The sequence below is a fragment of the Nocardioides sp. CER19 genome, from assembly GCF_029846275.1.
In the GTDB taxonomy this organism is placed as follows: Bacteria; Actinomycetota; Actinomycetes; order Propionibacteriales; family Nocardioidaceae; genus Nocardioides.
Genome location: NZ_JARVWS010000001.1, coordinates 1,515,093 through 1,736,027 on the forward strand (window position 1 = coordinate 1,515,093; position 220,935 = coordinate 1,736,027).

Below are 220,935 nucleotides of genomic sequence, written 5' to 3' on the forward strand. Positions count from 1 at the left end.
GTCACCTTCAGGTGCAGCCGGCCCGAGCCGTCGATCGAGACGTTGGCCGCCGCCCACTGCTGCGGCGCGCCCGGGTTGCCCGGCGCGGTCCGCGGGACCCAGCTGTAGCCCTGCCAGGTGAGCGTGGTCGTCCGTGCGCCGGCGGGGGAGACGAGCCCGGCGATGAGCAGGAGCACGGCGGCGGGGAGGACGAGCAGCTTCTTCATCGCGAGGCCCTTCGATCGGGGAGGCGGCGTCCGGTCACCATCGTGCATCGGCAGCTCGGGGCCCGACCTCAGCCAGTCCACGAGGTCTTCCTCGCGGAGGTCCCCTCAGGCCCTAGGGTCGCCTCGTGCGCTCCCGGATCCTCGTCGTGCTCGCCGCCCTCCTGCTGCTCCCGGCCGCCCCCTCGCACGCGGCTCCGGCCCCGCGTACGGCGGAGAGCGTGCTGGCCGGCATGACCCTGGCGCAGCGCGTCGGTCAGCTCCTGATGGTCGGTACGCCGGCCGACGGCCCGTCCCCGGCGGCGACCCGGGCGCTGGCCCGCTACCACGTCGGCAGCGTCATCCTCATGGGCAACACCAGCGCCTCGCGGCGCGCGGTGGCGAGCACGGTGCGCGGTCTGCGGCGCAGCGCCGGACCGTCGGCCGCCGGCCTGCTCGTCGCCGTCGACCAGGAGGGCGGGCACGTGCAGCGCCTCACGGGTCCCGGCTTCGCCGCGATCCCGACGGCGCTCACCCAGGGACGGTGGAGCGTGCGCGAGCTGCGCACCGCCGCCCGCGGCTGGGCCGGCGACCTCCGCTCGGCGGGGATCGACCTCGACCTGGCGCCGGTCGCCGACACGGTCCCGGTCGGCGGTGCCCGCACCAACCAGCCGATCGGGCGCTGGCAGCGGGAGTTCGGGCACCGACCGGCCCGGGTGGCGACCCACGCCGCGGCGTTCGTGCGGGGGATGGCCGACGCGCAGGTCGCGACCGCAGCCAAGCACTTCCCGGGGCTGGGACGGGTGCGCGGCAACACCGACGACACCGCCACGGTCGTCGACTCGGTGACCCGGCGCCACGACGCCTACCTGCGCCCCTTCGCGGCGACCGTGGCGGCGGGCGTGCCGTTCATGATGATGTCGTCGGCGTCGTACCCGCGGATCGACCGCACCGCGCCCGCCGTGTTCAGCCGCACGGTGATCCACGACCTGCTGCGCGGTGACCTCGGCTTCGAGGGCGTCGTCGTCTCCGACAGCCTGACCGCCGCGGCCGTCGCCCGCTGGACGCCCGGGCAGCGCGCGGTCAGGTTCGTCGCCGCCGGGGGAGACCTCGCGCTCGTGACGACTGCCGGCCCGATCCCGGCGATGTATGCGGCGCTCCTGAAGCGCGCCCAGCGCAGCCCCGGGTTCCGTGCCCGGGTCGACGCGGCAGCGCTGCGCGTCCTGCGGGCGAAGCAGGCACAGGGCCTGCTCTGAGGGTGGCCGCCGGCGTCAGCCGTGCCGCGTGGTCCGCTCGAGGGCGCCCCTGCTGAGCTCGGCGGACGCAGCCGGCGGTAGCGCGGCAGGGTCGGGTCGGCTGCGCAGCGCCTCGAGCTGCAGCGCCGCGTAGCGGCGCCACGCGACCGAGCCCTGCCCGGCCGTGCGCTTCACGATCTCGGCGTTGCCCAGGAGCACCAGCACGAGGTCGGTCACCTCGACGTCCGGGCGGAGTCGGCCGGCCTCCTGCGCGCGGGTGACCAGTGCCTCGAGGCGGCCCTGCGTCAGCGACTGGCGCTCGGGGTCGATGGACTCGGGGCCGCGCATCGTGACGAGGTCGCGGAGCGCCGCGTTGGAGGCCTGGAGCTCGCACAGCCCGATGACGAGAGCGGACAGCCCCTCCCACGGGTCGGGCTGGGCTGCGGCCCGTTCGACCGTCGCCGAGTAGTCGGACATGATCCGCTCGTAGACGGCAGCGGTCAGGTCGCCGCGGGTGGGGAACCGGCGGTAGAGCGTCGCGATGCCGACGCCCGCCTCGCGGGCGACGTCCTCGAGGGGGGCGTCGAGGCCGTGCTCCTGGAACAGCCGGCAGGCCGCCTCGACGATGCGCTCGCGGTTGCGCGCCGCGTCAGCCCGCAGGGCCGGGTCGGCGCTGCGGACCCGCTCGCGGCTCGTCTGTGACACGCGACCCATGCTACCAAGTGGAGTGTCACCTCCAGTTCGCGTTATAGTGACGTGCTGATGTGGAGGTTCCTCTCCACATCAGCGGAGGTGGGCCCGGGGTCGGTGCACGGTGGGTACGAGGCGGTTCGAGGGGGAAGCGGTCTTGCAGGTGCGAGCTGACGTCGTCGACCGACGCGACCCCGTCGTCCCCGCTGCTCCGACCGGCCGATCGTCCGTGCGCCTCCGCCTCGCGCGCTGGTCGGCGTACGTCCCGGCGGCGTTGCGGGAGGTCCTCCTGCTGGCCTTCGTCTACCTGGTCTACACCGGGTGCCGGCTGCTCGCGGCCGACGACATCGTCACGGCTGCGCAGCGTGCGACCCGCATCCTCCACGTCGAGACGCTGCTCGACCTGGACTGGGAGTCGGCGCTCAACCAGGTCTTCGTCTCGCACGACTGGCTGGGCGTCTTCGGTGACTACTGGTACGCCAGCTGCCACTACGTCGTGACAGCGGCCGTGCTCGGGTGGCTCTTCGTACGTCGCCCCGACAGCTATCCGACGGCGCGTCGCGTCCTCATCGTGGCGACCTTCGCGGCGCTCGCCTGCTACCTGCTGCTGCCGACGGCGCCGCCGCGGATGATGCCCGGGTACGCCGACCTGCTCAACCTGCACTCCGACGCCGGGTGGTGGGGCGCCGACGCCTCCGCGCCGCGCGGGCTCGGCGGGCTCACCAACCAGCTGGCCGCGTTCCCCTCGATGCACGCCGGCTGGGCGCTCTGGGTCGCCTACGCCCTGGCGACGACCATGCGCTCTCGGATCGTCCACGTCCTCGGCTACGCCTACGCCCTCATGACGGCGATCGTGGTGATCGGGACGGCCAACCACTGGGTGACCGACGTGCTCGTGGGCTGGGCCGTCGTCTTCGCGGCCATCGTCACCGTCGGCCGCGCCGACCGTGCGGCGCGCCTGCAGCCCGCCTGACGCCCCGGATCGCTCCGAGAACCTGCGCCCTGCCACGCGCGGCACCCGCCGCGGCGTCATCCACGTGTGCACACTGGACCCATGCGCCGCGTCGTGGTCGGCCTGATCGCCGTCGTTCTCGGGATGTCGTCGGCTCCGGCCTGGTCGGCGGACCCGGCGGCTCCGGCCGTCAGCGTGCTGACCGCCACCGCCCCGCCCCCGACGTACGCCGGCCAGCCGGCGTCGATCGGCTTCACCCTCACCACCGGCGATCCCGCGACGCCCCTCGCGGGCCAGCCGGTCACCGTCGAGCGGCAGCGGGCAGGTGCCTGGCAGCCGGTCGGAACCGTCACGACCGACGCTGCCGGCGCCGGCCGGGCGACCGTCGCCGCGTCGCGCACTCCGGCCGACAACACGGTCCGGCTCAGCTTCGCCGGCGACGAGACGCACGCGGCCGCACAGGTCCTCGTGGTGATCCCGCTGCGCCGGCGCACGAGCCGGGTGACGGTCACCGGGCCCGGCCGCGTCGTCGACGAGCAGTCCACGCGCGTCAGGGTCGCCTGGCGCGCCGACAGCGGCGAGGCGGTCAGCGGGCGGGTGACCCTGCAGGTCGCCGAGCGGCAGGTCGTGACGCGGAAGGGCAAGCGCGTCGTGCAGTGGCGCTGGCGCACCGCCGCGGTCCTCCTCACCGACGCGCAGGGCGTGGCGACGTACACCTCGACGCCGCGCGCCGACACGCGCTGGCGGGCGATCGCCCCGACGCTGCCCTGGGTGACGGGCGCGAGCAGCGGCGTCTACGCGCTCGACAACCGCCCACCGGGGCCACCCGTGCGGCTGCCGGGTCGCGCCCCGACGCCGAAGCGACGGCTCCCGGTCCAGCCGCACGCCGTCGGCGCCGGGCCCCATGCGGTGGTCACGTCCGTCCCGGACGACGTGTGGCGCAGCATGGTCGGCCGCACCTGGCACTCCGGCTGCCCCGTGGGCCGTACGGCGCTGCGGCTGATCAGGGTCAACTACTGGGACTACACCGGCTACCGCCGCCGGGGCGAGATCGTCGTCGCCGCCAGCGTCGCGGCCCAGGTGGCCGCCGCGTTCTCGGACCTCTACTCGCACCGGCTCCCGCTCCGATCGATGGTGCGCGAGGACAGGTTCGGCTGGTCCGGCCGCCTGCACGGCGCCGACGACTACAAGTCGATGCAGGCCGGCAACACCTCCGGCTTCAACTGTCGCGGCGTCGTCGGCAACCCGCGCACGCTCTCCCCGCACTCCTACGGAACGGCGATCGACCTCAACACCTGGGAGAACCCCTACCGCTCGCGCCAGGGGACCGTCCCCAACCGCTGGTGGCAGCGACACTCCCACCCGCGCGTGGCGTGGCGCAGCAGCGCCCACGTCGTGGTGCGGATCATGGCGAGCCACGGGCTGCACTGGACCTACGGTCTCGGCGACACCCAGCACTTCGACGCCGTCCCGCCGGGGGCGTCGCGCCCGATCGTCGTCGCGTGCGGGCTCAGGGTGTGCGAGTAGCGGGCCGCTCCTGCCGCGACGCCACCAGCGTCAGGACCGCGATCGCCGCCCAGGCGAGCAGGAGCAGCCAGGACCTGGCGGCGGCCACGTCGATGCCCATGAGGTCGTGCTGCAGCAGCCGGAGCGTGGCCTGCTGCGGGGCGAGGCGGTCCACCTGCCACCAGGGCGAGGGCAGGTACGCCGGATCGGTGCCGCTCAGCAGCGGGACGACGGGGCCGAGGAGCAGGCCGGTCGCGAGCCCCAGCCCGGCCAGGCCGAGCAGTGACTCGGCCGCCAGGACCAGCCAGGCGCTCACCGACACGGCCGCGGCGCAGACCAGCGCGGTGACCAGCGGCCGGCCCGTGTCGACCAGCGCCGCCACGACGGCTCCGACCGCGCAGCCCGCGGCCGCCGTACCCGAGAGCCGTGCTGCGCCGCGGGCGGTGGTGGCCGCCACGGGTCCGCGCCAGGCCGAGAGCGCCGCGGCGAGCGCGATCCCGACGCCGACGAGGAGCGCGACCAGCCGGGCGGGCAGGTGGGGTGATCCGGGGCGTGGGGGCGACACCCGCACCGTGTGCAGCGTGCGCCCGTAGCTCGCGCTGACCGCCGCCGCGTCCGACGCCAGCTGCCGCGCCACGTCGGAGGGGAGCCAACCGGCGACCAGGAGCGTGTCGGCGGTCCGGCGCAGGTCGATGACCACGGCGGCCGCGGCGGCGCCGCTGCTCACCTCGGCACGGGCTGCGCGCTCGTCCGGCTCGAGACCGTCGGGCGACTCGACGACACGCGCGTGCACGGGGCGGTCGGACATGGCGTTCGCGCGGTCGACAGCAGCCTGGGCCACGACGGCAGGGCCGGCGACCGCGACGACCTCGCCGTGGAGCTCGGGACCGCTCACGCCGGCATGGACGGTGGCGGCCAGCGGCAGGGCGAGGCCGGCGAGGAGGAACAGGCCGATCGCCAGCCGGGCCGGCAACAGCGGGCGGTCGGACACAGCCGTCACACTAGTGCCGTGGCGGGGACCTCGACGGCGTGGTGGCGGGTGCGCGTCCTGGCGATCGTGCTGCCTGTCGCCGCGGTCCTGCTCGGGGTCTCCTACGTCGTGCCGAGCCGCTCCACGTCCGACGCCGCGCCCCTCGTCGAGGGTGCGAGCGAAACGCGCTGCCTGCCGACCGGGCCGATCGCGAGCGTCACCGACCTCAACAGGTTCGTCGACACCGTGCGCGGCGGACCCGACTTCGCCGGTGGGGACGTGGGTGCCAGCGTCCGCCTGCAGGACGGTCGCGACCTCTACGTCTTCGGCGACACCCTCCGTGCCCGGCCCGGCGGCCAGGCCGGCTTCGTCCGCAACTCCATGCTCGTCATCGCGCCGGGCTGCGCCCAGGTCGTCCTGCCCGCCGGGCACGGCGCCCTCGTCCCTGACCGGCCGGACGGCGTCGGCTACTGGCCGATGTCGGTCGCGCGGGTCGAGCGCCCGGGCTACGACCTCGTCGGCATCGGCCTCCAGCGGGTGCACACCACCGGCAGCGGTGTCTTCGACTTCGAGGCGCTCGGGCCGGCGACCGCCATCCTCCTGGTGCCGCGCGGCGGGGTCCCACAGCTGCTCGGCGTCCGCGACCTGGGACCGGACAGTCCCGACACGACGCGGCCGATGTGGGGAGCCGCAGCGCTGGTGGAGGGGGAGTGGGTCTACCTCTACGGCACCGCCCGTCCGCAGCGGGCGACGGCCGGCGGCTTCTCCCTCCGCGTGGCGCGCACCCGGGTCGACGACCTGCTCGACCCCGGCCGCTGGCGCTACTGGGACGGCAGCCGGTGGCGCCGCGACCCCGCGTCCGCGCGACAGCTCCTGCCGGCCGGCGACAGCGTGTCCCAGACGCTCAGCGTGTTCGAGCGGAACGGGCGCTGGTACGCCGTCAGCAAGCGTGGCGAGTTCCTCGGCTCCGACCTCACCGTCTGGACGGCGTCGTCGCCGACCGGGCCGTTCGGTGACGCGACGGTGGTCGCCCACATCCCGTCGGAGGCGACGAGCGGCACGCTGCGCTACATGCCGCTCGCACACCCGGACCTGCTGCCCGAGCCGGGCACCGTCGTGGTGTCCTACAGCGAGAACAACACCGATCCGGCGCGCATCCTCGACGATCCGCGCCGCTACCGGCCCCGGTTCCTCCGGGTGCCGTTGCCCGACTGACCCTGGAGGATGGCGCGATGGCCGACTGTCTCTTCTGCGCGGTCGCGGCGGGGGAGACCCCGGCCGCGACGGTGCTCGCCGACGACGACTTCGTCGCCTTCCTCGACCACCGGCCGGTCTTCAAGGGCCACACGCTGCTCGTGCCGCGCCGACACGTGGTGACCCTCCCCGACCTGCCCGGCGAGCTGCGCGACGGCTTCCTCGGTCACGCCCAGCGCCTGGCGGCGGCGGTCGTCGCCGGGCTGGGTGCCCAGGGCAGCTTCGTGGCCGTCAACAACACCGTCAGCCAGTCGGTGGCGCACCTGCACCTGCACGTGGTGCCGCGGACCAAGGGGGACGGGCTGCGCGGCTTCTTCTGGCCACGCACGCGCTACGCGTCCGACGACGAGCAGGAGGAGTACGCCGGCCGGCTGCGCGCCGCCCTGGCGGAGGGCTGACCGAACGTCATCTAGAGTGGCCGCCGGTCCGGACACCAGGAGCGGAGGAATCATGGGGCGTTTCGACGGGCGGGTCGCCGTCATCACGGGTGCGGCGCGGGGGATCGGCCTCGGTGTCGCCACCCGGTTCGCCGAGGAGGGTGCGTCGGTCGCGGTCATCGACCTCGACGAGTCGGCCGCCGCCGAGGCCGCCGGCAAGCTGCCTGTCTCCGGCGGGGCCAAGCACGTCGGTGTCGGCGCTGACGTCGCCAGCTCGGCCGACGTCGACGCGGCGATCGCGCGTGTGGTCGACGAGCTCGGCGGCCTGCACATCCTCATGAACAACGCCGGCATCACCCGCGACAACCTGCTCTTCAAGATGACCGAGGACGACTGGGACCTCGTCCTGGGCGTGCACCTCAAGGGTGCGTTCCTCATGAGCAAGGCCGCGCAGGCGCACTTCGTCGCGCAGAAGTACGGGAAGATCGTCAACGTCTCCTCGACGTCGGCCCTCGGCAACCGCGGCCAGGCGAACTACTCCGCCGCCAAGATGGGCATCCAGGGCTTCACCCGCACCCTGGCCATCGAGCTCGGACCCTTCGGCGTCAACGTCAACGCGATCGCCCCCGGCTTCATCGCCACCGAGATGACGGACGCGACGGCCGCGCGGCTCAACCTCGACGTCGACGAGTTCCGCCGCCTCAGCGCCGAGCACAACCCGGTCAAGCGCGTGGGCTTCCCCGAGGACATCGCGGCCGCCGCCGCGTTCCTCGCCAGCGACGAGTCGTCGTACATCACCGGCCAGACCCTGTTCGTCGACGGCGGCGCGACGCTCGGCTGAACGCCCCGCGCGCCTTCCGGACGCCCCCCGACCACTGACGCACACTTGACAGCGGCCACCGCTGGACTCGCACCACACCCGATCGGAGCCCTCGTGCGCACTCGCACCCAGAGCCGTTTCCTGGCTCGCACCCTCACGCCCCTCCTCGCCGCCGGGCTCGTCCTGGCCGGGTGCGGCGGTGGAAACGACGACAACAAGTCGGCCGCGAAGCCGGGTGCCTCGACCTCGCCCACGACCCCGCCGCCGCCGCAGTACTGGCCGCTCACCGGCGTCCAGGCACCCGCCGGGACCTCGGTCGCGAAGAACCATCCGGTGTTCGTGGTGAAGATCGACAACACCGACAACAGCGCCCCCCAGCTCGGGCTCGGCTCGGCCGACATGGTGGTCGAGGAGCTCGTCGAGGGCGCCGCCACCCGGCTCGCGGCCTTCTTCTACTCCGGCCTGCCGAAGACCGTCGGCCCGGTCCGCTCGATGCGGGCCAGCGACATCAGCGTCGTCTCGCCCGCCGGTGCCACGGTCGTCACGAGCGGCATGGCCGGTCCGACGAAGGCCCGGGTCAACGGCGCCGGCGTCAAGTTCATCGAGGAGGGCGCCAAGGGCTTCTTCCGCGACAACTCCCGTACGTCGCCCAGCTGGTACCACCTGCTCGACCACCTGGACCAGACCGCGACCCTGGCGAAGACGAAGGCGGCCCGGACCCCGAAGAACTACCTGCCGTGGGGCACCGAGGCGGACTTCCCGGCCGGCGGCCAAGCCGCGACGCAGGTCGACGTCCCGTTCGGCGGCTTCCACACCACCAAGTGGGCCTTCCAGGGCGGGCACTACGTCAACACGAACTCCTACGCCAAGAAGGGTGACGCGTTCGCCGCCGACAACGTGCTCGTGATCCGCGCGCACATCGGCGACGCGGGCTACCTCGACCCCGCGGGCAACCACGTGCCGGAGATCCAGCTGGACAACCGCTCCGGGAAGGCGCTGCTGTTCCACGGCGGCAAGCTCGTGCGGGCGACCTGGAGCAAGGGCAACGCGAGCTCTTCGTTCGAGCTGAAGACGGCCACGGGCCCGCTCAAGGTCCCGGCGGGTCACACCTGGATCGAGCTGGTCCCCGACAACGGACCCCAGCTGACGATCAGGTGAGCATCACGAGGCAGCGCTGCGGACGGCGTCGGCGAACGCGTCGACGTCGTCCTCGGTGAGGTCGAAGCTGCACATCCACCGTGCCACCGGCCGATGCGGGTCCGACTCGTCCCACAGGTAGAACGGGAAGTGCGGCTGGACCGCGTCGACGACCGTGCGGGGCAGCCGCACGAACACCGCGTTCGCGTCGACCGGCGCGGTGATCTCCACGCCGTCGATGTCGGCGACGCCGGCTGCCAGTCGCGTGGCCATCGCGTTCGCGTGGGCGGCGCTGCGCAGCCACAGGTCGTCGGCGACCATGGCCTCGAGCTGGGCCGAGACGAACCGCGTCTTGGAGCTGAGCTGCGTCGCCAGCTTGCGCAGGTAGAGCACGCCGCGCACCCGCTCGGGGTTCAGGACGACGATCGCCTCGCCGAACACCATGCCGTTCTTCGTCCCGCCGAAGGACAGCACGTCGACCCCCGCGTCGCGGGTGAACGCCCGCACCGGTACGTCGAGGGCCGCCGCCGCGTTCGCGATCCGGGCGCCGTCCATGTGGACGCTCATGCCGAGGCCGTGCGCGTAGTCGGCGAGCGCCTTCACCTCGTCGACCGTGTAGACCGCGCCGAGCTCGGTGCTCTGGGTCAGCGAGAGCACCTCCGGCTTGGCCCTGTGCTCGTCGTCGAAGCCGCGGGCCTCGCGGGCGACCAGCTCGGGCGTGAGCTTGCCGTGCTCGGTCGGCACCGTCATGAGCTTGAGGCCGCCGACCCGCTCGGGCGCCGCGCACTCGTCGGTGTTGATGTGCGCGACGTCGCTGCAGATCACGCCCGACCAGCGGTCGGTCAGCGACATCAGCCCGACGACGTTGGCGCCGGTGCCGTTCCAGACCGGGTAGACCTCGATCCCGTCGCCGAACAGCGGCGCGAACACCTCCGGCAGGGCCGAGGTGTAGGCGTCGGCGCCGTATGCGCTCTGGTGGCCGCCGTTCGCAGCGGCCAGCGCGGCGAGCACCTCCGGGTGGGCCCCGGCGTAGTTGTCGCTGGCGAAGCTGATGCGGGAGGGATCGTGGCGGACCGGGATCGTCATGCCGTCATCTTGCCGGTGACGCCACGCGTCGACTCGACCACCCCACCCAGCTTCTTGGCCAGCGTCTCGTAGAACATGCTCAGCGGGAACTCGTCCGGCAGCACGTCGTCGACGAGCTGGCGTGGCGGGACGCTGAAGTCGAGGGTCTCGTGGGCACGCGCCCACTTCGACCCCGGGTGCGGAGCGAGGTACGTCGACACCAGCTCGTGCCCCGCGATCCAGTGCACGACCTTCGGCCGGTCGATGCCGTCGCGGTAGAACCGCTGGATCTCCTCGCCGAGGCGCGCGGTGAGCTCGCGGGCGCGGTCGAAGTCGATGGTGAGCCGGTTGTCGGTCCAGCGCACCGCGTCGTTCTTGTGGAGGTAGGCGAAGAGCAGCTGGCCGCCGAGGCCGTCGTAGTTGCGGACCCGGTTGCCGGTGACGGGGAAGCGGAAGAGCCGGTCGAAGAGGACGGCGTACTGCACGTCCTCGGCCTGGGCCAGCCCCTCGTCGGCGAGGGTGACCGCCTCGCGGAACGCGGTCAGGTCGCAGCGCAGCTCCTCGAGGCCGTACATCCAGAACGGCTGGCGCTGCCGGATCATGAACGGGTCGAAGGGCAGGTCGCCGTGGCTGTGCGTCCTGTCGTGGATGAGGTCCCAGAGGACGAACGCCTCCTCGCACCGCGCCTGGTCGGCGAGGAGCTCGCGGGCCTCCTCGGGCAGCTCGAGCCGAAGGATGTCGGCGGCCGCACTGCTGACCTGGCGGAAGCGGGCGGCCTCCCGGTCGCAGAAGATCCCGCCCCAGGTGTAGGAGGCCGGCGTCTCGCGCACCACGACGGTCTCGGGGAAGAGCACCGCCGAGTGGGTGTCGTAGCCGGCGGTGAAGTCGTCGAAGCGGATCGGCACGAACATCGGGTTGTCGTAGCGCGTCGCCTCCAGCTCGGCGAGCCAGGCCGGCCACGCCTCGTGGATGAGCAGCGCCTCGAGGTTGCGGTCCGGGTTGCCGTTCTGCGTGTACATCGGGAACACGACCAGGTGACCGCGACCGTCCGCGCGCCCCCGGGACGGGTGGAACTCGGAGAGCGAGTCGAGGAAGTCGGGAACGCCGAGGCCGGCGTCGGCCCAGCGGGCCAGGTCCTTGTCGACCGCGGCCAGGTAGGCCTCGTCGTGCGGGAAGTACGGCGCCAGCTCGGCGACCGCTCCCCGGATAGTCTCGACCAGACCGAGGGGTGCCTCAGGTGCCGAGCCGTCGGGCTGCTGGTGGCCGCGGAACTCGCTGACCGCGTCGCGCAGGCGCAACCAGGCGGGGTGCTGGCGAAGATTTTCCGTCATGATCCCTCCAATGCCGTAGATCGTCCGGTTTGCGAGCCTATGTCATGGATGGATCGTGCGCCAATGGCGCGCGCCGACGGCCTCCGCTCCGATGGCGCGGATGCTGTCGAGGTCATCCGCTCGTCCGCGCGACGGCGCCCACGGACAGGTCCGGCGGGCCGGCGGGGCGAGCACCGCCGGCGGTGTCGCGGCGCGCTCTCCCCAGGGAGGCGACCGGCCGATCAGTCGGGCTCGGGCGAGGCGATGTGGATGCCCTGCTCGGCCAGCGACTGGATGCCGGTGAGGATGAAGCTGAGCGCCGCCTCGACGCGCAGTGTGGCGAGCTCCGGGTCGGAGGACGCGGCGACGGACTCGCCCGCGGACGAGAGCGCGCCGAAGAAGATCCGCGCGAACGTCGCGATCATGTCGTCGTCGACCTGGGCGCCCGGAACGGTCAGGACGGTGCGGACGATCTCCTCGACGACGCCGAAGCTCGACCGCTCCTCCTGCTCGCGGTAGCGCTCGTAGCCGAGCACGGCGGGGCCGTCCTGGATCACGATGCGGCGGTAGATCGGGTCGCGGACGATGTCGAGGAAGCCGCGCAGGCCGGTCTGCGCCTTCTCCCACGGGTCCTTGATGCCGGTGGTGACCTCGTGGATCCGGCGCGCGGACTCCGACTCCACCCGCTCGAAGACCGCCTCGTAGAGCGCCTGCTTGCCGCTGAAGTGGTGGTAGAGGGCGCCCTTGGTGACGTCGGCGCCGGCGACGATGGCATCGAGCGACGTCCCCGCGTAGCCGTGCTCGGCGAACAGCCCCTCCGCGACCTCGAGCAGCGCCCGCTTCGTGCTGGCGGAGTACTGCTGCCGACGGCTCGCGCCGGGCAGGGGCGGAACCTTCGGCACGAGCTTGCTCACGCGGCGGAGTCTAGATCGTTGTGACGACCGCCTCGTGGCCCGGATCACTCCGAACGGTGCTTTCCGTACTGTGGGTATGTCGCGTACGTTGGGTACGTACTCACGGTATGTGAGTGTCCCCGAGAAGGAGCGCGACCATGACCTGGACGTCCTTTCACAACCGTGGAGAGATCCTCCGCAACGTCATCGACGTGGCCAACGCGCGCCTCGACGGCCGACTCCCGACGGACGTCGACGGAGTCGGAGCCACGTTCGACGACGAGCTCGACCTGCTCTGCACGCTCCAGCTGAAGTGGCACACCCGGCTCGCCGGCCGCATCGAGCGCGAGCTCATGGCCCAGCCTCTCGACCTCGAGTCCGCCGTCGTCCACGCGTGGCACGGCGTCGCCGACGAGCTGCCCGGCGTCCGCGCGATCCTCGACGCCTACCGCGCCGAGCCCGTCGACGCCGAGATGGCGCACGCGATCAGCAAGTCGCGTGCGAAGGAGCACATGCTGCTGGCGGTGATGGCCGGTCACGCGTCGGTCGCCGACGAGCGGGCCGTCCCCGTCGGCGAGCGGATCGAGGAGCGCGCCCGGGCGTCGTACGTCCCGGTCCCGCCCGAGCTCGGCGCGGGCCGCCCGAGCCTGCTCGACCGCATCCGTGCGGTCCTCGCCGCCTGACGGCACCCCGATCCGCGACCCCGGTCGCCGGCGCAATCCCTCCCTCCCTCAGCGCCGGGGCCGGGGTCGCTGTCCGTCCTCGCCACCACTCGGATCCTGGGTCATGATGGGGGCATGCCAGGCGACGAGGGAGGGCCCGCCGGTCTCGCGGCCGGGATGCTGCTCGTCGCCACGCCGATCCTCCTCGACCCCAACTTCGCCGACACGGTCGTCCTGCTCCTCGACGTCGACGAGGACGGCGCCCTCGGCGTCGTGCTCAACCGGCCCTCGCCGGTCACCGTCGCCGAGGTGCTCGACCAGTGGAGCGGCGCCGTCGCCGAGCCCGACGTCCTCTTCCACGGCGGCCCGGTCGGCACCGACGCCGCGCTGGCCGTCGCGCTGTTGCGCGATCCCGCCGACGTGCCCGTCGGCTTCCGCACCGTTCGCGGCTCCCTCGGTCTTCTCGACCTCGACACGCCGGCCGAGCTCCTCGCCGGCAGCCTTTCCCGCCTGCGCATCTTCGCGGGGTACGCCGGCTGGGCGCCCGGTCAGCTGGAGACCGAGGTGGAGGAGGGCAGCTGGTACGTGGTCCCGAGCGAGGCGCTCGACGCCTTCCGCGGCGACACCGAGCTGTTGTGGCGTGACGTCCTCCGTCGCCAGCCCGGCGAGCTCGCCTGGCACTCCACCCGGCCCGTCGATCCGGACCTGAACTAGCCCGCGGGTTAGGGTTGGCGCATGGGTTTCCTGGGCTTCGGTGACAAGGGCGGAACCGCCCTGGACGAGCGGGTGCGGGAGGACGAACGCACCGTTCCGACCGACGACGGCGACCACGACCGGTTCTCGCACTACGTCGAGAAGGACAAGCTCACCGAGGCCATGGTGATGGGCACGCCCGTCGTCGCCCTCTGCGGCAAGGTCTGGGTCCCGAGCCGGGACGGCACGAAGTTCCCGGTCTGCCCGGAGTGCAAGGAGATCTGGGAGGGGCTCTCCGAGGGCCCCGGCGACGGCGACTCGGGCTCCGGCGAGTGACGGGCGGGCGCCCGACCGACGCCGCCGCCCCCAACGCGCTCCCTCCGGCATGGCCGGAGCGGGCGGCGTGGGGCACGGCCACGTCCCTGCGTGCCTGGCAGCAGGCGGCGATGACGAGCTACTTCACCGACCTGCCGCGCGACTTCCTCGCCGTCGCGACGCCCGGCGCCGGCAAGACGACGTTCGCGCTGTCGGTGGCGAGCGAGCTGCTCGGTCGCCGGATGATCGACCGGATCGTCATCGTCGCGCCGACCGAGCACCTCAAGGTCCAGTGGGCCGAGGCGGCCAGCCGCGCCGGCATCCCGATCGACCCCAACTACTCGGCGGGGCAGGGCAAGACCTCGGCCGACTACCTCGGCATCGCGGTCACCTACGCCGGCGTCGCGGTGAACCCGCTGGCGATGCGGATCCGCACCGAGCGCTTCAAGACACTCGTCATCCTCGACGAGGTGCACCACGCCGGCGACGCGCTCTCGTGGGGCGAGGGCGTGCGCGAGGCGTTCGAGCCGGCCGCGCGGCGGCTGGCGCTGACCGGCACGCCGTTCCGGTCGGACGTGAACCCGATCCCGTTCGTCACCTACGCGCCCGGCGACGACGGCATCCCGCGGTCGGTGGCCGACTACACCTACGGCTACGCCGAGGCGCTGCGCGACCACGTCGTGCGCCCGGTCCTGTTCATGGCCTACTCCGGCCAGATGACCTGGCGGACCCGCGCGGGCGACGAGATCGCCGCGCAGCTCGGCGAGCCGCTCACCAAGGACATGATCCAGCAGGCGCTCCGCACCGCCCTGGACCCGCGCGGGTCGTGGATCCCGGCCGTCCTCGCCGCCGCGGACAAGCGGCTCTCCGAGGTACGCCGGCACGTGCCCGACGCGGGTGCGCTGGTCATCGCCACCGACCAGGACTCGGCGCGTTCCTACGCCAAGACCCTCAAGGAGATCACCGGCGAGTCACCGACCGTGGTGCTCTCCGACGAGAAGGCGGCGTCGAAGAAGATCGCCGCGTTCAGCGCCGACGACAGCCGCTGGATGGTCGCGGTCAGGATGGTGTCCGAGGGGGTCGACGTACCTCGTCTGGCCGTCGGCGTCTACGCGACCACCACCTCGACCCCGCTGTTCTTCGCGCAGGCCGTCGGCCGCTTCGTGCGGTCCCGGTCGCGTGGTGAGACGGCGAGCGTGTTCCTGCCGTCCGTGCCCGGCCTGCTCGGGCTCGCCGCCGAGCTCGAGGTGGCCCGCGACCACGTCCTCGGCAAGAAGATCACCGACGAGGGCGACATCTTCGCCGCGGAGGACGCGCTCATGGCGCAGGCCAACGCGAGCGAGTCGGCCAGCGCCGAGGAGGAGGGGCTCCCGTTCGAGGCGCTCGGCTCCGAGGCTCGCTTCGATCGCGTGCTGTTCGACGGCGGCGAGTTCGGCCACGCGGGGGAGGTGCACGTCGGTTCGGAGGAGGAGATGGACTTCCTCGGCATCCCGGGCCTGCTCGACCCCGAGTCGATGAAGCAGCTGCTCCGGCAGCGGCAGTCGGATCGTGCCAAGCAGCAGAAGGAGCGCGCAACCACGTCCGAGGAGGCGCGCGAGCGTGCCGCCGACTCCCTCGCGGACGTCTCCACCCACGAGCAGCTGGCCGTCCTCCGGCGCGAGCTCAACGGGCTGGTGGCCGCCTGGAACCACCGCACCGGGCAGCCGCACGGCATCACCCACGCCGCGCTGCGCAAGGAGTGCGGCGGCCCCGCGGCGGCGGTGGCGAACGCCGACCAGCTCCGGACGCGGATCGACCGCATCCGCGAGTGGGCGACCCGCAAGACGTCCTGACGTCCTCCTCCGGCGACACCCGGGTCGCCCTGGCCGTGAACTCGACCAGGGCGACCTCGCCGCCTGCTGGAGCGGGACGATCAGTCGGCGTCGCCGACCAGCACGTCCTCGGCCTCCTCGGCAGAGCCGTGCGACGGGGTGTCGGTCGTGGTGGGGACGAACCGCTTGAAGCTGAGCAGCAGGACCACGGCCAGGAAGGTCGCACCCGCGCCCATCCAGAACGGCGCGTGGATGTTGTGCTCGAGCAGCTTGCCGGCGAGGTACGGGCCGACCGAGGCGCCGGCGAAGCGCACGAAGGAGTACGCCGCCGAGGCGACCGGCCGCGGCACGGGGGCCGAGCCCATCACCAGCGTGGTGATGACCGTGTTGTTGATGCCCAGGAACGCGCCGGCGAGGATCACGCAGACCACGATGACGGGCTTGTGGTCGGTCCAGATCGCCATGATGGCGAGCAGGGCCGCGAAGCCGACGAGGGCGACGACGATGGTGGCGACGGTGCCGATCCTCGACTCGATCCAGGGCGCGCCCCAGATCGAGAAGAAGGCGAGCAGCAGGCCCCAGCCGAAGAAGATCCAGCCCACGTTCGAGGCGCTGGTCTGCAGCGGGAACGGCGCGGCCAGCATCAGGGTGAAGAAGCCGAAGTTGTAGAGCAGCGAGGTCAGCGCGACGACGAGCAGGCCCGGGTACTTCAGCGCCTTGATCGGGTCGGCGACCGAGGTCTTCGGACCTTGCGGGGGGATCGACGGGAGGAAGACCATCGTGGCGACCAGTGCGATGCACATGAGGACCGCGACACCGAAGAACGGGGCGCGCCAGGAGATCCCGCCGAGCTGGCCGCCGACGATCGGGCCGAGCCCGATGCCGATGCCGAGCGCCGACTCGTAGAGCAGGACGGCCTGCTTCAGCGAGCCCGCGGCGAGGGTCACGATCGTGGCCAGTGACGTCGCGATGAAGAGGGCGTTGCCCAGGCCCCAGAAGGCACGGGCCGCGACGATCCCGCCGATGCTGTCCATGGCCCCAGCCACAGCGGAGAACACCACGATGAGCACGAGGCCGGCGAGCAGCGTCTTCTTCGCACCGATCCGGCTGGACACGAAGCCGGTGATCAGCATCGCCACGCCGGTGACGGCCATGTAGGAGGTGAACAGCAGCGAGACCTGGCCGGCGGTGGCATGCAGGTCCTGCGCGATCGAGGTGAGGATCGGGTCCACGAGGCCGAGGCCCATGAACGAGATCACGCAGGCGAACGCGACCGCCCAGACGGCGCGTGGCTGCTTCAAGAACGAACCGGTCTCCTGGACGGAGGCGGGCGAGTGACTGGTACTGGCGGCGGCGGCCATCAGATCCTCTCGGGTCGGGTTCCCCTGTTCGCGCCGCTCATCGGGTCGGGCTCCAGCAGGTCACGCAGGACGGACACGGCCGTCGCGAGATCCTCCTGGGTCCGGTTGTGCGCCCGCAGCCGCTCCGTGATCGCCGTCGCCCAGGCGTCACGCTGGGTGGCGAGCACGTTGCTGCCCTCGTGGGTCAGGCTGACCACGCTGCTCCGTGCGTCGACCGGGCTCGGATCCTTGGCCACGAGGCCCGCTTCGGCCAGGTTGGCCACGGCGGCCGACATCGTCGGCTGGGAGCAGCGGTCGAGCTTGGCGAGCTGGGTCACTCCGAGAGGGCCGTGCTCGTCGAGCAGGGAGAGCACCCGAACGCCAGCCGGAGCGTCGATGTTCCGACGCAGCGACCGCACGAGACGGGCCGTGTAGATGACCAGGTCCGTGCTCAGGGCCAGGGAGGCGTGGGTCAGCTGCGAGTGCATGATGAGATTGTACGCGATGCATAGGGAGACTATGTATTGATGGCAATCCTACGCCGGTCCACCGGGATGGCGAAATCCCTCAGCCCACGGAGGTCGCGGCGGGCACCGTGGCCGTGCGGGCGAGCGCGCGTACGGGCGCCGCGCCGAGGGTCAGCAGCGAGACGGCGACGTAGAGGCACCCGGCGACCGTGAGGACCTGGCCGATCCCGTAGACCTCGGCGAGCGGACCCATCGCGAGCTGGCCGATCGGAACCGTGACCATCGAGCCGAGCTGGTCGTAGGAGTAGGCGCGGGACAGCATCTGGCCGGGCACGTTCTCCTGCACCGCGACGTGCCACCCGAGGCTGAACGTCTGCACGCCGATACCCGACAGGAGGGCGGCGACCATCAGCGGGACCGTCGAGGGCCAGACGCCCAGCGCGATCATCGGCAGCCCGAAGAGTGCCCCCGAGAGCAGCCCGGCGACGAGCGGTCGCTCGAGCCGCCACTTCATGAGCGCGAGGGTCATGGCCAGCGCGCCGAGCGCCTGGGCGGACATCGCCAGGCCCCAGCCGTGGGCGCCGATCGACGTGTCGTGGGCGCGGACGGGACCCAGGGCCGTCAGGCCGCCCTCGGCGAGGGCGTTGAGCAGCCCGCACACCCCGACCACCAGCCAGAGCCAGGTGGTCGTGCGGAAGTAGTGCCAGCCCTCCTCGAGCTCGTCGAGCATCGAACGGCCGGTGGCAGCCCCGCGCGGCAGCGAGACGGGCAGCAGCAGGAGCGCGGCGACCAGCCACGTCGCCGCGTCGATGAGCAGCGCCCAGCCGGAGCCGACGCCGATCACGAGCGCAGCCGCCACGCTCGGCCCGATGACCATCAGCGACGCCCGCGTCAGGGAGAGCAGCGCGTTGGCCTGCTGCAGCTGGTCGCGGGGCACGAGCCGGGGGACGATGCCGTTCATCGCCGGCAGTCCGGGCGCGACGACCACTCCGTTGGCCGCCGCGAGGACGACCATCGACCAGAGCTCGGCGTGACCGCTGACGACGAGCAGAGCGAGGGCGCCGCGGACGAGGCCGGCGAGGACGTTCGACGTCTGGACCACCCGCTGCGGTCCCCAGCGATCGGCCAGCACGCCACCGAGGAGCAGGAAGACCACGAGCGGCACCGTGTACGCCGCCAGGACGATGCCGAGCGACGCCGTGCCGTCGTCGACGGCCAGCACCGCGAAGGCGAGCGCGACCGGCGACATGGTGTTGCCGACCAGGTTGACGGAGCGGGAGAGGAAGTACCACCGGAAGGGTCGCTCACGGAGCGGGGACATCGCCGAGATCGAAGTCACCAGCGGACCTTAACCCTGTGGCCTCCGTCTCGTCAGCGTCTCGCGCAGTGCCAGGACCCGGGTCCCTGCACGGGGTCGGGCGGACGGGGCTCAGGCGAGGGAGACGCCGGCCGTCCTCAGCTCCTCGACAGCGGCGGCCGTCGAGGTGGGCGCGACCCCCACCGACAGGTCCGCGAGCAGGGTCACCGCGAAGCCCTCGCGCACCGCGTCGAGCGCGGTGGCCCGCACGCAGTAGTCGGTCGCGATGCCGCACACGTCGACGCTCGTGACCCGGCGCTCGCGCAGCCACGCCGCCAGCGCGGTGCCGCCCGTCGTACGGCCCTCGAACCCGGAGTAGGCCGCCGCGTGCTCGCCCTTCGTGAAGATCGCCTCGAACGGCTCGGGGTCGAGGTTGGGGTGGAACGCCTCGCCGTCGGTGCCGACCACGCAGTGGGCCGGCCAGGAGTCGCGGAAGTCGGGCTCGCGGGAGAAGTGGTGCCCCGGGTCGATGTGGTGGTCCTTGGTCGCCACGACGTGGTCATAGCTGACCGCGCCGGGCAGTCCGGCGGCCCGGGCCCGCAGCAGGGCCCCGATGTCGCTGGCGACGCGGGCGCCGCCCGCGACGGGCAGGGAGCCGCCCTCGCAGAAGTCGTTCTGCACGTCGACGACGATCAGCGCGCTGGCCATGGACCGAGGGTAGACCCGGCTCAGGCGAACAACGTCGGGATGACCGGCTCGCCCTTGGCCATCGACTGGGCCGCGAGCGGGAGCTCGGCCCGCGAGGCCGCGTGGCGGTCGCGTGCTGCGGTCAGCGGCTCGCGCCCGACGATCTCGCCCTTCTCGACCAGCCGGACCAGGAGGGCCCGGTCGTCGCCGTCGTCGACCGGGGCGGTGCCGATCCCGATCACCTCGGCCTCGGCGACGCCGCGGGACGAGCGGCGGCGCAGCGCGTACTTGCGGCCGCCGAGCGAGCCCTTGTCGATGCTCTTCTTGGCGACCGAGACCAGCTCGCCGTCCGCGCCCTCCCGGGCGACCAGCTTGTAGACGAAGCCGCTCGTCGGGTGGCCGCTGCCTGTGACGAGCTCGGTGCCGACGCCGTAGCCGTCGACGGGTGCCGCGGCCAGGGCAGCGATCGCGAACTCGTCCAGGTCGCTGGTGACGATGATCTTCGTCTGCCTCGCCCCGAGCGAGTCGAGCTGCTCGCGGACCTGCACCGCGAGCACGCCCAGGTCGCCGGAGTCGAGCCGGACGGCGCCGAGCGAGGGTCCGGCCACCTCGACGCCGAGACGGACCGCCTGCGCGATGTCGTAGGTGTCGACGAGCAGCGTCGTCCCGACGCCGAGCGAAGTCACCTGCGCACGGAACGCCTGCTCCTCGGTGTCGTGGAGGAGCGTGAACGAGTGCGCGCTGGTGCCGGTCGTCGGGACGCCGTAGCGGCGCGCCGCCAGGTTGGAGCTCGCCTCGAACCCTGCGACGTACGCCGCCCGGGCGGCCGCGACGGCAGCGACCTCGTGGGTCCGCCGCGACCCCATCTCGATGCACGGCCGGCCGCCGGCGGCCATCGTCATCCGGGAGGCCGCGGACGCGACCGCCGAGTCGTGGTTGTAGATCGACAGCAGCACGGTCTCGAGGAGAACGGCCTCCGCGAACGTGGACTCGACGACCAGCAGCGGCGAGTTGGGGAAGTAGAGCTCGCCCTCGGCGTAGCCCCACACGTCACCGGAGAAGCGGTAGTCGGCGAGCCACGAGAGCGTCGGCGCGTCGACCACCCCGTCGAGCGCCGCGAGCGTGTCGTCGTCGAACCGGAACGCCTCCAGGGCGTCGAGGGCCCGGCCGACACCGGCCACGACGCCGTACCGCCTGCCCTCGGGGAGCCGCCGGGGGAACAGCTCGAAGACCGACCGTCGGCCGGCCGTGCCGGCGGCCAGGGCCGCCTGCAGCATGGTCAGCTCGTAGTGGTCGGTGAGCAGCGCTGTCGAGTCCACGGGCGCCATCGTGGCACGATGGGCCCCATGTCCGCGCCGAGCCCGGTCGAGCTTGACGAGCCCGTCACCGACGATGTCACCCTTCCGGCCACGCCTTGGACCACCGTCGTGTGGAACGACCCGGTGAACCTGATGTCGTACGTCACGTTCGTGTTCCAGAAGTACTTCGGCTACTCGAAGAAGAAGGCGGAGAAGCTGATGCTGGAGGTCCACGAGGACGGCCGCTCCGCGGTCAGCTCGGGAAGCCGCGAGGAGATGGAGCGCGACGTGCAGGCGATGCACGAGTACGGCCTGTGGGCGACCCTGGAGAAGCAGGAATGACGGGCTTCACCCGGCATCGTCGCAGCGGCAGGATCATCGCCAACTTCACCGGCTTCGAGGCCGACCTGCTGCGCTCGCTGGCGGGTCAGCTCGTCGAGCTGCTGCGCAACGAGTCGGCCGCGCCGGTCGAGCGCGACCCGCTCGAGGCGATGCTCGACTTCTCCGGCCCGACCACCCTGCCGGAGGACCCGGTGCTGGCCCGGCTCTTCCCGAGCGCCTACCGCGACGACGACGAGGCGGCCGGTGACTTCAGGCGGTTCACGGAGGGCGGCTTGCGGGACGGCAAGGCGGCCGCCGCCGCGACGATCATCGACGGACTCGAGGAGGCCGGGCTCCCGCCCGAGCTCACCGAGGAGGGGCTGATGATCGACGTCGAGCTGGACGAGCCGACGGCCGAGGCCTGGATGCGCTCCTTCACCGACATCCGGCTCGCCCTCGCCACCCGGCTCGAGGTCGAGGAGGGCGACGAGGCCTATTGGGCGTCCCTGCCCGACGACGACCCGCGTGGCCAGGCCCACGACATCTACGACTGGGTCGGCTACCTGCAGGAGACGCTGGTCGAGGCGCTCAGCGATCGGTAGCCGTCCAGCGCGTGAGGATGCTCACGTCCGTACGCCGGGCAGGGGACGGGGCGCGCCCTCGGAAGACCTAGTCTTGACGCCGTGCTGACCATCACCCGGGCGACGTACGACGCCATCGTCGCCCACGCCAAGCGTGACCACCCGGACGAGGCCTGTGGCATCGTCGCGGGCCCGGAGGGGAGCGACCGTCCGGAGCGCCTGATCGAGATGGTCAACGCCGCCGGCAGCCCGACGTTCTACGAGTTCGACTCCACCGACCTGTTCCAGCTCTACAAGGAGATGGACGCACGCGACGAGGAGCCGGTGGTCGTCTACCACTCGCACACGGCCACCGAGGCCTACCCGAGCGTCACCGACGTCAAGCTCGCCGGCGAGCCCAACGCCCACTACGTGCTGGTCAGCACGCGCGAGCACGGCAACGACGAGGGTCCGGTCGAGTTCCGCTCGTACCGGATCGTCGACGGACAGATCACCGAGGAAGAGATCCAGGTGGTCGAAGCGTTCAGTTCCCTGGGTTAGCCCCGCCGAGTGCTGAGCCCATCCAGTCAGGCCCATCAAGGAGAGACCATGGCCATCGAGGTCCGCATCCCGACCATCCTGCGCACCTACACCGCCGGCGAGAAGTCAGTCAGCGGCGCCGGCGGCACCCTCGCCGCCCTCATCGACGACCTCGAGGCGAACCACGCGGGCATCAAGGACCGCCTCATCGACAACGGCGACCTGCGTCGCTTCGTCAACGTCTACGTCAACGACGAGGACGTCCGCTTCCTCGGCGGCCTCGAGGCTGAGCTCAAGGACGGCGACCAGGTCGTCGTGCTGCCGGCGGTCGCCGGCGGCGCCCGCTGAGCGGCGTTGCGATGACGGCCGGGCGGCGCACCTTCGTCCTCGTCGATGGCGAGAACATCGACGCGACGCTCGGCAACTCGCTGCTCAACCGGCGGCCGCTCCCTGAGGAGCGGCCGCGGTGGGACCGCGTCACGGCCTACGCCGCCGAGCTGTGGGAGCAGCCGGTCACGGGCCTGTTCTTCCTCAACGCCTCCAACGGCCAGCTGCCCAGCTCGTTCGTGCAGGCGCTGCTGGCCCTCGACTACCGGCCGGTGCCGCTGAGCGGGCGGGCGGACGAGAAGGTCGTCGACATCGGCATCCTGCGCACGCTCGACGCGTTGGCCGCCCACGACGACGACGTGCTGCTGGTCAGCCACGACGCCGACTTCGCCGAGCGCCTCGCCGCGCTCGCGGCCGGGCGACGGCGGGTCGGCGTACTCGCGCTCCGCGAGTACGCGAGCAGCCAGTTCGACGCGCTCGGTATCGAGGTCCACGACCTCGAGGACGAGGTCCAGGCGTTCACGGTCCCGCTCCCGCGGGTGCGGATCATCCCGCTCGACGAGTTCGACCCCGAGCGCTTCCTGCGCTGAGGGCGCGCCCCCATCGTCGGACCGCAGGATGCGAGACTGGGCCCATGCGTTATGACAGCCTCATCGCCTCGGTCGGGAACACGCCCCTGGTGGGTCTCCCGCGGCTCTCGCCGGCGCCCGAGGTGCGGCTGTGGGCCAAGCTCGAGGACCGCAATCCGACCGGGTCGATCAAGGACCGGCCGGCGCTGCGGATGATCGAGCAGGCCGAGAAGGAGGGGCTGCTCCGTCCGGGCTGCACCATCCTGGAGCCGACGTCGGGCAACACCGGCATCTCGCTGGCGATGGCCGCGAAGCTCAAGGGCTACCGGATCGTCTGCGTGATGCCGGAGAACACCTCCGAGGAGCGGCGCCAGCTGCTGCGCATGTGGGGCGCCGAGATCGTGTCCTCGCCGGCCGCCGGCGGCTCCAACGAGGCGGTCCGCGTCGCCAAGCAGCACGCGGCCGAGCACCCCGACTGGGTGATGCTCTACCAGTACGGCAACGCCGCCAACGCCCTCGCGCACGAGGAGGGCACCGGCCCCGAGCTGCTCGCCGACCTGCCCTCGATCACCCACTTCGTCGCCGGCCTCGGCACGACCGGCACCCTGATGGGCGTCTCGCGGTTCTTCCGCCGGGCCAAGCCGGACGTGCGCATCGTCGCCGCCGAGCCGCGCTACGGCGAGCTGGTCTACGGGCTGCGCAACCTCGACGAGGGCTTCGTGCCCGAGCTCTACGACGCGGAGCTGATCGACACCCGCTTCTCGGTCGGTCCGCGTGACGCCGTCCGCCGGGTCCGCGAGCTGCTCGAGCTCGAGGGCATCTTCGCCGGCATCTCGACCGGCGCCATCCTCCATGCGGCCCTCGGCCAGGCGGTCAAGGCGATGCGCGACGGCGTGCCGGCCGACATCGCGTTCGTCGTCGCCGACGGCGGCTGGAAGTACCTCTCGACCGGTGCCTACGAAGGCACCATCGACCACGCCGAGGAGTCCCTCGAGGGCCAGCTCTGGGCCTAGCAGGACTGTCGGTGGCGACCTCTAGCGTGAGACGTGCGCCGGTCACTCCGGGCCGGCCGTCGACCGAGATGGAGCACCGTCATGACACAGCTGGACTGGAAGATCGAGCTCGTCCCTCTCGCCGTCTCCGACGTCGACCGCGCCGTGCGCTTCTACGGCGAGCAGGTCGGCTGGAACGTCGACTTCGACCACACCGTCCACGAGGGGCTGCGGTTCGTCCAGGTCACGCCGCAGGGGTCGGCCTGCTCGATCTGCTTCGGCCTCGGGCTCGACATGATGCCGGAGGGCTCGTCGCAGTTCATCCAGGTCGTGGTGCCGGACGCCGACGTCGCCCTCGCCTACCTCAAGGAGCGGGGAGTTGAGTGCTCGGGTGTCGACGACCTCGAGTGGGGTCGGTTCGTCTACTTCAGCGACCCCGACGGCAACCGCTGGGCGCTGCAGCAGATCGTGCGGCCGGGCTGACGTGACCGTGATCTCGCGTGACGTGGGTCAAGGATCCGTGCGCCAGCGGGTCCGGACCGCCTAGCCTGCCCCTGTGCACGAGCCGACCCCAGAGCCGATCCCCGCCGGCGACGTCGACGCCCCCATCGGCATCTTCGACTCCGGTTTCGGTGGGCTCACCGTCGCCCGGTCGGTCATCGACCAGCTCCCGCACGAGTCGGTCCTCTACGTCGGCGACACCGCCCGGGCGCCGTACGGCCCGAAGCCGATCGCCGAGGTGAGGGAGTATGCGCTCGAGTGCCTCGACCACCTCGTCGACCAAGGCGTCAAGGCGCTCGTCATCGCCTGCAACGCGGCCAGCTCGGCGACGCTGCGGGACGCACGCCAGCGCTACTCGGTGCCGGTCGTCGAGGTGATCGTCCCGGCGACCCGCCGGGCCGTCGCGGCCAGCCGCACCGGCCGCATCGGCGTGATCAGCACACAGGCGACCGCGCAGTCGATGTCCTACGACGACGCGTTCGCGGCCGCGCCCCACGTCCAGCTGCACACGCGGATCTGCCCGCGGTTCGTCCCGTTCGTCGAGGCCGGCATCACGAGCGGCGACGAGCTGCTCGAGGCGGCGCACGACTACCTCGACCCGCTCATCAGCGCGGGGATCGACACCCTGATCCTGGGCTGCACCCACTACCCGCTCCTCACCGGCGTCATCTCCTACGTCATGGGCGACAACGTGACCCTGGTCAGCAGCGCCGAGGAGTGCGCCAAGGACGTCTACCGCACGCTCACCGAGCGCGACCTCCTCCGACCGTCCGGCGAGCCCACCTACACGTTCCTCACCACCGGCCACCCGGAGGCGTTCGAGACGATCGGTCGCCGCTTCCTCGGGCCGGAGCTCGCGGCCGCCCGGCAGTTCGTCGGAGGACTCGCATGACCCCGCCGACCGCCGACGCGGCCCTGACCCTGACGATCGTGGGCTGCTCGGGGTCCTACCCGGGCCCCGAGTCCGCGGCGAGCTGCTACCTCGTCGAGGCCGACGGCAGCGACGGCCAGGGCGGGCGACGGACCTGGCGCATCCTGCTCGACCTCGGCAACGGAGCGCTGGGCGCCCTTCAGCGGTACGTCGACCCGCTGTCGATCGACGCGGTGCTCCTGTCGCACCTGCACGCCGACCACTGCATCGACATGACGTCCTACTACGTGCTGCGCAGGTACCACCCCAGCGGTCACCAGCCGCCGATCCCGGTGTGGGGACCGAAGGGGACGGCGCGCCGGCTCGCACGGGCCTACGACCTGCCGCGCAAGCCCGGCATGCAGGAGGAGTTCGAGTTCCACCAGCTGCGCGGCGGCTTCGAGGTCGGCCCGTTCCGGATCACTCCGGTCGAGGTCGACCATCCGGTGCCGGCGTACGCCTTCCGGATCGAGGTGGCCGGAACCGTGCTGGCCTACACCGGTGACACCGGCCCGACCGACGCGCTGCTCGACCTCGCCCGCGACGTCGACCTGCTGCTCGCCGAGGCCTCGTTCCGCCACGGCGACGACAATCCCGAGAGCCTGCACCTCACCGGCGTGCAGGCAGGTGAGGTCGCCGCGAAGGCCGGCGCGAAGCGGCTGGTCCTCACGCACATCCCGCCGTGGCACGACAGCGCGACGATGCTCGCCGAGGCCGGCACCGCCTACGACGGTCCGGCCGAGCTGGCGGTCGCGGGGGCCGTCTACCCCCTGCCCGGCTGAGGCCGGCTTGTGGAGGACCTGCGCGGATTCGGCCCACGCGGGGGTGTCCCGATGCATCGACGCCGTGGGTCTGTCAGGGTGGGCGCATGATCAAGGTCGAAGGACTGACGCGGAAGTACGGCTCGTTCACGGCCGTCGACGACGTGAGCTTCACCTGCCAGCCCGGTCGGGTCACCGGCTTCCTGGGGCCCAACGGTGCCGGGAAGACGACGACGATGCGGGTCATGGTGGGGCTGACGCCGGCGACGAAGGGCCAGGTGACCATCGGCGGCCTGCGCTACCACGACATCCCCAACCCCGGCCGGCACGTCGGAGTCCTGCTCGACGCCTCGGCCCAGCACGGCGGCCGCACCGGCCGTGAGGTGCTCACCATCGGCGCGATGACGATGGGCCTGCCGGACTCGCGCGTCGACGAGATGCTCGACCTGGTCTCGCTGACGGCGTCTGAGGCTAAGCGCCGCCTCCGCCACTACTCGCTCGGCATGAAGCAGCGTCTCGGCATCGCCCACGCGCTGCTCGGCGATCCGCAGGTCCTGATCCTGGACGAGCCGGCCAACGGCCTCGACCCGGCCGGCATCCGGTGGATGCGCGGCCTGCTCAAGTCCTACGCCGACCGCGGCGGCACGGTTCTGCTGTCCAGCCACCTCCTGCACGAGGTGGAGCAGATCGCCGACGAGATGATCCTCATCGGCCGCGGCAAGATCGTCGCCCAGGGCGACCGCGCGTCGCTGCTCGCCGGCGCCGGCCCGGCGCAGACGCTCGTGACCTCGCTCGACAACGAGGTCCTCTCGACGGCCCTGAAGGAGGCCGGCCACGTCGTCGAGTCCGCGGGCCAGGGCCTGTGCGTCCACGCCCCGGCCGTCGAGGTCGGTCGCGCCGCCCTGTCCGCGCAGGTGGTCCTCACCGACCTGCGCGACGGCGGCGCCGGCCTCGAGGACCTGTTCCTCCAGCTCACCGCCGACACCCAGCGCGAGACACCGCCCGACCTCGCCGCTCCGACCCCCGGAGGGACGATCGCATGACCACCGCACCCGCCATCCACCTCGACGTCACCAACACGGACCCGGTTCCGCTCAGCCGTCTCCTCCGGGTGGAGTTCCGGAAGTCCTACGACACCCGGGCCGGCTTCTGGCTGCTCTTCTCCATCGGCGTGATCACGCTGATCGCCGAGGTCATCACCCTCATCGTCGCGATCACGCAGGACCTCGACAACGTCAGCCTCGGCACCTTCACGGCGGTCGCCGCGGTCGTGACGTCGTTCCTGCTGCCCGTGCTGGCGATCATGCTGGTCACGACCGAGTGGACCCAGCGCTCGGCGATGGTGACCTTCAGCCTCGAGTCGCGCCGCTCCCGCGTGGTGTGGAGCAAGCTGCTCGTGGCCTTCGTGCTGAGCCTCGCCTCGGTGGTCTTCGCCATCGTCGTCGGCGTGGTCTGCAACGCCATCTTCGCCGCCGCGGGCGGCACGACCGAGTGGTGGAACCAGGACGTCCGTGACGGCGTCATCGGGTTCGTGATCTCGCAGAGCCTCGGCATGCTGGTCGGGTTCGCGTTCGCCGCTCTGTTCCTCAACACGGCGGCCGCGATCGTCGTCTACTTCGCGTTCTCGTTCATCGTCCCGACGCTCTTCGAGGTCGGTACCGCCGTCTTCGGCGAGCACAGCTGGTTCGCCGACCTGCGCAAGTGGATCGACTTCAACACAGCCCAGAACAAGCTCTTCGAGCTCTCCACGATGAGCGGCGCCGACTGGGCCCACCTGGTGGTCTCCTCGCTCATCTGGGTGGGGATCCCGCTCGTCTTCGGTCTGCGCCGGATCCTCCGGGCCGAGGTGAAGTAGGCCCGGGCGGCAGCAGACCCGGGGGGCTGGAGGGGCAGGCAGCCCGGTGGCCCGCTGCCGATAGGGTCGGCGTCATGACGAGCACCCCTGCTGGCCGCGCGGACGGCCGCGCCGACGACGAGCTGCGCCCGATCAAGATCACCCGCAACTGGCTCGACCACGCCGCCGGCTCGGTGCTCGTGGAGTTCGGTCGCACGCGCGTGCTCTGCGCCGCCTCCGCCTCCGAGGGCGTGCCGCGCTGGCGGAAGGGCTCGGGCCTGGGCTGGGTCACCGCCGAGTACGCGATGCTCCCCGCTTCGACCAACACCCGCTCGGAGCGCGAGTCGGTGAAGGGCCGCATCGGCGGCCGCACCCACGAGATCTCCCGCCTCATCGGCCGCTCGCTCCGCGCCGTCATCGACTACCAAGCGCTCGGCGAGAACACCATCCAGCTCGACTGTGACGTGCTGCAGGCCGACGGCGGCACCCGCACCGCCTCCATCACCGGCGCGTACGTCGCCCTGGCCGACGCGGTCGCGCACCTGAAGTCGATCGGCGCGCTGACCGGCGACCCGCTCACCGGCTCGGTGGCCGCCGTCTCGGTCGGCATCATCGACGGCGTCCCGCGGCTCGACCTGCCCTACGAGGAGGACGTCCGCGCGGAGACGGACATGAACATCGTGATGACCGGCGACGGCAAGTTCGTCGAGGTCCAGGGCACCGCCGAGGGCGTCGCCTTCGACCGTGCCGAGCTCGACGCGCTGCTGGCGCTGGGGGAGAAGGGCTGCGCCGACCTGACCCGCCTGCAGCAGGAGGCGCTGGCGCGGTGACGCAGGTGTTCGTGGCGTCGCGCAACGCCAAGAAGATCCAGGAGATGGAGCGGATCCTCGCCCCGCTCGTGCCGGGCGTGACCGTCGTCGGCCTCGACGACGTCGCGTTCTACGAGGAGCCGGTCGAGGACGCGCCCACCTTCGAGGGCAACGCGCTCATCAAGGCACGGGCCGGCTTCCTCGCGACCGGGCTCCCGTCGGTGGCCGATGACTCGGGGCTGTGCGTCGACGCCCTCAACGGGATGCCGGGTGTGCTCTCGGCGCGCTGGAGCGGCCCGCCGAAGTCCGACGACCGCAACAACCGGCTGCTGCTCGACCAGCTGGCCGACGTACCCGACGCGCGTCGAGACGCCCACTTCGCCTGCGCGGTCGCGTTCGTGCACGCGGACGGCGAGGTCGTCGTCGAGGGGCGCATGGACGGCCGGGTGATCCGCGAGGTGCGGGGGAGCGGCGGCTTCGGATACGACGTCCTCTTCGAGGCCTCCGACCGCCCCGGCCTCACCACCGCGGAGCTCCCACGCGAGGACAAGGACGCCATCTCCCACCGCGGCAAGGCGCTGCGCGAGATCGGGCCCCGGATCGCCGAGGCACTCGCACCCTGATGGATCCCGAGCACCGGCAGCACCGCTCGCGCGTGCGGCTGGAGTGGGGGCCGGTCGGCGCGGAGGCACTCGCGCCGGTCGACGTCGCCGTCGTGGTCGACGTGCTGTCGTTCACGACGACGCTCACCGTCGCGGTCGAGCGCGGCATCGAGGTCTTCCCCTTCCTCTGGCGTGACGAGCGGGCGGCCGCGTTCGCCGCGGAGCGCGACGCCGTCCTCGCGGAGCAGCGGCAGGACGCGGGGGGCGCAGCGGGTGCAGCGGGCGTGAGCCTCTCGCCGGCCTCGGTCGCCGCCGCCGAGGGAGTACGCCGGCTCGTGCTGCCCTCCCCGAACGGCTCGACCATCAGCACGCTGCTGGCCGGCTCCGGCGCGACCGTGGTCGGGGCGTGCCTGCGCAACCGTTCCGCCGTGGCCGCCTGGCTCGTGCCCCGCGTGACCGCCGGTGCCGCAGTGGCGGTCGTCCCCGCCGGCGAGCGGTGGCCCGACGGCTCCCTGCGCCCGGCGGTCGAGGACCTGTGGGGTGCCGGGGCGGTGCTGGACGCGCTCGGCTCCGCGGACCTCAGCGCGGAGGCGTCGGCGGCCGTCGCCGCGTTCCGCGCCGCGGCCCTGCCGGACGCGCTCGTCGCGTGCTCGTCCGGCCGCGAGCTCGCCGCGAAGGGCTTCGGCGCCGACGTCGACATCGCGGCCGAGGTCGACGCGTCGACGGCGGTGCCGGTGCTGCGCGACGGCGTGTTCGTCGCGGGCTGACAGGATCCTGCTCGTGGACGACGACGTGCTGCGGACCGCCCGGCCGGCCGATGTCGAGCAGCTGCTCGTGCTCTGGGCGGTGGCGGCGGAGAACGACTCCCGGCCGACCGACAGCGCGAGCGACGCGGAGGCGCTCCCCGCGCGTGATCCCGACGCGTGCCTCGTCGTCGAGCGCGAGGGACGGATCGTCGGCACGGTCATCGCCGGCTGGGACGGCTGGCGCGCGCCCACCCCTGACGCCTCGTAGGCGGAGTGGCGCCGTTGGGTGCGGCCGGTCGGCTGAGACGCCGACCTGCTCAGGCCGGCGTCCGAGGGGCGCCGACGGGCCGCCCGACGACCATCCCGTCCAGAAGCTCAGGCGGGAAGGAGGCGGCCGTCTCGGCGTCCAGCTGGGCGCCGAGCCCGTCGAGCACGCGGGTGAAGAACGACCGGGCCGCCGCGGCGTAGACGACGTCGGCGACGTCGGCGTCCGACAGGCCGACCGCACGCAGCGCGTCGACGTCCGCCTGCTCGACCGAGGCCGCGTCCGTGGCGACCTTGCCGGCGAACGCGTAGACGGCGCGGTCCTGCTCCGAGAGGGTGGCGCCGCTCGGGTCCTCGGCGAGCGTCCGCAGCGTCTGCTCGTCGCCGCAGACGTCGCGCAGGAACATCGAGTGCGCGGCCGTGCAGTAGGTGGAGCGCAGCGCCCGGGCCGCCGCGATCGTGGCGAGCTCGAAGCGGCGCCTGTCCATCCCTCGGCGGATGGTGCCGTTGAGCGTGTTCCAGGCCTCCGCGACCTCGGGCCGGGGGCCGAAGGCGCCGGCGTAGTCGGGCAGGAAGCCCCAGCCGGCGCGCTGGTGCTCGTAGTAGTCGGCCAGGTCGCCGGTGGCGGCCGACTCGGGGACGGTCTCGATGAACATGGAGGCAGTCTGCGCCTCGGAGGGACCACTCGTCCGCCGGCGACGGGCCGCTTACCTCGTTCGGGTGGTGTCAGGGCTCTCCCAGACCGCCGCGTCGTGGGCGAACACGACCCGTCGCGGGTCGAAGGCCAGCAGCCGGTCCATCCACGCCGGCGCGACCGGCAGCGGGCCCGCGTGGCCGAGCGTGGTCGCCCGCGCGGCGAGCGCGTCGGCGCTCCAGGCGGACGCGGTGTCGTGCGACTGCCCGGCGAGCACGACGGTCCCGTCGGGTCCGACCACGACGAGCGACTGGTGCCCGTCGACGTGTCCGGGCGTCGGGATCACGTGGACGCCCCGCAGCGGCTCTGCCTCGCCGTCGAGTGCCTGGTAGTTGCTGCCCTGGTGGTCGAGCAGCTCCGGGAACGTGTAGTCGCCCGCCCGGGCGACCGACAGCTCGGCGCGCTGGGCCAGGATCGGCGTCCCGCCGACGAGCGGGTTGCCGCCGCAGTGGTCGAAGTGGAGGTGGCAGTTGACCACCAGGGTGAGGTCGTCGAGCGACGCGCCGGCCGTCGCCAGGGCGGCCTGGAGCGGAACGCGGCGGGGCTGGTACCACCGCTCGGTCTCCTCGTCCCCGGCGCCGATGCCGGTGTCGAGCAGGACCAGCCCGTCCGGGTGGCGGACGAGGTAGCCGTAGACGCCCTCGACCCGCGGAGCACCTGTCCCCGTCTCCTCGGCCGGGCGGACGAAGCTCCCGAGCAGCAGCCGCTCGACGGTGGTCACGAGCCGGCGACATCCTCGGCGGCGGCGCGCACGAACCTGAGCTGGGCGAGCCCGTTGACCACGACGGAGAAGAGGAGCAGGGCGACGGCCAGGGTCTCGTGACCGACCGCCCACAGGCCCAGCGCGGCGAGCCCGAAGACGAGCACCTTCACGACCGGACGCACGACCGGGCCGCCGTACCTGGCCTTGGGCGACGCGAAGAGGAACCACACCACGACGACGAGCAGCGGCAGCAGCCAGACGAACAGCCACGGCGCCGGCATCGCCCACCCGACGACGCCGGCGGCCGCACAGGCCAGCAGCTCGTCGACGAACACGAGGCCCAGCACGATCCAGGCGAAAGCGGTCACGGCAGGATGCTCCCATGACCCTCTTCCGGCAGGCAGCAGCCGCGGTCGCGAACTACCAGCACGAGCCCAAGGTCTGGGAGGTGCCCGTCGCCGACCAGCGGGCCGCGTCCCGGCTGCAGGCGGCCCGCGAGCCCAAGGAGGAGGTCGCCGACGTCACGGACCTGGACGCCGACGGCGTGCCCTGCCGGCTCTACCAGCCGGGCGACCGGACCTGGCCGGGCGGGAACGGCCTCGTCGTCCACTTCCACGGCGGCGGCTTCGTCTTCAACGACGTCGAGGTCCACGACGCGGTGTGCCGGCGCTTCGCCAACCGGGCCGGCCTGGCGGTGCTGAGCGTCGACTACCGCCGGCCACCGGAACAACGCTTCCCGGCCGCCGTGGAGGACGTCGACACGGTCGTGGGCTGGCTGCAGCGGCAGGACCGCGACCCGCAGCACCGGACGTTCGTGCACGGCGACAGCGCCGGCGGCAACCTGGCCCTGGTCGCCGCGTTGCGCCACCCGGGCGTCTTCGACGCGGTCGCGCTCGTCTACCCGTTCCTCGACCCGTCGCAGGCGTTCGACTCCCACGACACCGCCGCCGACGGCTTCGACCGGGCGGAGGCGGCCTGGTACTGGGAGCAGTACGCCGCCTCGCCGGCCGACTACACGAACCCTGACCTGGCGCCGCTGCTGAGCGACCGCCTGCACACCCTGCCGCCGACCCTCGTCGTCACTGCCGAGCACGACCCGCTGCGCGACGAGGGGGAGGAGCTGGCCCGCCGGCTCGACGCCGCCGGCGTCGAGGTGACCGCCACCCGCTACCTCGGCCAGACCCACGGCTTCTGGCGCCACGACGCCTTCACGAGCGCCGACCGTCTTCTCCGGCAGGTCTCGGGCTTCCTCGCCTCCTACGCCTGAGACAATGGGCCCATGCGCGTGCACCTCGGCTGCGACCACGCAGGCCTGGACCTCAAGAGCCACCTGACCACCCGCCTCACCGAGCTCGGATACGAGGTCGTCGACCACGGGCCGTTCGTCTATGACGCCCTCGACGACTACCCCGTCTTCTGCATCCGGGCCGCCGAGGCGGTCGCCCGCGAGCGTGAGCAGGGCCTCGACAGCCTCGGCGTCGTCATCGGGGGAAGCGGCAACGGCGAGCAGATGGCCGCCAACAAGGTGACCGGGATCCGCTGCGCCCTCGTCCACTCCGACGAGACCGCGAGGCTCGGCCGTGAGCACAACGACGCGCAGGTCGTGGCCGTCGGCGGCCGCATGCACAGCATCGAGGACATGACCCGCTTCGTGGAGATCTTCCTCGCCGAGCCGTTCAGCAACGAGGAGCGACACGTGCGCCGGATCCGCCAGCTCGACGTCTACGACCGGACCGGCCAGCGGCCGCCCCTGCCCGAGTCGGCGAAGGGCCTCGGCCCCACCGAGGACCAGGACTAGTCGGAGGATGCCCGAGGGCCACACCCTCCACCGCCTCGCCCACGACCTGACCGACGCGTTCGCCGGACGCCCGGTACGCGTCGGCAGCCCGCAGGGCCGCTTCGACGCGGAGGCGCGCCAGCTCGACGGTCATACCCTCGAGGGCGCGCAGGCGTGGGGCAAGCAGCTCTTCCTGGAGTTCCCGGGGGAGAGGTTCATCCACATCCACCTCGGCCTCATCGGCAAGCTCCAGCTGACGCCGTACGACGGCGACGTACCGCCACCGATCGGCCAGGTCAGGCTCCGCCTGGTCTCGACCGGCCCCGGGGACGACCGTCGGGGCGTCGTCGCCGACCTGCGCGGGGCCACTGCCTGCGACCTGTGGACGCGCGACCAGGTCGACGCGACGGTCGCGAAGCTCGGCCCCGACCCGCTGCGCGAGGACGCCGACCCCCTGAAGGCGTGGGCGAGGATCGGGAGGAGTCAGCGCAGCATCGCCAGCCTGCTCATGGACCAGACCGTGCTGGCCGGCATCGGCAACGTCTACCGGGCCGAGGTCCTGTTCCGGCACCGCGTCGACCCCTACCGCCGAGGCAACGCGCTGACCCGCAAGCAGTGGCTGGCCATCTGGGACGACCTGGTCGTCCTCATGCACGACGGAGTCGCCAAGAACCGGATCGACACGGTCCGTGAGGAGCACACGCCGGAGGCGATGGGGCGCGACCCGCGCGTCGACGACCACGGGGGCGAGGTCTACGTCTACCGTCGCACCGGGCAGCCTTGCCACGTGTGCGGCGCCACCGTACGAACCGCCGAGCTGGAGGGGCGCAACCTGTTCTGGTGTCCCCGCTGTCAACGCGCCTCGCGATCTCGCGCCACGAGCTGACGCCGACCACTAGAGTGTGGCAACCCCCGACCCCGAGGACCGAGACATGACTGCCCCCGCCGAGTCGTCGCGCGCCGCTGCGGTCGGTCGCTCGCTGCGGTGGCGCGCCCGGTCGCGGCTGCGGGCGGGTGGCTTCGGGAGCGAGACCGGCCTGCTCGTCCTGCTCGGCCTGCTCGCGGTGCTGGGCGCGGTGCTGATCGTCTTCGCCGACCGCTACGCGCCGGTCACGCTGCTGCTGGTCCCGCTGCTCGTCGCGAGCCTGCTCCTCGGGCCCCGGATCCTCCCGTGGTTCGTGGTCTTCGTGCTGACGCTGACGGTGGTGGCCGTCGTGGGCAGGCGGCTGCGCGACATCGTGATCATGCCCGCGGCCGTGACCGGCATCGGCATGGTCTTCCTGCTCGGGCTGGTCGTGCTGCTGACGTCGTTCCGCCGCTCCCGCCTGGGCGTCGCGGGCTTCCAGGGCGAGTCGATGTTCGTCGACCTGCGCGACCGCATCCTCAACCAGGGCGGCATCCCGGCCCTGCCGGTCGACTGGCACGTGCAGTCGGCGCTGGCCTCGGCGGGCGGCACCCTGTTCGCGGGTGACTTCGTGGTGGCCAGCCGGCCCGCGCCCGACCGGCTCGAGGTCGTCGTCGTCGACGTGTCCGGCAAGGGCGAGCAGGCGGGCACCCGCGCGCTGCTGCTCTCCGGGGCGTTCAGCGGCATGCTCGGCGCGCTGGCGCCCGACCAGTTCCTGCCGGCCGCCAACGACTACCTCCTGCGCCTGGACTGGGAGGAGGGCTTCGCGACCGCGATCCACCTGTCCGTCGACCTCGTCAACGGCGCCTTCGAGCTGCGTACGGCGGGCCACCCGCCCGCCGTCTGGCGCGCGGCCGGCTCGGGGCGGTGGAGCGTCATCGGCAGCGAGGGCCCGATCCTCGGCCTGATCCCGGGCGCCGAGTTCGACGTCGCGACCGGCGTGCTCGCCCACGGCGATGCCGTGCTCCTCTACACCGACGGCATGGTCGAGCAGCCGCGCCGCGACATCGACCTCGGCATCGACCGCCTGGTCGGAGAGGCCGAGTCGCTCCTGCGGGGCAACTTCGTGGACGCGGCCCAGCGGCTCGTCGACGCGCTCGGCTCCCGCAACGACGACCGGGCGATGATCGTGGTCAACCGGTTGTAGCCGGATCGTGGTCCACAGGGCATGGCCGGTTGGGGACTCCGCCCCCTGGTGTGGCACCATTTCGCAGGTTCCCCACCATGGTGGGGCCGCGCGGATGTAGCTCAATGGTAGAGCCCCAGTCTTCCAAACTGGCTACGCGGGTTCGATTCCCGTCATCCGCTCGAACGACGGTCTCCGCTGCCCCGGGGACCCGAGATCGCGGGGCGTAGCGTAGTGGCTAGCGCGCCTGCTTTGGGAGCAGGAGACCGCAGGTTCGAGTCCTGTCGCCCCGACTGCTTCACCCGTTCAGTCAACTAGAGGAGAAACCCTGTGAAGAGCGCCGTCGAGACCTTGAGCCCGACCCGGGCCAAGCTGACCGTCGAGGTGCCCTTCGAGGAGCTCAAGCCGAGCCTCGACAAGGCATACAAGCAGATCGCCCAGCAGATCAACGTCCCTGGCTTCCGCAAGGGCAAGGTCCCGGCGGCCGTCATCGAGCGCCAGTTCCCGGGTGCCGCCCGCGACCAGGCCCTCAACGACATCCTCAACGTCAAGTACGTCGAGGCCCTGCAGGCCAACGACCTGACCCCGCTGGCCCAGCCCGAGGTCGAGGTCACCAAGTACGAGGACAACGGGCCGCTGGAGTTCACGGCGGAGGTCGACGTACGCCCCGAGTTCACGGTGCCCGACTACGACGGCATCGAGGCCCAGGTCGACGACCTCGAGGTCACCGACGAGGACGTCGCCGAGCAGGTCCAGGCGCTGCGCGAGCGGTTCGGCACCCTCAAGGACGTCGAGCGTCCGGCCGCCGAGGGCGACTTCGTCGTCATCGACCTGGTCGCCCGGCAGGACGGCGAGACCGTCGAGGGCGCCGAGGTCAGCGGCATGAGCTACCAGGTCGGCAAGGGCGGCATGCTCGACGGCCTCGACGAGGCGCTCACCGGCCTGTCGGCCGGCGAGGAGAAGACGTTCACGAGCCAGCTCGTCGGCGGCGACATGGTCGGCCAGGACGTCGAGGTCACCGTCAAGGCGACCCAGGTCCAGGAGCAGGAGCTGCCCGAGGCCGACGACGACTTCGCGCAGCTGGCCAGCGAGTTCGACACCTTCGCCGAGCTCGAGGCCGACGTGCGTGAGCGGCTCGGCCGCGGCAAGCGCCTGGAGCAGGCCGCCGCCGCGCGTGACGCCGTGCTCGAGGCCCTGCTCGACAAGGTCGAGATCCCGCTGCCCGACACCCTCGTGACCGATGAGCTCAACGCCCGCCGCGAGAGCATCGAGCAGCAGCTCCAGTTCGCCGGCATGTCGATGGAGAAGTACCTCGAGGACGAGGGCCAGACCATCGAGGAGTTCGAGGCCGACCTCGAGCGCCGCGTCCGCGACGCCATCGCCGCGCAGATGCTGCTCGACCAGATCGCCCAGGGCTCCGACTTCGAGGTCACCAACGAGGACCTCACCGGCTACATCATCCGCCAGGCGCAGACGCAGGGTCAGGACCCGCAGCAGGCGTTCGCCCACATCCAGGAGCACCCGCACCACCTCCAGGAGTACGCCGGCGAGATCGTGCGCGGCAAGGCGCTCGCGCAGATCGTCGAGTCCGCCAAGGTCACCGACAAGTCCGGCAACGCGGTGGAGCTGAAGAACCTCCGCCCCGACGGCACCATCGGTGAGCCCGAGGCCGAGTCGGACGAGGCCCCCGAGGCCGTCGCCGACGACGCCGAGTGACGCACGTCTGATCGCAGCCGAAGGCGTCCGGTCCCCTCGGGGGCCGGGCGCCTTCGGCGTTCTCGAGGGTGCCTCGGCTGACGGCCGGCGACCGGCGGACCTGGGAGACTGGCGCGCATGGCCGTTCCGATCTCGCCCGACCACGGGGGTCCGTCCGACGGCCTGGTCCGGCTCGGGCGATGGCTGGCCGGGCGGGTCGTCGTCGAGCCGCTCGCCAGGATCGCCGGTGACGCCCGCCGGCAGCGGCCGTCGCTGTCGCTGCGCGTCGACGGCCATGACCGGGCGGTCGAGCCGGGCGTGGCCGCCCGGCTCGCGCGCGACGCGTCCGGGCGGGTGCTGGTCCTCGTGCCGGCGTCCGGCGGCGACGAGCGCACCTGGCGGCGCGGGGTCGACGGCACCGGCGCGACCTACGGCGACCGCTTGGCCGCCGTGCTCGGCTGGTCACCTGTTCCCCTGCGCCACGACGGCGCCGGCGATCCGGAGGACGGGCTCGTCCTCGGTGCGCTCCTGCAGCGGCTGGTGGAGTCATGGCCGGTACCGGTGACCCGGCTGGTGCTCGTCGCCGAGGGCGACGCCGGCCTCCTCGTCCGCGGCGCGCTGGCCGTGCGCCAGCCCGGCTGCCGCCCGTGGACCGACCTCGTCACCGAGCTGGTCATGCTCGGAACGCCGCAGCTGGGAACCGCCGGCGAGCCCCGCCCGGGGATCGGGCGCCGGCTGGAGGAGGACCTCGCGGGGCTGGTCGTCGTGGGACCGGAGGTGCTCGATGTGCCGCCGCTCGGCCACGTCGACTACCTGGTCGTCACCGACCGCGCCGCGAGCCGCCCGCACCCGGTCGGCCGGGCGCTCGGCGGTCTGCTCCGCTGGCGGCGGCGGTCGCGTCGCGTGCACGACCTCTTCCCGACCGCCGAGCGCTTCGAGGTGTCGACGCGGGCGCACCCGCTCGTCAACCACCCGGAGATCCACGACGCGCTGCTGCGCTGGCTCGCCTGATCAGCGCTCGACGACGGTGACCTCGATCGAGTAGGAGTCCGGTCGGTAGCAGTGGTCGCCGTACTCCACGGCCCGGCCCGAGTCGCCGTACGCCGTCCGCTGCATCGTGAGCAGCGCCTGCCCGGGCGCGACGTCGAGCAGCTCGCCCTCGGCGGCGGTCGATCCCCGAGCGCCGATCCGCTGGCGGGCGATCCGCAGGTGCACGCCGCGCTCGCGGAGCAGCTCGTAGAGGCCGCGCGACTCCAGCTCGTCGTCCTCCGCGGTCAGGACGTCCGCCGGGAGCCAGTTGCGCAGCAGCGCCAGGGGTGCCCCGCCGGCGCGGCGCACCCGTTCGAGGCGCCGGACGTCGCTGCCGGGCGCCAGCCCGAGCTGCTCCGCGACGTCGGCCGGTGCGGGCTCGACCCGGTTGACGAGGACGCTCGTGCTGGGCGTGCGGCCCTCGGCGGCGAGGTCGTCGTAGAGGCTGGTCAGCTCCAGCTCCCGCCGCATGCGTCCGTGCACGACCTGGGTGCCGACGCCCCGCTTGCGCACCAGGAGGCCTTTGCCCACCAGCTCCTCGATCGCCCGCCGCATCGTGGGCCGGGACAGCCCGAGCTGGTCGGCCAGGGCGATCTCGTTCTCCAGCTTGGTGCCGGCGGGCAGCGTGCCGTCGTCGATGGCCTCGGCCAGCTGGGTCGCGATCTGGTGGTAGAGCGGCACGGGGCTCCGCCTGTCGACCCTGAGCCGGAGTCCCTCGGTCATGGAGCGCATCGTAGACCGCCGACGTCACGATGACCGTATGTCCTGACAAAGCGTTGACGGCGACCGGGCGGCGCACTAGAAACGTCCTGTGGCAACCGCCACACGCGGTGGTCGGGTGAAAGGTGTCGGATGCGGATCGGCTTCCTCGGTGTGGGACGGATCGGCGTGTCGCACGCCGCCGTCGTCGCCCAGCACCCTGCCGTCGAGGAGGTCGTCGTCGCCGACGCCGACCCGGCGCGCGCCCGCGAGGTCGCGCAGCGGTTCGGGGCGAGAGCCGTCGAGACCGCGGACGAGGTCTTCGCGGCCGGCGTCGACGGGCTGGTCGTGGCGACCGCGACCGACAGCCACGCGGACCTGATCCTGCGCGGGGCGGCCGGCGGACTGCCGGTGTTCTGCGAGAAGCCGGTCGCGCTCGACGTCCCCGGCACGCTGCGGGTGCGCGACGCGGTCGCCTCGGCCGGCACCCCGGTCCAGATCGGCTTCCAGCGCCGGTTCGACGCCGGCTACATCGCCGCCCGGAACGCGGTCAATCGGGGGAGCCTCGGGGAGCTGCGTCGCGTCCACGCGGTCACGGCGGACCCGCATCCGCCGAGCGCCGCCTTCATCCCGACCAGCGGCGGCATCTACCGCGACTGCCTCATCCATGACTTCGACGCCATCCGGTGGGTGACCGGCCGCGAGATCGTCGAGGTGACCGCGGTCGGCACCAACCGAGGCGCCGCCTTCTTCGGCGAAGCCGGCGACGTCGACGAGACCGTCGTGCTCCTCACCCTCGACGACGGCACCCTCGGCACGGTCCACGGGTCGCGCTACAACGGCGGCGGCTACGACGTCCGGCTCGAGGTCGCGGGCACGAGGGGCACGGCCGCGGTCGGCCTCGACGACCACGCCGCCCTGTGGTCGGCCGAGCCCGGCGTCGCGTTTCCGGCCGACGAGCCGCACCCGACGTTCTGGGAGCGGTTCGCCCCGGCGTACGCCGCCGAGATCAACGCCTTCCTCGACGTGGTGCGCGACGGCTCACCGAGCCCGTGCGGGGTGGACGAGGCGTTGGAGGCGCTCTACGTCGCCGAGGCGGCCACCCTCTCGCGCGTCGAGGGCCGGCGTGTGGACGTCGCGGAGGTGCGCAAGTGACGGCCCCGGGCGGCGCGGTGGCGAGCCGGGTCGCCGGCGCTCCGATCTCCTGGGGCGTCTGCGAGGTGCCCGGCTGGGGCCACCAGCTCGCGCCCGACCGGGTGCTCGCCGAGATGTCGGGCCTCGGCCTCGCGGCCACCGAGCTCGGCCCGGACGGCTTCCTGCCGGCCGACCCGCTCGCGGCGGCCGACCTGCTCGCCGCGCACGGGCTGCGAGCGGTCGGCGGCTTCGTGCCGGTCGTCCTCTTCGACCCGGGCGCCGACCCGCTTCCCGGCGTCGAGCGCGTCCTCGGGCACTTCGTCGCCGCCGGTGCGACCAGCCTCGTCCTGGCGGCGGCCTCCGGCTTCGACGGGTACGACGCCCGGCCCGTGCTCGACGACGCCCAGTGGAAGACGCTCGTCGCGAGCCTCGACCGGATCCGCGACGCGGCCGGCGAGCGTGGCATCGCGGCCACCCTCCACCCGCATGTCGGCACCGTGGTCGAGACCCGGCCGGAGGTGGAGCGTGTCCTCGACGGCAGCTCGATCGGCCTCACTCTCGACACCGGCCACCTGCTGGTCGGGGGCACCGACCCCGTGGCGCTCGCCCTCGACGCGGCTGACCGGATCGCCCACACCCACCTCAAGGACGTCGATGTGACGACCGCGGAGCGGGTCCGCGCCGGGGAGCTGACCTACCACGAGGCCGTCCGACAGGGCCTCTACCGGCCCCTCGGCCGCGGCGACGTCGACATCGCCGCGATCGTCAGGGGCCTCGAGTCCGCCGGCTACCGGGGGTGGTACGTCATGGAGCAGGACACGGTGCTCGCCGACGAGCCGCCGCCCGGACCGCCCGCTGACGTGCGGGCCTCGCTGGAGTTCCTCCTCGGGGTGGCGTCGTGAGCGGTCTCGAGGTTCTCACGATGGGCCGGGTCAGCGCGGACATCTACCCCCAGCAGGTCGGCGTACCGCTCGAGCGGGTGACCACCTTCGGGCGCTACCTCGGCGGCAGCCCCACCAACGTCGCGGTGGCCGCCACCCGGCACGGCCGGCGCAGCGCGGTGATCACGCGGACGGGCGACGACCCGTTCGGGCGCTTCGTGCACGAGGCGCTGCAGGGGTTCGGCGTCGACGACCGGTTCGTCTCGGCGGTCCCGGAGTGGCCGACGCCGGTGGCGTTCTGCGAGATCTTCCCGCCGGACGACTTCCCGCTCTACTTCTACCGGACGCCCACCGCCCCCGACCTGGAGATCCGCGCGGACGAGCTCGACCTCGACGCGATCGCCGGGGCCGGCGTCTTCTGGGTGACGGTCACCGGGCTGTGCCAGGAGCCGAGCCGGAGCGCGACGCTGGCCGCTCTCGAGCACCGCTCGCGGACCAACCCGGACGGCTTCACGGTGCTCGACCTCGACTACCGGGCGATGTTCTGGGACTCCGCCGAGGAGGCCACGCGGGAGGTCGCCCGCGCGTTGCCCCACGCCACGGTCGCGGTCGGCAACCGCGAGGAGTGCGAGGTGGCGGTGGGCGAGACGGAGCCGGCACGAGCCGCGACCGCGTTGAGGGGGCGCGGTGTGCGGGTCGCGGTCGTCAAGCAGGGTCCCCGCGGGGTCCTGGGTGTCGACGACACCGGCTCCGTCGAGGTGCCGCCCGTGCCGGTCGAGGTCGTCAACGGCCTCGGCGCGGGCGATGCGTTCGGCGGAGCCCTGTGCCACGGCCTGTTGGCAGGCTGGCCGCTGGAGCAGATCCTCCGGTACGCCAACGCGGCCGGTGCGTACGTCGCCGGCCAGCTCTCGTGCTCCGACGTCATGCCGACGCCGGAACAGGTCGAGCGGATGCTCGGGAAGGAGTCGGTCAGTGGTTGACCCCGACGTGACCGGGCCGCAGCTGGTCCGGAGCCTCGCCGCCCGGCGGGCCACGGACCCGGGCGCGATCGCCGCCGCGGCCGCGGCACGCCGACGCCGTACGTCGCTCGTGGGGGAGACCGGCCGGCTGATGCTGCTCGCCGCCGACCACCCGGCCCGCGGCGCCCTCCGGGTCGGCGACGACCCGATGGCGATGGCGAACCGCGGCGAGCTGCTGCGTCGCCTCGCGATCGCGCTGAACCGTCCGGGTGTGGACGGCTTCCTCGGCACGCCCGACCTCGTCGAGGACCTGCTGCTGATGGGCGCGCTCGACGACAAGGTCGTCCTCGGCTCCATGAACCGCGGCGGTCTGGTCGGCACCGCGTTCGAGATCGACGACCGGATGACCGCCTACGACGCGGCGACCATCGCCGGCATGGGCTACGACGGGGGCAAGATGCTGCTCCGCATCGATCCCGACGACCCCGCGACCGTCCGCACCCTGGAGCGCTGTGCCGCCGGGGTGTCCGAGCTGGCCTCCCGCCGGCTGATGGCGATGGTCGAGCCGTTCATCTCGCACCGGGTCGACGGGCGGGTCCGCAACGACCTCAGCCCCGACGCGGTGATCCGCTCCGCCACCGTCGCCGCGGGTCTCGGCAACACCTCCGCCCACACCTGGCTGAAGCTGCCCGTCGTGGACGAGATGGAGCGGGTCGCCGAGTCGACCGCACTGCCGGTGCTCCTGCTCGGTGGCGAGGCGAGCATCGACCAGCCGGCGACGCTCGACCGGTGGCAGCGCGCGGTGAAGCTCCCGAGCGTGTTCGGCATGATCGTCGGGCGGGCCCTGCTCTACCCGCCGGACGGTGACGTGGCGGGGGCCGTGGACCGGACGGTGGGACTCCTGTGAGCGAAGCGAGAGGCCACGGCGGTCGTTGCCGGCCCTGCGAAGGTGAGGCTGTGGCCGAGCTGCGAGCGAAGGGAGGGGCACTGTGAGCGCGAGGGTGCTCCGCGGCCCGGCCGAGGTGACGCCGGCCGCGGCCGGCTGGGACTACTCCGGCCTGCGCGTCGTGACGCTAGCGGCGGGCGGGGGCCAGACCTTCGCGACCGGCGACGCCGAGGCACTGGTGCTCCCACTGGCCGGGTCGTGCCAGGTGACGTGCGAGGGGGAGGTCTTCGACCTCGAGGGGCGTCCCGACGTGTTCTCGGAGGTCAGCGACTTCGTCTACGTCCCGCGCGAGGCGACCGTCACGGTGAGCAGCGTCTCGGGTGGCCGGTTCGCGGTGCCGAGCGCCCGTTGCGAGCGTCGGCTGCCGGCCCGCCACGGCCGGGCAGCCGAGGTGCCGGTGGAGCTGCGGGGCGCCGGCTCCTGCAGCCGCCAGGTCAACAACGTCGCCGCAGCGGACGGCTTCGAGTGCGACCGGCTGATCGTGGTCGAGGTGCTGACGCCGGGCGGCAACTGGTCGTCGTACCCGCCCCACAAGCACGACGAGGACCGCCCGGGCGAGGAGAGCGTCCTCGAGGAGATCTACTACTTCGAGGTCTCCGGCGGCGGCATGGCCTACCAGCGCGTCTACGGCACCGCGGAGCGCCCCGAGGACCTGCTCGCCGAGGTGCGGTCCGGTGACGTCGTCACCATTCCGCACGGGTGGCACGGCCCCTCGATGGCCGTGCCCGGCTACGACCTCTACTACCTCAACGTGATGGCCGGGCCGGGGCAGCGCGAGTGGCTGATCTGCGACGATCCCGAGCATGCGTGGATCCGCGGGACCTGGGAGGACGAGCCGGTCGACCCGAGGCTGCCGATGAGCGGCCCGACCCGAGGGGATGACGCCCGATGACCGTGCGGCTGACCGTGGGCCAGGCCCTCGTGCGCTTCCTCGCCCAGCAGTGGACCGAGCGGGACGGGGAGGAGCAGCGCCTGGTCGCGGGCTGCTTCGGGATCTTCGGCCACGGCAACGTCGCGGGGGTCGGACAAGCCCTGCTCGAGGAGGAGCTGCGCGCGCCGGCCGGCACTGCCCCCGGCCTGCCCTACTGGACCGGCCGCAACGAGCAGGGGATGGTGCACGCCGCCGTCGGCTACGCGCGCATGAGCAACCGGCTGTCCACGCTGGCCTGCACCACCTCGATCGGCCCTGGTGCCACCAACATGGTCACGGGTGCCGCGCTGGCGACCATCAACCGGCTGCCGGTCCTGCTCCTCCCCGGCGACGTGTTCGCGACCCGGACCAGCAGCCCGGTGCTCCAGGAGCTGGAGTCGCCGGCGACGTACGACGTCTCGGTGAACGACGCCCTGCGTCCCGTCTCGCGCTTCTTCGACCGGGTCTGGCGCCCCGAGCAGCTGCCGGCCGCGCTGCTCGGCGCGATGCGCGTCCTCACCGACCCGGTCGAGACGGGCGCGGTGACCCTGGCGCTGCCGCAGGACGTCCAGGCCGAGGCGCACGACTGGCCGGAGGAGCTCTTCGAGCGGCGGGTGTGGCACGTCGCGCGCCCGGTGCCCGAGCGGGACCTGCTGGCCCGGGCGGCCGACCTGCTGCGGGGCGCCCGGAGCCCGCTGGTCGTCGCCGGCGGCGGGGTGATCTACAGCGCGGCGACCGACGCGCTGCGTGAGTTCGCGGAGGCGACGGGGATCGCGGTCGCCGAGACGCAGGCGGGCAAGGGCTCGCTGCCCTTCGACCACCCGCTGGCGCTGGGCGGGATCGGCGCGACCGGCACGTCCGCCGCCAACGCGTTCGCCCGGGAGGCCGACGTCGTGCTCGGCATCGGGACGCGCTGGAGCGACTTCACGACCGCCTCGCGGAGCGTCTTCGCGAACCCGGACGTGCGGTTCGTCAACCTCAACGTGGCCGGCTTCGACGCGCACAAGCACGCCGGCCTGGCCCTGGTGGCCGATGCACGCGAGGGTCTGCTCGCCCTCGCCGAGGCGCTCGCGGGCCACGACACCGGCGGCGACTACCGCGGCCGCGCCCGCCGGCTGGCGGCCGAGTGGGACGAGGTCGTCGAGGCGGCCTACCACGTCGGGCACCAGCCCCTCCCGGCCCAGACCGAGGTGATCGGGGTGCTCAACGAGGTGGCCGGCCCGCGCGACGTGGTGATCAACGCCGCCGGCTCGATGCCGGGCGACCTGCACCGCCTGTGGCGCACCCGAGACCCCCAGGGCTACCACGTCGAGTACGGCTTCTCCTGCATGGGCTACGAGATCGCCGCTGGCCTCGGCGTGCGGATGGCGGCGCCCGACCGCGACGTCTTCGTGCTGGTCGGCGACGGCTCCTACCTGATGCTCGCCAGCGAGCTGGTCACCGCCGTCCAGGAGCGCCAGAAGATCGTCGTCGTCATCGTGCAGAACCACGGCTTCGCCTCGATCGGGGCGCTCTCGGAGTCGGTCGGCTCCCAGCGCTTCGGCACCAGCTACCGCTTCCGGGACGACGGGAGCGGCCGCCTCGACGGGGCCACCCTGCCCGTCGACCTCGCCGCCAACGCCGAGAGCCTGGGCGCCCAGGTCCTGCGGGCCCGTGGCGTCGAAGAGCTGCGCGAGGCGCTGGTCAAGGCGAAGGAGAGCGACGGCGGCCCGGTCGTCGTCCACGTCGAGACCGATCCGACCGCCGCCGGCCCCGACAGCGACGCCTGGTGGGACGTGCCGGTCGCCGAGGTCGCGGAGCTCGCGAGCACGAGGGCCGCCCGGGCGGCGTACGACGAGGCGAAGCGGCAGCAGCGACCGTACCTGCGACCGCTCGAGAGTGGAGGGACGACCACGTGAGGACCAGCCACCATCGGGCGACCCGCGGCGCCGAGCAGGTTCGTGGGCCGGAGGGCGTGTCGTTCGACCCCCATGCCAAGGTCATCCCTGCACGCTGGGCCGAGGTGGCCCACCCTGCCGGTCCAAGCTCCCACTTCCCGACCCACTCCTAGGCCGGCCGTCCAGCGAAACCCACAGAAGAAGGAACAGACCGATGAAGAAACTGAAGGTGGTCAGCGTCATCGCCGCCACTGGCCTCCTCCTGGCCGCGTGCAGCGGCACGGGCAAGGACGAGCCGAGTGCCTCGAAGAACACCAAGGACCTGACCTACGCGGTCATCACCCACAGCTCCTCGGGCGACGCCTTCTGGGACCGGGTCAAGTCGGGCGCCGAGCGCGCGGGTTCCGACTACGGCGTCAAGGTGGAGTACTCCGCCGACCCCGACCCGGCCAAGCAGTCGCAGCTCATCGACGGCGCCGTCGCCGACAAGGTCGACGGGATCGTCGTCTCGATGGCCAACCCGGACGGCCTGGAGACCAGCATCAAGGCCGCCGTCGCGGCAGGCATCCCGGTCGTCACCATCAACTCCGGCATCGACCAGTGGAAGGCGTTCGGCGCGATCACCCACATCGGCCAGAGCGAGACGATCGCCGGCCAGGCGGTCGGCGAGCGTCTCAAGGGCGAGGGCCTCAAGAACGTGCTCTGCGTGATCCAGGAAGCCGGCAACATCGGCCTCGAGGACCGCTGCAAGGCGGTCGCGCAGACCGAGGGCGGCAAGGTCACCAACCTGCAGGTCGACGGCACCGACGACAACGCCGTCCAGGCCACGATCACGTCCAAGCTCCAGGCCGACAAGTCGGTCGACGGTGTGCTCACCCTCGGCGGCCAGTACGCGATCGACGCGGTCGCGGCGGTCAAGGAGTCCGGCAGCAAGGCGAAGGTCGCGACCTTCGACCTGAGCGAGGACGTCATCAACGACATCAAGGCGGGGACGATCGACTTCGCCGTCGACCAGCAGCCCTACGTGCAGGGCTTCCTCGGCGTCACGACGCTCTACCTGAAGTCGATCAACGGCAACGACGTCGGCGGCGGCCAGCCGATCAACTCGGGCCCGGCGTTCATCACCACCGAGAACGCCGACCAGGTCCTCAAGTTCGCCAAGAACGGCACCCGCTGAGAGTCCGCCGGGCCCGGCCGCCGCAGCGCCGGGCCCGGCGGTCCAGTCCCTTCGGAAAGGAAGGCCCGCGATGACCAGCATCGCCGTCGGGGACGAGCGCATGGCCCGTACGTCGACCCTCAACCGTCTGATGAAGCGACCGGAGATCGGCGCCCTGCTCGCCGCCCTCGTCATCTTCGTGTTCTTCTCCGTCACCACCGACGTCTTCGCGACCCTCTCGGGGTCGGCGACCTGGCTGCGATCGGCCTCGACCATCGGCATCATGGCCGTCGGCGTCGCGATGCTCATGATCGGCGGCGAGTTCGACCTCTCGGCGGGCGCGATGACCGGCTTCACCGGCCTGGCCGTCGGCATCCTGACGACCGAGTACGGCCTCAACATCTGGGTCGCGATCCTCGTGTCGCTCGTCCTCGCCCTCGTGGTCGGCTTCCTCAACGGCTGGCTGGTGATGCGCACCCGGCTGCCCAGCTTCATCGTCACGCTCGGCACGTTCTTCGTGCTCCAGGGCATCGACCTGGCCGGCACCAAGCAGCTCATCGGCCAGGTCGCCATCCAGGGCATGCGCGACGTGCCGTTCTACTCGCAGCCGCAGAAGCTCTTCGGCTCCTCGATGGAGATCGGGCACGGGACGTTCTACGTCTCGATCCTGTGGTGGGTGCTCGTCACCGCGCTGGCGACGTGGGTGCTGATGCGCACGCGGGTCGGCAACTGGGTCTTCGCGGTCGGCGGCGCCCAGCACGCGGCGCGCCAGGTCGGCGTCCCGGTCGCGAAGACCAAGATCGGCCTCTTCATGGGCACCGCGGGCTGCGGTTGGCTCGTCGGCATGCTGTTGCTCTTCACCACCTCCACGGTGCAGAGCAACACCGGTGTGGGGCAGGAGTTCATCTACATCATCTGCGCCGTGGTCGGCGGGTGCCTGATGACCGGCGGCTACGGCTCCGCGATCGGTGCCGCGCTCGGCGCGCTGATCTACGGCATGGCCAACCAAGGCATCGTCTACGCCGGGTGGGACAACAACTGGCTCAAGGCCTTCCTCGGCGTGATGCTGCTGACGGCGGTGCTGCTCAACGAGTGGGTGCGCAAGCGCGCGGAGGAGGCACGATGAGCGACGGCAGCGGCGGCGTGAGCGCCACCGGCAAGCGGGTCGGCCGCGTGGCGCGCGACTGGGCCAGCGACCGGGCCCGCGCCGACGAGGGCTCGGCCGACGGGCCCGCCCTCCCGCCCCGAGGTACGCCGATCATCGAGGTGGACGGGATCGGGAAGTCCTACGGCCGGGTCATCGCACTGCGCGACGTCACCACCTCGGTGCGGGCCGGCGAGGTCACCTGCGTCCTCGGCGACAACGGCGCCGGCAAGTCGACGTTCATCAAGATCCTGGCCGGTGCCCACCAGCACACGGCGGGCACGTTCTCGGTGGACGGCGAGGAGCGCCACCTCGGCAGCCCGCGCGACGCGCTGGCGCTCGGCATCGCGACGGTCTACCAGGACCTGGCCGTCGTACCGCTGATGCCGGTGTGGCGGAACTTCTTCCTCGGGTCGGAGCCGGTGAAGGGCAGCGGCCCGCTCCGGCGGCTGGACCGCGACTTCATGAAGCGGACCACCAAGGACGAGCTGCTCAAGATGGGCATCGACCTGCGTGACGTGGACCAGCCGATCGGCACCCTCTCGGGCGGTGAGCGGCAGTGCGTCGCGATCGCCCGCGCGGTCTACTTCGGGGCCCGCGTGCTGATCCTCGACGAGCCGACCGCCGCGCTGGGCGTCAAGCAGTCGGGCGTCGTGCTGAAGTACATCGCGAAGGCCCGCGAGCGCGGCCTCGGGGTCGTCTTCATCACGCACAACCCGCACCACGCCTATCCGGTGGGCGACCGGTTCATGCTGCTGCGCCGCGGCCGGTCGATGGGTGACTTCCCGAAGGCCGATCTCACCCTCGACGAGCTGACCTCCATGATGGCCGGCGGCGAGGAGCTCGAGTCGCTCGCACACGAGCTCGCCCACGACATGGGGGAGTCCTCGCCCGTCGTCGCCGAGCTGAAGGCCGAGCTGGAGACCGACGTGCCATGACCGGGCGGCTCAGGGTGGGGGTCATCGGCACGGGCGCGATGGGGTCCGCGCACGCGCGGACGCTGGCGGCATCGGTGGCGGGCGTGGAGCTCACCGCCGTCCACGACCTCGACGCCGACCGGGCGAAGGCGCTCGCCGACGAGGTCGGGGCGAGTGCCGCGCCCACGCCGGAGGCGCTCATCGCGGAGGTGGACGCCTTCGTGATCGCCTCCCCGGACCCCACCCACGTCGACCTCGCGCTGGCCGGCGTCGCCGCCGGCCGGCCGATGCTGTGCGAGAAGCCGTTGGCCGTCGACGCGGACGGCGCGCGCCGGGTCGTCGACGCCGAGGTCGCCGCGGGCCGGCGACTCGTGCAGGTCGGCTTCACCCGCCGCTACGATCCGGCTTTCCGCGAGCTCAAGGCGGTCGTCGACGCGGGCGACCTGGGGGAGGTGCGGATCGTCCACGCCGTCCACCGCAACGCGACCAACAGCACCAGCACCGACGACGCGACGCTGGTGACCGGCTCGATGATCCACGAGCTCGACACCCTGCCGTGGCTGCTCGGCGACCGGCTCGTCGCGGTCCGGGTCGAGTCGCCGGTCGACCGTGCCTTCCGCGACCCGCAGCTGGCGACCCTCCGGTTCGGCTCGGGGGCCCTCGCCACGGTCGAGGTGTTCGTCAACGCGCGCTACGGCTACGACGTCCAGACCGAGATCGTCGGAACCGCCGGCACGGCCTCCCTGGAGCCGCGCTCGACCGTCACCACCCGACGCGCCGGTCGGGCGGGCACAGCTGTCCGGGACGACTTCGTCGCCCACTTCGCCGACGGCTACCGGCTCGAGCTCGCGGCCTGGGCGGTCGCGGCCCGGGCGGGCACCGTCGACGGCCCCGACGCCTGGGACGGCTACGTCGCCAACGTCGCCGCCGCGGCCGGGGTGCGGTCGCTGCGCTCGGGGGAGTGGGAGGCCGTCGTACCGGTCGAACGGCCGGCGCTCTACGAGACGGGGAGGTGACGCCATGACCTCTACGTACTCCACGACGCGGCTGAGGGCCGCCGACTGCCGCCTCGAGGATCTCGTCGACGTCGTCTCCGTGGAGACCAGCGCCGCCGACTTCCCCCGTGCCGCCACGATCGTGCAGGGCGTGGTCGTCTACGACTCGGCGGCGCTCCGCGGGGTCCTGGCGGCCGAACGCGACGCGGTGCGGGCCGAGCTGGTCCACGCCCTCGCCGAGGGTCCCGGCATCGTCGTCCTCCGGGACGCCTTCCCCGACCACCGCGTGCTGGACCGCGCCACCGAGGTGTTCGAGCGGATCATCGCCGAGGAGCGCGCGGCGGGTGGCGCTCACGGCGACCACTTCGCCGCCCCGGGCGCCAACGACCGGATCTGGAACGCCCTGGAGAAGCTCGCGGTCAGCGACCCGGACACGTTCGTCGACTACTACGCCAACGACATGGTGGCGCTGGCGAGCGAGGCGTGGCTCGGCCCCGGCTACCAGGTCACCTCCCAGGTCAACGTGGTCCGCCCGGGTGGCCGTGCCCAGGAGCCGCACCGCGACTACCACCTCGGCTTCCTCGAGGACGCCGTGGTCGAGCGCTACCCGACCCACGTCCACCTGCTCTCGCCGGTGCTCACGCTCCAGGGTGCCGTCGCCCACTGCGACATGCCCGTCGAGAGCGGGCCGACGATGTATCTCCCGCACTCCCAGAAGTACGCCGCCGGCTACCTCGCCTGGCGGCGGCCGGAGTTCCGCGACCACTTCGCCGAGCACCACGTGCAGCTGCCGCTCGCCCAGGGCGATGCCGTGTTCTTCAACCCGGCGCTCCTGCACGGCGCCGGGTCCAACGTCTCGGCCGACATCCAGCGGGTCGCCAACCTGCTCCAGGTCTCCTCCGCCTTCGGCCGGGCCATGGAGGCCGTCGACCGGGCGCGGATCTCGCGGGCTGTCTACCCGAGTCTGCGGGCGCGCCGCGACGCCGGCGTCGCGGACGAGGTGCTCGCCTCCGCCGTCGCTGCCGCCGCCGAGGGCTACCCCTTCCCCACGAACCTCGATCTCGACCAGCCGGTCGGCGGTCTGACGCCGCCGGCCCAGGCCGACGTCCTCCTGCGTGCGCTGGCCGAGGACTGGACCGACGAGGAGCTCGCCCAGGCTCTCGACGCCCACGCCGCTCGGCGGGAGACGCGTTGAGCGGGCAGCTCGAGGGTCGCTCGCTGCTGGTCAGCGGAGGCACCCAGGGCGTCGGGGCCGCCGTGGCCAGGGCCGCGCTGGCCGAGGGCGCGCGCGTCGTCGTCACGGGCCGCCGCGAGGACGTCGGCGAGCGCTTCGTGGCCGAGCAGGGGCCGGGGGCGCAGGTGCGGTTCGTGCGCTGCGACGTGGCCGACGTGGATCAGGTCCGGGCGGCCGCCGCGGCCACCGTGGCGGCGTACGGCGGCATCGACTGCCTGGTCAACGCCGCCGGGCTCACCACGCGCGGCTCGCTGCTCGACACCACGCCGGAGCTGTTCGACGAGCACGTCGCGGTCAACCTCCGCGGCCCGTTCCTCCTGATGCAGGAGGCGGTGCGGGACATGCTGGGCCGGGGCGTGGCCGGCACGATCGTCAACATCCTCAGCATCTCCTCGCACGGCGGGCAGCCCTACCTCGCGCCGTACGTCGCCAGCAAGGCCGGCCTGGCGGCGCTGACCCGCAACGCCGCGCACGCCCACCGCTTCGACCGCATCCGGATCAACGGGGTCAACATCGGCTGGACCGCCACGGAAGGCGAGGACGCGACCCAGCGCCGCTTCCACGCCGCCGGCGACGACTGGCAGGAGCAGGCAGCGGCACGGCTCCCGATGGGCCGCCTCGCCCGGGCCGACGACGCGGCGGCGCTGGTGATCCTGCTGCTCTCGGAGCGCAGCGGCGTCGTCACCGGCTCGGTCATCGACTGGGACCAGACGGTGGTGGGCGCCTACGACTGACGCGACACCCGCGTCCGCTGTCGGCGAACAGGGGCCGAGAACCCGTGGAAGTGTCCGGGTCGGCGGCTAGGGTCGGCGACGTGAACCAGAACTCCAGCCACGCCGAGGGGTCGGCGTACACGCACCAGATGGGCGGCGGTCCCGGGCTCAACGTGCTCGACGACCACATCTACTCGCGGCTGCTGCGGGAGCGGATCGTCTTCCTCGGGTCCGAGGTCCGCGACCAGAACGCCAACGCGATCTGCGCGCAGCTGCTGCTGCTGTCGGCGGAGGACCCCGAGGCCGACATCTTCCTGCACATCAACAGCCCGGGCGGCTCGGTGGACGCCGGCATGGCCATCTACGACACCATGAACTACATCCCCAACGACGTCGCCACGGTCGGCATGGGCCTGGCCGCCTCGATGGGCCAGTTCCTGCTGTGCGCCGGTGCCAAGGGCAAGCGCTACGCGCTCCCGCACGCGCGCATCATGATGCACCAGCCGTCGTCCGGCATGGGCGGCTCGGCCTCGGACATCAAGATCCAGGCGCAGCAGTCGCTGCACATCAAGAAGGTGCTCCTGGACCTCATCTCCGAGCACACCGGCCAGCCGATCGAGCAGGTGATCGCCGACGCCGACCGCGACCGGTGGTTCACCGCCCAGGAGGCCCTCGAGTACGGCCTGGTCGACAAGGTCATCAAGAGCGCCCGCGAAGCCTCCGACGAGGGCCGTCCGGCCCACGCCAACGACTGAGCGGCTGAGGCGAGGAGAGACATGAACTACTACATCCCGCAGTGGGAAGAGCGCACGTCCTACGGCTTCCGCCGGATCGACCCCTACGCCAAGCTCTTCGAGGAGCGGATCATCTACCTGGGCACGCCGATCAGCGACGACGTCGCCAACGCCGTGATCGCCCAGCTGCTGTGCCTGCAGTCGATGAACCCCGACCAGGACATCAACATCTACATCAACAGCCCGGGTGGCTCGTTCACGGCGCTCACGGCGATCTACGACACGATCCAGTTCATCAAGCCCGACGTGTCGACGGTCTGCATGGGCCAGGCGGCGTCGGCCGCGGCGATCCTGCTGGCGGCCGGCACCCAGGGCAAGCGCATGGCGCTGCCCAACAGCCGGATCCTCATCCACCAGCCCTACACCGAGGGCACGTTCGGCCAGACCTCCGACATCGAGATCCAGGCCAACGAGATCCTGCGGATGCGCGAGCTGCTGGAGAAGATGATCGCCGACCACAGCGGCCGCTCGCTCGAGGAGGTCAGCCGCGACATCGAGCGCGACAAGATCCTCACGGCGCAGCAGGCGGTCGACTACGGCCTCATCGACACGGTGCTCGGCTCGCTCAAGACGCCTGTCCTGGCGTGACCATTCTGCAGTAAAGGGCCTCGTGTCCGTCCCCCCAACGGGGGCGGACACGGGGTACCGTCAGGGGGCTGAAACCTGGGAGCCCCCACGATCCCGACACGCACGACCGCACCACCCGGAGAAGGAGACCACCAGTGGCACGCATCGGTGACGGAGGCGACCTGCTGAAGTGCTCCTTCTGCGGGAAGAGCCAGAAGCAGGTCAAGAAGCTCATCGCCGGGCCGGGCGTCTACATCTGCGACGAGTGCATCGACCTGTGCAACGAGATCATCGAGGAGGAGCTCTCCGAGGGGAGCGAGGTCAGCCTCGACGAGCTGCCGAAGCCCAAGGAGATCTTCGAGTTCCTCAACTCCTACGTCATCGGTCAGGAGCAGGCGAAGAAGTCGCTCGCCGTCGCGGTCTACAACCACTACAAGCGCGTCCAGGCGGGACTTCAGCCGGGCGCCGCCACGGCCGGCCCGGGCAAGCACTCGAAGGACGAGGCGGTCGAGGTCGCCAAGTCCAACATCCTCGTCATCGGCCCCACCGGCTGCGGCAAGACCTACCTCGCCCAGACGCTCGCGCGGATGCTCAACGTCCCGTTCGCGATCGCTGACGCCACGGCGCTGACCGAGGCCGGCTACGTCGGTGAGGACGTCGAGAACATCCTGCTCAAGCTGATCCAGGCCGCCGACTACGACGTCAAGAAGGCCGAGACCGGCATCATCTACATCGACGAGATCGACAAGGTGGCCCGCAAGGCGGAGAACCCGTCGATCACCCGCGACGTCTCGGGCGAGGGCGTCCAGCAGGCGCTGCTCAAGATCATCGAGGGCACCACCGCCTCGGTCCCGCCGCAGGGCGGCCGCAAGCACCCGCACCAGGAGTTCATCCAGATCGACACGACGAACATCCTGTTCGTCGTCGGCGGCGCCTTCGCCGGTCTGGAGCACATCATCGAGCAGCGGGTCGGCAAGAAGACGCTCGGCTTCACGGCCGAGCCGCGCGGCCACGCGGAGAAGCAGGCCGAGGACCTGCTCAAGCTCGTCCGCCCCGAGGACCTCACCAAGTTCGGCCTGATCCCCGAGTTCATCGGCCGGCTCCCGCTCATCGCCAGCGTCAGCAAGCTCGACCGCGAGGCGCTCGTGCAGATCCTCACCGAGCCCCGCAACGCGCTCGTCAAGCAGTACCAGAAGCTCTTCGAGCTCGACGGCGTCGACCTCGAGTTCACCGAGGACGCGATCGAGGCGATCGCCGACAAGGCGCTCGAGCGCCAGACCGGGGCGCGCGGCCTGCGCGCCATCATCGAGGAGGTCCTCCTCCAGGTGATGTACGACGTCCCGTCGCGTGGCGACGTCGGCAAGGTCGTGGTCACCCGCGAGGTCGTCGAGGGCGAGGCCGCGCCGACCCTCGTCCCGCGCGAGTCCGAGGCCAAGAAGAAGAAGTCGGCCTGACCTCCGGAGGCCCCTGCACCGGTCGGGCCAGCCACCCGGCACCGGCATAGTCAATTCGGACCATTTGTGCACTTTTGTTCGCTTCTGCGCGTTCGGGCACGGGAGGATATGACTGTGTCACCCTTCCTGGTCTCGGCAGGGGAGCGGCCGTGAGCTCACAGCACAAGGCGCCCCTGGCTGCCTTCCTCGTCGTCTCGGTCGCGTGCATCGTGGTCGTGGTCAACGCGCTGCGCTCTGACGCCGTCTCCGACTTCCTGGGGCGGCACAGTCAGGCGGTCGTGGCCGGTGCGCGACTCTTCCCGCAGCCGACGGACATCCTCTCCGGCGAGGCGCACCTCGTGGCCGGGGCCAAGACGGGCCTCACCGTGACGCCCGACGTCGTGAAGAAGGTCGTCACCGGCGCCGGCTACGCCCCGGAGGCGACGAAGCCGAAGCACGGCGCCCACCACGCCGCCGACATCGACACCGCCGTGGGCGCCGTGGCGACGACCTCCGTCGCGCCGCCCGCTCCGCAGCAGCCCGTGACCGCCCCCACGACCTCGGAGGGCGTCCCCGCGACGCCCGGGCACGCCCACCAGCCGCTCCTGCCGGGGTCGACGTACGGCAGCGCGGGGCACCAGAGCGCCGTGTCGAGCTCCCGTGGCGGGAACGCCTGGGGCCGGACGAAGCACGCCGACCACGCCGACCGGGGGAACGCCTCGCACGGGCGGTCCTCCGCCTCCTCCGAGCAGATCCGCCGCTGGGCCGAGGCGATCGCAGCCCTGGTCCCCGCTGGTCAGTCGAACAACGGCAACGGCCGGTGGCGCAAGGGCGACGACGACGGCTGGTCGAACAGCGGCAACAGCCGCAACAACGCCAACCCCGGCAACAACGGGAACGGCAACGGCTGGGCGAACAACGGGAACGGTGGCAACAACGGCAAGAACGGCAGGGGCCACGGCAGGCACTGACGAGCCACCCGCAGACGACAGCGGCCCGCCACCCCGAGGGGTGGCGGGCCGCGCTGCATCCGGGGCCGGTCAGCCGGCCGGCTGCTCCGCGAGCTCGGCGTCGACGCTGAGCTCGGTCGCCGACCCGTCGACGACGAACGCCAGCTCGCCGGTGATGCGGCTGCTCTTGCGCAGGTCGTCGGCCGCCACCTCGGCGGCCCGCACGAGCGCCTCGGGGCCGGTCACCGTCGCACGGGACAGCTCGGCCCGCATCGAGACCTTGGCCTGCGACTTCACGCCGCGCAGGCCGGTGAGCGCGGCCGCAACCGCGTCGAGGCTGGTCGGGTCAGCCGCCGCGGCGGAGCCGAGCTCGAGCTCGGTCGGCCACGAGGCGTGGTGGATGGAACCCTCCTGCCACCAGGACCAGACCTCCTCAGTGACGTAGGGGAGGAACGGCGCGAGCAGCCGCAGCTGGGCGTGCAGGGCGATGGCGAGGGTGGCCTTCGCCGACGACTTCGCCGAGCTGTCCTCCTCGGCGTAGGCGCGCTCCTTGACGAGCTCGACGTAGTCGTCGCAGAACTCCCAGAAGAACTTCTCGGTCGTCTCGAGGGCCGTCGTGTAGTCGTAGGCCTCGAACGCGTCGGTCGCCTTGGCGATGACGTCCTTGAGCCGCGCGAGCAGGGCGCAGTCGACCAGCTCGCTCACCTCGAAGGCGTTGAGCTCGGTGGCCTTGACACCGTCGAGGACGAACTTCGAGGCGTTGAGGACCTTGACCGCGAGGCGGCGGCCGACCTTCATCTGGGTCTGGTCGAACGGCGAGTCCAGGCCGGGCCGGGCCATCGCCGCGCGCCAGCGGACCGCGTCGGCGCCGAACTTCTCGAGGATCTCGGTCGGGACGACGACGTTGCCCTTCGACTTGGACATCTTCTTGCGGTCCGGGTCGAGGATGAAGCCCGAGATCATGGCGTGGTGCCACGGCACGGTGTCGTTCTCGAAGTGCGCGCGGACGACGCGGGAGAAGAGCCAGGTCCGGATGATGTCGTGGGCGTTGGTGCACAGGTCCATCGGGAAGACCCGTTCGAACAGGTCGTCGTCGGTGCCCCAGCCACCCGCGATGTGCGGCGTGAGCGACGAGGTCGCCCAGGTGTCCATGACGTCGGGGTCGCCGACGAAGCCGCCCGGCTTGCCGCGCTGCTCCTCGGTGTAGCCCTCGGGCGCGGCGGTCGACGGGTCGATCGGCAGCTGCGCCTCGGTCGCCAGCAGGGGCCGCTCGTAGTCGGGCTCGCCCTCGTCGTCGAGGCGGTACCAGACCGGGAACGGGATGCCGAAGAAGCGCTGCCGCGAGATCAGCCAGTCGCCGTTGAGGCCGCCGACCCAGTTGTCGTAGCGGTGCTTCATGTGGCCCGGGAGCCAGGTGATCTGGTCGCCGGCGGCGACGAGGGCGTCGCGCAGCGAGGTGTCGCGGCCGCCGTTGGTGATGTACCACTGCCGGGTGGCCACGATCTCGAGCGGCTTGTCGCCCTTCTCGTAGAAGTTCGCCATCCGCTGGGTGGGCTTGGGGTCGCCCACGAGGTCGCCGGTCTCGCGCAGCTTGGCGACCATCGCCTCGCGGGCGGAGTGGGTCGTCTTCCCCTTGAGCTCCTCGTACGCCGCCGAGGCGGTCTCGCTCGCGAGCCACTCAGGGGTCTCGCGGCTCATCCGGCCGTCGCGGCCGACCAGGGTGCGAATGGGCAGCTGCAGCTCGCGCCACCACTGGACGTCGGTGAGGTCACCGAACGTGCAGCACATCGCGATGCCGGCGCCCTTGTCAGGCTCGGCGGCCGGGTGGGCGAGGACCGGGATCTCGACGCCGAACACCGGGCTCGTGACGGTCGTGCCGAACAGGCCGGCGTACCTCTCGTCGTCGGGGTGGGCGATGAGGGCGACCACGCTCGGGATGAGCTCGGGGCGGGTCGTCTCGATGTGGACGGGCGTCCCGTCGGGACGGTGGAACGCGACCCGGTGGTAGGCGCCCGGGTACTCGCGCGCCTCCAACTCGGCCTGGGCGACCGCGGTCTGGAACGTGACGTCCCACAGCGTGGGCGCCTCCTGCAGGTAGGCCTCGCCGCGGGCGAGGTTGCGCAGGAACGCGCGCTGGCTGACGGCCTGCGCCTTCGGCCCGATGGTCGTGTAGGTCTGCTTCCAGTCGACCGAGAGGCCGACCGTGCGCCAGACCTCCTCGAAGACCTTCTCGTCCTCCACGACGAGCCGCTCGCACAGCTCGATGAAGTTCGGGCGGCTGACCGGGACCTGCTTCTTGGCGTCCGGCTTCTCCGGCGGGGTGAAGTCGGGGTCGTAGGGCAGGCTCGGGTCGCAGCGCACGCCGAAGTAGTTCTGGACGCGCCGCTCGGTGGGGAGACCGTTGTCGTCCCAGCCCATCGGGTAGAAGACGGTCTTGCCGCGCATCCGCTGGAAGCGCGCGACGACGTCGGTGTGGGTGTAGGAGAACACGTGCCCGACGTGCAGGCTGCCGCTGACGGTGGGCGGGGGAGTGTCGATCGCGTAGACGTTCTCGCGGGGCTGCGTCCGGTCGAACGCGTAGGTGTCGTCGGCCTTCCACCGCTCGCCCCACTTCGCCTCGAGACCCTCGAGCGCAGGCTTCTCGGGTACGACGACGGCGCGCGGTGCGGTCGTCGTATCCGGGGTGCCCGGGAGATCGGGCTGCGTCTGCTGGGTCTCGGTCATGGAGGAAATCCTAGGGCGCGTGCATTCCCGCAGGCGAAACCAGGTTGTCGGGGGCTCCACGGACCAGCGAGCCTGCACCTATGACGGGCCCGATCCTCGAGTTCCACACCGACGCCGGGGAGTTCCTGGCGTCGGCCGGCGACTGGCTCTCCGAGCGGCCGGTCGAGTCAACGGTCGTGGCCACGCTCGCGGAGCGCGAGGTGCGCGACGCCGAGGCGGGGATCCGTCCCGAGGCCACCTGGCCCCGGTGGTGGCTCGTCGTCCGGGCCGGGGCGGGCGCGGTCGTCGGCGCGGCCATGCGTACGGCGCCCTTCGAGCCGCACCCGCCCTACGTGCTGGCCATGCCGGAGCAGGCGGCGCTCACCCTCGCCCGGGCGCTCCACGAGCGCGGCGAGCGGATCGACGGTGTCAACGGCCTGCTCCCGACCGCGCGCCTCGTCGCCGAGGAGACCGCCCGGCTGTCGGGCCGGACCGCGCGGGTCTTCGAGCAGGTGAGGCTCTGGGAGGTCGGCGAGCTGACCGACCCGGCCGGGGTGCCCGGTTCGCTCCGGCAGGCACGGCCGGACGAGGCCGAGCTGGTGCGGGACTGGTACGCCGTCTTCGGTGCCGAGGCCGCCGAGCAGGCCGGCCACGACGACCCGCACCCGAGCGACCCCGGGTTCGACGTCGCCGCCGCCCGCCGCCGGATCGAGCAGGGCGAGGTGTGGTTCTGGGAGGTCGACGGTGAGGTCGTCCACGTCACCAACACCAAGCCGCCGGCGCAAGGCGTCTCCTGCATCGGCCCGGTCTACACACCCCGGGCGCACCGGGGTCACGGCTACGCCACGGCGGCGGTCGCCGCCGCGACCCGCCGACTGCTCGACGACGGCCACCGGGTCTGCCTGTTCACCGACGTGGACAACCCGGTCTCGAACCGGATCTACGCGGCGATCGGCTACCGGCCGGTGGCGGATACGGCCAACCTCCTCCTCCACACCTAGACTCGGGAGGCCATGACCGACACGCCTGCCGCCCGCCCGGCCCAGACCTTCGCCGAGGCGGAGGACGCCCTGCTCTCCCGTTGGCCCGAGACCAGGCTCGAGCCGTCGCTCGACCGCATCGAGGCGTTCACCGAGCTCCTCGGTGACCCGCAGCGCGGCTACCCGGTCATCCACCTCACCGGCACCAACGGCAAGACGTCGACGTCCCGCATGATCGACACGCTGCTGCGCGCGCTCGACCTGCGCACCGGCCGTTTCACCAGTCCGCACGTCGAGAAGATGAGCGAGCGGATCAGCATCGACGGCGAGCCGCTGTCCGACGAGGCGTTCGTCGACGCGTTCAACGACGTCGCGCCCTACACGCACCTGGTGGACGCCGAGCAGGCCCACCCGCTGTCGTTCTTCGAGACGGTCGTCGGCATGGCCTACGCGAAGTTCGCCGAGGCGCCGGTCGACGTGGCGGTCGTGGAGGTCGGCATGGGCGGCGCCTGGGACGCGACGAACGTCGCCGACGGCACGGTCGCCGTCGTCACTCCGATCTCGGTCGACCACGCACAGTACCTCGGTGGCACGCCCGCCGCGATCGCCGTCGAGAAGGCCGGGATCATCAAGGAGGGCGCCCTCGTCGTCGTCGCCGAGCAGCCGGACGACGTGCTCGCCGTGCTGCAGGCCAGGGCCGCGGAGGTCGGCGCGACGCTCCTGCGCGAGGGCGTCGACTTCGGCGTGGTCACGCGCACTCCGGCCGTCGGTGGCCAGGTGGTGACGCTCAAGGGTCTCCGGGCGACGTACGACGACCTCTTCCTGCCGCTCTACGGCGCCCACCAGGCGCAGAACGCCGCGGTCGCGCTCGCCGCCGTGGAGGCTTTCGCCGGGGGCGAGGACGGCCTGGGCGACCAGATCGTCCGCGACGCCTTCGCGCAGGTCACCTCGCCCGGCCGGCTCGAGGTCGTCCGCCGCTCGCCCACGATCGTGCTGGACGCTGCCCACAACCCGCACGGCGCGGAGGCGACCGCCGCTGCCCTCGAGGACTCGTTCTCGTTCTCGCCGCTCATCGGCGTCATGGGGGTGATGGGCGACAAGGACGTCGAGGGCGTGCTCGCCGCGTTCGAGCCGCACCTCGAGCATCTGATCGTCACGCAGAACTCCACCGAGCGCGCGATGCGGGCCTCCCGGCTCGCCGAGGTGGCCGTCCCGATCTTCGGCGAGGACCGGGTCACCGTCGTCCCGCGGCTGGCCGACGCGATCGACGCCGCCGCGGCGCTGGCCGAGTCGGGCGGCAGCGACTCCCTGAGCACCGGCGCCGTGCTCGTGACCGGCTCCGTCGTGACGGTCGGCGAGGCCCGCGTGCTGCTCGGAGGTGCGAAGTGACCAGCGAGCCCTTCGACACGCCCCCTCGTCCCTCGGGGGCTGGTCAGAACGAGCGCGACAAGTCGCCGCGGCGTGGCATGTGCGCGGCCGTGCTCGCCCTGGAGGCGATCACGCTCGGGCTCACCACGCCGGTGATGATCTCCGTCGCGGACGTCTCGACCGGTGTCGCGCTCGCGACGGGTCTCGGGCTGCTCCTGGCCTGCGTCCTCGTCGCGGGGCTGCTGCGTCGGCCGTGGGCCTACGCCCTCGGTTGGGCGATCCAGGCCGGCGCCATCGCGCTCGGCTTCGCGGTCGGGATCATGTTCGTGCTCGGCGGGATCTTTGCGCTCCTGTGGGGCATGGCCGACTTCCTGGGCCGCCGCATCGACCGCGAGCGGGCGGCCGCTTTCGCGGCGTACGACTCGTCCCGTTAGGGTCACCGCCATGACCCAGCGCACACTCGTCCTCGTCAAGCCCGACGGCGTCCGTCGTGGACTCACCGGCGAGGTGATCCGGCGGATCGAGGCCAAGGGCTACACGCTGATCGCGCTGGAGCTGCGGACGGCGACGCCCGAGATCCTGGCGGCGCACTACGCCGAGCACGAGGGCAAGCCGTTCTACGAGCCGCTGGTCGAGTTCATGCTCTCGGGCCCGGTCGCCGCGATGGTGGTCGAGGGGGAGCGGGTCATCGAGGGCTTTCGCTCGCTGGCCGGCGCGACCGACCCGACGACAGCTGCTCCCGGCACCATCCGCGGCGACCTGGGCCGCGACTGGGGCCTGAAGGTGCAGCAGAACCTCGTGCACGGCTCGGACGCCCCGGAGTCGGCCGAGCGCGAGATCTCGATCTGGTTCCCGAGCGCCTGACGCTCAGCCCGCGTCGCGGGCCTTCTCGGCCCCGATCGTGGTGTCGTCGCCGTGGCCCGTGTGCACCACGGTGGACTCCGGCAGCGTGAACAGCCGGGTCCGGATGGACTCCAGGATCAGGTCGCTGTCGCTGTAGGAGCGACCGGTCGCACCCGGGCCCCCGTCGAAGAGCGTGTCGCCGGTGAAGACGCAGCCCAGCTCGGGTGCGGACAGGCAGACGGCGCCCGGGGCGTGGCCGGGCGTGTGGAGCACCTCGAGGGTGGTGCCGGCGACCTCGATGGTCTGACCGTCGGCCAGGTCCTGGTCCCAGCGCCGCCCGTCGGCCTCGCCGATCCTCCCGTGGGTCAGCTCCCACACCGGCTTGTCGTCGGGGTGGAGCAGGATCGGGGCGCCGGTGCGCTCGCTGAGCTCCGGCGCGACCCGGACGTGGTCGTCGTGGGCGTGGGTGCACACGATGGCGCGCACCGTGCGGTCGCCGACGACGGCGAGGATGTCGTCCACCGAGTGCGGCGCGTCGATGACGATGCACTCCGCGTCGTCGCCGACCACCCACACGTTGTTGTCGACGTCGAAGGTCTGCCCGTCCAGGCTGAACGTGCCGGACGTGACGCCGTGGTCCACGTGGGCGGCCATCAGAGGATCACCACCGAGCGGAGCACGTCGCCGTGGTGCATGCGCTCGAAGGCGGCCTCGATGTCGCCCATCCCGATCTCCTCCGTCACGAACGCGTCCAGGTCCAGCCGCCCCTGCTGGTAGAGGTCGACGAGCATCGGGAAGTCGCGGGAGGGCAGGCAGTCGCCGTACCAGCTCGACTTCAGGGCGCCACCGCGACCGAAGATGTCGATGAGCGGCAGGTCGGGCACCTTCATGTCGGGCGTGGGTACGCCGACCAGGACCACCGTGCCCGCCAGGTCGCGGGCGTAGAACGCCTGCTTCCACGTCTCCGGGCGGCCGACCGCCTCGATGACCACGTCGGCGCCGTCGGCACCCTCGTAGCGCTCCGCGGCGATCCGCCTGATCTCCTCGACGGGGTCGACCTGCGAGGAGTCGACGGTGTGCGTGGCGCCGAGCTCGCGTGCCTTCGCGAGCTTCTTGGCGTCGATGTCGACGGCGATGATCGGGGACGCGCCGGCCAGCGCCGATCCGGCGATCGCCGCGGCGCCCACGCCGCCGCAGCCGATCACGGCGACCGACTTCCCGCGCGTCACGGCCCCGGTGTTGATCGCCGCGCCGATGCCGGCCATCACGCCGCAGCCGAGCAGGCCGACCGCCGCCGGACGCGCGGAGGGGTCGACCTTGGTGCACTGGCCCGCGGCGACGAGCGTCTTCTCGGCGAAGGCGCCGATGCCGAGCGCCGGCGTGAGCTCGGTCCCGTCCTCGAGAGTCATCCGCTGCGTCGCGTTGTGGGTCGCGAAGCAGTACCACGGCTCGCCGCGCTTGCACGCCCGGCACTGTCCGCAGACGGCGCGCCAGTTGAGGATCACGAAGTCGCCCGGGGCGACGTCGGTGACGCCCGCGCCGACCGCCTCGACGACGCCGGCGGCCTCGTGGCCGAGCAGGAAGGGGAAGTCGTCGTTGATGCCGCCCTCGCGGTAATGCAGGTCGGTGTGGCAGACGCCGCAGGCCTGCACCTGCACGACCGCCTCGCCCGGCCCGGGGTCGGGCACGTTGATCGTCGTGAGCTCGACCGGGAGCCCCTTGCCCCTCGCGACGACCGCCTTCACCTGCTGCATCGGACACTCCTCACGCTGCCGAGAACTTCTGACCCCCAGCAGCCTAGGGGCGCCCCGGGCTGAGTCGACCGGGGGTCACGGTCTCGCGCGCGGCGTGAGCTCGAGGTAGCGCCTGGGTGCGATCGCCGTGGTGTAGCCGCCGTCGTTCGGGCGCACCTCGAAGTGCAGGTGACAGCCGTCGGGTGCCCCGGAGTCGGACGCACGAGCGATGAGCTGGCCGCGGTGCACCAGCTGGCCCGGCCTCACGTAGACCCTCCGTGCGTGCCCGATGAGGATGTCGTGCGGCCCTGACCGGAGGCGGAACGGGTGGACCCCGTACGCCGGCCCGGGCGTGCCCGGCACCGACGGCCTGAGGACCCGGCCTCGATGGCCGGCGTAGATCGGGGTGCCGCACGGCATCGCGACATCGATCCCGTGGTGGAAGCCGCGGCGGTGCGCGCAGCGCGGGTCCGGGTCGTAGTAGGGCGCCCGGGTGCAGCCGAAGGGGACCATGATCCGGCGCGCGCCCGCGAACCACGGCGAGGTGTAGCGGGTCGTGTCGTGCGTGTAGAAGCGCCAGCGCGGATCGGGCTTCGCGCCTGCCGGCGCCGCTGACACCAGTCCGACGACCAGCACGAGGGCCAGGCCGGCCGCGACCGCCAGCACCGTCATCCCGAACAGACGTCGCATGGACCCACCGTAGACCTGAGAGCAGGCGAGAACGATCGTCTCCGCTCGCGCCCGTGTTCACGAAACTTTCGCTCGGAATCGTCACCGATCGGGTCTGGTCAGGGTCTCGAGTGGTGTGTAACCTCCGTCACACTCGCGGGTGGGCCGCGTGTAAAAGGAGTGACTTGATGCACGTGAACAAGCGGGGACTGCTCCGCGAAACTTTCGGACGCGGGCTTGCGGCCAGTGCGATCACCGGAGCCATGGTGCTGGCCCCGCTGGGGTTCACGCCGAGCGCCCAGGCGGCCGACCCGACGCCGGTGCTCACCAGCACGTTCGAGGACGGACAGGGCAGCTGGTTCGGCAACGACGGCTCGACCGTGAGCGTCGTGGCGAATCCCGGCGACGCCGCGAACCACTCGCTCGAGGTCACCGGCGTCACGGCGGGCCACCGGGGTCAGGCGGTCGACCTGCTTCCGCTGGTGCAGGAGGGGGTGACCTACACGATCTCCGCCCAGGCGCGACTGCTCGACGCCGACCAGCCCTCCGCCTCGGTCCACTTCACGGTGAACGACAAGGTCGGCGCGGCGGACGACCACTACGGCTGGGTCGGCAACCCGACCGCGCTGAGCGCCGGTGGCTGGACCTCCATCGGCGGCACCTACACGCTGCCGGCCGGCGCCACGAAGGCCACCCTCTACGTCGACTTCGGCTCCGCCTACACGGGGGCCGTCCTGCTCGACAACGTGACGATCACGCCGAACGCACCCGCCGGCGGCGGCACGACCTGTGACCCGCGGCCCGGGCAGCGCCTCCTGTCGGCGACCTTCGAGGACGGCAAGACCGACGGGCTCGTCCCCTTCGGCTACGGCGACGAGAGCAGCTTCGCCTACGAGACGGTCGGCGACAGCACCGCGCTCCGGGTCAAGAACCGGACCGCTGACTACTTCGGCGTCGCCACGGCTGCCGGCGCGTTCTCCTCCTTCAAGGCGGGCGACAAGGTCACGATCACGGCGAAGGTCCGCCTCGCCGCGGGCCAGGCCGGCTCGGCCCTCGGCAAGATCGTCGCCAAGGACGGCAACTACAGCACCGTCGGCACCAAGGCGGACGCTGTCACGGCCGACGGGTGGTACGCGATCGGTGGCGAGTACACGCTCCCCGCCGGCGTCGATCTCACCACGCTGCAGTTCTACCTCGGCATGGGCGACGTGTCGCCGAAGGCCGCCTACGACTACTACGTGGACGACTTCGTCGTCACCGGACCGCCCAGCGACACCGTGATCGGCTCCGGCTTCGAGGACGGCACGACGGGCGGATGGGTCGGCCGTGACGACGGCCACGGCGCGGCGCACCTCGCCATCGTGGACGGCGGCAAGAGCAGTGACCACGCGCTCACCGTCAGCGGCCGCGTGAGCCAGGGCCAGGGCCCGCTCTACGACACGACCTGCCTGCTGCTCCCCGACACCACCTACCAGTTCGACGGTGACGTCCGCTTCGCGGCCGGCCAGCCGACGGACGAGATCGACCTGAGCATCGCCAACAAGGTCGGCAGCGCCGACCCGGCGTACACCAACGCCCTCAAGTTCACCGAGGTCTCGAACACCGGCTGGACGCACGTGTCCGGCAAGTTCACGGTGCCGGCGGGCGACTCCACCCAGATCTACCTCGAGACGAAGTGGCACAGCGACCACTCGCTGGACAACACCGCCGACGTCCTCTTCGACAACCTCCAGGTCACCATCCCCACGGTCCAGGGCATCCAGAACGACCTGACGGCGATCAAGGACACCCTGCCCTTCCCGGTCGGTGCCGCGATCACCAAGGAGCAGACCACCGGCTACAAGGCGGATCTGCTCACCAAGCACTTCGACCAGGTCACGCCGGAGAACTTCATGAAGCCGGAGGCGTGGTACGACACGACTACCCACGACTTCGTGTCGGTCAACGACGAGGCCGACCAGCTGATGACCTACGCGCAGCAGAACCACCTGCGCGTCTACGGTCACACGCTGGCGTGGTACCAGCAGACGCCCGACTGGTTCTTCAAGGTCGACAAGAACGACAGCGCCGCCTACCTGACCAACAGCCCGGCCGACCAGGCGATCATGCGGCAGCGGCTCGAGGACCACATCGACCACGTGGCGAGGTACCTGTCGGACAAGTACGGCAAGTTCGGCAGCGCGACCAACCCGCTGGTCTCCTTCGACGTGGTCAACGAGGCCGTCTCGGACAACGTCGGCGACGCCGACGACCTGCGCCAGACGCACTGGTACCAGATCCTCGGCAAGAGCTACATCGAGGACGCGTTCACCTACGCGGAGCAGGCGTTCAACCACACGTACGCCGCCGACGGCGCGACCCGCCCGATCAAGCTCTTCTACAACGACTACAACACCGAGCAGGCCGGCAAGCGCGGTCGCGTGCTCGACCTGGTCAACCGCCTCATCGACGAGGGCACCCCGATCGACGGGATCGGTCACCAGTTCCACGTCACCCTCTCGACCCCGGTCAGCGCCCTGCGGTCGGCCATCGAGGCGTTCCAAGGCATCCGGACCGCCAATGGCGGCGAGCTGCAGCAGGCCGTCACCGAGCTGGACGTCCCGACCGGTACGCCGGTCACGGAGGCCAACCAGATCGACCAGGGCTACTACTACAAGTCGGTGTTCGACATGCTCCGCGAGGAGTGGAGCGACGACGCGGACATCTTCTCGGCGACGGTCTGGGGTCTCACCGACGGCCAGAGCTGGCGTGCCAAGGACGGCGCCCCGCTGCTGTTCGGTGACGACCTGCAGGCCAAGCCGGCCTACTACGGCGTGACCGACCAGGACCTGCCCGCCAAGCAGCTCAGCGCGATCGTCTTCGAGCAGGGCACCGCTGACATCAGCGACCCGGCCGCCGTCGAGTGGGGCGCCCAGCCGCTGCACGCGATCGGTGACTCCGCAGGGTTCCAGGTGCGCTGGTCGCACGACCACCTGACCGCCTACGTCAGCGTCCAGGACACGACCGACACCGCCGTTGACGCCGCGACCTTCACGTGGGGTGCCGACCAGCGCACCGCCACCGTCAAGCGGGACGGCACGGTCACCGGCTCGGGAGTCACCGCCCACGTCGTCTCGACCGCGAGCGGGTGGAAGGCGGTGGTCGACCTGCCGGCGACCGGCCTCGCGATGGACGGCACCACCAAGTTCGACGTCAGCACCACCGACGGCGCGACGGTGGCCGCCTGGAACACGCCGGGCGCGCTGGGCACGCTCCAGCTCAAGGAGCCGCTCTCGCTCACCACGATCCCGGAGGCCTCGGCCGCGCCGACGATCGACGGCACCAAGGACCCGGTGTGGAGCGAGGCCTCCAGCGTCGCCACGAGCAAGCTCATCCAGGGCACCGCCAACGACACGACCGCGAAGGTCTACCAGCTCTGGAAGGGGCAGTACCTCTACCTCTACGCCGAGGTGAGCGACCGGACCGGTGCTGCGGAGGGCGGCGACTCCTCGCCGAACGCCTACGAGCGTGACTCGATCGAGGTCTTCACCGACCCGGGCAACGCGAAGAACGGCTCCTACCGCGCGGACGACGCCCAGATGCGTCTCGGGGCCAACGGCGACATCTCCTTCGGTGCCGGCGACACCGAGGCGGCCCAGAAGGCGCGCCTGACGAGCCAGGCCGAGCGCGTCCCCGGCGGCTACGTCGTCGAGGCGCGGATCGACCTGAAGGAGCACACCGGCGTCGGCACCTTCCAGGGTCTCGACTACGAGATCAACGACGGCGCCGGCGGGGCCCGTACCGCCAACTACGGCTGGGCCGAGCAGACCGGGTCCGCCTACCAGACCACGTCCCGCTGGGGCGTCGGACAGCTGGTGGCGGCGAGCACGTCGGGCGGCGGTGACAACGGCGGCGGCACCGGCGGCGGCACCGGCGGCGGCACCACCCACCCGACGAAGCCCACGCCTCCGGTGGTGACCCACCAGCCGAAGCACTCGGTCACGGTCAAGGTCGGCCACACGGTCCGCATCGTGGCCACCGCCAGCGGCTTCAAGAGCGTGTCCTGGCAGGTCTGGAGCAAGAAGAAGCACCGCTGGGTGACCGTCAAGGGCGCGCACCGCCCGACGCTGGTCCTCAAGGCCAAGCGCAAGCTCGACGGCGCCCGCTACCGCGCGGTCTTCACCGGTCCGGGTGGAGCCGTCGTGTCCCACGTCGTCGTGGTGCACGTCAAGGGATGATGGCGGCATGAGGATCGACGCGCCCGCTGACGCCGGGGCTCAGGAAGCCCCGGTGACCATCGGCACGATCGCGAGGGAGGCGGGCGTCTCCGTCGCCACCGTGTCGAAGGTGGTCAACGGGCGCGTCGATGTCTCGGTCTCCACCCGCGAGCGGGTGGAGACCGTCATCCAGCGTCATGGCTACCGGCCCCGTCGCGCGGCGAGCGCGGCGGGGTCGGGCCTGCTCGAGCTCGTCTTCCACGAGCTGGACTCGCCGTGGGCGCTGGAGATCATCGCCAGCGTGGAGCGGGTGGCCGGCCAGCACCGGATGGGCGTGGTCCTGTCCGAGCTCGGCGGAGCGCACCGCCCACGTCAGCAGTGGCTCGACGACGTGCTCCAGCGTCGTCCGCGCGGGGTGATCCTCGTGCAGTCGGAGCTCGCGCCGGAGCAGCGGCGCCAGCTGGAGACGCGCTCCATCCCCTACGTCCTGGTCGACACCGCGGGGGAGCAGGTCCCCGGCGTACCGACCGTCGGGTCGGCGAACTGGGCAGGCGGCCTCGCGGCGACCCGGCACCTCCTCGAGCTGGGGCACCGGCGGATCGCGGTCATCTCCGGCCCAGGCGACGTCCTGTGCAGCCGGGCGCGGGTCGACGGCTACCGCTCCGCCCTGGAGCAGGCGCAGGTCGACCTCGACCCGTCGCTGATCCGCTACGGCGACTTCTACGTCGGCGGCGGCTACGAGCACGGGCGCCGCCTGCTGGAACGGGCCGACCGGCCGACGGCGATCTTCGCCGGCTCGGACTACCAGGCCCTGGGGGTGCTGCGCGCCGCGCGAGAGCTCGGCCTCCGAGTGCCCGAGGACCTCTCCGTCGTCGGCTACGACAACCTCTCGGTGGCCGAGTGGATCGCGCCGGCGCTGACCACCGTCGACCAGCCGCTCGCGGAGATGGCGGCCACGGCGACCCGGATGGTGCTCGGCCTGGCCCGCGGCGAGGCCATCTCGAGCCTGCGCATCGACCTCGCCACCGAGCTCGTCGTCCGCGAGAGCACCGCGCCGCCCGCCTGAATCCGCCGGGTCCACGCCGGCAACTGAGTCACATCAGTCACAGGAGTCTCGGCGTGCCTCAGCGGAATCGCCGGTCCGCGCGCCTAGCCTCGATCGCGGGCGCGGCCGTCCTGCCGTCCCACTCTTCCCCGGATCACAGGACGCGGAGCTCAACCCATGGCCAACAGCTTCATCGGCCGCGACATGGCGGTCGACCTCGGCACCGCCAACACGCTCGTCTACGTACGCGGCAAGGGCGTGCTCGTCGACGAGCCCTCGGTCGTCGCCCTGAACCAGTCGACCGGTGAGGTGCTCGCCGTCGGCCACGAGGCGAAGACCATGCTCGGCCGCACGCCCGACAACATCACGGCCCTGCGTCCGCTCAAGGACGGCGTCATCGCCGACTTCGAGGCGACCGAGCAGATGCTGCGCTGGTTCATCCAGCAGGTGCACCGGCGCCGCTACTTCGCCAAGCCGCGCATGGTGATCTGCGTGCCGAGCGGCATCACCGCCGTCGAGCAGCGCGCCGTGAAGGAGGCCGGCTACCAGGCCGGCGCGCGCCGCGTCTACATCGTCGAGGAACCGATGGCCGCGGCCATCGGGGCCGGGCTGCCCGTGCACCTGCCGACCGGCAACATGGTCGTCGACGTCGGCGGTGGCACGACCGAGGTCGCCGTCATCTCGCTCGGCGGCATCGTCACCAGCCTCAGCGTGCGGACGGCCGGCGACGACCTGGACAACGCACTCGTGCAGTGGATGAAGAAGGAGCACTCCCTGCTCCTGGGCGAGCGCACCGCCGAGGAGGTCAAGATGACCCTCGGCAACGCCTTCCCCATGAGCAGCGAGCCCGAGGCGGAGATCCGTGGCCGCGACCTCGTCTCCGGGCTGCCGCGCACCGTCACGGTCTCGAGCGCCGAGATCCGCAAGGCCCTCGAGGAGCCGGTCCACGACATCGTCGACGCGGTCCGCGCGACCCTCGACCAGACGCCTCCGGAGCTCGCCGGCGACATCATGGACCGCGGCATCGTTCTCACCGGCGGCGGAGCCCTCCTCCGCGGCCTCGACGAGCGACTGCGCCACGAGACGGGCATGCCCGTCCACCTCGCCGACTCACCGCTGACCAGCGTCGCCCTCGGCGCCGGCCGCTGCGTGGAGGAGTTCGAGGCGTTGCGCCAGGTCCTCGTCGCCGACAACCGGCGGTACTGACATGGCGATCCTGACTCCCGAGCGACTCAACCGGCGCGGGCGGCTGGAGCACCCCGAACCGGGCGCGCCCAAGCGCCCGACGGCGGTGGCACTCGTGCTCGCCTGCGCCGTCCTGCTGGTGCTCGACCTGACCGGGCCGGCGCTGACGCCCGCCCGACGGCTCCTCGGCGAGGTCTACGGCCCGCTCGAGTCGGCCGCGAGCACGGTCGCGCGGCCGCTCACCAGCACCGCCGACTGGTTCCAAACGCAGGGCGCCCTCCGCGACCGCGTCGGTGACCTCGAGGCCGCCAACGCGGCGCTGCGCCAGGAGGTCGCCACGGCCGGGTTCGACCGCAACAAGCTGGCGGAGTACGAGGGCCTCACCGCCGCCGCGCAGAACATGGGCTACGCCGTCGTACCCGCGCGTGTCATCGGGTACGGCGCCAGCCAGTCGTTCTCCCGAACCGTCACCATCGACGCGGGCTCCGAGGCGGGCATCGAGCCCGACATGACCGTGGTCAACGCCGCCGGCCTGGTCGGCCGGGTGCTGCGGGTGTCGCGCTCGACGGCGACGGTGCTGCTCATCGTCGACGCCGACTCCGTCGTCGGCGGCCGGGTCGGCAGCAGCATGGAGGTCGGCTTCGTCCACGGCAACGGGGTGCTCGGTCACGCGGGCCGCCTCGACCTCGAGCTGCTCGACCAGAGCGTCGTCCCGGCCAAGGGCGACACGGTCGTCACGTGGGGGAGCAGCAAGGGCGCGCCGTACGTCGCCGGCGTGCCGGTCGGGGTCGTCGACTCCGTCTACTCGAGCGTGCGCGACTCGACGCAGCGCGCCCGGATCACGCCGCTCGTGGACTTCTCCAGCCTCGACGTGGTCGGCGTCGCCGTCCCGAGCGGCACCCGCAGCGACCGCGCGGTCATCGACGCCGACGGGAAGCTCAAGTGAACGCCGGCCGGGCCGCGCTGGCGGCCGCGCTGATCAGCCTGGCCGTCGTGCTGCAGGCGAGCGTGTTCGACGCCTTCGCCTGGGACGGGGTCGTGCCGGACCTCGCCCTGCTCGTCGTGGTCGGGGCCGCGCTCGTGCGCGGCGGCGAGTTCGGCATGGTCACCGGCTTCGCCGCCGGCGTGATCCTCGACCTGGCCCCGCCGGCCGACCACCTGGCCGGCCGCTGGGCGCTCGCCCTGCTCGTCGTCGGCTACGTCGCCGGACGGGTCCGGCAGGACGCCCGCCCGGGCACGACGCCCAACGCGACCACGGTGATGGTGACCGTGGCGGCGTGCAGCTTCGTCGGCAGCAGCGTCTTCGCGCTCACCGGGATCATCCTGCGCGACCCGGCCGTCGACTTCGGCGAGCTGCTGCAGGTCATCGGCATCAGCCTGGTCTGGGACGTCCTGCTCGCGCCGCTCGTCCTGCCCGTCGTCATGGCGGCGTTCCGTCGGCTCGAGCCGGCCCGGTGAGTCGATGAGCGCGACCGCCAAGACCTCGCGCCTGCGGCTGATCGTGCTGCAGGCGCTCGTCTTCTCGCTCTTCGCCACGCTGCTCGTCCGGCTCTACTACCTGCAGGTCGTCACCGGCGACACCTACCACGCGAAGGCCGCCTCCCAGTCGGTCCGCGAGGTCGTCGAGCAGCCCGCCCGCGGGCTCATCGTCGACGACATGGGGCGCCCGCTGGTGGCCAACCGCAAGGCATGGGTCGTCGAGGTGGACAAGAACGTGCTGGCCCAGCTCGACGCGGGCGACCGCGCCGAGCTGCTCCAGCGGGTCGCGAAGGCGACGAAGGTCGCGGTGCCCGACATCCAGAAGGCGCTCGCCGACTGGAACGGCTCGCGCTACCAGCCGGTCCCGGTCGCCGAGGACGTGCCGGAGAAGGTCGCGCTCACGATCCTCGAGCAGCCGGAGGACTACCCGGCCGTCGTCGCAGAGCAGCAGTCCGTCCGCGCCTACCCGCGGCCGTTCGGCGTCAACCTGGCGCACGTGCTCGGCTACCTGAGCCCGGTCACGGAGGACGAGTACGACACCGCCACCCAGCGGCACGACCCGTCGGTCAACGCCACCTCCGCCGTCGGCCGCGCTGGCGTCGAGAAGGAGTACGACGAATGGCTGCGGGGCCTGCCCGGGCACACCTCGGTCGCCGTCGACTCGCTCGGACGCCCGCTCGGCGACGGGGACAGCATCGCGGCCCAGCCGGGTGACACGCTCGTGACCAGCATCGACGCGAAGGTCCAGGGCGTCGTCGAGCAGCAGCTGCACGACGCCATCACCACCGCCCGCAAGACCTACGACAAGGTCACGCACAAGAACTACGTCGCCGACTCCGGCGCTGCCGTGGTCATGGAGGCGAAGACCGGACGCATCGTGGCGATGGCCAGCGAGCCGACGTACGACCCGGAGGTGTGGGTCGGCGGCATCACGCAGAAGCAGCTCAAGGCGCTCTACTCCAAGGCCAACGGCAACCCGCTGCTGGGGCGCGCGACGCAGGGCCAGTTCGCGCCCGGCTCGACGTGGAAGCCGATCATGACGAGCGGCGCCATCACCGGCGGGATGCCGACCGACACGACCCTGGGGTGCACCAGCGGCCTCCAGATCGGCAACCGCTGGTTCAAGAACTACGAGTCCGAGTCCTACGGCAACATCACGTTCGCCCGGGCCCTCGAGGTCTCCTGCGACACGTTCTTCTACCGCGTCGGGCTGCACTTCTGGCAGAAGTACGGGTCCGACCCGGCCAACGCCAAGGCCAAGGACCCGCTGTCCGCGGCGGCCAAGTCGTTCGGCTTCGGCAGCTCGACCGGGGTCGACCTGCCCGGCGAGGCCAGCGGCCGCGTCGGCGACCGGCGCTGGCGGGCGGCCTACTACGACGCCATGAAGGGCTACTACTGCAAGCTCGACAAGTCCGGGAAGGCCGACTCGGCGTTCCTGCGGAAGTTCGCCCACGAGTTCTGCCTCGAGGGCAACTACTTCCGGCAGGGCGACGCGGCGAACTTCGCGATCGGCCAGGGCGACACCATGGTCACGCCGCTGCAGCTGGCCCGCGCGTACGCCGCCCTCTCCAACGGCGGCACGCTCTACCAGCCGACGGTCGGCAAGGCCGTCGTCGCCGAGGACGGCACCGTGCTCAAGCGGATCAAGCCGAAGGTCGAGCGGCACGTCAAGGTGTCGAAGAAGGCCCTCGACTACGTCAACCAGGCCCTGCTCGGCACACCGAAGGTCGGCACCCTGGCCTGGAAGTTCAACGGCTTCCCGCTCGACCAGGTGAAGATCAGGGGCAAGACCGGCTCCGCCGAGGTCGAGAACAAGCAGTCGACGTCGTGGGTCGCCACGTTCGACGGGGACTACGTCGTCATCATGATGGTCACGCAGGGCGGCACCGGCTCGGGTACCGCCGGTGAGCCGGTGCGCCACATCTGGGAGTCCCTCTACGGCATCACCGACGACCAGGTGAAGGCGAAGGACGCCGCCATCCGCGGGACCACGCCGCCGAAGGGCCTGCCCACCTTCGCCAAGGACGGGTCGATCCTCCCGCCCAGCTCGACCGTCGAGCCCGCCCGGACCGAGGAGAAGCAGTGAGCACGCGCCGCATCGACTGGCTGCTGATGGGTGCCGTCGCCCTCCTGGCGACGGTGTCCTGCCTGCTGGTGTGGTCCGCCACCTCGCACCGCGACGCGCTGACCGGCGGCGACGGCGGCCTGTTCCTCCGCAAGCAGCTCGTCAACGTGGTCATCGGCGTCGTGCTGATGGCGGTGGTCTGGGCGACCGACCACCGGTGGATCCGGATCGTGACGCCGCTGGTCTACCTCGCCTCGATCGGCGGCCTGGTGCTCGTCCTGGTCAACGGCGCGACGATCAACGGCTCGCGGTCGTGGATCAACGTCGGCGGGATGTCGCTGCAGCCCTCCGAGCTCGCCAAGCTCGCCGTCGTCATCGGCATGGCGCTGGTGCTCGCCGAGCGCACCGAGGGGCGCTGGCGCACCCACGTCGGCGTGGGGGACGTCGTCGCGATGCTGCTCGTCGCTGCGGTCCCGACGGCCCTCATCGTCCTGCAGCCCGACCTCGGCACCACGCTCGTGCTGTCGGCGACGGTCTTCGGCGTCCTCGCGGCCGCGGGCACGCCCCGGCGCTGGCTCGCCCTGCTCGCCGGAGCAGGGGTGACCGTCGCGGCGGCGGCGATCGCAGCCGGCGTGCTCAAGGCCTACCAGATCGACCGCTTCATGGCGTTCACCAACCCGGGCCTCGACCCGAAGGGCGCCGGCTACAACGTCCAGCAGGCCCGCATCGCGATCGGCAACGGCGGGCCTTTCGGCCAGGGCCTCTTCCACGGCAAGGTCACGCAGGGTGGCTTCGTGCCCGAGCAGCACACCGACTTCGTGTTCACGGTCGCCGGCGAGGAGCTCGGCCTGGTCGGCGCCGCGGTGCTGGTCCTGCTGCTCGGCGTCGTGCTCTGGCGGTCGCTGAGGATCGCCGCACGCACCGACGACCTCTTCGGCCGCATCGCCGCCGCCGGCATCGCGTGCTGGTTCGGCTTCCAGGCGTTCCAGAACATCGGGATGTGCCTGGGCATCATGCCGGTGACCGGCGTACCGCTGCCGTTCCTGTCGTACGGCGGCACCTCGATGTTCGCCTCGATGCTGGCCGTCGGCCTGCTGCAGAACATCCACGGCCGGTCGGTCGCCGTGGCGGAGCGTCGGATGGTCGACTCTCCGCGCTTGCTGGCCGTCCGTTGACCTCGCCGCCGTAGATTGGGCGGCAATGGCCACCACGCCCACCACTCCTGACCCCGATCCGACGGCCGTCCGCGAGCCGGCGCCGGCACCGGGGGAGTACTCCCACCAGGCGATCCTCAGGATCATCAGCGGCCTCATGCTGGCGATGTTCCTCGGCGCCCTCGACCAGACCATCGTCTCGACCTCGATCCGCACGATCGCCGACGACCTGCATGGCCTGTCGGCGCAGGCGTGGGTGACGACCGCCTACCTGATCACGTCGACGATCACGACGCCGATCTACGGCAAGCTCGGCGACCTGTGGGGCCGCAAGAAGCTCTTCATGTTCGCGATCACGGTCTTCATCATCGGGTCGGCGCTGTGCTCGCTGTCGACGTCGATGTACGAGCTCGCGGCGTTCCGCGCCTTCCAGGGTCTGGGCGCCGGCGGCCTGTTCACGCTCGTGCTCGCGATCATCGGCGACATCGTCTCGCCGCGGGAGCGTGCGAAGTACACCGGCTACTTCATGGCGACCTTCGGCTCGTCCAGCGTGCTGGGCCCGGTCATCGGCGGCCTCCTCGCCGGGACGGACACCATCCTCGGGGTCACCGGCTGGCGCTGGGTCTTCCTGGTCAACGTGCCGATCGGCATCGTGGCGCTCGTGGTCGTCTTCCGGACGCTGCACGTGCACCACGTCAAGCGGTCCTCGGCGATCGACTGGATGGGGGCCGTCGCCCTGTGCATCTGCCTGGTCCCGCTGCTCGTCGTGCTGGAGCAGGGCCGGGAATGGGGCTGGAGCTCGGGTCGCTCGGTCGGCTGCTTCGTCATCGCGGCCGTCGGCCTGGCGCTCTTCGTCGCCGCCGAGGCGAAGATGCGCGACGCGGCGCTGATCCCGCTCAGGCTCTTCACCATCCGCCCTGCGGTGGTGACCATCATCGCGAGCGTCATCGTCGGCATGGGCATGTTCGGCGGCATGATGCTGCTGCCCCTCTACATGCAGATCGTGCACGGGGCGACGCCGACCGAGTCCGGCTTCCTCATGCTGCCGATGGTCGCCGGGCTGATGGCCGCCTCGATCACCTCAGGACGCATCATCTCGAAGACGGGCCGCACGCGGGCCTTTCCCATCGCCGGGTCCGGCCTGATGGCGCTCGGGATGTTCGCCCTGACCACGATCTCGGCCGACACGCACCTGTGGACCGTGGCGATCATGATGCTGGTCGTCGGGTACGGCGTCGGCAACTGCATGCAGCCGCTCATGCTCACCATGCAGTCGTCGGTGCCGCCCACCGCGATCGGCATGGCCACCTCGTCGGCCACGTTCTTCCGCCAGATCGGCGGCACGATCGGCGTGGCGATCTTCCTCTCGATGCTGTTCGGCAGCGTGGGCGCCAACATCCAGAGCGCGTTCGCGGACGCCCGGCCGCAGATCGCGGCCCTCGCCAAGGACCCGTCCTTCCAGCCGTCCTCGATCGACCGGGAGGTGCTCGCCGGGGACAACACCGTGTTCGCCCACGTGCAGAACGACTCCTCGATCATCGAGCGGATGAACCCCGTGCTGGCCCACCCGTTCAAGGCTGGCTTCGCCGACTCGATCGCGTCGGTGTTCTGGGTGTCCGGCGGGCTCGGGGTGCTCGCCTTTCTCGTGCTGCTCACGATGCCCGAGGTCGAGCTCCGACAGCAGTCCGCCTCGGCGGCCGTGGCGGCCGCGGAGGCCCGGGAGGACGCGGCCGACGGCTGAGCCGGGCCGCGTCGGGCCGACCCGCTCGAATCGGCTCACGGCGCCCCGTCGACGTACCCTGAACGCTATGTCCGGCGAGTCTGTCTTCCCCCGCCTCGAGCCGCACCTCGGTCGTGTCTCCAAGCCGATCCAGTACGTCGGCGGCGAGCTGAACTCGACTGTCAAGGACTGGGACGCGGACCCCTCGACGACGCAGGTCAGGTGGGCGCTGATGTACCCCGACGCCTACGAGGTCGGCCTGCCGAACCAAGGTGTCGCGATCCTCTACGAGGTGCTCAACGAGCGCGAGGGAACCCTCGCCGAGCGCACCTACGCGGTCTGGCCGGACCTGGAGAAGATCATGCGGGAGGAGTCGATCCCGCAGTTCACCGTCGACGCCCACCGGCCGGTGCGGGACTTCGACGTCTTCGGCATCAGCTTCTCCACCGAGCTGGGCTACACCAACATGCTCAACGCCCTCGACCTGGCCGGCATCCCGCTGCACGCGGCCGACCGGACCGAGGCCGACCCGGTCGTCATCGCCGGCGGCCACGCGGCGTTCAACCCCGAGCCGATCGCCGACTTCATCGACGCCGCCGTCCTGGGCGACGGCGAGGAGGTCGTGCTGGCGATCTCCGAGGTCGTGCGCGAGTGGAAGGGCGAGGGCGAGCCCGGCGGCCGCGACGAGCTGCTGCGCCGGCTGGCCGTGTCCGGCGGCGTCTACGTGCCCCGGTTCTACGACGTCGCCTACGGCGCCGACGGCGCGATCGAGGCCGTCGTCCCCAACCGCCCGGGCATCCCGTGGCGGGTCCGCAAGCACACGCTCATGGACCTCGACGCGTGGCCCTACCCGGCCAAGCCGCTGGTGCCGCTCGCCGAGACGGTCCACGAGCGGTTCTCCGTGGAGATCTTCCGCGGCTGCACGCGCGGCTGTCGCTTCTGCCAGGCCGGCATGATCACCCGGCCGGTGCGCGAGCGGTCGATCAGCACCATCGGCGCGATGGTGGAGAACGGCATCCGCAAGTCGGGCTTCGAGGAGGTCGGCCTGCTGTCGCTGTCGAGCGCCGACCACACCGAGATCGGCGACATCGCCACCGGCCTCGCCGACCGCTACGAGGGCTCGAACATCTCGCTGTCGTTGCCGTCGACGCGCGTAGACGCCTTCAACATCACCCTCGCCAACGAGTTCTCCCGCAACGGGCGCCGCTCCGGTCTCACGTTCGCGCCCGAGGGCGGCAGCGAGCGGATGCGCCGGGTCATCAACAAGATGGTGACCGAGGAGGACCTCATCCGCACCGTCGCCACGGCGTACTCGCACGGCTGGCGCCAGGTGAAGCTCTACTTCATGTGCGGCCTCCCGACCGAGACCGACGAGGACGTGCTCGCCATCGCCGACCTCGCCAAGAAGGTCATCGCCAAGGGCCGCGAGGTCTCTGGCCGCAACGACATCCGCTGCACCGTGTCGATCGGTGGGTTCGTCCCCAAGCCGCACACGCCGTTCCAGTGGGCGGCGCAGCTCGACGACGCGACCACCGACGAGCGCCTGGCCAAGCTCCGCAAGGAGGTGCAGTCTGACAAGCGGTTCGGCCGCGCCATCGGCTTCCGCTACCACGACGGCAAGCCCGGCATCGTCGAGGGACTGCTCTCGCGCGGCGACCGCCGGGTCGGCCGGGTCCTCGAGGAGGTGTGGCGCGACGGCGGCCGCTTCGACGGCTGGAGCGAGCACTTCTCCTTCGAGCGCTGGATGTCCTCCGCCGCCCGTGCGCTCGAGGGCACCGGTGTCGACGTCGACTGGTACACCACGCGGGAGCGCGCCTACGACGAGGTGCTCCCGTGGGACCACCTCGACAGCGGCCTCGACAAGGACTGGCTGTGGGGCGACTGGGAGGACGCGCTCGCGGCCGCCGACGGCGAGGACATCGAGATCGAGGACTGCCGGTGGACGCCCTGCTACGACTGCGGCGTGTGCCCTGAGATGGGCACCGAGATCCAGGTCGGGCCCACCGGGCAGAAGTTGCTGCCGTTGTCGGTCGTGTGAGCCGCCGCTACCGAGCGAGAGCCGTCGAGTTGTCCTCGGCCCAACGCGCCAGGGTCAACAGCGGGCCGGACGCGAACGACCGACCCAGGGGCGTCAGGTCGTACGTCGGCTCACCGCTGAGCCCACGAGCGACGAGTCCGGCTGCCACGAGGCGACCGAGCGACTCGTGAAGCGACTTGTCGCTGATGTCGCCGATGGCGCTCAACAGGTCCCGTCGGCGACGCGGGCCCTCGCGCAACACCGCCAGCGCGACGGGATCCCAGGTGTGGGCGATCAGCGAGGCGCCGAGGCGGACGTAGCAGTCAGCGCCGAAGGGGACGCAGTCATCAGCCAGCACCATCATCATCCTCTCGAGACGACTCCTACGGATCGGTAGGAATCACCTCCCTAGCGTCACATGCATGACCAACTCATCGAGCAACACGCCTGGCTCCGCGCGCCTTCGCATCGCCGTCATCGGCACCGGCAACCTCGCCTCGACACTGGGAGCTACGTGGGTGCGATCCGGCCAGGAGCTGTCCGTCTTCGGTCGCTCGTTCGACCGCGCAGCAGCGGTCGCGAATGAGATCGGCGGCACGGCGATCGCGGCCTCGTCCGTTCGTGCTCACGACCTCGTCGTACTCGCCGTGTCACCCGACGGCGTCCAGGAGGCGCTGACCCTCGTCGGCGCGCCGGGTGGAGCGCTGGCCGGTGTGCCCCTGATCGACACCACCAACCCGATCGACTGGACGACGGGCCGGCACCTGTTGGCGAGCGGCTCGTTCGCCGAGCAGGTCGCCCACTGGGCACCAGGCTCCCTCGTGGTCAAGGCCCTCCAGTCGTACGCGGGGCACATGTGGCTCAACAGCCCTGACCCCGAGCGGACGGTCGCGCTGTGTGGCGACGATCCCGCGGCCCTGGAGCTCGTGGCCCGTGCTGTGACCGCGCTGGGGGGACTGAGCCTGGTCGTCGGAGGACTTGAGGTGGCCCGTCAGGCTGAGGAGGCGACCGCCTTCGTCGCCCGCATCGCCGCAGCCGGGGGCAACCCGCGTCTGACGGTGCCCGCACTGCAGCCGAACCGACGATGACGCACGTCGCCGAGCTCGGGTGAGCCCGTCATGGATCTGCGAAAGGTTCCATCTGCCCTGAGATGGGCACCGAGATCCAGGTCGGCCCCACGGGCCAGAAGCTGCTGCCGCTCTCGGTGGTCTGAGCAGGCCCCCGGCTCGGCCTGGCCGCGGATCTTCTGAGCGCCGCTAGGCTGCGGCGGTGGCCACGCTCATCCACCTCAACGGCGCACCGGGAGTCGGCAAGAGCACGATCGCCGAGAGGTACGTGGCCGAGCACCCCGGAGTCCTGAACTGCGACGTCGACCGTCTCCGCTGCCTCGTCGGCGGCTGGCGGAACGACTTCGAAGCGGTCGGCGCGATCATCCGCCCCGTGGCCCTGGCCATGATCCGAGCACACCTGGACGGCGGGCACGACGTCGTCCTGCCCCAGATGCTGGCGAGCGAGGAGGAGCGGGCCAGGTTCCGGGCCGCGGCGCTCGAGGCAGGGCACGGCTACGTGCACGTGCTGCTGCAGGCGCCACCGGGCGAGGCGCGCGCCAGCTTCTACGGACGTCCGGACGGCGACCCGCTGCACGACGCCATCCGTGGGGTCGTCGACGGTGACGGCGGCGGTTCGGTGGTCGACGACTACGACCGTCGGCTGGCGCGGACGGCGGACCGGACGCGGGATGCCCTCGTCGTCGACGCGGGGGCCGACGTCGCGGCCACCTACCGGGCCGTGGTCGCCGCGCTCCGGCTCACCGCGGCCTGAGGTCCTCCGGCCGCGCGCCGGTCGTCAGGTCGCGAGCACCGAGCTGGGCGAGCCGGGTCCGGGCGGGCTCGGAGACCTGGTCGTTGAGCCAGACGTGCTGGCCGGCCCTCGCTCGTCGTGCAGCCACTCGGCGATCCAGGCGTCGGCCCAGGTGTCGACCGACGCCCACGTGGTGACCCCGTCCTCGGGGTCGACGAGCTCGCAAGGGCCGTCGGCGAGCAGACGTGCGTCGGTCATGTGCCCAGCGTGACGCGACGACCGCGGGTTCGGCCAGCGAAATCACCGGGGGGACGGCTCAGGCCGCCGCCCGCTCCGCGACCCGGAGCTGGTCCTCGACGAACACCGGGCGGGCGGACATCAGGCCGAAGATCGTCTGCGGCACGCACACGGCGATGAGCACCAGCAGCGGCACTGTCCAGCCGTCGGTGTGCTCGTGGATGATGCCGATGGCGAACGGCCCGATGCCGGCGATCAGGTAGCCGACCGACTGCGCGACGCTGGAGAGCGCGGCGGTGCCGGCGGCCGTGCGCGAGCGCATGTTGATGAGCACGAGCACCAGCGGGAACGTCACGGCGCCGGCGCCGACGAGCATGGCGGCCGGGATGGCCAGGCCGTGCGGGGCGATCAGCAGCGCGAGGTAGCCGACCGGGTAGCAGAGCATGAAGAACAGCAGGATCCGGCGAGGGTGCGCACTGCGGGCGAGCGCGGCCGGCGCCCAGAGCGAGAGCGGGATGGACATCGCGGCGAGCAGGCCGACCAGGACGCCGGCAGCAGAGTCGGAGTAGCCGGCGTCGCGCCACAGCGTCGCGAACCAACCGAAGACGACGTACGCCTGGAGCGACTGCAGGCCGAAGAAGAAGATCATGGACACCCCGATCGGGGTCCGCAGGACCTCGAGGAAGCCCACCGTGTGCGGACCGGGGTCGACCGACTGGTCGTGCGCGACCATCGGCAGCCACGGGATCGCCGCGACGACGGCGACGAGGGCCCACACGCCGATGCCGGTCCGCCAGCCGCCGCCGGCGTGGGAGATCGGGACGGTCAGCGTGAGCGCGAGCGTCAGCCCGACGGCCAGCAGCGTCGTGTAGAGCGCGGTGACGCGGCCGATCTGGTCGGGGAAGTGGAGCTTGACGAGCGAGGGGAGCAGGACGTTCGCGAGCGCCATCCCGGCGAGGGCGACCATCGACAGGGCGAGGAAGGCCAGCTCGTCGTCGGCGAGGGCGCGGCCGAACAGTCCGAGCGCGACCGCGAACAGGGCGAGCAGGGTGACCCGGTGGACGCCGAACCGGCGCGCGAGCGTGGGTGCCACCGAGCCGAACAGCGCGAAGGCGAGCACCGGCAGGGAGGTCAGCAGGCTCGCCATGCTGGCGCCCATGTGCAGGCCTTTCCGGACCTCTTCCAGGACCGGGCCCACGCTGACCGCGGTGGGCCGCAGGTTGACCGCCAGCAGCAGGATGGCGACGAGGGCGACGATCGACGAGCGGCGGATCACCAGGAGATCCTTGCACCGCCCATCGCCTGAACGGCACCGGGTATCGCCGATCCGGCCCTCATGTTGAACAATGGACGCCGTTCTCCGCGCGCCGCGTCGAGGACCACACCCGGACCCGAAGGAAGAAACCGCATGACGAGTCCCGACCTGGCCCCGAACGTCGCGTCCGAGGGTGGGCCGGCCGCCGGTCTCGACGTCGTGGTGGTGGGCGGTTGCGGTCACGTCGGGCTGCCGCTGGCGATCGGGTTCGCGTCCCGCGGGCTCCAGGTCGGGATCTACGACCTCAACGAGGCAGCCGTCGACCTGGTCAACGCCGGGGGCCTCCCGTTCCAGGAGAACGGCGCGCAGGAGGTGCTCGAGCGGGTGCTCGCCGACGGTCGCCTCCACGCGACCACCGACCCCGGCGTCATCTCGCGGGCGGACGCCGTCGTCGTCGTCATCGGCACGCCGGTCGACGAGCACCTCAACCCCGACCCGCGCGCGGTCACGCGCGCCGTCGCGGCGCTCGCTCCGCAGTTCCGGGACGGTCAGCTCCTCGTGCTGCGCAGCACGGTCTACCCGGGCGTCACCGACGCGGTCGAGCGGCTGCTGGACGACCTCGACCTCAGCGTCGACGTCACGTTCTGCCCCGAGCGGATCGCCGAGGGCAAGGCGATGGAGGAGCTCTTCTCGCTGCCGCAGATCGTCTCTGGCCGCACCCAGGGCGTCCGTGACCGGGCCGCGAAGCTCTTCGGCAACCTCACCGACAGCATCGTCGAGCTCGAGCCGGAGGAGGCCGAGCTGGCGAAGCTGTTCACCAACACCTGGCGCTACATCAAGTTCGCCGCGGCCAACCAGTTCTACATGATGGCCAACGACCACGGTCTCGACTACGACCGCATCCGGCGGGCGCTCGCGCAGGACTACCCGCGGGCCCAGGACATCCCGGGCGCCGGCTTCGCCGCCGGTCCGTGCCTGTTCAAGGACACGATGCAGCTGGCCGCGTTCACCGACAACTCGTTCGTCCTCGGCCACTCGGCGATGCTGGTCAACGAGGGCCTGCCGCTCTACCTCGTCACCCACCTCGAGAAGAAGCACGACCTCTCCGAGATGACCGTCGGCATCCTCGGCATGGCTTTCAAGGGCGAGAGCGACGACATCCGCTCCAGCCTCTCCTACAAGCTCAGGCGCATCCTCGAGTTCCGCACCAAGCGGGTCCTCACCACGGACCCCTACGTCACGGTCGACGACTCGCTCCTGCCGCTGGAGCGGGTGATCGAGGAGAGCGACCTGCTGATCCTCGCCGCTCCGCACAAGGCGTACGCCGACCTCGACCCCTCGCTCCCGATCATCGACATCTGGAACCTGCTGGGTCGGGGCACGACCGTATGAGCCTCGAGGTCACGGTCGTCATCCCCGCCTACAACGAGGGTGAGGCGATCAGCCCGGTCCTCGAGCGGATCATCACCTCGGTCGAGTCCGAGGTCACGATCCTCGTCGTCGTCGACTTCCCGGAGGACACGACGATCCCCGTCGTGCAGAAGTTCAACGCCGAGCACTCCCACGTGCAGGCCGTCGTCTCGACCTACGGCCGCGGGCCGGCGAACGCGATCCGCTACGGGGTCGACCAGGCGACGACGCCGATCGTCGTCGTGACGATGGCCGACGGGAGCGACGACCCCCGCCAGATCGACGCCCTGGCGCGCCTGGTCGACCGCGGTGTCGTCGTGGCGGCCGCCTCGCGCTACAGCGCCGGCGGCCAGCAGGTCGGCGGCCCGCTCTTCAAGGGGATGCTCTCCCGCAGCGCCGGCCGGTCCCTCGGGGTCCTGGGCCGGGTCGGCACCCGCGACGCGACCAACAGCTTCAAGGCCTACTCCACGGAGTTCGTGCGCGAGGTGGGCATCCACAGCCGCAGCGGCTTCGAGATCGGCCTCGAGCTCACCGCGAAGGCACGCCGCCTGCGCCGACCGGTCGCCGAGATCCCGACCATCTGGCTCGACCGCGAGATCGGGGAGTCGAACTTCCAGCTGAAGCGCTGGGTGCCGAAGTACCTGCGCTGGTACCGCTTCGCGTTCGGACCGACGCTCACCGTCGAGCAGCTCAAGGTCCAGGCGGAGCGCATCGCCGAGATCAACCAGAAGTCCTGACCACCGCCTCACGGCGAACGACAACGAAGCGAGAAAAGTCCCGACATGAGCACTGCCCAGCAGAAGGTCCTCGTCTCCGGTTCGGCCGGCTTCATCGGCGGCTATGTCGTCGAGGAGCTGCTCCGCCGGGGCTACAAGGTCGTCGGCATCGACAACTACTCGAAGTACGGCAAGGTCGAGAAGTCCTACGACAACCACCCGGACTACGAGTTCTACGAGGAGGACGCCCGCAACGTCGACCTCATGACCAAGCTGCTCATGGACTGCGACCACTTCATCGCGGGCGCGGCGCTCATCGGCGGCATCTCCTACTTCCACGCCTACGCCTACGACCTGCTCGCCACCAACGAGCGCATCATGGCGTCGCAGTGCGACGCCGCCATCGAGGCGCATCGCAACGGCCGGCTCAAGAAGGTCACCTACCTCTCGAGCTCGATGGTCTTCGAGTCGACCGAGCACTGGCCGTCGAAGGAGGGCGACGAGCGTCGGGTCCCGCCGCCGCTGTCGTCGTACGGCTTCCAGAAGCTGGCGGTGGAGTACTTCGCCAAGGCGGCCTGGGACCAGTACCAGCTGCCCTACACGATCGTGCGTCCGTTCAACTGCGTCGGCATCGGCGAGGGTCGCGCCCTCGGCGACGTCGAGGTGGAGTCGGGCAACGTCAAGCTCGCCATGAGCCACGTCGTCCCCGACATCGTGCAGAAGATCGTCAAGGGCCAGGACCCGCTCCACATCCTCGGCGAGGGCAACCAGGTCCGCCACTACACCTACGGCGGCGACCTGGCCCGCGGCATCGTCGAGTGCATGGAGCAGGAGGCGGCGTTCAACAACGACTTCAACATCTCCACGCCGGAGTCGACGTCCGTCCGCGAGCTCGCCGAGGTGATCTGGAAGAAGGTCAAGGGCGACGCCCCGCTGACGCTCGTCAGCGACCCGGCCTACGAGTACGACGTGCAGAAGCGCGTCCCGGACGTGACCAAGGCCAAGGAAGTGCTCGGCTTCGAGTGCACGACCACCCTGGACGAGATGCTGGACGAGGTCATCCCGTGGGTCACGCAGGCCGTGGCCGACGGACGGCTGTAGTGGCCGACCTCCACGCGCTCCGGCGCCGAGCCCTCGGCTCGGCGCCGGTCGCCGTCCTGGCCCTCGGACTCCTCGTCCTGGCCGGTGCGCTCGTCGCGCACGCCAGGAAGCTGTGGTTCTACGGCGACGACTGGGCGTTCCTGCTCCACCGCAGCCTGCGGGACGACACCCTCCACACGCTGTTCGTCCCGCACAACGAGCACTGGTCGACGATTCCCGTCCTCGTGTTCCGCACGCTCTTCGCCCTCTACGGCGCCGGCTCCTACCTTCCCTACGCGGTGATGCCGATCGCCGCGCACCTCGTCGCGGCGGCCCTCCTCTTCCTCGTGCTGCGCCGCGCCGGCCTCTCCCCGTGGGTGTCCGTGCTGACCGCGCTGACCTTCGCGTTCCTCGCGGGCGGCGCCGGTGCCGAGAACACCCTGTGGGACTTCCAGGTCGGCTTCCTGGGCTCGGCCGCGTTCGGCGTGGCCGCGCTGCTCGCCCTCCAGGGCTGGACACGGCCGTGGCGGATCGTCGCGGGCGTCGCCCTCGTCCTGGCGCTCATGTGCTCCGGCATGGGGATCATGGTGACGGGCTGGGCGGTCCTCTTCGTCCTGCTGCGACGCGGTCTGGTGCCGGCCGTCGTGACGGGTGTGGCACCAGCGGTCGTCTACGCCGTCTGGTACCTCGCCATCGGTCACGGCTACTCCTCGGCACCGGCGGCCGACCTGACGGTCGCGCCCCAGGCCGCGCTCAACGGCCTGGCCGACGTCTGGACGTCGGCGACCGGCATGGCAGGCGCGGGCCCGGCGGTGATGATCGTGCTCGCGGCGGTGGTGCTCCTGCGACGGCACACGCCCGACCAGTTCGCCCTCGGCGCCTCCGGGCTCGTCATGGCGGTGGGCTGCTTCTTCGCGATCGGGTACGCGCGCTCCGGTTTCGGCGCCGACGCGCTGACCGCCCACCATCGCTACCTCTACTTCGCGCTGCTGATGACGACACCGGCGCTCGGCCTGGCGTACCAGGTCGCCGCCGACCAGCTGCGCCTGCGGCCGCCGGCGGCGCTGCTGGCCTGGGCGGTGGCCGCCGTCGTGGTGTGCTGGGTAGGGCTGGCGCAGGCCGCGCTGTTCGCGGAGCAGCGGGCCGGGGCCGTCCAGACGGTGAAGAACCGGTTGGTCGCCGCCCGCGAGGTGGCGACGTCCGGGGAGCGACTCCTGACGGACTCGCCGGACCGGTTCACCGACCCGGACATCACCGTCGACCACCTGCTCGGCGTCCTGCGTGGCCTGCCTCGAGGGGCTTCGGCGACGACGCAGGCCCGGCTCGATGCGAGGGCGAGCCTGCAGGTCGGGGTCGCCCGCGACAGCTTCGGACTGCCGTCCGCGACCGCGGTGTCCTGGTCGGGCTTCTCCGGGATCGGTCCCGGGGACCACCCGCTCACGTCCTGCGCCACGGCCACGGCCGGCGAAGGTGCTCGCATCGGGTTCACGTCCGACGACGCCGGGCGACAGCTGCGGGTCACCGCGACCGGTCCGCTCGAGACCGGGATCGCGGCGAAGGGCGGCCTGAGTGCGCTCGGTGGCTGGCGCTACGGGAGCGAGCCGCTCTACGTCGGGGTCACCGCGCCGGGGGTGCGGGCCCGCGTCTACGTCCCGCCCGGACCAGTGACGGTGTGCCCCGGGTAACCGCGCTGCGCCGATGGGTCCTCGTCGGCGTGGTCCTCGTCGGCTCGACGGCCCTCTTCATGGCCCGTCGGCCCGACGAGCTCGCGTCGCCGTACCTGTGGGACGAGGAGGGCCAGGTCGTCGCACACTGGCTCTGGCACGGCTGGCACACGGCGTTCGAGCCGATCGACGGCGACCTGAACGCACTGACGACGGGCGGCATCGTGCTGGCGGGCTCGGTCGGGTGGTCCGTGCTCCCGGCGATCGACTACGTCCTGGCCGTCGCGACGTTCGCCCTGACCGCCGGCCTGCTGCTCGTCCCCCGATCGGCGTTCGGGCCGCTGCCCGTGCGCGCCGCGATGGTGATCTACCTCGCTGTCGTCCCGGTGAACCCCGAGGTCTACGGGGTGATGCTCTACTCGTTCTGGTGGACGTCCCTGTGGCCGATCATCGCCCTGGGCTGGGACGACAGGCCTTCGTGGCGCCGTCCCGTCGTGGTCGGCCTGGCCGCCCTGAACTCCCTGGCGGCCGCCGCGCTCGCCGTCGTCTACCTCCCGCTCGCGTGGCGCCGTCGCTCCCCGGAGCTGGCCGTGAGCGGCGGCGTCCTGCTCGCGGCCCTGGCGCTGCAGCTGTGGGCATACGCCTCGAGCCAGCGCGCGGCCGATGCCGCGCTGCGACCGGTCGCGGCGCTCGAGCAGACGATGATCAACGCCGGCCAGCTCGTCGTCGGCCGGTGGTTCCAGGCGCGTACGACGTCTCCGCTGCTGGACTCGCTGATCGGGGCCGCGCTCCTGCTCCTCATGCTGGGCTCCGCGCTCGCGCTCCGCGACCCCCGTGCGCGCGAGACCGGCGTCCTCCTGTGGCTGGGCGGTCTGCTGCTCTCGGGACTCGCCGCCGTGCCGGCCCCGTTGATGACGCACCCGGTGCTCGCCGGTCCGCGCTACTACTTCCTGCCGTTCGCGGTGTTCGGGCTGCTGCTGGTCTACCTCGCGGGACAGCTCGTGACGACCTGGCCGTCGGCGACCGTCATCGCCCGCGCAGGAGGCGTCCTGGCGTGCGTGATGCTGGCCTCCGCGCTGTCGCGGTTCCCCGACCACGGTGTCGCGGTGCGGCACTCGGACCACGTGGACTGGGCGAGCGAGATCAAGCGCTGTGCGACGTCGCCGCAGCGGTCAGTGATGTTCCCGCTGCAGCGCGACGGCGTGCTCGCCCATGTCGTACGGATCAGGTTCCCCTCGGCGAGGTGTCGGGAGCTCCAGGGCCGGTGACCCGGCCGGAGCCCGTGGCTCAGCCGGCCGGCGAGGCGACGATGAACGCCTGAGCCCCGAGAACCTTCCAGGCCAGCGGGATCTTCAGGTACATCTTGACGAGCCCGGGACCGGCGGGCAGTCGCCCCTTCGTCGTGTAGGGGAGGAACCGGGGGAGGCAGACCTCGGTGTCGTAGCCGGTCGCCCGCAGGACCTCGACGAGCGCGCGGTCGTCGACCGGGGTGATGTGGTCGAAGAACATCCAGTAGTCGCGCGCGCAGTAGCGGACGTTCGGCTGGAGGATGAGCAGCTTGCCGGAGGGCTTGAGCACCCGGCGCACCTCGACGAGCGTGGAGGCGATCACCTCGCGCGGCACGTGCTCGAAGAAGTTGCTGATGAAGACCCGGTCGACCGACCCCGTCCCGATGTCGGCCATGTCGTCGGACCGCGTCACGTAGGTGTCGACGCCCGCGCCCGCGCGCAGCGCGACGTCGGGGTTGAGGTCGACCGCGAGCTTGTGGCCGGCGTCGATGTTGTTGATGAACTCGCAGTGCCCGGCGGCGACGTCGAGCACCGTCGCGTCGCGGGGCACCCAGCGCTGGAAGAACTCCGAGCAGAGCACCTGCCAGAGGTCGGTGCGCTGTCGCTCCTGGTCCTCGAAACGGTTTCCGTAGAGCGTCCGCAGGTCCTCGGACTCAGTGGTCATCGGCGTCCTCTTCGTCGGCTTCTGCCCGTGGTGGCGCCCACACACTAACGTGAGGTCGCTCCGCTCGCCCCGAGCGGCGAGACGCCGGCCGCCCACCCGACCCACGAGGAACGTCAGTGAGAGAGCATCGATCGCAGGACCGCCTGGCTCGGGATGCCCGAGCGGGGGAGGCAGGAGGGGGGCCGGCATGTACTTCGGGCTCGCGCTGACCACCTCGTTCCTCGTGGTCGTCCTGGTGACCGCGGCCGGGGCGGCGTCGACGCGCCGCGTGTGGGCGCGCCACCCGTGGCTCGCCCCGGCGTACGGCCTGCTCGTCCTCGGCCTGGTGATGCACGCCGCGTGGATCCTGTGCTGGTGGTCCCGGGCCGCCTGCGTCGGGTTCGGGCTCGCCGTGCTCGTGGCCGCCGTCGTGGTGCTGCTCGCCACCGGGGCGTGGCGGGTCTGGCGACCCTTCGCCCAGCTGACCCTGCTCAGCGCGGCGGTCCTCGCGATCCTGGTCGGGCACGGCTTCCTGTGGGGCGGCCTCTCGGACCCCTTCGTCGCCGCCCTGTTGCGCTACCGGCAGCTGACACTGGACGGCTTCCTGCAGTACCAGTTCGCCTACCACCTGTGGAACGACCTCTCGACGACCCACTTCTACTCGAGCTGGAACGGCAGCGACCGACCCCCGCTCCAGTCCGGGCTGTTGCTGCTCGTCCGCCCGCTCGCGATGGTCCTCGGTCTCGCACCGGACGCCGGTCTGCAGGACGTCAAGGCACTGCAGTGGGGGCTGGCGGGCAGCATCGTCGCCCAGCTCACCTGGATCCCCGGCCTCTACGCCCTGGTCCGCGCCCTGCGGCTGCGGCCGGCGGCGGCGGTCGCGACGATCGGCTTCGTCTGCTTCCTGCCGCTGACGCTGTCCAACGTGTTCTTCACCTGGCCGAAGATGATGAGCGCGGGCTTCGTCCTCGCGGCGCTGGCCGTCGTCGTCACGATCCTCCTCGACCGGGACCGCCCCTACGCGGGGCCACTGGCGGCCGCCGGAGCCCTCTTCGTGCTGGGCTACCTCTGCCACGCCGCCTCGGCCTTCGTCGCGCCCGTCTTCGTGGTCCTGTACGTGCTGGTCCTCCGTCGCCGCGGCCGGTCGCGCCTGGTCAGGCGGGTCGCGCCGGCCGTGGGCGCCGCCGTGGTGCTCGTCCTGCCGTGGTCGCTCTACTCGAAGTACGCCGACCCGAGCCACGCCCGCCTGCTCAAGTGGCACCTCGCCGGCGTGATCGCTCCCGACGACCGGCCGTTCCTGCCGACGCTCGTCGACGCCTACCGGAACACGCCCGTCCACGACCTGCTCCACGCGCGCCGCGCCAACCTCGCGACGGTCTTCGACGTCGACGTGCTCGGCCGGTTCGACCCGCACCACTCCTGGCCGACCTGGTGGCGGGACCAGGACTTCTACAAGCCGGCGTTCGCGATGGGCCTCGGCACCGTGCTCCTGCTGGCGTTCGTCGCCTCCTGGCTCTCGAACGCCGCACGCCGCCGCCCACGGAGCGCCGAGCTCACGCTCGGCTTCGTGCTCGTGGTCGCCTGCCTGGGCGCGATGGTCCTGTGGGCGCTCGTCCTCTTCCTCCCTGGGGGCGCGATCGTGCACGCCGGCGCCTACACCTGGCTGATCGTGATGGCGGGGGTGCCGTTCGCCTGGTTCGTCACCCGGTCACCGGTCGCCGCAGGTGTCGTGGTCGCCGTGCAGGCCGCCTACACGATCGTCGTCTACCTCGCGCCGTTCGCCCCCTCGCCCTACCGCGACCTCGATCCGGCGTTCGTCGGCCTTCTCGTCCTCGGCCTGGTCGGCCTCGCCGCAGTCGTCGCGGCGGCCCTGCTCGCGGACGTCCGAGAGCGGGCGGAGCCGCGCGCCGAGGGCGGTGGCCCCGCTCCGGCCCCCGCCGAGGCGTTCGGCGACGCGTCCCGCCGGTAGGCTCGTCGGTCGTGCGTCAGCAGCCCGAGCAGCAAGCCCCACCGGTCCAGCGGTTGCGGATCCGGTACGCCAAGCGCGGCCGGCTCCGCTTCACCAGCCACCGCGACTTCTCCCGCGCGTTCGAGCGCGCCCTGGTCCGGGTGCGGCTGCCGATGGCCTACTCGAGCGGCTTCAACCCGCACCCGCGCATCTCCTACGCCGGCGCGGCGCCCACCGGCGCGGCGAGCGAGGCGGAGTACGTCGAGATCGGTCTCGCCGAGGTCGTCGATCCGGCCGCGGTGCACGCGTCCCTGGCCGAGGCGCTGCCCGACGGCCTGGACGTCCTGGAGGTCGTCGAGTCTGCGGGTGGCTCCTTGGCCGACCGGCTCGAGGCCAGCACCTGGCTGATCGACCTGGTGGCGTCGTACGACGACGCGGCCAGCGCGGTCGCCGCCTTCCTCGCCGCCGACGAGGTGCTGGTGGAGCGGATGACGAAGAAGGGGCTGCGCGAGTTCGACTGCCGCAGCGCCGTGGTGTCGCTCGAGGCGGAGCCGGTCGGGCCGGGCAGCCGCCTCCGGCTCCTGCTGAGGCACAGCACCCCGGCCGTGCGTCCGGACGACGTCATCTCGGGGCTGACCGCCGTCGGCGGTCTCAGGGTCGGGGCCGAGCACGGCGGTCTGCCGCTGCTCACCCGCCTCACCCAGGGCCCCTTCGACGAGGCCACCGCGACGATCGGCGACCCGCTGCGGTGACGCGCGGCGTGTCGTCGTCTCTGGCTTCGTGGGCGTGATGTGCGATACTCGGCCTCGGTCGGCCGCTTGCGACGGTGCGTGCACCACGCGGTGACCGACCCGACGAATCATCCGTCGGGCCGAGCTCCCACCCAAGGAGCGCCGGTGCGACACGGTGACGACGCTCCTCGTGGCCACGCCGCGACGCAGCCCGGAGATCGGTGACAGCGATCTCGACGGGCGAGCGACCGCGGCAGGTGCGAGACAGGTGCCGTCACTGACGCGTACGCGGGACGAATCGCCGCCCACTGACGAGCTTTTGCGTCGGTTGATGACCCGCAGGTGGTCGACCGACGTCGGACCTGCCCGCCGCGCAGAGCGCGACGGGCCGAGGAGCAGCACATGGCCGACGACCTGACCGTCGAGAGCACCACCGAGACCCCCGCCAAGCCCGCCAAGAAGGCGGCGGCGAAGAAGACCGCCACCAAGCGGGCCAGCACCGCCAAGACGGCGGCGAAGGCGACCACCGCGAAGACGGCCGCCAAGAAGGCGCCCGCCAAGCGCGCCACCAAGAAGGCCGCCGCGGCACCCGCCGACGAGACGCTGCCGCTGGACCAGCCGGACACCCCGGTCGCTGCCGAGTCGCCCGCCGAGTCGCCTGCCGACGCGCCGGCCGAGGCACCGGCTGCCGGGGCCGCTCCCGAGGCGCCCGCGAAGAAGACCGCCGCCAAGCGGACCGCGAAGAAGGCCGCGGCCAAGACCACCACCACCCGCAAGACCGCCGCCAAGAAGGCGGCGGCCGCGCCCGCGGAGGAGCCGGTCGAGGCGCCCGCGGAGCAGCCGACGGCGGCCGTCGAGCCCGCCGCCGAGGCCGCGGAGTCCGCCCCGGCCGGTGCGCCCGGCGTCCTGTTCCAGACGCCCGACACCAAGCCGGCCCCCCGCAAGCGCGCCTCCCGCAAGAAGGCGGCCCCGAAGCCCGAGCCGGTCGAGGAGGCCGCCGCCCCCGAGGAGCCCGAGGCGATCGCTGAGACCGCCGAGACCCCGGCCGAGGCGGTCGAGGTCGAGGCGGAGGAGACCGAGGAGTCGCAGGACGCCTCGGAGTCCGCCGACGAGTCCGACGAGGGCACGCCCGCCCGTCGCCGGCGCCGTCGCGGCGGCCGCCGCCGCCGCAAGTCGGGCGGCAACGGCGACGACACCGACTCCTCGGACACCGAGGACGAGGACGAGGAGCGCGCGGAGGAGTCGGCCGAGTCCGACGAGGCCGATGAGACCGACGAGACCGACGCAGCCGCCGAGGGTGGTACCTCGCGCCGTCGCCGCCGGCGCCGCCGTGCGGGTGACAGCTCGAGCGACGACGACAACCCGCCGAACACCGTCACCAGGGTCCGCGAGTCCAAGCCGCTCGAGCAGCAGATCACCGCGGTCTCCGGCTCCACGCGCCTGGAGGCCAAGAAGCAGCGCCGCCGCGAGGGCCGCGAGGCCGGCCGCCGGCGCGCCCCGATCGTGAGCGAGGCCGAGTTCCTGGCCCGCCGTGAGTCGGTCGAGCGCGTCATGGTCATCCGCCAGCGCGACGACCTCACCCAGATCGGCGTCCTCGAGGACAAGGTGCTCGTCGAGCACTACGTCGCCCGCGAGTCCCAGACCTCGCTGATCGGCAACATCTACCTCGGCCGCGTCCAGAACGTCCTCCCCTCCATGGAGGCCGCCTTCATCGACATCGGCAAGGGCCGGAACGCGGTCCTCTACGCCGGTGAGGTCAACTGGGCGGCGCTCGGCCACAAGGACGGCCAGCCGCGCAAGATCGAGTCGGTCCTCAGCAGCGGCCAGACCGTGCTCGTCCAGGTCACCAAGGACCCGATCGGCCACAAGGGAGCGCGCCTCACGGCGCAGATCTCGCTCGCCGGCCGCTTCCTCGTCTACGTCCCGGACGGCACCACCAGCGGCATCTCCCGCAAGCTGCCCGACACCGAGCGCAACCGGCTCAAGACGCTCCTCAAGGAGATCGTCCCCGACACCGCCGGCGTCATCGTGCGCACCGCGGCCGAGGGCGCCAGCGAGGAGGAGCTCACCCGTGACGTCGAGCGGCTCAAGGCCCGCTGGGACGACATCGAGGCCAAGTCCCGCGGCAACGCCCCGCAGCTGCTCTACGGCGAGCCGGACCTGACCCTCAAGGTCGTCCGCGACCTCTTCACCGAGGACTTCGCCAAGCTCGTCGTCCAGGGCCAGGACGCCTGGGACACCGTGAAGGGGTACGTCGACCACGTCGCGCCCGACCTGTCCGACCGTGTCGAGCAGTACGACGCCGACGGCTCCGGCAAGGACCTGTTCGCGACCTACCGGGTGGACGAGCAGATCGCCAAGGGGCTGGACCGGAAGGTCTGGCTGCCCTCCGGCGGCTCGCTGATCATCGACCGCACCGAGGCGATGACCGTCGTCGACGTCAACACCGGCAAGTTCACCGGCTCCGGCGGCAACCTCGAGGAGACCGTCACCAAGAACAACCTGGAGGCGGCCGAGGAGATCGTCCGCCAGCTCCGGCTGCGCGACATCGGCGGCATCATCGTCGTCGACTTCATCGACATGGTCCTCGAGTCCAACCGCGATCTCGTGCTCCGCCGCCTGGTGGAGTGCCTGGGCCGCGACCGCACCCGGCACCAGGTCGCCGAGGTGACCTCGCTCGGCCTGGTCCAGATGACCCGCAAGCGGATCGGCACGGGGCTGGTCGAGGCGTTCTCCGAGACCTGCACCCACTGCCAGGGCCGCGGCATCGTCGTCCACGACCACCCGGTCGAGTCCGGTGGCTCGGGCGTCGTCGCCGCCCCCGAAGAGGGCAGCGGCCGACGGGGCCGCCGCCGCGGCGGCCGCGGGCGGGGCAACGGCGAGGAGAGCGCCGAGGCGCAGAAGGGCGCCGCCGTCCCGTCTCCCAAGGACATCGCCCAGCTGCCGCGCCACGAGGCCGACGAGCTCGTGGTGACTGCCGACGAGGTCCCGGAGTCCTCGGCCGTCGACAGCGACGTCGAGGTGACGCCGGCTGCCGCCGCTGAAGTGGCGGCAGCAGCCGAGGCGGTCGTGGAGAGCACTGACGCGACGACGGAGGCGACGGTCGAGGAGATCGTCGACACGGCCGTCGAGGAGAGCGCGCCTGTCGAGGAGAGCGCGCCCGTCGAGGTGGCGCCGAAGGTCGTCACTCGGACCCGAGGCCGCCGCGGTGCGAGCCGCCCGGTGGTCTCGACCGGCGCCGGCGCCGTCGTCGAGGCGGCGCCCGCGGCCCCCGAGGTCGTCGAGACACCGGAGGCCGTCGCCGAGGCGCCGGAGCCACCGAAGGTCGTGACCCGCACGCGGCGGGGCGCGAGCCGCGAGGTCGTGCACACCGGCGCGAACGCCGTACCGGAGGACGGGCTCGCTCCCGATGCCGCATCGGCGGAGGCCGGCGGCGACGAGGAGCACATCGAGCACGTGCCGATCAAGAAGAAGGGCACGCGCAAGCGCTGAACGCCCCAGGAACCCCGGCGGCCCCGCGGTTTTGCGCGGGTCCCCGGGGTTCCGTACTATTGACCCTCGGTGCTCACGACTCGCTCGCCGAGCGCCGATCGCCGGCATCCCACCCCGAACAGCAGCGGGGGTGAGGCGTGCCGCGAGCCGAGACTTACGCAAGCAGGGATGAAGGAGACCGCGGTGTACGCGATCGTGAAGGCTGGCAGCACCCAGCAGAAGGTTGCCGTCGGCGACGTCATCGAGATCGACCAGGTCGCGACCGGCGTCGGCGAGTCCGTCACGCTGCCCGTGGTCCTCGTCGTCGACGGCGAGAAGGTCACCTCGACCGGTCTCGCCAAGGCCTCCGTCACCGCCGAGGTCGTCGGCGGGACCAAGGGCCCGAAGATCGTCATCCAGAAGTACAAGAACAAGACCGGCTACAAGAAGCGCCAGGGTCACCGTCAGAAGTACACCCAGGTCAAGGTCACCGCGATCAACGCCTGACGGCGTCGACCCTCATCACACTGAAGGACTGAAGAGATGGCACACAAGAAGGGTGCGGCTTCCACCAAGAACGGCCGCGACTCCAACTCCCAGCGCCTCGGCGTGAAGCGCTTCGGTGGCCAGGTCGTCAACGCGGGCGAGATCATCGTCCGCCAGCGCGGCACCCACTTCCACCCGGGCAGCAACGTCGGTCGCGGTGGCGACGACACCCTGTTCGCCCTCGCCGCCGGTGCGGTCGAGTTCGGCACCCGGCGTGGCCGCCGGGTCGTCAACATCGTCCCGGCTGCGGAGTGACGCTCCGCAGCTGAGAAGCTTCGTCAGATAGGGCGTCCCAGATCCGGGACGCCCTATCTGCATTTTCTGATCCCGATCCGCCCGCTAGCGCTCGCGGCTCGATCAGCGGAAAGAGAGACTGGTCCCCATGGCAGTGCCCACCTTCGTCGATCGCGTGCGACTGCACGTCCGAGCCGGACGTGGCGGCAACGGCGTCGCGTCGGTGCACCGCGAGAAGTTCAAGCCGCTCGGCGGGCCCGATGGCGGCAACGGCGGACCCGGCGGGTCGGTGATCCTGCGCGTCGACCCCGACGTCACGACGCTGATCGACTACCACCACAGCCCGAAGCGCGCCGCGACCAACGGCGGCCAGGGTGCCGGCGGCCACCGCAACGGAGCCCACGGCGCCGACCTGGTGCTGCCGGTACCCGACGGCACCGTCGTCACCGACGCGAAGAGCAACGTGCTCGCCGACATGGTCGGCCCGGGCACCGAGCTCGTGGTCGCCGAGGGCGGCCGCGGCGGGCTGGGCAACGCGGCGCTGGCCAGCGCGAAGCGCAAGGCCCCCGGCTTCGCACTGCTGGGCGAGCCCGGCGACGAGCTCGAGATCGGGCTCGAGCTCAAGGTGGTCGCCGACATCGGGCTGGTCGGCTTCCCGAGCGCCGGCAAGTCGTCGTTGATCGCCTCGATCTCGCGAGCCCGGCCCAAGATCGCCGACTACCCCTTCACCACGCTCGTCCCCAACCTCGGCGTCGTCACCGCTGGTGACACCACGTTCACCGTCGCCGACGTGCCCGGCCTCATCGAGGGCGCCTCGGACGGTCGCGGCCTCGGGCACGAGTTCCTGCGCCACATCGAGCGCTGCGCGGCGATCGTCCACGTCGTCGACACAGCGTCGATCGAGCCGGGCCGCAACCCCGTCGACGACCTGGAGATCATCGAGAACGAGCTCGCCCGCTACGGCGGCTTGGAGGACCGGCCGCGGCTGGTGGCGCTCAACAAGGTCGACGTCCCCGACGGGCGGGACCTCGCCGACATCACCCGCGAGGACATCGAGGGTCAGGGCTACCGCGTCTTCCCGATCTCCGCGGCGAGCGGCGAGGGCACCCGGGAGCTGATCTTCGCCATGGCCGAGATCGTCGCGGCGGCGCGCGCCGAGCGGCCGACGGTCGAGGCGAAGCGGATCGTGCTCCGGCCCGCCGGCGCCGACGGCGGCGACGCCTTCACGATCACCGAGACCAAGGACCCCTCGACGGGCACGGGGCGCGCGTACGTCGTCCGCGGCACCAAGCCCGAGCGCTGGGTGCGGCAGACCGACTTCGGCAACGAGGAGGCCGTGGGCTACCTCGCGGACCGGCTCAACCGCCTCGGCATCGAGGACCGCCTGGTCAAGATGGGCGCCGAGGAGGGCGACACCGTCATCATCGGCTCGCCCGAGAACTCGGTCGTCTTCGACTTCCGGCCCTCGATCGAGGCCGGGGCCGAGATGCTCGGCCGGCGCGGCGAGGACCAGCGGCTGCGCGAGGACCGGCCGGCCGCCCAGCGTCGCCGCGAGATCGACGAGGCGATGGGCGAGCGGGCCGAGGGGGAGACCCGTGCCGATGTCGCCCGCCGGCGCGACTCCGCGCACGGACCGGTCTCCTACGAGATCGGCTCGGACGAGGACCCGGACGTCTTCGACCTGTCCGAGGACGACCCCGACCGATGAGGTCCCGGAGATGAGGTCCCGGAGATGAGGCAGAGCGTCGTCGACGCCAGGCGGATCGTCGTCAAGGTCGGCTCGTCGTCGCTGACGACCGCGAAGGGCGGCATCGACCCCGACCGGGTCAGCGCCCTCGTCGACGTACTCGCCGACGCCCGCAAGCGCGGCGCCGAGGTCGTGCTCGTCTCGTCGGGCGCGATCGCGGCCGGGCTCGCTCCTCTCGGGCTGAAGAAGCGGCCCACGGCGCTGGCCGCTCAGCAGGCCGCGGCCAGCGTCGGCCAGGGGCTGCTCGTGCACCGCTACACCGAGGAGCTCGCCCGGCACGGGCTGACCGCGGGCCAGGTGCTGCTGACGGTCGACGACGTCACCCGCCGCAGCCACTACCGCAACGCGCTCGCGACGTTCGCCAAGCTGCTCGAGCTGGGCGTGCTGCCGATCGTCAACGAGAACGACACGGTCGCGACCTCGGAGATCAGGTTCGGCGACAACGACCGGCTCGCGGCGTTGGTCGCGCATCTGGTCCACGCCGACCTGCTGGTGCTGCTCAGTGACGTCGACGGCCTCTACGACGCCCCGCCGGCGACGCCCGGCGCGCAGCGGCTGGCTGAGGTCACCTCGGTGGAGGACCTCGCCGGCGTCCAGGTCGGCAAGGCGGGCGCCGCCGGCGTCGGCACCGGCGGCATGGTCACCAAGCTCGAGGCGGCGCGCATCGCCGTCGAGGCGGGCATCCCCGTGGTGCTGACCTCCGCCGACCGGGCCGGGGCGGCGCTGACCGGAGCCGACACCGGCACGCTCTTCCACGCGACCGGGCGCCGGCAGCGCACCCGGCTGCTGTGGCTGGCCCACGCCACCGAGCCGGCGGGCTCGATCGCGCTCGACGCCGGCGCGGTCCGGGCGCTGACCCAGCGCGGGGCGTCGCTGCTGGCGGCGGGCGTCACCGGCGCGGCAGGCGGCTTCCACGCGGGTGATCCCGTCGACCTCGTCGGCCCGGACGGCGCCGTGGTGGCGCGGGGCCTCGTCGCCTACGACGCGGACGAGATCCCGCAGCTCGTCGGCAGGTCCAGCAAGGAGCTCGAGGCCGACCTGGGGCCGGGATACGGCCGCGAGGTCGTGCACCGCGACGACCTGGTGCTCCTCTGAGGGTCCGGGGGACGCTCAGCCCAGCAGCGTGAGCAGCCGGGCGACCTCGGCGGCGACGGCGTCGCGGCCGGGACCGAGGTACGCGCGCGGGTCGGTCAGCGCCGGGTCGGAGAGCGCGGCCCGCACCGCCGCGGTCAGCGCGCCGTTGAGGTGGGTGGCGATGTTGACCTTCGTGATGCCGGCGGCCACGGCACTCACGAGGCCGTCTTCGGGAACGCCGGAGGAGCCGTGCAGCACCAGCGGGACCGCGACCGCCTCGGCGAGCCGCGCGATCAGGCCGTCGTCGAGCACCGCGTCACGGGTCGTCATCGCGTGCGAGGAACCCACGGCCACGGCGAGCGCGTCCACGCCGGTGGCACCGACGTAGGCCGCCGCGTCGTCGGGGCGGGTGCGCACCCCAGGGGCGTGCACGCCGTCCTTGCCGCCGACCTCCCCGAGCTCGGCCTCGACGTCGGCGCCCGCCGCGTGGCAGTGGCGCACCACCGCGGCGGTCGCGGCCACGTTGTCGTCGTAGGGGAGCCTGGAGGCGTCGAACATGACCGACGGGAGGCCGAGGGCCACAGCCTCGTGGACCAGCTCCACGCTGACCGCATGGTCGAGGTGGACGCACACGTCGACCGAGCCGGCCTCGGCGATCGCGAGGGACGCGAGCGCGATCGGGCGGAGCGCGCCGTGGTAGGCGACGGTGTTCTCCGAGATCTGCAGCACGACCGGCCGCCCGGCCGCCTCGGCGCCCGCGACGATCGCCTCGGCCAGCTCCAGCTGGATGACGTTCATCGCGACGACGCCGCGACGCTCGGCGCGGGCCTCGGCGAGCAGGGGCGTGAGACCGACGAGGGTCACGGGATCTCCTCCGGATCGGTGGTCACGAGCACGGACGCGAGCAGACGTTCATACGTCGGCAGGTCGATCTCGCCGGCGACGGGAGTGACGACGGCGGCAGCTCCCAGGCACGCCGCGTCGGCCACCAGCCTGCGCCACGGGGTGCCGGCGGCCAGGCCGCGGGCGAGCGCCGCCGTCACGCTGTCTCCCGCACCGGTGGGGTTCCCGCTGACAGGCTCGGTGGCCGCGTGCCACCAGTGGTCGCCGTCGCTCGCGAGGACGCCGCGCGGTCCGAGCGTGAGGACGACCGGCGCGTGGTTGCGGGCGGCGAGCGACCGAGCGGCCGCGGGCAGGTCGGCGGCCGGGCGCCCGAGGAGGCGGTGCAGCTCGTCGACGTTCGGGGTGAGGACCGCGCCGCCGGACACCAGGGCGCGGGCGAGGGGTGCCTCGTCGAGGTCGAGGACCGCCGGCACCCCGGCATGCTGGGCGACGTCGGCCAGCCGGGCGGGGAGGTCGGCGTCGAGCCCGCGGGGGAGGCTGCCCGAGACGACGAGCGCGCCGGCCCCGCCGAGCAGGCCGGCGACGTGCTCGACGAGCGCGTCGGCGGCGCCGGCCGCGACGGGCGGCCCGGGCTCCCACAGCGACGTCGTCGCGCCGGCGCTGATGACGAGGGTCCGGCGGACGCGGCCCAGTGCCGGCACGAAGGCAGCGGGAACGCCGGAGTCGGCGACCAGCGCGCCGAAGCTGCCGTCGTCGAGCCCGGTGGCCAGCGCGGGCACACCGAGCCGGGTCAAGACCCGGGCGACGTTGACGCCCTTGCCGCCGGGGCGCTCGTGCACGGCGCGGACACGGTGCACCTCGCCGGGCCTCAGGGCGTCGACGTCGTAGGTGACGTCGAGGGCGGGGTTGCAGGTCACGGTGACGATCACCGGCGTCGTCATCGCGCTCCGATCGTCCGCAGGGCGAGGCCGGCGGCGCCGACGAGGCCGGCGCGGCTGCCGAGGACCGACGCCCGGATCGGCGGGACGGTGGCGACGTACGACCTCTCCAGCATGGTGGTGCGGACCGGCTCGACCAGGGCGTCGCCCGCCTCGGCGAGCCCGCCGCCGAGCACGATCTCGCCGGGGGCGAGGAGCGTGCAGACCATGACCAGGGCGTCCGCGAGGGCGCTGGTCGCCTCCGCCCAGACCTCGTCGGCGACGGGGTCGGTGCCGAGGCGGCGGAGGACGTCGGACGCGCCGGTCACGGCCGTCCCGGTCCGCTCCGAGTAGTCGCGCGCGATCGCCGCCGCGGAGGCGACCGTCTCGAGGCAACCCACCGCGCCGCAGGGGCAGCGTCGGCCGTCCGGTCGGACGACGACATGGCCGAGCTCGCCCGCCTGGCCGCTGACCCCGCGCAGCGGGGCGCCGTCGACGAACGTCGCCGCGGCGATGCCGGTGCCGATCACGACGACGAACGGCTGGCGGACCTCGGTCGGGGATGCCTCCACCTCCGCGATCGCGGCCTGCTCGACATCGTGACCGAGGACGGTGGGCACGCCGAGCAGGCGGGAGAGCGGGCCGGCGACCTCCAGGTCGGTGACGTCGAGGTTCACCGCGCGGCGCATGACCCCTCGTGCCTCGTCGACCAGGCCGAGGGCGACCGCCCCGGCGGCGACCACGTCCTCACGTCGGTCCGGTGGGAGCGCAGCGAGGACCTCCTCGGCGAGGCCGGCGAGCGCGTCCACCACCGCGGGACCCCGCGGGCTCGGCCGGCGGGCTCCGGCGAGCGGTCGCAGCGCCGCGTCGTAGGCGGCGGCCTTGATGGTCGTGCCGCCGATGTCGAACGCGAGGACGAGCCGCCGGACGTCGCTCATCCCGTCGCCGCGGGCAGGATGATCGACCGGGTCAGGTTGCGCGGCTGGTCGGGGTCGAGGCCGAGGCGGGCGGCCTTCACCAGGCAGAGCCGGTGCACCCGGACCAGGTCGGCGAGGGCGTCGCGGTCGGAGGCGACCAGTGTGGCGCCGGTGCTGGTGACGTCGTCGGCGAAGCCGTCGACCAGCGTCCCGAAGGCCCACACACCGCGGCCCGGGGCCGAGATGCTCCGCGGGCCGTGGCGGTACTCCATCATCGGGTAGGACTCGGTCCACGACTGCGACGACTCCCGCAGCTTCAGCGCCGCCTCCTGGGCGACGCCGTTGGTCCAGCCACGCCCGACGAAGGTCACCTGCTCGAGCCCGGCGAGGTCGGCGAGCTCCTCGTCGGCTGCCGCGAGGACCGCATCGGCCTGGGCGGCCACGTCGGCGAGGTCCTCACCGAGGCTCCACCGCAGCATCGCCAGCGTGGTCGTGGCGAACCTCGTCTGCACGACCGACTGCTCGTCGACCTCCGGCGTCAGGATCGGCGCGGCCAGCTCCGCGGCCGGCGTGCCCGGGGAGGAGGTGACGACGGTCGCCGGCGTCGCGCCCCGTACGCCGGTCAGCAGGTCGAGCACCTCGGTCGTCGTGCCCGACCGGGTGATGGCGAGGATCCGGTCGTAGCCGCGGTCCAGCCGGGCCTCGGTCGGCGTCCACGCGTCGGTGACGCCCTGACCGGCTGACTCCCGCAGGGCGGCGTAGGCCTGCGCCATGTAGAGCGAGGTCCCGCAGCCGACCACCGCGACCTTCTCGCCCGCCGCGGGCAGGAGGTCGGCGTGCGATGCGGCGGTCTCCCGCGCGTCCCGCCAGTTCTGCGGCTGGGTGGCGATCTCGGCCTCGAGATGGCTCGTCATGCCGGGAGCCTGACCTCGTGCGCGACGACTGTCAATCAATCGGGCCGTCGGCCACCCAGCGTCCGGCCTTCATGACCTGGTGCGGCCGCAGGTCGCGGTCGGCGACGACGAGGTCGGCGCGGTCGCCGACCCGCAGCGACGGCGCCTCCAGGCCGACCGCGCGTGCCGGCGAGTCGGTGGCGGCACGCACGACCTCGCTCGCGGGCAGCCCGAGGCGGGCGAGCCTGCCGACGACGTCGACCAGGCGGGTCGTGCCGCCGGCGAGCGAGTCGTTGCGGGCGAGCGTGGCGACGCCGTCGGCGACGACGACCTCCTGCGGTCCGAGCCGGTAGCGCCCGTCCGGCATGCCGGCGGCGGCCATCGCGTCGGTCACGAGGACGATCGCGTCCGCGCCGAGCAGGGCGAACACGGTGGTGACCGTGTCGTCGGACAGGTGCACGCCGTCGGCGATCAGCTCGACGACCGCGTCGCCGGCCCGGGCGGCGGCGAGGGCGGCGCCGACCGGCCCCGGGTCGCGGTGGTGCAGACCGGGCATGCCGTTGAACAGGTGGGTGACCAGCGCGGTCGCGGGGGAGCGCAGCAGCTCGCGGGCGGCCGGGAACGGAGCGGCCGTGTGGCCGAGCGCGGCGACCGCGCCCGCAGCGGCGACCTGGGCCGCGAGCTCGGCCGCCCCGGGCAGCTCGGCCGCGATCGTCACGACCCGCACGTGGCCGCGGCCCGCCTCGAGCAGCCGGGCCGCGAGGGTCGCGTCCGGGGCGAGCAGGTGGCGCGGGTCCTGCGCGCCGCAGCGCTCCGGGCTGAGGAACGGTCCCTCGAGGTGGATGCCCGCCAGCAGACCCTCGTCGACGAGGTCGGCGAGGAGTGCGACGCCGTGGAGCATGCGGTCGGGTGCGTCGGTGACGAGGCTGCCGAGCAGCGTCGTCGTCCCGTGGCGCAGGTGGTGGGTGGCCGCGGTGCGGGCCTCCTCGACCGAGCCGGACGTGAACGCCGCGCCGCCGCCGCCGTGGCAGTGGACGTCGACCAGCCCGGGCAGGATCACCGGATCGTCGGAGGCACCCGTGCCACTGCCGTCGCCCGGGTCGAGATGGGTGACCGCGGCGATGCGGTCGTCCTCGACGAGCACCTCGCCCGGGCCGTCGTACGTGGGGGTGACCAACCGGCCCCGCAGCACCGTCATGCGCGGAGTCTAGGGGGGTCGGCCCGTCGCCGGTCTCGGATGAACATCCGCTGAACAAGCGGCCGCGCCCTTCCCGAGGCGTACGACGGCGGATCACGCTCGACCCGTGACCTCCGAGACCCTCGTGCTCGTGCTGGTGGTCGTCACCGCCCTCGGCTTCGACTTCACCAACGGCTTCCACGACACCGCCAACGCGATGGCGACGTCGATCGTCACCGGGGCGCTCAAGCCTCGTGTCGCCGTCGCACTGTCAGCGGTGATGAACCTGATCGGCGCCTTCCTCTCCGTGCAGGTGGCCCTCACGGTGACGAACGCGGTCGTCAAGACGTTCGACCAGAACGCGACCTCGGCCTCCGATGCGCTCACCGTGCCGGGCGACGAGCTGCTCGCCATCGTGCTCGCCGGCCTCATCGGCGGGATCGTGTGGAACCTGCTCACCTGGCTGCTCGGGCTGCCGTCGAGCTCGTCGCACGCGCTCTTCGGTGGCCTGATCGGGGCGACGGTCGCGTCGCTCGGCTGGAGCGGCGTCAACTGGGTCGGCGACGGCAGCAAGCCGGACGGGGTGGTCGGCAAGATCCTGCTGCCCGGGATCGCCTCACCGATCGTGGCCGCCGCCGTGGCCACCGTCGGCACCTGGCTGATCTACCGGATCATCCGTGGCCTGACCGAGCGCTACACCCAGTCCGGCTTCCGATGGGGCCAGATCGGCACCGCCTCGCTGGTCAGCCTGGCGCACGGCACGAACGACGCCCAGAAGACCATGGGCGTGATCACGCTCGCGCTGATCGCCACCGGCCGCTGGGACAGCACCGACTCGATCCCGCTCTGGGTCAAGGTCGTCTGCGCCGTCGCCATCGCGGCCGGCACCTACCTGGGCGGCTGGCGGATCATCCGGACGCTGGGCAAGGGGTTGGTCGAGATCTTCGCGCCGCAGGGGGTCGCGGCGGAGGCGTCCTCGGCCGCCGTCATCCTCTCCTCGAGCCACCTCGGGTTCGCGCTGTCCACCACCCACGTCGCGACGGGGTCGGTCCTCGGCAGCGGCCTGGGCAAGCCGGGCGCGGAGGTGCGCTGGCACGTGGCCGGGCGAATGGCGATCGCCTGGCTCCTGACGCTGCCCTGTGCCGGCCTGGTCGGCGCCGCGATGTGGGGGCTCGGCAACCTCTTCGGGCTGGGTGTCGGGTCGGTGGTCGAGGTCGTCATCCTGCTCGCCCTCGCGGGGTACTTGTACTGGCACGCGCAGAAGACGCCCGTCGGCGTCCACAACGTCAACGACGACTGGGAGCAGCCGACCGCTGCGTCGTCGGGGGAGCTCACCGCCGGAGGTGTGAGGTGACCGCGTTCTGGGACGACGTGCAGCTCGCCGGGGAGGCGATCTGGCGGGTGTTGCTCGCCAGCCTGGTGCTGGGTGCCGGGCTGCCCGCGATCTTCGCGCTCGGGATCCGCTCGCTGGCCTGGGGGACCGGCGGCGACGCCGAGGTCGACCATGCCCCGGGCCATCCCGTCGGGAAGGTCGTCGCCGGGTTCCTCTTCCTGCTCGTCGCGTACGGCATCCTCTCGGGGCTGCTCTTCATCATCGCCTCGGGGCAGGGCAAGACCCTCGACTTCTCGACCGTGATCCCGACCTTCACCGAGGCCTCGTGATGCCCACCCGCGTGGCGCGGATCCTCGACTGGCTCAAGGCCGGCTACCCCGAGGGGATCGCGCCGACGGACTACCCACCGGTGCTCGGCGTGCTGCACCGCGTGCTGACCGACGCCGACATCGAGGCGGTCGCCGACGAGCTCGCGCTGCAGTCGGTCTCCAACGGCGTCCAGCCGATCACCGCCGACGACGTACGCGCCATGGTCCGAGAGCACGCCTTCCAGCGGTGCACCCCCGAGGAGCTCCAGCGGGTCTCCGCGCAGCTCGCCGCCGGTGGTTGGCCGCTGGACGACTCGCTCGACTAGCCGGGCCGCTCTGCGGTGTCTTGGTCTCGAGGCTCGTCGCTGGCGCTCCTCACACCTCACCCAGCGGCCGCACTGCGCACCTCGACCAGCGGCGGTCAGTCGCCGACGGCCTCGATGCCGCGCTGCACGATCAGCGGATCGGGATCGCAGACGAGCTCGTGGTCCTTGTCGTCGTAGTCGAAGCGGGCCAGGAACGCGCGCATCGCGTTGACGCGGGCACGCTTCTTGTCGTTGCTCTTGACCGTGGTCCAGGGCGCCCACTCGGTGTCGGTCGCGCGGATCATGTCCTCCTTGGCGGCCGTGTAGTCGTCCCACTTGTCGAGCGACTCGATGTCGATGGGGGACAGCTTCCACTGCCGCACCGGGTCGACCTGCCGGATGATGAACCGGGTCCGCTGCTCCGAGCGGGTGACCGAGAACCAGAACTTCGTCAGCGAGATGCCGCTGTCGACGAGCATCTCCTCGAACAGCGGCGCCTGCTTGATGAACTGCCGGTACTCCGGCGGCGACGTGAAGCCCATGACCCGCTCGACGCCGGCGCGGTTGTACCAGGAGCGGTCGAACAGGACCATCTCGCCGGTGGTGGGGAAGTGCTGGACGTAGCGCTGGAAGTACCACTGCCCGGCCTCGCGGTCACTGGGCTTGGTCAGCGCGACGGTCCGGGCGTAGCGGGGGTTGAGGTGCTCCATGAAGCGCTTGATGGTGCCGCCCTTGCCGGCCGCGTCGCGGCCCTCGAAGAGCAGGATGTGGCGGCTGCCGGTGGCGGACGCCCAGTTCTGGAACTTCAGCAGCTCGACCTGCAGGGCGTACTTGAGCTCGTCGTACTCCTCACGCGGCATCCGGTCCTCGTAGGGGTAGTTCTCGCGCCACGTGTCGACCGCGTTGCCCTGGCGGTCGAGCAGGATCGGGTCGTCGTCGTGGTCCTCGCCGATCGTGTGGCCGTCGATGCGCAGCTTGTCGATGTATTCGCGGACGTCCGTGAGCATGTCCCCACGGTAGGCCGCCTCGTCGAGCGGCGGATGACGCCTGATCGGCCCTGTCACAATCGAGCACGTGCTGCAGATCGTGGTGTGGGCGGTGGTGCTCGTCCTCGCCCTCCCGGCCGTGGCGCTGACCGTCGCCCGGGGCAGCGGATCGACACGTCGGTGGGCGGTGCACGCGCAGGCGGCCGCCCCGTGGGCGATCCCGCTGTACGCCGCCCTGGTGCTGCTCCTCGTGGTCGTCTCGGTCCTGGCCCACCGGTGGGCGCTGCCGGCGGTCGGCGCGGTCGTCGCGGCGGTCCTCCTCGCCGTGCACCTGTCGTGGATGGCGCCGCTCCTGCGGGCCGCCGCCGTCCCTGACGGCGACCGGCTCACCGTGATGACGTCGAACGTCCTGCTCGGGCAGGCGGACGTCGGCGCGCTGCTGGCCGTGGGCCGTGCCGAGACCGTCGACCTGCTCGCCCTCCAGGAGATGAGGCCGGCGACGCTGGCCCGGCTCGAGGCGGCCGGCGTCGGCGAGACCTTTCCCTACCGCGCCGGGGACCCCCGCTCCACGATGGTCTTCGCGCGCACGCCGCTGACGGAGGTCAGGTCGATCGGGCGGTCCGGGAAGTTCTGGGCGGTCACCTGTCGGGGGTGGCGGGTGTTCGCGGTGCACCCGTCCTACCCGCTCCGCACCACCGCGTGGCGCCAGGACCTCGCCGCGCTGGCCGAGCGGGCGACGACCGAGCGGCCCGACGTCATGCTGGGGGACTTCAACGCGACCTGGGACCACCGGCCGTTCCGCCACCTCCTCGCGGCCGGCTACCGCGACGCCGCGGCGCAGTCCGGCGCCGGCTGGCAGCCCACCTGGCCGGTGCGACCCGCTGTCCGGCCGGCCTGGATGCGACTGTCGCCGAGCGTCACCATCGACCACGTCCTGGTCGGCGCCGGTCTCGTGGCGGCGTCGACGCGCACCGCCCGCATCCCCGGCACCGACCACAAGGCGCTGGTCGCGTCGCTCGTGGTCGGGCGGAGTCCTGGTTCGTGACGCGCTCGCGTGTCGCCGTACCCTGGAGGGCGACATGACCGCTGCTCAGACCCCCGTCGTCTACCTCGACCACGCCGCGACCACTCCCATGGTGCCGGCCGCCGTGGAGGCGATGACCGCACACCTCCTCGACGTCGGCAACGCCTCCTCGCTGCACGCGTCGGGCCGCCGCGCGCGGCGGGTCGTGGAGGAGTCCCGCGAGACGATCGCCCAGGCGCTCGACTGCCGGCCCGGCGAGGTGGTCTTCACCTCCGGCGGCACCGAGTCCGACAACCTCGCGATCAAGGGCGTCTACTGGTCGCGCCGGACCGAGGACCCGCGTCGCGTGCGCATCCTCGCCACCGCCGTCGAGCACCACGCCGTCCTCGACCCGCTGCACTGGCTCGAGACCCAGGAGGGTGCCACCGTCGAGCTGCTGCCCGTCGACGACGCCGGCCGGCTCGACGTCGACGCCCTCGCGGAGGCCATCGGGCGCGACCCCGAGTCGGTCGCGCTCGTCTCGGTGATGTGGGCCAACAACGAGGTCGGCACGCTCCAGCCCGTCGACGCGGTCGTCCGGCTGGCGGCGACGCACGGCATCCCGGTCCACACCGACGCCGTCCAGGCCGTCGGCGCGGTACCGGTCTCGTTCGCCGCGTCCGGCGTCGACGCGCTGTCGCTGACCGGCCACAAGGTCGGCGGCCCCTACGGGGTGGGCGCGCTCGTCTGCCGTCGCGAGCTGGCGGTGACCGCCCTCGTGCACGGCGGCGGCCAGGAGCGTGACATCCGCAGCGGCACCATCGACCCGCCGGCCATCGCGGGCTTCGCGACGGCGGTCGAGCTGGCGGTCAAGGAGCAGGCGACGTACGCCGCCCGGGTCGGCGCCCTCCGCGACCGGCTGGTCTCCGGGGTGCTGTCGGTCGTGCCGGACGCGGTCCTCAACGGCGACCCCACCGACAGGCTGCCCAACAACGCGCACTTCTCGTTCCCCGGCTGCGAGGGCGACTCGCTGCTGATGCTGCTCGACGCGCGCGGCATCGAGTGCTCGACCGGCTCCGCCTGCTCGGCCGGCGTGCCGCAGCCCTCCCACGTGCTGCTCGCGATGGGACGCTCGGACGCGCAGGCTCGCTCCTCGCTGCGCTTCTCGCTCGGCCACACCTCCACCGAGGCCGACGTCGACGCGCTGGTCGAGGCGATCGGGCCGTGCGTGGAGCGGGCCAGGCTGGCGTCCCGATGAGGCCTCGATGAAGGTCATCGCCGCCATGTCCGGGGGAGTCGACTCGGCCGTCGCCGCGGCGCGCGCTGTCGAGGCGGGCCACGAGGTGACGGGCATCCACCTCGCGTTGTCGCGCAACCCGGCGTCGTACCGCTCCGGCGCCCGCGGCTGCTGCACCATCGAGGACGCCAACGACGCGCGCCGCGCGGCCGACGTGATCGGGATCCCGTTCTATGTGTGGGACCTGTCCGACCGCTTCCACGATGACGTGGTCGAGGACTTCATGGCGGAGTACGCGGAGGGCCGGACCCCCAACCCGTGCCTGCGCTGCAACGAGAAGATCAAGTTCGCGGCCGTGCTCGACCGTGCCCTCGCGCTCGGCTTCGACGCGGTGGCGACCGGCCACTACGCCGTGCTGAAGGACGGAGCGGACGGCGTCGAGCTGCACCGGTCGGCTGACGCGGCGAAGGACCAGAGCTATGTGCTGGGCGTCCTCGACCAGGAGCAGCTGCGCCACTCGCTCTTCCCGCTCGGCGACACGCCCAAGCCGCTCGTGCGCGAGGAGGCGGCGCGACGCGGCCTGCTGGTCGCCGACAAGCCCGACAGCCACGACATCTGCTTCGTCGCCGACGGCGACAACGCGGGCTGGCTGAAGGAGAAGCTCGGCGACCGCCTCCCCAACACCGAGGGCGCCATCGTCGACGAGGCGGGTCTCGAGCTGGGCCGGCACGACGGGACGGTGGGGTTCACCATCGGTCAGCGAAGGGGCCTCCGGCTGGGTCGGCCGGCGGCCGACGGGAAGCCGCGGTTCGTGCTCGACATCGAGCCGGTCTCCGGCACCGTGACGGTCGGCCCGCGCGAGCACCTCGCGGTGTCGCACCTGTCCGGCATCAAGCCGCGCTGGGCCGGGTCCACGCCGTCGTCGCTGGACGGCAGCGTGCAGCTGCGCGCCCACGGCGACGAGCACCGCTGCCGGGTCACGGTGGGCGACACCGTGGAGATCGAGCTGCTCGACCCCGCCTACGGCATCGCACCGGGCCAGGCCGCCGTCCTCTACGACGGCACCCGCGTCGTCGGCTCGGCCACGATCGCCTCGACCCGGCGGGTCCCGGTGGAGCGGTGAGCAGCCAACCGTTCGGCGCCGGTCGTCGGTTGACCGCTCACCGCTGCCCGAGTGCCGCGCCGAGGAGCGGTGAGCAGTCGACCGGTCGAGGTCCGCGTTCGGTTGCTGGCTCACCGCCGGGGACCTCCACATGATCGCCACCGGGATCGGGTCCCTTCCCGGGGACGACGTCAGCGAGGCCGTGCGCGTCGTCCTGGGCGAGCTGCCCGACCTGCCGCACGTGCCCGAGCTGCCGGGCCGCGGCGCGACCGCGACGATGACCGGACGGACCCTGGCGATCGTCACCGGTCTCGACGCCGACCTGCAACCGGCCGGCTGGCGGCTCACCGGCTCGAGCGGGTCGCCGGGCCTCGACCACCGCCGGGCGCGGAGCCTCCTGGCGCAGGACCTCGACACCGTCGAGGAGATGACCCAGGGCTACGCGGGCGCGTTCAAGGTGCAGGTCGCCGGCCCGTGGACGCTCGCGGCGACCGTCGAGCGGCCGCGCGGCGACCGGATCCTCGCCGACCACGGCGCACGCCGCGAGCTGGCCCAGGCGCTGGCCGAGGGCGTGCGCGACCACGCGTCCGACGTACGTCGGCGGGTCGGTGGCGCCGATCGGCTGATCGTCCAGGTCGACGAGCCGGCGCTGGCCGCGGTGCTCGCGGGGAGGGTGCCGACGGCGTCCGGCTACGGGAGGCACCGTTCGGTGGACGCCCCCGAGGCCTCGGAGACGCTCGGCTGGGTGCTCGACGCGATCGCCGCCGAAGGCGCCGAGCCGTGGGTGCACGCGTGCGCTCCTGACACGCCGCTGGCCCTGCTCCGCGGTGCTGGGGCGCGCGGGCTCGCGGTCGATCTCGACGTGCTCGGCGCGGCCGACCACGACGCCCTTGCCGAGGCGGTGGAGGCGGGGGAGACCGTCGCGCTCGGCGTCGTACCGTCCCTCGACCCCACGGCGCCGCCCACCGACAAGCAGGTCGTCGAGCGCGTGCTGCGCTGGCTCGACATGCTCGGCTTCGACCCCGAGGAGGTCGGCGGGCGACTGGTCGTCACCCCCGCGTGCGGGCTGGCCGGTGCCGGGTGGGCCTGGGCCCGGCAGGCGCTCGCCCTGGCCCGCACCAGCGCGGCGGCGCTCGACGGCAGGTGAGTGACTCCGCCTCGGGGGTTACCGGGAGACCGCCCACCCACCACCAGCCGAGGAGGAACCCGTGTCCGACCTGACCGGGAAGCACGTCGCGATCATCGCCGGTGACTACTTCGAGGAGCCGGAGCTGCTCGTCCCGCGCGACGAGCTCCGCAAGAACGGCGCGACGGTGAAGGTCTACAGCAAGGACGGCCAGCCGATCCAGGCCACCCAGGGCGACGTCAACCCGACCCAGAAGGTGGAGGTCGACGGCTCGTTCGACGACGTGGCGGTCGACGGCATCGACGCGCTCGTCGTGCCGGGCGGGTCGGTCAACGCCGACCACATCCGGATGGACGAGACCGCCCAGCGGATCCTGCGCGACGTCGACGAGGCAGGCAAGCCGCTCGCCATCATCTGCCACGGCCCCTGGCTGCTGGTCTCGGCAGGTCGCGCCGGCGGCCGTCGGGTCACCAGCTGGCCCAGCCTGGCGGACGACCTGCGGAACGCCGGCGCCGAGTGGGTCGACGAGGAGGTCGTCATCGACGGCCACCTGATCACGAGCCGCAAGCCCGACGACCTGCCGGCGTTCGTCGGCGCCATCGACGCGGCACTGGTCGGCGCCCAGGTCTGACCCATACGTACGACGGCCCCGCGACCCGTCGGTCGCGGGGCCGTCGTACGTCTCGTGGTCGAGCGGCGAGCCTGGGTCAGCCGACGTGCACGGGCGCCTCGACGCCCTCGGGGCCGTCGGTCGCCAGCTCCTCCTTCTTGACGTTGAGGAAGATCCACACGACGAGCGACGCGGCGAGCATGAGGAACCCGCCGATGACGAACGCGTGCGTCGCTCCGCTGGGGAACGAGCCGAGCTGGACGAGCCGGGCGATCTGCGACGGGTCGAGACCCGCCTGACCGCCTGCCTGCGCGATGGCCGGGCCGATCTTGTCCGCGTGCTGCGTGGCGAAGTGGGTGCTCACGGTGCTGAGGACCGCGAGGCCCAGGGCACCACCGACCTGCTGCATGGTGTTGAGCACGCCCGAGCCGATGCCGGAGTCGCGCGCCTCGATGTGGTGCACGGCGGTCAGCGTCAGGGTCACGAACGTGAGGCCCATGCCGAACGACATCACCACGATGTAGGGGAAGATGTGCGTCCAGTAGTTCACGTCGGCGCCCAGGTGCTGGCCGCTCGAGGCGGCGCTGATCACGCCGCTCGCGCTGTCGTCGACCGACAGCCGGGAGAAGCCGAACAGTGCGACGGTCGCGAGCAGGGTGCCCACGCCGGCGATGAACCGCGGGTTGACCTGCGTGATGAGCTTCTGGGTGAGCGTCGCACCGGCGACCACGCCGAACGAGAACGGCAGGAACGCGAGGCCGGCCTTGATCGGTGTGTAGCCCATGATGTTCTGCACGTAGAGGCTCAGGAAGAAGAACATCGCGAACATCGCCGCCGGCGCGATCATGAAGGCCACGAACGACGATGCGCGCGTCTGGTTCGCGAAGATCCGCATCGGGAGCAGCGGGTGCTGGACGCGGCGCTCGATGAAGGCGAACGCGGCCAGGAGCACGACGCCGCCGACCAGTGCCGTGATGGTCTGCCAGTTGCCCCACCCGTAGTCGGCGTTGCCGGCCCGGTTGAGGCCGAAGACGATGCCGAGGAGTCCGAAGGTGCCGGTGACGGCGCCCGGGATGTCGAGCTCGCCGGCGTGCGACTCGGACTCGGCCAGCAGGCGGGGTGCGACGAGGGCGGCGATGATCCCGATCGGCACGTTGATGAGGAACGTCAGCCGCCAGCCGTCGACGCCGAAGCCGAAGACGCTGTCGAGGCCGGTGAGCCAGCCACCGAGGAGCAGACCGACGGCCGCGCCGGCACCGGACATGGCGGCGTACACGCCGAAGGCGCGGGTGCGCTGCGGACCGGCGGGGAACGTCGTCGTGATGAGCGCGAGCGCAGCCGGCGAGGCGAGCGCCGCGCCGAACCCCTGGGCACCGCGCGCGGCGAGCAGCATCGCCTCGCTCTGGGCGAGGCCGCCGACCAGTGACGCGATCGCGAACAGCACGAGGCCGACCATGAAGATCCGGCGGCGGCCGTAGAGGTCGCCGAGGCGGCCACCGAGCAGCAGCAGTCCACCGAAGGCGAGGGCGTAGCCGGTGACGATCCAGGTGAGGTTGGCCTGGGAGAAGCCGAGGTCCTTCTGGATGTAGGGGAGCGCGATGTTGGCGATGGTGGCGTCCAGCACGACCATCAGCTGCGCGACGCAGATGAGGACGAGCGCCCAGCCGAGGTGGCGTTGGGCGCCCGAGCGCTCGGCAGGCGGGTCGGCCTGGGTGGTGGAAGACATGTTCAGTCCTTCGGAGTGGGAGTGGGAGGAAGGTCCGAGAGGGCGACGAGCTCCGGGCGGAGCGCCGCAGGGAGGAGGATCTGGTCGATCACCCTCGTGATGAGGTCCTCGTCGGGCAGCTGCCCGAGGATGAAGACTCGGTGGAGGACGACGCCGGCCAGGGCCGGCGCGATCAGGTCGAGGTCGACGTCGGGCCGCAGCTCGCCCCGGGCGCGGGCGCGCTCCCAGATGGATCGGGAGCCCTCGAGCTTGTCAGTGAGGAAGTGCTCGCGGAACTGCTGGGCGAACTCCGGGTCGCGGCCGATCGCGGTGATGACGCTGCTGAACACGGCTATCGCGTCGGGGTCGGTGAGCCCGCCCATCCCGCAGAACGCCGCCTGGAGGTCACCGCGCAGGCTGCCGGTGTCCGGGAACTCGTGCGGTTCCTTGGAGCTGCTCAGCGCGTCGATGACGAGGTTGGCCTTGCTCGACCAGCGACGGTAGAGCGTCGCCTTGGAGGCCTTGGCGCGCGTGGCGACCGCGTCCATCGTCAGTCGGTCATAGCCCACCTCGGCCAGGATCGCGAGGGTCGCCTCGAGGATCTCGAGCTCCCGGTCGCCCTCGACGCGGGGGCGGTGGCTGCCCAATGCCCGGGCGAGGTTCATCGCCGTTCTCCTGTCGTTCACCTGCTTGAAACGAAACAGTTTCGTTTCAACCTCAGCGATAGTACGACTGCGTTTCATTCCCCGCAATCGCATTTATCTCCGACGCCGGTGCCACTGCATGGGTGTCGGCGCCAACGGGCAAGATGTGGGCCATGACCGACGAGAGTCCCGCCAGCCTCCACGCCGAGCTCTCCGCCCGGATCGAGTCGGCCTCCGACGCCTACTACCGCGACGGCTCCTCGCCGCTCACCGATGCCGACTACGACGCGCTGCTGCGCCAGCTGCAGGAGCTCGAGGCGCAGTACCCGGCCCTCGTCACGCCCGAGTCGCCGACCCAGCGCGTGATGGGCAAGGCCTACACCGACTTCGCCTCCTATCAGCACCTGCAGCGGATGGAGAGCCTCGACAACGCCTTCTCCCTCGAGGAGGTCGAGGCCTGGCACGCGCGGATCGTCCGCGAGGTCGGCACCTCGCCGGAGCTGCTCTGCGAGGTGAAGTTCGACGGTCTCGCGATCAACCTGCTCTACGAAGGCGGCCGCCTGACGCGGGCCCTGACCCGCGGCGACGGTACGACGGGGGAGGACGTCACCCCCAACGTGCTCGCCATCGAGTCGGTGCCCAACCGGCTGACCGGGACCCAGGAGTTCCCGGTGCCCGACCGGATCGAGGTGCGCGGCGAGGTCTACCTCCCGACGGTCCGCTTCGAGGAGATCAACGCCGAGCAGGCGGCCGCCGGCAAGCCCCTCTACGCCAACGCCCGCAACACCGCCGCGGGGTCGCTGCGCCAGAAGGACCCCTCGGTCACCGCCGCGCGTCGGCTGTCGATGACCTGCCACGGCACGGGGCTGCGCGAGGGCTTCGTGCCCACGTCGCAGTCGGGCTCCTACGCCGCGCTGTCCGCCTGGGGCCTCCCGGTCTCGTCGCTGGTCAAGGTGCTGCCGGAGATCACCTCCGTCGAGGACTACATCGCGTTCTTCGCCGAGCACCGCCACGACCCGGAGGTGCTCTCCCACGAGATCGACGGTGTCGTCATCAAGGTCGACGACGTCTCGCTGCAGCGCCGGCTGGGCTCGACGTCCCGGGCACCGCGCTGGGCGATCGCCTACAAGTACCCGCCCGAGGAGGTCAACGCCAAGCTCCTCGCGATCGAGGTCGGCGTCGGGCGGACCGGTCGCGCGACACCCTACGGCGTGATGGAGCCGACGAAGGTGGCCGGCTCCACCGTCGAGCGGGCGACGCTCCACAACGCCCACGAGGTACGCCGCAAGGACGTCCGCCCCGGCGACATCGTCATCCTCCGCAAGGCCGGCGACGTGATCCCCGAGATCCTGGGCCCGGTCCTCGCGCTGCGGCCCGATGACCTGCCCGAGTGGGTCATGCCCACGGAGTGCCCGGCCTGCGGCACGACGCTGGCGCAGCAGAAGGAGGGCGACAAGGACCTGCGCTGCCCCAACCACCAGTTCTGCCCGGCGCAGGTGCGTGAGCGCGTCTTCCACGTGGCCGGGCGCGGCGCGTTCGACATCGAGGGTCTGGGCTACGAGGCCGCCGACGCGCTGCTGTCGGCGCAGGTGATCGGCAACGAGGGCGACGTCTTCGCGCTCGACGCCGACGGGCTGCGCCGCGCGCCGCTCTTCACGCGTGCGCCGAAGAGGGGCGAGGAGGGTCCCCAGCTCACGGCCAACGCCGACAAGCTGCTCGCCAACCTGGCCGATCGCAAGTCGGTTCCGCTGTGGCGGGTGCTGGTGGCGCTCTCGATCCGCCACGTCGGCCCGACGGCCGCGCGCGCCCTCGCCACCGAGTTCGGCTCGCTCGACGCGATCCGGACCGCCTCCCACCAGGCTCTGGCTGCCGCCGAGGGCGTCGGCCCGACGATCGCCGACGCGGTCGTCGAGTGGTTCGGGGTCGACTGGCACCGCGACATCGTGGACAAGTGGGAGAAGGCAGGCGTCCGCATGGCCGACGAGCGCGACGAGTCGGTCGCGCGCACGCTCGAGGGGCTGACCGTCGTCGTCACCGGCTCGCTCGTCGACTTCTCCCGCGACTCGGCCAAGGAGGCGATCATCAGCCGGGGCGGCAAGGCCGCCGGCTCGGTCTCGAAGAAGACCGACTACGTGGTGATCGGCGACAACGCCGGGTCCAAGGCCGACAAGGCCGAGGAGCTCGGTGTCCCGATCCTCGACGAGGCGGGGTTCGTGACGCTCCTCGAGGGCGGTCCCGGCGCCCTGGGGTGAGTGCTCCGCGGCATCGGTTACCGGGGATCACACGACGACCGGTGAGAAGAGCCGGTTCGAAGGGAGTGATCACCATGGTCACCGCACGCGAGATCATGACCCGCGGAGCGGAGTGCGCACGGACGACCGACTCGCTCGTCGAGGTCGCACGGCGGATGAAGGCGCAAGACGTCGGCGCCCTGCCCATCTGCGGCGACGGCGACCGGTTGCACGGCATGATCACGGACCGCGACATCGTCGTGAAGTGCGTCGCCTCGGGCGACCACCCGGCCGAGCGCACCGTGGGCGAGCTCGCCCAGGGCCAGGCCATCACGGTCGGTGCCGACGACAGCGTCGAGGAGGCGCTGTTCAAGATGATGAGCGCCGACCTACGACGGCTCCCCGTCGTCGACGGGCAGCGGTTCGTCGGCGTGGTCAGTCTCGTCGACCTCGCCCTCAACCTGCCCGACGACGAGGTCGGCGAGCTGGTCGGCGCCGTCTCGTCGGTACCGCCGAGCAACTGACCACCTGTGACCATCCGCGGGGCCCGGGACTCAACGGAGAGTCACGGGTCCCGCGGATCACGTGCTAGCCGGCCGGCTCGATGTTGTGGTTGGACCGGAACAGGTTGCCGGGGTCCCAGGTCGCCTTGAGGGCGGCCAGTCGGGCGTACTTCTCCGGGCTGAAGCCGGCGTGCACATCGGCCGGCGAGGTGCCGGGCTCGAAGTTCAGGTAGACCCCGCCGGTCCGGTCGGCTGCGAACGCGTCGGTGAACCGGCTCACCCAGCCCATCTCGTCGTCGGTCTCCTCAGGCGTCGCCCAGCACGCGATCGGGTGCGCCATGTAGGCCGCGTCGCGGTGGCTGGCCGCCGCGGAGTCCTCCGGGATCCGGGCGACGGCGCCGCCGTGGCGGAACACGATGCCCTGTGTCATCGGCGAGTGGATCTCCGCGCCCACCTCGAGGAACCGGTCGACGGTGACGTCGGAGAGGCCCTGGAGGTGCAGGCCGCGGTGGTAGTTCAGCCAGCCCTTCGGAGCGAACCCGTCGAGCATCGCCTGGAACGCCGCGTAGGGCATCGGCTGGACGAGGTCCATCCCGCCCTCGGCGATCGCCCGGAACGGCGCCAGGGCCTCGAGCGCCTCCTCGGGCGGGCCGACGTACGCGACCACGAGCGCGAGCACCGGGCTCCCGACGACCTCCGGCGGCACGAAGTCGGCGGGTGGGGCGAGGACGGTCACGATCGCAGCGACGACCTCCTCGGGCGCCCGCTCGAGCGCGTCGCGGTAGGCCCGGGCGGCCTCGTGCGCGTGCTCGTCGTTGGGGAGGACGAGCATCCCGGCGAGCAGCAGCGGCGGGATCGGGTGGACCCGCAGCTCGTAGTTGACGACGACGCCGAAGTTCGCGCCGGCTCCGCGCAGGGCCCAGAGCAGGTCCGGGTGCTCGGTCTCGGAGACGTGGACGAGCCGTCCGTCGGCGGTGACGACGTCGGCGCCCACCAGGTTGTCGCACGTGAGGCCGTACTTCGGCGACAGCCACCCGTAGCCGCCACCGAGGGTGAAGCCGCCGACGCCGGTGGTCGTCACTCGGCCGCCCGGCGTCGCGACGCCGCGCAGCGTGGTGTCGCGGTCGTACTCGCCCCACAGCACGCCGCCCTGGGCGATCGCGGTGCCGCGGCTCGGGTTGACCTCGGTGCCCTTGAGGCTGGACAGGTCGAGCAGCACGCCGGCCTCGTTGGCCGACGTACCGGCGACGGCGTGGCCGCCGCAGCGGACGGTCAGCGGGAGCCGGGCGTCACGCGCGTAGTTGACGGCGTCGGCGACGTCGGCGACGCCTGTGGGACGGAGGACGAGAGCGGGCTGCTTGTCGATGCTGCCGTTGTAGACCGCCCGAGCGGTGTCGTATTCGGGATCTCCCGGCCGGATCGTGGTGCCCTTGAAGAGCGGGTCGAGCTCGAGGACGGGGAGGGACGTTTCGGTCATACGACCACCTGATTTCCTGGGATGTGTGGGTGTCCCGTCGACCCACAGGAGCAGCGCGGTCGTCCAGCGCGCAACCCCTGGCACCGTTAAGTCTTCGGTGACGTGCGTGTCTGGCAGGAAGTCGTCGTACGGCGGCAGGAGAACCACGCTCGGCCGGAGCGCCGGACCGGCCGGATCCAGGCCCGTGCCGGCGCGCCGGGATCCGGCCGGCCGCCCCGCGGGCCAGGGGCCGAACCGGGGTGAGCGCCGGCGACCGCGCCACCTAGACTGACCGCCATGCCTGAAATCACCCGTGACGAGGTCGCCCACCTGGCCGACCTCGCCCGGATCGACCTCGATGACGCGGAGCTGGACCACCTCGCGCCGCAGCTGAACGTGATCCTCGACTCGGTCGCGTCCATCCAGGGGGTCGCCGGCGACGATGTCATCCCCACCTCGCACCCACTGCCGCTCACCAACGTCTTCCGTGACGACGTGGTGCGGCCGTGCCTGACGCCGGAGCAGGCGCTGTCCGGCGCCCCGGCGGTCGAGGAGCAGCGCTTCTCCGTGCCGCGGATCCTGGGGGACGAGCAGTGAGCTGGATCGAGAAGACCGCCGCCGAGCTGGCTGACGCGCTGGCCGCGGGGGAGACGACGAGCGTCGAGCTGACGCAGGCGCACCTCGACCGCATCGGCGCGGTGGACGGGGACGTGCACGCGTTCCTCCACGTCGACACCGAGGGCGCGCTCGCCCAGGCCCAGGCCTCCGACGAGCGCCGCACCGCCGGTGCCGCGAAGCACGCCCTGGACGGGGTGCCGATCGCGGTCAAGGACGTGCTGACCACGACCGGGCTGCCGACCACGTGCGGCTCCAAGATCCTCGAGGGCTGGATCCCGCCCTACGACGCCACGGTCGTCGCGCGGCTCAAGGCCGCCGGCCTGCCGATCCTGGGCAAGACCAACATGGACGAGTTCGCGATGGGCAGCTCGACCGAGCACTCGGCCTACGGGCCCACCCGCAACCCGTGGGACCTCGACCGGATTCCCGGCGGTTCGGGCGGCGGCTCGGCCGCCGCGGTCGCCGCGTTCGAGGCGCCGCTGGCGCTCGGCACCGACACCGGCGGCTCGATCCGCCAGCCGGGCGCGGTCACGGGAACCGTCGGCGTGAAGCCGACGTACGGCTCGGTCTCCCGCTACGGCCTGGTCGCCCTGGCCAACAGCCTCGACCAGGTCGGTCCGGTCACCCGCACCGTGCTCGACAGCGCGTTGCTGCACGAGCTCATCGGCGGGCACGACCCGCTGGACTCGACGTCGACCACGACCCCAGTCACCGGCCTCGTCGAGGCCGCGCGGCAGGGTGCGACCGGCGACCTCTCCGGCCTCAAGGTCGGCGTCATCAAGGAGCTGGCGGGCGACGGCTGGCAGGCCGGCGTGATGCAGCGCTTCCAGGAGTCGGTGGACCTGCTCACCAAGCTGGGCGCGGACGTCGTCGAGGTGTCGGCGCCCAACTTCGTCCACGCGATGGCGGCCTACTACCTCATCCTCCCGGCCGAGGCGTCGAGCAACCTCGCGAAGTTCGACGCGATGCGCTACGGCCTGCGGGTCACCCCGGACGGCGACCCGAGCGCCGAGGACGTCATGAAGGCGACCCGCGACGCCGGCTTCGGCGACGAGGTGAAGCGCCGCATCATCCTCGGCACCTACGCCCTCTCGTCGGGCTACTACGACGCCTACTACGGCCAGGCGCAGAAGATCCGCACGCTCATCATCGAGGACTTCAACCGCGCGTACGCCGACGTGGACGTGCTCGTCAGCCCGACGGCGCCGACCACGGCGTTCAAGCTCGGCGAGAAGCTCGACGACCCGATCGCGATGTACCTCAACGACCTCGCGACCATCCCCGCCAACCTGGCCGGCGTTCCTGGCATCTCGGTGCCCGCCGGCCTGGCGCCCGAGGACGGCCTCCCGGTCGGCTTCCAGATCCTCGCGCCGATCCTCGAGGACGCCCGCGTCTACCGCGTGGGCGCCGCCCTCGAGTCCGCGCTCGTCCAGCAGTGGGGCGGCCCGCTCGTCGCACCGGAGGTTCGCAAGTGACCGACACGCTCGTCCCGTTCGAGGACGTCCTCAAGGACTTCGACCCGGCCCTCGGACTCGAGGTCCACGTCGAGCTCAACACCGCGACGAAGATGTTCTGCGGCTGCCCCAACGAGTTCGGCGCCGAGCCCAACAGCCAGGTCTGCCCGACCTGCCTGGGCCTGCCCGGCGCGATGCCCGTCGTCAACGGCAAGGCGGTCGAGTCGGCGATCCGGATCGGCCTCGCGCTGAACTGCACCATCGCCGAGTGGTGCCGCTTCGCCCGGAAGAACTACTTCTACCCGGACATGCCGAAGAACTTCCAGACGTCGCAGTACGACGAGCCGATCGCCTTCGACGGCTACCTGGACGTCGAGGTCGAGGGGGAGACCTTCCGGATCGAGATCGAGCGCGCCCACATGGAGGAGGACACCGGCAAGACCACCCACATCGGTGGCGCGACCGGCCGCATCCACGGCGCCGACCACTCGCTGGTCGACTACAACCGCGCCGGCATCCCGCTCATCGAGATCGTCACCAAGCCGATCACCGGCACCGGTGCGAAGGCCCCGCTCGTCGCCCGCGCCTACGTCGCCGCGCTGCGGGAGCTGATCCTCGCGCTCGGCGTCTCCGACGCCCGCATGGAGCAGGGCTCGATGCGCTGCGACGTCAACCTGTCGCTCGCCCCGAAGCCCTCGTCCGGCGAGCCTGGCGAGACCAAGCTCGGCACCCGCACCGAGACGAAGAACGTCAACTCGCTTCGGTCGGTCGAGCGCGCGGTCCGGTTCGAGATGAGCCGGCACGCCGGCGTACTCCTGAGTGGGGCGAAGATCCTGCAGGAGACTCGCCACTTCCACGAGGACACCGGCACCACGTCGGCCGGTCGTGAGAAGTCCGACGCCGAGGACTATCGCTACTTCCCGGAGCCCGACCTGGTCCCGATCGCGCCCGCGCGCGAGTGGGTCGAGGAGCTGCGCGGCACCCTCCCCGAGCCGCCCTCCGAGCGTCGCGCCCGACTGCAGGGCGAGTGGGGCTTCTCCGACCTGGAGATGCGCGACGCGGCCGCCGCGGGTGCGCTCTCGCTCATCGAGGAGACCGTCGCCGCCGGCGCCGCCCCCCAGGCGGCCCGCAAGTGGTGGCTCTCCGAGCTGGCCCGCCGTGCCAACGACACCGGCGTCGAGCTGACCGACGTCGGCGTGACGCCGGCGCAGGTCGCCGAGGTCCAGAAGCTGGTCGAGGCCGGCACGGTCAACGACAAGCTCGCGCGCCAGGTCTTCGAGGGCCTGTATGCCGGCGAGGGCTCGCCCGCCGAGATCGTCGCCGCCCGCGGGCTCGCCGTGGTCTCCGACGAGGGTGCCCTGTCGGCGGCGGTCGACAACGCCATCGCGGCGAACCCCGACGTCGCCGACAAGATCCGCGACGGCAAGGTCGCCGCGGCCGGCGCGCTCATCGGCGCGGTCATGAAGGAGATGCGCGGTCAGGCCGACGCCGGGCGGGTGCGGGAGCTGATCCTCGAGAAGCTGGCCTGAGATGGCGCTCTCCAGGATCGCGTTGCTCATCGACGCCGACAACGCTCCGGCGAGCAAGATCGGCGAGATCCTCAACGACCTGGCGTCCTACGGCGAGTGCAACATCCGGCGCGCCTACGGCAACTGGACCAAGCCCGACCTCAAGGGATGGATCGAGGAGCTGCACGACGCCGCGATCCGGCCGATGCAGCAGTTCGACCTGACGACGCACAAGAACGCGTCCGACATGGCGCTGGCCATCGACGCGGTCGAGCTGTGGCACAGCGCCGAGCCGGAGGCGTTCGCGATCGTCTCGAGCGACTCCGACTTCACCCCGCTCGTGCACTACCTGCGCGAGAAGGGCGCCGCGGTCTACGGCTACGGCCGGGCGAAGACGCCGACGCCGTTCCAGAGCGCGTGCACGAAGTTCACGGTGCTGGAGCAGCTCGGCGAGGACGAGTCCGACGGCACCGAGGAGCAGTCCCGCGGCGGCCGCGAGCAGGTCCCGACGGCCGACCTGAAGGGCAACTCGGCCCTCGTCCGGCTGCTGAGGAGTGCCATCAAGGCGGCCGCCGGTGAGGACGGCTGGGCGACCGTGCAGCAGGTGGGGCAGCAGATCCGCAACCAGTCGTCGCTCGACTGGCGCAACTACGGCTACGGCACCTTGACCAAGCTGCTCACCGCCAGCGAGCTGTTCGAGATGCGCGACGAGGGCACGCCGGCCGTCTCCGTCCGCGACCCGCGGGCGAACCGGAGCTGACCGAGTCGATGTCCGCCGTGCGGCTGGGTGGTTCCCACCGCCGCCCGGTTGTCCGCTCGGCGCGCGCCGGGGTTAGGCTGCCGCGTCTACATCTGAACATCCATCACGCCCGCGCGCGGGGGAAGCCGGTGAGAGCCCGGCGCTGACCCGCAACCGTGTGCCCCTCCTCGAGGGGCGAGTCGGAGCACCCGCCGCGGAGCGTCCTGACAACACGCTGTCGCGGACAACAGCGGGTGTGCTCGCGAAGCCTCCCGCTGGTGCAGCGGGAAGGAAATCATGCGAACCCTCGCCAGATCTGCCGCCGTCATCACGGCCGGCCTGATGCTCATCCCCGCCCTCGCCGGCCCGTCGTCGGCCGCCAAGCCGGCGTCGCTCTCCGGCTCCTGGCTGGCCCGCCAGCTCAAGACCGGCGTCGTCAGCGGCCAGTACGGCGACGACTACGGCCTCACCGCCGACACCGCGCTCGCGCTGAAGACCGTCGGCGGTCACAAGTCGGCGCTCACGCGGACCCGCAAGGCGCTGGCCGCGAACGTCGACAGCTGGGTCTCCCCGGGCAGCGAGGTCTACGCCGGCTCGGTCGCCAAGGCCGCCGTCGTGGCCAAGGCGCTGGGCGGACGGCCGCGCTCCTTCGGCGGTGCCAACCTGATCAAGCAGCTCAACGCCACGGTCACCCCGGCGGGCCCGGCCCAGGGCCGGATCCGCGACACCAGCACCTACGGCGACTACGCCAACACGATCGGCCAGGCCTACGCGGCCCGGGCGCTCTCCGCGGCCCACTCGCCGAAGGCCGGCAGCGTCGTCCGGTTCCTGATCGCCCAGCAGTGCGCGAAGGGCTACTTCCGCCTCAACTTCTCCGCGCCCACCGCTGCCTCTCAGAAGTGCGTCCCGGGTGACAGCACTGGCAGCCCGGCCGACCCGGACGTCACCTCGCTCGCGCTGCTGAGCCTGCACACGATCAAGCACCCGTCGAAGAAGGTGCGCGTCTCGATCCAGAAGGCGACCCGCTGGCTCAAGCGTCACCAGCGCGCGAATGGCTCCTTCGTCGGCGGCCGTACGACGGCCGTGCCGAACGCCAACAGCACCGGACTGGCCGGCTGGGCGCTCGGTGAGGTCGGTGCCTGCAAGCAGGCCCGCAAGGCCGCCGCGTGGGTGAAGCGCCTCCAGGTCGGCGCCACCGCGAAGGGCGCGCTCGCGCACGAGCACGGTGCGATCGCCTACGACCGCACGGCACTGGCGACCGCTCGGACCGCGGGCATCACGAGCGCCTCGCAGGATCAGTGGCGGCGTGCCACGGCGCAGGCCGCGCCGGCGCTGCGCTTCCTCTCCGGCTGCTGACGGTGCCCATACTCCGCAGAGTCGCCGCGCTGGCCGCCGCCACGCTCGTCGCGGCGGCGGCCACGCTGGCGCTCCCCTCGGCACCGGCGCAGGCGGCGTACTGCTCCGGCGGTGCTGGCGTCAGCGTCGTCGTCGACTTCGGCGCCCTCGGCGGCGGGAGCGCGACCGGCTGCGGCGGCGGCGCGTCCGTGGCCTCGACCGCCTTCAAGAACGCCGGCTTCGCCCTCACGCCGCACCCGCGTCAGCAGGGCTTCGTGTGCAAGGTGAACAGCAAGCCGGCCGACGGCAACTGCATGGGCACCAACGCCTACTGGGGCTTCTTCGTGTCCGACGACGGCAAGGGCTGGGTGTACGCCTCCCAGGGCGTCTTCCAGCAGGCGGTCGACTCGGGCGACAGCGTCGCGCTCGTGTGGCAGTCGAGCTCCGGCCAACGCAGGCCCGGTACGTCCCCCGCGCCGTCGACGGGCGGCTCAGCACCGGTGGCGCCGAGCGGGAAGACCACCAACCGACCGAAGCCGAAGCCGACCACGCGGCCGGCGACGCCGACGCCGACGGTGGCCGCCACCAGGCGGGTCGCCTCCCCGCAGGCGACGCTGAGCACGGCGCCGACGCCGAGCGAGTCGGCGAAGCCGAAGCCGAAGCCGAAGCCGACTCCGACCGCCACCCCGACCCCGGCGGCCACGGCGACCGACGACAGCACGGGAGCCACGCTCTCGGTCGAGTCGTCCCCCACGGGGAGCGGCTCGACCCAGGCGTCCACCGAACCGGTGGCGAGTGACGAGGGCGGCGGTCTGCCCGGTTGGCTCGCTCCCGCCCTGGTCGGGGTGCTCGCCCTGGCGGCCGGCGGCGTCGCCTGGGCCCGAAGGACTCGATGACCGGACGCCTCGCGCGGGACCTGCATCCGGTCGCCTGGTGGGTGTGGGCGATCGGGCTGGCGGCGTACGCCTCGCAGACCACGAACCCCTGGCTGCTCCTGCTGCTGGTCGGCGTGGCCGCGCTCGTCGTGAGCGCGCGCCGCTCCGACCAGCCGTGGGCGCGGTCGTTCCGCCTCTACGTGTGGGCGGGCGTCTTCATCGTCGCCATCCGGGTGGCCTTTCGCGTGCTGCTCGGCAGCGGGTATGCCGGCACGGTGGTCCTGCAGCTCCCGGAGATCCCGCTGCCCGGCTGGGTCCTCGGCATCACGCTGCTCGGTCCGGTGACGCGCGAGTCGCTCCTGGCGGGCCTCTACGACGGCCTGCGGCTCGCCACCATCGTCATCTGCGTGGGTGCCGCCAACGCCCTCGCCAACCCGAAGCGGCTGCTGCGCAGCATGCCGGCTGCGCTGTATGAGATCGGCAGCGCGGTCGTCGTCGCGGTGAGCGTCCTCCCGCAGCTCGCGGAGAGCGTCCAGCGGGTGCGGCGCGCCCAGCGGCTGCGCGCCGGGGACGGTGGTCGGAAGGGACGGCTGCGGCGCTTCCTCGTACCGGTCCTCGAGGACGCGCTCGAGCGCTCGCTGACCCTCGCCGCCGGCATGGACACCCGCGGCTACGGCCGCTCCGGCTCCGCGACGCGGGGCGAGCGGCGGGTCACCGGTGCGCTGATGGTCGTGGGTCTCATCGGCGTCTGCGCCGGCGCCTACGCCCTGCTCGACCAGACCTTCCTCGGCGGCTCGTGGCGGCTGGGCGCCGTCGCGATCAGCCGCGGCGCGGTCGTGCTGCTCCTCGGCGTGGCCGTCTGCGTGGCCGGCATGGCCGCCGCCGGGCGCCGCGTCGAGCGCACCGTCTACCGCCCCGACCCGTGGCGCTGGCCCGAGACGGCCGTCGCGCTGACCGGCGTCGCGGTCGGCGCGGTCGGCTCGTGGGTCGCGCAGCACCAGTACGCGGTCGCCAACCCGGACCTCAGCGCCTCGCCCCAGATCAGCGCTGCCGCACTGCTCGGCGTCCTGGTCGGCCTGGCGCCGGTGCTGCTCGCGCCGGCACCGCGGCTCGCCAGCAGCCGCCGCGACCTCCAGGTGGCGGCATGACCGCGCCGCTGCTGGAGCTGCGCGGCGTCACCGCGACGCTGCCGGGTCGGTCACACCCGGTGCTCGCCGGCATCGACCTCGCCGTCGAGGACGGCGAGCTGCTGCTGGTCTCGGGGCCGACCGGATCGGGCAAGTCGACCCTGCTCGGTGTCGTCGCCGGGCTGGTGCCGCGCTTCAGCGGCGGCACGCTGTCCGGCGACCTGCTCCTCGACGGCGCCTCGATCGTGCACGCTCCGCCGCGCGAGCGGGCCGCGAGCATCGGGTACGTCGGCCAGGACCCCGCCGCGGGCTTCGTCACCGACACGGTGGAGGAGGAGCTGGCCTACGGCATGGAGCAGCTCGGCCTGCCGCCGGCCACCATGCGCCGCCGGGTCGAGGAGACCCTCGACCTCCTGGGCATCGCCGACCTGCGCGACCGCGACCTCCGCGCGCTCTCGGGCGGCCAGCAGCAGCGGGTCGCGCTCGGCTCGGTCCTCACGATGCATCCGCGGCTGCTCGTCCTCGACGAGCCCACCAGCGCGCTCGACCCCACGGCCGCCGAGGACGTCCTCGCCACCCTCACCCGCCTCGTCCACGACCTCGGCGTGAGCGTGCTGCTCGCCGAGCACCGGCTCGAGCGGGTGGTCCCGTTCGCCGACCGGATCGCCCTGCTGACCGGTGACGGCTCGGTCGAGGTCGGCCCGCCCGGGTCGGTGCTGGCCGGCTCGGCCGTCGTACCGCCCATCGTGGAGCTCGGCCGCGCCGCCGGCTGGGACCCGCTGCCGCTCACCGTCCGTGACGCCCGACGGCGGGCGCGCGAGCTCGGTCTCGATACGCCCTCGCGCAGCGCCGCGTTCGCTGGTCGAGTAGCGAGCGCCAGCGAGCGTATCGAGACCGTCACCGCCGCCCGCCTGACCGTCCAGCGGGGGAGTCGGCCGGTGCTCGTCGACGTCACGCTCGGCCTCGCCGGTGGTACGGTCACGGCGCTGATGGGCCGCAACGGCGCCGGCAAGTCGACCTTGCTCTGGACGCTCCAGGGCAGCCAGAAGCGCACCGGAGGCGTTGTCACGGTCGCCGGGGCGGACCCGGACCGGCTGGGCGCCGACGAGCGCCGCGCCCACGTCGGTCTGCTGCCGCAGACAGCCGCTGACCTGCTCTACCTCGAGACCGTCGACGAGGAGTGCCGGGCGGGCGGTCCGGAGACCCGGCGCATCCTCGACCGCCTCGTACCCGGCATCCCCGGCGACCGGCACCCACGCGACCTCTCCGAGGGGCAGCGGCTCGCCCTCGCACTCAGCCTCGTCCTCGCGGCCGACCCGCCGGTCCTGCTGCTCGACGAGCCGACCCGCGGCGTCGACTACGCCGCCAAGCACGCCTTGGCGACCCTGCTCCGGAAGCAGGCGGCGCAGGGGAGGACCGTGCTGGTCGCGACCCACGACGTCGAGTTCACCGCACGGGTGGCCGACGACGTGCTCGTGCTCGCGGACGGCGAGGTGGTCTCGTCCGGGCCGGTGCGGCAGGTCGTCGCCGAGTCGCCGTCGTTCGCCCCGCAGGTCACCAAGATCCTGGGTCCGCCGTGGCTGCTGGTCGACGAGGTCGCGGCGGCCCTCGCCGCCCGGGAGGCGATCACGTGATCCGGATGACGGCGCGCTCGGCGCTGATCCTCACGATCGCCAGCGTGATCGGCGTGATCACGCTCGTGTGGCCCCTGCTCCTCAACGACCCGGGCAGCACGAGGGTCCAGCCGCCGTTCGTCTTCCTCGCCCTGCTGCCGCTCGTCGTGGCGGTCGTCCTCGCCGAGCTCGCGCAGGGCGGCCTCGACCCGAGGGCGCTCGCCGTGCTCGGCGTCCTGACCGCCATCGACGCCGTGCTCCGCGGCGTCTCGGCGGGCACCGGCGGCGTCGAGCTCGTCTTCTTCCTCATCATCCTGGGCGGGCGGGTCTACGGTCCGGCGTTCGGGTTCGTGCTGGGCTGCACCAGCCTGTTCGTCAGCGCGCTGGTGACGGCCGGCGTGGGCCCCTGGCTGCCCTACCAGATGCTCTGCTCGGCGTGGATCGGCCTCGGCGCCGGGCTCCTGCCGCGGGCACGGGGCAGGAAGGAGATCGCGCTCCTGGCGACGTACGGCGTCGTCGTCTCCTACCTCTACGGCCTGCTGCTCAACCTCCAGGGCTGGCCGCTGCTCGCCGGCGTCTCGATCCCCGGCCACCACGAGCAGCTCGCCTTCGACCCGGCGGCGAGCCTGGGGGAGAACCTGGTCGTGTTCCTCAAGTACACGCTGATCACCTCCACGACCAGCTATGACACCGTGCGGGCGATCACCACCGCCGTCGCCATCACCGTGCTCGGGGGTGCGGTCCTCACGCCCCTGCGCCGCGCGGCCCGCCGTGCGACGGTCACCGGCACCGTGACCGGGAGCGTGGGCGAGTCGGCGGTGGTGGGTCCGCCGGCGGGTTCGTGACTGTTCATCGAGGTATGCAGGCGAACCGGCGCTTCCCGCGCTGAGCTGGTGCGACCAGCCGGTGACTGTTCGTCGAGGTATGCAGACGAGTCACCGCTTCCCGTGCGGAGTTCCGCGCGGGAAGTGTGCACTCGGCTGCATACCTCGACGAGCATCCACCCACCGACGCACATTCGGCTGCGTACCTCGCTGAGCATCCACCCGCCGACGCCCATTCGCCTGCATACCTCGACGAACCAACCCGCCCACAGAAGCCGCCAGGCCTCAGGACCCGTCAGCAGACCGAGGAGCGGGCACCGGGACGTCCGACCGACTCGTGGCCGCCTCGAGGTAGGCGTCGGCGTCCTCGCGCTCGGCGCGCCGCTCGGCGAGCGACGTCAGGGCGACCATGGCGTTGCGCCTCGCCCGGGTCTGCGACGAGTCCGACCAGCGTCGCGCGGCTTCGGCCAGCACGAGCGGCGAGCGAGGCAGCGGTAGACGGGTCAGGTAGATCCGTGCAAAGGGCATTGACCGCTCCGGTGGCAGGGGGAAACCGGTGACCTCCACGCTAAGCCGCCCGGGCGGGTCTGTCGCCACCCTGGTCTGTGACGTTTGTGTGAATCTCACCACCCGGCCCGATGGAGAACGTTTCAGTCGACGACCGGCACCTTCGGCCGCTCGGTCCGGGTCATGCCGATGCTCGCGACGACGACGCACAGCAGCGCCACCCACTGCACCGCCGTGAGCATCTCGCCGACCACCGCCCAGCCGGCGAGGGCGGCCGCGGCCGGCTCGAGGCTCATCAGGACGCCGAACACCGACGGGGCCAGCGAGCGGAGCGCGACCAGCTCGCAGGAGTAGGGGATGACCGACGAGAGCACGCCGACCGCGGCGCCGATCAGCCAGATCCGCGCCGAGCCGAGGTCGCCCGCGTGACCGCCCAAGGCCAGCGGGCTGACCAACGCGAGCCCCACCACGCTGGCGACCGCGAGCCCGTCGAGCCCGGCCCAGCGCTGTCCGGTCCGCGCGCTCAGCAGGATGTACGCCGCCCAGGCGACCGCCGCGAGCAGCGCGAACGCGACCCCGGCGACCGTGAGGTCGCCGCGCTCGAACCCGAGCAGCAGCACGCCGAGCGCCGCCAGGCCGATCCAGACCAGGTCGCGGGCCCGGCGCGACCCGGCGACGGCCAGCACCAGCGGACCCGTGAACTCGATGGTCACGGCGATGCCGAGCGGGATCCGTGAGAAGGACTGGTAGATCGCCCAGTTCATCGTCCCGAGGGCGACGCCGAACGCCACGACCACCGCCCAGTCCGTGCGGCTGCGGCCGCGCAGCGACGGCCGCGCCCAGGCGACCAGCACCACGGCGCTCGCGAACAGGCGCAGCCAGACGATGGTCGTCGGCGACACCTCGTCGAAGAGCGACTTGGCCAGCCCCGCGCCGAACTGCACCGACGCGATGCCGATGAGCACCAGCAGGACGGGGAAGCGGCTCGTGGACATCGAGCCGAAGCCTAGGGCCAGCCCCGTCCGGCCGGCGTCGCGTGGTTCCTAGAGGCGGTCCGGCTGGTACACCGGGATCTGCAGCTCCTCCGTCGTCGGGCCGAGGCTCGGCTCGGGCACGGCCGCGGTGATCGTGGTCCCGTCGGCCCGGGTGCCGCCGACCACCGGCGAGTCGCCGAGGTGACCGTCGGCCCGGGGACCGTGGTGGGACAGCTCCACGACGAGCGGCGCGTCGGTCCCCACGACGTACGACGTCCCGCGGACCAGCACCGGGACCGGACCGGGGCCGTCCTCGATCGCGATCGTGATCTGCTCCTCGGTGAGCCGGACGTGCAGCCGCGTGTCACGCCAGCGCACGCGGAACGTCAGCGACGACCACGACAGCGGCAGCCGCGGGTCGAAGGACAGGCAGCCGCCGTCCGACAGCGTGCCGTGGTCCCGCATGCCACCGAAGCCGAAGACCAGCGCCGCCCACACGCCGCCGGTCGAGGCGATGTGCATGCCGTCGACGGTGTTGCCGTGCAGGTTCATCAGGTCGACGTACAGGGCGTCGTGGAAGTAGCGCAGCGCCGCCTCGTGGTAGCCGACCTCCGCCGCGATGATCGACTGGACGACCGCGGACAAGGTGGAGTCTCCGGTGGTGATGGGGTCGTAGTACTCGAAGTCGGCGCGCTTCTCCTCGATCGAGAAACGGTCGCCCTGCAAGAACAGCGCGAGCACGACGTCGGTCTGCTTGAGCACCTGGAACCGGTAGATGACGAGCGGGTGGTAGTGGAGCATCAGCGGCCGCAGCTCGGCCGGCGTGTTGGGCAGGTCCCAGACCTCGCGCTCGAGGAAGAAGTCGTCCTGCGGGTGGATGCCGAGGCCCTCGTCGAAGGGGATGTGCATGCCCTCCGCGCAGCGCGACCACTCCTTGACCTCGTCGTCCTCGAGCTTGAGCCGGGCGCGGATCTGGTCGAAGTCGTGCGGGTGCTCGCGCCGGATCAGCTCGACCGCAGCGGCCGCCTGCTCGAGGTTGTAGCGGGCCATCACGTTGGTGAACAGGTTGTTGTTGACCACCGTCGTGTACTCGTCGGGGCCGGTGACACCGTGGATGTGGAACGACGGCTCGCCGTTGCTCCGCCAAAAACCGAGGTCGGCCCACATCCGGGCCGTCTCGACGAGGATGTCGATGCCCTCGCGGACGAGGAAGCCGTGGTCGCCCGCGGCCTGGACGTACTTCGTCAGCGCGTAGGCGATGTCGGCGTCGATGTGGACCTGCGCGGAGCCGGCCGCGTAGTAGGCCGACGCCTCCTCGCCGTTGATCGTGCGCCACGGGAAGAGCGCGCCGCTCGCGGCCAGCTCGCTCGCCCGCTCGCGGGCCGCCGGCAGCATGACGGAGCGGAAGTGCAGGACGTTGCGCGCCAGCGTGGGCTGGGTGAAGGTCAGGAACGGGATCACGTAGATCTCCGTGTCCCAGAAGTAATGACCCTCGTAGCCGGAGCCCGTCACGCCCTTCGCCGGCACCCCCAGCCCGTCGGCGCGAGCCGAGGCCTGTGCCAGCGAGAACAGGTTGAAGCGGATCGCCTGCTGCATCGCCGCGATGGCGGGGTCGTCGCCGGCGATCTCGACGTCGGCGCCCTGCCAGAAGGCGTCGTACCACTCGCGCTGCTCCTCGTAGAGCCGGCCGACGCCCATCCGGTGGGCACGGTCGAGGGTGCGGTCGCAGCGGTCGGACAGCTCGCGCACGGGTACGCCGCGCGAGGAGTGGTAGGCGACGACCTTCTCGATCCGCAGCGTCGTCCCCTGGGTGGCGTCGACGCGGAAGACCATCTTGGTCCGGTCGTCCTCGGCCCGGATGATCGTCTCGTAGCCGTCGGTCGTGCTGATCCGGTGGTCGGCGGCCACGGCAAGGGTCATCCCGGAGCGGTTGGCCTGGTAGCCGAGCATCATCCGCTCGTCGGTCGCATAGCTCATCCGCGGCAGCAGCACCCGGTCCTCGAACGCCGCCGCCTTGCGCGGGTCCATGCCGACGCCCTGGGCGGCCTGCGGCTGGTGGTACTCGTCCTTGCCGTCCTGCCGGTTGAGCAGCTGCGAGGAGATGACGACCGGCGCGTCACCCTTCAGCATCGTGACCTCGAGGCTGAGCAGCGCGAGGTGGCGCTGCGTCATCGACACCATGCGGGTCGAGACGATCCGCACCCGCTTGCCCGACGGCGTCCGCCAGACCAGCCGGCGACGCAGCACGCCGTCGCGGAAGTCGATGCTGCGCTCGTAGTCCTCCAGGTCGGCGGTACCGAAGGTGAGCGGCTCGTCGTCGACGTAGATCTTCATGACCTTCGCGTCGGGGACGTTGACGATCGTCTGGCCGGTGCGGGCGAAGCCGAACGCGTTCTCGGCGTGCCGGATCGGCCAGGTCTCGTGGTAGCCGTTGACGAACGTGCCGTGCACGAACGCCGGCCGGCCCTCCTCGGGGTTGCCGCGCATGCCGAGGTAGCCGTTGCCGACCGTGAACAGCGTCTCGGTCAGGCCGAGGTCGGTGGGGTCGTAGCCGGTCTCGATCAGCCTCCACGGGTCGACCGGGAAGCGCCCGTGGTCCATGGGGTCGGCCCCGACGCCGGACACGTTGATCACTGGGTTGATCACTGGGTTCCTCCCGACACGAGGTGGCTGAGATCGGACACGACGATGTCGGCTCCGGCGGTGGTGAGCGCGCTCTCGCCGGCGCCGCGGTCGACGCCGACCACGAGGCCGAAGTGGCCGGCGGCACCGGCGGCGACACCGGACACGGCGTCCTCGAGCACGACGGCGTCGGCGGCGGCCGCCCCGAGCACCTCGGCCGCGTGGAGGAACGTGTCGGGGGCGGGCTTGCCGGCGAGGTGCAGCTCGTCGGCGACGAGGCCGTCGACCACCGTGACGAACCGGTCGAGCAAGCCGGCCGCCTGCAGCACGTGCCGGGCGTTGGCGGAGGACGACACGACGCCGAGCGGTACGCCGACCTGGCGCAGGTGGTCGAGCAGCACGACCGAGCCGGGGTAGGCCTGCACACCGTCGCGGTCGAGCACCTGGTTGAACGCGTCGTTCTTGCGGTTGCCCAGGCCACGGACGGTCAGCGCGGTGGCAGGGTCCTCGGAGGTGCCCTCCGGCAGCGTGATGCCGCGTGCCGCCAGGAAGTCGCGGACGCCGTCGTAGCGGGGCTTCCCGTCGACGTGTGCGAAGTAGTCGGCGTCGGTGTAGGGCGACTGCTCCGGGTGGTGCTCGGCGAGATAGCCGTTGAACAGGTCCGACCAGGCGGCCATGTGCACGATCGCCGTCGGGGTGATCACCCCGTCGAGATCGAACAGCACGGCGGCGTACTGCTTCCAGTCCACTGACTCCATGGTCGTCAAGAGTATTGGTCTGGCGCCCGACGGGGTGAGGGGTCCATGGTGAATCCATGGCGACGAAGCTTCTGGTCGGTACGCGCAAGGGCCTGTGGATCGGGACGTCGGACGACGCTCGTGAGGAGTGGAGCTTCTCCGGTCCGCATCACGACATGCAGGAGATCTACTCCGCGATGATCGAGCCGGGCACCGGCCGGATCCTGGTGGGCGCCTCCTCGCTCTGGCTCGGCCCGCTGGTCCGCGCCTCGGAGGACGGTGGCGAGACCTGGACCGAGGCGTCGGTGAAGTTCCCCGACGACGTCGACGCGAGCGTGGCGCGGGTCTGGCAGCTCGTGCCAGGCGCCGAGCCGGGCACGGTCTGGGCCGGCGCCGAGCCGGGCGCGATCTTCCGCTCGACCGACGGCGCGCGGAGCTTCCAGCTCGAGCGCGGCCTGTGGGACCACCCGCACCGCCCCGAGTGGGACGCGGGCTTCGGCGGCCAGGCGTTCCACACGATCCTCCCGCACCCGACGGACCCGCAGTCGGTGACGGCGGCGATCTCGACCGGCGGCGTCTACCAGACGCGTGACGGCGGCGCTTCGTGGGAGCCGCGCAACGACGGCATCCGCGCGATCTTCCTGCCGGAGGGCAAGCAGTTCCCCGAGTTCGGCCAGTGCGTCCACAAGATCGCCCGGCACCCGTCCCGGCCCGAGCGGCTCTACCTCCAGAACCACGGTGGCGTCTACCGCTCCGACGACGAGGCGGCCACCTGGAAGTCGATCGCCGACGGCCTGCCGACCGACTTCGGCTTCGCGATGGTCGTGCACCCCTACGAGCCCGACACGATCTACACCTTCCCGATCGGCGCCGGCGAGAGCCGCTACCCACCGGAGGCGAAGGCGCGGGTGTGGCGCTCGAGGGACGCGGGGGAGACCTGGGAGGCGCTCGACAAGGGCCTGCCGGACCCCTGCTACGTCGGGGTGATGCGCGACGCGATGTGCGCCGACGACCACGAGCAGGCAGGGGTCTACATCGGCGCCCGCAACGGCGCCGTGTGGGCCTCCAACGACGCCGGCGAGTCGTGGCGCTGTGTCGCCTCCGACCTGCCCGACGTGCTGGTGGTGCGCGCGGCCCGGATCTGACCGCGGCCACGAGGTGCTGAGACCTGGCCCGGGCGTGGGGCGACCGGGCTTACCCTAGGTGCATGCCCACTCTCCGCTCCGCGACCTCGACCTCGGGCCGCAACATGGCCGGTGCGCGCGCCCTCTGGCGCGCGACCGGCATGACCGACTCGGACTTCGGCAAGCCGATCATCGCGATCGCCAACTCGTTCACCGAGTTCGTACCGGGTCACGTGCACCTGCGCGACATGGGCAAGATCGTGGCCGAGCAGGTCGTCGCAGCCGGGGGCGTGGCCAAGGAGTTCAACACGATCGCCGTCGACGACGGCATCGCGATGGGCCACGGCGGCATGCTCTACTCGCTGCCCAGCCGCGAGCTGATCGCCGACGCGGTGGAGTACATGGTCAACGCCCACTGCGCCGACGCGCTGGTGTGCATCTCCAACTGCGACAAGATCACGCCCGGCATGCTGATGGCGGCGCTGCGGCTCAACATCCCGGTCGTCTTCGTCTCCGGCGGCCCGATGGAGGCCGGCAAGACGGTCGCGATCGAGGGCATCGTCCACGAGAAGCTCGACCTCATCGACGCGATGATCGCCAGCGCCAACGACGCGGTCACCGACGAGCAGCTCGACACCATCGAGCGTTCGGCGTGCCCCACCTGCGGCTCGTGCTCCGGCATGTTCACCGCCAACTCGATGAACTGCCTCACCGAGGCGATCGGCCTCTCCCTGCCGGGCAACGGCTCCACGCTGGCGACGCACGCGAAGCGCCGCGCACTGTTCGAGGAGGCCGGCCGTCGCGTGGTCGACCTCGCCAAGCGCTACTACGACGACGACGACGAGTCGGTCCTGCCGCGCAACATCGCGACCCACGAGGCGTTCGAGAACGCCTTCGCCCTCGACGTGGCGATGGGCGGCTCGACCAACACCGTCCTGCACCTGCTGGCCGCCGCCCGCGAGGCGGAGATGACGTTCTCCGTCGACGACATCGACGCGGTCTCCCGGCGGGTCCCGTGCCTGTCGAAGGTCGCGCCGAACACCCCGAAGTACCACATGGAGGACGTGCACCGGGCCGGCGGCATCCCCGCCATCCTCGGCGAGCTCAACCGTGCCGGCCTGCTCAACACCGGCGTCCACTCGGTGCACAGCGACTCCCTGCAGGGATGGCTCGACGAGTGGGACATCCGCAGCGGCAAGGCATCGGAGGCGGCGATCGACCTGTTCAAGGCGGCACCGGGCGGCGTCCGGACCACCGAGCCGTTCTCGACCGAGAACGAGTGGGCCAGCCTCGACACCGACCAGGCCGAGGGCTGCATCCGCGACGTCGAGCACGCCTACACGAAGGACGGCGGCCTCGGCATCCTCAAGGGCAACCTCGCCGTGGACGGCTGCGTCGTGAAGACCGCCGGCGTGCCCGAGGAGGTCTGGACCTTCACCGGCACGGCGATCGTCTTCGAGTCGCAGGAGGCAGCGGTCGAGGGCATCCTCAGCAAGAAGGTGCAGGCCGGCCACGTGGTGGTCATCCGCTACGAGGGCCCCAAGGGCGGCCCCGGCATGCAGGAGATGCTCTACCCGACGTCGTTCCTCAAGGGACGCGGGCTGGGTCAGTCCTGCGCGCTCATCACCGACGGTCGCTTCTCCGGTGGTACGTCGGGCCTGTCGATCGGGCACGTCTCCCCGGAGGCGGCCGGCGGCGGCCTGATCGCCCTGGTGGAGGACGGGGACCAGATCTCGATCGACATCCCCGGTCGCTCGATCTCGCTCGACGTCGACCAGCACGTCCTCGACGAGCGCCGGATCGCCCAGGAGAAGCGGGACAAGCCCTACACCCCGCTCGACCGCGACCGCGTCGTGTCGACGGCGCTGCGTGCCTACGCGTCCATGGCCACCGCCGCCTCCGACGGCGCCTACCGCCGCGTCCCTGAGTGAGCCGGGCGCCTCGCGCCCGCCTGCTCACCATCCTCCGCCCCGTCGTCATCGTCGGGCTGGCGGTGGTGAGCGCTGTGGGCCTCACCTCCCTGGGTGGTGAGTCGGCACCGGTTGCCGCCACCCCGACCAGCTCCCCGACCAGTTCCCCGACCAGCTCCCCGACCAGCCCGCCCTCGCGACGGCCGAGCGGTGAGTCGTCAACCGTCGCGCCCGCACAGAAGGTCGCCCCCGCGCCGAAGGTGGCCAGCTCGCCGCCGGCGCGTCCGACCCTGCCCGGCGGCCGGCTCCGCGTGTTCGACGGCAACCGCTTCCTGGTCGCCTACTACGGCACCGCCGGCAGCGGTGCCCTCGGCGTACTCGGGGAGGTCTTGCCGGAGCAGATGCAGGGACGGCTGGCCCGCGCGGCAGCACCGTTCGCGGGACACGGGCGCCCCGTGCAGAACGTCTACGAGCTGATCGTCACCATCGCCGACCGGCACCCGGGCAAGGACGGCGACTACAACCACGACCTCTCCCGCCAGGCCGTGCAGGGCTACATCGACGCCGCGCACCGGCACGGCGCGCTGCTCCTGCTCGACATCCAGCCGGGGAAGGCCGACTTCCTGACCGTCGCCAAGCGGTGGGCCTGGGCGCTGCGCGACCCGTGGGTGGGCCTCGCGCTCGACCCGGAGTGGCGGATGGCGCTCGGCGGTGTCCCTGGGCGTCGGCTCGGGACCGTGGGCGCCGGCGAGGTCAACCGCGTCTCGGCGTGGCTGTCGCGGCTGGTCGCCCAGGAGCGCCTGCCGGAGAAGGTCTTCATGCTGTCGCAGTTCCGGCGCAGCATGATCGTGCACCCCGAGCGGATCGTCCGCCGGCCCGGCCTCGCGTCGGTCCTGCACGTCGACGGTTACGGCACGCCGCGGCAGAAGAGGTCGACGTACGCCGCCGTGGCACGTCCCGGGCAGTTCACGATGGGCTTCAAGCTGTTCTATGACGAGGACGTCCCCCGGATGGGCGCCCGGGCGGTGCTGCAGCTGCGGCCGCAGGTGAGGCTCGTCAGTTTCCAGTGAGGGCTCTGGGACACTGGGCTGCGTGGGAATGCTCGGGAGACTGCTGACACTCGGACCCCACGCAGGCGCTCACCGGATCGCGATCCGCGCGTCCGTCTCGGTGCTCGTCCCGCTCCTCGTCCTGTGGTGGACCGGGCACCTGGAGTGGTCGATCTACGCCACGTTCGGGGCTTTCACCTCGCTCTACGGCCGTGAGCGGACCTACCGCGCCCGGCTCTCCCTGCAGGTCGAGGCCGGCGTCACCCAGGTCGCCGCCGTGACGCTCGGCGTGCTCGTCGGGATCAGCGACCAGCGTGCCTGGATCTCGGTACCCGTGGCCGCCGTGGTGGCGTTCGGTGCCTCCTCGGAGTCCGCCCGGCGCGGGTGGCACCCGCCCGGCTCGCTGTTCCAGGTGTTCGCCTTCGCAGCGGTCGCGTCCGCGCCGGCCACCAGGGAGGACGTGCTGCCGGCGGTCCTCGTCTCGGGCGGCTCGGCGTTGTTCTCCGTGCTCGTGGGGTACGCCGGCCCCGCGATGCGGCGCGCCCGGCTGACGCCGCTCGACGTGCCCGCGCGCCCGATCGGCGGCGCGGTCGAGGGCGTCTGGCGGTACGCCGTCCAGTCGGCGCTCGGGGTGCTGATCGCCGGGACGATCGCGACGTCGGCGGGGATCGGCCGGCCCTACTGGGCGATGGTCTCGGCCGTCGTACCCCTCGTGGCGCGCGACCTGACCGCCCAGCTGACCCGCGGCCTCCACCGTGTCGTCGGCACGGGCCTCGGTCTGCTGGTCGCGTGGGCGCTGCTCGAGCTCGACCTCCCCGGGCTGGCGCTGGTCCTCGTCGTGGCGGTCCTGCAGGCGGGCGCCGAGCTGGTCGTCGGACGCAACTACGCGCTCGCGCTCGTGTGCGTGACGCCGCTGGCGCTCCTCATGGTCCACCTGGTCGTGCCGGTGCCGACCCACGAGCTCCTCGTCGACCGGGGCGTCGAGACCGTGATCGGGGTCGCGGTGGGCGTCGCGGTCGGCTACCTGAGCCGGCCCCGGCTGACCGAGGCGATCCGTTCCCGGATCGCCCTCTGACGCCTGGCGGCGCGACCTTGGCTAGGGTCTGGCCGTGCCCGAGGTGAACGAGTTCGGTCTGCCCGTCGGCGACGTCGTGAGGGACTGGGAGCCGCGTCCGCGGCCGGAGCCGGTCACGCTGACCGGGCGCTACGTCCGGGTGGTGCCGCTGAGCTCGGCGCACTACGCCGAGCTGTTCACGACCACCTGCGGCCCGGACGACGGGGCCCTGTGGACCTACCGGCCGATCGACCGACCGGCCACGCTGCCCGACCTCTGGATGCACCTGGCGGCGCTCGAGGAGTCAGCGGTCGACCTGACGTTCACGCTCGTCCCGACCGAGGGGGACCACGCCGGCGTACCGGCCGGGCTGGCGTCCTACCTGCGCATCGAGCCGCACACGGGCCAGATCGAGGTCGGCGGCATCCTGTTCGCCGGAGCCCTGCAGCGGACCCGGGCGGCGACGGAGGCGATCCACCTCCTCATGCGGCACGCGTTCGACGAGCTCGGCTACCGCCGCTTCGAGTGGAAGTGCGACAGCCTCAACCAGCCGTCCCGTCGGGCGGCCGCGCGGCTCGGGTTCGTCTACGAGGGCCGGTTCCGCAACCACATGATCACGAAGGGTCGCAACCGCGACACCGACTGGTTCTCCGTGACCGACGGCGAGTGGCCGGCGGTGCGGGCCGCGCACGAGCGCTGGCTCGACCCGGCGAACTTCGACGCCGACGGCCGGCAGATCACCGCGCTCAGCGAGCTCACGAGCGACCTCGCGGGGGACCGCACTGCTTGACCGACTGTCGGCGGGCAGTGCCAGGGTGGCGGGATGGACCAACGCATCAGCCTGGTGACCCTGGCCGTCGGTGACGTCGCGGCGAGCCGCGCCTTCTACTGCGAGCGGCTCGGCTGGCAGGAGTTCATGTACGTCCCCGGCGAGGTCTGCATGATCCGAGCGGGCGACCACCTCATCTTCTCGCTGTGGGACGAGACCCACTTCGAGGCGGAGATCGGCCAGCCGATCCGCCGTGGTGAGGGCGTCGCGCCGCTCACGATCGCGCACAACGTGGCGACCGAGGCCGAGGTCGACGCCGTGCTCGAGACCGCCCGGGCAGCCGGGGCCGATCCGATGAGCACGGCGGTCGAGCGCGAGTGGGGCGGCTACACGGGTTACTTCGCCGACCCCGATGGCTACCGTTGGGAGGTCGCCTACGCCCCCGGAGAGATCGCCAAGGTGGTGCTTCCATGACCGATGACGACCGGCAGGTGCTCACCGGCCACGACGTGGCCGCCGCCCTCCTCGATGACTGGCGGCTCCTCTTCGCCGCCCTCCATGCGCGCTTCCGCACCGGCGGCTTCGCCCAGGGCGTCGCGTTCGTCGACCGGATCGCGGCCGAGGCCGACAAGGCCGACCACCATCCCGACGTCGACCTGCGCTACGGCTCGGTCCGCATCCGGCTGAGCAGCCACGACGTCGGGGGAGTGACCCAACGCGACGTCCGGCTCGCCCGGGTGATCAGCGAGCTGGCCGACGGCTTCGACCTCACCCCGGAGACCGGCAAGCTCCAAGTGGTCGAGGTGGGCCTCGACAGCTCCGATGCCGCCGAGATCAAGCCGTTCTGGGCGGCCGTCCTCGGGCTGTCCGACTCCGCGAGCCACGACGAGCTCGTCGACCCCGACGGCGTCCTGCCGACCCTGTGGTTCCAGGACACCGACCCGCACGACCCACCCCGGCAGCGCTTCCACTTCGACGTGCGGGTGGCCCCGGAGCAGGCCGAGCAGCGGGTCAGGGCGGCCATCGAGGCGGGCGGCACGCTCGTCAGCGACACCAGCGCGCCGCGCTTCTGGGTGCTCTCCGACAAGCAGGGCAACAAGGCTTGCATCACCACGTGGCTGGGTCGCGACGACGCCCACGAGTGAGCCTACGTACGTGCCGAATGATGGGATTCGCATCTCACATCGTGGGACATGCGGCTGGCCAGGATGACGGGCCCGGGCGGCGCGAGTAGCGTGACGGCCATGCGCCTGGACATTCTTGTACGCACGCGACGCGCCCGCTGAGCACTCAGTAGACGCGTCCCCCTCCGCTGCCGTCAGGCCGGAGGGTTTTTTGTTGCAGCGACCAGGCACGGCCACACCACAGATGAGGAACGACAACAGATGAGCGAGATCACCGGGGCACAGAGCCTGGTCAAGTCGTTGGAGGCCGCGGGCGCGGAGAACGTCTTCGGCATCCCGGGTGGCGCGATCCTTCCCGCCTACGACCCGCTCATGGACTCGACCAAGGTCCGCCACATCCTCGTCCGCCACGAGCAGGGCGCCGGCCACGCGGCCGAGGGCTACGCCGCCGCCACCGGCAAGGTGGGCGTCTGCATGGCGACCTCCGGCCCCGGTGCGACCAACCTGGTCACGCCGATCGCCGACGCCTACATGGACTCGGTGCCGATGGTCGCCATCACCGGACAGGTCGCGGAGAGCCTGATCGGCACGGACGCCTTCCAGGAGGCCGACATCCGCGGCATCACGATGCCGATCACCAAGCACAACTTCCTCGTCACCGATCCCGCCGACATCCCGCGCCGGGTCGCCGAGGCGTTCCACATCGCCTCCACCGGGCGCCCCGGCCCGGTGCTCGTCGACGTCGCCAAGAGCGCGCTGCAGGCGATGACCACGTTCCAGTGGCCGACCGAGCTGCAGCTGCCCGGCTACCGGCCGGTGACCAAGCCGCACGCCAAGCAGATCCGGGAGGCCGCGCGCCTGATCCTGGAGAGCCGCAAGCCCGTGCTGTACGTCGGCGGCGGCACCATCCGCTCCCGCGCCCACCGCGAGCTCCGCCGGCTCGCCGAGCTGACCGGCATCCCCGTCGTCACCACGCTGATGGCGCGCGGCGCGTTCCCCGACAGCCACCCGCAGCATCTCGGCATGCCGGGCATGCACGGCACCGTCGCGGCGGTGGCGGGTCTGCAGAAGAGCGACCTCATCATCAGCCTGGGCGCACGGTTCGACGACCGCGTGACCGGCGACCTGGCCACCTTCGCTCCCGGCGCCGCCGTCATCCACGCCGACATCGACCCGGCCGAGATCGGCAAGAACCGGCACGCCGACGTCCCGATCGTCGGCGACATCCGGGAGGTGATCAGCGACCTGCTGGTCGTCCTCGAGGCCGAGCGGGCTGCCGGCCGCGAGGGTGACTACGAGTCGTGGGTGGCCTACTGCGCCGGCATCAAGAAGAACTATCCGCTGGGCTACGACACCCCGGCCGGCGGCCTCGCACCGCAGTACGTCATCGAGCGGCTCGGCCGGCTCGCCGGCCCCGAGGCGATCTACGTCGCGGGCGTCGGGCAGCACCAGATGTGGGCGGCCCAGTTCATCGGCTACGAGCACCCGAACACGTGGCTCAACTCCGGCGGTGCCGGCACGATGGGCTACTCGGTGCCGGCCGCGATGGGCGCCAAGGTGGGCCGTCCGGACGCGACCGTCTGGTCGATCGACGGCGACGGCTGCTTCCAGATGACCAACCAGGAGCTGGCCACCTGCGCGATCGAGAACATCCCGATCAAGGTCGCGGTGATCAACAACGACAACCTCGGCATGGTCCGGCAGTGGCAGACGCTCTTCTACAACGAGCGCTACTCCAACACGAACCTGCAGAAGCACAGCGGTCCGGTCCGCATCCCCGACTTCCCGAAGCTGGCCGAGGCCTACGGCTGCGTCGGCCTGTCGTGCGAGTCGGCCGACGACGTCGACGCGACGATCGCGAAGGCGATGGAGATCAACGACGCACCCGTCGTGGTCGACTTCCGCGTCAACAAGGACGCCATGGTGTGGCCGATGATCGCCGGCGGCGCCAGCAACGACGAGATCCAGTACGCGCGCGACCTGGCGCCCAAGTTCGACGAGGACGACATCTGATGGCGGAGCTGAGCACGGGCAAGCACACCCTGTCGGTCCTGGTGGAGGACCGCCCCGGCGTCCTGGCTCGCATCGCCGGGCTCTTCAGCCGCCGTGGCTTCAACATCGAGTCGCTCGCGGTGGGCCCGACCGAGCACCACGGGATCTCCCGCATGACGATCGTCGTCAACGTCGAGGAGACCCCGCTCGAGCAGGTCACCAAGCAGCTCAACAAGCTCGTCGAGGTCATCAAGATCGTCGAGCTCGAGCAGGGTCAGGCGGTTCAGCGCGAGCTGCTGTTCGTCAAGGTCGGCGCCACCGCCGAGACCCGCGGCCAGGTGCTCGACACCGTGCAGCTGTTCCGGGCCAAGGCGGTCGACATCTCGGCCGACGCCGTGACCATCCAGATCGTCGGCAACCGTGGCAAGCTGACCGACTTCCTGCACGTCCTGGAGCCGTTCGGCATCCGCGAGCTCGTGCAGTCCGGCATGGTCGCCATCGGCCGCGGCTCCCGGTCGATCTCGGAGCGCTCGGCGCGCCCGGTCGCCGTACCGGCTCCGCCGGCGGCGAGCTGACCACCCTCCCCGCACATCCCCGCACCCCGCTAGCCTCGAACGAGGCGAGAAACAAACCAGAAGGAGAGCCCGAACGTGGCTGAGATGTTCTACGACGACGACGCCGACCTGTCCCTGATCCAGGGCAAGAAGGTCGCGGTCATCGGTTACGGCAGCCAGGGCCACGCGCACTCGCTGTCGCTGCGTGACTCCGGCGTCGAGGTCCGCATCGGCCTGCAGCCGGGCAGCAAGTCGCGGGCCAAGGCCGAGGCCGAGGGCCTCACCGTCGGCACGCCGGCCGAGGTCTCCGAGTGGGCCGACGTCGTCATGATCCTGGCGCCCGACCAGCACCAGCGGAAGCTCTACGCCGAGGAGATCGCGCAGCACATGACCCCGGGCAAGGCGCTCGGCTTCGGTCACGGCTTCAACATCCGCTTCGGCTACATCCAGCCCCCCGAGGGCGTCGACGTCTTCATGGTCGCGCCGAAGGGCCCCGGCCACCTCGTCCGCCGCGAGTACGTCGACGGCCGCGGCGTCCCGGTGCTCGTCGCCGTCGAGCAGGACGCCTCCGGCAAGGCGTGGGACCTCGCCCTCTCGTGGGCCAAGGGCATCGGCGGCCTGCGTGCCGGCGGCATCAAGACCACGTTCACCGAGGAGACCGAGACCGACCTGTTCGGTGAGCAGGCCGTCCTCTGCGGTGGCGCCTCGCAGCTGATCCAGTACGGCTTCGAGACGCTGACCGAGGCCGGCTACCAGCCGGAGGTCGCCTACTTCGAGGTGCTCCACGAGCTCAAGCTCATCGTCGACCTCATGTACGAGGGCGGCATCGCCAAGCAGCGCTGGTCGGTCTCCGACACGGCCGAGTACGGCGACTACGTCTCCGGCCCGCGCGTCATCGACCCGCACGTCAAGGAGAACATGCAGGCCGTTCTCACCGACATCCAGAACGGTGAGTTCGCGAAGCGCTTCATCGCCGACCAGGACGCCGGCGCGCCGGAGTTCAAGGAGTTCCGCGCCAAGGGCGAGCAGCACCCGATCGAGGCCACCGGCCGCGAGCTGCGCAAGCTCATGGCCTGGGTGAAGTCGCACGACAACGACTACACCGAGGGCACCGCCACCCGCTGAGCCCGTCCCTCGTCGACGACGCCCCCCGACCCTGCGGTCCGGGGGCGTCGTCGCGTTCCCTGGTCCGAAACGGGTGATCCCGGCTCCCGTCCGCTCGTGCTCGGGTCCCAGCAGGAGCGATCTCGGGAGGTCCGCATGTCGCACGTCCGCACACTGCTGTCAGCCGCCACCGCACTGGTGGCCTCCGTCGCCCTCGCGGTCCCGGCCGGCGCCTCTCCCGGCAGTCGACCTGAGACTCCCGCGCCGGGGGCCGCCGGCATCGGCGATCCCTACTTCCCGACCGAGGGCAACGGGGGCTACGACGTGCAGCACTACGGCATCGTCCTGGACTACCGGCCCGCCACGGACCTGCTGCGCGCGACGACCACGATCACGGCGCGCGCCACGCAGGCACTCTCGGCCTTCAACCTCGACTTCCACGCCCTCACCGTCCGCTCGGTGCGGGTCGATGGCAGCGCCGCGCGGTTCTCGCGCTCGGGCGACGAGCTGACGGTCACGCCCCGGCACGCGCTGAAGGACGACGCCCGGTTCACCGTCGTCGTCTCCTACGACGGCGTACCGCAGGCCATCGACGACCCGGCACTGGGCCTCAACGGCTGGATCAACACCGACGACGGCGCCCTGGTCGCCGGGCAGCCCTACGGCGCCGCCACCTGGTTCCCCGTCAACGACCACCCGCTCGACAAGGCGAGCTACTCCTTCTCGGCCACCGTTCCGCGCGGCCTGCAGGCAGTGGCGAACGGCAGCCTCGTGTCGCGCCGCGACCACGGCGGGTCGACGACGTGGCGCTGGGAGGCGCGCGACCCGATGGCGTCCTACCTCGCGACCGTCGACATCGGGCGGTTCGACCTCTCCTCGCGCCGCGTCCAGGGCATCCACTACCTCGACGCGGCCGACCCGGACCTCGATGCACGGCCGGTCTCGGCGGCCGACGGGACGACGTTCGCCTGGTCACAGCAGGCGGACTCGTCCTACAAGCGGCTCGCGCACACCTTCGCGATCCCCGCCGGGGCGACCGGCGCCGCCGCCACGCTGAGCTTCCTCGTCAACCGCAGCACCCAGCCCAACCGCGACTACGCCTTCGTGGAGGCCGCCCCGTCCGGCACCGACGACTGGACGACGCTCGCCGACACCAACGGCCACACCACCCAGCGCACCGGCAACGCGGTCTGCGCCGACCTGCTCGGCGAGCACCCGTTCCTCGCCCACTACCTGAGCGATCCCGGCGACGGGGCCGGCTGCGACCCGACGGGCACGACGGGGGAGTGGCACGCGGCCAGCGGCGCGGGCGCGGGCTGGGAGCGATGGGGGGTCGACCTGTCGGCGTACGCCGGTCGGTCGGTCGAGGTCGCCATCACCTACCTGACCGACTCCTACGCCGAGCGTGATGGCGTCTCGGTCGACGCGGTCGTCGGCCCGGGCGGCCAGGGCAGCACGTCGTTCGAGGACGGCACGCTGGACGGCTGGACGGTGCCCGGCTCCCCGGAGGCGAACCCCAATCCCAACGACTGGGTCGCGACGACCACCGGACCGCCGCCGATCGGGCGGAAGATCAGGGCCTCACTGGCCCGGGAACCCGAGATCGTCGCGTTCCTGTCCTCGCAGTTCGGTCGCTACCCGTGGCGCGAGTCGGGCGCGATCATCGACGACCTGCCCATCGGGTTCGCCCTCGAGACCCAGACCCGGCCCGTCTACAGCCCGCTCTTCTGGTACGGCGGCCCGGCCGACGGCGACAGCGTGATCGTCCACGAGCTCGCCCACCAGTGGTACGGCGACAGCGTCGCCGTGGCCCGGTGGCAGGACATCTGGCTCAACGAGGGCTTCGCGACCTATGCCGAGTGGCTGTGGGGCGAGCACGAGGGCCTGTTCACGCCGCAGGAGGCGTTCGACGACCGGCTGGCGGGGATCCCGCCCGACGACGAGTTCTGGCAGCTGCCCATCGGGGACCCCGGCCCGGCCGACCTCTTCGACGGCCCCGTCTACGACCGCGGGGCGATGACGCTCCAGGCGCTGCGCAACCGGATCGGTGACCGCACCTTCTTCACGCTGCTGCGCCGCTGGGCGAGCGAGCACCGCGACGGCAACGGCACCACGCCGCAGTTCATCGCCCTCGCCGAACGGCTCTCCGGCCAGCAGCTCGACGGCCTCTTCGACACCTGGCTGAGCGCCGGCTTCCCCGGCGCCGCTGCGGGAGCACCGACGCTGCGGGCGCCGGCTGCCGCGTCGACCGGGCTGGCGGCCGCACTGCAGGCCGGGGCGCAGGCCGGGGCGCCGAGGAAGTAGCGGCCGGGCGGAACAAGCAGGCCCCGTCGGCTTGTTCCGTCCCACGTGCTCATCGAGATCTGGTCCGACATCGCCTGCCCCTGGTGCTACATCGGCAAGCGCCGCCTCGAGGCGGCCCTCGCGGACTTCGACCACCGCGACGACGTCGACATCGTCTACCGCTCGTTCCAGCTCGACCCGACCGCGCCGACGGTCGCCACCGAGACGACGCAGGCCATGCTCGCCGAGCGCTACGGCGTCAGCCGGGCCGAGGCGGCCCAGATGCAGGCGCGGGTCACCGAGCTCGCCGCCGCCGAGGGGATGACCTGGCGCCACGACGAGACGGTGCACGCCAACACGCTCGACGCCCACCGGCTGCTCCACCTGGCCAAGGAGGTCGGCCGGCAGACCGAGCTCAAGGAGGCCCTGCTCGACGCCAACTTCGCCGGGGCGCGCAACATGGCCGACCACGACGTGCTGCGCGAGATCGCGGTCGGTGCCGGGCTGCCGGCGGAGCGTGTCGACGCGGTGCTGGCGAGCGAGGAGTTCGCGGCCGACGTACGCGCCGACGTCGACCAGGCGCGCGCCTACGGCGCCAACGGCGTGCCCTTCTTCGTCGTCGACCAGAAGTACGGCGTCTCGGGCGCCCAGCCGACCGAGCTCTTCGGCCAGCTCCTCGACCGCGCGTGGCGGGAGTCCCACCCGGCCGTCGAGCTGGTGGCGGGTGAGGCGGACGGGGCGTGCGGCCCCGACGGCTGCGCGATCTGAGGAAAATCATGTGAGGTCTGCCTCAGCATGGTTAGGCAAACCTAATCCGTGGGCGTAACATCGCGTCCGTGGTTGCGAACTACCTGATCGGTCTGCGCGAGGGGCTGGAGGCTGCGCTCGTCGTCAGCATCCTGGTCGCCTACCTGGTCAAGACCGGACGCACCGGGCTGCTCCCGCGGATCTGGGCCGGTGTCGGTCTCGCCGTGGCGATCTCCCTGGCCTTCGGTGCGCTGCTGACGTGGGGGCCGAACGGCCTCACCTTCGAGGCGCAGGAGGCCATCGGCGGCAGCCTGTCGATCATCGCGGTCGGGTTCGTCACCTGGATGATCTTCTGGATGGCGCGCGCCGCGCGCGGACTGAGCGGCGAGCTGCGCGGAGCGATCGACAAGGCGGCCGACGGCAGTCGCTGGTCGCTGGTCGTGGTCGCCACGCTCGCGGTCGGCCGCGAGGGCCTCGAGACCGCCCTCTTCCTCTGGGCCGCGACCAAGGCCGGCACGCGGGAGGCCGCGGGTGCGGTCACGCCGACGTGGGAGCCGCTGCTCGGCGCCATCCTCGGCCTGGGCACGGCGGTCGTCCTCGGCTACCTGATCTACCGCGGCGCCATCGCGGTCAACCTCACCAAGTTCTTCACGTGGACGGGTGCCTTCCTGATCCTCGTCGCCGCCGGCGTCCTCTCCTACGGCGTCCACGACCTGCAGGAGGCGGGGATCCTGCCCGGCGAGCACACCATCGCGTTCGACGTGTCCGGCGTCATCGACCCGAACTCGTGGTACGGCAGCATCCTCAAGGGCGTCTTCAACTTCTCGCCCGTGACGACCGTCCTCGAGGCCACCGTCTGGCTGCTCTACGTCGTCCCTGTGATGTTCCTCTTCTTCTGGGGCAAGCGCCGCGCCACCGCGGCGCAGCGCCGGGCCGTCCAGCCGGCCGGCCAGAGCGTCCCCGCCCAGCACTGACCCCACCGTTCAGGCGCGGCCGCCGGCCGCCGTACGACCCGAGAAGGACCCCTCCATGCGCAAGCCTGCCCTCGCCCTCACCGCCGCGGCGCTCGTCGCCGCCCCGGTGTTCGCGGCGTGCACCGAGAACGCCTCGTCCGCCACGGGCGACAAGGGCGACCCGCGCAGCCTGACCGTGAGCTCCTCGGCCGACGCCTGCGACCTCTCGGCCACCAGCGCCCCGGCCGGCAAGCTCACCTTCGACGTCACCAACACCGGCTCCCAGGTCACCGAGTTCTACCTGCTCGGTGCCGACGGGCTCACGATCAAGGCCGAGATCGAGAACATCGGTCCCAACATCAGCCGCAAGCTGACCGTGAACGCGACGCCGGGCAAGTACGTCACCGCCTGCAAGCCCGGCATGAAGGGCGACGGCATCCGCGCCGACTTCACCGTCGCGAAGTCCGAGGACGCGCCGACCGTCTCCGCCGACGAGCAGCAGCAGGTCGCCACGGCCGTGGCCAACTACAAGGCCTACGTCAACGACCAGTCCGACCAGCTCCTGGCCGCCACGCAGAAGTTCGTCGGCCTCTACAAGGCGGGCAAGGACGACGAGGCGCGCGCGCTCTACCCGCAGGCGCGGATGCACTGGGAGCGGATCGAGACCGTCGCGGAGTCCTTCGGTGACCTCGACCCGAAGACCGACGCCCGCGAGGCGGACCTGGAGCCGGGCCAGAAGTGGACCGGCTGGCACCGGATCGAGAAGGACCTGTGGCCGCCGGCCGGCTACCAGGCGCTCTCTCCGGCCGAGCGGGCGACGTTCGCCGACGACCTGATGAAGAACGTCACCACGCTGGACACCCGGATCGCCGGTCTGAGCTACACCGTCGACCAGATCGCCAACGGCTCGCGCGGCCTGCTCGAGGAGGTCGCGACCGGCAAGGTCACCGGCGAGGAGGAGACCTGGTCGCACACCGACCTGTGGGACTTCCAGGGCAACGTCGACGGCGCCAAGGTCGGCTGGGAGGGCGTCAAGCCGATCGTCGAGGCGAAGAACCCCCAGCTCGCGCTCCAGCTCGACCAGCGCTTCGGGGCGCTGCAGCAGCTGCTCGACCAGCAGAAGGCCGGCGAGGGTTTCACCTTCTACGACAAGGTGAGCGACGCTGACCGCAAGGCGCTCTCCGACGCGGTGAACGCCCTCTCCGAGCCCTTGTCCCAGCTCACTGCGGCGGTGCTGTCCTGACCGGGATCTCTCGTCGAGGCCTCCTCGGCGGCGGCGTGGCCGCTGCCGGGGTGGCCGGTGCCTTCGTCGCCGGCCGGGCGACCGCCGACGACTCAGCGACGGCCACGAGCGGTCCCCGGGCCTACGCGTTCCGCGGGACCCACCAGGCCGGGATCGTCACGCCCGCGCAGGACCGGCTGCACTTCGCCGCGTTCGACGTCACGACCGAGTCCCGCGAGGAGCTGGTCGCGCTGCTGAAGGCGTGGACCGACGCCGCCGAGCGGATGACCCGCGGTCACGGCGCCGGACCGGTCGGCCCCACCCAGGGTGCCACCGACCTGCCGCCCGACGACACCGGCGAGGCGATCGGCCTCCCGCCGAGCGGCCTCACGATCACGTTCGGGTTCGGTCCCGGTCTCTTCCGCAGCGCCGACGGGAAGGACCGATTCGGGCTCGCCGCTCGGCAACCGGCCGTGCTCAAGACGCTGCCGCACTTCCCCGGTGACATGCTCGTCGCCGAGCGCTCCGACGGCGACCTGTGCATCCAGGCCTGCGCCGACGACCCGCAGGTCGCCTTCCACGCGATCCGCAACCTGGCCCGGATCGCCTTCGGCACCGCGTCGGTGCGGTGGAGCCAGCTCGGCTTCGGGCGTACGTCGACCACGTCGGTCAACCAGGACACCCCACGCAACCTGTTCGGCTTCAAGGACGGCACGGCCAATGTCAAGGCCGAGGAGACGGCCGACCTCTCGAAGCACGTGTGGGTCGCGTCCGGCGACGACGCGAAGGCGGAGTGGCTCGCGGGCGGCTCCTACCTCGTCGCGCGTCGCATCAACATGCACATCGAGACCTGGGACCGCCAGTCGCTGGGCGACCAGGAGGGCTTCGTCGGCCGCACCAAGGACACGGGCGCGCCGCTGTCCGGCGGAAGCGAGTACACCAAGCCCGACTTCGACATGCCCGGGCACGACGGCCCGGTCATCCCCGCCGACTCGCACGTCCGGCTCATGCACCCCGACTTCAACGACGGGGTGAGGATCCTGCGCCGCGGCTACAACTTCGTCGACGGCTCCAACCAGCTCGGCGGGCTCGACGCGGGCCTGTTCTTCCTGGCCTACGTGCGCAACCCCGAGACCCACTTCGTCCCCATCCAGACGAAGATGGCCGCCCACGACGCGATGATGGAATACCTCAAGGTCACCGGCTCCGCGCTCTTCGCGGTCCCGCCGGGCACCCGCGCGGGGGACTACGTCGGACAGGCGCTCTTCGAGGCCTGAGCCGGTCAGGCCTCCAGCCGGTCGGAGACGGCGCCGGCCACCAGGAACTCGCCCCAGCCGAGCGCGCCCTGGGCCCGGCCGTCCAGGCAGACCAGCGTGCGCGGCTGCGGAAGGCGCTGGCGCGCCTCCCGCACGAGCTCGGCGCCCGCTGTACGGAACAGCAGGGCCGAGCAGCCGCTGAGCTCCCGGAGGAGCTCGTCCACGCTCGCATCCTCCGGATCGATCAAGGCCCAAGCCGCCCCCGCTCGGCTCGCGCCGAGGATGCACGTCAGTGCCAACGGGTCGTTGGCCGACAGCACGGCGACGGTATCCCCGGCGCCGACGCCGTATGCGGCGAGCGATGCGGCGATGCTCCGGCTCAGGCCCTGGGTCTCGGCATAGCTCAGCGTGGCGGCCTCCGTGACCAGGCACGGCGCCGTGGGCGCGAGGGCAGCACCGAGGTCCAAGCAGTCGACCAGATTCACAGATTCTCCTGTGGGGGGAGAGGAGGAACGGTCGGGCGGGGAAAACCCGTGTTCACCGGATTGTGGGGAACCTCCGGACCACGGTCAAGGGACGTCTGGACATCGTCCAGCCACCCACCTGGGTGGTTGAGGGAGGCAAGGAGATGATGGCGAAGACCGGCCGCCCTGGGGGGAGATTCGAGGAAAGACGTCGCGAGGTCGCCGGCTGATCAGTGCTTGGTGGCGATCAGCACGGAGGCGTCGGCCGCCACCATCACCTCGACGGTGGTGAACCGCTCGTCGGTGAGCCACGCCTCGCGCAGCGTGTCCACGCGGCCGTAGGCGATGGGCGGCCACTGCTCGCTGGGCGTGAAGTCGTCGAGCACGACGATCCCGCCGGGCTCGACCAGGTCGACGATCCGGTCCACGCCCACCTCCCCGGGCTGCTCGGAGTCGAGGAAGAGCAGGGAGAACGGCCCCTGGTCCAGCAGCGTCGACCAGTCCGCCGAGAGCACCTCGACCTGCGGGTCGTCGGTGAAGATCTCGGCCGCCGCCGAGGCGAGCTTGGTGTCGAGCTCGGCGGTGAGGATGCGCACGTCGTCACGACGTACGCCGGAGCGCAGCCATGCCGTGCCGACGCCGGTGCCGGTGCCGAACTCCGCCATCGTCCCGCTGCGCGTCGCCGCCAGGGCGGCCAGCAGTCGACCGGTCTCGTTGCGGCAGAACGAGACGTAGCCGGCCCGACGGGAGACGTCGAAGGCGCGGGTCACCACCTCGGGAAGCTCTGGCGGGGCGCTCATGGGCGCGAGTCTTTCACGTCCGGTGCCCGTCTCGGATGACGGACGGATCGCGGGATGTCGCTGACGTCGTACGTCGGCCCGGCTAACCTGCTAGGCACCATGCGGAGCATTCTCGTAGTAGCGCGCCGCGACGGGGCCGGACAGCCCAGCTTCAGCTGAGTGTCTGAGAGGCCACCTCGTCGCGGTGGTCGTGCTCGTCTGCGAACGGGCCCGCTGGCTTCTCGACATCTGTCAGTCCTGAAGCCAGAAGGAACCTCCGCGATGCCCACCCAGTTCCTGTCCCGGACCCTCGAGTGGGGTCCCGCCATCCACGACCCCGAGAACCCGTTCGGCCATCCCGCGACCGAGGCGGCTCTCGACCGTCGGGACGCCGCCGACGACCAGCCCGACGACAACTAGAGTCCTCGCCGTGACTGAGAACCTGCGTCTAGCTGTCATCCCCGGCGACGGGATCGGCCCCGAGGTCACCGCGGAGGCCCTCAAGGTCCTCGAGGCCGCCTCGCCGGTGAAGTTCGAGCAGACCCGCTACGACCTCGGTGCGGAGCGCTACCTCGCGACCGGCGAGGTACTGCCCGACTCGGTCCTCGCCGAGGTCAAGGAGCACGACGCGATCCTGCTCGGCGCCGTCGGCGGCAAGCCGAACGACCCGAACCTGCCTCCGGGCATCCTCGAGCGCGGCCTGCTGCTCAAGCTGCGCTTCGAGCTCGACCACTACGTCAACCTGCGCCCCTCGCGGCTCTTCCCCGGTGCGGTCTCCCCGCTCTCCGACGCCGTGCTGGGCAAGGGGGAGATCGACTTCGTGGTCGTCCGTGAGGGCACCGAGGGCCTCTACGTCGGCAACGGTGGCTCGATGCGCACCGGCACCGCTGCCGAGGTCGCCACCGAGGTCTCGCTCAACACCGCCTACGGCGTCGAGCGGGTCGTGCGCGACGCGTTCAACCGCGCGCAGCGTCGCCGCAAGAAGCTCACGCTGGTCCACAAGACCAACGTGCTCGTGAACGCGGGCTCCTTGTGGTGGCGCATCACCCAGGAGGTGGCCGCCGACTACCCCGAGGTCGCCGTCGACTACCTGCACATCGACGCCGTCATGATCTTCATGGCGACCGACCCGTCGCGCTTCGACGTGATCGTCACCGACAACATCTTCGGCGACATCATCACCGACCTCGCCGCCGCCATCACCGGAGGCATCGGGCTGGCCGCCTCGGGCAACGTCAACCCGGACCGCACCTTCCCGTCGATGTTCGAGCCGGTGCACGGCTCCGCGCCCGACATCGCCGGTCAGCAGAAGGCCGACCCGACCGCCGCGATCCTCTCCGCCGCGCTGCTGCTGGACCACCTCGGTCATGCGGACGCGGCGGCGCGGATCGACCGGGCGGTGCTGGCCGACCTGTCCGCGCGCGACGGCGCCAACCGCCGTACGGCCGAGGTCGGCGACGCGATCGTCGCCCGCCTCTGACCCCGACATCCCCGACCCGTACAGCTAGCCATGAGGGAGGACTAGCCTCATGTCCATGGACATCCACACTTCGCTCTCGGCCCACAAGGTCAGTGACGAGCGCCTTGCCGAGATCCTCGCGGACCCGGGGTTCGGCAACTACTTCACCGACCACATGTTCACGACCGAGTGGACCCCCGACCAGGGATGGCACGACGCTCGGATCGAGCCCTACGGGCCGATCTCGCTCGACCCGGCCACGGCTGTTCTCCACTACGCCCAGGAGACGTTCGAGGGCATGAAGGCCTACCGGCACGCGGACGGCTCCATCCAGGCCTTCCGGCCGGAGGCCAACGCGGCGCGGATGGCCCGCTCCAGCCACCGGCTCGCCCTGCCGGTCCTCCCGGAGGAGGACTTCGTCCAGGCCGTCGACGAGCTCGTCAAGGTCGACGCCCGCTGGGTGCCGGAGGCCACCGAGGGCAACGAGAAGTCCCTCTACCTGCGGCCGTTCATGTTCGCCTCCGAGGCCTTCCTCGGCGTGCGCCCGTCGCAGCACGTGACCTTCATGGTCATCGCGTCGCCCGCGGGCTCCTACTTCAAGGGCGGCGTCAAGCCGGTCCGGATCTGGCTCACCGAGGAGTACACGCGGGCCGGTCGCGGCGGCATGGGTGCGGCCAAGACCGGCGGCAACTACGCGTCGTCGCTCGTCGCCCAGCAGGAGGCCTACGACCACGGCTGCGACCAGGTCGTCTTCCTCGACGCGGCGGAGGGCAAGTACGTCGAGGAGCTCGGCGGCATGAACCTCTACTTCGTCTACGCCGACGGCCACATCGTCACGCCCGCCCTGACCGGCACGATCCTCGAGGGCATCACCCGCGCCTCGATCGTCGAGCTCGCGGGCAAGCTCGGCCACCAGGTCGAGGAGCGCCGCTTCGGGATCGACGAGTGGAAGTCCGGCGTCGAGTCCGGCGAGATCGTCGAGGTCTTCGCCTGCGGCACCGCCGCCGTCGTCACCCCCGTCGGCGAGCTGGCGTGGGACGGCGGCTCCGTCACCTCGCCCGCCGGGGAGGTCGGCGCGACGATCCGCAAGCAGCTCGTCGACATCCAGTTCGGCCGCTCCGACGACACCTTCGGGTGGATGCACCGCATCGTCTGACCCGCGCGTCGGCCCATCCTGAGACCAGGATGCGCCGATTCGGCGGTTAGTCTCAGGGCGTGTCCACAGCACCGCGGGAGCGAGTGCCGAGGCCGGGGGAGCCAGAGGGTCCGCGGGCCATCGGCGGCTACACCCTGCTCGCGCCCCTCGGCGAAGGTGGGATGGGCGTCGTGCACCTGGCCCGTCGCTCCGACGGGCAGCGGGTGGCGCTCAAGGTGCTGCGCCCCCACGTCGTCGGTGACGACGAGACGCGCTCCCGGCTGGCTCGTGAGGTCGCGTCGCTCCGGCGGGTCCGGAGCCGCTGGGTCGCCGAGATCATCGACGCCGACCCGTGGGCGCCCGTGCCCTACATCGCGACGCGCTACGTGCCGGGCCTCTCCCTCCACGACGAGGTGGCGCGCGAGGGCCCGGTGCGCGGCGACGACCTGTCCTGGCTCGCGCGGTGCCTGCTCGAGGGCATCGCCGCCGTGCACGAGGCCGGCGTCCTGCACCGCGACGTGAAGCCGTCCAACGTCCTCATGGAGGGCCGCACCCCGGTCCTCATCGACTTCGGGCTGGCCCGGGTCGCCGACGATCCCAAGCTCACGCAGACCGGCTGGCTGCTCGGCACGCCCGGCTACCTCGCGCCGGAGATCCTCTACGGCGACGACCCGACGCCGGCCGTCGACGTGCACGCCTGGGCCGCGACCGTGGCCTACGCCGCGACCGGCCGGCCGCCGTACGGACGCGGGCCGTCGATGGCCGTGATGGACCGCGCGCGGCGCGGCGAGCACGACCTGGACGGCGTACCGTCCCAGCTGCGCGAGGTGCTCGACGCGGCGCTCAGCCCCGAGCCGGGGCGCCGGCCCACCGTCGACCGTCTGCTGGCCTGGCTGCGCGGCCACGGCCCGGCCCCGATCGCCCGGGCGGTGTCGGCACCGCTGCCGCCGGTACCGCCGACGCCCGCGCCCATCGAGACGATGCCGCTCGCGCTGTTCCACGACGAGCTTGACGCGCTGCCCGATGGGATGCCCGACGCGGAGACCCGGGTCGAGCCTGCGCCCTGGGACGTCCCGATCGCTCCGGAGCCGGCCGGTCCGCCCGGCTTCAGCGAGCGGGCTCGGCGCTTCGTCCTGCTCGCGGCGACAGGGCTCACGGCCGCGGCCGGCGTGGCGGCGTACCCCTGGGCCGGCCTCGCCGCCCTGGTCGTCCTCGTCTGGCTGCTGCGTACCGGCTCGCTCGCCGCCTCGATGGTGGGGGAGCGGCGTCGCCTGCGCGGCGCCAAGTGGTACGACGGCCCACGCCTGGTCCTCGGCGCTCCCTGGGACTTGCTCCGCTCCCTGCCGGCGACGGTCCTGCTCGCACTGTGGGCCTGCGGCCTGGCGGTCGCGGCGATGCTCGTCTGCTACGCCGTCGCCGCAGCTCCGACCGTGACGCTCCCGGTCGCCGGCCTGGTGCTGGTCGGCTCGCTGTGGTGGGGGCCCGGTGGCTCCCGGCTGCGCTCGCCGGTCAACCGGGTCGTCCGACCGCTCTCCCGCGGCCTGCGTGGCTGGGTGATCGCCCTGGCCGTCGTGGTCGCGCTCGGCGGCCTGCTGGGCGGGCTCGCCTCCAGCGGCGCGGACTGGTTGCCAGCGAGCGGCGCGCCGCTGTCGGCGCTCGGGGACTGACGTCTGGTCGCCGGCCCGCCCCGCGCCGAAGTGTCACGGTGACACGTGGCGGGTCGGGTGACGGTTCCGAAGGGTCACTGATGGCGCGAACTGTCACGGTGACCGTTGGGGGACACGCGGCCGGCCTGCCCCGCGCGGAAGTGTCACGGTGACACGTGGCGGGTCGGGTGACCGTTCCGAAGGGTCACTGATGGCGCGAACTGTCACGGTGACCGTTGGCGGACACCCGGCCGGCCCGCCCCGCGCCAAAGTGTCACGGTGACCCCTGGCGGGTCGGGTGACCGTTCCGAAGGGTCACCGGACCCGCCAATGGTCACGGTGACACTTTGCGAGTCCTGCGCGGGCTGACCGGATGTCAAGACTCCACGTCCGCATGACGGGCTCCGGTGGCAGAATGGCGGGCATGCAGCTGGGCACGATCATTAGCTAGCGCGTCAGGAACCTGACGCGCCGACCTCTCGCACCCCGAGAGGTTTTTTTGTGCCCGCAACACCCCAGGAGTTGGACTGATGAGCGAGTTCCACGTCTACGACACCACGCTGCGCGACGGCGCGCAGCAGGAGGGCCTCAACCTCTCGGTGGTCGACAAGCTGGCGATCGCGCGCCAGCTCGACGGGCTCGGCGTGGGCTACATCGAGGGCGGCTGGCCGGGTGCCAACCCGAAGGACACCGAGTTCTTCCAGCGCGCCCGGACCGAGCTGAAGCTCGAGCACGCCCAGCTGGCGGCGTTCGGCGCGACCCGTCGTGCCGGCCTCAAGGCGGCCGACGACCCGCTCGTCGCGGCGCTGCGGGACTCCGGAGCCGGGGTCGTCACCCTCGTCGCCAAGTCGCACGACCGGCACGTCGAGCTCGCCCTGCGGACCACGCTCGACGAGAACCTCGCGATGATCCGCGACACCGTCGGCCACCTGCGTGCCGAGGGGCAGCGCGTCTTCCTCGACGCCGAGCACTTCTTCGACGGCTACCGCGCCAACAAGGCGTACGCGATCGAGGTCCTGCGCACCGCTGCCGAGGCCGGGGCCGAGGTCGTCGCGCTCTGCGACACCAACGGCGGCATGCTCCCGACCTGGGTCGCCGACGTGGTCAACGAGGTGGTGTCGGCCACCGGCGCCAAGGTGGGCATCCACTGCCACAACGACACCGGCTGCGCCGTCGCCAACACGCTCGCGGCCGTGGACGCCGGGGCGTCGCACGTCCAGGGCACGGTCAACGGCTACGGCGAGCGCACCGGCAACGCCGACCTCATCGCGGTCGTGGCCAACCTCGAGCTCAAGCTCGGCCGGCCGGTGCTGCCGGAGGGGCTGCTGCGCGAGGCGACGAGGACCGCGCACGCGATCGCCGAGGTCACCAACGTCCCGCCCGCCTCGCGCCAGCCGTACGTCGGCTCGTCGGCGTTCGCGCACAAGGCCGGCCTGCACGCCAGCGCGATCAAGGTCGACCCCGATCTCTACCAGCACATGGACCCCCTCGGGGTCGGCAACGACATGCGGCTGCTCGTCTCGGACATGGCCGGTCGCGCCTCGATCGAGCTCAAGGGTCGTGAGCTCGGCTTCGAGCTGAGCAGCGAGCTCGCGAAGCGCGTCACCGACCGGGTGAAGGAGCTGGAGTCGCGCGGCTACACGTTCGAGGCGGCCGACGCGTCCTTTGAGCTGCTGCTCGTCGAGGAGGTCGAGGGCACCCGGCCGGCGTACTTCGACGTCGAGTCCTGGCGGGTCATCAGCGACGGCGCCGGTGACAAGGCCGGGCTGACGGAGGCCACGGTCAAGATCGTCGCCGACGGCGTCCGCTATGTCGTGACCGGTGAGGGAAACGGCCCGGTCAACGCGCTCGACGCGGGCCTGCGGGCCGCGATCGGGCAGGCCTTCCCGGAGGTGCAGCAGTTCGAGCTCACCGACTACAAGGTCCGGATCTTCGACGAGAGCCACGGCACCGACGCCAAGACGCGCGTACTGATCGAGACCTCCGACGCCGACGCCTCGTGGGTGACCGTCGGTGTCGGCGAGAACGTCATCGAGGCGTCGTGGGAGGCGCTCGTCGACGGTCTGACATTCGGGCTGCGCCGACACCGCTGACCTGCCAGGGTGGGGCGTGTGAGACTCGCACCGACCTACCCCATCGAGACGGAGCGCCTCCTGCTCCGCCCGCTGACCTCCGAGGACGTCGACTCGGTCCACGCCTACCAGTCGCTGCCCGAGGTGTGCGCCTACGTGCCCTACGAGCCGCGCACCCGTGAGCAGGTGGAGGAGCGGCTGGCCAAGCCGGAGTTCACCCGGCACGAGCTCGACGCCGAGAAGCAGGCGCTCACCCTCGGGATCGTCGTGAAGGACACCGGCCGGCTCGCCGGCGACGTCATGCTCTTCTGGCACAGCGAGGAGCACCGGTCGGGCGAGCTCGGCTACCAGCTGCACCCCGACCACTGGGGCCGGGGCTACGCCACCGAGGCCGGGCGTGCCGCCCTCGGGCTCGCGTTCGAGGAGCTCGGGCTGCACCGGGTGATCGCCCGGATCGACGCCGAGAACCCCGGATCGGCGGCCGTGCTGCGCCGCCTCGGGATGCGCCAGGAGGCGGTGCTCCACGAGAACGAGTGGTTCAAGGGTCGCTGGAGCACGGAGATCGACTTCGCGATGCTCGACCGGGAGTGGCGCGCCCTGTCGCACGGTGCCTGAGCGGCGTAGCCTCGCGCCGTGACCGACCTCCACGACCTGTCAGCGCTGGAGCAGGGCGAGCTGGTCCGCCGGTGCGAGGTGTCGCCGGGCGAGCTCGCCGAGCACTACCTGCAGCGCATCGAGAAGCTCGACGACGTCGGCGCCTTCGTGACGCTCGCCGAGGAGCGGATCTCGTCGTGCGCCCGCTCGCTCGCGGTGCAGCCGGTGGGGGAGTCGCCGCTGTTCGGCGTGCCCACGGCGATCAAGGACCTCAACCTCACCGCCGGCGTACGCACGACGTTCGGCTCCGCCGCGTTCGCCGACCACGTGCCCGAGATCTCCGACAACGTGACGCTCTCCATCGAGGCCGCCGGGATGATCTCGCTCGGGAAGACCAACACGCCCGAGTTCGGTTCGCCCTGCTACACGGAGCCCGACGTCGCGCCCCCTGCCGTGACGCCGTGGGACCGGACGCGGGGAGCCGGCGGCTCCTCGGGAGGTGCCGCGGCCGCGGTCGCCGCCGGGCTGGTGCCCGTCGCCCAGGGCTCGGACGGGGGCGGCTCGATCCGCATCCCCGCGTCGTGCTGCGGGATCGTCGGCTTCAAGCCGTCGCGCGGGGTGATCTCCGGGTCGCCGATGTACGGCGACCCCGTCGGCCTCGCGACCGCCGGGCCGCTCGCCCGGTCCGTGCGCGACGCGGCCGCCTTCCTCGACGTACTCGCCGGTCGCCGGGTCGGGGACCCGTCGTGGGCGCCGGTGGGCGACTACCTGGAGGCCTGCGACCGGCCGGTCGGGCGGCTGCGGATCGCGCGGTTCATCGAGCCGGTCATCGCCTCGGCGTCGGTCGACCCCGAGGTCGGACGGGCCTGGTCGGACGCGTCCACGCTGCTCGAGTCCCTCGGCCACGAGATCGTCGACGTACCCGTGCCTCTGCCGCCGGAGGCCGTGCCGGTGTTCGAGACGTGCTGGGCGGTCCTCACCGCGCTGTCGGTCGTCCCGCCGGAGCGGGAGGGGATGCTGCGGCCGCTCACCCGCTGGCTGACGGAGCGAGGTCGCGCGGTGTCCGGGCCCGAGTTTGGGCTCGCCATCGGCGCGATGCGGCGCTTCGCGGCCCAGGCGCTGACCGCACTGGCGCCGTACGACGCCGTGCTCACGCCCACCCTCGCCGTACCGCCGCTGCCGGTCGGTGCCATCCGCGACGACGCCGACCCCGAGCGCGACTTCGAGAACCAGAAGCGGTTCACCCCGTGGACCTCCGCCTGGAACGTCACCGGGATGCCGGCCGTCTCGCTGCCGCTGCACTGGACGCCGTCCGGTCTCCCCGTCGGTGTCATGCTCGCCGCCCGGCCGGCCGAGGACGAGCTGCTGTTCTCCCTCGCCGCTCAGGTCGAGGAGGCTGTCGGCGGGTTCACCCGTCGGCCGCCGGGGTGGTGAGCGTTGCGGGTGTCTGTTCATCGAGGTATGCAGCCCAAGGTGCACTTCCCGCGCGGAGTTCCGCTGGGGGAGTGACGGTTCGGCTGCATACCTCGACGAACCAGCAGCGCGCGGACAGCACACCCACCGCCCCCTGCGGCAGCGGGAAGAACCGGGTCAGTCCCCGATACCCCGAGCGTGGAGCGCGGTCCCGGTCTCGTGCGCCCGGGCGACGACGCGGATGACGAAGGGGGTGAGGTAGGCGCGCGGCGAGCGCAGCCCGCGCGCCCGCGCGGCGTCGCGCGTCTCGAGCGCCAGGGTGAGCGTCGCGGGCAGCGACTGGATCGCCAGTCCGACGGTCAGCGCCACCCGCTCCGCGTCGACGCCGAACCGGCCCAGCGGGGTGATCCAGCGGACGAACGTGTCGAGCATGTCCGTGACGGCCGTGGTGTGGCTCAGCGTCAGACCGAGCAGGCCGAGCGTGAGCAGGTCCAGCAGCGACTCGACGGCCCGCTCGAGCCCCGACGACCACCACTGCAGCGCGGCGACGGCCAGCGCGAGCAGCAGCAGAGCGCGGAGCGCGCGCAGCACCTGCAGCAACGGGATCCGGGCGACCACGGCGAGCGCGGCGCCGCCGAGCAGGAAGAGCACGGCCGACAGCGGCCCGCGTACGACGACGAGCGCGATGCTCGCGACCACCAGGCCGAGCAGCTTGGGGCCGACCGGCGCCCGGTGCAGCAGCGAGTTGCCGGGGCGGTAGACGCCGAGGCTGTCGAGGAAGCTCACACGACCGACCCCACGTAGTCGGCGACGGCGTCCCGAGCCGCACCGTCATAGCGGACGGCGCCGTCCTCCACGACCAGCACCCGGTCGCAGCGCGCGGCCAGGTCGAGGTCGTGCGTCACGAGGATCAGCTGCTGGGGAAGGGAGAGGAGCAGGTCGCCGATGCGGCGCGTGTTCGCGAGGTCGAGCAGGGTCGTGGGCTCGTCAGCGATGACCACATCCGGCTCGACCGCGAGGACCCCGGCCAGGGCGAGCATCTGCCGCTGGCCGCCGGAGAGTGCGTGCACGCTGACGTCCGCGCGGTCCGCCAGCCCGAAGCGCTCCAGCGTGGCGAGCGCGGCCGCGCGTCGCTCGGCCCGGGGGAGCCGCTTGCGCAGCGAGAGCTCGACGTCCTCGACGCAGGTCGGCATGACCAGCTGTGCGGACGGATCGGTGAAGCAGAACCCGACCCTGCGGCGTACCTGCGCCCCCTGCCGCACCGTGTCGAGCCCGTCGACCAGCACCTGCCCGACCGTCGGCTCGACCAGCCCGTTGACGAGGCGCGCGAGCGTCGACTTCCCGGAGCCGTTGCCGCCGATGACCGCGATCCGCTGCTCGCGCAGCACGAGCTCGGTGGGGCCCAGGATCGTGCGGCCGCCGGCGGTGACACCGGCGCCCTCGAAGCGGATCTCAGCCACGAGACCCCAGGAGCCGAGGGAAGGCGCGGTGGACCTCGGCGGCGACGATGGCAGCGACGGCGGCCTTGATGAGGTCGCCGACCCAGAAGGGGGCGTCGAAGGAGGCCGCCTTCGCCCACGAGACGTCCAGGGCCAGGCGGAGGCCGGTGATGCCGGCCGCGTGGTTGACGAGGACGGCCGCGACGGCGGGCACGAACAGGAACAGCGCCCGCGTGCGCTTGACGCCGACGAGGACCGCGCCGAGGCCGGCGACCGCGGTGAGCACAGGAAAGCTGTAGAGGTAGCCGGCCGTCGGGCCGGTGAACACGGCGGCGCCCGAGGTGTGCTCGGCGAAGACGGGCAGGCCCACGAGGCCGAGCAGCAGGTAGAGCGACGCGGCGAGGAAGCCCCGCACGGGCCCGAGCACGAGACCGGTGAGGATCAGCGCGAACGTCTGCAGCGTGATCGGGACGCCGGCGCCGCCCACCGGGATGCCGGCGGTGTACGCCGCTACGGCGATGAGCGCGGCGAAGACGGCGATGAGCGCGAGGTCGGTGGTGGTGAAGCGGCGGCGTACGTCGACGGCAGTCGTCGTCGTGTCGGTCGTTGTCATGCGTCGGGCTTCCTGTCGGGACCTGAACGGTGGTCAGGTGAACGGCGTTCAGGTTAGGCTGGCCGCGCCTTGCCGGTCAACGTGTCTCATCCTGGGAGTAGGTCACATGCGCTACCGCCGCGACGACGTCGTCGCCAGGGCCGTCGACGTGCTCGACGGCTGCGGCCTGGCCGACCTCACCATGCGACGGCTCGGCGCGGAGCTGGGGGTGCAGCCCAGCGCGCTCTACCACCACTTCGCCAACAAGCAGTCGCTGCTCGCTGCGGTCGCCGACGAGATCCTGGCCCGGGCGTCCTGGCCGCTCGAGGGGTTGTGGGAGGAGCGGGCGACCGGCATCTGCTCGGTCCTGCGCGACTCGCTGCTGGCCTATCGCGACGGCGCGGAGGTCGTCGCGACCGTGTGGTCGTTCGGGCTCGGCGCCGCACATCCCTACGAGGCGCTCGTCGACGCGCTGGCCGAGGCCGGCCTCGGCGAGCTCGCCACGGTCGCCGCGCGGACGTTGCTCCACTTCGTCTACGGGCACGCGGTCGACGAGCAGACCCACCTCCAGGCGGCGTCCGTCGGCGCCATCGACGACGAGCCGCGGGAGGCGTCGGACTTCGAGACGGGGCTGGGGCTGGTCATGGCCGGGATCCAGCTCGCCGTCGCCGTACGCGGGGCCTGAGCCACCTGTCAACGTCAGTTCGGTCATCTTCCTGACCCTGCAACCGTCCGGAAGATGACCGGGCTGACGTTCACCTCAGCCGCGCCCGCCACTCAGCAGCCGCTCGCATTCCTCGATGAGACGCTGGCGGATCGGGGCGGCCCGATCGGCGAAGGATCGCTGCAGCTCGGCGTACTCACGCTTGCCCTCGGCCGTCTCGACAGGCACCGGCGTCCACGGATCGCCGCTCGGGTCGAGTCGGACACCCGTCATGTCGTACGGCGCCGCGCGCATGTCGAGGATCCGGATGTCCCACGCGAGCTCGAACGCGTCGGCCACCAGGTCGGACGGGACGAGGGGTGAGAGCCGGAACGCGTGCTTGTAGAGGTCCATCCCGCCGTGCAGGCAGCCGGGCTGCTCGAAGTCCGGCCGGTCGTCGGCCTCGGGGGAGAGCGCGTTGAGGGGCACCGCGTCCGGCGTGAAGAAACGGTAGGCGTCGAAGTGCGAGCAGGCGATCCGGTGGGACTCGACGACCGTGTCGGTGGCGGTCGAGCCGAGACGCAGCGGCACCGGATGGCGGGTCGTGTCGGCGCGGTAGACCATCGCCCACTCGTGCATCCCGAAGCAGCCGAGGTTCGCCGGCCGCGACGCGGTCGCGCGGAGCAGGCGGAGCAGCGTCTCGAGCAGGACGCGCTGCGAGGCGAGGTACTCGGCCGAGACGGTCTCGACACGGGTCTCGATACGCTCGCTGGCGCTCGCTACTCGACCTCCGAGATCGCTGGCGCTCGCTACTCGGCCAGCGACGCCGGCGTACCCCTTGAGCGACGAGTACGTCGGCGCGTCGGCCAGCCCCACGCCGAACCCCGGGTGCCAGCGCAGCAGCTGGGCGGGGCGCTGCGAGTAGTAGCCGAAGAGGAAGTCGTGGACCGGGTGCTTGGTGCCGGTCTCCCGGCGCGCGAGGTGCGGGTCGACGTACGGGGCCAGCCGGGCGCGGTGTGACGCCGCCCGCGCCTCCCACTCGTCCCGCGACAGCACCTCCACGGAGCACAAGGCTAGGTCGATAGGCTCCGAGGGTGCGCATCGCGAGATTCACCACCGGCGGAGACCCCCAGTACGGCGTGATCGCCGGTGAGCTCGACCAGTTCGGTCAGCCCGAGGAGGACGCGCAGATCCTCGTCCTGGCCGGCGACCCGCTCTACGCCGGCCTCAATCCGACGCAGCAGGCGCTGCCGCTGAGCGAGGTGAAGCTGCTCGCGCCGGTGATCCCGCGCAGCAAGGTGGTCGCGATCGGCAAGAACTACGCCGACCACGTCGCGGAGATGAAGGACGTCACCGGCGGCGACGCTCCCGAGGAGCCGATGTTCTTCCTCAAGCCCAACACGAGCGTCATCGCACCGGGCGACAGCATCGTCTACCCGGCCCAGAGCGAGAACGTGCACTTCGAGGGCGAGCTCGCCGTCGTCGTCGGCCGGATCTGCAAGGACGTCCCGGCGGCCAAGGCGGCCGACGTCATCTTCGGCTACACACTCGCGAACGACGTCAGCGCGCGCGACCTGCAGGTCAAGGACAAGCAGTGGAGCCGGGCGAAGGGCTTCGACACGTTCTGCCCGCTGGGCCCGTGGATCGAGACCGAGCTGACCCTCGACGAGATCAAGGCCGGCATCGACCTCAAGACCTACCTCGAGGGCGACCTCAAGCAGGACGGCAGCACCGCCGACCTGATCTTCGACATCCCCCGGATCATCGAGCACGTGAGCGCCGCGATGACCCTCCTGCCCGGTGACGTCATCCTCACCGGCACGCCCGCCGGCGTCGGCCCGATGCAGGCCGGCGACGAGGTCGAGGTGACCTCGTCGCGCCTGGGCGCCCTGACCAATCCCGTCGTGAAGAAGTGAGTGAAGTGACCGTTCGCGTCCGTTTCTGCCCGTCCCCGACCGGCTCCCCGCACGTCGGCTTCGCTCGTACGGCGCTCTACAACTGGGCCTTCGCGCGGCACCACGGCGGCACCTTCGTGTTCCGCATCGAGGACACCGACAAGGAGCGCAGCACCGAGGAGTCCCTCGAGGCGATGATCGGCGCGATGGAGTGGCTCGGCCTCAACTGGGACGAGGGCCCGCTCGTCGGCGGCCCGCACGGCCCCTACCGCCAGTCCGAGCGCGGCGACCTCTACCGCGACGTCCTCGCCCGGCTCGCCGACTCGAAGTTCACCTACGACTGCTACTGCACCAACGACGAGGTCGCTGCGCGCCGGCTGGAGAGCGGCTCCAAGGTGATGGGGTACGACGGCCACTGCCGTGACCTCACCCAGGACCAGCTCGACCGCTTCGTGACGGAGGGCCGCCAGCCGGTCGTCCGGTTCCGCATGCCCGACGGCTCGGTCACCTGGGACGACCTGGTCCGCGGCGAGATCACGTTCGAGACGCAGTACGTGCCCGACTTCGCGCTGTGCCGCGCCAACGGCGACCCGCTCTACACCCTGGTCAACCCGGTCGACGACGCGCTCATGGAGATCACCCACGTGCTGCGCGGCGAGGACCTGCTCTCGAGCACGCCGCGCCAGATCCCGCTCCACCAGGCGCTCGTCGAGCTCGGCATCTCGAAGGGCGTGCCCGAGTTCGGTCACCTGCCGTTCGTCATGGGCGAGGGCAACAAGAAGCTCTCCAAGCGCGACCCGCAGGCGCACCTCTTCGGCTACCGCGAGGACGGGTTCCTCCCCGAGGGCCTGCTCAACTACCTCGCCCTGCTCGGCTGGGCGATCGCGGCCGACCGCGACGTCTTCACGCTCGAGGAGATGGTGGAGGCGTTCGACATCAAGGACGTCAACCCCAACCCCGCGCGGTTCGACCTCAAGAAGGCGGAGGCGATCAACGCCTCCCACATGCGGATGCTCTCCGTCGAGGAGATCACCGACCGCGCGCTGCCCTACCTCAAGAAGGACGGCGTGCTCACCGATCCGGTCAGCCCGGCCGACCAGCAGCTGCTCGAGCTGGCGATGCCGTTCGTCGCCGAGCGGATCAACAAGCTCACCGAAGCGTCCTCGATGCTCGGCTTCCTCTTCATCGCCGAGGAGGACTTCACCGTCGACGAGGCCGACAAGGCCAAGCTGGTCGACACCGACGAGGGGCAGGCGGTCGTCCAGGCGGCGTACGACGCTCTCGCGCGGGTCGAGCCGTGGTCGGCGGCGAGGATCAGCGACGCACTGACGCTCGCACTCGTCGAGGAGATGGGGCTCAAGCCGCGGGTGGCGTTCGGCGCGGTCCGGGTGGCCGTCACCGGCCGCCGGATCAGCCCGCCGCTGTTCGAGTCCCTCGAGCTGCTCGGCCGCGACCGCAGTCTCGGTCGGCTCCGGTCGGCGCTCTCCTGAGGGGCGCGCCGATGCGGGCCGGGCTGGAGTACCAGGAGATCCACCGCGGCGGTCAGACGAGCTGGTGGCGCGCGCTCATCGGCGTCTTCGTCCTGTTGCTGAACTTTCTCGGGTTCATGCTCTTCCCGCTCGTGCTGATCGCGCTGTTCACGGTCTACTTCGTCTCCCAGGGCGACACCTACGACCAGGCGATCCAGCACTTCACCGGTGACACGGTCACGCCGGCGTCGCTGGCGTTCCTCAACCTCGCGCTGGCATCGGCCATCCCGACGGTCATGATCCTGACCTACGTGCTCCACGGGTGGCTCAAGCCCGGCTGGGTCGCGTCGGTCGTGGGTCGGGTCCGGTGGGGCTGGTTGGCGATCTGCCTCTTCCTCTCGGTGTTGGCGCTGCTGGCCACCCTGATCGTCTCCGCGCTGCTCCCATCGGCCGGCGACGCGGGCGACGTCGGCGGCCACCTGAACCCTTGGACCTCGACCACCGGGCAGTTCCTGCTCGTGATCGTGTTCCTGACCCCGCTGCAGGCAGCGGGGGAGGAGTACGCGTTCCGCGGCTACCTCACCCAGGCCGTCGGCGGGCTGTTCCGGAAGCGCTGGGTCGCGGTCGTCGTACCCGCCCTGCTCTTCGCGCTCGCCCACGGCGCCCAGGACGCCCCGGTGTTCTTCGACAGGTTCGCGTTCGGCCTGGTCGCGGGCGTGCTCGTGATCATGACCGGCGGCCTCGAGGCGGGCATCGCGATGCACGTCCTCAACAACTTCCTGGCGTTCGGCCTGGCCCTCCTGTTCGGCGACATGACCGACACGCTGAACGCCTCCGGCGGAAGCTGGTGGATGATCCCGAGCACCCTGACGCAATCGCTCGTCTACCTCGCCCTGGTCACGTACGTCGCCCGCCGGCTGCGCATCGCGACGAGGACGTCGGGCGAGGCGGCTGAAGGTGCCACCGAATTGGTCGGCCAAACCCCGTCCGTGTAAGGTTCCATCTCGGTTCAGCCGCCCAGGCGGAGGAGCCGATCGACTACTGAGTCGATGGTCTATGGTGTAATTGGCAGCACGACTGGTTCTGGTCCAGTTAGTCTAGGTTCGAGTCCTAGTAGACCAGCGGATCCGAGCGGAAAAGCGAGGATTTGGTGCGGAAACACGGCCCCGGCTAGTGTTCTGCAAGTCGAAAGACAATGCCCCCGTTGTGTAGCGGCCTAGCACGCCGCCCTCTCAAGGCGGTAGCGCCGGTTCGAATCCGGTCGGGGGTACCAGCGACACGAGGCCCTGGTCAGCAGAGATGCTGGCCAGGGCCTCTGCCGTTGTGTCCGCGTGTCTGCGGCTCGATCGGCGTTCTGCAGCCATCACTCGACTCTGGAACGTGTCGTCATGGATCGGATTGCGCCCAGGTGGTCATGCCGCACCGGCGGGAGGTGGCTGGGGAGGTGCGACTGCGTCGACGGGGGTGATCGGCATGGCTTCCCAGGCCTGGGCGAGCTCGGCGGTACTCAACTCCTGGGTGTCGCCGGGTTCGAGCTGGCTCAACCCGCACTGGGTCCAGAACTCCTGGTGGTGCTCACCGTCCAGGACGGCTGCGACGTGGCCGCGGACCGGGGCGTGCTGGTGGTCGGCGGTGACCTGGATGTAGCGGTGCCCGGAGTCCTGGGCGCGCCAGGCGCGGACGTGGGGCCGGGACAGGATGGTCGCCCAGGCGAGTATCTCGGAGGGATTGTCCACGGTGGCGGTGACGTCTCCGCAGATGTCGAGCTCTCGGCTGATCCGCAGCAAGATCGCGAGCTCGCGCGCCTCCCGGGAGGGGTACATCGTGTTACTCCGTGGAGGTGGGTTGGTCGGGGGTGGGTGCGGCCTGGACAGAGCGGCAGCGCGTGCGCCCGGTCTCGGCCGTGCCCGGGGAACGACGAGCCGCGGTCCGCGCATCAGCAGCGCCTGCTTCGAGGGGCCGACGCCGGTGCGTGCCTGTACCGGGCAATGCGGTGCCCTCCGGATGTGGTCGGCGGCTCGTCGTTCGTCTCGGAGGAACAACTGAGGGAGAGCAGGTGGGATGGTGAGTCTCTTTCACCTCCTCGGTGCGTGAGGGGTCAGCCGTCGCTCAGGCTTCGATGGCCTGCTTCTCGGTGCTGCCCTGCACGGCGTCGTGAGCGCTCCCGATCTCGATGCGACGGGGCTTGGCCCTCTCGGCGACGGGCACGACCAGCCGCAGTACACCGGCGTCGTAGGAAGCCTCGATGTGCTCGAGGTCGAGGTTGTCGCCCAGCACGAGCTGCCGGCTGAAGGCGCCGCGCGGCCGCTCGCTGGCCAGCGGTTCCCAGTCGCCGTTCCGGGTGCCGCGCTCAGCGCGGACGGTGAGCACGTTCCGCTCGACATCCAGGTCGATCGTCTCCTTCGCGACCCCGGGCAGATCGAACTCGATCACGAACCGGTCACCCTCGCGCCAGGCATCCATCGGCATCACGGCGGGACGGCTCGTGGTACCGAGCAGCTGCTGGGTCAGGCGGTCGAAGTCACGAAACGGGTCGGTGGTGCGCAGCAACATGGCGTCCTCCTGATTCTGCTTCGGGTGGGCCGATGCAGCCCACGACCTGTATCAACCGTTACAGATTTCTTGTAATCCGACGTCACGGCGATGTCAAGCCTCGGAGGGCAACATTTTCGGCGAGCAGGCAGTGTGACCGCGTCGACAGCTGAAGGGCTCGCTGGTGTTCACGACGCCAGGCGCGACGAACGGCCCGGAGGTGTCCGGCCTCGGCCTGGCGAGGGGCACCGAGCTGGACCTGCTGCGGGTTCCGGCAGCAGCCGGCCAGCCAGCCGTGCAACTTGATGCGCGACCCCGATCACGTCCCACGGGTCGGGCGGAACGGGTGCGTCCCGTCAGGAGAGGGGCGTCGGCTCGCCGGCGCTCCGAGCGTGCGCGGGTGGCGCGTCGTCATCGGTGGAGACGGTACGGCGCACGGGTGCGCCGAGGATGTAGCCGACGATCCCGAGGACGAGCAGCACCACGAGCGTGCCGACCGTGAAGACCTCGAAGGTGGTGCGGCTCACGCCCCACGTGTCCTCGAAGTCGTAGTCGGCGCCGAACAGCGGCTCGAGCGTGCCCGGGAACACGGCCACCCAGGATCCGAGCGCGATCCAGAAGAAGCACAGCCAGCCCATGAGCGCGAAGCCACGGTCCGAGACGGGGACGCGGAAGGGACGCTCCCGGTCACGCTCGACGCTGCGCAGCTTGATCGCCGCCGGGATGACGAGGAGGTAGGAGAGGAGGAACGTGGTGATCGCGATCGTGAGGACGACCCCGAAGATGTCCGCCGAGCTGCCGGTGAGCTGCATCGCGACGAGCATGAAGGCGGTCGCGACGATGCCGGAGAGGAAGTTGACCCGGACGGGCGTGCTGAGGCGGCGGTTGAAGACGCCGAAGAACCCACCGAAGAAGGCGCCGTCGGCGGCCGCGATGGCCTGCATGCGGTCGGAGATGATCATCCACGACGCGCCCTGGGTCATCAGCACGAAGACCAGGCAGACCGAGAGCATCTTGAGCATGGCGTCAGCGGCCCCGCCGTACACGCTGAACACGGTGGCGGTGGCGTCGAAGAAGCCACCGATGCCGGTGATCTCCGACGGAGGGACGACGATCAGGATCGAGAAGATCGGCAGCAGGTAGCAGAGCGCCGCGACACCGCTCGAACGGAGGATGCCGAAGGGCACGTCCCGGGCCGGGTTCTTCATCTCGCCCGCGGCGCTGTTGCCCGACTCGAAGCCGAGGTAGGCGAACAACAGCAGCGGCGTCGCTCCGAAGAGCCCCACCCACGTGGGCGAGAAGTCGCCGAACGACAGGTGCACGACACCGTGCTTGATCGCGTAGGCGATCGCGCTGCCGACGAAGAGGACCAGGAGGGCGACCTTCACGATCGCGCCCACCGTCGGCAGCCACTTGCCGTAGCGGAGGCTGACGATCGCCGCGAGCACGGTCAGCCAGATGAAGACGAGCTTGAACGCGTAGTCGGCGAACGACCCGTCGTGGATCTCCGTGAGGTTGACGTTCCAGCCCTCGGTGGCGAGGAATGCCATGGAGCCGCCGACCCAGACCGGCTGGGTGACCCACGTCAGCAGCGCCGCGATGGCCCCGGCGACGCGTCCGTAGGCGTTGCGGACCCAGGTGTAGGCGCCACCCTCCTCGGTGAACGCGGCGCCGGTCTCGGCGAAGAGCAGGCCGTAGGGGATCAGGAAGAAGACGGCCAGGACGAGCGTCCAGGTGAAGGCCTCGGCGCCGTAGGTCGAGACCGCACCGAGTGTCTCGAGCCCGACGACCGCGGCGATCAGCAGGAACACCAGGTCGAAGCGGCCCAGCGTCTTGAGCAGCTTCGACTCCTGCTCCTGCGCGAGGGCGGTGGGTGTCGCGGTCATCTCTGCGTCCGATCTGTTGCGGTTGATGGTGCTGACAGGTGTGTGACCTGCGCCGCACCGGCGCGAGCAGTCTGGGCCAGGCGGCTTCTTCAGTTCAAGAGTTGTAATGCGGTGTTTACATCTGCTTTCTTGATGCAAGAGTTCGGATCGGCGCACAATCGCCGCACCGGTACGACTCCGAAGGAGTGCTCTCCCTTGAGCTCGATCCCGCAGGTCGGATTCACCCTCGTGCAGCTGCGCTACTTCGCCGCGGCCGCCGAGCTCGGCAGCATGACGGCCGCGGCCCGCGAGCTGAGCGTCTCCCAGTCGGCGATCTCCACGGCCGTCGCCCAGCTCGAACGCGAGCTCGGCGTACAGCTGCTGCTGCGTCACCATGCCCGCGGGCTCACGCTCACGGCGGCCGGCGAGGACTTCCGGCGCGAGGTGCGTGTCTACCTCGAGCACACCGCTGACCTGGCCGAGGCCGCGCGCACGGCGGGCGAGGCCCTCACCGGCGCACTCACGGTCGGGTGCTTCTCGACCCTCGGCCCCTTCGAGCTGCCGCGACTCATCCGGGCGTGTCAGGCGCGCCATCCCGAGATCGCGGTGTCGGTGCTCGAGGACGAGCACTCGGCCCTGAAGCAGAGCCTGCGCAGCGGGCGCTGCGAGCTGGCGTTGATGTACGGGTACGACCTCGACGACGACATCGAGTCGGTCGTCGTCGGTTCCGCCGTGCCCTACGTGCTCGTCGCCAAGGGCCACCGGCTGGCGCATCGGGAGCGGGTGTCGTTCGCCGAGCTCGTCGACGAGCCGATGGTGCTGCTCGACCTTCCGCACAGCGGTTCCTATCTGCAGGGGCTCGTGGAGTCCGCCGGCGTGCGGCCCGCCATCAGGCACCGCACCGCCGGCTTCGAGACCGTCCGGGCGATGGTCGCGAGCGGGCTGGGCTGGTCGGTCCTGAACCAGCGTCCCGCCACGCCCGTCACCTACGACGGGCATGAGGTGGTCTCGTTGGAGATCCGGGACGACGTCGAGCCGTTGTCCGTCGTCCTGGCGTGCATGAAGGGCGTCCGCCTCACCCGACGCGCCCGGGCCTTCCTCCGGACGTCGGGGCAGTCCGCCCGGTGGTCGGAGGGCAACGCCCAGGCCTGATCGGCGCCCGCGGCGCCGCGCGCCTCTGCATCTGTATAACCGATGCAAACCCCCAACAACATCTGCTGGACACGGATAACGGTCGGCCGAAGGATGTACTCCGCGCACGGTGTGCGTTCGGCGACGGGGGTCGGCTCCGTATGCGTGAACGGGAGGTAGGGGATGGCGACGGAGACCACTGAGGTCGTCGTGGTGGGCGCCGGTCAGGCCGGGGTGGCCATGAGCGAGCACCTGCGCGACTGCGGAGTTCCCCACCTGGTGCTGGAGCGACACCGCATCGCCGAGCGATGGCGCTCGGAGCGCTGGGACTCGCTCGTCGCGAACGGGCCCGCGTGGCACGACCGGTTCCCCGGTCTGGAGTTCTTCGACGTCGACCCCGACGGCTTCGCGGCCAAGGACCAGGTCGCCGACTACTTCGAGGCGTACGCCGAGAAGATCGGCGCTCCCGTCCGTTGCGGCGTGGAGGTCACCGCGGTCCGCCGGAACGACGGCCGGCCGGGCTTCACCGTCGAGACCTCCGCCGGCACGATCGAGGCTCGTTACGTGGTCGCTGCGACGGGGCCGTTCCAGCGCCCGGTCATCCCGCCGATCATCCCGGCCGACGCCGCGCTCCATCAGATCCACTCCAGTGCCTACCGCAACCCGGGCCAGCTGCCCGACGGCGCGGTGCTGGTCGTCGGGGCGGGCTCCTCCGGCGTGCAGATCGCCGACGAGCTGCGGCGGTCCGGCCGGCTGGTGTATCTCTCCGTCGGTCCGCACGAGCGCCCTCCGCGCAGCTACCGCGGCCGGGACTTCTGCTGGTGGCTGGGCGTCCTCGGGCTCTGGGACCTGGAGACGCCGCCGGCCGGCGCCGCCCACGTCACCATCGCGGTCAGCGGAGCGCACGGCGGCAGGACCGTCGACTTCCGGCAGCTGGCGGCCGACGGCATCGAGCTCGCCGGTCTCACGGCCTCGTACGGCGACGGCGTGCTGCACTTCGCCGACGACCTGGCAGCCAACATCGCCGCCGGCGACGCGAGCTACCTGGCACTGCTCGACGCGGCTGACTCCTATGTCGAGCGCAACGGACTGGACCTTCCCGAGGAGCCGGCGGCGCGCGAGCTGGGCGCCGACCCGGCGCGCGTGTCGGATCCGCTGCTGACGCTGGATCTCGCCGGATCAGGCGTCACCTCCGTCGTGTGGGCCACCGGGTTCGCCACCGACTACGGCTGGCTGCAGGTCGACGCCTTCGACGAGGCCGGCCGGCCGCGGCACCGCCGCGGCGTCTCGTCGGAGCCCGGGGTCTACTTCATCGGCCTGCCGTGGCTCTCCAGGCGAGGCTCCAGCTTCATCTGGGGTGTCTGGCACGACGCCAAGCACGTCGCCGACCACATCAGCACGCAGCGCGGCTACCTCGCCCACGACGACGCCCGCACCGACTGACCGCCGGAACCGAGGAGACACGCCATGAGGACCGCCGAGGAGTGGCGCAAGCTCGCCGCCGAGATCCAGCCCCGCGACAACCTGTGGATCGGCGGCGCCTTCGTCCCGAGCGCCTCCGGCGCGCGTGCGGCGACGACCAATCCGGCCAACGGCCAGGTGCTCGCCGAGGTCGCCCAGGGCGGCGCCGCCGACGTCGACCGCGCGGTCGCCGCCGCACGGCACGCCTTCGAGACGGGCGGGTGGCGGCTGGCCGCGCCCGCGTACCGCAAGGCCGTGCTGCTGCGGCTCGCCGACCTGATCCGCGCGCATGTCGACGAGCTCGCGCTGCTCGACACGCTCGACGGAGGGAAGCCGATCGCCGACACCTCGGCGATCGACGCGCCCGGGACGGCGATGATCCTGCAGTGGTACGCCGAGGCGATCGACAAGCTCTACGGCGAGGTCGCTCCCACCGCACCCGGCCAGCTGGCGCTGGTCACCCGTGAGCCGTTGGGTGTCATCGCCGCCGTCGTCCCGTGGAACTACCCACTGGAGACGGCGATGTGGAAGGTCGCCCCGGCGCTGGCCGCGGGCAACTCCGTCGTGCTCAAGCCGTCCGAGGAGTCCCCTCTCTCCGTCCTGCGGCTCGCCGAGCTCGCCGCCGAGGCCGGACTGCCGGACGGCGTCCTCAACGTCGTCCCCGGCCGAGGTGAGGTCGCCGGGCGGGCGCTCGGCCTGCATCCCGACGTCGACGCGGTCGCCTTCACCGGTTCCACCGAGGTCGGGAGGCTGTTCCTCCAGTACAGCGGCGCCTCGAACCTGAAGCCGGTGTGGCTCGAGTGTGGCGGCAAGAGCGCCAACGTGGTGCTGGCCGGCGCCCGGGACCTCGACGCCGTGGCCGACGGCGTCTGCGCCGGCATCTTCACCAACCAGGGCCAGGTCTGCTCGGCGAACTCGCGTCTCGTCGTCGAGCGCTCGGTCAAGGAGCGCCTGCTCGAGAAGGTGCTCGAGCGTGCGGCCCGCATCGTCCCCGGTGACCCGCTCGACCCCGCGGTGTCGATGGGACCCCTGGTCAGCGAGGGTCACGCCGCGCGCGTACGTGACTACATCGAGCTCGGCGCCGAGGAGGGCGACATCGTGCTCGGTGGTCCGACGCTGGACGGCGCACCGACGACTGCCTACGTGCCGCCGACGATCGTGGACGGAATCGCCCGGTCGGCGACCCTGGCGCGCGAGGAGGTCTTCGGGCCGGTGCTCGCCGTGATCGAGGTCGACTCCGAGCAGGAGGCCCTCGCGGTGGCCAACGACTCGCCGTACGGCCTCGCCGCGTCCGTCTGGTCGGACGACCTCAGGCAGGCGCATCGCGTCGCCGGTGCGCTCCGCGCCGGAACCGTGTCGGTCAACACGGTCGATGCTCTCGACGTGACTGTCCCGTTCGGCGGCTTCAGGCAGTCCGGCTTCGGCCGCGACCTGTCGCTGCACGCACTCCAGAACTACACCGGGCTCAAGACCACCTGGTTCGACAACGCCTGAACGCCCCGCCGCCACCGCTCCCGGCGGCGCCGCCGCCCCTGCCCATCGCTGAAGAGGAAGAAGTACGTGAGCGAACCCATCGTCGCCGGCGGCCACACCCGCATCCGGCCGTTCAACACCCGCGACACCTATCCGGAGCAGAACCTCGACAACGACCTCTGCCAGGCGGTCGTGGCCGGCAGCACGGTGTATGTGCGGGGCCAGATCGGTCAGGACCTCGACACCAGCGAATCGGTCGGCATCGGTGACGTCGAGGCGCAGACGGAGCGGGCGATGGCCAACATCAAGATGCTGCTCGAGGAGTCCGGTGCCCGGATGGAGCACCTGGTCAAGCTGACGATCTACATCGTCGACCCGCGCTACCGGGAGACCGTCTATCGCACGATCGGTCGCTGGACGAAGGGTGTCCACCCGATCTCCACGGGCCTGGTCGTCTCGGCACTCGCCCGTCCGGAGTGGCTGGTCGAGGTCGACGCCATCGCCGTCATCCCAGGGGACGAGAAGTGACGTTCTCCGTGCTGGCCACCGACGGCCACGGTGCCGTCGGCATGGCGGTCACCTCCTCCAGCCCCGCCGTCGCCGCGCGATGCATCCACCTGCGGGCTGGCGTCGGCGGCGCGGCGTCGCAGAACGTCACGGACCCGCGGCTCGGCACAGCGCTGCTGGACGCGCTGGAGACGGGGGCCGACGCCCGGAGCGCGCTCGCCACCGTCGTCGATGGACGCGAGCTCATCGAGCACCGGCAGCTGGCGGTCCTCGGGCTGGACGGGTCCGGAGCCGCCTACTCCGGTGACAAGGCGCTCGGCATCCATCACCAGAGGGTGGGTTCGGGTGTCGTCGCGGCCGGCAACATGCTCGCCGGCCCGGAGGTCGTCGACGCGGTCGTCGACGCGCTCGAGCGGTCTTCCGGCGACCTCGAGGAGCGTCTGCTGCAGGCGCTCGAGGCCGGTCTGTCCGCCGGCGGTGAGGCGGGGCCGTTGCACTCGGCAGGGCTGTCGGTCGTCCGGGCGGTGCCCTGGCGCGAGACCGACCTGCGCGTGGACTGGAGCGACGCGCCGCTCGCGGAGCTGCGTGACCTGCTCGCCGTGTGGCTGCCCCAGCGCAACGACTACGTCACGCGTGGGCTCGACCCCACGGCGGCGCCGTCCTACGGCGTGCCCGGGGACGAGTGAGCCGATGACCAACGCCAAGGACCGAGTCTCCGAGACGGTCGCCGCGCACGCGGGCCGCTTGATCGCGCTCTCCGAGCGACTGCACGCCAGCCCGGAGACGGCCTGGGAGGAGCACCAGGCCGCCCGGTGGGTGGCGGAGGCGCTCGACGAGGCGGGCTTCACCGTCAGCCCGGGCTACCTCGGTCTGGAGACCGCGTTCCTCGCCACCTACGGCAGCGGCCCCTTCCGGCTCGGCCTGTGTGCGGAGTACGACGCGCTGCCCGGACTGGGGCACGCGTGCGGCCACAACCTCATCTCGGCCATCACGGTCGGTGCCGCGCGTGCCCTCGCGCCGCTGGCCGACGCGGCGGGGCTGACGATCGAGGTCTACGGCACGCCGGCCGAGGAGGGCGGCGGCGGCAAGATCGAGCTGCTCGATCGGGGTGCGTTCGCAGGTCTGGACCTGGCGATGATGGCCCATCCGGCGCCGGTCGACGTGGCGGAGGCCGAGCCCTTCGCGGTGTCGCACTCGCACGTCACCTACCGCGGCAGGGCGGCCCATGCGGCGGCGTACCCGGAGCAGGGGGTCAACGCCGCCGACGCCTTCACGCTGGCCCAGGTGGCGATCGGCCTGCTGCGCCAGCAGCTGCCGTCGACGGTGCGGGTCCACGGCGTCATGACGAACGGGGGAGAGGCCCCCAACGCCATCCCGGCGCGCACCGACGGGCGCTGGTACGTGCGTGCGGAGTCCCTCGCGCAGCTCGCCGAGACCGAGGAGAGGGTCTGGCGCTGCTTCGAGGCAGGAGCGGTCGCCACCGGTGCGGACCTCGAGATCGTGCCGGAGAGCAAGCCGTACGCGGAGTTCCGCACCTTCGAGCCCGCGCTGCGGTCCTACATCCGCAACGCCGAGAGCCTCGGCCGCATCTTCGACCCGGGCACCCCGGCACGGCGGATGAACCGTGCCTCCACCGACATGGGGAACGTCTCGCAGGTCGTGCCGGCGATCCATCCCTACGTCGGCATCGGCTCGCTGCCTGCGCTCAACCACCAGCCGGAGTTCGCGGCCCGCTGCGTCGGAGGAGATGCCGAGAAGGCGCTGCTCGACGCGGCCACGGCGCTGGCGTGGACGGCCCTCGACATGGCGCAGGCGCACGCATGACCGCGAGGCCTGAAGCGACGGGTGGCTCCCGCACCGAGGTGGACTCGCTCGGTCCGTACGAGGTGCCGGCCGGCGCCTACTGGGGCGTGCACACCGCGCGCGCCCTCGACAACTTCCGCGTCAGCGGGACGCCGGTCGGGTGCCACCGTGAGCTCGTCGCGGCGCTCGGCTCGGTCAAGCTCGCCGCGGCGCGGGCCAACCACGAGCTCGGGCTGCTCGACGACCGGCGCTTCGAGGCGATCGCGGCCGCGGCCGCGGAGGTCCGCGCCGGGCTGCTCGACGGCCAGTTCGTCGTCGACGTGATCCAAGGCGGAGCCGGCACCTCGACGAACATGAACGCCAACGAGGTGATCGCCAACCGGGCGCTGGAGATCCTGGGGCTGCCGCGCGGGGCGTACGACGAGATCCATCCGCTCGACCACGTCAACCGGTGCCAGTCGACCAACGATGTCTACCCGACGGCTGTGCGCCTCGCGCTGGTGGCCGCGATCGCGAGGCTGGCGGCCTCCATCGAGGAGCTGGCCGACGCCTTCGCGGCGAAGGCGACGCAGTTCCGCACCGTGCCGAAGATCGGGCGCACCCAGCTGCAGGACGCCGTACCGATGACCGTCGGCCAGGAGCTCGGCGCGTTCGCCGTCACCCTGCGAGAGGAGCTGGCTCGGCTGGCGGACTCGCGATCGCTGCTGTGCGAGGTCAACCTCGGTGCCACCGCGATCGGCACCAGCATCACCGCGCACCCGAGCTATCCGCGTCGCGTCGTCGCACACCTGGCAGAGGTCACCGGACTGCCGGTCCTGGGCGCGCGCGACCTGGTGGAGGCGACGAGCGACACCGGTGCGTTCGTCCAGGTCTCCGGTGTGCTCAAGCGGATCGTCGTCAAGGCCTCCAAGATCTGCAACGACCTGCGCCTGCTCGCCTCCGGCCCCCAGGCTGGATTCTCCGAGCTCCGCCTGCCCGCTCGCCAAGCCGGGTCGAGCATCATGCCCGGCAAGGTCAACCCCGTCATCCCGGAGATGGTCAACCAGGTCGCCTTCTGGGTGATCGGGACCGACACCACGGTGACGTTGGCCGCGGAGGCGGGCCAGCTGCAGCTCAACGCCTTCGAGCCGGTGATCTGCCACGGCCTGCTCCAGGGCTTCGCATGGACCGCGGCCGCCTTCGACGGCCTGCGCGAGCTGTGCGTCGACGGCATCGACGTCGATGCCGTCGCGCTGGCGGCCGCGGTCGCACGCAACGTCGGGCTCGTCACCGCGCTGACGCCTCACCTGGGGTACGCCCGTTCGGCCCAGATCGCGAAAGCGGTCCTGGCCGGCGCGGGCGACGTACGCGCGCTCGCTCTGGCCACCGGCGAGCTGGACGATGCGATCCTCGACGCGTTGCTCAGCCCCGAGGCGTTGGCCAACCTGCTCCCGGCCGGTCGCGACGAGCGGACGACCGATCCGCTCAGGGAGTGACGGGCCCGATTCTTTGCGTCTCTGCGCAAGGAGCGGCGGCCGTTTGGGGAGAGGGCGCTAGCCGGCGGCGCTCTCGTCGGCCGACAGGACGTCGGCACCGGTCGTCGCGCGCGCCAGGCTCGCCAGCTGCTGCTCGGCGCGGGCGAGGTCGACCGATGAGTTCTGTGCCAGCAGGTGCATGCCGAGGGCGTCCTCGAGGGCGACGAAGTTCCGGGCGATCACGTCGACGGGCTCGTTCAGGACGAAGTCGCCGGTGGCGCGACCTGCCTCGAGGACGGAGGAGTAGAGGGACACCTCCCGATCGAAGAGCAGGGTCATCAGCGTCGCGTGCATGCGGCTGCGGCCTGCGTTCACCGCGATCTCGTTCAACGCCTGGCTGAGCAGGCGATCCTCACCGCGCGGTAGTCCCGAGCGGATCAGACGAGCCAGCTTCTGCCGGGGTTGCGCGTCCTCGAGCAGCACCTGGTGCCGCGACCAGTAGTAGCGCTCCGTCGCGGCCTGGTGCGCCGCCTCGATCAGTGACTCGAGGTCGGGGTAGTAGTAGGCCACCAGGCGCGGCGAGATGCCGGCGGCGTCGGCGATGCTCCGCAGCGATGCGCCGACGAGCCCGCGCTCCGCGATCGTGTCGAGCGTCGCCTGGATCAACTGCTCCCGGCGGGCGGCCTGATCCTTCTTCCGTGCCATGCCCGACACCGTAGCGGTCCGCGCGGGCACCCTTGACCGTGGCGTGATCCGCGTCATAAATTGCGCATAGGCGCAAAGAAAGCGCGCAGCCACGCAGCAGCCTGTGAAGGACACGAGCATGAGTGCCACCGAATCGTCCCCGTACGACATCCTCTTCGAGCCGGTTCAGATCGGACCGCTGACCACCAAGAACCGCTTCTACCAGGTGCCGCACTGCAACGGCATGGGCTACCGAGACCCGAGTGCACAGGCTGCGATGCGGAAGATCAAGGCCGAGGGCGGCTGGTCGGTGGTGTGCACCGAGCAGGTCGAGATCCACGCCACGTCCGACATCGCGCCGTTCATCGAGCTGCGGATCTGGGACGACCAGGACCTGCCTGCTCTCAAGCGGATCGCCGACGCGATCCACGAGGGTGGCGGCCTCGCGGGCATCGAGCTGGCGCACAACGGGATGAACGCGCCGAACCAGCTCAGCCGCGAGACGCCGCTCGGGCCCGGCCATCTCCCCGTCGCGCCCGACACCATCGCGCCGATCCAGGCCCGCGCGATGACGAAGCAGGACATCGACGACCTCCGGCGCTGGCACCGCAACGCGGTACGCCGCTCGCTCGAGGCGGGCTACGACGTCATCTACGTCTACGGCGCGCACGGCTACAGCGGCGTCCACCACTTCCTCTCGCGGCGCTACAACCATCGGACCGACGACTACGGCGGTTCGCTGCTCAACCGCATGCGCCTGCTTCGCGAGCTGCTCGAAGACACCCTCGACGAGGTCGCCGGCCGTGCGGCCGTGGCGTGCCGGATCACGGTCGAGGAGGAGATCGAGGGCGGCATCACCCGCGAGGACATCGAGGGTGTGCTTCGCGAGCTCGGTGAGCTGCCCGACCTGTGGGACTTCGCGATGGGCAGCTGGGAAGGTGACTCCGTCACCTCGCGGTTCGCGCCGGAGGGCCGGCAGGAGGAGTTCGTCGCCGGGCTCAAGAAGCTCACCACCAAGCCCGTCGCCGGGGTCGGCCGCTTCACCTCGCCCGACGCGATGGTGCGGCAGGTCAAGTCGGGCATCCTCGACCTGATCGGCGCCGCTCGGCCCTCGATCGCCGACCCGTTCCTGCCGAACAAGATCCGCGACGGCCGGCTCAACCTGATCCGCGAGTGCATCGGCTGCAACATCTGCGTCTCCGGTGACCTGACCATGTCTCCGATCCGCTGCACCCAGAACCCGAGCATGGGGGAGGAGTGGCGTCGCGGGTGGCACCCCGAGGAGATCCGCGCCAAGGAGAGCGACTCGCGCATCCTGGTCGTCGGCGCTGGCCCGTCCGGCCTGGAAGCCGCCCGTGCGCTGGGCGTGCGGGGGTACGACGTCGTCCTCGCCGAGGCCACGCGCGACCTCGGCGGTCGGGTGAACCAGGAGGCCGCGCTGCCGGGCCTGTCGGCCTGGGGTCGTGTCAAGGAGTACCGCGAGGCCGTCCTGGCGGAGCTGCCGAACGTCGAGGTCTACCGCGAGAGCCCGATGAGCGGCGAGGACGTCGTCGAGTTCGGGTTCGAGCACGTGCTGGTCGCCACCGGCGCGACCTGGCGCACCGACGGCGTCGCCCGGTTCCACACCACGCCGCTCCCGATCGACGCGGGCGCACAGGTGCTGGGTCCCGACGACCTCTTCGCGGGTCGGCTGCCCGACGGCAGGAAGGTCGTGGTGTATGACGACGACCACTACTACATGGGCGGCGTCGTCGCAGAGCTCCTGGCCCGACGCGGCTACGAGGTCTCGATCGTGACGACCGGTTCTCAGGTGTCGTCGTGGACCAACAACACCTTCGAAGTCAACCGGATCCAGCGCCGGCTGATCGAGAACGGCATCGCCCGGATCACCGACCACGCCGTGACCCGCGTCGGGCCGGGCGGCGTGCAGGTTCGCGACGTCTATGCCGGCATCGTGCGCGAGGTCGACTGCGATGCCGTCGTGATGGTCACGGCACGGTTGCCGCGCGAGGAGCTCTACCTCGACCTGGCCGCTCGTCGCGATGCGGGGGAGCTGCGGTCCGTGCGCGGTATCGGTGACGCATGGGCCCCCGGCACGATCGCCGCGGCGGTCTGGAGCGGACGTCGAGCGGCCGAGGAGTTCGACGCCTCGCTGCCCTCCAACGACGAGGTGCCGTTCCGTCGGGAGATCACCCAGCTCGCGCCCGAGCCCCACGCCACCGCATCGCTGGGTGCAGCGGCACGCTGAGATGCACAGCGCGGCTGATCTCATGATCTGAAATAAGCGTAAATCGCTCTACTTACCCGATACGGTCCTCTTCGACTCATCGAGCTCGAGAAGGACACCCAGATGCCACTCTCCCTCGGCCGCCGCTCGCGGTTGGCCCTCATTGCCGCGTTGGCGGCCATCACCCTGGCCGCGACGGCATGCTCCGGCTCCGCGGACCCCAACGCCGGAGGCGGCGGCGACAAGCCGGGCTACGGAGGCACCCTCAAGATCGCGTCCCTCAACTCGGACCTCGACGCCCTCGACACGCTGACGGGCTACTCCATCGATTCCTGGCAGATCCTGCGGGCCATCAGCCGGCAGCTGGTGACGTTCCCCGGCAGCCCCAAGGACCTCGGCAGCGACAACAAGATCCAAGGGGACCTCGCGAAGAGCTGGGACGTCAGCCCCGACGGCAAGACCTACACCTTCCACCTCCGCGACAACGTCCACTTCTCGGGCTCGGCCACCCGCGAGATCGTCGCCGGTGACTTCGTCTACGGGGTCAAGCGCTTCTGCGACCCCAACAAGCAGGTCGCCGCGATCAACTACTTCAACCTGATCGTCTCCGGCTTCGAGAGCTACTGCGACGAGTTCAGCAAGCAGGTCAAGGTCGGCGACCTCGCGGCGTCGAAGGCCTTCATCGACTCCCACGACATCGCCGGGATCCAGGCCCCCGACGACAAGACGGTCGTGCTCACCTCGCCGAGCAAGAACTACGACACGCTCAGCATCCTCGCCATGAACTTCGTCTCACCGATCCCCGAGGAGGTGGCCTCGAAGTACGTCGGAGACTCCCTCGAGTACCGCAAGCACTACCCCTCCAGCGGACCGTACGAGATCTCGGACTACCAGCCCGGCAACAGGCTGATCCTCACCAAGGTCAAGGACTACGACCACGCCGGCGACCCCGCCCGGAAGGCGTACGTCGACGAGATCGACGTCGACTTCACCGCGAACAGCGAGGACGCCGTCGTCCAGAAGATCCAGTCGGGCGAAGCCGACCTCTCGCTCTACCTGACCACCCCGCCGATCGCGACGATCCAGCAGTACACCAGGAGCAAGAGCCCCGACATCCACTCCTCGGACGGGGCCGGCGCCTCGTTCGCGTTCCTGAACACCAACCCGAAGGTCAAGACGCCCGGGTCCGACGCACTGCGCAAGCTCAAGGTCCGCCAGGCACTCACGTACGCCGTCAACCGCGCGCACCTCCAGCAGATCTTCGGCGGCGAGCTGGTCGCGAAGCCGCTCAGCCAGATCATCATCAGCAACCAGCTCGGCTACGAGGACATCGACCCCTACCCGACAGACGGTGACCAGGGCGACCCGGCCAAGGCGAAGCAGCTCCTGGCAGACGCCGGGTATCCCGCCGGCATCGCGTTCAACGTGGTCTACCGGTCCAACGCCCTCGCCGAGTCGGAGGCAACGACCCTCAAGGAGGACGTCGCCAAGTCCGGGATCACCCTCAACCTCCACAAGCTCAGCCCCGACGAGGCCTACTCCTACGTCCAGAGCGTGTCGAACCCGTGGGACATCGCCATCAACGGACAGGCGTTCGCGCCCGACTGGCAGGGCGACAGCACCCGCATGCTGCTCGGTGGCTGGCTCGACTCCGACGGCGCCCCCTGCGGTCCCGGCAACCCGGGCGCCGTCTGCTACGACAACAAGCAGCTCAACAAGCTCGCGTCGCAGGCCTTCGCCTCCGACGACCCGGCCCCGGTCTGGGCGCAGGCCGACGAGCTCGTGTCCACCGACCTCCCGTGGATCCCGCTGCTGGAGCTGCGCAAGGTCGTCATCACCTCGGACCGCGTCCGCAACTACACCTGGTCGAACGTCCCCGTGAACCCGGACGTCACCAACGTCGCGGTCCAGGGCTGAGGTAGCGCTCATGAGCGTGTTCGCGGTCGAGGACCTGCGAGTGACGTTCCGCCAGCGTCACGGTGCGGACGTCGAGGCCGTCAAGGGAGTCAGCTTCGCCGTCGAGGCGGGGCGGACCCTCGCCATCGTCGGCGAGTCCGGCTCCGGCAAGAGCGTGTCGCTGCTGGCGGCGACCGGACTGCTCAACACCGCCGGTGCCGTGGTGCAGGGTCGGGCCCTGCATCACGGCACCGACCTGGTGGGAGCCTCCGCCGAGGAGCTCCGCCGGCTCCGGGGCAGCCAGATCGGGTTCGTCTTCCAGGACCCCCAGGCGAACCTGCATCCGCTGAAGACGGTCGGTGCCCAGGTGGCCGAGGCCATCACCAGCCACCGTCGGGAGCCTCGGCGACAGGTTCGCGCCCGGGTGCTCGAGCTGCTCGACGAGGTCGGCATCCGAGAGCCGCGGCGACGCATCGACGACTATCCCGTGCAGTTCTCCGGCGGAATGCGGCAGCGGGTGATGATCGCGATGGCCCTGGCGCTCAACCCCGGGCTGCTCATCGCCGACGAGCCGACCACCGCGCTCGACGTGACGGTGCAGGCCTCGATCCTCGACCTCCTCCGTGGCCTCCAACGAGACCACGGCACCGCGATCATCTTCGTCAGCCACGACCTCGCGGTCGTCTCCGACATCGCCGACGACATCGTCGTCATGCGGGGCGGTGTCGTGGTCGAGTCGGGCGACGCCGACGAGGTGTACGGCGCCCCGGCCCAGCCCTACACGCGCGAGCTGCTCGATGCGGCCGTGCGCGGTCCGGCCGCCGGCCCGGACGTGGAAGCGGGCCCGGACACCGCCGGGGGAGCGACGCTCGGCGATCCCCTCCTGCAGGTGAGCGGGGTCGGCCACCACTACGGGCACCGGCGGGCCCGTGCCGACACGCCGCCCGCGGTCTCCGATGTGAGCTTCGACCTGCGCAGGGGCGAGATTCTCGGCCTGGTGGGTGAGTCCGGATCCGGAAAGTCGACCCTCGGCCGGATCGTCGCGGGCCTCCTCGACCCGAGCGCGGGAAGCGTCAGCATCGACGGGTCGACGTACACCTCGACGGGTCGGCGGCGGGCACGTCCCCGCCTCGACCCTCGCACCCGTGGCCGCATCCAGGTCGTCTTCCAGGACCCCTACAGCAGCCTCAACCCGCGTCGCCGGGTGCGCGACATCCTCGCGGAGCCTTTCGACCTGCACCGCGACCTGGCCGCGCAGGAGCTCGAGGTCGAGCTCGAAGCGCTCGTGAACACGGTCGAGCTCGCGCCGAGCATCCTCAACCGGTTCCCGGCGCACCTGTCCGGTGGCCAGCGGCAGCGCGTCGCCGTCGCCCGCGCCCTCGCACTGAGCCCCGACGTGGTCGTCGCCGACGAGGCGGTGTCCGCGCTCGACATCACCACGCAGTCGCAGATCCTGGCGCTCATCCGGCGGCTGCGGGAGGAGCGGGGGATCTCGTTCCTGTTCATCTCCCACGATCTCGGCGTCGTCTCCGAGCTCTGCGACCGCGTCCTCGTCCTCAACGGGGGCCGCGTCGTCGAGCAGGGACGCACCGAGCAGGTCTTCAGCGCGGCCCGCGACCCCTACACCCGTCTGCTCATCGACTCGATCCCCGGCAAGCGCCGCGGTCTCGTCAGGGCCGGTGCGCCGACCGGCGAGGAGGGTCGGGTCCATGTCTGACGTCGCACCCGCCCGGGCGACCCTCTTCCTGGAGGCGCCCGAGCCGGAGGTCGCCGGGCTGGCCAGGTCGGTGCTGCGCGACCGCTCCGTCCGGATCGGCGTGACGGTGGTCGGCGTCGTCGTCCTCCTGGCCGTCGCCGCGCCGCTCGTCGCGGCGCTGGTCGGCCACGGGCCGACCGAGCAGTTCCAGTCCGAGGCGCTCGACTCATCCGGTGTGCCGATCGGTCCGAGCAGCAGCTTCTGGCTCGGCGCCGACGGCAACGGCCGCGACGTCTTGGTGCGGGTGCTCTACGGCGCCCGCGTGTCGCTGCTCGTCGGGATCCCGGCCACCACCATCGCCATGGTCATCGGCACGCTGGTCGGGCTGCTGGCGGGCTTCTTCGGCGGCTGGGTCGACCAGGTCCTCTCCCAGGTGACCGACGTCGTGCTGTCCTTCCCGTTCGTCGTGACGGCGCTCAGCCTCGTCGCCCTCAACCGCACCGAGGACGGCAGCAGCCGGGTCAGCCCGGTGCTGCTCGTCATCGGCATCGTGGCAGCGTTCTCGTGGACCTACTTCGCCCGCCTGACGCGCGGCCTCACGGCCGAGCTGCGCAGCCGGCCGTTCGTGGAGGCGTCCGAGACGATCGGCTCGGGGAGCTGGCGGATCATCCGCCGCGACGTGCTGCCCAACATCGCGCCGGCGGTCATCGTCTACTGGGCGGTCCAGCTGCCCACCAACATCGTCGCCGAGGCGACCCTCTCATTCCTCGGGATCGGGGTCCAGGCGCCCACACCGAGTTGGGGGAACATGATCGCCGACGCGCAGCGCACGTCGCTCTACCAGGTCCAGCCGTGGTTCCTGATCGGTCCGGCCGTCGGCCTGGTCGCGACCGTGGTGGGGTTCAACGCCATCAGCAACGGCGTACGCAACGTCCTCGACCCGCACCACGGGACGAGGTGAGCCGCCCCGTGCTCACCTACGTCGTACGGCGGATCGGCCGGTCCGCCCTCACGCTGCTCATCGTCCTGCTGGTCACGTTCGTGCTGACCCGCATCGCCTACCGCAACCCGGCCGCGACGCTCGCGCCGCGCAACGCCGACCAACAGGTCATGGACGGCATCACCAAGGCGCTGCGGCTCGACGAGCCATGGCACCTCCAGCTCGTGCACTACCTCTTGCGGGGCCCGGACATCCAAGGCGCCGCCGTCGGGCTGCTCCACTGGCCCCCGGCCCTGGGCTACTCCTTCCGCAAGCAGACGCCCGTGACGGAGCTCATCCTGTCGAAGGTGCCGGTCACGGCCTCGCTCGCGCTGGGTGCCGTCGTCATCTGGATGACCTTCTCCCTGGTGACCGGCGTGCTGTCGGCACGGCGCCCCGGCTCCGTGACCGACAAGGTCATCTCCGCCGTGGCCTACGTGGGCCTGTCGCTGCCGACGTTCCTGACCGGGATCTTGCTGTCCTACTTCCTGTTCTTCAAGCTGGCGACCTACGGGATCCGTTGGTTCCCGAGCAGCGGGTACGTGCCGTTCCGCGAGAGCCCGTTCGAGTGGGCGCGACACCTGCTGCTGCCGTGGCTGGCGATCGCCATCGCCGAGATCGGGATCTTCCAGCGGGTCGTGCGCGGCAGCATGCTCGAGGTGCTCTCGGCCGACTACATCAGGACCGCACGCGCCAAGGGGCTCGCCGAGCGTCGCGTCTACTTCGACCACGCGCTGAGGTCGGCCCTCAACCCGGTCATCACGCTCGGCGGCCTCGAGCTGGCGGCCATCCTCGGCGGCGCGATCGTCGTGGAGACGATCTTCGGCCTGGACGGGGTCGGGCGGCTCGCCATCGAGTCGGCGCTGTCCGGCGACTACCCGGTCGTGATCGGCACGACCCTGTTCGCCTCCGTGGTCTTCATCCTCTCCACGCTCACGGTCGACGTGGTCACCCGACTGCGCGACCACGCGAGCGTCACGCACTGACAGCACTCCAGGAGTCCTCATGTCCCTGCCGATCAGACCCCTCACGAGCGATGACGAGGTCCGCACCGCGTTCGACGTCTTCCTCCGCGCCATGGTCGGGCTCCCGATCCGGGACGTCGACGCGCGCACGCTCGTCGAGCCCGGGCGGCAGCTCGGCGCCTTCGACGGCGACCGGCTCGTCGGCACCGTCGACTCCTACACCAGCTGGCTCACCGTGCCCGGCGGACAGCGGGTTCCGCACGCTGCCGTCACGCACGTCGGCGTGCTGCCCACGCACACCCGCCGTGGGATCGTCACGGCCCTCGTCACTGAGCAGCTGCGGGACATCGCCGCGCGCGGCGAGGTGCTGGCCTCGCTCCGCGCTTCCGAGGCAGTCATCTACGAGCGATTCGGCTACGCCGTGGCGAGCTCGTCGACCAGCGCCCGCCTGGCCAGGCGACGCGGCGGGTTGCGCGCGACGGTGCCGGCCTCCGGGCAGGTGAGGATCGCCGACGGGGCCGAGGGGGCGTCGGCGGTCCCCGCCCTCTACGACCGGGCTGCGTGGGTCGGCTCGATCCGTCGCCCGGACGAGTGGTGGCGACTGCGCCGGCTCGGCGCCGCCCACGACCTGGCGCCGACCTACACCGTGATCCACTCCACCGACGGGACCGACGACGGGTACGCCGTCTACACCCCGGTCGACACCCACGGCTGGTTCACCAGCGCCGAGCGCGTGGTGACCGTCAGCGACTTCGTCGCGCTCAGCGAGTCGGCGTACCGGGGTCTCCTCCGCCACTTCCTCGATCTCGACCTCGTCGACGTGGTCGCGTTCGCCAGCCTGCCGGTCGACGACCCGCTGCCGACCCTGCTCGCCGATCAGCGAGCCCTGACGTGGGGCTCTCCTCGCGACGAGACCTGGCTGCGCATCATCGACGTCGAGCGAGCCCTCGCCGCCCGCACGTTCGACGACGGTGACCCCGTGGTCCTCCGCGTCACCGACGACCGGCTACCAGGCAACGAGGGCTGCTACGAGATCGGTCCGAAGACGGTCACCCGAACCGACGCCGAGCCCGACCTGGTCGCCGACGTCGCGGCGCTGGCCGCGGCCTACCTCGGCGGGACCGGCTGGTGGCAGCTGGCCCGCGCCGGCCGCGTCGAGGAGCGCACCCCGGGTGCGGTCGGCCGCGCCGACCGGCTGTTCGCGACCCCTCGGGCCCCCTTCGCCGGCACCAGCTTCTGACGACCCCATCAACCAGAAAAGGCCCAGCATGACCGTCACCACTGCGCCCATCACGACCTACCTCGAGCCGCCGACGGCGGTGCTCGAGGAGCTCGTCCACCGCTTCCAGCCGGTCTTCGACCGCATCGCCGAGGGCAACGTGCAGCGAGAGCAGCAGCGTGTCTTCCCCTACGAGCAGGTCGAATGGCTGAAGGAGGCCAAGTTCGGCACCGTTCGGATCCCGGTCAGCCGCGGCGGCTTCGGCGCCTCCCTGCACCAGACGTTCTGGCTCCTGGCCCTGCTCGCCGAGGCCGACGCCAACGTCGCCCACATCTGGCGCAACCACCTGGCCTTCGTCGAGGACCGGCTCAACGCCGTACCGAGCGCCGGGAACGACGAGTGGATCGATCGGTTCCTGGTCGGGGAGTTCGTCGGCGGAGGCTGGACCGAGGCCAACAACGGCACGCTCGCCACGACGAAGACGACCGTGCGACGCAACGGTGACCACTGGCTGGTCTCGGGCGCCAAGTACTACGCCACCGGCAGCCTGTACGCCGACTGGCTCGACGTCCTCGGCAGGACCGACGACGGCGGCTTCCTGACGGCGCTCGTCCGCGCCGACCAGCCCGGCGTGGCGCTGGCCGACGACTGGCGCGGGTTCGGGCAGCGCACGACCGCCAGTGGCAGCGCCCACTACGACAACGCCCGGGCGGAGGACGATGACGTCTTCCCTGCGGTCGAGCGGTTCGTCTACCAGGGCCACTTCTACCAGACGGCGATGCTGTCGATCCTGACCGGCATCACCCGCGCCGTGCTGCGCGACGGCCTCACCGCCCTGCGGAGCCGCGGGCGCAACTACCCGCAGGGCCTCGACCCGGTGCCCGCCCAGGACCCCCAACTGCTCCAGGTCATCGGCCAGGTCTCGGTGCAGGCCTTCACGGCCGAGTCGGCGCTGCAACGCTCGTCGCGCACCCTCGACGCCACCTCCGACGCCCACGCTGCCGGCGACCTGGAGCTCCGGGCGCAGCGCCTCGTCGAGTCGGAGGTCGCCACCGCCCAAGCACAGCTCGCCATCATCACCGCCGCGCTCGACGCGACGACCACCGTCTTCGACGCGCTGGGCGCCTCGGGGACCTCGGAGGACGTGCTGCTCGACCGGCACTGGCGCAACGCGCGGACCCTCGCCTCGCACAACCCGCGCGTCTACAAGGCCCGCATCCTCGGCGACTGGCTGGTCAACGGCAAGGATCCCGTCCCCAATCTCGCGGCCCCCAGCCGGGGCGGTCAGGGCAACTGAATGAGCGGCATCCACCTGCACTGGTACCTGCCTACGAACGGCGACAGCCGCGACATCGTCGGCTCGGGGGACGGGTCCCAGAAGACGCTCGGGGCGGTCGCCGGCGACTTCCGGGCGCCCACGGTCGACTACCTCGGCCAGATCGCCCGCTCCGCCGAGCAGCTGGGCTTCGAGGCGGCGCTCACGCCGACCGGCACCTGGTGCGAGGACGCCTGGCTCACCACCGCTGCCCTCACCCAGGTGACCCGGCGGCTGAAGTTCCTCGTCGCCTTCCGTCCCGGCCTGGTCTCACCCGTCCTCGCCGCCCACCAGGCCGCGACCTTCCAGCGGATCTCCGGCGGCCGGCTGCTGCTCAACGTCGTCACCGGCGGGGACAGCGTCGAGCAGCGCCGGTTGGGTGATCATCTCGACCACGACCAGCGCTACGAGCGCACCGGGGAGTTCCTCGCGGTGCTCCGCGGCGTGAGCGATGCCGCCGAGCCCTTCGACTTCGAGGGGAAGCACTACCGCGTCGAGCAGGCGAGGATCCCGTTCGCGCCGTACGTCGCACCCGAGATCTTCTTCGGCGGCGCCAGCCCGGCGGCCGAGCAGGTCGCCGCCCGGTACGCCGACGTCTACCTCGCCTGGGGCGAGACGCCGGCGCAGATCGCCGAGCGGCTCGACCGGGTCCGCAAGCTGGCGGCCGAGGCCGGTCGTGAGCTGAGGTTCGGCATCCGCTTCCACGTGCTCAGCCGCCCGAGCGCGGCGGCGGCCTGGGCGGAGGCGAACGCGCTCCTCGACCGGATCGACGACGCTCGGATCGCGACGACGCAGCAGACGCTCGCGGCATCGGAGTCGGTCGGCCAGCAGCGGATGAGCGCCCTCCACGGCGGCGACCGGTCGAAGCTGCAGATCCATCCCAACGTGTGGGCCGGCTACGGGCTGGTGCGGGGTGGTGCCGGGACCGCCCTGGTCGGCAGCCACGAGGAGGTCGCCGACCGGATCGGGGAGTACCACGATCTCGGGATCGACCACTTCATCCTGTCCGGTCAGCCCCATCTGGAGGAGGCCTACCACTTCGGGGAGGGCGCTGCCCGCGTGCTCCACGAACGCGGGCTCCTCGCCTAGCGGCCCCCGGCCCTGCCCCGACCCGTCACGACCGCCACGAGCCATCCAGGAAGAGACATGCCGACGCCCTACCTCGCCCTCGCCCTCGCCGGGCCGCACCTCCTCGAGCTGACCGGCGACCCAGCGCTGCTCGCACGCTGGGACGACCTGCCCGTCGCGTTCACCGTGCTCGGCATCGACCGGATCGACGCCAGCTCGCCGGCCGCGACCACGCTCGATGCCAGCTCGGTGGGCGCCGCGCTCGCCGGACGGACGGCGCGCGGCCGCTTCCTCGTCGCGGCCAGCCCGCAGCGCGACCACCCGTACAACCTGGCCCGCCGGGTCGCCTCGCTCGGCCACCTCTCCGGCGGTCGCAGCGGTGTCCTCCTCGGCACCGCCGACGCCTACGCGCCCCCCGGCCCGGAGGGTGCCGAGGCCTGGGGCGGCGCGGGGCTCGGGGTGGGGGCACCGCTGACCGAGGCGACGGCGCACGACGCCGGCCGCGCGGTGCGCAAGCTCGAGCAGACCTGGCCGTACGACGCGATCGTCGGTGATCGCGCGGCGAAGATCCTCGTGCAGTCCGGACGGATCGTCCACGCCGACCACGAGGGCGCCTACTCGATCGCCGGACCGCTCAACGCACCCGAGCCGGCGACCGGCGCGTCCGTGGTCGGTTGGTTGGCCTCCGCGTCGACCGTCGGCCCCGCGGCCGCGCCCGACCCCGTGTTCGACCTGGTCCTCGGCCCGGACGGGCCGGTGGCCGTCGTCCCCCTCGGCGACGAGCTGCCCGACGGGGTGGACGGGATCGTGCTGCGGCCCTCGGCCGACCAGTCGGTCGCCGAGCTCCTCGACACCGCCACCCGGCTGCTCGCCGACGGCCTGCGCCCGGTGGAGCCCGGCGGTCCGCTGCGCGCCGCTCTCGGGCTCGCCGCCGCTGCCCCCTTGCCGTCGACCTCTCGCGCCGCCTTCCCGGTGCCGCAGCCCCAGCAGTCCCTCTGACCCGTACCGCTCCCCGAGGAGAAGCCATGACCGACCGCCGACCAGGACACGTCCTCCTGGGTATCAACGTCCTGGTGCTCGGCTACCTGCCGGCCGCCTGGCAGTCGCCCCTTTTGAAGAAGGACTCGTTCGTCGACCCCGGCTACTGGGCCGAGATCGGCCGCACAGCCGAACGCGGGACGCTCGACGCGATCTTCCTCGCGGACGGTCCGCTGCTCACCGACCCCGCCTACGATGCGAACCCGGTGCGGCTCGAGCCGACGGTGAACTGGGGACAGGTCGCTGCCGTGACCGAGCACGTCGGCCTGGTCGCCACCGCCTCGACCACGTTCAACGACCCGTTCGAGCTCGCCGAGAGGCTGCTGTCGTGGGACAACCTCACAGGCGGGCGGGCCGCCTGGAACCTCGTCACCACACGGGGCGCCGCCGCGGCCCGCAACTTCGGCCTCCCCGACGTGCCGCTGCGCGAGGACCGCTACGAGCGGGCGTCGGAGTTCGTCGACGTCGTCCGCGCACTGTGGGCGTCGGCGGCCACGGGGGATGAAGTCCGGCACCACGGCGAGTTCTTCGACGTCGAGGGGCGGCTCCGGGTCCCGCCGTCGCGGCAGGGGCACCCCGTCCTGTTTCAGGCGGGAGGCTCGCCGAAGGGTCGCGCCCTCGCCGGTCGTGTCGCCGAGGGCGTCTTCGCCGCCGAGCTCACCAAGGACCAGGCCATCGAGCACTACCGGCTCGTCAAGCGGCTCGCCCGGGACAACGGGCGCTCGCCCGACGAGGTCAAGATCCTGCCCGGCCTGCTGCTGAGCCTGGGCAGCACCGAGGACGAGGCGCGGCGACGCAGCGACGAGCTGCACGACGCCGGCCCGGCGTCGTACTCGCTGCAGTGGCTGTCCCAGGCGATCGGGTACGACGCTTCGAAGCTGGAGCTCGACGAGCCGTTCCCCGAGGACGTGCTGGCGGCGCCGTCCGACCCGCAGACGTTCCAGGGCAGCCTCGGCTTCCGGGAGTCGATCGTCGCTCAGATCCGTCGGACCAAGCCGACCGTCCGCGAATACCTCAAGCAGACGCGCTACACCGGGTCGGGCCATGCCGGCTTCGTCGGAACCCCCGAGCAGCTCGCGGACCACATCGAGGACTGGTTCCATTCCGGTGCGATCGACGGCTTCAACCTCCAGCCCGACGTGCTCGTCGACGGACTGCCCGTGATCGCCGACGAGCTGGTGCCGATCCTGCGCAAGCGGGGGCTCTACCGTCACGAGTACGAAACCGACACGCTCCGCGGCCACCTCCTGGCCGGCTCGCCGACACCCTCGCCGGAGACGTTGTGATGACGCGGTTCCCGACGAACCAGGACCTCGACCCCGTCCAGCTGCGGCAGGCGTTCGGGGTTTTTCCCAGCGGTGTGGTCGCGGTCGCGGCCGAGGTGGACGGACACCTGCTCGGGCTGGCCGCGAGCTCCTTCACCTCGGTGTCACTGGACCCTCCGCTGGTGTCCTTCTCCGTCGCCAACACCTCCAAGACCTGGCCGGACCTGCGCCGGGCCCGCCGCCTCGGCGTCACCGTGCTCGCTGATCACCACGGCGGGGTCGCCCGGCAGCTCGCTGGGCCGGTCGCCGACCGGTTCACGCGCCTGGACGTCGGAGTCAGCGGGGACGGCGCCGTCACCCTGACCGACGGGCTGGCCCGCTTCGACACCTCGATCTACCGCGAGGTGGAGGCTGGCGACCACACGATCGTCCTTCTCGAGCTGCACGCGGCCGACCATGTCGATCACTCGCTGCCGCTGGTCTTCCACCGCAGCGGCTTCGGCAGGCTCGATTCCGCTTGAGCACCGAACGACGATGGCGGGCACCGACCGCAGTCGGCGCCCGCCATCCGGAAGATGATGCTCAGCGGTCGGACCGAGCCGGCTCCGACGCCTCGTCGGCGGCGACGAAGGTCGCCGTGTGGTGGCGGCCACCCAGCATCAGTGCGGCGATCGCGGCGGCCACCAGGGCCGCGATCCCGCAGACCAGGTAGCCGATCGAGTAGGCGTGCGACAACGCGTGGAAGGCGACGTCCTTGAGCGGGTTGGGCGGGTTGGGGATGGCGTTGGCGCCCAGCGGACCGGAGTTGACCGCACCCTTGACCGGCGGCGGGATCTCCTTGGAGCTGTTGAAGGCGTCCACGGCGTCCTGCAGCTTGGGTGACGCGGCGACCTTGGCGCTGATCGCGTTGGCGGCGTTGGTCAAGGCGATCGCGCCCACGATCGCGGGACCGAGGGTCAGGCCGAAGTCGCGCAGCATGCTGGTGGCGCCGCTGGCCATGCCGGCCTTGTCCGTCGGCACGCTGTTGACGGCGACGACCGTGATGGCGGTGACCGCGGTCTTGAAGCCGGCGCCCACGACGAGCAGGGGCAGGGCGATGGAGGCGATCGAGGGATGCGTGGCAGCGGGAAGAGCGGCAAGGGCCACGTCCCCGATGCCGATGAGCGCCATGCCCGCGGCGAGCACCCAGCCCGGGTTGTAGCGCTGCAGCATCTTGGTGCTGACGGGGAAGAGCACCACGCCCATGATGTTGAGCAGGACGAAGCCGATCGAGGTCTTCAGCGGGGAGTACTCCAGGATGGCCGACAGCCGGATGCTCGTGGCGTAAGCGGTTCCGAGGTAGGCGAACATGCCGAGCACGGTGACCACCGCAGAGACCGTGAACATCCGGTTGCTGAACAGGTCCAGCCGGATCAGCGGCTTGTCGACGCGCTGCTCGACGAGCACGAAGGCGATCAGGAAGACCACCGCGACGACGAAGCTGCCGATGACCAGACCGCTGCCCCAGCCGTCCTCCGCGCCCTGGATCACGCCGTAGAGGAGCGCGAAGAGCGCGACGGCGATGGTGATCTGCCCGGGCCAGTCGAGCGAGCGGCCGATCGGGGAGGAGGAGTTCTGCGCCACGAGGAGCGTGACCAGGGCACTGACCGCTGCGATCACGGCCATGGCGAGGAACGCATAGCGCCAGCTGGCGAACTCGCCGCCGGGGTGGTCGATCTCGGCCAGGAGGCCGCCGATCAGTGGTGACATGAAGCCGCCGGCCGTCAGCCCGGCCGCCCAGATCGAGATCGCGTGAGCGCGGTCGCGGACCGTGTGCGTCCCCGCGGCGATCATCGCGACCGACGTCGGGAAGATCGCGGCGGCCCCCAGGCCGGCGATGACCTGGCCGGTCAGCAGCACACCGGTGCCGCCGTCCGGGGTGAAGAAGCCGAACAGGCCGCCGATGGCCATCAGCAGGGAGCCGATGGCGAGCAGCCGCTTGCGGCCGAAGAGGTCGCCGACGACGCCGAAGGAGAGCTCGAAGAGGGTGACCGGCACCAGGAAGGCGTCCGAGACCCAGGTCAGCTGGGTGGAGGTGGTGCCGAGATCTTGGTTGATGTAGCCGTTGATGACGGCCGGGATGCTGACACCCACCTGGGCCACGAAGCAGGCGCCGACAGCGGCGACGAGGGTGCCGGTGGTCAATCGGGGCAGCATCGCCGGGGCGTTGGAGGCTGCGACGTTCGTACTCATGGATGTGAAGCAAACCACATCGGAAACCTGATGTACAGGTTTCCTGATGATTAATCCCCTCCGCCCAGCCGATGGCTACGGCGCGTCGCCCGTTCGACGATCGGGTCGCCGCAGCGCCTGCCGGCACAGCTCCACGCTGCGACGCAGCTCTCCGGCCTCGACGTCGCTCATGAGCGAGAGCATCTGACGTTCCAGGGCGGCGACCTGCGGGCGCAGCTGGTCGAGGAGCCGCTCGCCCTCGGGGGTCAGCGCGATCACCAGCCGGCGTCGGTCGGCGGGATCGCGGTGCCGCTCGATCAGCTTCCGGTCAGCCAGGGCGGTCACCATGTCGGCCATGCTCTGCGCGGTGACGAAGGAGTGACGGGCGAGATGGGCAGCGGTGAGGTCGGGATGTCGCTCGAGGACGGTGAGCGCGGTGTACTGCAGAGCGGTGAGGCCCACCGGGCGGGCGAGCTCGTCCAGCTCGGCGCGGACGGCGAGCTCGACCTGCTTCATCAGGTAGAGCAGGGTGGGCGGGGCGGCGACCTGCTGTCGGTCGGTCGCTTCGGCGGTATCCGTCATTCGCTGCCCTCCTGCACGCCGGGGCTCACCGGCGCGATCGTCGGACCATCGTAGAGGCGCTCAGGCGAGCCCCAGCACGCCGGCGGCGTTTCCCTTGAGAATGCCGGGCAGCAGCGCCGGGTCGATGCCCAGGCCGGTGAAGTCGTCCAGCCAGCGCTCGGGGGTGATGAGTGGGTAGTCGCTGCCGAAGAGCACCTTGTGGCGCAGCATTCCGCCCGCCGCGCGCACCAGCTCGGGAGGAAAGTACTTCGGCCGCCAGCCGGACAGGTCGATGAAGATGTTCGCCTTGTGGGTCGCCATCGAGATGGCTTCGGCCTGCCACGGCACCGACGGGTGGGCGAGGATGATCGTGAGGGCGGGAAAGTCAGCGGCGACGTCGTCGAGCAGCAACGGGTTGGAGTAGCGCAGCTTGATGCCTCGGCCGCCCGGCAGCCCCGCTCCGATGCCGTTCTGACCGGTGTGAAACAGGGCCGGCACGCCGAGCTCCTCGAGGGCGGCCCAGAGCGGGGTGAAGGTCGCGTCGTCGGGGGAGAAGGCCTGGAGGCTCGGATGGAACTTGAACCCGCGGACCCCGTGCTCCTCGACGAGGAACCGGGCACGCCGCACCGCGGCTTCGCCCTGGTGGGGGTCGACGGATCCGAACGGAATCAGCACGTCGGCGTGTGCAGCGGCGGACTCGGCGATCTCCTCGCTGGACAGGGCCGGATGTCCGGTCGCGGTCGTCGCGTCCACCGTGAACACGACGGCCGCCATGCCGGCGGCCCGATAGCGCGCGGCGAGGTCCTCGACCGTGGGAGTCCGGTTCTCCGCGCCCTTGAAGTACGCCGCGGAGGCATCCATCAGCTCGTCGTCGAGGGAGTGATGACCGTGGTCGTCGGCCTCGACGTGCACGTGCACGTCGAGCGCGCGGATGGCGTCGAAGTCGATGCGTGGCTCGTAGCGGGTTGTCACAGGGTGACCTCTCGGAGTCGGGACTTCATGAGCTTGCCGGAGGCGTTGTGCGGCAGCTCGGGGAGGAAGACGACCGACTTCGGCAGCTTGTAGCGGGCCAGCCGCCCGTCGAGGTGGGCCAGGACCGCCCCGGCGTCGAGGTGCGTGCCCTCCCGAAGGACGACGTAGGCGCGGCCCACCTCGCCCCACCTCTCGTCGGGAACCCCGATGACCGCGCACTCGGCGATGTCGGGGTGGCTGTGCAGTGCCTGCTCGACCTCGGCGGGATAGACGTTCTCGCCCCCGGAGATGTACATGTCCTTGAGGCGGTCGACGATCCGGAGATATCCCTCCTCGTCGCGGACGGCGATGTCGCCGGTGTGCAGCCAGGTGCCCTCGAAGGCGGCCGCCGTGGCCGGGTCGTCCCTCCAGTAGCCGGGGGACACGTTCGGTCCGGAGACCAGCACCTCGCCGGGCTCGTCGACCGCCGTCTCGCGACCGTCGCGTACGACGCGGACATCGGCGAAGAAGCACGCCGTGCCGGCGGACCCGAGCTTGCGGGCGCCGTCGGCTGCTCGCAGCATCGTGGCGCCGGGAGAGGCCTCGGTGAGGCCGTAACCCTGCACGATCATCAGCCCGCGGTCGAGCCAGGTGTGCAACAGCGACTCCGGGATCGGCGCCCCACCGCTCAACGCCAGCCGCAGGCTGCCGAGGTCGGCCTCGCCGAAGCGCGGGGTGGCGGCCAGGGCGAGGTACATCGAGGTGACCCCGAACAGCAGGCTGACGCGCTGGGTCTCGATCAGGTCGATGGCGCGCACCGGGTCGAACCTGGCCTCGACGAGCGCCGTTCCGCCCTTGAGGATGGTCGGGAACAGCACCTGGTTCAGCGCGGCGGTGTGGAACAGCGGTGCGGTGACGAGGGCGATCTCCTCGCTGGTCAGGTCGATGTCGACGAGCAGGTTGTAGACGTTCCAGACGACGTTGCCGTGCGTCAGCATGACGCCCTTCGGGCGGCCGCTGGTGCCGGAGGTGTACTGGATCATGAACAGGTCGTCGAGCCCGATCGGTTCGTCGATCTCGGAATCCTCGTCGGCCATCAGGCCGTCGAGTCCGGTGCCGCCCCCGCGGGTGAAGACGACGGTGTCGATGCCGAGATCGATGATCGTCGGGTCGGCGGTCGGGGCGGCCAGAGCGTCCTCGACGAGCAGCAGGCTGGCACCGCTGTGGCCCAGCACGTGCACGAGCTCGGGCGTCGCGAGCCTGGTGTTGACCGGGACGAAGACGCCGCCCAGCTGTGCGGTCGCGAACATCGCGATCACCATCTCGACGGAGTTGAGGCCGAGGAAGGCGACCCGCTCACCCCGGCCCGTGCCTCGCGTGCGCAGACCGTGAGCCAGTCGGGTGGCGGCTCGGTGGAGCTCGGCGTAGGTGGTCGACCGATCGTCCTGCACCAGGGCAGTCTTGGCCGGCGTCATCCGCGCACGGCGACGGGTCCAGGAGCCCAGCCCGTTGTCCCTCATCGCGGGCCGCCTTGATCGGTGGGCTCGCGCAGGTCCGTGAGGCCGGTGCGCTGCTTGAGCGCGAGCAGCTCGCGCAGCGCCCGATCCCGCCGGGCGAGGACGTCGCGCTCGCGGCCACCCATCTCCTCGGCCACGCCCGCGACCAGCTGCTCGGTGAGCTCGGGGGTGAGCTCGGGCGTGCCCAGGTCGTCCCACCAGCCGACCATCGGCGGGCCGAGGTGCTCGAGCACGTGGCTCATGCCGCCTGGGCCGCCGGAGAGGTGCTGGGTGGCGATCGGGCCGAGCAGCGCCCAACGCAGGCCAGGACCCGATGCGACCGCCTGGTCCAAGTCGGCGACCGTGATCGCCCCGCGCCGCACCAGATCGTAGGCCTCGCGCCACAGCGCCGACTGGAGCCGGTTGACCACGTGGCCGGGAAGCTCGGCCCGCACTCGCACCGGGCGGCGGTCGAGCAACCTCATCGCTGCCATGGTCGCCTCGACGGTCTCGTCGGAGGTCGCCTTTCCGCCGACGACCTCGACCAGCGGAACCAGGTGCGGAGGGTTGAACGGGTGCGCGACCAGGACGCGCCCGGGGTGGCGGCACGCGTCCTGGAACGCGCTCGGGCCGATGCCCGACGAGCTGCTGGCTAGCACCACGTCCGGCGCGGCTGCCGCGTCGAGCGCGGCGAACAGGTCGCGCTTGACCTCGATCCGCTCAGGTCCCGCCTCGAGGACCAGGTCCGCACGTGCGGCCGCCGTCGCCGGGTCGGCGTGGACGTGCAGCCGCTCCAGGGCGGTGGGCTCGGTGTCGAGCTCGACGAGGTGATCGGCGACGACGGCACGAAGCCGCTCCTCGGTGGCCGGGTCCGGATCGGCGGCATGCACGGTCAGGCCCTTCGCCAGTGCGAGCGCCGTCCAGCTGGCACCGATCGAACCGGCCCCGATGACGGCGACGGTGCTGATGTCGGTCCTCACGCGCGGACTCCTCGGTTCTGGTCGTGCTGTTGCATCGCATCTGGCGCGAGGGCGATGAACGCGTCCAGCGCGCTCGGGTCGGCGAGGGCGTCGCGGCTCACCACCTCGGAGGCCGCTGTGCCCTGCAGGATGCGCTTGACCGGCAGCTCGAGCTTCTTGCCGGTGAGGTTGCGTGGAACGGCCGGCACACCGACGATGCGGTCGGGGACGTGCCGGGGCGAGAGCCCCGTGCGCAGGGCGCTACGGATGGTGCTGGTCAGCGCCTCGTCCAGCCCGCCGTCGGTGGCGACGAACAGGATCAGCTGCCCGTTGCCGCCGGCCAGGTCCTCCAGGTGCACGACCAGACTGTCGGTCACGCGCGGCAGTTCTTCGACCACCCGGTAGAACTCAGCGGTGCCGAGCCGGACGCCACCCCGGTTGAGCGTCGCGTCGCTGCGGCCGGTGACCACGCAGCTGCCGTCGGCCTCGAAGACGATCCAGTCGCCGTGCCGCCAGATGCCGGGGTAGGTGTCGAAGTAGGTGTCGCGCAGTCGAGTTCCGTCGTCACCCCACAGGCCGAGGGGCATGGACGGCATCGGGGAGGTCACCACGAGCTCGCCGGGCTCTCCGGTCACCTCGCGGCCCGCCTCGTCATAGGCGTGCACGTCGACGGCGAGGGCACGGCCGGAGATCATCCCGGCTCTGACCGGCAGCAGCGGGTTGTTCTGCACCAAGCCGCTGCACACGTCGGTGCCTCCGCTACCCACGTTCAGCTGGACGCGTGAGCCGAGCTGCTCACCGATCCACGCATATCCCTCCGGTGGCAGCGGTGAACCGGCCGAGCCGAGCACCCGGATCTTCAGGTCGAGGTCGCGCAGGTCGAGGCCGGCGGCTCGGCAGGCCATCACGAAGCCGGGGCTGGCGCCCATGAGGGTGGCGCCGGTCTCCTCGGCAAGCCGCCACTGCCAGGCGAGGTCCGGGTACGCCGGGTCGCCGTCGATCATCACGATCGAGGCGCCGACGAGGAGGCCGGAGACGAGCGCGTTCCACATCATCCACGCAGTGGTGGAGTACCACAGCATCACGTCGCCGGGCCCGAGGTCCCACGACAGGGCATGGTTCTTGAGGTGCTCGAGGGTGATGCCCCCGTGTCCGTGCACGATCGCCTTCGGCTTGCCGGTCGTGCCGCTCGAGAACAGCACCACGAGAGGGTGGTCGAAGGGCACCGCCGTGGTGTGGTGGATCGGCTCGGTCACCTGCTCGAGCAGCTCGTGCCACGAGGTGGCGCTCGGCACGCGCCAGTCGCCGTACTCGATGTCGACGACGTGGCGCACGCTCGGGAGCTCTGCGACGATCTCGGCCACCTGGTCTCGCCGGTCGATCGGCTTCCCGCCGTACTGGTAACCGCCCGCGACGAGCAGCACGGCGGGCTCGACCTGGCCGAACCTGTCGACCACGCTGCGCGGGCCGAACTCGATGGCACAGCTGGTCCACACGGCGCCGAGGCCGGCCGCGGCCAGGAAGGCCACCAGCGCCTCCGGGGTGTTGGGGAGGTAGCCCGCGACGCGGTCCCCGGATCGCACGCCGAGATCCACGAGGGCGCGCCGGGCGCGAGCGACCTGCTCGCGCAGGTCGCGCCAGGTCAGGTCGAGGTCGGGGCGGGTCTGCGAGCGACCCATGACGGCGACGGCGTCCTCCGGGACGCCGTGGTCGCCCAGCGCCTGCTCGGCGTAGTTGAGCAGCGAACCGGGGAACCAGACCGCTCCGGGCATGGTGCGCTCGGCAAGGACGGCGGTCCGCTCACCGTGATCCGTGACGTCGAAGAAGTCCCACACCGCCGACCAGAAGCCCTCCAGGTCGTCGACCGACCACCGCCAGAGCGCATCGTGGTCGCGCAGGTCGACGCCACGGTTCTCGCTCAGCCAGGTCAGGAACTGCCCCACGTGGGTCGTCTCGACGACATCGGCGGGTGGGCGCCACAGCACGTCACCGGTCTGAACGCTCATCGCTCCGTCACCTTCTGGGCGCGGCCATCGAGGAACGCCTGCATGCGCTGCTTCGCGTCGTCGGTCCCTTGGGCGATGGCGGCCATCATCGACTCCATCGCGTAGCCCTCGTGGGGGCTGGCCTCGGCGATGCGGGGGAGGGCCTGGACGATCGCGTAGTTCGTCTGGGGTGCGTTGTCGGCGATCCGCGTTGCGAGGTCGACCGCGAGGTCGAGACCGGTCCCGTCCTCGGCGACGTATTGGGAAAGGCCCAGTGCGGCGCCTTCGTCGGCGTCGTACCGGCGACCGGTCAGCATGAGGTCGGCCATCCTGGCCACGCCGATGAGCCGGGGGATCCGGACGGATCCGCCGCCTCCCACGAACAGGCCGCGCATGCCCTCGGGAAGGGCGTAGAACGTCGACCGCTCGGCGACCCGGAGGTGCGTCGCGGCTGCGAGCTCCAGTCCGCCACCCACGACGGCGCCCTTCAGCGCCGAGACGACGGGGACCGGGCCGAACTCGACCTGCTCGAACGCGCGGTGCCACATCCTCGAGTGGCGCACGCCGGCAAGGGTGTCGCGCTCCGCCATCTCGCCCAGGTCGAGGCCGGCGCAGAAGTGGTCGCCGTCAGCGGCGATCACGACCGAGCACACGTCGGAGGGAAGGCTGGTGAAGAACCGCTCGATGCCGAGCACGGTCGCGTCGCTGAGCGCGTTGCGCTTCTCCGGCCGCGCCAGAGTCAGGATCGCGACCTTGCCGCGACGGGACGCCCGCAAGGTCGACGGGAGCTCGACGAACGGCTGTGACACAAGACCTCCAAGATAAACAGGAATCCTGATTATTAGACCAGGGGTGGGCGTCCGATGCAAGCGCCTCGGCCGGCGCCCGGGCCGAGGCCTCGCCGGAAGGAGCAGCCGCATGAACGACGGGGCCGCCCACCCCCAGCGCCCGCATCCGGGGTGGCGGACTCGAACATGACGTCACCCTCGCCGAGCCGGCCGAAGCATCGGCGCATGAACAGATCGATGAGGCCTACCGGCGAAAGTACGGCCGCGACGGCGGCAGCCACCGTCCGGCTCATCTCAGCCTGGCCCGAGTCGCTTCCGACAACAGCAGCAGGAGACACCATGAAGTTCACCCAGAGCGGCGGCAAGACCGCCACCGGCCCCGCCGACTGGTTCACCGGCGCCGTCTACATCGACGGCGTCCGCAACCCCGACGACCAGTCAGCCGTCGGCTGCTCGCACGTCCGGTTCACCCCCGGTGCCCGCACCGCCTGGCACCACCACCCCAAGGGCCAGACCCTCTACGTCACCGACGGCATCGGCTACGTCGCCCGCCGGGGCGCCATCGGCGGCACCGAGGTACACGAGATCCGCCCCGGCGATGTCGTCTACATCGAGCCCGGTGAGGAGCACTGGCACGGCGCCACCCCCGACCGGTTCATGGCCCACGTCGCCATCCAGGAGGCCGACGAGAACGGCCAGGTCGTGACCTGGCTCGAGCACGTCACCGACGCCGAGTACGGCGCCTGACCGACTGCATCCCCAGGACAACAAGACCCGATGATCCTGAACGGGACCTCACGTCGTCCAACGACGTGACCATCCCCAAGGTCGGTCTGGGGACATGGTTCATCGACGACGACAAGGCCGCCCCGGCGGTCAGGGACGCCGTCGCTGCCGGCTCCCGCCACATCCACTCATGTCAGCGTCTGCCGCAGTCTGACGGTGGCTGGACGGGGTGCAGCGGGCGACGACGCCGGTGCTGGCGCGCGCCGGTCCGGTCGCTAGTTGTAGGTGACTCTGAGTACCTCGTCGGTCATCCGAGGCGTCTCGCCTCCGAGGATGAAGCCGGCGGCGTCACACTGCGCGACGGCCGAGTCGGCCAGCGGGTGAGGGAGGCGTCCTGCTCTGCTGATGGCGCTCGTCTGCGGGTCGAACCACCACATCCGGTCGGTGGGGCTGTTGGTGCCGGTTCGGCCGCCGGCGATCAGGATTCGAGTGCCGAACGCGATGGCCACGGCGTGGCCGAGGCGGACCGCCAGCCGACCGGCGACACGGGCGTGCCCGGTCGAGGGGTCGATGCGCTGGATCGCGGTCTGCAGGGTGCCTCCGGCCTCGCCGCCGAAAAGCCAGATCGCGCCGTCCGAGACCGTGCTCGCCGGGTAGCGGACCGGTACGGGGAGCGTGCCGGTCACCTTCCAGGCGTGACCGTCGGTCGAGCTGAGGATGTCGGCTTCGGCCGGGCGGGTTCCGTCGTAGCCACCGGCGATGATGACCTGACCGTCGACGGTGGCGGCGACGAGGTCGGAGCGGGGCCGCGGAAGGTGGCCGTCGATCTTCCACCGGTTGCCGTCCCAGCCCTGGACGACGCTCTGCTCGGACGAGTTGCCACCGCCGATGACGAGGGCGCGGCCGGCGGTGCCGCCGGCGGTGTCGTGGACCGGCACGGGCAGCGGGGGCAGCTGGGTGACCCGGCCGCGGTGCAGGTCGACGCGGTATGCGTTCGAGATCGAGGAGTCGCCTCCCACGAGGCCGCCCGCGACCACGGCACTGCAACCGCTGCCGGCGACGGCCTCTCGGCCGACGGCCGTCGGGAGCCGGAATCCGGCAGAGCGGACTCGGAGTCGGCGTGGTGCGGACGGCGTACCGGGCGGGCTGGCGGCGCCCTCGGTCGGGGTGCTGGAGCGGGGAGTCTCAGTCCTCGTGAGGGGAGCTGCGGAGGAGCCGGTGCCCGCGCCGGGCGCGCTGCAGGCGCCGAGCACGAGCGCTGCCCCCGCAGCGAGTGCCAGATGCCTGCCGAGAGGTCGTCCGGTCATCGCATGAGCCCCGTGTGCCCGAGCGAGTAGCGACCGGGCTGGGGCCAGACGAGCAGGCCGTGCGGGCTGCGGGCGGGGACGCGGATCTTCGCGATGAGGGTGCCGGTGCGGGTGTCGAAGCCGTAGACGACGCCGTCGTAGCGGCCCGACAGCCAGAGCGTGCGACCGTCGATGGACAGTCCGCCCATGTCGGGTGATCCGCCGCCCGGGATCTTCCAGGTCTGGGTGAACCGTTGGCGGGCGAGGTCGAAGACCTGTACGGCACCCGCCATCCGGTCCGACAGGTAGAGGAGACGCTGGTCGCGGCTGAAGTAGATGCCGTGAGGCATCTCGAGCGTCGGGTACGCGTGCCAGATCCGGAGCCGGCGCCAGGGGATCTGAAGCAACCGGTTGCGGCCCATGTCGGCGACGAAGAAGCTGCGCCCGTCGGGGGCCAGTCGCACGTCCTGGGGCATGGCGGGCATCGGGAGCCGGATGCGCCCGAGGACGCGTTCGCCCAGGGTCGAGACCTTGAGGATCGCCCCGGAGAACTCACAGCTCACGAGGAAGTAGCGGCCGTTGGCCGAGAAGTCGGCGTGGTTCGGGCCGCGGCAGCCGGGGTCGGAGACGGTGTGCTCACGCGTGAGGCTGTGTGGATCGCTGAACACGATCTGGTCGTGCTGCTCGTCCATCACGATCGCGTGGCGGCCGTCGGGGGTGAAGTAGAGGTTGTAGGGCCTGCTGGTCATGACGGTCCCGATCATGCGACCGGTGGCGGGGTCGATCTCCGCGAGGTGGTTGGACGCGCTGGCCTCGACGTACAGCGTCTCGAGGTCCCACGAGGGCGTGACGTGCTGGTTCAGCGAACCGGTGTTCAACACTCGGACGATCCGGTGGGTGCGTGGGGAGATCACGATGGTGCGGCCGCCGATCTCGCTGTCGGGGACGTACAGCAGGTGTGGCTGGTGTCGCAGCGTCGGTGCGACCATGCCTGGCCCGGCGGCGGCGTAGACCCCGCCTGGCAGGGGACTCGGCATCCCCGGGATGGGGTGGCGGAACGGGGCGGCGGCAAGGGGCGTCGTCCGTGGGGCCGAGGCGCCGACGACGCCCGAGGTCGCCGTGGGGCTCGGGGTGGGGCTCGGGGTCGGTGCCGCCGATGTCGAGGACGTGCGCTCGGCCGGTGCCTTGTTCACGCACGAGCACAGCGAGACGCCGGTCGCGAGCGCCACGGCGAGCACCACGAGCTGACGCGTGGGGCCGGACGGTGGGTGGCGCATGGTCTTCCTCGATGCCTCGTCTCACCAAGCATCGCAGGACTTACCTGCAAAGAACCTGACGGCCCGTGGCTCCTGGGAGGACGGAACCCGCGTCCATACCGAATATTGGTTCCGTTTTGCCACGGGTTCTTTAACGAGGGCACACGCGGAGGTGACGATGGCGGTCGGAATCCTTCGGTGGTTTTCGGGTCCCGTCGATGTGGAGTCCGGGGGTAGGCGTCGTGGGTTCACGCGATGTGCGTGTGGGCAAGGCCGGCGAGTCGGCCGGGCGGGATGTCCGCCCGCGAGAGGTCGCGACGCGACCATCGCAGGTACCGACGCAGCGGGCGGCTCTGCTGCACCCGTCGAGGCAGGTGCAGGCCCGGCGAGAGAGACTCTTCCCCACGCACCGCGTGAGACAGCCTCGGACGAGCTCCGGGGTGCTCAGTCTGCTGGTGATCATCGGTGGTGACACGCTCGCGCTCGTCGCGGCGACGGCCGTGGGGGAGCCCCGGACCGTCCTGGTCGTGGGCCTGGTCGCCATGGTCGTCTGGGGGTCGCGGGGTCTGTACGGTCGCCGGTTCACGCTCTCCGTGATCGATGACGTTCCCGCGATCCTGCTCGGGGTGCTGGCGGGCATCGCCGTGCTGGCCCTGATCAGCAACGGCAGCCTCCCTCTGCGAGGCGCCGGCCTCGAGACCTGGTTGGCCTCGGTGGTCGTCGCGCGCGCCGTGGCCTACCGGTGGGTGACGAGCCGGCGTCGGCGCGGCCGCGAGGTCTTTCCCGCCCTGCTCGTCGGCCGGGGCGCCAGGGCCGACATGCTGGCCGAGCGCATCCGCCAGCACCCCGAGACCGGGCTCCGCCTGGTGCAGCGCCGATCCATGACGACGTTCCGGAGGACGCCGACGGCGGACGACATCGGCGAGCTGCGCCGGGCGGCGGCACGGCACGATGTCAGCGACGTCTTCATCTGTGGCCACCAGGGCATGCTCGGCGAGCTGGTCGACGAGCTGCGCCGATGGCGAACCACCGAGACGGCCGTCCACGTGGTGCCCGGGCTCTTCGAGTTCCACCTGCTGGGTCGAGGCGCCGGCGAGGTCTGGGGCGTGCCCCTCGAGACGGTGCGACGACCGGGACACCACTGGACGGCTCGCGCCGTCAAACGCAGCATGGACGTGGCACTCTCCGCCACCGCGTTGCTGGTGCTCAGCCCGGTCATCCTCGTGGTCGCGCTCGCCGTGCGCATCGAGGTCGGTCCCAGCATCATCTACCGTCAGGTGCGGGTCGGCCGTTCAGGTCGGACCTTCTCCTTGCTCAAGTTCCGCTCCGTTCCGCCCACCGTCAAGGCGGAGACCCAGTGGTCGGTCGTCGATCGGAGTGTCCTGGGCGTCGTCGGGCGCTTCATCCGACGGTTCTCGCTCGACGAGCTGCCGCAGCTGTTCAACGTCCTCAAGGGCGACATGAGCCTCGTCGGTCCACGTCCGGAGAGGCCCGAGTACGTCGACTCGTTCGAGGACCAGGTCGAGGGCTACCGACACCGGCACCGCGCGCCGGTGGGGCTGACCGGCCTCGCCGCGGTGAAGGGTCTGCGCGGCAACTCGTCGCTGCACGAGCGGGTGTACTTCGACAACCTCTACATCGAGAACTGGTCCATCTGGCTCGACGTCAAGATCCTGCTGCGCACGGTGGTCTCGGTGTTGCGCGGGACCGGGTCCTGATGAGCTCGCGTCGATCAGGACCGTCGCCGCCGTGGTGGGCAGCCGCCCGACCGGCCGTCGCCCGCGGAAGGGGAGCCCCGTGCCCGGCGTGGTCCTGATCGTCAGCCAGCCCGGCAGCGCCGGTGTGGCCCATGTGGTCGCGGATCACCTGCGGTGGGCGGCGGCCGCAGGCTGGCGTTGCGTCGTCGCGTGCGATCCGGACAGCCGCCTCGCCGCCCTGGTGGAGGCAGGAGGCGCGCAGGTCGCGCCGTGGCGAGCCCGACGCAGCCCCGACGGACGGGTGGCCGGAGAGATCACCCGGCTTCGGGAGATCCTGTCCGGGACCGCGCCGGACCTGCTGCACCTGCACAGCAGCAAGGCAGGCCTGGTCGGTCGACTGGCGGCTCGGGGATCGCGCCCGACGATCTTCCAGCCTCATTCCTGGTCGTTCCAGGCGGTGACCGGCACTCGGGCACGGCTCGCTGTTCAGTGGGAGCTGCTGGCCCAACGATGGACCAGCCTGACCTTGTGCGTCAGCGAGGCGGAACGGCTGCACGGTCTCCAGGTCGGTCTCGCCGGGACCACCGTGGTGCTGCCCAACGCGGTCGATGCGCAACGGTTCCACCCGGTGTCCCGCGCCGCGGCGCTCGCGCGCCGTCGATCGCTCGGCCTGTACCCCGAGGATCGCCCGCTGGCGGTGTGCGTGGGTCGGGTCTGCCGCCAGAAGGGTCAGGACCTCCTGCTCGCGGCATGGCCGCAGGTCGTCCAGCGCGTCCCCGGTGCCCGGCTCGTCATCGGCGGCGCTGGCGACCTCCGGTGGGCAGCCGCCCTGCCCACTCCTCGCGACGTGTGCTTCGTGGGTGCCCTCGACGATCCGGTCGCATGGTTCCAGAGCGCCGACGTCGTCGCCGTACCGAGCAGGTGGGAGGGACAGCCCCTGGTCATGTTGGAAGCGATGGCCTGCGGCGTCCCGGTCGTCGCCAGCTCCATCCCGCCGCACGTCGAGACGTTGCCGCGGAGCGCAGGAGCAGTCGTGCCGGCGCAGGATCCGACCGCCCTGGCCGACGCTCTCGTGGAGAGGCTCACCGGGTCGGGCCGTGCCCGATCTGCCGCCGAGGGCAGGGCAGGGCGAGCCCATGTGATGTCGCGGCACAATCCAGTGAAGATCGGGGAGGAGCTGGTGAGGCTCTATGACGACACGGCGCGCTAGTCGAGAGCGGGACCGCCGCGGCCCCGGATCGGTGAGCATGGGGGACGTTCCACCCGACAGCCGATCGAAGGAGGCGGCGACCATGGCCCGCCACGGTGTCCCGGGGCCGCGCTCGCGAGCGGTCCCTACCCGGCGCCGCATCGTGCTGGCCGGCGTGGCGTGCGGCATGCTGGGGGTCATCGTCATCCTCGCGCTGACGCAGCACGACAGTTCGCAACGTTCGACCGCATTGCTCGATCTCTCCTCCGCGCTGGCCAGGGGCAGCAGCACGAGCGGCCCCACGACGGACCAGGCCGACCGCTTCGTGCAGTCGCAGCTGGTGTACCTCAACTCCCGGGGCTTCGAACGCACGGTCCTGGCCATCAGCGACGCACCCGCGGGGACGTCGGTCAGCGCCTCGCAGGTCGGGTCGACCAATGTCGTGCAGATCTCCGCCACCGCGCCGAACAGGGCGGCGGCCGTCCATGCGGCTGACGCCGCCGTCAGCGCCTACAGGGCGCATCGCAGGCAGGTGGTGAACCAGGCCGACGCTCTCGCCGCCGCGGGCGGCACGGTCATGGAGGACGCGCGGGACGCCGGTGCGAAGCCCACCACCTCACGGCCCCTGGTGCTCGGGGTGGGGCTGGCCGCCGGGGTGTTGCTCGGTCTGGTGGTCGCCGCGCTGCCCCTCCTGCTCGCACGGCGCGAGTGGTCGGAGGAGGAGGCTTCGGACGCGGACTCGGACGTGGCCGTCGCGGCGCCGGCGCTGCCGACCGCCTCCGAGGACTGGCGAGACGGGCTCCTCGAGCGGCCGTCGGACGACCCGCTGGAGTGTGCCAGTCGGCTGCTCAGCGCCCGGCTCGTGGAGCAGATGTCGGCGCCGCGCCCGCTCGTCGTGGTCGGTGCCACCTCCGGCGTCGGCGCCAGCTTCGTGGCCGTCAACCTGGCCACCGCGTTCGCGCGTCGCGGCAGGACGGTGCTGATCGCCGCCGGCGACGTCAGGAACGGGACGGTAGGCCGCTGGTTCAACCTCCCTCCGGACGCTCAGAGCCTGCTGCACGTGGCCCGGACGGACGCGGTGAGCGCGGTGGAGTCGGCACTGTGCGAGACCCCCGTCTCCAACCTCTTCGTCCTGCCGGTCTCCCCGTCGGCGCGGTGGGACCAGATGGAGCAGGCGCTGTCAGGGAGCGCCGTGTCGTTGCTGCTCCACGCGGGCTGGCGTGTCGTGATCGACTGTCCTCCGGCCACCCAGTCGACGGCCGTCTTCGAGGTGAGCAGGTGCGACCCGGTCGTGGTCCTGGTCGTGGATCGTGACGTCACCACACCCGAGGAGCTGACGGCGGCGTTCGACCAGCTGCCCGGCGACGGCTCGGCGGCGACCGTCGTGGTCAACGAGCGGCCAGCGGGGGGACGGCGGACGGAACGGGACGTCGGCTGATGGCCCCGCGTCTCAGCCTCGTGGTCACGACGATCGGGCGGGTGCCGGAGATCGTCCGACTGGCCCGCTCGGTCCAGGCCTCGCCTGCGGCTGGCGACGCGGAGCTCGTGGTGGTCGACCAGAGCCCGGACGGACGGGCCGTGCACGCGGTCGAAGAGCTCGACCTCGCCGTCCCCGTGCGGGTCGCGACGTCCCGCCGTGGTGTCTCGGTCGGCCGGAACGTCGGGCTGACGCTGGCCGAGGGCGACCTCGTCGGCTTTCCCAATGACAACAGCTGGTACCCGCCCGCCACACTGCCCGCGCTGATCGATCGCTTCGATGGCGACCCCCGGCCGGACGGCGTGATGGCGCTCGTGTCGACGGCCGACGGGCGGCCCGCCATGCTGCGCTGGCTGCAGCGCAGCGGCCCCGTCGGGCGGCTGACCGTGCACCGCGCCGTCGTCTCACCGGGGCTGTTCCTCCGCCGGCGGCTCGTGGAGGAGCTCGGGGGTTTCGACGAGCGGATCGGCACGGGAGCGCCAGGACCCGCCCAGTCCGGCGAGGAGTCGGACCTGGTGCTGCGGGCCCTCGACCGCGGGGCCCGCGTCGTCCTGGACCGTGGGCTGGTGGTGCACAACGACGACCCACGCGACCGGCCGGACGACCGGTTCGTCACCAAGATGGCCGGTTATGGCGTCGGACAGGGGCTCCTGTGGCGCCGGCATGCGCTGCCGCTGCCGCTGCTGGCCGCCCTGGTCGCCCGGAAGCTCGTCGCCGCGCCGGTGCGGGCTGCGCACGGCCAACGCCTCCTGGCTCGTTCCGACCTGGCCTGGGCGCGAGGGTGCGTCGTCGGCTACCTGTCCCGAGAGTCCGCACCATGACCCTGCAACAGCCGCGCCCCGCTGTCCGCGCCTTGCGCCGGCGCCACCGGTTGCCGCCGCTCGGGCTGTGGTGGCTCTCGCCGGTGGGCGCTGTGCTGCTCGTGCTGCCGGCCTCCCTGATCGGCGCCTGGCTGATCGGCGACGCGCGTTACCGCACCGACTGGCGCACTCCGAAGGAGCTCACCGACTCCTTCACGGTGCTCATGCTGCTCGGCCTGGTCGCCTTCGTGGTCGCCGCCGGCTGGTGGCAGCTGCGCGGTGGCGAGGTGTGGCGGGGGCGGTGGCCCGTGCTGTCGGAGGACGCGCGTGCCGTCATGACCCTGGCGGCCACCTGGACCTTCCGCGGGACGCTCTTCGGCTACCTGGCGCTGGGGGCGATCGGCGTCGCCCGAGGGGTGCCGCCGAGTGTGCTCGTCACAGCAGCGACGTCCTTCTCCACCGACGACTCCATCAAGTCGGCGTTCGCGCCGATCGCCGGGGTCTCGTCGTTCACCCAGCTGGGGATCGCGCACACGGTCCTGGCCGGACTGCTGCTGCGCCCGCGCCGGGACCGGGCGTGGACACGGACCGACCGGCGAGTCCGGCGCCAGCTGGCGGTCGTCCTCCTGCTCGCGCTGGCCCGCGCCTTCCTGCTCAGCGAGCGGCTCGCGGTGTTGGAGCTGGTGGTGCCGCTGGTGGCGATCGGCGCGCTGCGGTTGTCCGTGGCGACCCGGCCCGCCGTACGGCGAGCGGCCCGCCTGGCGCCCGTGGTGCTGGCGCCGCTGCTGCTCGCCGTCTTCGCCCTGTTCGAGTACACGCGCAGCTGGAACTTCTACCGAAACTCCGGTGCCACGTCGTTCTGGGACTTCGTCGTCGTCCGGTTCGCCGGCTACTACGCGACGGCCTACAACAACGCCGCGATCCTCTACGAGCACGGGCGGTTCCCCGGCCGGCTGCCGTACTGGGTCGTCGAGTTCTTCTGGACGGCACCCGGGATCTCGCAGCTGGACCTCTACGGGCGCCTCGCCGGCGGCGAGGCCGAGCAGAGCGCCTTCACCGCCACCCAGCAGTACGGGAACCCGGAGTTCAACAACCCCGGGGGGCTCGGCGTGCCCTTCGTCGACCTCGGCGCCCTCGGCGGGCTGGCCTTCATGGCCGCCCTCGGCGTGCTGTGCGGCTGGGTCTGGGCGCGGCTCCGCGCCGGCCGGCCGAGCGGCATGCTGCTCTACCCCGTCTTCCTCGTCGGCCTCTACGAGCTCCCGCGCTACCTCTACCTGACCGAGGGCCGCGTGCTGCCGGCGCTCGTCGTGCTGATCCTCGTCGCGCGACGGCTCGAGCGAGGTCGGGCCGCCGACGTCACCCTGCGGGTACGCCGCGCCCTGGGCCGCCGACCTCGGGTGACGACGTGACCGGCCGCCCCCGGCGCTGGCTGCTGCTGGCCACGCACGTCCCCGCTTCGGGCTCAGGCGGCGGCATGGTCCGCTACTGCGTCGAGCTCGCGCGGGCGCTGTCGGCTCGACCCGATGTCGAGCTGCACCTGCTCTGCGCCAGGGAGGCGAGGGACTTCGCGACCTCCGTGGTCGGCACCGGGCACGTGCACGTGCTCCCCGGGCTGCCCGTCGTCGTGCGGTCGGTGATCGAGCGGAGTGGCCCGGCGGTGCTGCCGGTCCTCCGGCAGGAGTGGGACGTCGTCCACGGGGCCAAGCACCTGCTGCCGCGGCGGGCCGGGCGAGCGACCCGCGTGCTCACGGTGCACGACCTGAACCCCCTGGACCGGCCAGGAGACTTCGGCCCGGCCAAGCGGATGCTGCTGCGGCGACCGTACCTGGCCTCGATCGCCGATGCCGACGTGCTGGTGTGCGTCAGCGCCGCCACCCGCGGGCGGTTGTCGGCCTGGGCGCCCGATGCGGATCCGAGGTCGACGGTGGTGCACCTGGCCGCTTCCCCGACGTTGCTGGCGGCCGAGGGGCAACCGGTCGGCGAGGTGGCCGGGCGCAGGTTCGTCCTGGTGGTCGGCGACCCGTCGCCTCGCAAGAACCTCGACTTCGTCCTCCGGCTGTGGCCGCTGGTGGCGGCGGCGCGGCCCGACGCGACGCTGGCCGTCGTCGGTCCGCAGTCGTGGGGACCGACACGGTCGGCCGGCGTTGGTCGCCGGGCGGCCGATGGGCAGGTCGCCCTGCTGGGCCACCGCAGCGACCGCGAGCTCGCCTGGTTGTACCGGTCCGCCGCCGCCGTGTTGTGCCCCAGCCAGCTGGAGGGCTTCGGGCTCCCCGTCGTCGAGGCGGAGGCGCTCGGAGCGCCGGTCGTCATCTCGGACGACGCGGCCATGGGTGAGGTCGCCGGGCCGCGCACCGTCCGCATCTCGCCGCACGACCCGGACGCCTGGAGGTCCGAGGTGCTCGCCGCCCTCGACAGGAGGCCGCCCGGCGTACGGACAGGTGCGGCAACCCAGCGGCACGGGCTGACGGCCCGGACGTGGCGCGACGTCGCCGCGGAGACGGTCGAGGCGGTCGAGGCGGTACGCCGTGGTGGTTGACGCACGGGGTGCTGAGCTGTCGGCGGTGGCCGGTGGGATCTCCACGGTCAGCGGGGTCTCGCCAGGCTCCGCGCCGATCCGGGTGCTGCACGTGCACGGGCACGCGGACGCGGCTCGTGCCCGCGACATGGCCAGCGACGAGCGGGCGCTCGGGTGGCCGGTCACCGTCCGTGGTCTCGTCCGGGGGCTGGTGGCGCTGCGTCGGGACGAAGCGGTGGTCGTGGTGCTCCACGGCCGGGTCGCCGGCCTGCTCGGTCGGCTGCGGCTGCGCGGCACGCGCACCACGGTGCTGGTCCCGAGCCCGGGGACGTGGGGGAGGGCGGCTCTCCTCGAGCGCCTCACCGCCCGTTGGGCCAACGTCGTGCTGCTGCCCGGCCCGGACGAAGCGGCGGCCGGCGTACGCAAGGGTCTGTGGGTGCCACCGTTCGTCGTCGGCGAGTCGGCGGAGCTCCGCGCGGCCGTCCTCGCGCGTGCCCAGGCCTTCGGGCGGCCGAGCAGCGCGACTCCTGCCGACCCGCGCAGAGGCAGGCGATGACCATGGCCGACGAACCGCGCCGCCGGTGGACCGCTGTCGCGGTGGCCCTCGTCCTGCTGACCGCGGTGACCGCCGGTGCGGCGCACTGCACCTCCCCGGACGCCACGGCGCAGAGGCGAGAAGGTGGTGGCGTCCCCTCCCGTCCGGCCGAGGAAGGTGCGCGGCTGCCCACCCCGACGTCGGGCCGGGTGGTGAACGCGCTGGAGGTCGGTGCCGTCGGCGACGGACGTGCCGACGACACCTCCGCTCTGCAGCACGCTCTTGCCGGGCTCTCCGAGGGCGACGCGCTCGAGCTCCCCGCCGGGCACACGTTCACCCACAGCCGGGTGCTGCGTCTCCGCACCCCGGGCATCACGATCACGGGCGGGGGCACGCTGCTGGCGACCGACGAGCGGGCGTCCGCGCTCGAGGTCGCCGCCGACCGGATCACCGTCTCGCGGGTCACCGTGGCCACCGCGCACGCCACGCAGCGCTGGGCCGCCCCGGAGCAGAGCGGGATCTGGCTGAACGGGCACAGCGACATCACACTCACCGACGCCACCGTGGCCGGCTCGGGCTCGGCCGGCGTCTTCGTCCAAGGCACCCAGCACTTCACGCTGACCCGCGTGACGGTGCGCGACACCCGCTCCGACGGCATCCACATGACCGCTGGCGCCCGAGGCGGCCTGGTCACCGACCCGCTCACGGAGAACACCGGCGACGACGGAGTCGCGGTGGTGGCCTACCTCAGCGACGGCGCGCAGGCCGGCGACATCGACATCGTGGCGCCGCACGTGCACGGCCAGTCCCATGGCCGCGGAGTCAGCGTGGTGGGCGGCAGGAACGTGCAGATCACCGACGTCGACATCCGCGACAGCGCGGGGGCCGGCGTCTACGTCGCCTGCGAGCGCGGGCAGTTCCGCACGTACGTTCCGTCGGACGTCAGCGTCCGCGGCGGCACGATCGATGCCGCCAACCAGGACCCGACGGTCGACCACGGCTCGCTGCTCGTCTACAACGGACAAGGACTCCGTGCGCTCCACGACGTGACGATGCGGAACCTGAGGATCCACGGCACCCGGGCCTCGGCCAGCTGGCAGGTGGGGCTGATCGCCGACGACGACGGTCCCCTGCACCGGATCACCCTGGACGACCTCCACTTCACCGGTGACGGCCCGGCGAGGCTGCTCGCGACCAACACGGACGATCTCCGCTACCAGGCGACCGGCTGGACCGAGAACGGCGAGGCGGTGGACGAGTGAGAGCGCCATCGAACGGTGCCGCCCGACCGCGGGCAGCAGGGCTGATGCGACCGCGGCGAGGACTGCTCCTGCGGGACGGCACGGACGCCGGCGAGTGGGACGACCTCGTCCGAGGGCACCCGGACGGCACCCCGTTCCACCAGTGGGACTTCGTCACCGTGCTGTCCGACGTACTGGGCCTGCCGGCGCGGATGGCCGTGGCCGAGGTCGACGGGCGGGCGGTCGGCGTCGTGCCCCTGCTCCTGCGGTTCCGCCGACCGGTGGTGCTCGTCAACCAGGATCTGCCGATTCCCTACCTCGGCCCGCTGCTTCCACCGGACGTCGGCCTGCCCGAGGTGCTGACCGCGGTCCGCGGCTTCCTGCGCCCGCATCCGGTCCTGCTCTTCGAGGTCAGGTCGCGGCGCCCGTTCCCGGTGCCGTCGCGGTGGGGCTGGAAGCGCATCGACGGCTACACGTCCGCCGTCGTGCCGATCGCCGAGCAGGACGACGAGGACCTGATCGGCACCCTCTCCTACTCCCGGCGACAGCAGCTGAGGAGGGCGCTGCGCAACGGTCTGACGACCGACAGTGCCACCCGCCAGGAGATCGCCGAGCGCATGACCGCATGGGCCAACGCGCCCTTCCTGCGACAGGGTGAGCCGGCCAGGTGGCCGGCCGGCGCCCACCTCGCGTTCTACGACCGGCTCGCGCCCACCGGCGCCTGCATCGCCACCGCGGTCCGCCGGGACGAGACCCTGGTCAGCCTGTCGCTCGACCTGGTGGCCCACGACCGGATCTACGGCTGGGAGGTGGGCCTGGGGGAGGACGGCCGCGCCGCCGGGGCGATGCTGGCCATCCAGTGGTCGTTGATGCGCCGGGCCCGGGATCTGGGGCTCCGCGAGCTCGACACGCTCGGGGCCCCCAACCCGGGGATCGAGAACTACAAGCGCAGCCTCGGCGCGGAGTTCCGACCGCGCGGCGTCGCGCGCTGGCGCTCGCCGGTGGTGGCGCTGGGCAAGCGCCTGGCGCGACCCGCCGGGCTGGTGCTCACAGGGGGCGCCGATGGTCATCGAGAGTGAGCGCCGGGCCGTCGTCCTGTTCGCAGACCTCGAGCCCTGGGAGAGCTTCCTGCAGTTCGCCGCTGCGCTGCGCCGCCGAGGCGTTCGCGTGGAGCGAGTCACCACCGCCGAGCGGTCGCTGGTCAGGCGTCTGAACGATCTGCTGCAGCGGCCGGTCTTCCACCGTACGTGGGCCGTCCTGCCGCGCGGGTCCGGAGGCCGGGCGCTCGTGGAGGAGCTGCTCGTCCGCCTCGGCCCCGAGGTGCGCGCGGTCGAGGCCGTCGACGTCCTGGCGTCGGCGCTGATCGGGTGCGCCGGCGTCCCTCGCAGGACCGGCAGCCCGGAGCGGGAGGGGCTGCTCTTCGACAAGCTGGAGATGAACGGCTTCGCGGTTGGCCAGGGCGTCCCCGTCCCGCCCGCGTGGCCAGCGGAGTCGGAGCACGGACTCGTCCCCCCGTTCGTGGTCAAACCCCGCCTGGGGTCCGGCGGTGGAGGGGTGGAGCTCGTGGAGGACGCCGAGGCGGCTGCGCGGCTCCGGCGAGTCGCCACGACCGACCCAGGCCGGTTGATGGTCCAGGAGCGGGTGCCGGGGGAGCTGGTGCACGTCGCGGGCGTGGCTCGAGCAGGTGGCGTCCTGGTGGCTGCCTGCTACCGGGCTGTCGGGTCGCCGTACGCCGCGTTCGGCCCGTCGGCCGAGGTGGTGACGCTCGACGACCCCGAGACCGTGGCGTCGGCGGCCGCGCTCCTCGTTGGCCTCGAGTACACGGGAGCCTTCTGCATCGACTTCGTCCGTTCCGGCGAGGGCCGCCCGTTGCTCATCGACGTCAACGCCCGCATCTTCGGCTCCTGGGCGGCCCTGCAGAGCGCCGGTCTCGACCTGGTCGGTGCCTACCTCGAGGCCTGGGGCATGGGCGAGCACACCGCGACGGGCGCCCTGCCGCCGGGGCAGCGCCTCCACGTCCTGCCGCCGGACATGTCTCTGTCGGGGACCTCGATGGCCGCCGCCGTCGGCGTCCAGCTGCACGGCCTCGTCGCTGGGACACGCGAGCTCGGGGTGCGCTGGGGCGTCTCGCTGGCCGCCCGACTGGTGTGCGCGATCACGCTGCAGATGGTCCGTCGAGGGCGGAGCCGGGCGTCTCGACCGCCGCGACCACGGCGGCGAACGGTCCGGGCAACCGGAAGGGCGGCGTCGTGACGCTGGCGGTCGAACCACTGTCGTTCGAGGACTACCTGACCTTCATCGCCGACCGTCGGGTCAGCTTCATGCAGTCCCCGTCGTGGTCGGCGGTGAAGGACAGGTGGGCCGGGGAGCGCCTGGGGTGGCGTGACGAGGCCGGAAGGCTCGTCGGGGTGGGCCTGCTCCTGCTCCGGCGCATCCCGTTCGTCAGAGGCTCCATCGGCAACCTGGCCGACGGGCCGGTGATCGACTGGGCCGGATACACGACGGAGGACGTGGTCGACCCGCTCGTGCTCCACCTCCGCAACCGCGGTCTCGTGAGCCTGCGGCTCGCCCCGGACCAGGTCGTGCGGCGCTGGCGCGCGGCGACGATCAAGGCAGCGGTCGGCACGGGACGGCGCATCGACGACGTACCGCCCGACGTGGTGGACCCGATCGGTGCGCGGCTGGTCAGGGACCTGGAGCGAGGGGGGTGGAGACGCCCCGTGGAGTGGGACGGGCAGTACGGTCCGACGCGGCACTCCTTCCGGATCGACCTCACCGGTCGGACCCCGGAGGCGCTGTTCGGCGCGATGAACCAGCAGTGGCGACGGGGGATCCGCAAGGCCGCGAAGGCCGGCGTCGTGGTGGAGCGGGGCGGCTACGACGACCTCCCGGACTTCTACCGGGTCTACGCGGAGACGGCCCGGCGAGAGCAGTTCCCACCGTTTCCTCCCGACTACTTCCAACGTGCCTGGCGGGCGCTCTCGCGCGAGGCGCCCGACCGCATCCGCCTCTACCTCGCGCGTCACGACGGTGAGGCCTTGGCCGGGACGCTCGTGACCCGGACGGGAGGGCTGGCCTGCTACGCCTACGGCGGCTCTGCGACCCATCGGCGGGAGGTCTATCCCAGCAACGCGGCGCACTGGCGCATCATGTGCGACCTGCTGTCCGAGGGCGTCGACGTCTACGACATGCGCGGGGTGAGCGACAGCCTCGACCCGGACGACGGGAAGTTCGGGGTCCTGCGGTTCAAGCTCGGAACCGGGGGCGAGCTCGTCGAGCACGTGAGCACGTGGGAGCTGGTGATGCGGCCGATCCCGCACCACACCGCCATGACCGCGTGGCGACTGCGCCTCCCCGTCGTACGGCGCCTCGAATCGGTCCGAGAAATGAGGCGGTCCGCGAGCGGGATGCCGACGGGCGGCGCCTGATGGCGGGCCCGAGTCGCCGGACCACCTTCGTCGGCGGGCTGTGGAACACCGCCGCGATGGTGGTGCCGATGCTGTCGGCGCTGCTGTTGTCGGTGGTCATCGCCCGAAGGCTCGGGCCGGCGGAGCTGGGCGCCCAGAGCGTCGTCGCCTACACCGGCGGCCTGGTCGGCAGCCTCGTCGTCATGGCCGCCACCCACTGCACGACCCAGGTCATGGGTGCCGCCTACGGGGCCGACGACGTGCGGCGGTTGGCCACCCTCCGGCGGCTCTCGGGGGTCGTGCACGTCAGCGGCGGCGTGCTGGCCGGACTGCTGCTCGTCGGCGTCGGAAGCGCCCGGGACCACACCCTGGCCTGGGTGTTCATCGGCCTGGTCACCTTCCTCGACGCGCTCGGCTGGTCCTCGGGGAGCCGGCTGATCGCCCGTTCCGGGTGGAGCGAGGTGAGCCGGCTGCGGCTGGTCAGCCAGATCGCCGCGTCGCTGCTGGGTGTGCTCGCCGTGCTCCTCGGCGGTGGAGTGGCCGCCGTCTTCGGCGTCCAGGTGCTCACCTCCGCCTGGCTGACCACCTCGCTGCATCGCCGTGAGAGGCGCGAGTGGCGCGCGTGGGCGGGACGCGTCCTGCCGTCGGCGAAGGTGGCCCTGCGGCCCCTGGCCAGGCTCTGGGGGCTGTTCGTCCTCAGCGCCGCCCTGGTCCAGATCGTCGACAAGCGCATCGAGCTGCTCTTCCTCGATGCGTTCCGCAGCCGCCAGGAGGTCGCCGTCTACGCCGTCGCGTTCAGCCTGGTCACGGTCGCGGTGACCATCCCGGGCGCGCTCCTCGGCGCGGCCCTCCCCGCCATCGCGGCGGCCTCCACCGCCGACGGTGTCACCTCGCTGCACGGGCACCTGCGCCGGGCGGAACGAGTGGCGGTGCTGTTCGGCTTCCTGTTGTGCGCCGCGCTGGCGACCGTGGGACCGCCGTTGATCCTCGTGTTCTGGGGCGAGGGCCTGCACGGAGCCGCGTCGCTCATGCCGCTGATGGCGCTCAGCGTGCTGCTGGTGCCGCTCCCCACCCTGCTCCAGACCTTCTGGACGGGCATCGGCCGGCTCGGACCCGTGCTGCTCGCGAACGGACTGGGCGCGGTCGCCGACCTGGGCACCGCCCTGGCGCTGGTCCCGCCGCTGGGCGTGACCGGGGCGGCGTTGGCCAACGTCGTGGCCCAGTCGGTGGCCTGCGCCGCCATCGTCGTCTGGTCCCGGCGCCATGGCGCCGCGGTGGGGGCGTCGCCGGGCGACCTGCTGCGGTTCGCGGGGGTGGCGGCCCTCAGCGGCGGGGCGGCGGCCGCGGCGGCGTACGCACTGGGTGATGTCAGCCAGGTGTTGGCGCTCGTCGGGGCGGCCGTCGCCTTCGTCGTCGTGCTGGCGGTGGTCGGGCTGCTCGCCGGCCTCGTCCCAGGCGAGGACGCCGACTGGATCGCCGACATCGTGCCCCATCCCGTCCGGCCGGCACTCGCCGTCGTCGGTGGACAGCGCTGGGCGCGCGCCTCGCGGCAGGCCACGGCGCCCGGGCGCGCGGTCCGACCTGCGCATCACCGCCACCCGCGATCGAGATAGCGCGCGTCGGTGGGCGGACCGCTCAGCTCACCCGCCTCGCGGCCGAATCTCCTGCTGAGTGCCGGACCGCGCGGACTTGCCGTCGTCTTCGAGACGGCCGGGGTTGCGAGGTCGAGAGCCTCTTGTCCCGTCCGAACACGATGACTGTGCAGGTCTGATGCCCCAGATCTTCCGCTCGCCGTCCCAGGACTCCTTCATGCTCGTACGTCGGCCCGCGTGGCACACCCGGGCGGCCATCGCGCAAGTGATCATGGCGCTGTTCAGCCTGGCTGCTGCGCTGGCCGCTCATGACGGTGCGGTGCGAGGGGTCCTCTTCGCCGCAGGATCGGTGGTCGCGGCCGTCGTGCTCTGGACGACTCTGGCGCGCCGGGAGAGCGCTCGGCTCCTGCTGGCCTGGCCGCTGCTGACGCTGGTGCTGCTGACGGTCGCGTCGTTCGTGATCCCCGACGGAGCCCGGCTGACGGTGAGCTTCATCGTCATCGCGTTCCTGTTCGCCGGGCTGACCCAGCCGCCGCTGGCGTCGCTGTGGCTCGTCGCTCCCGCTCTGGTCGTCCACTGGTCGGTCATCGACCTTCCTCCGGCGCAGGCGGCGATCCGGATGACGATCGCTGCGTTCGTGTGGGTCGCGACGGCGGAGCTCCCTGCACGGTTGACCTTCGATCTCCGCACGGCGCGGCTCCAGCTCGCTCGCGAGGCGGCGACCGACCCGCTGACCGGGTTGGCGAACCGTCGTGGCTGGAAGGTCGATGTGGAGCGCCTGGTCCATGCGGTGTCGCGCAGCGGCCGCCCCCTCGCGCTCATGCTGCTCGACCTGGACCACTTCAAGGCCTTCAACGACCGGTACGGCCACCTGGTCGGCGACGAGCTCTTGGCGACGTTCGCCCGACGCATCCAGTTCGGCCTTCCGCCCGAGGCGGTCGTCGCCCGCTGGGGAGGGGAGGAGTTCGCCATCGCGCTGCCCGACACGACCCCCACCGAGGCGGTCGCCGTGGCGGAACGGATCCGGGCAGCCGTGCCGATGCAGCAGACCTGCTCCGTGGGACTCACGTTGTCCGGGGCCGGCGACAGCGAGAGCTCGCTCGTCGCTCGTGCCGACGCGGCGCTGTACGCCGCGAAGAACGCCGGTCGTGACCGGGTGGCGGCCGGCTGAGCGTTCGGCCGGTGCCGGCATCAGCGCGACAGGCGCAGCTCTGCCCCGATCCGGGTCCCCTGATCCTCGACATAGGCCCATTGCACGGACAGCAGGTCGACGATGCTCAGCCCACGACCGCGCGAGTCGCTGGGGCCGGTCCTCTGAGGCGCGAGCGAGCTCACGTGTCCCCAGTCGTGCACGCCCACCTGCACCACCTCTGCCGTCACCCGCCATCCGACCTCGATCATGCCGTCGGCGTCGGGGCGACCGTGCTCGACCGCGTTGGCGACCAGTTCTCCCAGGACCAACGCTGCGTCTGCTGCCGCGGACCGCGAGGCACCGGCGCCCATCAGGTCGGTGTGCAACGAACGTCGTGCCCAGACCGCAGAGGCGGGGACCTGCGGCACCCGCGAACAGGTCCACGCCGGTTCGACGGACCCAGAAGACGACACGAGACCCCCTCAGCGAAACCCTGACAAGTCGGAGGTTCCCACCTGGCGGGCTCGGGGCTACATGACACGCCATCCGTCACCCTTGGGGGTGGGATCGGCGGCTGGTTCTGTCACCCCCAGGGGCCAATCCGGCACCGGCGCCGTTATGGCGGCGCTCATGTCGGGGATGCCTTG

207 protein-coding genes, 4 tRNA genes, 1 pseudogene and 1 riboswitch (1 of these 213 cut by a window edge) are annotated in these 220,935 nt (G+C 71.8%); of the genes and pseudogenes, 156 read left to right on the forward strand and 56 right to left on the reverse strand.

Features of this window, described 5'->3' with window-relative positions:
* On the reverse strand, positions 1-206 hold the 5' portion of the coding sequence (locus QDS12_RS07450) for a glycoside hydrolase family 16 protein (protein ID WP_279878132.1). 505 nt of this gene lie to the left of the window's left edge; only the first 206 of its 711 coding nucleotides appear in the window; the start codon lies at positions 204-206; its stop codon lies off the left edge, out of view.
* A 125-nt stretch (positions 207-331) separates the two neighbouring features.
* Here QDS12_RS07450 and QDS12_RS07455 point away from each other — a divergent pair, with 125 nt between their 5' ends.
* On the forward strand, positions 332-1,438 hold the full coding sequence (locus tag QDS12_RS07455; RefSeq protein ID WP_279878133.1) for a glycoside hydrolase family 3 N-terminal domain-containing protein: 1,107 nt from the start codon (positions 332-334) through the stop codon (positions 1,436-1,438).
* 15 nt (positions 1,439-1,453) lie between these two features.
* On the opposite strand, the gene QDS12_RS07460 is transcribed toward QDS12_RS07455, so the two are convergent.
* Complete coding sequence (locus QDS12_RS07460; protein WP_279878134.1) at positions 1,454-2,122, reverse strand: helix-turn-helix domain containing protein; 669 nt, start codon at positions 2,120-2,122, stop codon at positions 1,454-1,456.
* A 214-nt stretch (positions 2,123-2,336) separates the two neighbouring features.
* On the opposite strand from QDS12_RS07460, the gene QDS12_RS07465 reads away from it, so the two are divergent.
* Positions 2,337-3,080: a phosphatase PAP2 family protein gene (locus tag QDS12_RS07465; protein ID WP_279878135.1), complete on the forward strand. Its 744-nt coding sequence runs from the start codon at positions 2,337-2,339 to the stop codon at positions 3,078-3,080.
* A gap of 81 nt (positions 3,081-3,161) precedes the next feature.
* The gene (locus tag QDS12_RS07470) at positions 3,162-4,586 is read left to right on the forward strand and encodes a M15 family metallopeptidase (RefSeq protein ID WP_279878136.1); all 1,425 of its coding nucleotides are present in this window, start codon (positions 3,162-3,164) and stop codon (positions 4,584-4,586) included.
* Here QDS12_RS07470 and QDS12_RS07475 read toward each other — a convergent pair.
* On the reverse strand, positions 4,570-5,556 hold the full coding sequence (locus QDS12_RS07475; protein WP_279878137.1) for a hypothetical protein: 987 nt from the start codon (positions 5,554-5,556) through the stop codon (positions 4,570-4,572). The two genes, QDS12_RS07470 and QDS12_RS07475, sit on opposite strands and share 17 nt — an antisense overlap.
* Positions 5,557-5,574: 18 nt before the next feature.
* Here QDS12_RS07475 and QDS12_RS07480 point away from each other — a divergent pair, with 18 nt between their 5' ends.
* The 4 genes from QDS12_RS07480 (at position 5,575) to QDS12_RS07495 (ending at position 9,144) form a co-directional block, all read left to right on the forward strand.
* On the forward strand, positions 5,575-6,750 hold the full coding sequence (locus QDS12_RS07480) for a DUF4185 domain-containing protein (RefSeq protein ID WP_279878138.1): 1,176 nt from the start codon (positions 5,575-5,577) through the stop codon (positions 6,748-6,750).
* Between the two features lie 17 nt (positions 6,751-6,767).
* Positions 6,768-7,187 (forward strand): HIT family protein, encoded by a 420-nt coding sequence (locus QDS12_RS07485; protein WP_279878139.1) that lies wholly within the window; start codon positions 6,768-6,770, stop codon positions 7,185-7,187.
* Between the two features lie 52 nt (positions 7,188-7,239).
* On the forward strand, positions 7,240-8,007 hold the full coding sequence (gene fabG, locus QDS12_RS07490) for a 3-oxoacyl-ACP reductase FabG (RefSeq protein ID WP_279878140.1): 768 nt from the start codon (positions 7,240-7,242) through the stop codon (positions 8,005-8,007).
* Between the two features lie 93 nt (positions 8,008-8,100).
* Positions 8,101-9,144: a DUF3048 domain-containing protein gene (locus tag QDS12_RS07495; RefSeq protein ID WP_279878142.1), complete on the forward strand. Its 1,044-nt coding sequence runs from the start codon at positions 8,101-8,103 to the stop codon at positions 9,142-9,144.
* Between the two features lie 3 nt (positions 9,145-9,147).
* Here the strand turns inward: QDS12_RS07495 and QDS12_RS07500 are convergent, their stop codons facing one another.
* The 3 genes from QDS12_RS07500 to QDS12_RS07510 form a co-directional block, all read right to left on the reverse strand.
* Positions 9,148-10,209 (reverse strand): beta-eliminating lyase-related protein, encoded by a 1,062-nt coding sequence (locus tag QDS12_RS07500; protein ID WP_279878143.1) that lies wholly within the window; start codon positions 10,207-10,209, stop codon positions 9,148-9,150.
* A complete protein-coding gene (locus tag QDS12_RS07505; protein ID WP_279878144.1) occupies positions 10,206-11,519 on the reverse strand; it encodes a DUF6421 family protein in 1,314 nt (437 codons plus the stop codon). Before QDS12_RS07505 ends, QDS12_RS07500 begins: the two co-directional genes overlap by 4 nt.
* 221 nt (positions 11,520-11,740) lie before the next feature.
* Positions 11,741-12,412: a TetR/AcrR family transcriptional regulator gene (locus QDS12_RS07510; protein ID WP_279878147.1), complete on the reverse strand. Its 672-nt coding sequence runs from the start codon at positions 12,410-12,412 to the stop codon at positions 11,741-11,743.
* A gap of 137 nt (positions 12,413-12,549) precedes the next feature.
* Here QDS12_RS07510 and QDS12_RS07515 point away from each other — a divergent pair, with 137 nt between their 5' ends.
* The 4 genes from QDS12_RS07515 (at position 12,550) to QDS12_RS07530 (ending at position 15,893) form a co-directional block, all read left to right on the forward strand.
* Positions 12,550-13,074, forward strand: a complete 525-nt coding sequence (locus QDS12_RS07515) for a hypothetical protein (protein WP_279878149.1) — start codon at positions 12,550-12,552, stop codon at positions 13,072-13,074.
* A 114-nt stretch (positions 13,075-13,188) separates the two neighbouring features.
* Complete coding sequence (locus tag QDS12_RS07520) at positions 13,189-13,767, forward strand: YqgE/AlgH family protein (protein ID WP_279878150.1); 579 nt, start codon at positions 13,189-13,191, stop codon at positions 13,765-13,767.
* A 21-nt stretch (positions 13,768-13,788) separates the two neighbouring features.
* Positions 13,789-14,082, forward strand: a complete 294-nt coding sequence (locus QDS12_RS07525) for a DUF3039 domain-containing protein (RefSeq protein ID WP_279878151.1) — start codon at positions 13,789-13,791, stop codon at positions 14,080-14,082.
* The gene (locus QDS12_RS07530) at positions 14,079-15,893 is read left to right on the forward strand and encodes a DEAD/DEAH box helicase (protein ID WP_279878152.1); all 1,815 of its coding nucleotides are present in this window, start codon (positions 14,079-14,081) and stop codon (positions 15,891-15,893) included. The genes QDS12_RS07525 and QDS12_RS07530 overlap by 4 nt, the downstream gene beginning before the upstream one ends.
* Positions 15,894-15,973: 80 nt before the next feature.
* Here the strand turns inward: QDS12_RS07530 and QDS12_RS07535 are convergent, their stop codons facing one another.
* From QDS12_RS07535 to QDS12_RS07555, 5 genes are all read right to left on the reverse strand, one after another.
* Entirely contained in the window at positions 15,974-17,173 is a 1,200-nt protein-coding gene (locus QDS12_RS07535) for an MFS transporter (RefSeq protein ID WP_279878153.1), read from the reverse strand.
* A 59-nt stretch (positions 17,174-17,232) separates the two neighbouring features.
* Entirely contained in the window at positions 17,233-17,700 is a 468-nt protein-coding gene (locus QDS12_RS07540) for a MarR family transcriptional regulator (protein WP_279878154.1), read from the reverse strand.
* A 79-nt stretch (positions 17,701-17,779) separates the two neighbouring features.
* Positions 17,780-19,018 (reverse strand): MFS transporter, encoded by a 1,239-nt coding sequence (locus QDS12_RS07545; protein WP_279878156.1) that lies wholly within the window; start codon positions 19,016-19,018, stop codon positions 17,780-17,782.
* Between the two features lie 90 nt (positions 19,019-19,108).
* Complete coding sequence (locus tag QDS12_RS07550) at positions 19,109-19,684, reverse strand: isochorismatase family protein (protein ID WP_279878157.1); 576 nt, start codon at positions 19,682-19,684, stop codon at positions 19,109-19,111.
* A 20-nt stretch (positions 19,685-19,704) separates the two neighbouring features.
* Positions 19,705-20,991, reverse strand: a complete 1,287-nt coding sequence (locus tag QDS12_RS07555) for a nicotinate phosphoribosyltransferase (protein WP_279878158.1) — start codon at positions 20,989-20,991, stop codon at positions 19,705-19,707.
* Between the two features lie 18 nt (positions 20,992-21,009).
* On the opposite strand from QDS12_RS07555, the gene clpS reads away from it, so the two are divergent.
* The 15 genes from clpS (at position 21,010) to QDS12_RS07630 (ending at position 30,701) form a co-directional block, all read left to right on the forward strand.
* Positions 21,010-21,303, forward strand: coding sequence for an ATP-dependent Clp protease adapter ClpS (gene clpS, locus QDS12_RS07560; RefSeq protein ID WP_279878159.1), 294 nt, complete (start codon positions 21,010-21,012; stop codon positions 21,301-21,303).
* Positions 21,300-21,884, forward strand: coding sequence for a DUF2017 domain-containing protein (locus QDS12_RS07565; RefSeq protein ID WP_279878160.1), 585 nt, complete (start codon positions 21,300-21,302; stop codon positions 21,882-21,884). Before clpS ends, QDS12_RS07565 begins: the two co-directional genes overlap by 4 nt.
* An 81-nt stretch (positions 21,885-21,965) precedes the next feature.
* Positions 21,966-22,403 (forward strand): M67 family metallopeptidase, encoded by a 438-nt coding sequence (locus QDS12_RS07570; protein ID WP_279878162.1) that lies wholly within the window; start codon positions 21,966-21,968, stop codon positions 22,401-22,403.
* A 48-nt stretch (positions 22,404-22,451) separates the two neighbouring features.
* The gene (locus tag QDS12_RS07575) at positions 22,452-22,730 is read left to right on the forward strand and encodes a MoaD/ThiS family protein (RefSeq protein WP_279878163.1); all 279 of its coding nucleotides are present in this window, start codon (positions 22,452-22,454) and stop codon (positions 22,728-22,730) included.
* An 11-nt stretch (positions 22,731-22,741) separates the two neighbouring features.
* The gene (locus QDS12_RS07580) at positions 22,742-23,299 is read left to right on the forward strand and encodes an NYN domain-containing protein (protein ID WP_279878164.1); all 558 of its coding nucleotides are present in this window, start codon (positions 22,742-22,744) and stop codon (positions 23,297-23,299) included.
* Between the two features lie 44 nt (positions 23,300-23,343).
* A complete protein-coding gene (locus QDS12_RS07585; protein WP_279878165.1) occupies positions 23,344-24,291 on the forward strand; it encodes a pyridoxal-phosphate dependent enzyme in 948 nt (315 codons plus the stop codon).
* 81 nt (positions 24,292-24,372) lie between these two features.
* The gene (locus QDS12_RS07590; protein ID WP_279878167.1) at positions 24,373-24,753 is read left to right on the forward strand and encodes a VOC family protein; all 381 of its coding nucleotides are present in this window, start codon (positions 24,373-24,375) and stop codon (positions 24,751-24,753) included.
* Positions 24,754-24,826: 73 nt separating this feature from the next.
* Positions 24,827-25,663, forward strand: coding sequence for a glutamate racemase (murI, locus tag QDS12_RS07595; RefSeq protein WP_279878168.1), 837 nt, complete (start codon positions 24,827-24,829; stop codon positions 25,661-25,663).
* The gene (locus tag QDS12_RS07600) at positions 25,660-26,463 is read left to right on the forward strand and encodes an MBL fold metallo-hydrolase (protein WP_279878169.1); all 804 of its coding nucleotides are present in this window, start codon (positions 25,660-25,662) and stop codon (positions 26,461-26,463) included. The genes murI and QDS12_RS07600 overlap by 4 nt, the downstream gene beginning before the upstream one ends.
* 86 nt (positions 26,464-26,549) lie before the next feature.
* Positions 26,550-27,485: an ATP-binding cassette domain-containing protein gene (locus QDS12_RS07605; protein ID WP_279878171.1), complete on the forward strand. Its 936-nt coding sequence runs from the start codon at positions 26,550-26,552 to the stop codon at positions 27,483-27,485.
* Positions 27,482-28,297: an ABC transporter permease subunit gene (locus QDS12_RS07610; RefSeq protein WP_279878172.1), complete on the forward strand. Its 816-nt coding sequence runs from the start codon at positions 27,482-27,484 to the stop codon at positions 28,295-28,297. The genes QDS12_RS07605 and QDS12_RS07610 overlap by 4 nt, the downstream gene beginning before the upstream one ends.
* 74 nt (positions 28,298-28,371) lie before the next feature.
* Positions 28,372-29,106 (forward strand): ribonuclease PH, encoded by a 735-nt coding sequence (gene rph, locus QDS12_RS07615; protein WP_279878174.1) that lies wholly within the window; start codon positions 28,372-28,374, stop codon positions 29,104-29,106.
* Positions 29,103-29,708 (forward strand): RdgB/HAM1 family non-canonical purine NTP pyrophosphatase, encoded by a 606-nt coding sequence (gene rdgB / locus QDS12_RS07620; RefSeq protein ID WP_279878175.1) that lies wholly within the window; start codon positions 29,103-29,105, stop codon positions 29,706-29,708. Before rph ends, rdgB begins: the two co-directional genes overlap by 4 nt.
* Positions 29,708-30,454: a 2-phosphosulfolactate phosphatase gene (locus QDS12_RS07625; protein ID WP_279878177.1), complete on the forward strand. Its 747-nt coding sequence runs from the start codon at positions 29,708-29,710 to the stop codon at positions 30,452-30,454. Before rdgB ends, QDS12_RS07625 begins: the two co-directional genes overlap by 1 nt.
* Positions 30,455-30,467: 13 nt before the next feature.
* Complete coding sequence (locus QDS12_RS07630; RefSeq protein WP_279878179.1) at positions 30,468-30,701, forward strand: hypothetical protein; 234 nt, start codon at positions 30,468-30,470, stop codon at positions 30,699-30,701.
* Between the two features lie 49 nt (positions 30,702-30,750).
* Here the strand turns inward: QDS12_RS07630 and QDS12_RS07635 are convergent, their stop codons facing one another.
* Genes QDS12_RS07635 through QDS12_RS07645 form a run of 3 tightly spaced genes read right to left on the reverse strand, consistent with a single transcriptional unit; the run spans position 30,751 to position 32,462 of the window.
* Positions 30,751-31,353 carry a peroxidase-related enzyme gene (locus QDS12_RS07635; RefSeq protein WP_279878181.1) on the reverse strand — a complete coding sequence of 201 codons (603 nt, stop codon included), beginning with the start codon at positions 31,351-31,353 and terminating at the stop codon, positions 30,751-30,753.
* Between the two features lie 51 nt (positions 31,354-31,404).
* Positions 31,405-32,112 (reverse strand): MBL fold metallo-hydrolase, encoded by a 708-nt coding sequence (locus QDS12_RS07640; RefSeq protein ID WP_279878183.1) that lies wholly within the window; start codon positions 32,110-32,112, stop codon positions 31,405-31,407.
* Positions 32,109-32,462 (reverse strand): DUF2568 domain-containing protein, encoded by a 354-nt coding sequence (locus QDS12_RS07645; protein WP_279878184.1) that lies wholly within the window; start codon positions 32,460-32,462, stop codon positions 32,109-32,111. Before QDS12_RS07645 ends, QDS12_RS07640 begins: the two co-directional genes overlap by 4 nt.
* 14 nt (positions 32,463-32,476) lie before the next feature.
* Here QDS12_RS07645 and QDS12_RS07650 point away from each other — a divergent pair, with 14 nt between their 5' ends.
* The 8 genes from QDS12_RS07650 to QDS12_RS07685 all read left to right on the forward strand — a co-directional run bounded on the left by QDS12_RS07650 (position 32,477) and on the right by QDS12_RS07685 (position 38,607).
* On the forward strand, positions 32,477-33,361 hold the full coding sequence (locus tag QDS12_RS07650; RefSeq protein ID WP_279878186.1) for an alpha/beta hydrolase: 885 nt from the start codon (positions 32,477-32,479) through the stop codon (positions 33,359-33,361).
* A gap of 12 nt (positions 33,362-33,373) precedes the next feature.
* A complete protein-coding gene (locus tag QDS12_RS07655; protein ID WP_279878187.1) occupies positions 33,374-33,892 on the forward strand; it encodes a ribose-5-phosphate isomerase in 519 nt (172 codons plus the stop codon).
* Positions 33,893-33,899: 7 nt separating this feature from the next.
* Positions 33,900-34,757, forward strand: a complete 858-nt coding sequence (locus tag QDS12_RS07660) for a DNA-formamidopyrimidine glycosylase family protein (RefSeq protein WP_279878188.1) — start codon at positions 33,900-33,902, stop codon at positions 34,755-34,757.
* A gap of 46 nt (positions 34,758-34,803) precedes the next feature.
* Positions 34,804-35,922 (forward strand): PP2C family protein-serine/threonine phosphatase, encoded by a 1,119-nt coding sequence (locus QDS12_RS07665; RefSeq protein WP_279878191.1) that lies wholly within the window; start codon positions 34,804-34,806, stop codon positions 35,920-35,922.
* Positions 35,923-36,012: 90 nt separating this feature from the next.
* Positions 36,013-36,083 (forward strand) — tRNA-Gly (locus QDS12_RS07670).
* A gap of 38 nt (positions 36,084-36,121) precedes the next feature.
* Positions 36,122-36,194 (forward strand) — tRNA-Pro (locus tag QDS12_RS07675).
* A 37-nt stretch (positions 36,195-36,231) separates the two neighbouring features.
* A complete protein-coding gene (tig, locus tag QDS12_RS07680) occupies positions 36,232-37,617 on the forward strand; it encodes a trigger factor (RefSeq protein ID WP_279878193.1) in 1,386 nt (461 codons plus the stop codon).
* A gap of 117 nt (positions 37,618-37,734) precedes the next feature.
* Positions 37,735-38,607 (forward strand): hypothetical protein, encoded by an 873-nt coding sequence (locus tag QDS12_RS07685; RefSeq protein WP_279878195.1) that lies wholly within the window; start codon positions 37,735-37,737, stop codon positions 38,605-38,607.
* Here the strand turns inward: QDS12_RS07685 and QDS12_RS07690 are convergent, their stop codons facing one another.
* Positions 38,608-39,348 (reverse strand): GntR family transcriptional regulator, encoded by a 741-nt coding sequence (locus QDS12_RS07690; RefSeq protein WP_279878198.1) that lies wholly within the window; start codon positions 39,346-39,348, stop codon positions 38,608-38,610.
* Between the two features lie 129 nt (positions 39,349-39,477).
* On the opposite strand from QDS12_RS07690, the gene QDS12_RS07695 reads away from it, so the two are divergent.
* The 16 genes from QDS12_RS07695 (at position 39,478) to QDS12_RS07770 (ending at position 55,955) form a co-directional block, all read left to right on the forward strand.
* Positions 39,478-40,479 (forward strand): Gfo/Idh/MocA family oxidoreductase, encoded by a 1,002-nt coding sequence (locus QDS12_RS07695; RefSeq protein ID WP_279878200.1) that lies wholly within the window; start codon positions 39,478-39,480, stop codon positions 40,477-40,479.
* Complete coding sequence (locus QDS12_RS07700) at positions 40,476-41,360, forward strand: sugar phosphate isomerase/epimerase (RefSeq protein ID WP_279878203.1); 885 nt, start codon at positions 40,476-40,478, stop codon at positions 41,358-41,360. Before QDS12_RS07695 ends, QDS12_RS07700 begins: the two co-directional genes overlap by 4 nt.
* On the forward strand, positions 41,357-42,319 hold the full coding sequence (gene iolC / locus QDS12_RS07705) for a 5-dehydro-2-deoxygluconokinase (RefSeq protein WP_279878205.1): 963 nt from the start codon (positions 41,357-41,359) through the stop codon (positions 42,317-42,319). The genes QDS12_RS07700 and iolC overlap by 4 nt, the downstream gene beginning before the upstream one ends.
* Positions 42,312-43,205, forward strand: coding sequence for an aldolase (locus tag QDS12_RS07710; protein ID WP_279878206.1), 894 nt, complete (start codon positions 42,312-42,314; stop codon positions 43,203-43,205). Before iolC ends, QDS12_RS07710 begins: the two co-directional genes overlap by 8 nt.
* Before the next feature lie 82 nt (positions 43,206-43,287).
* Positions 43,288-44,136 (forward strand): 5-deoxy-glucuronate isomerase, encoded by an 849-nt coding sequence (iolB, locus tag QDS12_RS07715; protein ID WP_279878208.1) that lies wholly within the window; start codon positions 43,288-43,290, stop codon positions 44,134-44,136.
* Positions 44,133-46,052, forward strand: coding sequence for a 3D-(3,5/4)-trihydroxycyclohexane-1,2-dione acylhydrolase (decyclizing) (iolD, locus tag QDS12_RS07720; RefSeq protein WP_279878209.1), 1,920 nt, complete (start codon positions 44,133-44,135; stop codon positions 46,050-46,052). The genes iolB and iolD overlap by 4 nt, the downstream gene beginning before the upstream one ends.
* Before the next feature lie 193 nt (positions 46,053-46,245).
* A complete protein-coding gene (locus QDS12_RS07725) occupies positions 46,246-47,208 on the forward strand; it encodes a sugar ABC transporter substrate-binding protein (RefSeq protein ID WP_279878211.1) in 963 nt (320 codons plus the stop codon).
* Positions 47,209-47,278: 70 nt separating this feature from the next.
* Positions 47,279-48,313, forward strand: coding sequence for an ABC transporter permease (locus QDS12_RS07730; RefSeq protein WP_279878213.1), 1,035 nt, complete (start codon positions 47,279-47,281; stop codon positions 48,311-48,313).
* The gene (locus QDS12_RS07735; RefSeq protein WP_279878215.1) at positions 48,310-49,269 is read left to right on the forward strand and encodes an ATP-binding cassette domain-containing protein; all 960 of its coding nucleotides are present in this window, start codon (positions 48,310-48,312) and stop codon (positions 49,267-49,269) included. The genes QDS12_RS07730 and QDS12_RS07735 overlap by 4 nt, the downstream gene beginning before the upstream one ends.
* Positions 49,266-50,264, forward strand: coding sequence for a Gfo/Idh/MocA family oxidoreductase (locus tag QDS12_RS07740; RefSeq protein WP_279878217.1), 999 nt, complete (start codon positions 49,266-49,268; stop codon positions 50,262-50,264). Before QDS12_RS07735 ends, QDS12_RS07740 begins: the two co-directional genes overlap by 4 nt.
* Positions 50,265-50,268: 4 nt before the next feature.
* Positions 50,269-51,438 (forward strand): phytanoyl-CoA dioxygenase family protein, encoded by a 1,170-nt coding sequence (locus tag QDS12_RS07745; RefSeq protein ID WP_279878218.1) that lies wholly within the window; start codon positions 50,269-50,271, stop codon positions 51,436-51,438.
* Positions 51,435-52,211 (forward strand): SDR family oxidoreductase, encoded by a 777-nt coding sequence (locus tag QDS12_RS07750; RefSeq protein ID WP_279878220.1) that lies wholly within the window; start codon positions 51,435-51,437, stop codon positions 52,209-52,211. Before QDS12_RS07745 ends, QDS12_RS07750 begins: the two co-directional genes overlap by 4 nt.
* 128 nt (positions 52,212-52,339) lie before the next feature.
* On the forward strand, positions 52,340-52,945 hold the full coding sequence (locus tag QDS12_RS07755) for an ATP-dependent Clp protease proteolytic subunit (RefSeq protein WP_279878478.1): 606 nt from the start codon (positions 52,340-52,342) through the stop codon (positions 52,943-52,945).
* Between the two features lie 21 nt (positions 52,946-52,966).
* A complete protein-coding gene (locus tag QDS12_RS07760) occupies positions 52,967-53,572 on the forward strand; it encodes an ATP-dependent Clp protease proteolytic subunit (protein WP_279878221.1) in 606 nt (201 codons plus the stop codon).
* Between the two features lie 134 nt (positions 53,573-53,706).
* Positions 53,707-55,005: an ATP-dependent Clp protease ATP-binding subunit ClpX gene (gene clpX, locus QDS12_RS07765; RefSeq protein WP_279878223.1), complete on the forward strand. Its 1,299-nt coding sequence runs from the start codon at positions 53,707-53,709 to the stop codon at positions 55,003-55,005.
* Positions 55,006-55,154: 149 nt separating this feature from the next.
* Entirely contained in the window at positions 55,155-55,955 is an 801-nt protein-coding gene (locus QDS12_RS07770) for a hypothetical protein (protein WP_279878225.1), read from the forward strand.
* 69 nt (positions 55,956-56,024) lie between these two features.
* Here the strand turns inward: QDS12_RS07770 and valS are convergent, their stop codons facing one another.
* Entirely contained in the window at positions 56,025-58,658 is a 2,634-nt protein-coding gene (valS, locus tag QDS12_RS07775) for a valine--tRNA ligase (protein WP_279878226.1), read from the reverse strand.
* A gap of 80 nt (positions 58,659-58,738) precedes the next feature.
* Here valS and QDS12_RS07780 point away from each other — a divergent pair, with 80 nt between their 5' ends.
* From QDS12_RS07780 to ndk, 4 genes are read left to right on the forward strand one after another with little or no spacing between them, the layout of a single operon-like run.
* Positions 58,739-59,638, forward strand: coding sequence for a GNAT family N-acetyltransferase (locus QDS12_RS07780; RefSeq protein WP_279878227.1), 900 nt, complete (start codon positions 58,739-58,741; stop codon positions 59,636-59,638).
* Positions 59,639-59,650: 12 nt separating this feature from the next.
* The gene (locus QDS12_RS07785; protein ID WP_279878229.1) at positions 59,651-61,006 is read left to right on the forward strand and encodes a bifunctional folylpolyglutamate synthase/dihydrofolate synthase; all 1,356 of its coding nucleotides are present in this window, start codon (positions 59,651-59,653) and stop codon (positions 61,004-61,006) included.
* A complete protein-coding gene (locus QDS12_RS07790; protein ID WP_279878231.1) occupies positions 61,003-61,419 on the forward strand; it encodes a DUF4233 domain-containing protein in 417 nt (138 codons plus the stop codon). Before QDS12_RS07785 ends, QDS12_RS07790 begins: the two co-directional genes overlap by 4 nt.
* 10 nt (positions 61,420-61,429) lie before the next feature.
* Complete coding sequence (gene ndk / locus QDS12_RS07795) at positions 61,430-61,849, forward strand: nucleoside-diphosphate kinase (RefSeq protein WP_279878234.1); 420 nt, start codon at positions 61,430-61,432, stop codon at positions 61,847-61,849.
* 3 nt (positions 61,850-61,852) lie between these two features.
* Here the strand turns inward: ndk and QDS12_RS07800 are convergent, their stop codons facing one another.
* The 3 genes from QDS12_RS07800 to QDS12_RS07810 all read right to left on the reverse strand — a co-directional run bounded on the left by QDS12_RS07800 (position 61,853) and on the right by QDS12_RS07810 (position 64,251).
* On the reverse strand, positions 61,853-62,482 hold the full coding sequence (locus tag QDS12_RS07800; protein WP_279878236.1) for an MBL fold metallo-hydrolase: 630 nt from the start codon (positions 62,480-62,482) through the stop codon (positions 61,853-61,855).
* Positions 62,482-63,582, reverse strand: a complete 1,101-nt coding sequence (locus QDS12_RS07805) for an S-(hydroxymethyl)mycothiol dehydrogenase (RefSeq protein ID WP_279878238.1) — start codon at positions 63,580-63,582, stop codon at positions 62,482-62,484. The genes QDS12_RS07800 and QDS12_RS07805 overlap by 1 nt, the downstream gene beginning before the upstream one ends.
* A gap of 75 nt (positions 63,583-63,657) precedes the next feature.
* Positions 63,658-64,251 (reverse strand): M23 family metallopeptidase, encoded by a 594-nt coding sequence (locus QDS12_RS07810; protein WP_279878240.1) that lies wholly within the window; start codon positions 64,249-64,251, stop codon positions 63,658-63,660.
* Between the two features lie 167 nt (positions 64,252-64,418).
* Between QDS12_RS07810 and QDS12_RS07815 the strand changes: the two genes are divergently transcribed.
* From QDS12_RS07815 to QDS12_RS07855, 9 genes are all read left to right on the forward strand, one after another.
* The gene (locus QDS12_RS07815; RefSeq protein WP_279878242.1) at positions 64,419-68,447 is read left to right on the forward strand and encodes an endo-1,4-beta-xylanase; all 4,029 of its coding nucleotides are present in this window, start codon (positions 64,419-64,421) and stop codon (positions 68,445-68,447) included.
* Positions 68,448-68,454: 7 nt separating this feature from the next.
* Positions 68,455-69,492 (forward strand): LacI family DNA-binding transcriptional regulator, encoded by a 1,038-nt coding sequence (locus QDS12_RS07820; RefSeq protein WP_279878244.1) that lies wholly within the window; start codon positions 68,455-68,457, stop codon positions 69,490-69,492.
* Between the two features lie 156 nt (positions 69,493-69,648).
* Positions 69,649-70,677: a rod shape-determining protein gene (locus tag QDS12_RS07825; protein WP_279878245.1), complete on the forward strand. Its 1,029-nt coding sequence runs from the start codon at positions 69,649-69,651 to the stop codon at positions 70,675-70,677.
* Position 70,678: 1 nt separating this feature from the next.
* Entirely contained in the window at positions 70,679-71,602 is a 924-nt protein-coding gene (gene mreC, locus QDS12_RS07830; RefSeq protein ID WP_279878246.1) for a rod shape-determining protein MreC, read from the forward strand.
* Positions 71,599-72,114 carry a rod shape-determining protein MreD gene (mreD, locus tag QDS12_RS07835; RefSeq protein WP_279878247.1) on the forward strand — a complete coding sequence of 172 codons (516 nt, stop codon included), beginning with the start codon at positions 71,599-71,601 and terminating at the stop codon, positions 72,112-72,114. The genes mreC and mreD overlap by 4 nt, the downstream gene beginning before the upstream one ends.
* A 4-nt stretch (positions 72,115-72,118) precedes the next feature.
* Positions 72,119-74,221 carry a penicillin-binding protein 2 gene (gene mrdA, locus QDS12_RS07840; protein WP_279878249.1) on the forward strand — a complete coding sequence of 701 codons (2,103 nt, stop codon included), beginning with the start codon at positions 72,119-72,121 and terminating at the stop codon, positions 74,219-74,221.
* Positions 74,218-75,375, forward strand: coding sequence for a rod shape-determining protein RodA (rodA, locus tag QDS12_RS07845; RefSeq protein WP_279878251.1), 1,158 nt, complete (start codon positions 74,218-74,220; stop codon positions 75,373-75,375). Before mrdA ends, rodA begins: the two co-directional genes overlap by 4 nt.
* 25 nt (positions 75,376-75,400) lie before the next feature.
* On the forward strand, positions 75,401-77,095 hold the full coding sequence (locus QDS12_RS07850) for a DHA2 family efflux MFS transporter permease subunit (RefSeq protein WP_279878253.1): 1,695 nt from the start codon (positions 75,401-75,403) through the stop codon (positions 77,093-77,095).
* Positions 77,096-77,162: 67 nt separating this feature from the next.
* A complete protein-coding gene (locus tag QDS12_RS07855; protein ID WP_279878254.1) occupies positions 77,163-79,112 on the forward strand; it encodes a TIGR03960 family B12-binding radical SAM protein in 1,950 nt (649 codons plus the stop codon).
* A 7-nt stretch (positions 79,113-79,119) separates the two neighbouring features.
* Here the strand turns inward: QDS12_RS07855 and QDS12_RS07860 are convergent, their stop codons facing one another.
* Positions 79,120-79,449 (reverse strand): winged helix-turn-helix transcriptional regulator, encoded by a 330-nt coding sequence (locus tag QDS12_RS07860; RefSeq protein WP_279878256.1) that lies wholly within the window; start codon positions 79,447-79,449, stop codon positions 79,120-79,122.
* A gap of 64 nt (positions 79,450-79,513) precedes the next feature.
* Between QDS12_RS07860 and QDS12_RS07865 the strand changes: the two genes are divergently transcribed.
* Both QDS12_RS07865 and QDS12_RS07870 read left to right on the forward strand, forming a co-directional pair.
* Entirely contained in the window at positions 79,514-80,179 is a 666-nt protein-coding gene (locus QDS12_RS07865; protein WP_279878257.1) for an NAD(P)-binding domain-containing protein, read from the forward strand.
* 181 nt (positions 80,180-80,360) lie between these two features.
* Complete coding sequence (locus QDS12_RS07870; protein WP_279878258.1) at positions 80,361-80,912, forward strand: AAA family ATPase; 552 nt, start codon at positions 80,361-80,363, stop codon at positions 80,910-80,912.
* A 24-nt stretch (positions 80,913-80,936) separates the two neighbouring features.
* Here the strand turns inward: QDS12_RS07870 and QDS12_RS07875 are convergent, their stop codons facing one another.
* Positions 80,937-81,149 (reverse strand): hypothetical protein, encoded by a 213-nt coding sequence (locus tag QDS12_RS07875; RefSeq protein WP_279878260.1) that lies wholly within the window; start codon positions 81,147-81,149, stop codon positions 80,937-80,939.
* 58 nt (positions 81,150-81,207) lie between these two features.
* Entirely contained in the window at positions 81,208-82,404 is a 1,197-nt protein-coding gene (locus tag QDS12_RS07880) for an MFS transporter (protein ID WP_279878262.1), read from the reverse strand.
* 132 nt (positions 82,405-82,536) lie between these two features.
* Between QDS12_RS07880 and QDS12_RS07885 the strand changes: the two genes are divergently transcribed.
* Genes QDS12_RS07885 through QDS12_RS07905 form a run of 5 tightly spaced genes read left to right on the forward strand, consistent with a single transcriptional unit; the run spans position 82,537 to position 88,521 of the window.
* Positions 82,537-83,775 carry a nucleotide sugar dehydrogenase gene (locus tag QDS12_RS07885; protein WP_279878264.1) on the forward strand — a complete coding sequence of 413 codons (1,239 nt, stop codon included), beginning with the start codon at positions 82,537-82,539 and terminating at the stop codon, positions 83,773-83,775.
* A complete protein-coding gene (locus QDS12_RS07890; RefSeq protein WP_279878266.1) occupies positions 83,772-84,530 on the forward strand; it encodes a glycosyltransferase family 2 protein in 759 nt (252 codons plus the stop codon). The genes QDS12_RS07885 and QDS12_RS07890 overlap by 4 nt, the downstream gene beginning before the upstream one ends.
* A gap of 45 nt (positions 84,531-84,575) precedes the next feature.
* Positions 84,576-85,610 (forward strand): NAD(P)-dependent oxidoreductase, encoded by a 1,035-nt coding sequence (locus tag QDS12_RS07895; RefSeq protein WP_279878268.1) that lies wholly within the window; start codon positions 84,576-84,578, stop codon positions 85,608-85,610.
* A complete protein-coding gene (locus QDS12_RS07900) occupies positions 85,610-87,274 on the forward strand; it encodes a hypothetical protein (RefSeq protein WP_279878270.1) in 1,665 nt (554 codons plus the stop codon). Before QDS12_RS07895 ends, QDS12_RS07900 begins: the two co-directional genes overlap by 1 nt.
* Positions 87,262-88,521 carry a hypothetical protein gene (locus tag QDS12_RS07905; RefSeq protein WP_279878271.1) on the forward strand — a complete coding sequence of 420 codons (1,260 nt, stop codon included), beginning with the start codon at positions 87,262-87,264 and terminating at the stop codon, positions 88,519-88,521. The genes QDS12_RS07900 and QDS12_RS07905 overlap by 13 nt, the downstream gene beginning before the upstream one ends.
* A gap of 19 nt (positions 88,522-88,540) precedes the next feature.
* Here QDS12_RS07905 and QDS12_RS07910 read toward each other — a convergent pair whose 3' ends face one another.
* Positions 88,541-89,206 (reverse strand): class I SAM-dependent methyltransferase, encoded by a 666-nt coding sequence (locus tag QDS12_RS07910; protein WP_279878273.1) that lies wholly within the window; start codon positions 89,204-89,206, stop codon positions 88,541-88,543.
* A 187-nt stretch (positions 89,207-89,393) separates the two neighbouring features.
* On the opposite strand from QDS12_RS07910, the gene QDS12_RS07915 reads away from it, so the two are divergent.
* The 7 genes from QDS12_RS07915 to proB all read left to right on the forward strand — a co-directional run bounded on the left by QDS12_RS07915 (position 89,394) and on the right by proB (position 98,957).
* The gene (locus QDS12_RS07915) at positions 89,394-91,154 is read left to right on the forward strand and encodes a hypothetical protein (protein ID WP_279878274.1); all 1,761 of its coding nucleotides are present in this window, start codon (positions 89,394-89,396) and stop codon (positions 91,152-91,154) included.
* Positions 91,155-91,165: 11 nt separating this feature from the next.
* The gene (locus tag QDS12_RS07920; RefSeq protein WP_279878276.1) at positions 91,166-91,885 is read left to right on the forward strand and encodes a TIGR03936 family radical SAM-associated protein; all 720 of its coding nucleotides are present in this window, start codon (positions 91,166-91,168) and stop codon (positions 91,883-91,885) included.
* 381 nt (positions 91,886-92,266) lie between these two features.
* The gene (locus QDS12_RS07925; RefSeq protein ID WP_279878277.1) at positions 92,267-95,356 is read left to right on the forward strand and encodes an Rne/Rng family ribonuclease; all 3,090 of its coding nucleotides are present in this window, start codon (positions 92,267-92,269) and stop codon (positions 95,354-95,356) included.
* A gap of 183 nt (positions 95,357-95,539) precedes the next feature.
* A complete protein-coding gene (gene rplU / locus QDS12_RS07930) occupies positions 95,540-95,842 on the forward strand; it encodes a 50S ribosomal protein L21 (RefSeq protein ID WP_279878481.1) in 303 nt (100 codons plus the stop codon).
* Positions 95,843-95,878: 36 nt separating this feature from the next.
* Positions 95,879-96,136 carry a 50S ribosomal protein L27 gene (gene rpmA / locus QDS12_RS07935; RefSeq protein ID WP_279878279.1) on the forward strand — a complete coding sequence of 86 codons (258 nt, stop codon included), beginning with the start codon at positions 95,879-95,881 and terminating at the stop codon, positions 96,134-96,136.
* Between the two features lie 127 nt (positions 96,137-96,263).
* Positions 96,264-97,823, forward strand: coding sequence for a GTPase ObgE (gene obgE / locus QDS12_RS07940; protein WP_279878281.1), 1,560 nt, complete (start codon positions 96,264-96,266; stop codon positions 97,821-97,823).
* 24 nt (positions 97,824-97,847) lie between these two features.
* Positions 97,848-98,957, forward strand: coding sequence for a glutamate 5-kinase (proB, locus tag QDS12_RS07945; protein ID WP_279878283.1), 1,110 nt, complete (start codon positions 97,848-97,850; stop codon positions 98,955-98,957).
* Between the two features lie 15 nt (positions 98,958-98,972).
* On the opposite strand, the gene QDS12_RS07950 is transcribed toward proB, so the two are convergent.
* The 5 genes from QDS12_RS07950 to QDS12_RS07970 are packed head-to-tail and all read right to left on the reverse strand — an operon-like array spanning position 98,973 to position 103,704.
* On the reverse strand, positions 98,973-99,800 hold the full coding sequence (locus tag QDS12_RS07950) for a class II fructose-bisphosphate aldolase (protein WP_279878285.1): 828 nt from the start codon (positions 99,798-99,800) through the stop codon (positions 98,973-98,975).
* Entirely contained in the window at positions 99,797-100,720 is a 924-nt protein-coding gene (locus QDS12_RS07955; RefSeq protein WP_279878286.1) for a hexose kinase, read from the reverse strand. Before QDS12_RS07955 ends, QDS12_RS07950 begins: the two co-directional genes overlap by 4 nt.
* Entirely contained in the window at positions 100,717-101,634 is a 918-nt protein-coding gene (locus QDS12_RS07960) for an ROK family protein (protein ID WP_279878288.1), read from the reverse strand. The genes QDS12_RS07955 and QDS12_RS07960 overlap by 4 nt, the downstream gene beginning before the upstream one ends.
* Entirely contained in the window at positions 101,631-102,527 is an 897-nt protein-coding gene (locus tag QDS12_RS07965; RefSeq protein ID WP_279878289.1) for a sugar isomerase, read from the reverse strand. The genes QDS12_RS07960 and QDS12_RS07965 overlap by 4 nt, the downstream gene beginning before the upstream one ends.
* 31 nt (positions 102,528-102,558) lie before the next feature.
* On the reverse strand, positions 102,559-103,704 hold the full coding sequence (locus QDS12_RS07970; protein ID WP_279878290.1) for an amidohydrolase family protein: 1,146 nt from the start codon (positions 103,702-103,704) through the stop codon (positions 102,559-102,561).
* Positions 103,705-103,810: 106 nt separating this feature from the next.
* Between QDS12_RS07970 and QDS12_RS07975 the strand changes: the two genes are divergently transcribed.
* The 3 genes from QDS12_RS07975 to QDS12_RS07985 are packed head-to-tail and all read left to right on the forward strand — an operon-like array spanning position 103,811 to position 105,650.
* Entirely contained in the window at positions 103,811-105,037 is a 1,227-nt protein-coding gene (locus tag QDS12_RS07975) for an inorganic phosphate transporter (RefSeq protein ID WP_279878292.1), read from the forward strand.
* Positions 105,034-105,345 carry a hypothetical protein gene (locus QDS12_RS07980; protein WP_279878294.1) on the forward strand — a complete coding sequence of 104 codons (312 nt, stop codon included), beginning with the start codon at positions 105,034-105,036 and terminating at the stop codon, positions 105,343-105,345. The genes QDS12_RS07975 and QDS12_RS07980 overlap by 4 nt, the downstream gene beginning before the upstream one ends.
* Positions 105,345-105,650: a DUF3349 domain-containing protein gene (locus tag QDS12_RS07985; protein ID WP_279878296.1), complete on the forward strand. Its 306-nt coding sequence runs from the start codon at positions 105,345-105,347 to the stop codon at positions 105,648-105,650. The genes QDS12_RS07980 and QDS12_RS07985 overlap by 1 nt, the downstream gene beginning before the upstream one ends.
* 95 nt (positions 105,651-105,745) lie before the next feature.
* On the opposite strand, the gene ppk2 is transcribed toward QDS12_RS07985, so the two are convergent.
* Positions 105,746-106,636 (reverse strand): polyphosphate kinase 2, encoded by an 891-nt coding sequence (gene ppk2 / locus QDS12_RS07990; protein WP_279878298.1) that lies wholly within the window; start codon positions 106,634-106,636, stop codon positions 105,746-105,748.
* Between the two features lie 67 nt (positions 106,637-106,703).
* Between ppk2 and QDS12_RS07995 the strand changes: the two genes are divergently transcribed.
* The 5 genes from QDS12_RS07995 to QDS12_RS08015 all read left to right on the forward strand — a co-directional run bounded on the left by QDS12_RS07995 (position 106,704) and on the right by QDS12_RS08015 (position 111,714).
* Complete coding sequence (locus QDS12_RS07995) at positions 106,704-107,660, forward strand: endonuclease/exonuclease/phosphatase family protein (RefSeq protein WP_279878299.1); 957 nt, start codon at positions 106,704-106,706, stop codon at positions 107,658-107,660.
* Positions 107,661-107,694: 34 nt separating this feature from the next.
* Positions 107,695-108,876: a cysteine desulfurase family protein gene (locus QDS12_RS08000; protein ID WP_279878300.1), complete on the forward strand. Its 1,182-nt coding sequence runs from the start codon at positions 107,695-107,697 to the stop codon at positions 108,874-108,876.
* A 7-nt stretch (positions 108,877-108,883) separates the two neighbouring features.
* The gene (gene mnmA, locus QDS12_RS08005) at positions 108,884-109,978 is read left to right on the forward strand and encodes a tRNA 2-thiouridine(34) synthase MnmA (RefSeq protein ID WP_279878301.1); all 1,095 of its coding nucleotides are present in this window, start codon (positions 108,884-108,886) and stop codon (positions 109,976-109,978) included.
* 130 nt (positions 109,979-110,108) lie between these two features.
* Complete coding sequence (locus QDS12_RS08010; protein WP_279878302.1) at positions 110,109-111,104, forward strand: methionine synthase; 996 nt, start codon at positions 110,109-110,111, stop codon at positions 111,102-111,104.
* 61 nt (positions 111,105-111,165) lie between these two features.
* A complete protein-coding gene (locus tag QDS12_RS08015; protein WP_279878303.1) occupies positions 111,166-111,714 on the forward strand; it encodes a type 1 glutamine amidotransferase in 549 nt (182 codons plus the stop codon).
* Between the two features lie 76 nt (positions 111,715-111,790).
* On the opposite strand, the gene QDS12_RS08020 is transcribed toward QDS12_RS08015, so the two are convergent.
* On the reverse strand, positions 111,791-113,419 hold the full coding sequence (locus QDS12_RS08020; RefSeq protein WP_279878305.1) for an MFS transporter: 1,629 nt from the start codon (positions 113,417-113,419) through the stop codon (positions 111,791-111,793).
* A gap of 2 nt (positions 113,420-113,421) precedes the next feature.
* Entirely contained in the window at positions 113,422-114,063 is a 642-nt protein-coding gene (locus tag QDS12_RS08025) for a TetR/AcrR family transcriptional regulator (RefSeq protein ID WP_279878306.1), read from the reverse strand.
* A 152-nt stretch (positions 114,064-114,215) separates the two neighbouring features.
* Here QDS12_RS08025 and ligA point away from each other — a divergent pair, with 152 nt between their 5' ends.
* Entirely contained in the window at positions 114,216-116,294 is a 2,079-nt protein-coding gene (gene ligA, locus QDS12_RS08030; RefSeq protein ID WP_279878307.1) for an NAD-dependent DNA ligase LigA, read from the forward strand.
* A gap of 74 nt (positions 116,295-116,368) precedes the next feature.
* The gene (locus QDS12_RS08035) at positions 116,369-116,797 is read left to right on the forward strand and encodes a CBS domain-containing protein (RefSeq protein ID WP_279878308.1); all 429 of its coding nucleotides are present in this window, start codon (positions 116,369-116,371) and stop codon (positions 116,795-116,797) included.
* A 64-nt stretch (positions 116,798-116,861) separates the two neighbouring features.
* Here the strand turns inward: QDS12_RS08035 and QDS12_RS08040 are convergent, their stop codons facing one another.
* Positions 116,862-118,253 carry an FAD-binding oxidoreductase gene (locus QDS12_RS08040; protein WP_279878309.1) on the reverse strand — a complete coding sequence of 464 codons (1,392 nt, stop codon included), beginning with the start codon at positions 118,251-118,253 and terminating at the stop codon, positions 116,862-116,864.
* A 276-nt stretch (positions 118,254-118,529) separates the two neighbouring features.
* Here QDS12_RS08040 and gatC point away from each other — a divergent pair, with 276 nt between their 5' ends.
* The 9 genes from gatC (at position 118,530) to QDS12_RS08085 (ending at position 128,346) form a co-directional block, all read left to right on the forward strand.
* Complete coding sequence (gene gatC / locus QDS12_RS08045) at positions 118,530-118,829, forward strand: Asp-tRNA(Asn)/Glu-tRNA(Gln) amidotransferase subunit GatC (RefSeq protein WP_279878310.1); 300 nt, start codon at positions 118,530-118,532, stop codon at positions 118,827-118,829.
* A complete protein-coding gene (gatA, locus tag QDS12_RS08050; RefSeq protein ID WP_279878311.1) occupies positions 118,826-120,325 on the forward strand; it encodes an Asp-tRNA(Asn)/Glu-tRNA(Gln) amidotransferase subunit GatA in 1,500 nt (499 codons plus the stop codon). The genes gatC and gatA overlap by 4 nt, the downstream gene beginning before the upstream one ends.
* Complete coding sequence (gene gatB / locus QDS12_RS08055; protein ID WP_279878312.1) at positions 120,322-121,833, forward strand: Asp-tRNA(Asn)/Glu-tRNA(Gln) amidotransferase subunit GatB; 1,512 nt, start codon at positions 120,322-120,324, stop codon at positions 121,831-121,833. The genes gatA and gatB overlap by 4 nt, the downstream gene beginning before the upstream one ends.
* 1 nt (position 121,834) lies before the next feature.
* Positions 121,835-122,572 (forward strand): NYN domain-containing protein, encoded by a 738-nt coding sequence (locus tag QDS12_RS08060; protein WP_279878313.1) that lies wholly within the window; start codon positions 121,835-121,837, stop codon positions 122,570-122,572.
* Between the two features lie 89 nt (positions 122,573-122,661).
* A riboswitch (cobalamin riboswitch) is annotated at positions 122,662-122,783 on the forward strand.
* Between the two features lie 65 nt (positions 122,784-122,848).
* Positions 122,849-123,907 carry a hypothetical protein gene (locus tag QDS12_RS08065; protein ID WP_279878314.1) on the forward strand — a complete coding sequence of 353 codons (1,059 nt, stop codon included), beginning with the start codon at positions 122,849-122,851 and terminating at the stop codon, positions 123,905-123,907.
* Between the two features lie 2 nt (positions 123,908-123,909).
* On the forward strand, positions 123,910-124,782 hold the full coding sequence (locus tag QDS12_RS08070) for a hypothetical protein (protein WP_279878315.1): 873 nt from the start codon (positions 123,910-123,912) through the stop codon (positions 124,780-124,782).
* Positions 124,779-125,909, forward strand: a complete 1,131-nt coding sequence (locus QDS12_RS08075; protein WP_279878316.1) for an energy-coupling factor transporter transmembrane component T — start codon at positions 124,779-124,781, stop codon at positions 125,907-125,909. The genes QDS12_RS08070 and QDS12_RS08075 overlap by 4 nt, the downstream gene beginning before the upstream one ends.
* Positions 125,906-127,522 carry an ABC transporter ATP-binding protein gene (locus tag QDS12_RS08080; protein WP_279878317.1) on the forward strand — a complete coding sequence of 539 codons (1,617 nt, stop codon included), beginning with the start codon at positions 125,906-125,908 and terminating at the stop codon, positions 127,520-127,522. The genes QDS12_RS08075 and QDS12_RS08080 overlap by 4 nt, the downstream gene beginning before the upstream one ends.
* Positions 127,523-127,527: 5 nt before the next feature.
* The gene (locus QDS12_RS08085) at positions 127,528-128,346 is read left to right on the forward strand and encodes an ECF transporter S component (protein ID WP_279878482.1); all 819 of its coding nucleotides are present in this window, start codon (positions 127,528-127,530) and stop codon (positions 128,344-128,346) included.
* A 264-nt stretch (positions 128,347-128,610) separates the two neighbouring features.
* On the opposite strand, the gene QDS12_RS08090 is transcribed toward QDS12_RS08085, so the two are convergent.
* The 4 genes from QDS12_RS08090 to QDS12_RS08105 all read right to left on the reverse strand — a co-directional run bounded on the left by QDS12_RS08090 (position 128,611) and on the right by QDS12_RS08105 (position 133,186).
* Positions 128,611-128,853, reverse strand: a complete 243-nt coding sequence (locus QDS12_RS08090; protein ID WP_279878318.1) for a hypothetical protein — start codon at positions 128,851-128,853, stop codon at positions 128,611-128,613.
* Between the two features lie 122 nt (positions 128,854-128,975).
* The gene (locus QDS12_RS08095; protein ID WP_279878319.1) at positions 128,976-129,827 is read right to left on the reverse strand and encodes an EamA family transporter; all 852 of its coding nucleotides are present in this window, start codon (positions 129,825-129,827) and stop codon (positions 128,976-128,978) included.
* Positions 129,828-129,875: 48 nt separating this feature from the next.
* Positions 129,876-132,431: a glycosyl hydrolase family 65 protein gene (locus tag QDS12_RS08100; RefSeq protein ID WP_279878485.1), complete on the reverse strand. Its 2,556-nt coding sequence runs from the start codon at positions 132,429-132,431 to the stop codon at positions 129,876-129,878.
* Positions 132,432-132,448: 17 nt separating this feature from the next.
* On the reverse strand, positions 132,449-133,186 hold the full coding sequence (locus QDS12_RS08105; RefSeq protein WP_279878320.1) for a beta-phosphoglucomutase family hydrolase: 738 nt from the start codon (positions 133,184-133,186) through the stop codon (positions 132,449-132,451).
* Between the two features lie 56 nt (positions 133,187-133,242).
* On the opposite strand from QDS12_RS08105, the gene QDS12_RS08110 reads away from it, so the two are divergent.
* The 15 genes and pseudogenes from QDS12_RS08110 (at position 133,243) to efeB (ending at position 150,327) form a co-directional block, all read left to right on the forward strand.
* Complete coding sequence (locus tag QDS12_RS08110; RefSeq protein ID WP_279878321.1) at positions 133,243-134,310, forward strand: exo-alpha-sialidase; 1,068 nt, start codon at positions 133,243-133,245, stop codon at positions 134,308-134,310.
* Between the two features lie 62 nt (positions 134,311-134,372).
* The gene (ilvD, locus tag QDS12_RS08115; RefSeq protein WP_279878322.1) at positions 134,373-136,220 is read left to right on the forward strand and encodes a dihydroxy-acid dehydratase; all 1,848 of its coding nucleotides are present in this window, start codon (positions 134,373-134,375) and stop codon (positions 136,218-136,220) included.
* The gene (locus QDS12_RS08120; RefSeq protein ID WP_279878323.1) at positions 136,217-137,269 is read left to right on the forward strand and encodes a hypothetical protein; all 1,053 of its coding nucleotides are present in this window, start codon (positions 136,217-136,219) and stop codon (positions 137,267-137,269) included. Before ilvD ends, QDS12_RS08120 begins: the two co-directional genes overlap by 4 nt.
* 28 nt (positions 137,270-137,297) lie before the next feature.
* Positions 137,298-138,323, forward strand: coding sequence for an FUSC family protein (locus QDS12_RS08125; RefSeq protein ID WP_279878487.1), 1,026 nt, complete (start codon positions 137,298-137,300; stop codon positions 138,321-138,323).
* A 34-nt stretch (positions 138,324-138,357) separates the two neighbouring features.
* Positions 138,358-139,092, forward strand: coding sequence for a GNAT family protein (locus QDS12_RS08130; RefSeq protein ID WP_279878324.1), 735 nt, complete (start codon positions 138,358-138,360; stop codon positions 139,090-139,092).
* A gap of 33 nt (positions 139,093-139,125) precedes the next feature.
* Positions 139,126-139,545 carry a VOC family protein gene (locus QDS12_RS08135; RefSeq protein ID WP_279878326.1) on the forward strand — a complete coding sequence of 140 codons (420 nt, stop codon included), beginning with the start codon at positions 139,126-139,128 and terminating at the stop codon, positions 139,543-139,545.
* Positions 139,542-140,216 (forward strand): 4a-hydroxytetrahydrobiopterin dehydratase, encoded by a 675-nt coding sequence (locus QDS12_RS08140; protein ID WP_279878327.1) that lies wholly within the window; start codon positions 139,542-139,544, stop codon positions 140,214-140,216. Before QDS12_RS08135 ends, QDS12_RS08140 begins: the two co-directional genes overlap by 4 nt.
* Positions 140,217-140,438: 222 nt before the next feature.
* Positions 140,439-142,208 (forward strand): annotated as a pseudogene (locus tag QDS12_RS08145) (acetolactate synthase large subunit); the annotation flags it as partial.
* Positions 142,208-142,762, forward strand: coding sequence for an acetolactate synthase small subunit (ilvN, locus tag QDS12_RS08150; RefSeq protein WP_279878328.1), 555 nt, complete (start codon positions 142,208-142,210; stop codon positions 142,760-142,762). The pseudogene QDS12_RS08145 and the gene ilvN, both read left to right, overlap by 1 nt.
* Positions 142,763-142,837: 75 nt before the next feature.
* Positions 142,838-143,866 (forward strand): ketol-acid reductoisomerase, encoded by a 1,029-nt coding sequence (ilvC, locus tag QDS12_RS08155; protein ID WP_279878330.1) that lies wholly within the window; start codon positions 142,838-142,840, stop codon positions 143,864-143,866.
* Positions 143,867-144,001: 135 nt separating this feature from the next.
* The gene (locus tag QDS12_RS08160) at positions 144,002-146,149 is read left to right on the forward strand and encodes a M1 family metallopeptidase (RefSeq protein WP_279878333.1); all 2,148 of its coding nucleotides are present in this window, start codon (positions 144,002-144,004) and stop codon (positions 146,147-146,149) included.
* 45 nt (positions 146,150-146,194) lie between these two features.
* Complete coding sequence (locus QDS12_RS08165) at positions 146,195-146,896, forward strand: DsbA family oxidoreductase (RefSeq protein ID WP_279878335.1); 702 nt, start codon at positions 146,195-146,197, stop codon at positions 146,894-146,896.
* A gap of 68 nt (positions 146,897-146,964) precedes the next feature.
* Positions 146,965-147,849 (forward strand): iron uptake transporter permease EfeU, encoded by an 885-nt coding sequence (gene efeU / locus QDS12_RS08170; protein ID WP_279878337.1) that lies wholly within the window; start codon positions 146,965-146,967, stop codon positions 147,847-147,849.
* Between the two features lie 55 nt (positions 147,850-147,904).
* The gene (gene efeO, locus QDS12_RS08175) at positions 147,905-149,071 is read left to right on the forward strand and encodes an iron uptake system protein EfeO (RefSeq protein ID WP_279878338.1); all 1,167 of its coding nucleotides are present in this window, start codon (positions 147,905-147,907) and stop codon (positions 149,069-149,071) included.
* A gap of 5 nt (positions 149,072-149,076) precedes the next feature.
* Positions 149,077-150,327: an iron uptake transporter deferrochelatase/peroxidase subunit gene (gene efeB / locus QDS12_RS08180; protein ID WP_279878491.1), complete on the forward strand. Its 1,251-nt coding sequence runs from the start codon at positions 149,077-149,079 to the stop codon at positions 150,325-150,327.
* 5 nt (positions 150,328-150,332) lie between these two features.
* Here efeB and QDS12_RS08185 read toward each other — a convergent pair whose 3' ends face one another.
* Both QDS12_RS08185 and QDS12_RS08190 read right to left on the reverse strand, forming a co-directional pair.
* Positions 150,333-150,791, reverse strand: coding sequence for an AMP-binding protein (locus QDS12_RS08185; RefSeq protein ID WP_279878340.1), 459 nt, complete (start codon positions 150,789-150,791; stop codon positions 150,333-150,335).
* Positions 150,792-151,000: 209 nt separating this feature from the next.
* On the reverse strand, positions 151,001-151,570 hold the full coding sequence (locus QDS12_RS08190) for a class I SAM-dependent methyltransferase (RefSeq protein ID WP_279878343.1): 570 nt from the start codon (positions 151,568-151,570) through the stop codon (positions 151,001-151,003).
* A 261-nt stretch (positions 151,571-151,831) separates the two neighbouring features.
* Here QDS12_RS08190 and QDS12_RS08195 point away from each other — a divergent pair, with 261 nt between their 5' ends.
* The 7 genes from QDS12_RS08195 (at position 151,832) to QDS12_RS08225 (ending at position 159,889) form a co-directional block, all read left to right on the forward strand.
* The gene (locus QDS12_RS08195) at positions 151,832-151,969 is read left to right on the forward strand and encodes a hypothetical protein (RefSeq protein WP_279878345.1); all 138 of its coding nucleotides are present in this window, start codon (positions 151,832-151,834) and stop codon (positions 151,967-151,969) included.
* 10 nt (positions 151,970-151,979) lie between these two features.
* Positions 151,980-153,029, forward strand: a complete 1,050-nt coding sequence (locus tag QDS12_RS08200) for a 3-isopropylmalate dehydrogenase (RefSeq protein ID WP_279878347.1) — start codon at positions 151,980-151,982, stop codon at positions 153,027-153,029.
* 55 nt (positions 153,030-153,084) lie between these two features.
* Positions 153,085-154,164 (forward strand): branched-chain amino acid aminotransferase, encoded by a 1,080-nt coding sequence (locus QDS12_RS08205; RefSeq protein ID WP_279878349.1) that lies wholly within the window; start codon positions 153,085-153,087, stop codon positions 154,162-154,164.
* Positions 154,165-154,223: 59 nt separating this feature from the next.
* Complete coding sequence (locus QDS12_RS08210; RefSeq protein WP_279878351.1) at positions 154,224-155,810, forward strand: serine/threonine-protein kinase; 1,587 nt, start codon at positions 154,224-154,226, stop codon at positions 155,808-155,810.
* 509 nt (positions 155,811-156,319) lie between these two features.
* Positions 156,320-157,882: a citramalate synthase gene (cimA, locus tag QDS12_RS08215; protein ID WP_279878354.1), complete on the forward strand. Its 1,563-nt coding sequence runs from the start codon at positions 156,320-156,322 to the stop codon at positions 157,880-157,882.
* A gap of 18 nt (positions 157,883-157,900) precedes the next feature.
* Entirely contained in the window at positions 157,901-158,476 is a 576-nt protein-coding gene (locus QDS12_RS08220) for a GNAT family N-acetyltransferase (protein ID WP_279878356.1), read from the forward strand.
* Positions 158,477-158,494: 18 nt separating this feature from the next.
* Complete coding sequence (locus QDS12_RS08225; RefSeq protein ID WP_279878359.1) at positions 158,495-159,889, forward strand: amidase; 1,395 nt, start codon at positions 158,495-158,497, stop codon at positions 159,887-159,889.
* A gap of 156 nt (positions 159,890-160,045) precedes the next feature.
* Here the strand turns inward: QDS12_RS08225 and QDS12_RS08230 are convergent, their stop codons facing one another.
* The 3 genes from QDS12_RS08230 to QDS12_RS08240 are packed head-to-tail and all read right to left on the reverse strand — an operon-like array spanning position 160,046 to position 161,920.
* Positions 160,046-160,654 (reverse strand): energy-coupling factor transporter transmembrane protein EcfT, encoded by a 609-nt coding sequence (locus QDS12_RS08230; RefSeq protein ID WP_279878361.1) that lies wholly within the window; start codon positions 160,652-160,654, stop codon positions 160,046-160,048.
* Positions 160,651-161,328, reverse strand: coding sequence for an ABC transporter ATP-binding protein (locus QDS12_RS08235; RefSeq protein WP_279878363.1), 678 nt, complete (start codon positions 161,326-161,328; stop codon positions 160,651-160,653). Before QDS12_RS08235 ends, QDS12_RS08230 begins: the two co-directional genes overlap by 4 nt.
* Positions 161,321-161,920, reverse strand: a complete 600-nt coding sequence (locus QDS12_RS08240) for a biotin transporter BioY (RefSeq protein ID WP_279878365.1) — start codon at positions 161,918-161,920, stop codon at positions 161,321-161,323. Before QDS12_RS08240 ends, QDS12_RS08235 begins: the two co-directional genes overlap by 8 nt.
* A gap of 106 nt (positions 161,921-162,026) precedes the next feature.
* On the opposite strand from QDS12_RS08240, the gene QDS12_RS08245 reads away from it, so the two are divergent.
* Entirely contained in the window at positions 162,027-162,584 is a 558-nt protein-coding gene (locus QDS12_RS08245) for a TetR/AcrR family transcriptional regulator C-terminal domain-containing protein (protein ID WP_279878367.1), read from the forward strand.
* A gap of 75 nt (positions 162,585-162,659) precedes the next feature.
* Here QDS12_RS08245 and QDS12_RS08250 read toward each other — a convergent pair whose 3' ends face one another.
* The gene (locus tag QDS12_RS08250) at positions 162,660-163,604 is read right to left on the reverse strand and encodes a 3-methyladenine DNA glycosylase (protein ID WP_279878368.1); all 945 of its coding nucleotides are present in this window, start codon (positions 163,602-163,604) and stop codon (positions 162,660-162,662) included.
* A 32-nt stretch (positions 163,605-163,636) separates the two neighbouring features.
* Here QDS12_RS08250 and QDS12_RS08255 point away from each other — a divergent pair, with 32 nt between their 5' ends.
* From QDS12_RS08255 to QDS12_RS08275, 5 genes are all read left to right on the forward strand, one after another.
* Positions 163,637-164,458, forward strand: a complete 822-nt coding sequence (locus tag QDS12_RS08255) for a fumarylacetoacetate hydrolase family protein (protein ID WP_279878369.1) — start codon at positions 163,637-163,639, stop codon at positions 164,456-164,458.
* A 5-nt stretch (positions 164,459-164,463) separates the two neighbouring features.
* Positions 164,464-165,927: a glutamate--tRNA ligase gene (gene gltX, locus QDS12_RS08260; protein WP_279878371.1), complete on the forward strand. Its 1,464-nt coding sequence runs from the start codon at positions 164,464-164,466 to the stop codon at positions 165,925-165,927.
* A gap of 11 nt (positions 165,928-165,938) precedes the next feature.
* Positions 165,939-166,901, forward strand: a complete 963-nt coding sequence (locus QDS12_RS08265) for a type II CAAX endopeptidase family protein (RefSeq protein WP_279878372.1) — start codon at positions 165,939-165,941, stop codon at positions 166,899-166,901.
* A gap of 55 nt (positions 166,902-166,956) precedes the next feature.
* Positions 166,957-167,028: transfer RNA gene (locus tag QDS12_RS08270), tRNA-Gln, on the forward strand.
* Positions 167,029-167,103: 75 nt separating this feature from the next.
* Positions 167,104-167,179, forward strand: a tRNA-Glu gene (locus QDS12_RS08275).
* A gap of 139 nt (positions 167,180-167,318) precedes the next feature.
* On the opposite strand, the gene QDS12_RS08280 is transcribed toward QDS12_RS08275, so the two are convergent.
* From QDS12_RS08280 to QDS12_RS08290, 3 genes are all read right to left on the reverse strand, one after another.
* Positions 167,319-167,729, reverse strand: coding sequence for a hypothetical protein (locus QDS12_RS08280; protein WP_279878373.1), 411 nt, complete (start codon positions 167,727-167,729; stop codon positions 167,319-167,321).
* Between the two features lie 286 nt (positions 167,730-168,015).
* Positions 168,016-168,459, reverse strand: a complete 444-nt coding sequence (locus QDS12_RS08285; RefSeq protein ID WP_279878374.1) for an Hsp20 family protein — start codon at positions 168,457-168,459, stop codon at positions 168,016-168,018.
* Between the two features lie 335 nt (positions 168,460-168,794).
* Positions 168,795-170,324, reverse strand: a complete 1,530-nt coding sequence (locus tag QDS12_RS08290; RefSeq protein ID WP_279878376.1) for an APC family permease — start codon at positions 170,322-170,324, stop codon at positions 168,795-168,797.
* Positions 170,325-170,519: 195 nt separating this feature from the next.
* On the opposite strand from QDS12_RS08290, the gene QDS12_RS08295 reads away from it, so the two are divergent.
* The 7 genes from QDS12_RS08295 to QDS12_RS08325 all read left to right on the forward strand — a co-directional run bounded on the left by QDS12_RS08295 (position 170,520) and on the right by QDS12_RS08325 (position 178,153).
* Complete coding sequence (locus QDS12_RS08295; protein ID WP_279878377.1) at positions 170,520-171,455, forward strand: LysR family transcriptional regulator; 936 nt, start codon at positions 170,520-170,522, stop codon at positions 171,453-171,455.
* A 162-nt stretch (positions 171,456-171,617) separates the two neighbouring features.
* Complete coding sequence (locus QDS12_RS08300; RefSeq protein WP_279878378.1) at positions 171,618-172,877, forward strand: NAD(P)/FAD-dependent oxidoreductase; 1,260 nt, start codon at positions 171,618-171,620, stop codon at positions 172,875-172,877.
* Between the two features lie 24 nt (positions 172,878-172,901).
* Entirely contained in the window at positions 172,902-174,389 is a 1,488-nt protein-coding gene (locus QDS12_RS08305) for an aldehyde dehydrogenase (protein ID WP_279878379.1), read from the forward strand.
* Between the two features lie 66 nt (positions 174,390-174,455).
* On the forward strand, positions 174,456-174,896 hold the full coding sequence (locus QDS12_RS08310) for a RidA family protein (RefSeq protein WP_279878381.1): 441 nt from the start codon (positions 174,456-174,458) through the stop codon (positions 174,894-174,896).
* On the forward strand, positions 174,893-175,561 hold the full coding sequence (locus tag QDS12_RS08315; RefSeq protein ID WP_279878382.1) for a DUF1028 domain-containing protein: 669 nt from the start codon (positions 174,893-174,895) through the stop codon (positions 175,559-175,561). Before QDS12_RS08310 ends, QDS12_RS08315 begins: the two co-directional genes overlap by 4 nt.
* 4 nt (positions 175,562-175,565) lie before the next feature.
* Positions 175,566-176,699, forward strand: a complete 1,134-nt coding sequence (locus QDS12_RS08320) for a M20 family metallopeptidase (protein WP_279878384.1) — start codon at positions 175,566-175,568, stop codon at positions 176,697-176,699.
* Positions 176,696-178,153, forward strand: coding sequence for an aspartate ammonia-lyase (locus tag QDS12_RS08325; RefSeq protein WP_279878385.1), 1,458 nt, complete (start codon positions 176,696-176,698; stop codon positions 178,151-178,153). Before QDS12_RS08320 ends, QDS12_RS08325 begins: the two co-directional genes overlap by 4 nt.
* A 57-nt stretch (positions 178,154-178,210) precedes the next feature.
* On the opposite strand, the gene QDS12_RS08330 is transcribed toward QDS12_RS08325, so the two are convergent.
* The gene (locus tag QDS12_RS08330) at positions 178,211-178,837 is read right to left on the reverse strand and encodes a TetR family transcriptional regulator (protein ID WP_279878386.1); all 627 of its coding nucleotides are present in this window, start codon (positions 178,835-178,837) and stop codon (positions 178,211-178,213) included.
* Positions 178,838-178,955: 118 nt separating this feature from the next.
* On the opposite strand from QDS12_RS08330, the gene QDS12_RS08335 reads away from it, so the two are divergent.
* The 11 genes from QDS12_RS08335 to QDS12_RS08385 all read left to right on the forward strand — a co-directional run bounded on the left by QDS12_RS08335 (position 178,956) and on the right by QDS12_RS08385 (position 193,005).
* Positions 178,956-181,064: an FAD-dependent oxidoreductase gene (locus QDS12_RS08335; RefSeq protein ID WP_279878387.1), complete on the forward strand. Its 2,109-nt coding sequence runs from the start codon at positions 178,956-178,958 to the stop codon at positions 181,062-181,064.
* Positions 181,065-181,166: 102 nt separating this feature from the next.
* Complete coding sequence (locus QDS12_RS08340; RefSeq protein WP_279878388.1) at positions 181,167-182,960, forward strand: ABC transporter substrate-binding protein; 1,794 nt, start codon at positions 181,167-181,169, stop codon at positions 182,958-182,960.
* Between the two features lie 10 nt (positions 182,961-182,970).
* Positions 182,971-184,656 carry an ABC transporter ATP-binding protein gene (locus tag QDS12_RS08345; RefSeq protein WP_279878389.1) on the forward strand — a complete coding sequence of 562 codons (1,686 nt, stop codon included), beginning with the start codon at positions 182,971-182,973 and terminating at the stop codon, positions 184,654-184,656.
* Complete coding sequence (locus QDS12_RS08350; RefSeq protein WP_279878390.1) at positions 184,649-185,596, forward strand: ABC transporter permease; 948 nt, start codon at positions 184,649-184,651, stop codon at positions 185,594-185,596. Before QDS12_RS08345 ends, QDS12_RS08350 begins: the two co-directional genes overlap by 8 nt.
* Complete coding sequence (locus tag QDS12_RS08355) at positions 185,593-186,600, forward strand: ABC transporter permease (RefSeq protein WP_279878391.1); 1,008 nt, start codon at positions 185,593-185,595, stop codon at positions 186,598-186,600. Before QDS12_RS08350 ends, QDS12_RS08355 begins: the two co-directional genes overlap by 4 nt.
* 19 nt (positions 186,601-186,619) lie before the next feature.
* A complete protein-coding gene (locus QDS12_RS08360; RefSeq protein WP_279878392.1) occupies positions 186,620-187,819 on the forward strand; it encodes a GNAT family N-acetyltransferase in 1,200 nt (399 codons plus the stop codon).
* A gap of 28 nt (positions 187,820-187,847) precedes the next feature.
* Positions 187,848-189,095 carry an acyl-CoA dehydrogenase family protein gene (locus QDS12_RS08365; protein ID WP_279878393.1) on the forward strand — a complete coding sequence of 416 codons (1,248 nt, stop codon included), beginning with the start codon at positions 187,848-187,850 and terminating at the stop codon, positions 189,093-189,095.
* Positions 189,096-190,202 carry an LLM class flavin-dependent oxidoreductase gene (locus tag QDS12_RS08370; RefSeq protein WP_279878394.1) on the forward strand — a complete coding sequence of 369 codons (1,107 nt, stop codon included), beginning with the start codon at positions 189,096-189,098 and terminating at the stop codon, positions 190,200-190,202.
* Positions 190,203-190,259: 57 nt separating this feature from the next.
* Positions 190,260-191,180 (forward strand): LLM class flavin-dependent oxidoreductase, encoded by a 921-nt coding sequence (locus tag QDS12_RS08375; RefSeq protein ID WP_279878395.1) that lies wholly within the window; start codon positions 190,260-190,262, stop codon positions 191,178-191,180.
* Positions 191,181-191,206: 26 nt separating this feature from the next.
* The gene (locus QDS12_RS08380; RefSeq protein ID WP_279878396.1) at positions 191,207-192,505 is read left to right on the forward strand and encodes an NtaA/DmoA family FMN-dependent monooxygenase; all 1,299 of its coding nucleotides are present in this window, start codon (positions 191,207-191,209) and stop codon (positions 192,503-192,505) included.
* The gene (locus QDS12_RS08385) at positions 192,505-193,005 is read left to right on the forward strand and encodes a flavin reductase family protein (protein ID WP_279878397.1); all 501 of its coding nucleotides are present in this window, start codon (positions 192,505-192,507) and stop codon (positions 193,003-193,005) included. The genes QDS12_RS08380 and QDS12_RS08385 overlap by 1 nt, the downstream gene beginning before the upstream one ends.
* Positions 193,006-193,066: 61 nt before the next feature.
* Here QDS12_RS08385 and QDS12_RS08390 read toward each other — a convergent pair whose 3' ends face one another.
* The 7 genes from QDS12_RS08390 to QDS12_RS08420 form a co-directional block, all read right to left on the reverse strand.
* Positions 193,067-194,716, reverse strand: a complete 1,650-nt coding sequence (locus QDS12_RS08390) for an MFS transporter (RefSeq protein WP_279878398.1) — start codon at positions 194,714-194,716, stop codon at positions 193,067-193,069.
* A 75-nt stretch (positions 194,717-194,791) separates the two neighbouring features.
* Positions 194,792-195,277, reverse strand: coding sequence for a MarR family transcriptional regulator (locus QDS12_RS08395; RefSeq protein ID WP_279878399.1), 486 nt, complete (start codon positions 195,275-195,277; stop codon positions 194,792-194,794).
* A 60-nt stretch (positions 195,278-195,337) separates the two neighbouring features.
* On the reverse strand, positions 195,338-196,204 hold the full coding sequence (locus QDS12_RS08400) for an amidohydrolase family protein (RefSeq protein WP_279878493.1): 867 nt from the start codon (positions 196,202-196,204) through the stop codon (positions 195,338-195,340).
* 20 nt (positions 196,205-196,224) lie between these two features.
* Positions 196,225-197,727 carry a long-chain fatty acid--CoA ligase gene (locus QDS12_RS08405; protein WP_279878402.1) on the reverse strand — a complete coding sequence of 501 codons (1,503 nt, stop codon included), beginning with the start codon at positions 197,725-197,727 and terminating at the stop codon, positions 196,225-196,227.
* Positions 197,724-198,683 (reverse strand): 3-hydroxyacyl-CoA dehydrogenase NAD-binding domain-containing protein, encoded by a 960-nt coding sequence (locus QDS12_RS08410; protein ID WP_279878403.1) that lies wholly within the window; start codon positions 198,681-198,683, stop codon positions 197,724-197,726. Before QDS12_RS08410 ends, QDS12_RS08405 begins: the two co-directional genes overlap by 4 nt.
* Positions 198,680-200,668, reverse strand: coding sequence for an acetoacetate--CoA ligase (locus QDS12_RS08415; RefSeq protein ID WP_279878404.1), 1,989 nt, complete (start codon positions 200,666-200,668; stop codon positions 198,680-198,682). Before QDS12_RS08415 ends, QDS12_RS08410 begins: the two co-directional genes overlap by 4 nt.
* A complete protein-coding gene (locus QDS12_RS08420) occupies positions 200,665-201,456 on the reverse strand; it encodes a crotonase/enoyl-CoA hydratase family protein (RefSeq protein ID WP_279878405.1) in 792 nt (263 codons plus the stop codon). The genes QDS12_RS08415 and QDS12_RS08420 overlap by 4 nt, the downstream gene beginning before the upstream one ends.
* Before the next feature lie 318 nt (positions 201,457-201,774).
* On the opposite strand from QDS12_RS08420, the gene QDS12_RS08425 reads away from it, so the two are divergent.
* Positions 201,775-202,182 (forward strand): cupin domain-containing protein, encoded by a 408-nt coding sequence (locus QDS12_RS08425; protein ID WP_279878406.1) that lies wholly within the window; start codon positions 201,775-201,777, stop codon positions 202,180-202,182.
* Between the two features lie 254 nt (positions 202,183-202,436).
* Here QDS12_RS08425 and QDS12_RS08430 read toward each other — a convergent pair whose 3' ends face one another.
* Positions 202,437-203,468: a hypothetical protein gene (locus tag QDS12_RS08430; RefSeq protein ID WP_279878407.1), complete on the reverse strand. Its 1,032-nt coding sequence runs from the start codon at positions 203,466-203,468 to the stop codon at positions 202,437-202,439.
* Entirely contained in the window at positions 203,465-204,724 is a 1,260-nt protein-coding gene (locus QDS12_RS08435; RefSeq protein ID WP_279878408.1) for a YncE family protein, read from the reverse strand. Before QDS12_RS08435 ends, QDS12_RS08430 begins: the two co-directional genes overlap by 4 nt.
* 419 nt (positions 204,725-205,143) lie before the next feature.
* On the opposite strand from QDS12_RS08435, the gene QDS12_RS08440 reads away from it, so the two are divergent.
* The 13 genes from QDS12_RS08440 to QDS12_RS08500 all read left to right on the forward strand — a co-directional run bounded on the left by QDS12_RS08440 (position 205,144) and on the right by QDS12_RS08500 (position 220,327).
* Positions 205,144-206,421: a sugar transferase gene (locus tag QDS12_RS08440; RefSeq protein ID WP_279878409.1), complete on the forward strand. Its 1,278-nt coding sequence runs from the start codon at positions 205,144-205,146 to the stop codon at positions 206,419-206,421.
* A gap of 79 nt (positions 206,422-206,500) precedes the next feature.
* Complete coding sequence (locus tag QDS12_RS08445) at positions 206,501-207,610, forward strand: glycosyltransferase (protein WP_279878410.1); 1,110 nt, start codon at positions 206,501-206,503, stop codon at positions 207,608-207,610.
* An 82-nt stretch (positions 207,611-207,692) separates the two neighbouring features.
* Positions 207,693-209,027, forward strand: a complete 1,335-nt coding sequence (locus QDS12_RS08450; RefSeq protein WP_279878411.1) for a hypothetical protein — start codon at positions 207,693-207,695, stop codon at positions 209,025-209,027.
* Positions 209,027-209,887 (forward strand): glycosyltransferase, encoded by an 861-nt coding sequence (locus QDS12_RS08455; RefSeq protein ID WP_279878413.1) that lies wholly within the window; start codon positions 209,027-209,029, stop codon positions 209,885-209,887. Before QDS12_RS08450 ends, QDS12_RS08455 begins: the two co-directional genes overlap by 1 nt.
* Positions 209,884-211,275 (forward strand): hypothetical protein, encoded by a 1,392-nt coding sequence (locus tag QDS12_RS08460; RefSeq protein WP_279878414.1) that lies wholly within the window; start codon positions 209,884-209,886, stop codon positions 211,273-211,275. Before QDS12_RS08455 ends, QDS12_RS08460 begins: the two co-directional genes overlap by 4 nt.
* The gene (locus tag QDS12_RS08465; protein ID WP_279878415.1) at positions 211,272-212,402 is read left to right on the forward strand and encodes a glycosyltransferase family 1 protein; all 1,131 of its coding nucleotides are present in this window, start codon (positions 211,272-211,274) and stop codon (positions 212,400-212,402) included. The genes QDS12_RS08460 and QDS12_RS08465 overlap by 4 nt, the downstream gene beginning before the upstream one ends.
* On the forward strand, positions 212,392-212,937 hold the full coding sequence (locus QDS12_RS08470) for a hypothetical protein (protein ID WP_279878416.1): 546 nt from the start codon (positions 212,392-212,394) through the stop codon (positions 212,935-212,937). Before QDS12_RS08465 ends, QDS12_RS08470 begins: the two co-directional genes overlap by 11 nt.
* Positions 212,938-212,939: 2 nt before the next feature.
* Positions 212,940-214,178: a right-handed parallel beta-helix repeat-containing protein gene (locus QDS12_RS08475; RefSeq protein ID WP_279878417.1), complete on the forward strand. Its 1,239-nt coding sequence runs from the start codon at positions 212,940-212,942 to the stop codon at positions 214,176-214,178.
* A 44-nt stretch (positions 214,179-214,222) separates the two neighbouring features.
* Complete coding sequence (locus QDS12_RS08480; RefSeq protein WP_279878418.1) at positions 214,223-215,236, forward strand: GNAT family N-acetyltransferase; 1,014 nt, start codon at positions 214,223-214,225, stop codon at positions 215,234-215,236.
* On the forward strand, positions 215,220-216,410 hold the full coding sequence (locus QDS12_RS08485; RefSeq protein WP_279878420.1) for an ATP-grasp domain-containing protein: 1,191 nt from the start codon (positions 215,220-215,222) through the stop codon (positions 216,408-216,410). The genes QDS12_RS08480 and QDS12_RS08485 overlap by 17 nt, the downstream gene beginning before the upstream one ends.
* The gene (locus QDS12_RS08490) at positions 216,407-217,585 is read left to right on the forward strand and encodes a peptidoglycan bridge formation glycyltransferase FemA/FemB family protein (RefSeq protein WP_279878422.1); all 1,179 of its coding nucleotides are present in this window, start codon (positions 216,407-216,409) and stop codon (positions 217,583-217,585) included. Before QDS12_RS08485 ends, QDS12_RS08490 begins: the two co-directional genes overlap by 4 nt.
* Positions 217,585-219,177: a lipopolysaccharide biosynthesis protein gene (locus QDS12_RS08495; RefSeq protein WP_279878424.1), complete on the forward strand. Its 1,593-nt coding sequence runs from the start codon at positions 217,585-217,587 to the stop codon at positions 219,175-219,177. Before QDS12_RS08490 ends, QDS12_RS08495 begins: the two co-directional genes overlap by 1 nt.
* 157 nt (positions 219,178-219,334) lie before the next feature.
* Positions 219,335-220,327, forward strand: coding sequence for a GGDEF domain-containing protein (locus tag QDS12_RS08500; RefSeq protein WP_279878427.1), 993 nt, complete (start codon positions 219,335-219,337; stop codon positions 220,325-220,327).
* A gap of 20 nt (positions 220,328-220,347) precedes the next feature.
* On the opposite strand, the gene QDS12_RS08505 is transcribed toward QDS12_RS08500, so the two are convergent.
* A complete protein-coding gene (locus QDS12_RS08505; RefSeq protein ID WP_347882175.1) occupies positions 220,348-220,761 on the reverse strand; it encodes an ATP-binding protein in 414 nt (137 codons plus the stop codon).
* Between the last annotated feature and the right edge of the window lie 174 nt (positions 220,762-220,935).

Coding starts and splice junctions, on each gene's coding strand:
- QDS12_RS07470 (WP_279878136.1), top strand. CDS start 3,162: ATGCGCCGCGTCGTGGTCGGCCTGATCGCCGTCGTTCTCGGGATGTCG.
- QDS12_RS07485 (WP_279878139.1), top strand. CDS start 6,768: ATGGCCGACTGTCTCTTCTGCGCGGTCGCGGCGGGGGAGACCCCGGCC.
- fabG (WP_279878140.1), top strand. CDS start 7,240: ATGGGGCGTTTCGACGGGCGGGTCGCCGTCATCACGGGTGCGGCGCGG.
- QDS12_RS07500 (WP_279878143.1), bottom strand. CDS start 10,209: ATGACGATCCCGGTCCGCCACGATCCCTCCCGCATCAGCTTCGCCAGC.
- QDS12_RS07505 (WP_279878144.1), bottom strand. CDS start 11,519: ATGACGGAAAATCTTCGCCAGCACCCCGCCTGGTTGCGCCTGCGCGAC.
- QDS12_RS07515 (WP_279878149.1), top strand. CDS start 12,550: ATGACCTGGACGTCCTTTCACAACCGTGGAGAGATCCTCCGCAACGTC.
- QDS12_RS07520 (WP_279878150.1), top strand. CDS start 13,189: ATGCCAGGCGACGAGGGAGGGCCCGCCGGTCTCGCGGCCGGGATGCTG.
- QDS12_RS07525 (WP_279878151.1), top strand. CDS start 13,789: ATGGGTTTCCTGGGCTTCGGTGACAAGGGCGGAACCGCCCTGGACGAG.
- QDS12_RS07540 (WP_279878154.1), bottom strand. CDS start 17,700: ATGCACTCGCAGCTGACCCACGCCTCCCTGGCCCTGAGCACGGACCTG.
- QDS12_RS07550 (WP_279878157.1), bottom strand. CDS start 19,684: ATGGCCAGCGCGCTGATCGTCGTCGACGTGCAGAACGACTTCTGCGAG.
- QDS12_RS07555 (WP_279878158.1), bottom strand. CDS start 20,991: ATGGCGCCCGTGGACTCGACAGCGCTGCTCACCGACCACTACGAGCTG.
- clpS (WP_279878159.1), top strand. CDS start 21,010: ATGTCCGCGCCGAGCCCGGTCGAGCTTGACGAGCCCGTCACCGACGAT.
- QDS12_RS07565 (WP_279878160.1), top strand. CDS start 21,300: ATGACGGGCTTCACCCGGCATCGTCGCAGCGGCAGGATCATCGCCAAC.
- QDS12_RS07575 (WP_279878163.1), top strand. CDS start 22,452: ATGGCCATCGAGGTCCGCATCCCGACCATCCTGCGCACCTACACCGCC.
- QDS12_RS07580 (WP_279878164.1), top strand. CDS start 22,742: ATGACGGCCGGGCGGCGCACCTTCGTCCTCGTCGATGGCGAGAACATC.
- QDS12_RS07585 (WP_279878165.1), top strand. CDS start 23,344: ATGCGTTATGACAGCCTCATCGCCTCGGTCGGGAACACGCCCCTGGTG.
- QDS12_RS07590 (WP_279878167.1), top strand. CDS start 24,373: ATGACACAGCTGGACTGGAAGATCGAGCTCGTCCCTCTCGCCGTCTCC.
- QDS12_RS07600 (WP_279878169.1), top strand. CDS start 25,660: ATGACCCCGCCGACCGCCGACGCGGCCCTGACCCTGACGATCGTGGGC.
- QDS12_RS07605 (WP_279878171.1), top strand. CDS start 26,550: ATGATCAAGGTCGAAGGACTGACGCGGAAGTACGGCTCGTTCACGGCC.
- QDS12_RS07610 (WP_279878172.1), top strand. CDS start 27,482: ATGACCACCGCACCCGCCATCCACCTCGACGTCACCAACACGGACCCG.
- rph (WP_279878174.1), top strand. CDS start 28,372: ATGACGAGCACCCCTGCTGGCCGCGCGGACGGCCGCGCCGACGACGAG.
- QDS12_RS07625 (WP_279878177.1), top strand. CDS start 29,708: ATGGATCCCGAGCACCGGCAGCACCGCTCGCGCGTGCGGCTGGAGTGG.
- QDS12_RS07635 (WP_279878181.1), bottom strand. CDS start 31,353: ATGTTCATCGAGACCGTCCCCGAGTCGGCCGCCACCGGCGACCTGGCC.
- QDS12_RS07650 (WP_279878186.1), top strand. CDS start 32,477: ATGACCCTCTTCCGGCAGGCAGCAGCCGCGGTCGCGAACTACCAGCAC.
- QDS12_RS07655 (WP_279878187.1), top strand. CDS start 33,374: ATGCGCGTGCACCTCGGCTGCGACCACGCAGGCCTGGACCTCAAGAGC.
- QDS12_RS07660 (WP_279878188.1), top strand. CDS start 33,900: ATGCCCGAGGGCCACACCCTCCACCGCCTCGCCCACGACCTGACCGAC.
- QDS12_RS07665 (WP_279878191.1), top strand. CDS start 34,804: ATGACTGCCCCCGCCGAGTCGTCGCGCGCCGCTGCGGTCGGTCGCTCG.
- QDS12_RS07685 (WP_279878195.1), top strand. CDS start 37,735: ATGGCCGTTCCGATCTCGCCCGACCACGGGGGTCCGTCCGACGGCCTG.
- QDS12_RS07690 (WP_279878198.1), bottom strand. CDS start 39,348: ATGACCGAGGGACTCCGGCTCAGGGTCGACAGGCGGAGCCCCGTGCCG.
- QDS12_RS07695 (WP_279878200.1), top strand. CDS start 39,478: ATGCGGATCGGCTTCCTCGGTGTGGGACGGATCGGCGTGTCGCACGCC.
- iolD (WP_279878209.1), top strand. CDS start 44,133: ATGACCGTGCGGCTGACCGTGGGCCAGGCCCTCGTGCGCTTCCTCGCC.
- QDS12_RS07725 (WP_279878211.1), top strand. CDS start 46,246: ATGAAGAAACTGAAGGTGGTCAGCGTCATCGCCGCCACTGGCCTCCTC.
- QDS12_RS07730 (WP_279878213.1), top strand. CDS start 47,279: ATGACCAGCATCGCCGTCGGGGACGAGCGCATGGCCCGTACGTCGACC.
- QDS12_RS07735 (WP_279878215.1), top strand. CDS start 48,310: ATGAGCGACGGCAGCGGCGGCGTGAGCGCCACCGGCAAGCGGGTCGGC.
- QDS12_RS07740 (WP_279878217.1), top strand. CDS start 49,266: ATGACCGGGCGGCTCAGGGTGGGGGTCATCGGCACGGGCGCGATGGGG.
- QDS12_RS07745 (WP_279878218.1), top strand. CDS start 50,269: ATGACCTCTACGTACTCCACGACGCGGCTGAGGGCCGCCGACTGCCGC.
- QDS12_RS07755 (WP_279878478.1), top strand. CDS start 52,340: ATGGGCGGCGGTCCCGGGCTCAACGTGCTCGACGACCACATCTACTCG.
- QDS12_RS07760 (WP_279878221.1), top strand. CDS start 52,967: ATGAACTACTACATCCCGCAGTGGGAAGAGCGCACGTCCTACGGCTTC.
- valS (WP_279878226.1), bottom strand. CDS start 58,658: ATGACCGAGACCCAGCAGACGCAGCCCGATCTCCCGGGCACCCCGGAT.
- QDS12_RS07780 (WP_279878227.1), top strand. CDS start 58,739: ATGACGGGCCCGATCCTCGAGTTCCACACCGACGCCGGGGAGTTCCTG.
- QDS12_RS07785 (WP_279878229.1), top strand. CDS start 59,651: ATGACCGACACGCCTGCCGCCCGCCCGGCCCAGACCTTCGCCGAGGCG.
- ndk (WP_279878234.1), top strand. CDS start 61,430: ATGACCCAGCGCACACTCGTCCTCGTCAAGCCCGACGGCGTCCGTCGT.
- QDS12_RS07800 (WP_279878236.1), bottom strand. CDS start 62,482: ATGGCCGCCCACGTGGACCACGGCGTCACGTCCGGCACGTTCAGCCTG.
- QDS12_RS07805 (WP_279878238.1), bottom strand. CDS start 63,582: ATGCAGCAGGTGAAGGCGGTCGTCGCGAGGGGCAAGGGGCTCCCGGTC.
- QDS12_RS07810 (WP_279878240.1), bottom strand. CDS start 64,251: ATGCGACGTCTGTTCGGGATGACGGTGCTGGCGGTCGCGGCCGGCCTG.
- QDS12_RS07815 (WP_279878242.1), top strand. CDS start 64,419: ATGCACGTGAACAAGCGGGGACTGCTCCGCGAAACTTTCGGACGCGGG.
- QDS12_RS07820 (WP_279878244.1), top strand. CDS start 68,455: ATGAGGATCGACGCGCCCGCTGACGCCGGGGCTCAGGAAGCCCCGGTG.
- QDS12_RS07825 (WP_279878245.1), top strand. CDS start 69,649: ATGGCCAACAGCTTCATCGGCCGCGACATGGCGGTCGACCTCGGCACC.
- mreC (WP_279878246.1), top strand. CDS start 70,679: ATGGCGATCCTGACTCCCGAGCGACTCAACCGGCGCGGGCGGCTGGAG.
- mrdA (WP_279878249.1), top strand. CDS start 72,119: ATGAGCGCGACCGCCAAGACCTCGCGCCTGCGGCTGATCGTGCTGCAG.
- QDS12_RS07850 (WP_279878253.1), top strand. CDS start 75,401: ATGGCCACCACGCCCACCACTCCTGACCCCGATCCGACGGCCGTCCGC.
- QDS12_RS07855 (WP_279878254.1), top strand. CDS start 77,163: ATGTCCGGCGAGTCTGTCTTCCCCCGCCTCGAGCCGCACCTCGGTCGT.
- QDS12_RS07865 (WP_279878257.1), top strand. CDS start 79,514: ATGACCAACTCATCGAGCAACACGCCTGGCTCCGCGCGCCTTCGCATC.
- QDS12_RS07875 (WP_279878260.1), bottom strand. CDS start 81,149: ATGACCGACGCACGTCTGCTCGCCGACGGCCCTTGCGAGCTCGTCGAC.
- QDS12_RS07885 (WP_279878264.1), top strand. CDS start 82,537: ATGACGAGTCCCGACCTGGCCCCGAACGTCGCGTCCGAGGGTGGGCCG.
- QDS12_RS07890 (WP_279878266.1), top strand. CDS start 83,772: ATGAGCCTCGAGGTCACGGTCGTCATCCCCGCCTACAACGAGGGTGAG.
- QDS12_RS07895 (WP_279878268.1), top strand. CDS start 84,576: ATGAGCACTGCCCAGCAGAAGGTCCTCGTCTCCGGTTCGGCCGGCTTC.
- QDS12_RS07910 (WP_279878273.1), bottom strand. CDS start 89,206: ATGACCACTGAGTCCGAGGACCTGCGGACGCTCTACGGAAACCGTTTC.
- QDS12_RS07915 (WP_279878274.1), top strand. CDS start 89,394: ATGTACTTCGGGCTCGCGCTGACCACCTCGTTCCTCGTGGTCGTCCTG.
- QDS12_RS07925 (WP_279878277.1), top strand. CDS start 92,267: ATGGCCGACGACCTGACCGTCGAGAGCACCACCGAGACCCCCGCCAAG.
- rpmA (WP_279878279.1), top strand. CDS start 95,879: ATGGCACACAAGAAGGGTGCGGCTTCCACCAAGAACGGCCGCGACTCC.
- obgE (WP_279878281.1), top strand. CDS start 96,264: ATGGCAGTGCCCACCTTCGTCGATCGCGTGCGACTGCACGTCCGAGCC.
- proB (WP_279878283.1), top strand. CDS start 97,848: ATGAGGCAGAGCGTCGTCGACGCCAGGCGGATCGTCGTCAAGGTCGGC.
- QDS12_RS07955 (WP_279878286.1), bottom strand. CDS start 100,720: ATGACGACGCCGGTGATCGTCACCGTGACCTGCAACCCCGCCCTCGAC.
- QDS12_RS07960 (WP_279878288.1), bottom strand. CDS start 101,634: ATGAGCGACGTCCGGCGGCTCGTCCTCGCGTTCGACATCGGCGGCACG.
- QDS12_RS07965 (WP_279878289.1), bottom strand. CDS start 102,527: ATGACGAGCCATCTCGAGGCCGAGATCGCCACCCAGCCGCAGAACTGG.
- QDS12_RS07970 (WP_279878290.1), bottom strand. CDS start 103,704: ATGACGGTGCTGCGGGGCCGGTTGGTCACCCCCACGTACGACGGCCCG.
- QDS12_RS07985 (WP_279878296.1), top strand. CDS start 105,345: ATGCCCACCCGCGTGGCGCGGATCCTCGACTGGCTCAAGGCCGGCTAC.
- ppk2 (WP_279878298.1), bottom strand. CDS start 106,636: ATGCTCACGGACGTCCGCGAATACATCGACAAGCTGCGCATCGACGGC.
- QDS12_RS08000 (WP_279878300.1), top strand. CDS start 107,695: ATGACCGCTGCTCAGACCCCCGTCGTCTACCTCGACCACGCCGCGACC.
- mnmA (WP_279878301.1), top strand. CDS start 108,884: ATGAAGGTCATCGCCGCCATGTCCGGGGGAGTCGACTCGGCCGTCGCC.
- QDS12_RS08010 (WP_279878302.1), top strand. CDS start 110,109: ATGATCGCCACCGGGATCGGGTCCCTTCCCGGGGACGACGTCAGCGAG.
- QDS12_RS08020 (WP_279878305.1), bottom strand. CDS start 113,419: ATGTCTTCCACCACCCAGGCCGACCCGCCTGCCGAGCGCTCGGGCGCC.
- QDS12_RS08025 (WP_279878306.1), bottom strand. CDS start 114,063: ATGAACCTCGCCCGGGCATTGGGCAGCCACCGCCCCCGCGTCGAGGGC.
- ligA (WP_279878307.1), top strand. CDS start 114,216: ATGACCGACGAGAGTCCCGCCAGCCTCCACGCCGAGCTCTCCGCCCGG.
- QDS12_RS08035 (WP_279878308.1), top strand. CDS start 116,369: ATGGTCACCGCACGCGAGATCATGACCCGCGGAGCGGAGTGCGCACGG.
- QDS12_RS08040 (WP_279878309.1), bottom strand. CDS start 118,253: ATGACCGAAACGTCCCTCCCCGTCCTCGAGCTCGACCCGCTCTTCAAG.
- gatC (WP_279878310.1), top strand. CDS start 118,530: ATGCCTGAAATCACCCGTGACGAGGTCGCCCACCTGGCCGACCTCGCC.
- QDS12_RS08060 (WP_279878313.1), top strand. CDS start 121,835: ATGGCGCTCTCCAGGATCGCGTTGCTCATCGACGCCGACAACGCTCCG.
- QDS12_RS08065 (WP_279878314.1), top strand. CDS start 122,849: ATGCGAACCCTCGCCAGATCTGCCGCCGTCATCACGGCCGGCCTGATG.
- QDS12_RS08075 (WP_279878316.1), top strand. CDS start 124,779: ATGACCGGACGCCTCGCGCGGGACCTGCATCCGGTCGCCTGGTGGGTG.
- QDS12_RS08080 (WP_279878317.1), top strand. CDS start 125,906: ATGACCGCGCCGCTGCTGGAGCTGCGCGGCGTCACCGCGACGCTGCCG.
- QDS12_RS08085 (WP_279878482.1), top strand. CDS start 127,528: ATGACGGCGCGCTCGGCGCTGATCCTCACGATCGCCAGCGTGATCGGC.
- QDS12_RS08090 (WP_279878318.1), bottom strand. CDS start 128,853: ATGCCCTTTGCACGGATCTACCTGACCCGTCTACCGCTGCCTCGCTCG.
- QDS12_RS08095 (WP_279878319.1), bottom strand. CDS start 129,827: ATGTCCACGAGCCGCTTCCCCGTCCTGCTGGTGCTCATCGGCATCGCG.
- QDS12_RS08105 (WP_279878320.1), bottom strand. CDS start 133,186: ATGGAGTCAGTGGACTGGAAGCAGTACGCCGCCGTGCTGTTCGATCTC.
- QDS12_RS08110 (WP_279878321.1), top strand. CDS start 133,243: ATGGCGACGAAGCTTCTGGTCGGTACGCGCAAGGGCCTGTGGATCGGG.
- ilvD (WP_279878322.1), top strand. CDS start 134,373: ATGCCCACTCTCCGCTCCGCGACCTCGACCTCGGGCCGCAACATGGCC.
- QDS12_RS08125 (WP_279878487.1), top strand. CDS start 137,298: ATGCTCGGGAGACTGCTGACACTCGGACCCCACGCAGGCGCTCACCGG.
- QDS12_RS08135 (WP_279878326.1), top strand. CDS start 139,126: ATGGACCAACGCATCAGCCTGGTGACCCTGGCCGTCGGTGACGTCGCG.
- QDS12_RS08140 (WP_279878327.1), top strand. CDS start 139,542: ATGACCGATGACGACCGGCAGGTGCTCACCGGCCACGACGTGGCCGCC.
- ilvN (WP_279878328.1), top strand. CDS start 142,208: ATGGCGGAGCTGAGCACGGGCAAGCACACCCTGTCGGTCCTGGTGGAG.
- QDS12_RS08160 (WP_279878333.1), top strand. CDS start 144,002: ATGTCGCACGTCCGCACACTGCTGTCAGCCGCCACCGCACTGGTGGCC.
- efeO (WP_279878338.1), top strand. CDS start 147,905: ATGCGCAAGCCTGCCCTCGCCCTCACCGCCGCGGCGCTCGTCGCCGCC.
- QDS12_RS08190 (WP_279878343.1), bottom strand. CDS start 151,570: ATGAGCGCCCCGCCAGAGCTTCCCGAGGTGGTGACCCGCGCCTTCGAC.
- QDS12_RS08195 (WP_279878345.1), top strand. CDS start 151,832: ATGCCCACCCAGTTCCTGTCCCGGACCCTCGAGTGGGGTCCCGCCATC.
- QDS12_RS08205 (WP_279878349.1), top strand. CDS start 153,085: ATGGACATCCACACTTCGCTCTCGGCCCACAAGGTCAGTGACGAGCGC.
- cimA (WP_279878354.1), top strand. CDS start 156,320: ATGAGCGAGTTCCACGTCTACGACACCACGCTGCGCGACGGCGCGCAG.
- QDS12_RS08240 (WP_279878365.1), bottom strand. CDS start 161,920: ATGACAACGACCGACACGACGACGACTGCCGTCGACGTACGCCGCCGC.
- QDS12_RS08245 (WP_279878367.1), top strand. CDS start 162,027: ATGCGCTACCGCCGCGACGACGTCGTCGCCAGGGCCGTCGACGTGCTC.
- QDS12_RS08265 (WP_279878372.1), top strand. CDS start 165,939: ATGCGGGCCGGGCTGGAGTACCAGGAGATCCACCGCGGCGGTCAGACG.
- QDS12_RS08280 (WP_279878373.1), bottom strand. CDS start 167,729: ATGTACCCCTCCCGGGAGGCGCGCGAGCTCGCGATCTTGCTGCGGATC.
- QDS12_RS08285 (WP_279878374.1), bottom strand. CDS start 168,459: ATGTTGCTGCGCACCACCGACCCGTTTCGTGACTTCGACCGCCTGACC.
- QDS12_RS08290 (WP_279878376.1), bottom strand. CDS start 170,324: ATGACCGCGACACCCACCGCCCTCGCGCAGGAGCAGGAGTCGAAGCTG.
- QDS12_RS08300 (WP_279878378.1), top strand. CDS start 171,618: ATGGCGACGGAGACCACTGAGGTCGTCGTGGTGGGCGCCGGTCAGGCC.
- QDS12_RS08305 (WP_279878379.1), top strand. CDS start 172,902: ATGAGGACCGCCGAGGAGTGGCGCAAGCTCGCCGCCGAGATCCAGCCC.
- QDS12_RS08320 (WP_279878384.1), top strand. CDS start 175,566: ATGACCAACGCCAAGGACCGAGTCTCCGAGACGGTCGCCGCGCACGCG.
- QDS12_RS08325 (WP_279878385.1), top strand. CDS start 176,696: ATGACCGCGAGGCCTGAAGCGACGGGTGGCTCCCGCACCGAGGTGGAC.
- QDS12_RS08330 (WP_279878386.1), bottom strand. CDS start 178,837: ATGGCACGGAAGAAGGATCAGGCCGCCCGCCGGGAGCAGTTGATCCAG.
- QDS12_RS08335 (WP_279878387.1), top strand. CDS start 178,956: ATGAGTGCCACCGAATCGTCCCCGTACGACATCCTCTTCGAGCCGGTT.
- QDS12_RS08340 (WP_279878388.1), top strand. CDS start 181,167: ATGCCACTCTCCCTCGGCCGCCGCTCGCGGTTGGCCCTCATTGCCGCG.
- QDS12_RS08345 (WP_279878389.1), top strand. CDS start 182,971: ATGAGCGTGTTCGCGGTCGAGGACCTGCGAGTGACGTTCCGCCAGCGT.
- QDS12_RS08350 (WP_279878390.1), top strand. CDS start 184,649: ATGTCTGACGTCGCACCCGCCCGGGCGACCCTCTTCCTGGAGGCGCCC.
- QDS12_RS08360 (WP_279878392.1), top strand. CDS start 186,620: ATGTCCCTGCCGATCAGACCCCTCACGAGCGATGACGAGGTCCGCACC.
- QDS12_RS08365 (WP_279878393.1), top strand. CDS start 187,848: ATGACCGTCACCACTGCGCCCATCACGACCTACCTCGAGCCGCCGACG.
- QDS12_RS08370 (WP_279878394.1), top strand. CDS start 189,096: ATGAGCGGCATCCACCTGCACTGGTACCTGCCTACGAACGGCGACAGC.
- QDS12_RS08375 (WP_279878395.1), top strand. CDS start 190,260: ATGCCGACGCCCTACCTCGCCCTCGCCCTCGCCGGGCCGCACCTCCTC.
- QDS12_RS08380 (WP_279878396.1), top strand. CDS start 191,207: ATGACCGACCGCCGACCAGGACACGTCCTCCTGGGTATCAACGTCCTG.
- QDS12_RS08385 (WP_279878397.1), top strand. CDS start 192,505: ATGACGCGGTTCCCGACGAACCAGGACCTCGACCCCGTCCAGCTGCGG.
- QDS12_RS08390 (WP_279878398.1), bottom strand. CDS start 194,716: ATGAGTACGAACGTCGCAGCCTCCAACGCCCCGGCGATGCTGCCCCGA.
- QDS12_RS08395 (WP_279878399.1), bottom strand. CDS start 195,277: ATGACGGATACCGCCGAAGCGACCGACCGACAGCAGGTCGCCGCCCCG.
- QDS12_RS08405 (WP_279878402.1), bottom strand. CDS start 197,727: ATGAGGGACAACGGGCTGGGCTCCTGGACCCGTCGCCGTGCGCGGATG.
- QDS12_RS08415 (WP_279878404.1), bottom strand. CDS start 200,668: ATGAGCGTTCAGACCGGTGACGTGCTGTGGCGCCCACCCGCCGATGTC.
- QDS12_RS08425 (WP_279878406.1), top strand. CDS start 201,775: ATGAAGTTCACCCAGAGCGGCGGCAAGACCGCCACCGGCCCCGCCGAC.
- QDS12_RS08430 (WP_279878407.1), bottom strand. CDS start 203,468: ATGACCGGACGACCTCTCGGCAGGCATCTGGCACTCGCTGCGGGGGCA.
- QDS12_RS08435 (WP_279878408.1), bottom strand. CDS start 204,724: ATGCGCCACCCACCGTCCGGCCCCACGCGTCAGCTCGTGGTGCTCGCC.
- QDS12_RS08450 (WP_279878411.1), top strand. CDS start 207,693: ATGGCCCGCCACGGTGTCCCGGGGCCGCGCTCGCGAGCGGTCCCTACC.
- QDS12_RS08455 (WP_279878413.1), top strand. CDS start 209,027: ATGGCCCCGCGTCTCAGCCTCGTGGTCACGACGATCGGGCGGGTGCCG.
- QDS12_RS08460 (WP_279878414.1), top strand. CDS start 209,884: ATGACCCTGCAACAGCCGCGCCCCGCTGTCCGCGCCTTGCGCCGGCGC.
- QDS12_RS08475 (WP_279878417.1), top strand. CDS start 212,940: ATGGCCGACGAACCGCGCCGCCGGTGGACCGCTGTCGCGGTGGCCCTC.
- QDS12_RS08480 (WP_279878418.1), top strand. CDS start 214,223: ATGCGACCGCGGCGAGGACTGCTCCTGCGGGACGGCACGGACGCCGGC.
- QDS12_RS08485 (WP_279878420.1), top strand. CDS start 215,220: ATGGTCATCGAGAGTGAGCGCCGGGCCGTCGTCCTGTTCGCAGACCTC.
- QDS12_RS08495 (WP_279878424.1), top strand. CDS start 217,585: ATGGCGGGCCCGAGTCGCCGGACCACCTTCGTCGGCGGGCTGTGGAAC.
- QDS12_RS08500 (WP_279878427.1), top strand. CDS start 219,335: ATGCCCCAGATCTTCCGCTCGCCGTCCCAGGACTCCTTCATGCTCGTA.